This window comes from Fictibacillus norfolkensis, from assembly GCF_014836645.1.
Taxonomy (GTDB): Bacteria; Bacillota; Bacilli; order Bacillales; family Fictibacillaceae; genus Fictibacillus; species Fictibacillus norfolkensis.
Window position 1 is genome coordinate 288,358 of record NZ_JACSQM010000003.1, and the last position, 230,686, is coordinate 519,043.

The 230,686-nt window shown below is 39.6% G+C and carries 224 protein-coding genes, 1 tRNA gene, 3 pseudogenes and 1 riboswitch (2 of these 229 running past the window's edge); of the genes and pseudogenes, 22 read left to right on the plus strand and 206 right to left on the minus strand.

The features are described from left to right. From kamA to H9648_RS08770, 6 genes are all read right to left on the minus strand, one after another. Positions 1–961, minus strand: partial view of a lysine 2,3-aminomutase gene (gene kamA, locus H9648_RS08745; RefSeq protein WP_191753512.1) — the 5' portion only. Its footprint begins 464 nt before the window's first position; the window shows 961 of its 1,425 coding nt (coding positions 1–961); the start codon lies at positions 959–961; its stop codon lies off the left edge, out of view. Positions 962–1,120: 159 nt separating this feature from the next. Further along, positions 1,121–2,518 (minus strand): sigma-54 interaction domain-containing protein, encoded by a 1,398-nt coding sequence (locus tag H9648_RS08750; protein WP_191753513.1) that lies wholly within the window; start codon positions 2,516–2,518, stop codon positions 1,121–1,123. A gap of 56 nt (positions 2,519–2,574) precedes the next feature. Continuing rightward, positions 2,575–3,429, minus strand: coding sequence for a putative beta-lysine N-acetyltransferase (ablB, locus tag H9648_RS08755; RefSeq protein ID WP_191753514.1), 855 nt, complete (start codon positions 3,427–3,429; stop codon positions 2,575–2,577). A 266-nt stretch (positions 3,430–3,695) separates the two neighbouring features. After that, a complete protein-coding gene (locus H9648_RS08760; protein WP_191753515.1) occupies positions 3,696–4,292 on the minus strand; it encodes a trimeric intracellular cation channel family protein in 597 nt (198 codons plus the stop codon). 70 nt (positions 4,293–4,362) lie between these two features. After that, complete coding sequence (locus tag H9648_RS08765) at positions 4,363–5,193, minus strand: PHP domain-containing protein (RefSeq protein WP_318243504.1); 831 nt, start codon at positions 5,191–5,193, stop codon at positions 4,363–4,365. 43 nt (positions 5,194–5,236) lie between these two features. Further along, positions 5,237–6,076 (minus strand): sulfurtransferase, encoded by an 840-nt coding sequence (locus H9648_RS08770; protein ID WP_191753517.1) that lies wholly within the window; start codon positions 6,074–6,076, stop codon positions 5,237–5,239. A gap of 94 nt (positions 6,077–6,170) precedes the next feature. Between H9648_RS08770 and zwf the strand changes: the two genes are divergently transcribed. Next, positions 6,171–7,673: a glucose-6-phosphate dehydrogenase gene (gene zwf, locus H9648_RS08775; protein ID WP_191753518.1), complete on the plus strand. Its 1,503-nt coding sequence runs from the start codon at positions 6,171–6,173 to the stop codon at positions 7,671–7,673. 3 nt (positions 7,674–7,676) lie between these two features. Next, positions 7,677–8,288, plus strand: coding sequence for a cyclase family protein (locus H9648_RS08780; RefSeq protein WP_191753519.1), 612 nt, complete (start codon positions 7,677–7,679; stop codon positions 8,286–8,288). A gap of 61 nt (positions 8,289–8,349) precedes the next feature. Here the strand turns inward: H9648_RS08780 and bcbE are convergent, their stop codons facing one another. Then, the gene (gene bcbE / locus H9648_RS08785) at positions 8,350–9,609 is read right to left on the minus strand and encodes a bacillibactin exporter BcbE (RefSeq protein ID WP_191753520.1); all 1,260 of its coding nucleotides are present in this window, start codon (positions 9,607–9,609) and stop codon (positions 8,350–8,352) included. A 161-nt stretch (positions 9,610–9,770) separates the two neighbouring features. On the opposite strand from bcbE, the gene H9648_RS08790 reads away from it, so the two are divergent. Next, positions 9,771–10,928 (plus strand): aminotransferase A, encoded by a 1,158-nt coding sequence (locus tag H9648_RS08790; protein ID WP_191753521.1) that lies wholly within the window; start codon positions 9,771–9,773, stop codon positions 10,926–10,928. Positions 10,929–11,056: 128 nt separating this feature from the next. Then, a complete protein-coding gene (locus tag H9648_RS08795; protein WP_191753522.1) occupies positions 11,057–12,511 on the plus strand; it encodes a UDP-N-acetylmuramoyl-L-alanyl-D-glutamate--2,6-diaminopimelate ligase in 1,455 nt (484 codons plus the stop codon). A 377-nt stretch (positions 12,512–12,888) separates the two neighbouring features. On the opposite strand, the gene H9648_RS08800 is transcribed toward H9648_RS08795, so the two are convergent. The 4 genes from H9648_RS08800 to cshA all read right to left on the minus strand — a co-directional run bounded on the left by H9648_RS08800 (position 12,889) and on the right by cshA (position 19,301). After that, the gene (locus H9648_RS08800; protein ID WP_191753523.1) at positions 12,889–16,410 is read right to left on the minus strand and encodes a dynamin family protein; all 3,522 of its coding nucleotides are present in this window, start codon (positions 16,408–16,410) and stop codon (positions 12,889–12,891) included. Positions 16,411–16,516: 106 nt separating this feature from the next. Then, the gene (locus H9648_RS08805) at positions 16,517–17,059 is read right to left on the minus strand and encodes a GNAT family N-acetyltransferase (RefSeq protein WP_191753524.1); all 543 of its coding nucleotides are present in this window, start codon (positions 17,057–17,059) and stop codon (positions 16,517–16,519) included. Between the two features lie 61 nt (positions 17,060–17,120). Further along, entirely contained in the window at positions 17,121–17,621 is a 501-nt protein-coding gene (locus tag H9648_RS08810; RefSeq protein WP_191753525.1) for a metallophosphoesterase family protein, read from the minus strand. 141 nt (positions 17,622–17,762) lie between these two features. Beyond that, a complete protein-coding gene (gene cshA / locus H9648_RS08815) occupies positions 17,763–19,301 on the minus strand; it encodes a degradosome RNA helicase CshA (protein WP_318243505.1) in 1,539 nt (512 codons plus the stop codon). A gap of 470 nt (positions 19,302–19,771) precedes the next feature. On the opposite strand from cshA, the gene H9648_RS08820 reads away from it, so the two are divergent. Continuing rightward, complete coding sequence (locus H9648_RS08820; protein ID WP_191753526.1) at positions 19,772–21,184, plus strand: Na+/H+ antiporter NhaC family protein; 1,413 nt, start codon at positions 19,772–19,774, stop codon at positions 21,182–21,184. A 10-nt stretch (positions 21,185–21,194) separates the two neighbouring features. On the opposite strand, the gene H9648_RS08825 is transcribed toward H9648_RS08820, so the two are convergent. Beyond that, positions 21,195–21,821, minus strand: coding sequence for a uracil-DNA glycosylase family protein (locus H9648_RS08825; protein WP_191753527.1), 627 nt, complete (start codon positions 21,819–21,821; stop codon positions 21,195–21,197). A 181-nt stretch (positions 21,822–22,002) separates the two neighbouring features. Here H9648_RS08825 and H9648_RS08830 point away from each other — a divergent pair, with 181 nt between their 5' ends. Next, positions 22,003–22,296, plus strand: a complete 294-nt coding sequence (locus H9648_RS08830; RefSeq protein WP_191753528.1) for a HesB/YadR/YfhF family protein — start codon at positions 22,003–22,005, stop codon at positions 22,294–22,296. Here the strand turns inward: H9648_RS08830 and H9648_RS08835 are convergent. From H9648_RS08835 to H9648_RS08855, 5 genes are all read right to left on the minus strand, one after another. Next, positions 22,293–22,592, minus strand: a complete 300-nt coding sequence (locus tag H9648_RS08835) for a hypothetical protein (protein ID WP_191753529.1) — start codon at positions 22,590–22,592, stop codon at positions 22,293–22,295. The genes H9648_RS08830 and H9648_RS08835 overlap by 4 nt on opposite strands. Further along, complete coding sequence (locus H9648_RS08840; protein WP_191753530.1) at positions 22,592–23,014, minus strand: acyl-CoA thioesterase; 423 nt, start codon at positions 23,012–23,014, stop codon at positions 22,592–22,594. Before H9648_RS08840 ends, H9648_RS08835 begins: the two co-directional genes overlap by 1 nt. A 375-nt stretch (positions 23,015–23,389) precedes the next feature. Then, positions 23,390–23,626 carry a small acid-soluble spore protein Tlp gene (tlp, locus tag H9648_RS08845; protein ID WP_191753531.1) on the minus strand — a complete coding sequence of 79 codons (237 nt, stop codon included), beginning with the start codon at positions 23,624–23,626 and terminating at the stop codon, positions 23,390–23,392. A gap of 68 nt (positions 23,627–23,694) precedes the next feature. Continuing rightward, complete coding sequence (locus H9648_RS08850; RefSeq protein WP_191753532.1) at positions 23,695–24,204, minus strand: hypothetical protein; 510 nt, start codon at positions 24,202–24,204, stop codon at positions 23,695–23,697. A gap of 107 nt (positions 24,205–24,311) precedes the next feature. Then, positions 24,312–24,455, minus strand: coding sequence for an acid-soluble spore protein N (locus H9648_RS08855; protein WP_066241162.1), 144 nt, complete (start codon positions 24,453–24,455; stop codon positions 24,312–24,314). A 144-nt stretch (positions 24,456–24,599) separates the two neighbouring features. Between H9648_RS08855 and H9648_RS08860 the strand changes: the two genes are divergently transcribed. Then, positions 24,600–24,731, plus strand: coding sequence for an FbpB family small basic protein (locus H9648_RS08860; protein WP_318243506.1), 132 nt, complete (start codon positions 24,600–24,602; stop codon positions 24,729–24,731). A 50-nt stretch (positions 24,732–24,781) separates the two neighbouring features. On the opposite strand, the gene acnA is transcribed toward H9648_RS08860, so the two are convergent. Next, positions 24,782–27,508: an aconitate hydratase AcnA gene (gene acnA / locus H9648_RS08865; protein ID WP_191753533.1), complete on the minus strand. Its 2,727-nt coding sequence runs from the start codon at positions 27,506–27,508 to the stop codon at positions 24,782–24,784. Between the two features lie 282 nt (positions 27,509–27,790). Between acnA and H9648_RS08870 the strand changes: the two genes are divergently transcribed. Continuing rightward, positions 27,791–27,979 carry a DUF378 domain-containing protein gene (locus H9648_RS08870; RefSeq protein ID WP_191753534.1) on the plus strand — a complete coding sequence of 63 codons (189 nt, stop codon included), beginning with the start codon at positions 27,791–27,793 and terminating at the stop codon, positions 27,977–27,979. 80 nt (positions 27,980–28,059) lie between these two features. Further along, complete coding sequence (gene sspO / locus H9648_RS08875; protein WP_191753535.1) at positions 28,060–28,230, plus strand: small acid-soluble spore protein SspO; 171 nt, start codon at positions 28,060–28,062, stop codon at positions 28,228–28,230. Here sspO and H9648_RS08880 read toward each other — a convergent pair. Then, on the minus strand, positions 28,227–28,484 hold the full coding sequence (locus tag H9648_RS08880) for a hypothetical protein (protein WP_191753536.1): 258 nt from the start codon (positions 28,482–28,484) through the stop codon (positions 28,227–28,229). The genes sspO and H9648_RS08880 overlap by 4 nt on opposite strands. Before the next feature lie 276 nt (positions 28,485–28,760). Between H9648_RS08880 and H9648_RS08885 the strand changes: the two genes are divergently transcribed. Continuing rightward, positions 28,761–28,901, plus strand: a complete 141-nt coding sequence (locus H9648_RS08885; RefSeq protein WP_191753537.1) for a small acid-soluble spore protein P — start codon at positions 28,761–28,763, stop codon at positions 28,899–28,901. 46 nt (positions 28,902–28,947) lie between these two features. Here the strand turns inward: H9648_RS08885 and selA are convergent, their stop codons facing one another. Next, a complete protein-coding gene (gene selA, locus H9648_RS08890; RefSeq protein WP_191753538.1) occupies positions 28,948–30,327 on the minus strand; it encodes an L-seryl-tRNA(Sec) selenium transferase in 1,380 nt (459 codons plus the stop codon). Between the two features lie 52 nt (positions 30,328–30,379). Continuing rightward, positions 30,380–30,568: pseudogene (locus tag H9648_RS08895) on the minus strand (Rdx family protein); the annotation flags it as partial. A gap of 141 nt (positions 30,569–30,709) precedes the next feature. Between H9648_RS08895 and selD the strand changes: the two are divergent. Beyond that, positions 30,710–31,765 carry a selenide, water dikinase SelD gene (gene selD, locus H9648_RS08900; protein WP_191753539.1) on the plus strand — a complete coding sequence of 352 codons (1,056 nt, stop codon included), beginning with the start codon at positions 30,710–30,712 and terminating at the stop codon, positions 31,763–31,765. 39 nt (positions 31,766–31,804) lie between these two features. On the opposite strand, the gene phnC is transcribed toward selD, so the two are convergent. Genes phnC through selB form a run of 5 tightly spaced genes read right to left on the minus strand, consistent with a single transcriptional unit; the run spans position 31,805 to position 37,129 of the window. Continuing rightward, positions 31,805–32,548, minus strand: coding sequence for a phosphonate ABC transporter ATP-binding protein (gene phnC, locus H9648_RS08905; RefSeq protein ID WP_191753540.1), 744 nt, complete (start codon positions 32,546–32,548; stop codon positions 31,805–31,807). A gap of 8 nt (positions 32,549–32,556) precedes the next feature. Next, positions 32,557–33,315 (minus strand): phosphonate ABC transporter, permease protein PhnE, encoded by a 759-nt coding sequence (gene phnE, locus H9648_RS08910; RefSeq protein WP_191753541.1) that lies wholly within the window; start codon positions 33,313–33,315, stop codon positions 32,557–32,559. Between the two features lie 9 nt (positions 33,316–33,324). Beyond that, positions 33,325–34,218 carry a phosphate/phosphite/phosphonate ABC transporter substrate-binding protein gene (phnD, locus tag H9648_RS08915; protein WP_191753733.1) on the minus strand — a complete coding sequence of 298 codons (894 nt, stop codon included), beginning with the start codon at positions 34,216–34,218 and terminating at the stop codon, positions 33,325–33,327. A 22-nt stretch (positions 34,219–34,240) separates the two neighbouring features. Continuing rightward, positions 34,241–35,236 (minus strand): glycosyltransferase, encoded by a 996-nt coding sequence (locus tag H9648_RS08920; RefSeq protein ID WP_191753542.1) that lies wholly within the window; start codon positions 35,234–35,236, stop codon positions 34,241–34,243. After that, positions 35,237–37,129 (minus strand): selenocysteine-specific translation elongation factor, encoded by a 1,893-nt coding sequence (gene selB, locus H9648_RS08925; protein WP_191753543.1) that lies wholly within the window; start codon positions 37,127–37,129, stop codon positions 35,237–35,239. Between the two features lie 400 nt (positions 37,130–37,529). On the opposite strand from selB, the gene H9648_RS08930 reads away from it, so the two are divergent. Both H9648_RS08930 and H9648_RS08935 read left to right on the plus strand, forming a co-directional pair. Beyond that, a tRNA-Sec gene (locus H9648_RS08930) sits at positions 37,530–37,626 on the plus strand. 28 nt (positions 37,627–37,654) lie between these two features. Further along, positions 37,655–38,080 carry a DUF2621 domain-containing protein gene (locus H9648_RS08935; RefSeq protein ID WP_191753544.1) on the plus strand — a complete coding sequence of 142 codons (426 nt, stop codon included), beginning with the start codon at positions 37,655–37,657 and terminating at the stop codon, positions 38,078–38,080. Positions 38,081–38,129: 49 nt separating this feature from the next. On the opposite strand, the gene H9648_RS08940 is transcribed toward H9648_RS08935, so the two are convergent. The 14 genes from H9648_RS08940 to yneA form a co-directional block, all read right to left on the minus strand. Next, positions 38,130–38,594 carry a CcdC family protein gene (locus tag H9648_RS08940; RefSeq protein ID WP_191753545.1) on the minus strand — a complete coding sequence of 155 codons (465 nt, stop codon included), beginning with the start codon at positions 38,592–38,594 and terminating at the stop codon, positions 38,130–38,132. A 2-nt stretch (positions 38,595–38,596) separates the two neighbouring features. Continuing rightward, on the minus strand, positions 38,597–39,055 hold the full coding sequence (locus tag H9648_RS08945; protein ID WP_191753734.1) for a Na(+)/H(+) antiporter subunit B: 459 nt from the start codon (positions 39,053–39,055) through the stop codon (positions 38,597–38,599). A 24-nt stretch (positions 39,056–39,079) separates the two neighbouring features. Further along, positions 39,080–39,790, minus strand: a complete 711-nt coding sequence (locus H9648_RS08950) for a cytochrome c biogenesis CcdA family protein (protein WP_191753546.1) — start codon at positions 39,788–39,790, stop codon at positions 39,080–39,082. Positions 39,791–39,894: 104 nt separating this feature from the next. Continuing rightward, complete coding sequence (locus tag H9648_RS08955) at positions 39,895–40,740, minus strand: M15 family metallopeptidase (RefSeq protein ID WP_225218811.1); 846 nt, start codon at positions 40,738–40,740, stop codon at positions 39,895–39,897. A gap of 441 nt (positions 40,741–41,181) precedes the next feature. After that, positions 41,182–42,984, minus strand: a complete 1,803-nt coding sequence (locus tag H9648_RS08960) for an ABC transporter ATP-binding protein (protein ID WP_404825667.1) — start codon at positions 42,982–42,984, stop codon at positions 41,182–41,184. Continuing rightward, positions 42,981–44,732 carry an ABC transporter transmembrane domain-containing protein gene (locus H9648_RS08965; RefSeq protein ID WP_191753547.1) on the minus strand — a complete coding sequence of 584 codons (1,752 nt, stop codon included), beginning with the start codon at positions 44,730–44,732 and terminating at the stop codon, positions 42,981–42,983. The genes H9648_RS08960 and H9648_RS08965 overlap by 4 nt, the downstream gene beginning before the upstream one ends. A gap of 127 nt (positions 44,733–44,859) precedes the next feature. After that, on the minus strand, positions 44,860–45,906 hold the full coding sequence (gene mnmH, locus H9648_RS08970) for a tRNA 2-selenouridine(34) synthase MnmH (protein WP_191753548.1): 1,047 nt from the start codon (positions 45,904–45,906) through the stop codon (positions 44,860–44,862). A gap of 89 nt (positions 45,907–45,995) precedes the next feature. Then, entirely contained in the window at positions 45,996–46,214 is a 219-nt protein-coding gene (locus H9648_RS08975; RefSeq protein WP_137789584.1) for a YneF family protein, read from the minus strand. Positions 46,215–46,291: 77 nt separating this feature from the next. Further along, entirely contained in the window at positions 46,292–46,732 is a 441-nt protein-coding gene (gene sirA, locus H9648_RS08980) for a sporulation inhibitor of replication protein SirA (protein ID WP_191753549.1), read from the minus strand. 140 nt (positions 46,733–46,872) lie between these two features. Then, positions 46,873–48,867 (minus strand): transketolase, encoded by a 1,995-nt coding sequence (gene tkt / locus H9648_RS08985; RefSeq protein ID WP_191753550.1) that lies wholly within the window; start codon positions 48,865–48,867, stop codon positions 46,873–46,875. Positions 48,868–49,050: 183 nt separating this feature from the next. Beyond that, positions 49,051–49,335, minus strand: a complete 285-nt coding sequence (locus H9648_RS08990; protein ID WP_191753551.1) for a HesB/YadR/YfhF family protein — start codon at positions 49,333–49,335, stop codon at positions 49,051–49,053. A gap of 104 nt (positions 49,336–49,439) precedes the next feature. Then, entirely contained in the window at positions 49,440–49,679 is a 240-nt protein-coding gene (locus H9648_RS08995) for a DUF896 domain-containing protein (protein ID WP_144700628.1), read from the minus strand. 61 nt (positions 49,680–49,740) lie between these two features. Beyond that, entirely contained in the window at positions 49,741–50,385 is a 645-nt protein-coding gene (locus H9648_RS09000; RefSeq protein WP_191753552.1) for a YneB family resolvase-like protein, read from the minus strand. Between the two features lie 18 nt (positions 50,386–50,403). Beyond that, entirely contained in the window at positions 50,404–50,670 is a 267-nt protein-coding gene (yneA, locus tag H9648_RS09005; RefSeq protein ID WP_066393884.1) for a cell division suppressor protein YneA, read from the minus strand. Positions 50,671–50,830: 160 nt separating this feature from the next. Between yneA and lexA the strand changes: the two genes are divergently transcribed. Together lexA and H9648_RS09015 are read left to right on the plus strand one after the other, a co-directional pair. Beyond that, positions 50,831–51,445, plus strand: coding sequence for a transcriptional repressor LexA (lexA, locus tag H9648_RS09010; RefSeq protein WP_191753553.1), 615 nt, complete (start codon positions 50,831–50,833; stop codon positions 51,443–51,445). A 440-nt stretch (positions 51,446–51,885) separates the two neighbouring features. Beyond that, positions 51,886–52,395, plus strand: a pseudogene (locus tag H9648_RS09015) (hypothetical protein); the annotation flags it as partial. Between the two features lie 57 nt (positions 52,396–52,452). Here H9648_RS09015 and H9648_RS09020 read toward each other — a convergent pair. Next, a complete protein-coding gene (locus tag H9648_RS09020; protein WP_191753555.1) occupies positions 52,453–52,755 on the minus strand; it encodes a rhodanese-like domain-containing protein in 303 nt (100 codons plus the stop codon). 254 nt (positions 52,756–53,009) lie between these two features. Here H9648_RS09020 and H9648_RS09025 point away from each other — a divergent pair. Beyond that, positions 53,010–53,306, plus strand: a pseudogene (locus H9648_RS09025) (LysR substrate-binding domain-containing protein); the annotation flags it as partial. Positions 53,307–53,435: 129 nt separating this feature from the next. Here H9648_RS09025 and H9648_RS09030 read toward each other — a convergent pair. Then, entirely contained in the window at positions 53,436–54,599 is a 1,164-nt protein-coding gene (locus H9648_RS09030; protein WP_191753556.1) for a hypothetical protein, read from the minus strand. 265 nt (positions 54,600–54,864) lie between these two features. On the opposite strand from H9648_RS09030, the gene H9648_RS09035 reads away from it, so the two are divergent. Then, complete coding sequence (locus H9648_RS09035; protein WP_191753557.1) at positions 54,865–55,494, plus strand: BMQ_0737 family morphogenetic spore coat protein; 630 nt, start codon at positions 54,865–54,867, stop codon at positions 55,492–55,494. Positions 55,495–55,670: 176 nt separating this feature from the next. Here the strand turns inward: H9648_RS09035 and glnA are convergent, their stop codons facing one another. From glnA to spoVK, 5 genes are all read right to left on the minus strand, one after another. Next, positions 55,671–57,005, minus strand: a complete 1,335-nt coding sequence (glnA, locus tag H9648_RS09040) for a type I glutamate--ammonia ligase (protein ID WP_191753558.1) — start codon at positions 57,003–57,005, stop codon at positions 55,671–55,673. 75 nt (positions 57,006–57,080) lie between these two features. Next, a complete protein-coding gene (locus tag H9648_RS09045) occupies positions 57,081–57,482 on the minus strand; it encodes a MerR family transcriptional regulator (RefSeq protein ID WP_066393870.1) in 402 nt (133 codons plus the stop codon). A 127-nt stretch (positions 57,483–57,609) separates the two neighbouring features. Next, positions 57,610–58,881 (minus strand): methionine gamma-lyase family protein, encoded by a 1,272-nt coding sequence (locus tag H9648_RS09050; RefSeq protein ID WP_191753737.1) that lies wholly within the window; start codon positions 58,879–58,881, stop codon positions 57,610–57,612. A gap of 1 nt (position 58,882) precedes the next feature. Further along, on the minus strand, positions 58,883–60,139 hold the full coding sequence (gene hflX / locus H9648_RS09055) for a GTPase HflX (RefSeq protein ID WP_191753559.1): 1,257 nt from the start codon (positions 60,137–60,139) through the stop codon (positions 58,883–58,885). Positions 60,140–60,178: 39 nt separating this feature from the next. Beyond that, positions 60,179–61,132 (minus strand): stage V sporulation protein K, encoded by a 954-nt coding sequence (gene spoVK, locus H9648_RS09060; RefSeq protein WP_191753560.1) that lies wholly within the window; start codon positions 61,130–61,132, stop codon positions 60,179–60,181. Between the two features lie 274 nt (positions 61,133–61,406). On the opposite strand from spoVK, the gene H9648_RS09065 reads away from it, so the two are divergent. After that, positions 61,407–62,030, plus strand: coding sequence for a YitT family protein (locus H9648_RS09065; protein ID WP_191753561.1), 624 nt, complete (start codon positions 61,407–61,409; stop codon positions 62,028–62,030). Between the two features lie 132 nt (positions 62,031–62,162). Here the strand turns inward: H9648_RS09065 and H9648_RS09070 are convergent, their stop codons facing one another. Next, on the minus strand, positions 62,163–62,741 hold the full coding sequence (locus H9648_RS09070; protein WP_191753562.1) for a YhcN/YlaJ family sporulation lipoprotein: 579 nt from the start codon (positions 62,739–62,741) through the stop codon (positions 62,163–62,165). Positions 62,742–62,844: 103 nt separating this feature from the next. Between H9648_RS09070 and H9648_RS09075 the strand changes: the two genes are divergently transcribed. Next, complete coding sequence (locus H9648_RS09075; protein ID WP_191753563.1) at positions 62,845–63,825, plus strand: tyrosine-type recombinase/integrase; 981 nt, start codon at positions 62,845–62,847, stop codon at positions 63,823–63,825. 73 nt (positions 63,826–63,898) lie between these two features. Here H9648_RS09075 and hfq read toward each other — a convergent pair whose 3' ends face one another. The 118 genes from hfq to smc all read right to left on the minus strand — a co-directional run bounded on the left by hfq (position 63,899) and on the right by smc (position 186,351). Next, complete coding sequence (gene hfq / locus H9648_RS09080) at positions 63,899–64,135, minus strand: RNA chaperone Hfq (RefSeq protein WP_066393852.1); 237 nt, start codon at positions 64,133–64,135, stop codon at positions 63,899–63,901. 31 nt (positions 64,136–64,166) lie between these two features. Next, complete coding sequence (miaA, locus tag H9648_RS09085; RefSeq protein ID WP_191753564.1) at positions 64,167–65,117, minus strand: tRNA (adenosine(37)-N6)-dimethylallyltransferase MiaA; 951 nt, start codon at positions 65,115–65,117, stop codon at positions 64,167–64,169. A 9-nt stretch (positions 65,118–65,126) separates the two neighbouring features. After that, positions 65,127–67,016 carry a DNA mismatch repair endonuclease MutL gene (mutL, locus tag H9648_RS09090; RefSeq protein WP_191753565.1) on the minus strand — a complete coding sequence of 630 codons (1,890 nt, stop codon included), beginning with the start codon at positions 67,014–67,016 and terminating at the stop codon, positions 65,127–65,129. Between the two features lie 14 nt (positions 67,017–67,030). After that, on the minus strand, positions 67,031–69,622 hold the full coding sequence (gene mutS, locus H9648_RS09095) for a DNA mismatch repair protein MutS (RefSeq protein WP_191753566.1): 2,592 nt from the start codon (positions 69,620–69,622) through the stop codon (positions 67,031–67,033). Positions 69,623–69,725: 103 nt separating this feature from the next. Next, positions 69,726–70,298 (minus strand): outer spore coat protein CotE, encoded by a 573-nt coding sequence (gene cotE, locus H9648_RS09100; protein WP_137789601.1) that lies wholly within the window; start codon positions 70,296–70,298, stop codon positions 69,726–69,728. Between the two features lie 457 nt (positions 70,299–70,755). Further along, on the minus strand, positions 70,756–71,190 hold the full coding sequence (locus H9648_RS09105; RefSeq protein ID WP_066393841.1) for a YlbF/YmcA family competence regulator: 435 nt from the start codon (positions 71,188–71,190) through the stop codon (positions 70,756–70,758). Further along, a complete protein-coding gene (miaB, locus tag H9648_RS09110; RefSeq protein ID WP_191753567.1) occupies positions 71,190–72,710 on the minus strand; it encodes a tRNA (N6-isopentenyl adenosine(37)-C2)-methylthiotransferase MiaB in 1,521 nt (506 codons plus the stop codon). Before miaB ends, H9648_RS09105 begins: the two co-directional genes overlap by 1 nt. A 209-nt stretch (positions 72,711–72,919) precedes the next feature. Continuing rightward, positions 72,920–74,095, minus strand: coding sequence for a glycine C-acetyltransferase (locus H9648_RS09115; protein ID WP_191753738.1), 1,176 nt, complete (start codon positions 74,093–74,095; stop codon positions 72,920–72,922). Positions 74,096–74,119: 24 nt separating this feature from the next. Beyond that, positions 74,120–75,160, minus strand: a complete 1,041-nt coding sequence (gene tdh / locus H9648_RS09120; RefSeq protein WP_318243507.1) for an L-threonine 3-dehydrogenase — start codon at positions 75,158–75,160, stop codon at positions 74,120–74,122. Positions 75,161–75,469: 309 nt separating this feature from the next. Then, positions 75,470–76,336: a 2-oxoacid:ferredoxin oxidoreductase subunit beta gene (locus H9648_RS09125; protein ID WP_137789604.1), complete on the minus strand. Its 867-nt coding sequence runs from the start codon at positions 76,334–76,336 to the stop codon at positions 75,470–75,472. Position 76,337: 1 nt separating this feature from the next. Then, the gene (locus H9648_RS09130) at positions 76,338–78,080 is read right to left on the minus strand and encodes a 2-oxoacid:acceptor oxidoreductase subunit alpha (RefSeq protein WP_191753568.1); all 1,743 of its coding nucleotides are present in this window, start codon (positions 78,078–78,080) and stop codon (positions 76,338–76,340) included. A gap of 355 nt (positions 78,081–78,435) precedes the next feature. Continuing rightward, positions 78,436–78,696 (minus strand): stage V sporulation protein SpoVS, encoded by a 261-nt coding sequence (spoVS, locus tag H9648_RS09135; RefSeq protein ID WP_010193268.1) that lies wholly within the window; start codon positions 78,694–78,696, stop codon positions 78,436–78,438. Positions 78,697–79,041: 345 nt separating this feature from the next. Next, entirely contained in the window at positions 79,042–80,607 is a 1,566-nt protein-coding gene (gene rny, locus H9648_RS09140; RefSeq protein WP_191753569.1) for a ribonuclease Y, read from the minus strand. Positions 80,608–81,092: 485 nt separating this feature from the next. After that, positions 81,093–82,139: a recombinase RecA gene (recA, locus tag H9648_RS09145; RefSeq protein WP_191753570.1), complete on the minus strand. Its 1,047-nt coding sequence runs from the start codon at positions 82,137–82,139 to the stop codon at positions 81,093–81,095. 126 nt (positions 82,140–82,265) lie between these two features. Further along, positions 82,266–83,507: a competence/damage-inducible protein A gene (locus tag H9648_RS09150; protein ID WP_191753571.1), complete on the minus strand. Its 1,242-nt coding sequence runs from the start codon at positions 83,505–83,507 to the stop codon at positions 82,266–82,268. 154 nt (positions 83,508–83,661) lie between these two features. Next, positions 83,662–84,240 (minus strand): CDP-diacylglycerol--glycerol-3-phosphate 3-phosphatidyltransferase, encoded by a 579-nt coding sequence (gene pgsA / locus H9648_RS09155; protein ID WP_066393829.1) that lies wholly within the window; start codon positions 84,238–84,240, stop codon positions 83,662–83,664. A gap of 42 nt (positions 84,241–84,282) precedes the next feature. Next, positions 84,283–85,155, minus strand: a complete 873-nt coding sequence (locus H9648_RS09160) for a helix-turn-helix domain-containing protein (protein WP_191753572.1) — start codon at positions 85,153–85,155, stop codon at positions 84,283–84,285. An 18-nt stretch (positions 85,156–85,173) separates the two neighbouring features. Then, positions 85,174–85,950, minus strand: a complete 777-nt coding sequence (locus tag H9648_RS09165; RefSeq protein WP_066393823.1) for a DUF3388 domain-containing protein — start codon at positions 85,948–85,950, stop codon at positions 85,174–85,176. Positions 85,951–86,084: 134 nt separating this feature from the next. Continuing rightward, positions 86,085–86,342: a DUF3243 domain-containing protein gene (locus H9648_RS09170; RefSeq protein ID WP_191753573.1), complete on the minus strand. Its 258-nt coding sequence runs from the start codon at positions 86,340–86,342 to the stop codon at positions 86,085–86,087. A gap of 70 nt (positions 86,343–86,412) precedes the next feature. After that, the gene (gene ymfI / locus H9648_RS09175; RefSeq protein ID WP_191753574.1) at positions 86,413–87,138 is read right to left on the minus strand and encodes an elongation factor P 5-aminopentanone reductase; all 726 of its coding nucleotides are present in this window, start codon (positions 87,136–87,138) and stop codon (positions 86,413–86,415) included. Positions 87,139–87,197: 59 nt separating this feature from the next. Next, on the minus strand, positions 87,198–88,487 hold the full coding sequence (gene yfmH, locus H9648_RS09180) for an EF-P 5-aminopentanol modification-associated protein YfmH (protein WP_191753575.1): 1,290 nt from the start codon (positions 88,485–88,487) through the stop codon (positions 87,198–87,200). Then, complete coding sequence (gene yfmF / locus H9648_RS09185) at positions 88,468–89,766, minus strand: EF-P 5-aminopentanol modification-associated protein YfmF (RefSeq protein ID WP_191753740.1); 1,299 nt, start codon at positions 89,764–89,766, stop codon at positions 88,468–88,470. Before yfmF ends, yfmH begins: the two co-directional genes overlap by 20 nt. A gap of 365 nt (positions 89,767–90,131) precedes the next feature. After that, complete coding sequence (locus H9648_RS09190) at positions 90,132–91,094, minus strand: ABC transporter permease (RefSeq protein ID WP_191753576.1); 963 nt, start codon at positions 91,092–91,094, stop codon at positions 90,132–90,134. Further along, positions 91,094–92,146: an ABC transporter permease gene (locus tag H9648_RS09195; RefSeq protein ID WP_191753577.1), complete on the minus strand. Its 1,053-nt coding sequence runs from the start codon at positions 92,144–92,146 to the stop codon at positions 91,094–91,096. Before H9648_RS09195 ends, H9648_RS09190 begins: the two co-directional genes overlap by 1 nt. After that, positions 92,136–93,662: an ABC transporter ATP-binding protein gene (locus H9648_RS09200; protein ID WP_191753578.1), complete on the minus strand. Its 1,527-nt coding sequence runs from the start codon at positions 93,660–93,662 to the stop codon at positions 92,136–92,138. Before H9648_RS09200 ends, H9648_RS09195 begins: the two co-directional genes overlap by 11 nt. A 78-nt stretch (positions 93,663–93,740) precedes the next feature. Further along, positions 93,741–94,808 (minus strand): BMP family lipoprotein, encoded by a 1,068-nt coding sequence (locus tag H9648_RS09205; RefSeq protein WP_318243508.1) that lies wholly within the window; start codon positions 94,806–94,808, stop codon positions 93,741–93,743. A 90-nt stretch (positions 94,809–94,898) separates the two neighbouring features. Beyond that, a complete protein-coding gene (locus H9648_RS09210) occupies positions 94,899–95,624 on the minus strand; it encodes a GntR family transcriptional regulator (protein WP_191753579.1) in 726 nt (241 codons plus the stop codon). 196 nt (positions 95,625–95,820) lie between these two features. Beyond that, a complete protein-coding gene (locus H9648_RS09215; protein ID WP_191753580.1) occupies positions 95,821–98,181 on the minus strand; it encodes a DNA translocase FtsK in 2,361 nt (786 codons plus the stop codon). 119 nt (positions 98,182–98,300) lie between these two features. Next, positions 98,301–98,510 carry a YlzJ-like family protein gene (locus H9648_RS09220; RefSeq protein WP_191753581.1) on the minus strand — a complete coding sequence of 70 codons (210 nt, stop codon included), beginning with the start codon at positions 98,508–98,510 and terminating at the stop codon, positions 98,301–98,303. Further along, positions 98,507–99,247 (minus strand): ClpP family protease, encoded by a 741-nt coding sequence (locus tag H9648_RS09225; RefSeq protein WP_191753582.1) that lies wholly within the window; start codon positions 99,245–99,247, stop codon positions 98,507–98,509. Before H9648_RS09225 ends, H9648_RS09220 begins: the two co-directional genes overlap by 4 nt. Positions 99,248–99,338: 91 nt before the next feature. Next, positions 99,339–101,006, minus strand: coding sequence for a ribonuclease J (locus H9648_RS09230; protein WP_191753583.1), 1,668 nt, complete (start codon positions 101,004–101,006; stop codon positions 99,339–99,341). Between the two features lie 670 nt (positions 101,007–101,676). Further along, a complete protein-coding gene (dapA, locus tag H9648_RS09235; RefSeq protein WP_191753584.1) occupies positions 101,677–102,546 on the minus strand; it encodes a 4-hydroxy-tetrahydrodipicolinate synthase in 870 nt (289 codons plus the stop codon). Positions 102,547–102,558: 12 nt separating this feature from the next. Then, complete coding sequence (gene dapG, locus H9648_RS09240) at positions 102,559–103,824, minus strand: aspartate kinase (RefSeq protein ID WP_191753585.1); 1,266 nt, start codon at positions 103,822–103,824, stop codon at positions 102,559–102,561. A gap of 21 nt (positions 103,825–103,845) precedes the next feature. Next, on the minus strand, positions 103,846–104,889 hold the full coding sequence (gene asd / locus H9648_RS09245; protein WP_191753586.1) for an aspartate-semialdehyde dehydrogenase: 1,044 nt from the start codon (positions 104,887–104,889) through the stop codon (positions 103,846–103,848). 152 nt (positions 104,890–105,041) lie between these two features. After that, positions 105,042–105,635 carry a dipicolinate synthase subunit B gene (dpaB, locus tag H9648_RS09250; protein WP_137789621.1) on the minus strand — a complete coding sequence of 198 codons (594 nt, stop codon included), beginning with the start codon at positions 105,633–105,635 and terminating at the stop codon, positions 105,042–105,044. 5 nt (positions 105,636–105,640) lie between these two features. Beyond that, the gene (gene dpaA, locus H9648_RS09255) at positions 105,641–106,531 is read right to left on the minus strand and encodes a dipicolinic acid synthetase subunit A (RefSeq protein ID WP_191753587.1); all 891 of its coding nucleotides are present in this window, start codon (positions 106,529–106,531) and stop codon (positions 105,641–105,643) included. A gap of 307 nt (positions 106,532–106,838) precedes the next feature. Continuing rightward, entirely contained in the window at positions 106,839–108,080 is a 1,242-nt protein-coding gene (locus H9648_RS09260; protein WP_191753588.1) for a M16 family metallopeptidase, read from the minus strand. A 78-nt stretch (positions 108,081–108,158) separates the two neighbouring features. After that, entirely contained in the window at positions 108,159–109,133 is a 975-nt protein-coding gene (locus tag H9648_RS09265; RefSeq protein WP_191753589.1) for a polysaccharide deacetylase family protein, read from the minus strand. A 203-nt stretch (positions 109,134–109,336) separates the two neighbouring features. After that, the gene (gene pnp, locus H9648_RS09270) at positions 109,337–111,451 is read right to left on the minus strand and encodes a polyribonucleotide nucleotidyltransferase (protein WP_191753590.1); all 2,115 of its coding nucleotides are present in this window, start codon (positions 111,449–111,451) and stop codon (positions 109,337–109,339) included. A 193-nt stretch (positions 111,452–111,644) separates the two neighbouring features. After that, positions 111,645–111,914: a 30S ribosomal protein S15 gene (gene rpsO / locus H9648_RS09275; protein ID WP_066240919.1), complete on the minus strand. Its 270-nt coding sequence runs from the start codon at positions 111,912–111,914 to the stop codon at positions 111,645–111,647. Between the two features lie 139 nt (positions 111,915–112,053). Beyond that, positions 112,054–112,992, minus strand: a complete 939-nt coding sequence (ribF, locus tag H9648_RS09280) for a riboflavin biosynthesis protein RibF (protein ID WP_191753591.1) — start codon at positions 112,990–112,992, stop codon at positions 112,054–112,056. Between the two features lie 24 nt (positions 112,993–113,016). After that, entirely contained in the window at positions 113,017–113,934 is a 918-nt protein-coding gene (gene truB, locus H9648_RS09285; protein ID WP_191753592.1) for a tRNA pseudouridine(55) synthase TruB, read from the minus strand. An 82-nt stretch (positions 113,935–114,016) separates the two neighbouring features. Continuing rightward, positions 114,017–114,400 (minus strand): 30S ribosome-binding factor RbfA, encoded by a 384-nt coding sequence (gene rbfA / locus H9648_RS09290; RefSeq protein WP_066393771.1) that lies wholly within the window; start codon positions 114,398–114,400, stop codon positions 114,017–114,019. A gap of 31 nt (positions 114,401–114,431) precedes the next feature. After that, complete coding sequence (locus tag H9648_RS09295; RefSeq protein ID WP_144700710.1) at positions 114,432–114,710, minus strand: DUF503 domain-containing protein; 279 nt, start codon at positions 114,708–114,710, stop codon at positions 114,432–114,434. Beyond that, positions 114,707–117,052: a translation initiation factor IF-2 gene (gene infB, locus H9648_RS09300; protein WP_191753593.1), complete on the minus strand. Its 2,346-nt coding sequence runs from the start codon at positions 117,050–117,052 to the stop codon at positions 114,707–114,709. Before infB ends, H9648_RS09295 begins: the two co-directional genes overlap by 4 nt. A gap of 15 nt (positions 117,053–117,067) precedes the next feature. Further along, positions 117,068–117,373, minus strand: a complete 306-nt coding sequence (locus H9648_RS09305) for a YlxQ family RNA-binding protein (protein ID WP_191753594.1) — start codon at positions 117,371–117,373, stop codon at positions 117,068–117,070. Then, entirely contained in the window at positions 117,370–117,636 is a 267-nt protein-coding gene (rnpM, locus tag H9648_RS09310) for an RNase P modulator RnpM (protein WP_191753595.1), read from the minus strand. Before rnpM ends, H9648_RS09305 begins: the two co-directional genes overlap by 4 nt. A gap of 20 nt (positions 117,637–117,656) precedes the next feature. Next, positions 117,657–118,760, minus strand: a complete 1,104-nt coding sequence (gene nusA, locus H9648_RS09315; RefSeq protein WP_191753596.1) for a transcription termination factor NusA — start codon at positions 118,758–118,760, stop codon at positions 117,657–117,659. 19 nt (positions 118,761–118,779) lie between these two features. Next, positions 118,780–119,250, minus strand: coding sequence for a ribosome maturation factor RimP (gene rimP / locus H9648_RS09320; protein WP_137789633.1), 471 nt, complete (start codon positions 119,248–119,250; stop codon positions 118,780–118,782). Positions 119,251–119,406: 156 nt separating this feature from the next. Next, complete coding sequence (locus H9648_RS09325) at positions 119,407–123,708, minus strand: PolC-type DNA polymerase III (protein WP_191753597.1); 4,302 nt, start codon at positions 123,706–123,708, stop codon at positions 119,407–119,409. 217 nt (positions 123,709–123,925) lie between these two features. Continuing rightward, positions 123,926–125,638: a proline--tRNA ligase gene (locus H9648_RS09330; RefSeq protein ID WP_191753598.1), complete on the minus strand. Its 1,713-nt coding sequence runs from the start codon at positions 125,636–125,638 to the stop codon at positions 123,926–123,928. Positions 125,639–125,665: 27 nt separating this feature from the next. Next, positions 125,666–126,928, minus strand: a complete 1,263-nt coding sequence (rseP, locus tag H9648_RS09335) for an RIP metalloprotease RseP (RefSeq protein WP_144700724.1) — start codon at positions 126,926–126,928, stop codon at positions 125,666–125,668. Between the two features lie 5 nt (positions 126,929–126,933). Continuing rightward, the gene (gene dxr, locus H9648_RS09340) at positions 126,934–128,091 is read right to left on the minus strand and encodes a 1-deoxy-D-xylulose-5-phosphate reductoisomerase (protein WP_191753599.1); all 1,158 of its coding nucleotides are present in this window, start codon (positions 128,089–128,091) and stop codon (positions 126,934–126,936) included. 16 nt (positions 128,092–128,107) lie between these two features. Further along, positions 128,108–128,896: a phosphatidate cytidylyltransferase gene (locus tag H9648_RS09345; protein ID WP_191753600.1), complete on the minus strand. Its 789-nt coding sequence runs from the start codon at positions 128,894–128,896 to the stop codon at positions 128,108–128,110. Between the two features lie 13 nt (positions 128,897–128,909). Then, positions 128,910–129,665: an undecaprenyl pyrophosphate synthase gene (gene uppS / locus H9648_RS09350; protein ID WP_191753601.1), complete on the minus strand. Its 756-nt coding sequence runs from the start codon at positions 129,663–129,665 to the stop codon at positions 128,910–128,912. A gap of 168 nt (positions 129,666–129,833) precedes the next feature. Beyond that, positions 129,834–130,391, minus strand: a complete 558-nt coding sequence (frr, locus tag H9648_RS09355; protein ID WP_137789640.1) for a ribosome recycling factor — start codon at positions 130,389–130,391, stop codon at positions 129,834–129,836. After that, positions 130,391–131,116, minus strand: a complete 726-nt coding sequence (gene pyrH, locus H9648_RS09360) for a UMP kinase (protein WP_066393724.1) — start codon at positions 131,114–131,116, stop codon at positions 130,391–130,393. Before pyrH ends, frr begins: the two co-directional genes overlap by 1 nt. Before the next feature lie 340 nt (positions 131,117–131,456). Next, entirely contained in the window at positions 131,457–132,335 is an 879-nt protein-coding gene (gene tsf / locus H9648_RS09365) for a translation elongation factor Ts (RefSeq protein ID WP_191753602.1), read from the minus strand. A 102-nt stretch (positions 132,336–132,437) separates the two neighbouring features. Then, positions 132,438–133,163 carry a 30S ribosomal protein S2 gene (gene rpsB / locus H9648_RS09370; protein WP_137789641.1) on the minus strand — a complete coding sequence of 242 codons (726 nt, stop codon included), beginning with the start codon at positions 133,161–133,163 and terminating at the stop codon, positions 132,438–132,440. A 157-nt stretch (positions 133,164–133,320) separates the two neighbouring features. Further along, a complete protein-coding gene (locus tag H9648_RS09375; protein ID WP_191753603.1) occupies positions 133,321–133,737 on the minus strand; it encodes a DUF6115 domain-containing protein in 417 nt (138 codons plus the stop codon). A 10-nt stretch (positions 133,738–133,747) separates the two neighbouring features. Then, positions 133,748–134,023, minus strand: coding sequence for a hypothetical protein (locus H9648_RS09380; RefSeq protein ID WP_191753604.1), 276 nt, complete (start codon positions 134,021–134,023; stop codon positions 133,748–133,750). 18 nt (positions 134,024–134,041) lie between these two features. Next, positions 134,042–135,382 carry a FapA family protein gene (locus H9648_RS09385; RefSeq protein ID WP_191753605.1) on the minus strand — a complete coding sequence of 447 codons (1,341 nt, stop codon included), beginning with the start codon at positions 135,380–135,382 and terminating at the stop codon, positions 134,042–134,044. Positions 135,383–135,393: 11 nt separating this feature from the next. Further along, complete coding sequence (locus H9648_RS09390) at positions 135,394–136,158, minus strand: FliA/WhiG family RNA polymerase sigma factor (RefSeq protein ID WP_137789645.1); 765 nt, start codon at positions 136,156–136,158, stop codon at positions 135,394–135,396. Positions 136,159–136,190: 32 nt separating this feature from the next. Next, complete coding sequence (locus tag H9648_RS09395; protein WP_191753606.1) at positions 136,191–136,679, minus strand: chemotaxis protein CheD; 489 nt, start codon at positions 136,677–136,679, stop codon at positions 136,191–136,193. Further along, positions 136,672–137,304, minus strand: coding sequence for a chemotaxis protein CheC (locus tag H9648_RS09400; protein WP_191753607.1), 633 nt, complete (start codon positions 137,302–137,304; stop codon positions 136,672–136,674). The genes H9648_RS09395 and H9648_RS09400 overlap by 8 nt, the downstream gene beginning before the upstream one ends. A gap of 1 nt (position 137,305) precedes the next feature. Beyond that, positions 137,306–137,770, minus strand: a complete 465-nt coding sequence (locus H9648_RS09405) for a chemotaxis protein CheW (RefSeq protein WP_370629964.1) — start codon at positions 137,768–137,770, stop codon at positions 137,306–137,308. A gap of 11 nt (positions 137,771–137,781) precedes the next feature. After that, a complete protein-coding gene (locus H9648_RS09410; RefSeq protein ID WP_191753608.1) occupies positions 137,782–139,788 on the minus strand; it encodes a chemotaxis protein CheA in 2,007 nt (668 codons plus the stop codon). An 18-nt stretch (positions 139,789–139,806) separates the two neighbouring features. After that, positions 139,807–140,853 carry a protein-glutamate methylesterase/protein-glutamine glutaminase gene (locus tag H9648_RS09415; RefSeq protein WP_191753609.1) on the minus strand — a complete coding sequence of 349 codons (1,047 nt, stop codon included), beginning with the start codon at positions 140,851–140,853 and terminating at the stop codon, positions 139,807–139,809. A gap of 7 nt (positions 140,854–140,860) precedes the next feature. Continuing rightward, positions 140,861–141,718 carry a MinD/ParA family protein gene (locus H9648_RS09420; protein ID WP_191753610.1) on the minus strand — a complete coding sequence of 286 codons (858 nt, stop codon included), beginning with the start codon at positions 141,716–141,718 and terminating at the stop codon, positions 140,861–140,863. Beyond that, entirely contained in the window at positions 141,711–142,832 is a 1,122-nt protein-coding gene (gene flhF / locus H9648_RS09425; protein ID WP_191753611.1) for a flagellar biosynthesis GTPase FlhF, read from the minus strand. The genes H9648_RS09420 and flhF overlap by 8 nt, the downstream gene beginning before the upstream one ends. After that, positions 142,832–144,865 (minus strand): flagellar biosynthesis protein FlhA, encoded by a 2,034-nt coding sequence (gene flhA / locus H9648_RS09430; RefSeq protein ID WP_191753612.1) that lies wholly within the window; start codon positions 144,863–144,865, stop codon positions 142,832–142,834. The genes flhF and flhA overlap by 1 nt, the downstream gene beginning before the upstream one ends. 23 nt (positions 144,866–144,888) lie before the next feature. After that, positions 144,889–145,968: a flagellar biosynthesis protein FlhB gene (gene flhB, locus H9648_RS09435; protein ID WP_191753613.1), complete on the minus strand. Its 1,080-nt coding sequence runs from the start codon at positions 145,966–145,968 to the stop codon at positions 144,889–144,891. Positions 145,969–145,972: 4 nt separating this feature from the next. Then, complete coding sequence (fliR, locus tag H9648_RS09440; protein WP_144700757.1) at positions 145,973–146,743, minus strand: flagellar biosynthetic protein FliR; 771 nt, start codon at positions 146,741–146,743, stop codon at positions 145,973–145,975. 4 nt (positions 146,744–146,747) lie between these two features. Beyond that, complete coding sequence (fliQ, locus tag H9648_RS09445; protein WP_066393686.1) at positions 146,748–147,017, minus strand: flagellar biosynthesis protein FliQ; 270 nt, start codon at positions 147,015–147,017, stop codon at positions 146,748–146,750. Between the two features lie 13 nt (positions 147,018–147,030). Then, entirely contained in the window at positions 147,031–147,711 is a 681-nt protein-coding gene (gene fliP / locus H9648_RS09450) for a flagellar type III secretion system pore protein FliP (RefSeq protein ID WP_137789655.1), read from the minus strand. Beyond that, a complete protein-coding gene (locus H9648_RS09455) occupies positions 147,704–148,375 on the minus strand; it encodes a flagellar biosynthetic protein FliO (RefSeq protein ID WP_191753614.1) in 672 nt (223 codons plus the stop codon). The genes fliP and H9648_RS09455 overlap by 8 nt, the downstream gene beginning before the upstream one ends. A 6-nt stretch (positions 148,376–148,381) precedes the next feature. Further along, positions 148,382–148,744, minus strand: coding sequence for a response regulator (locus H9648_RS09460; RefSeq protein WP_191753615.1), 363 nt, complete (start codon positions 148,742–148,744; stop codon positions 148,382–148,384). Between the two features lie 18 nt (positions 148,745–148,762). Beyond that, positions 148,763–149,899: a flagellar motor switch phosphatase FliY gene (gene fliY / locus H9648_RS09465; RefSeq protein WP_191753616.1), complete on the minus strand. Its 1,137-nt coding sequence runs from the start codon at positions 149,897–149,899 to the stop codon at positions 148,763–148,765. Next, positions 149,893–150,885 carry a flagellar motor switch protein FliM gene (gene fliM, locus H9648_RS09470; RefSeq protein ID WP_137789658.1) on the minus strand — a complete coding sequence of 331 codons (993 nt, stop codon included), beginning with the start codon at positions 150,883–150,885 and terminating at the stop codon, positions 149,893–149,895. The genes fliY and fliM overlap by 7 nt, the downstream gene beginning before the upstream one ends. 34 nt (positions 150,886–150,919) lie before the next feature. Continuing rightward, positions 150,920–151,348: a flagellar basal body-associated protein FliL gene (fliL, locus tag H9648_RS09475; RefSeq protein WP_191753617.1), complete on the minus strand. Its 429-nt coding sequence runs from the start codon at positions 151,346–151,348 to the stop codon at positions 150,920–150,922. After that, complete coding sequence (locus tag H9648_RS09480) at positions 151,349–151,561, minus strand: flagellar FlbD family protein (RefSeq protein WP_191753618.1); 213 nt, start codon at positions 151,559–151,561, stop codon at positions 151,349–151,351. A gap of 48 nt (positions 151,562–151,609) precedes the next feature. After that, positions 151,610–152,533, minus strand: a complete 924-nt coding sequence (flgG, locus tag H9648_RS09485) for a flagellar basal body rod protein FlgG (RefSeq protein WP_191753619.1) — start codon at positions 152,531–152,533, stop codon at positions 151,610–151,612. An 83-nt stretch (positions 152,534–152,616) separates the two neighbouring features. Next, on the minus strand, positions 152,617–152,991 hold the full coding sequence (locus H9648_RS09490; RefSeq protein WP_191753620.1) for a TIGR02530 family flagellar biosynthesis protein: 375 nt from the start codon (positions 152,989–152,991) through the stop codon (positions 152,617–152,619). A 12-nt stretch (positions 152,992–153,003) separates the two neighbouring features. Next, positions 153,004–153,459, minus strand: coding sequence for a flagellar hook assembly protein FlgD (gene flgD / locus H9648_RS09495; RefSeq protein ID WP_191753621.1), 456 nt, complete (start codon positions 153,457–153,459; stop codon positions 153,004–153,006). Positions 153,460–153,462: 3 nt separating this feature from the next. Next, positions 153,463–154,623, minus strand: coding sequence for a flagellar hook-length control protein FliK (locus tag H9648_RS09500; RefSeq protein WP_225218831.1), 1,161 nt, complete (start codon positions 154,621–154,623; stop codon positions 153,463–153,465). Positions 154,624–154,649: 26 nt separating this feature from the next. Further along, positions 154,650–155,216 carry a MotE family protein gene (locus tag H9648_RS09505; protein ID WP_191753623.1) on the minus strand — a complete coding sequence of 189 codons (567 nt, stop codon included), beginning with the start codon at positions 155,214–155,216 and terminating at the stop codon, positions 154,650–154,652. 17 nt (positions 155,217–155,233) lie between these two features. Continuing rightward, on the minus strand, positions 155,234–155,671 hold the full coding sequence (gene fliJ, locus H9648_RS09510) for a flagellar export protein FliJ (RefSeq protein WP_191753624.1): 438 nt from the start codon (positions 155,669–155,671) through the stop codon (positions 155,234–155,236). Beyond that, positions 155,671–156,987 (minus strand): flagellar protein export ATPase FliI, encoded by a 1,317-nt coding sequence (fliI, locus tag H9648_RS09515; RefSeq protein ID WP_191753625.1) that lies wholly within the window; start codon positions 156,985–156,987, stop codon positions 155,671–155,673. Before fliI ends, fliJ begins: the two co-directional genes overlap by 1 nt. Continuing rightward, positions 156,984–157,781: a flagellar assembly protein FliH gene (fliH, locus tag H9648_RS09520; RefSeq protein WP_191753626.1), complete on the minus strand. Its 798-nt coding sequence runs from the start codon at positions 157,779–157,781 to the stop codon at positions 156,984–156,986. The genes fliI and fliH overlap by 4 nt, the downstream gene beginning before the upstream one ends. Then, positions 157,774–158,787, minus strand: coding sequence for a flagellar motor switch protein FliG (gene fliG / locus H9648_RS09525; RefSeq protein WP_066393658.1), 1,014 nt, complete (start codon positions 158,785–158,787; stop codon positions 157,774–157,776). The genes fliH and fliG overlap by 8 nt, the downstream gene beginning before the upstream one ends. A gap of 14 nt (positions 158,788–158,801) precedes the next feature. Further along, a complete protein-coding gene (fliF, locus tag H9648_RS09530; RefSeq protein WP_191753627.1) occupies positions 158,802–160,394 on the minus strand; it encodes a flagellar basal-body MS-ring/collar protein FliF in 1,593 nt (530 codons plus the stop codon). A gap of 81 nt (positions 160,395–160,475) precedes the next feature. Then, positions 160,476–160,775: a flagellar hook-basal body complex protein FliE gene (gene fliE / locus H9648_RS09535; RefSeq protein WP_191753628.1), complete on the minus strand. Its 300-nt coding sequence runs from the start codon at positions 160,773–160,775 to the stop codon at positions 160,476–160,478. A gap of 12 nt (positions 160,776–160,787) precedes the next feature. Beyond that, a complete protein-coding gene (gene flgC, locus H9648_RS09540) occupies positions 160,788–161,234 on the minus strand; it encodes a flagellar basal body rod protein FlgC (protein WP_191753629.1) in 447 nt (148 codons plus the stop codon). Between the two features lie 2 nt (positions 161,235–161,236). Next, on the minus strand, positions 161,237–161,623 hold the full coding sequence (gene flgB, locus H9648_RS09545) for a flagellar basal body rod protein FlgB (RefSeq protein ID WP_144700791.1): 387 nt from the start codon (positions 161,621–161,623) through the stop codon (positions 161,237–161,239). Positions 161,624–162,082: 459 nt separating this feature from the next. Continuing rightward, on the minus strand, positions 162,083–162,862 hold the full coding sequence (codY, locus tag H9648_RS09550) for a GTP-sensing pleiotropic transcriptional regulator CodY (protein ID WP_066393642.1): 780 nt from the start codon (positions 162,860–162,862) through the stop codon (positions 162,083–162,085). A 24-nt stretch (positions 162,863–162,886) separates the two neighbouring features. Next, positions 162,887–164,281, minus strand: coding sequence for an ATP-dependent protease ATPase subunit HslU (hslU, locus tag H9648_RS09555; protein WP_191753630.1), 1,395 nt, complete (start codon positions 164,279–164,281; stop codon positions 162,887–162,889). Between the two features lie 20 nt (positions 164,282–164,301). Further along, positions 164,302–164,841, minus strand: a complete 540-nt coding sequence (gene hslV / locus H9648_RS09560; protein ID WP_137789675.1) for an ATP-dependent protease subunit HslV — start codon at positions 164,839–164,841, stop codon at positions 164,302–164,304. Between the two features lie 24 nt (positions 164,842–164,865). Beyond that, positions 164,866–165,771, minus strand: coding sequence for a tyrosine recombinase XerC (gene xerC, locus H9648_RS09565; protein ID WP_191753742.1), 906 nt, complete (start codon positions 165,769–165,771; stop codon positions 164,866–164,868). Positions 165,772–165,832: 61 nt separating this feature from the next. After that, the gene (gene trmFO / locus H9648_RS09570; protein ID WP_191753631.1) at positions 165,833–167,137 is read right to left on the minus strand and encodes an FADH(2)-oxidizing methylenetetrahydrofolate--tRNA-(uracil(54)-C(5))-methyltransferase TrmFO; all 1,305 of its coding nucleotides are present in this window, start codon (positions 167,135–167,137) and stop codon (positions 165,833–165,835) included. Positions 167,138–167,150: 13 nt separating this feature from the next. After that, entirely contained in the window at positions 167,151–169,226 is a 2,076-nt protein-coding gene (topA, locus tag H9648_RS09575; protein ID WP_191753632.1) for a type I DNA topoisomerase, read from the minus strand. A gap of 99 nt (positions 169,227–169,325) precedes the next feature. Further along, entirely contained in the window at positions 169,326–170,192 is an 867-nt protein-coding gene (gene dprA, locus H9648_RS09580) for a DNA-processing protein DprA (RefSeq protein ID WP_191753633.1), read from the minus strand. A 78-nt stretch (positions 170,193–170,270) separates the two neighbouring features. Beyond that, entirely contained in the window at positions 170,271–171,185 is a 915-nt protein-coding gene (gene sucD / locus H9648_RS09585) for a succinate--CoA ligase subunit alpha (protein ID WP_144700799.1), read from the minus strand. A 35-nt stretch (positions 171,186–171,220) separates the two neighbouring features. After that, on the minus strand, positions 171,221–172,381 hold the full coding sequence (gene sucC / locus H9648_RS09590) for an ADP-forming succinate--CoA ligase subunit beta (RefSeq protein ID WP_144700801.1): 1,161 nt from the start codon (positions 172,379–172,381) through the stop codon (positions 171,221–171,223). A gap of 201 nt (positions 172,382–172,582) precedes the next feature. Next, on the minus strand, positions 172,583–172,741 hold the full coding sequence (locus H9648_RS09595; protein WP_137789681.1) for a small, acid-soluble spore protein, alpha/beta type: 159 nt from the start codon (positions 172,739–172,741) through the stop codon (positions 172,583–172,585). 46 nt (positions 172,742–172,787) lie between these two features. Further along, a complete protein-coding gene (locus H9648_RS09600) occupies positions 172,788–173,063 on the minus strand; it encodes an EscU/YscU/HrcU family type III secretion system export apparatus switch protein (RefSeq protein ID WP_191753634.1) in 276 nt (91 codons plus the stop codon). Then, positions 173,060–174,523: a hypothetical protein gene (locus H9648_RS09605; RefSeq protein WP_191753635.1), complete on the minus strand. Its 1,464-nt coding sequence runs from the start codon at positions 174,521–174,523 to the stop codon at positions 173,060–173,062. Before H9648_RS09605 ends, H9648_RS09600 begins: the two co-directional genes overlap by 4 nt. Continuing rightward, positions 174,516–175,301: a ribonuclease HII gene (locus tag H9648_RS09610; RefSeq protein ID WP_191753636.1), complete on the minus strand. Its 786-nt coding sequence runs from the start codon at positions 175,299–175,301 to the stop codon at positions 174,516–174,518. Before H9648_RS09610 ends, H9648_RS09605 begins: the two co-directional genes overlap by 8 nt. A 334-nt stretch (positions 175,302–175,635) precedes the next feature. Next, positions 175,636–176,499, minus strand: coding sequence for a ribosome biogenesis GTPase YlqF (ylqF, locus tag H9648_RS09615; RefSeq protein WP_153238555.1), 864 nt, complete (start codon positions 176,497–176,499; stop codon positions 175,636–175,638). Positions 176,500–176,510: 11 nt separating this feature from the next. Continuing rightward, positions 176,511–177,062, minus strand: coding sequence for a signal peptidase I (lepB, locus tag H9648_RS09620; protein ID WP_144700811.1), 552 nt, complete (start codon positions 177,060–177,062; stop codon positions 176,511–176,513). Between the two features lie 84 nt (positions 177,063–177,146). Next, positions 177,147–177,488, minus strand: a complete 342-nt coding sequence (gene rplS / locus H9648_RS09625) for a 50S ribosomal protein L19 (RefSeq protein ID WP_066393605.1) — start codon at positions 177,486–177,488, stop codon at positions 177,147–177,149. 113 nt (positions 177,489–177,601) lie between these two features. After that, positions 177,602–178,342, minus strand: a complete 741-nt coding sequence (trmD, locus tag H9648_RS09630; RefSeq protein WP_191753637.1) for a tRNA (guanosine(37)-N1)-methyltransferase TrmD — start codon at positions 178,340–178,342, stop codon at positions 177,602–177,604. After that, a complete protein-coding gene (gene rimM, locus H9648_RS09635) occupies positions 178,342–178,857 on the minus strand; it encodes a ribosome maturation factor RimM (RefSeq protein ID WP_191753638.1) in 516 nt (171 codons plus the stop codon). Before rimM ends, trmD begins: the two co-directional genes overlap by 1 nt. A gap of 181 nt (positions 178,858–179,038) precedes the next feature. Continuing rightward, positions 179,039–179,266, minus strand: a complete 228-nt coding sequence (locus H9648_RS09640) for a KH domain-containing protein (RefSeq protein ID WP_191753639.1) — start codon at positions 179,264–179,266, stop codon at positions 179,039–179,041. Between the two features lie 21 nt (positions 179,267–179,287). Then, positions 179,288–179,560, minus strand: coding sequence for a 30S ribosomal protein S16 (gene rpsP, locus H9648_RS09645; RefSeq protein ID WP_066393596.1), 273 nt, complete (start codon positions 179,558–179,560; stop codon positions 179,288–179,290). A gap of 82 nt (positions 179,561–179,642) precedes the next feature. Continuing rightward, positions 179,643–180,989: a signal recognition particle protein gene (ffh, locus tag H9648_RS09650; protein ID WP_191753640.1), complete on the minus strand. Its 1,347-nt coding sequence runs from the start codon at positions 180,987–180,989 to the stop codon at positions 179,643–179,645. 15 nt (positions 180,990–181,004) lie between these two features. After that, a complete protein-coding gene (locus H9648_RS09655; RefSeq protein WP_191753641.1) occupies positions 181,005–181,328 on the minus strand; it encodes a putative DNA-binding protein in 324 nt (107 codons plus the stop codon). Positions 181,329–181,780: 452 nt separating this feature from the next. After that, positions 181,781–182,770 carry a signal recognition particle-docking protein FtsY gene (gene ftsY, locus H9648_RS09660; RefSeq protein ID WP_191753642.1) on the minus strand — a complete coding sequence of 330 codons (990 nt, stop codon included), beginning with the start codon at positions 182,768–182,770 and terminating at the stop codon, positions 181,781–181,783. Between the two features lie 14 nt (positions 182,771–182,784). Then, on the minus strand, positions 182,785–186,351 hold the full coding sequence (gene smc / locus H9648_RS09665) for a chromosome segregation protein SMC (protein ID WP_191753743.1): 3,567 nt from the start codon (positions 186,349–186,351) through the stop codon (positions 182,785–182,787). A 228-nt stretch (positions 186,352–186,579) separates the two neighbouring features. On the opposite strand from smc, the gene H9648_RS09670 reads away from it, so the two are divergent. After that, entirely contained in the window at positions 186,580–186,804 is a 225-nt protein-coding gene (locus H9648_RS09670; protein ID WP_144700821.1) for a DUF1128 domain-containing protein, read from the plus strand. A 49-nt stretch (positions 186,805–186,853) separates the two neighbouring features. On the opposite strand, the gene rnc is transcribed toward H9648_RS09670, so the two are convergent. The 11 genes from rnc to H9648_RS09725 all read right to left on the minus strand — a co-directional run bounded on the left by rnc (position 186,854) and on the right by H9648_RS09725 (position 197,311). Then, on the minus strand, positions 186,854–187,564 hold the full coding sequence (gene rnc, locus H9648_RS09675; protein WP_066399950.1) for a ribonuclease III: 711 nt from the start codon (positions 187,562–187,564) through the stop codon (positions 186,854–186,856). A 184-nt stretch (positions 187,565–187,748) separates the two neighbouring features. Continuing rightward, a complete protein-coding gene (acpP, locus tag H9648_RS09680) occupies positions 187,749–187,982 on the minus strand; it encodes an acyl carrier protein (protein WP_066240701.1) in 234 nt (77 codons plus the stop codon). A 141-nt stretch (positions 187,983–188,123) separates the two neighbouring features. Further along, complete coding sequence (gene fabG, locus H9648_RS09685; RefSeq protein ID WP_191753643.1) at positions 188,124–188,864, minus strand: 3-oxoacyl-[acyl-carrier-protein] reductase; 741 nt, start codon at positions 188,862–188,864, stop codon at positions 188,124–188,126. Continuing rightward, positions 188,857–189,807, minus strand: coding sequence for an ACP S-malonyltransferase (gene fabD / locus H9648_RS09690; RefSeq protein WP_191753644.1), 951 nt, complete (start codon positions 189,805–189,807; stop codon positions 188,857–188,859). The genes fabG and fabD overlap by 8 nt, the downstream gene beginning before the upstream one ends. Positions 189,808–189,810: 3 nt before the next feature. Beyond that, positions 189,811–190,809 (minus strand): phosphate acyltransferase PlsX, encoded by a 999-nt coding sequence (plsX, locus tag H9648_RS09695; protein WP_191753645.1) that lies wholly within the window; start codon positions 190,807–190,809, stop codon positions 189,811–189,813. 6 nt (positions 190,810–190,815) lie between these two features. After that, entirely contained in the window at positions 190,816–191,388 is a 573-nt protein-coding gene (fapR, locus tag H9648_RS09700; RefSeq protein ID WP_191753646.1) for a transcription factor FapR, read from the minus strand. 170 nt (positions 191,389–191,558) lie between these two features. Further along, positions 191,559–193,595: an ATP-dependent DNA helicase RecG gene (recG, locus tag H9648_RS09705; protein WP_191753647.1), complete on the minus strand. Its 2,037-nt coding sequence runs from the start codon at positions 193,593–193,595 to the stop codon at positions 191,559–191,561. A 2-nt stretch (positions 193,596–193,597) separates the two neighbouring features. Beyond that, the gene (gene sdaAA / locus H9648_RS09710; protein ID WP_191753648.1) at positions 193,598–194,485 is read right to left on the minus strand and encodes an L-serine ammonia-lyase, iron-sulfur-dependent, subunit alpha; all 888 of its coding nucleotides are present in this window, start codon (positions 194,483–194,485) and stop codon (positions 193,598–193,600) included. A 12-nt stretch (positions 194,486–194,497) separates the two neighbouring features. After that, positions 194,498–195,160, minus strand: coding sequence for an L-serine ammonia-lyase, iron-sulfur-dependent subunit beta (gene sdaAB, locus H9648_RS09715; RefSeq protein ID WP_137789699.1), 663 nt, complete (start codon positions 195,158–195,160; stop codon positions 194,498–194,500). 96 nt (positions 195,161–195,256) lie between these two features. Further along, positions 195,257–196,933 carry a DAK2 domain-containing protein gene (locus H9648_RS09720; protein WP_191753649.1) on the minus strand — a complete coding sequence of 559 codons (1,677 nt, stop codon included), beginning with the start codon at positions 196,931–196,933 and terminating at the stop codon, positions 195,257–195,259. A 15-nt stretch (positions 196,934–196,948) separates the two neighbouring features. After that, positions 196,949–197,311, minus strand: a complete 363-nt coding sequence (locus H9648_RS09725; RefSeq protein ID WP_066240675.1) for an Asp23/Gls24 family envelope stress response protein — start codon at positions 197,309–197,311, stop codon at positions 196,949–196,951. Positions 197,312–197,546: 235 nt separating this feature from the next. Between H9648_RS09725 and rpmB the strand changes: the two genes are divergently transcribed. Then, on the plus strand, positions 197,547–197,735 hold the full coding sequence (rpmB, locus tag H9648_RS09730) for a 50S ribosomal protein L28 (protein WP_066240673.1): 189 nt from the start codon (positions 197,547–197,549) through the stop codon (positions 197,733–197,735). 466 nt (positions 197,736–198,201) lie between these two features. Here rpmB and spoVM read toward each other — a convergent pair whose 3' ends face one another. The 17 genes from spoVM to H9648_RS09815 all read right to left on the minus strand — a co-directional run bounded on the left by spoVM (position 198,202) and on the right by H9648_RS09815 (position 215,938). Then, positions 198,202–198,282 carry a stage V sporulation protein SpoVM gene (gene spoVM, locus H9648_RS09735; RefSeq protein ID WP_007202502.1) on the minus strand — a complete coding sequence of 27 codons (81 nt, stop codon included), beginning with the start codon at positions 198,280–198,282 and terminating at the stop codon, positions 198,202–198,204. Between the two features lie 104 nt (positions 198,283–198,386). After that, entirely contained in the window at positions 198,387–199,031 is a 645-nt protein-coding gene (locus H9648_RS09740) for a thiamine diphosphokinase (RefSeq protein WP_191753650.1), read from the minus strand. Next, positions 199,028–199,597 carry an energy-coupled thiamine transporter ThiT gene (gene thiT / locus H9648_RS09745; protein ID WP_191753651.1) on the minus strand — a complete coding sequence of 190 codons (570 nt, stop codon included), beginning with the start codon at positions 199,595–199,597 and terminating at the stop codon, positions 199,028–199,030. Before thiT ends, H9648_RS09740 begins: the two co-directional genes overlap by 4 nt. Positions 199,598–199,694: 97 nt before the next feature. Next, positions 199,695–199,801, minus strand: a riboswitch (TPP riboswitch). A gap of 21 nt (positions 199,802–199,822) precedes the next feature. Next, positions 199,823–200,470: a ribulose-phosphate 3-epimerase gene (rpe, locus tag H9648_RS09750; RefSeq protein ID WP_191753652.1), complete on the minus strand. Its 648-nt coding sequence runs from the start codon at positions 200,468–200,470 to the stop codon at positions 199,823–199,825. Further along, the gene (rsgA, locus tag H9648_RS09755) at positions 200,470–201,360 is read right to left on the minus strand and encodes a ribosome small subunit-dependent GTPase A (protein WP_191753653.1); all 891 of its coding nucleotides are present in this window, start codon (positions 201,358–201,360) and stop codon (positions 200,470–200,472) included. The genes rpe and rsgA overlap by 1 nt, the downstream gene beginning before the upstream one ends. Positions 201,361–201,362: 2 nt before the next feature. Then, positions 201,363–203,390: a Stk1 family PASTA domain-containing Ser/Thr kinase gene (gene pknB / locus H9648_RS09760; protein ID WP_191753654.1), complete on the minus strand. Its 2,028-nt coding sequence runs from the start codon at positions 203,388–203,390 to the stop codon at positions 201,363–201,365. Further along, positions 203,387–204,241, minus strand: a complete 855-nt coding sequence (locus tag H9648_RS09765; RefSeq protein WP_225218815.1) for a Stp1/IreP family PP2C-type Ser/Thr phosphatase — start codon at positions 204,239–204,241, stop codon at positions 203,387–203,389. Before H9648_RS09765 ends, pknB begins: the two co-directional genes overlap by 4 nt. Further along, on the minus strand, positions 204,153–205,238 hold the full coding sequence (gene rlmN, locus H9648_RS09770; RefSeq protein ID WP_191753656.1) for a dual-specificity RNA methyltransferase RlmN: 1,086 nt from the start codon (positions 205,236–205,238) through the stop codon (positions 204,153–204,155). The genes H9648_RS09765 and rlmN overlap by 89 nt, the downstream gene beginning before the upstream one ends. Then, a complete protein-coding gene (rsmB, locus tag H9648_RS09775) occupies positions 205,231–206,604 on the minus strand; it encodes a 16S rRNA (cytosine(967)-C(5))-methyltransferase RsmB (protein WP_191753657.1) in 1,374 nt (457 codons plus the stop codon). The genes rlmN and rsmB overlap by 8 nt, the downstream gene beginning before the upstream one ends. Before the next feature lie 2 nt (positions 206,605–206,606). After that, on the minus strand, positions 206,607–207,536 hold the full coding sequence (gene fmt, locus H9648_RS09780; RefSeq protein ID WP_225218816.1) for a methionyl-tRNA formyltransferase: 930 nt from the start codon (positions 207,534–207,536) through the stop codon (positions 206,607–206,609). Positions 207,537–207,538: 2 nt separating this feature from the next. Next, positions 207,539–208,012: a peptide deformylase gene (gene def, locus H9648_RS09785; RefSeq protein ID WP_191753658.1), complete on the minus strand. Its 474-nt coding sequence runs from the start codon at positions 208,010–208,012 to the stop codon at positions 207,539–207,541. Positions 208,013–208,031: 19 nt separating this feature from the next. After that, positions 208,032–210,440, minus strand: coding sequence for a primosomal protein N' (gene priA / locus H9648_RS09790; RefSeq protein WP_191753659.1), 2,409 nt, complete (start codon positions 210,438–210,440; stop codon positions 208,032–208,034). Further along, entirely contained in the window at positions 210,437–211,645 is a 1,209-nt protein-coding gene (coaBC, locus tag H9648_RS09795) for a bifunctional phosphopantothenoylcysteine decarboxylase/phosphopantothenate--cysteine ligase CoaBC (RefSeq protein WP_191753745.1), read from the minus strand. Before coaBC ends, priA begins: the two co-directional genes overlap by 4 nt. A gap of 141 nt (positions 211,646–211,786) precedes the next feature. Continuing rightward, positions 211,787–211,993, minus strand: coding sequence for a DNA-directed RNA polymerase subunit omega (gene rpoZ, locus H9648_RS09800; RefSeq protein ID WP_191753660.1), 207 nt, complete (start codon positions 211,991–211,993; stop codon positions 211,787–211,789). Continuing rightward, complete coding sequence (gene gmk / locus H9648_RS09805; RefSeq protein ID WP_191753661.1) at positions 211,993–212,610, minus strand: guanylate kinase; 618 nt, start codon at positions 212,608–212,610, stop codon at positions 211,993–211,995. Before gmk ends, rpoZ begins: the two co-directional genes overlap by 1 nt. 15 nt (positions 212,611–212,625) lie before the next feature. After that, the gene (gene remA, locus H9648_RS09810; RefSeq protein ID WP_137789711.1) at positions 212,626–212,889 is read right to left on the minus strand and encodes an extracellular matrix/biofilm regulator RemA; all 264 of its coding nucleotides are present in this window, start codon (positions 212,887–212,889) and stop codon (positions 212,626–212,628) included. 376 nt (positions 212,890–213,265) lie between these two features. After that, entirely contained in the window at positions 213,266–215,938 is a 2,673-nt protein-coding gene (locus H9648_RS09815; RefSeq protein ID WP_191753662.1) for a calcium-translocating P-type ATPase, SERCA-type, read from the minus strand. 97 nt (positions 215,939–216,035) lie between these two features. Here H9648_RS09815 and H9648_RS09820 point away from each other — a divergent pair, with 97 nt between their 5' ends. Continuing rightward, the gene (locus H9648_RS09820; protein ID WP_191753663.1) at positions 216,036–217,745 is read left to right on the plus strand and encodes an Rqc2 family fibronectin-binding protein; all 1,710 of its coding nucleotides are present in this window, start codon (positions 216,036–216,038) and stop codon (positions 217,743–217,745) included. Positions 217,746–218,107: 362 nt separating this feature from the next. On the opposite strand, the gene H9648_RS09825 is transcribed toward H9648_RS09820, so the two are convergent. The 12 genes from H9648_RS09825 to H9648_RS09880 form a co-directional block, all read right to left on the minus strand. Beyond that, positions 218,108–218,767, minus strand: a complete 660-nt coding sequence (locus H9648_RS09825; RefSeq protein WP_225218835.1) for a class I SAM-dependent methyltransferase — start codon at positions 218,765–218,767, stop codon at positions 218,108–218,110. A 31-nt stretch (positions 218,768–218,798) separates the two neighbouring features. Then, the gene (pyrE, locus tag H9648_RS09830) at positions 218,799–219,437 is read right to left on the minus strand and encodes an orotate phosphoribosyltransferase (protein ID WP_191753665.1); all 639 of its coding nucleotides are present in this window, start codon (positions 219,435–219,437) and stop codon (positions 218,799–218,801) included. Then, positions 219,406–220,140 carry an orotidine-5'-phosphate decarboxylase gene (gene pyrF, locus H9648_RS09835; protein WP_191753666.1) on the minus strand — a complete coding sequence of 245 codons (735 nt, stop codon included), beginning with the start codon at positions 220,138–220,140 and terminating at the stop codon, positions 219,406–219,408. The genes pyrE and pyrF overlap by 32 nt, the downstream gene beginning before the upstream one ends. Then, a complete protein-coding gene (locus H9648_RS09840; protein WP_191753667.1) occupies positions 220,113–221,051 on the minus strand; it encodes a dihydroorotate dehydrogenase in 939 nt (312 codons plus the stop codon). The genes pyrF and H9648_RS09840 overlap by 28 nt, the downstream gene beginning before the upstream one ends. After that, positions 221,048–221,818, minus strand: a complete 771-nt coding sequence (locus H9648_RS09845) for a dihydroorotate dehydrogenase electron transfer subunit (protein ID WP_191753668.1) — start codon at positions 221,816–221,818, stop codon at positions 221,048–221,050. Before H9648_RS09845 ends, H9648_RS09840 begins: the two co-directional genes overlap by 4 nt. Continuing rightward, complete coding sequence (gene carB, locus H9648_RS09850) at positions 221,815–225,021, minus strand: carbamoyl-phosphate synthase large subunit (RefSeq protein ID WP_191753669.1); 3,207 nt, start codon at positions 225,019–225,021, stop codon at positions 221,815–221,817. The genes H9648_RS09845 and carB overlap by 4 nt, the downstream gene beginning before the upstream one ends. Then, complete coding sequence (locus tag H9648_RS09855; RefSeq protein ID WP_191753670.1) at positions 225,014–226,111, minus strand: carbamoyl phosphate synthase small subunit; 1,098 nt, start codon at positions 226,109–226,111, stop codon at positions 225,014–225,016. The genes carB and H9648_RS09855 overlap by 8 nt, the downstream gene beginning before the upstream one ends. After that, complete coding sequence (locus tag H9648_RS09860) at positions 226,108–227,400, minus strand: dihydroorotase (RefSeq protein ID WP_191753671.1); 1,293 nt, start codon at positions 227,398–227,400, stop codon at positions 226,108–226,110. Before H9648_RS09860 ends, H9648_RS09855 begins: the two co-directional genes overlap by 4 nt. Beyond that, on the minus strand, positions 227,375–228,295 hold the full coding sequence (locus H9648_RS09865; RefSeq protein WP_191753672.1) for an aspartate carbamoyltransferase catalytic subunit: 921 nt from the start codon (positions 228,293–228,295) through the stop codon (positions 227,375–227,377). Before H9648_RS09865 ends, H9648_RS09860 begins: the two co-directional genes overlap by 26 nt. A gap of 127 nt (positions 228,296–228,422) precedes the next feature. Continuing rightward, on the minus strand, positions 228,423–229,742 hold the full coding sequence (locus H9648_RS09870) for a solute carrier family 23 protein (protein ID WP_191753673.1): 1,320 nt from the start codon (positions 229,740–229,742) through the stop codon (positions 228,423–228,425). A gap of 186 nt (positions 229,743–229,928) precedes the next feature. Continuing rightward, positions 229,929–230,468: a bifunctional pyr operon transcriptional regulator/uracil phosphoribosyltransferase PyrR gene (pyrR, locus tag H9648_RS09875; protein ID WP_191753674.1), complete on the minus strand. Its 540-nt coding sequence runs from the start codon at positions 230,466–230,468 to the stop codon at positions 229,929–229,931. A gap of 194 nt (positions 230,469–230,662) precedes the next feature. After that, positions 230,663–230,686, minus strand: partial view of an RluA family pseudouridine synthase gene (locus H9648_RS09880; protein WP_191753675.1) — the 3' portion only. It continues 891 nt past the right edge of the window; only the last 24 of its 915 coding nucleotides appear in the window; its start codon lies off the right edge, out of view; its stop codon occupies positions 230,663–230,665.

Here is a 230,686-nt window from a genome sequence, read left to right on the forward strand (position 1 = left end):
CTAAACCTTTAGAAACAGGTGCACGGAAATGACCTATTCCTTCAGACAGATCACATTGGTAGATATAATATGGTCTTACTCTAATTTTCACTAGATCATGCATCAGCTTTTTCATAATTGGAACACTATCATTGATTCCTGCAAGAATAACAGATTGATTGCCTACAGGAACTCCGGCATTCGCAAGCATCTCACAGGCTTTTTTAGATTCTTCTGTAATTTCGATCGAAGTGTTGAAATGCGTGTTCAACCAAACTGGGTGATATTTCTTTAAAATATTGCATAGGTTTTCTGTAATTCTTTGCGGGAAAACGACTGGAGCACGTGTTCCAATCCGAATGATCTCAAGATGAGGTATTTCTCTTAAGTTCTTTAATATATATTCTAAGATGTTGTCATTAATTAATAACCCGTCGCCGCCTGAGATCAAACAGTCCCTAACTTGTGGATTGTTTCGAATATAGTTAATGGCTGCATCCAATTGTTTCTTTGGTACACCCATACCAATCTGCCCAGAAAAACGTCTTCTCGTACAATAACGGCAATACATGGAGCACTGATTCGTTACAAGGAAAAGAACACGGTCAGGATAGCGATGTGTAAGACCTGGAACAGGCGAATCTTCATCTTCATGTAAAGGATCTTCCAAGTCATATTTCGTCTTTAAGATCTCCTTACCGATCGGAACGGACTGCATACGAATCGGACATCTAGGGTCATCTTGATCCATGAGCCATGCATAATAAGGTGTAATGTTTAACGGTATTGTCATCGTGGAGATCTTAACGCCTTCTTCTTCTTCAGGCGTCAAGTTAATGATGCTCTTAAGATCTTTTAAATTTCTGATGGTGTTAGTCAGCTGCCAAAGCCAATCATTCCATTGGTCTTCTGTAACATCTTTCCATAATTCAAATTCACTCCAATGTTTCTTTGGTTTGAATAATCCATTCACTACAGGCATTCTAATGACCTCCTTTATTTCTACACTGTTAATTCATGCAAGAATCGTGCCAAGTTACAGAAAGTTCAGAATATAACTATTTATCCTATAGTTTATGCATCATCTTTACAATATGGGCCGATTAATAAAACAAAAATGAACTGCCGAAAATTCAGCAGTTCATTTTTGTTTTATTTTATATTGCAGAGTTTGTCTAGGTACTCCTAAAATTTTTGCAGCTTGAAGAATATTGCCAGAAGTATGTTGGAGTGCCATCTCTATGATCTGTTTTTCATAATCTCCTAGTGCCTGTCTCAATGAAGGTATGGTTGTTAATTCTTTTCTAAATCCTGCATCAAGTTCATTATTGATCGTTACATGTCTTGGAAGTAATGATACCTCGATCAATGAATCATCTTCAGCGAAATTCATACAGTGCTCGATCGCATGCTTGAGTTCTCGAACATTGCCTGGCCAAGAATAACGTTTTATGAGATTTTCAGCTTCAGGTGTAACTCCTCGTACCTTTTTTCCAAAGTTAAGATTAAAATAGTCTACAAAATGTTTCACTAAGAATGCAATATCCCCTTTTCTTTGCCTTAACGGGGGCAGTTCAAAATAAACAACATTCAATCGATAATAAAGGTCCCTTCGCAGCTTTCCTTTATCCATACAAAGATCCGGTCGTTCGTTTAACGCAGAAATAATCCTAACATCCACGCTTCGAGAAACATGACTTCCTATCCGCTCTACTACACCTTCTTGTACGACCCTCAAGAGCTTTGCTTGCAATTCAACTGGCATTGAATTGAGTTCATCTAAGAATAAAGTGCCTCCATCTGCTAGTTCAAACACTCCTGGCCGATCGATGGCACCAGTAAAACTGCCTTTTGTTGTTCCGAATAATATCCCTTCAAGCAGAGGTCCCGGAATCGCGGCGCAGTTTTGAACGACAAACGGATGGGACGCACGTTTAGAAGAATTGTGTATCGCTTGAACAAACATCTCTTTACCAGTGCCTGTTTCTCCATATAACATGATCGGCGAGTTGGTTTGAGAAGCTTGGTTACATTGTAATTTAACCTCTTTTAGCTCGGGATCGTCCGTGATGATATCAGTAAAATGATAAGCAGCAAACGGTTGATCTTTATTTGTTTTTTTCTTAACTTTCATCTTTTTTTGCAGATCGATCAGCTGTTCAGAAAGCACTTTTATTTTCGATAGATCTTTCGCTACCTCAACAGCACCTATCAGTTCTCCATTCAACCAGAGTGGCAGCGTAGAATTCACCGTATCGATCTGTTTACCTTTGCGATTCGTGTAGGATTGATGTTCATTATAGATGGGTTTACCTGTTTCTATTACTTTGATTAGTGTGCTTGTTTCCTTTGTTAGAGATGGAAACGCATCAAGTACATGATGATGATGAACCTCGTCTGATGTTAAACCATCTAATGATGCAGCCACCGAATTATAAAAAATAGTAATTCCATCTGCATCAACTACATGTATACCCTCATCGATCGTCTTTAATATGGCATTTAAAGTTTCTGCTGTTTCTAATGATTTAGATATCATAAAGATCACCACCAAGAGTGCTTAAATTTTGTCACTATATGCCTAAAATTCGGCACTCATTTCGATAAATCCTTCACCCAAATGTTCATATCTTCGTATTTATCAAAAATTTTACAGTTATTCGCTAGTCTTCCTTTAAATATGTAGCTTCTTTGATGAAAAACGGCATTCATACCAAAAGAGAGGGCTCTAGCGATGGAATAGGAACAATAAATATTTCTTTGAAATAAATCTTTTTCAAGCTGATCAATCAGATGCTTCATAAGACCAAATTTTCGGTGCTCTGGGGTTGTCGCACAATCTGTGATTTCAGCGTTATGATACGTCCCATTGACGTCTGCAGAAGCAGCACTAACGATTCTTTTATCATGCTCAATAACACAAAATAATGTGCCTGATTGAATCATCTTCCGTACATACTCTGGATCGTTCATCGGTGTAGGATACACTTGGAATACGTTCCCATACAGCTCTGCAAGAGAATTTGCATCCCCTATGTCAGCCATTCTTAAAGAATAGTTGCTTTGAAGAGGCTGATTTTTTGATCCTGTTCCTATCTTTAATACATCTTTTAAAATACGATCTTCATCTACCCAATACGCGCTGTTTCTTCTGTCATTTGTAAGGTATTTACACATAGCGAATGCTGAGGCACCATTAAAATATCCACTAAACTCTCCTTCATTAATATAACCGAGCTCTTGCCAAAGAGAGAGATCATCTCTTTTCGATTTAACAATGATCTTATGAAATCCATTAATTACCGCTTCTTCTTCAAGCCATTCTGATAAAGAGTTGACGTTTCCTCGATAATCGTCTGCTCGTATGCGTTCGCTGTAAAAATCAAAACATGTATCTGCGATAAAATGAGTCCTATTGATTCTTTTGTTTTGGTAGTATGTGGTCTGCATGGTTTTGCCTCCTATAATGTCCTTTTCATAACTTCAATAATATATGCTTAGAATCCTGCACAAAAAACCACCCTCTGTTTTAGGGTGGTTTCATCTTAGGCTGTTAAGTTAAGATTGCATACGTATATCAAGTTGTTTTGAACTAGTTGATTACCGCTCACACTTGCTCTCTTTTCATGGAGCGTGCAGTGAACTTCCTGCCGAAACGCGCCTTTAGTAGCAACTGCAAAACGTGCAGCAATCTTTTAGAACAAACCGGATGTATATCATAAAGCTCTATGCGGAAGTTTCCAATTGAGTTTCAGTGACAACATTCTAAACACAACTAATGAAACAAAAAGAATCATATATTCCACAGTGCTATTAACAATATTTAGACCAACAACTAATCCGCCTAATAAAGCCCATACTGCATATATTTCTTCACGCAATACGACCGGCTTTCGGCCAGCCAAGACGTCACGAATCATCCCTCCGCCAATACCTGTTAGGATTGCAGCAACAATAACCGCACTTATAGGATGATTCATGCTTGAAGCAGCGATCGCACCTTGAATCGCAAATGCTGAAAGGCCGATGGCATCAAAAAAGTGAAGGCTCCTCTTCGAAAATTGTATCATGCCCTCTGGCATAAAGAATACGATCCCCATAGAGGCAAGTGCTGATTTTAAAAGAAGTCCTTGCTCCCAAATCGTATCTACAGGGAGACCGATCAACACATTACGCAATATTCCTCCGCCAAATGCCGTGACGAGCCCTAAAATAAAGACGCCTAGAATATCATAATCTTCTTCCATTGCAACTAATGCACCTGAAATGGCAAATGCGATCGTTCCAATGACGTTTAATAAATCCCAAGTCAAACCCTTTCTTCCTCTCCAATCAATATGTTCCGTATTGAATCTTATAAGGTTCTCGGCCGACTGGCAAGCATTATTTACTAAAACTTCTCAAAACATCTATCGTGCTGATCGGGACAGAACAGCTGCCAATGTCTCCATGGAAAACTTCTCCGTTACGGAACCCGTGAAAATCACTACCTGCTGTTTTTATTAAGGAGTGCTTATCTGCTAGTTCTTCATAAAAAGCAACTTGCTTCCTCGTATGATCAGGGTGATTATACTCAAGTCCAACCAAGCCGTTCTTACTTAAGATTGGAATGAGTTCATCTGCTCCGTAAATGCCAGGATGAGCTAGTACAGGAACTCCCTTGGCTTTCTTGATCAATTGGATCGCTTCGATCGGAGAGATACGGTCCGTTGAAGCATAAGCAGGTTTTCCTTTTCCTAAATACTTTTCAAAAGCTTCAGGAAGAGATTTTACGATTTCTTTTTCCATTAGAATCTCTGCAATGTGCCCTCTTCCTACATTTCCTTTGCCATGTCTTTTCGCTTCTAACTCAGATTCCTTTACGGGAATTCCAAGGTTGTTTAAATTTTCAAGGATCATTCTATTTCTTTTATCTCTGACAGAAGTGAGCCTGCTTAATGCTTTTAAAAAGTCATCATCTTCATAATCAATAAAATAGCCTAATACATGAATATCTTGACCTTCGTATAAAGTGCTTATCTCAATACCTGGAATACAAGTAAAACCTTCATGATTTTTAGCTTCTAACATCGCTTCAGGAATTCCATTAACTGTATCATGATCTGTGATCGCTATCGCGCCTAGACCTTTTTCAACCGCTCGCCTAATATTTGAAGCAGGAGATAAGGTCCCGTCAGATGCTGTAGTATGGGTATGTAAATCGCTTAGTTTCATTTTCATCTCCTAAAATCATTTTTTAATTACGGTACGTGAAATTTTATTTAGTGACTTCTTTTATTATTGGATTTTCATCATAGCTGATCCAATCACTCCAGCTGCCAGCATATAAAGCTTTATTTGTGATTCCCGCTTCATCCATTGCCAGTATGTTGACGCAGGCCGTTACACCAGAACCGCAATATACAACAACAGATTTGCTTTCATTCATTCCACTATACTTCGCTTCTAGTTCTTGTCGGCTTTTCCACCACCCCGGTTTTTGTATATGACTTTCCCAAGGGATGTTTATCGCATTAGGTATATGACCACCCACATGATCGATAGGCTCGAACTCTCCTGTATATCGTTTGAATTCTCGGGCATCGACGATAAGTGTATCCTCTTTGTTCATTTCACGTAATACGTCTTCTATGCTTTTCAACATTTCAACTCTCACTTTTGGAGTAAAATGTGCAGGTTTTTCTATAGGCATTTTACTTGAGATGGCATATCCTTTTTCTTTATAGTGTGTATAGCCGCCTTGCATGACATAAACGTTATCGTGTCCTAAGTATTTCAAAATCCACCAAAGTCTTGCAGCCATGCTGCCTGATTGATCATCATAGGCGACTACAATTTTTTCTTGGTCAACACCACAACGGCTAAAAAATTGTGATAGTATGTTTACGGAAGGTAATGGATGACGACCACCATGGGCTGAAACGGCTCTTGAGAGATGTTGCTCAAGATCCACATAAATTGCAGATTCGATATGATCGTTCTTATACAGTTCATGCCCTTTTTGCGGTTCAGCTAATGAGAACCTGCAATCAAAGATCACGATATCAGCACTGTTCACCTTTTGGTTCACCCATTCAGGACTTACGAAATTTGACATATTTGACCTCCTGTATTATGAAGTGGTTCGTTATTTTAACTTCATCTAGGGAAAGCTGTAACTATTAGAACAGATAGAAAGAAGTGACGTACAGATGATACATAGTATTCCTAACGCATCCATCGTATTGTTCGGAGCGACTGGTGACCTTGCTCACAGAAAACTTTTTCCCGCTCTTTATCAATTGTATCAAAAGGGACATATGAAAGAGAACTTTTCTGTTGTAGGTGTTTCAAGAAAAGAATTCTCTCATGAAGAGTTTCAAGCTGAAGTTGCGTCTGCTATTCATGAACATGCAAAAGGTGCAGATCGACAAATCGTAGAAAAGTTTGCTTCCCATTTTTATTATTTAAAGATGGATGTAACGAGTGAAGCAAGCTATCATGAGTTAGAAGAGCTGTTGAATGTGCTCGACAGAGATTATCAAACGAATGGAAATCGCCTGTATTATCTTGCGATGGCTCCTAAGTTCTTCGGAACGATTCCTACTTTCTTAAAATCAGAAGGAATCACGAATACAGAAGGTTGGCAACGTATCGTTATCGAAAAACCATTCGGTAATGACTTGCCTTCAGCAACGAAATTAAATGAAGAGATTCAACAAAGTTTCAATGAGAATGATATTTACCGTATCGATCACTATCTTGGAAAAGAGATGGTTCAGAACATCCAAGTGATCCGTTTCGGAAATGCCATCTTTGAATCCATCTGGAACAATAAATATATTGATTCTGTTCAGATTACATCAAGTGAAACATTAGGTGTTGAAGACCGAGCCGGTTATTATGAAAAATCAGGTGCCCTGCTTGATATGGTACAAAACCATATGCTTCAAATGGTCATGATGGTGGCAATGGAACCGCCTGGTGAATTGAAACCTGAACACATACGAGACGAAAAAGTTAAAGTTCTTCGATCATTGCGCTTCTTTTCAGAAGAAGAGGTGAAGAAGAATGTGATCCGCGGACAATATTCAGAAGGAAATATGAACGGAGATCAAGTTCCTGGTTATATGAACGAAGATAACGTAGATCCAGAGTCTCGAACCGAAACTTTTGTAGCAGCTAAGCTATTCATTGATAATTTCCGATGGACAGGCGTTCCTTTCTATATTCGTACAGGTAAACGTATGGCTGTAAAATCTACAGAGATCGTTATTCAATTTAAACAGGGTCCGATGGCACTTTATCATGCGAACACAGAAAATTATCAGCCTAACTTGTTAAGAATTCATGTTCAACCGGATGAAGGTGTTAGCCTTACACTTAATGCAAAACCAAAAGGTGATACTCCTGATCTCTTGCCGATCGATATGACTTACAACAATAATAGTACAGCAGAAATGAACTCACCTGAAGCATACGAGAAGCTTCTGCACGATTGTCTTCTTGGTAACTCTACTTATTTCACGCGATGGGATGAAGTAGCACTCAGCTGGGACTTTATTGACCGCATCACTAAATCGTGGCAAGACGGAACCGGTTCTAAGCTCACACACTATCCATCAGGAAGCATGGGGCCTGAAGAAGCAGACGAACTATTAAAAGCTGACGGACATTCTTGGTGGGAACCTACAAAAGTAAGAGAGGAATGTTAATTCATGAAAATATTTGATGTCTCTTTACCGATTTTTGAGGGAATGCCAGTCTATAAGAACAAACCTGAAAAACAACCCGAGTTCAAAACAGCACAAAATGCTCATGTAACAGAAACACGCATCTCAATGGATGTTCATACAGGAACACATGTTGATGCTCCGCTGCACATGGTTCCTGGCGGTGATACGATCGAAACTCTTCCGATCGAAAAATTGGTTCGAAAAGCTAAAGTTATCGATCTAACAGGTTCTACTGGTTTTATTTCGGCTGAAGATCTGGCTGATAAAGATATTCAAAAAGATGATTTTGTCTTATTTAAAACAAAAAATTCATGGGACACCGAGTTCAATTTTGAATTCATATATGTAAACAGTGATGCAGCTAAAGTGTTAGCTGAAATCGGTATAGCAGGTGTTGGAATTGACGCATTAGGGGTAGAGAGAGCACAAGAAAACCATCCTACTCACAAACAGCTATTTCAAAACAACATCATCATTATCGAAGGACTTCAGTTAAAAGAAGTTCCTGAAGGGGAATATCTAATGGTCGCTGCTCCTCTAAAAATAAGAGGTCTTGATGCATCTCCTGCAAGAATCGTACTTATTGAACAATAATAAAAAACAAGGGCTTGCATAGCTCCACATGCAATGCCCTTGTTTTTTTGTTAATTGATTCTTATTCTAAAGCAGGTTTTAATTTCTTAGTGTGATTAGGATCTTTCTTTTCTTCATCTCCCCCACCTTTTTTCTTCTCAGGTTTGATAGCAAAAAATGCAGCGATCGCTCCAATAATACTCACTCCTGCAGAAGTATAAAAAACAATCTCATGTGACTGTTTCATGAGAATAGCATAGATCGGTGGTCCGAGGGCTACACCAACAAATCTCATCGAACTATAGATCGAAGTGATCGTCCCTCTAGCTTCTTTTTCAATTCCTTCTGTGATTAACGCATCTAAACTTGGCAGAGCCGCACCAATTCCTATACCTGCCACAAAAAGTGCACCTAAAAGAAAATAGACGTTTTCTGTAAACGTGATTAAAAAGACAGAGCCACCCAAAAGCGCCATAGAGATAAACGTACACCACTTCATGATGATTTTATTTTGTTTGATCTTTTTACCTGCAATAAATGAAGAGATCGACAGAGCTAATAACGGAACAGCGATCACCAGCCCTTTCATGACTCCCTTTACACCATACTTCTCTTCTAATATGGTCGATAGATAAAACAAGATACCAAACAGAACAAACATGATAATGCCACCGATTAAAAAAATGGCGAAGAGCCATCTTCCTTCGTTATGGAAAATTTTCTTTACGTTTTGTAAGTATTCTTTAAAAGGTTGTTTTTCTTGATCCTTTTTTGGCACTTTAACTAAGAACATGACTAACAAGATAGAAACAATACAAAATACAGGAATGAGCCAGAACGGTAAAAACCAAACGATCGTTGCAAGAAATGCCCCTAGAATAGGACTTAATACTTTACCGACTGTATTGGATGTTTCGATCAATCCTAAACCTGAACTCACTTCTTCTTCATCCTTAAACATGTCCCCTACTAATGGTAGGACGACTGGTGCAGCTCCTGAAGAACCAACACCTTGAAAAAATCTTCCAATAAGTATAAAAGTAAATGCATGATCAGATTGCCATGCCGCCCAACCACATATCAATCCTCCGATTCCGGCTATAAAAAGACTAGGGATGATTACTTTTTTACGCCCAAAACGGTCCGACAAATATCCAGCGATCGGTATTAACAGAATAGCAACGATCGAATACACCGTAATGATCAGCGAAACCTGAAAAGAGCTTATATTTAATTCTTTACCGATCTCAGGCAAAACGGGTATGAGCATAGAATTCCCCAATGTCATCACAAGGGGAATGGATGCGAGTGCAAGTAAGTCCCACTTTTTCTTTGCTTCCATAATTTCCTCCAAAACCGTACTATTACATCTTTAGTATTGTAAAAAGTCAAAAAACCATACAAGAAAATCCACCCATTGACTCAAGAAACGAATTAAAGCTACACTAATGGCAACCTTTAATTTTTCAATTGGTGCGATATGAAGAAAGGAAGTTACTTTTTGTGGAACAATTATTAAACAACAGAGCTAAAAACATACAAATTTCAGGCATTCGAAAATTCTTTAATGAAGTGACTCAGTTCCCAAACGCCATCTCATTAACATTAGGACAACCTGACTTTCCGACCCCTATGCATGTAAAAGAAGCTGCGATAAGAGCGATACATAATAATCAAACGGTATATTCTCATAACGCAGGATACATAGAACTTAGAGAAGCAGCCTCTTCTTTCCTACAAGAAAAATATGCTCTTACTTATGACCCCGCGTCTGAAATCATTGTAACGGCCGGAGCAAGTGAAGCCATTGATATCACATTGCGAACCATCTTGAGTGAAGGCGATGATGTACTTCTTCCTGCTCCCATCTATCCTGGATATGAACCCGTAATTACTCTTTGCGGTGCGAATACTATCTATATTGATACAACACAAACAGGATTTAAGGTGACACCTGAACTAATCGAAAAACACATTACTGATAGGACAAAAGCTATCATCATCCCTTCTCCTTCTAACCCAACAGGTGTTGTTTTGGAGGAACATGAATTACAGGCTCTTGCTCAATACTTCTCAAACAAAGAAATTTTTGTAGTATCTGATGAGATCTATAGTGAATTGAAATACGAGGGTGTACATCGATCGATCGCGAACTATGAAGGCATGCGTGAAAAAACGTTTGTGATCAACGGACTTTCAAAATCACACAGCATGACAGGTTGGAGAATCGGGTTGCTTTTCGGGCCAAGTAATCTCATGCAGCATGTTTTGAAGGTTCATCAATACAATGTCACTTGTGCTTCGACCATCTCTCAGGCAGCTGCTATCCGGGCATTAACGGACGGTAAAAATGATGCTTTCGATATGCGTAACGCTTATAAAGAACGGTTAGATTATTGTTACGAACGACTTCACAAGATGGGATTTATGTTTGAAAAACCGAACGGAGCATTTTATCTCTTTATTTCCATAAAAAAATATGGACTCTCTTCTTATGAATTTGCGTTAAAACTTTTACAAGAACAAGAAGTTGCTGTTGTACCTGGTGATGCATTTACAGTTATTGGAGAAGGGTATATCCGCATCTCCTATGCAGCTTCTATGGAACAGTTAAAAAAAGGAATGGATGGCATAGAAAACTTTATAAATTCCCTTACGTAAACTGCCCTCAAACTGGGCAGTTTTTTCGAATAAGTTAACATAAACATATTACGGTTAATTTAAAGTTTCTGAATAAGAACTTAAATTAGAAAAAAACTAAAATTAATTTATTCAAAGGATGCGTTTTTGTGAAGTTAAAAGCTTTATTAAATCACTTATCGATACAACCTATCATGGAGGATGATCCTGAGATCACAGGCATTACATCCCACTCTAAAAAAGTTAAGCCCGGAAACTTGTTTTTTGCGATTTCAGGTGTTCAAGCTGATGGCCATCAGTACATACAAGAAGCATTTGATAATGGTGCGGCAGCTGTGATCGGTGAATATGATGAGAACATAGGTCCTGGTGTTTATATATATGCTGAAGAAACGAAGCGTTTATTGAGTCTTGCCGCTTCCTACTTTTATGAAGAGCCATATAAAAAACATAAGATGACGGGCGTTACAGGAACGAACGGTAAAACAACAACATCCTTTTTATTACATCATATCCTCTATGTTCACGGTATTACTTCTGCTCTTTTTGGTACGGTATATCATTATATCAATTCCGAAATTGTGAAAAGTTCACATACCACACCAGATCCTGTTACCCTGCAGAAGATGCTTTTAGAAAGCGATGATGATGTAGTTGTAATGGAAGTTAGTTCACATGGAATCGAACAGAATAGGATCGATGGGATAACGTATGATCAAGCGATCTTTCTAAATCTAACACATGATCATCTTGATTATCATGGAACGATGGAGTCCTACTTCCTCTGTAAATCTAAATTATTTTCATACTTGAAAAATAAAGGGACGGCCATTATCTGCAGTGAAGGTGAGTATGGCAAGCGGTTAAGGGATGAACTGCGGTCAAAAAATGACTTGCAGATTTGGACCTATGGTAAACGAAAGTCTGATGATTTTTATATTGAAGACGTCGGAATTTATTCTTTTAACCTTGTGCATGAAACATTACAGGTGACTGTTTCATTACCATTACCAGGAGAATATAACGCCCTTAATACGACTGCTGCGATCGCCGCTGCATTAGATTATGGGATACCGATAAAGAACTCTGTTGAATATCTAAAAAGTTTCGGAGGAATTCCCGGTCGCTTTGAAGAGATCACACTTCATAACGGGACAGAAGTTATCGTTGATTATGCGCACACTCCTGATGGAGTTTCTCAAGTGCTTGAAGCCGCGAGCAAAAAAGCGGGAGAACGTCCTCTTTATCACGTTTTTGGATTTAGAGGAAACAGAGATTTATCGAAACGGACTGATATGATTAAGATCTCATTAGAATACAGTACGAAGACCATCTTAACAGTAGATGACTTAAACGGTATAGATCGTAATCAATTACTTCTTGAAACGGAAGAAGCGATTCCTAGAACTTCTCACCAGCCTGTGATCATTGAAGATCGGACCGATGCTATATTCTTTGCTCTTAAAGAAGCTCCTGCAAATTCTGTAGTAATCATTACGGGTAAAGGGCCTGAAAAGTATAAAGAAACGTACAATCACCCTTCAATGTCTGATCTTGCTTCTGTTGAGCTATACCAATCCTTAAACAAACCGACTTTAATATAGAATATCGTTTTCAAATAAGAACAGCACCCTAAACGAAAAGAGTGCTGTTCTTATTTGTTAACGCTTTATTCGTATACTTTGTTGTTTTTAGAGGTAGTTGATTTCCGTTTCAGATACACTCTTTCCACGGGGAAGGCGGTGAGCCACATTCGGACATTTCACTCCTAAGTGTCTCACCTCCTTAGTTGCAGTGGCTAGCCCCTCGAGGTCAAAAGTAAAATAGACCATGAAGGCAAAGAGCGCCATCTTAATCCATTCACCTTTTGCTTGTCGAGGCTGGACAAGCAACTTCCACTTTTAGGACTGCCCACCTGTCCTAGCGGAGAGTCAGCATCTTACACTTCAATCAACAAGCAAAGCAGAGCGTTTTAGAAAGATTATTCTTCAAGCTTTCTAATCTGTGTTAGTGAGTCGTTTAACTCTTGGATTCTTGCCTCTAGATCACCAGGCTGCTTCAATTCTTCAAAATAGTGAACAACTTGATTGATCATGTGTGTTTTAAATGCTTTTTCTGTGTTGATCAACACATCTTCATAATGGTGAGTAAGTTTCTTATCAGCTTCCATCAACCAATTTTCCACTTCATTGTCGATCTCATCAACAAGGTGATTCTTCAATTCGTTCGAACCATTTTGTTCAAAGAACTGCTTTGGATTCTTAAAATAAGATAGCCACTTCTTCAGTTTCGATTCATCCTGCACCTCAAAATCTAAAGAAAAGGATGGAGTTCTAAACAGATCACCCGTCTCATTTCTCTCTTGCAAACTCACACCTTCTTGATCTGCTTTAGAGATCAAATGAGCTACTTTTTCTTTCATGTCTTTTTGTATCCAATGATCTAAACGTAACGAACATGCCTTAAATTCCTGATGCAAATCATGCGAAATCTTTCCGTAAAGTTCTCCAATGCATTGAGTTAAAGCGTCCTTCGAACTTTGAACCGCGGCCGGATGGATCGTCTCTTTATAAAAATCATGATAACGAATCATTACACGCTGTTTGATATAATACAAAAGTTCTTTTTGTTCTTGAAGAAATTGTTTTTTCGATATTGTAATATAATCATTACTGAATTCAATCAGTGTTTTTTCTCTCTTCTGAAGACGCTCTAAATATTCGTCTTCTTTTTCCATTCTGTGAATGGTTTCTTTAATCATATTCTCCATGACCGTGCTTGCGTGTGTAACGGACGATCTTGCACTCTTGATCATGGCATTTTCCAGCTCATGTTCAATATATTGAGTTAGGCTGGATGAAAATGCATCAAAGCCGCTTTCTGCACGCTTACTTGCAATCAGTTCGTTTTTACTAGAAACCGGGAATAACCTCGGATTTCTGATTCCGAAAGTAAGCAGATTGTTCTTCACATGATGGACAACATCGTTCTTGTCTTCTTCTGTTTCAGCAAGATCAGCAGCATTGATCGCAAAGAACATCTTATCTGATGAGAAGGTATCTTTTATTCTTCCTAACTGAATCAAAAATTCTCGATCTGCATATGAAAACGCATGGTTAAAGTAAGTAAGATAAATGATAATATCTGCATGTTTCATATATTCGAACGCGACTTCAGTATGGCGGGAATGAATCGAGTTCGCTCCGGGTGTATCAACAAGTACAAGACCTTTTTCTGTTAACGGACAGCTGTAATAGATCGTAATTTTTTTGATAAAACAAGCTCTTGTTTCATCTGCAGCATATTCGCCGATCTCAGAGATCTCTTTATTTAGTACTTCTCCTAAATGATCGTTCGCCCACGCGTAACCTGCTCTGTATGAGGTCAGTCTCTTATCTGATGAATTCAGTAACTCTTTCAATTCCTGATCTGTAGTTTTTAAGAGGGTGTTGAGCTCTTTAGTTAGTTCTTCAACACTCTTCATCTCAATCATGATCGAACCGTGGTGATGCTCACGATCTGGATATCGTATCTCATTAATAGCTGCTGTCGTAGGATTTGGTGAAGATGGAAGGATACTTTCACCAAATAATGCGTTCGCAAAAGATGATTTCCCTGCTGAAAACGCTCCAAAGAGAACCATCGTAAACGATCGTTTATCAAGTCTCTCTTGAAGTTCCTCCATCTCCGCAGCCACGTGTGAGAGCCCTCTAACCGGTTTCAATAATGATACAGCAGTAGATAATTTTTCTGTTTCTTTTATAAGAGAATCTGTACTAGAGTGTAACGTAATTTGATTTTCCTCTTCATATTGGTCTGTTGCATCTTCTATTGGTTCTTTATCAAACTTCTCTTTAAACATCTCGATCGATAGAGGCTCGTATTCAGCAAGAAACTTTCTTTCATATTCATCTATTGATCGATTGCCAGATACATCTGCATTCAACAACTCATGAAGTTCATGTTTTTGTTCATCCCAGTTTTCTGCGATCTCTTTCTCTTGATGCAAAGATTCTAGTTCTTTTTCAATCCTGTTAATCTCTTCTGTTAAGTTTGAGAGCACATGATCTGCTTTTGAGTCTAAACATGTTTTAACAGCATTAATACATCTTGCAGCTTCTTGACGTGCTTTCTTTTTAACATCATTTGATAAATTGTTGCAATAGTTTAAAAGACCTTGCCCTTGTGAAGATAACCCAGGTGTGACGAATGAATGTAACATGTCTTTATTAGCTTTTATCGGTTCCCAATCTGGAAGGGTATGGTCCACTTCTTTTTGAAGAGAGCTTATAAAATTTTGAGCATGCCAATTGATATGAGCATCGATTGACTTTTGTAGGCTTTCTAGTAACGCATCTGTTCGAACAGTTCGTTCTTGTTCTGTTTTCTGTTTAGAAAAGAAGATCCCAACTTTAAAGTCTTTTTTGGCAGATTCGATAAAGGAGCCTGCTTTTTCTCTCGTCTCATAAGGCATTAGTTGTGCTGATTCTAAAATAGTAACAAGTTGGTCCTTAACACTTTCTTCTTTTTCAATGATGACCTGTTTTTCTTGAGATAACTGTTTTGAAAGATCTTCATGTTCTTGTGAAAGAGAAGCTAATCTTTGACTAACAACATCAATGGTTACTAAACCTTCTTCTGTTCTTTCTACAAAATCATCCACAAAATGCTGAAGCTGATTATTCACTTGTTTTAATAGAAGAGCATCCTTGTTTTGCTCGATTCTTTTAATATAAGCCATAAGAGCAGTTAGATCATTATGGGATAAATTTTGCTTCTTAACACTTGTGAAAAAGATGTGCTCTTTTGGAATTCCTAGAGAAAGAAACGATTCAAAAACGTTTTCCTTAAAAGATGTAAACTTCAACTCTTCTTCACGGTGCTTATCAATCTGGTTAACGATTAACCGGACATCTTTTCCTCTTTGAATCAATGATGAGATGAATTCCATATTCGTCTCAGAGAGTATATGATTATAATCCATTACATAAAAGATCAGATCTGCTAAATAAACAACGTTCTCTGTTGCTTTCTTATGGAGAGGATCGGTCGAATCAATTCCTGGTGTGTCGTAAAAAGCGATATTCTCTACGTTCTTTTCATCACCGCCATAATAGATCTCAATCTCCTCAACAAGCTCTGCATCTTTACAGAGTTCTTTTATCTCATTTACGTCATATGGAGAGTGAAATGTAACCACTTTTTTATTTTTAAGCGTAACAACTGCTCTTTCTTCTCCTCTTACCATCTTAACGATGTTTGCACTCGTAGGAATCGGAGAGGACGGAAGAATGCCTGTTTCTGAGAGTGCATTGATCAAGCTTGATTTTCCTGCAGAAAAATGCCCGCAAAAAGCTATAGCAAACTCTTCCTTCGCTACTTTAAGGAATAGTTTGCTTAATTGGTCTTCTTCTTTTCGATTGTCCATGTTTTGAAACGCTTCATATAATCCGATCAATCTCTGTTTTTCTGTTATCAATAATTCTTTTTCAGTTGACTTCATCGTATCCACCTGTCTTCAATACTGTATCACTATCCACTTTACCATATATATGATAGCGATTTCACCATTGATTATCTATTATCTTGGAATCCGAATGAGTTTATTTTTAGTTGAGTTGAAAAAAATATGCCATAAAATATTCATCTTCAAATTTGCCTTCTATGATCACTTGATTTCTTTGCTTTCCTTCTATAATAAAACCAGCTTTTTCATAAACCTTTACTGCCTTCTCGTTTCCAGAAAAAACAGTAAGCCATATCTTATGTAAATTATTATTCTCTCCCCATTTTAACGTATGAGCCAGAAGTTCTTTTCCAATACCTAGGCCCTGTGCTTCTGGATGAATCCAAGTTCTAAAAACACCGGTGTGTTTCTTCATTTGAAGTTCCCCTCTTAGCACTCTAGCGATCCCTACTACTTTTTTGTTCCGTTCGACCGCTGTATACAAATTCCCCTTACGCTTAACCTCATGAATAAACTCAATCTCTTCTGTAACGGAATGAGGCTCCTCTTTTTGAAGGTATCTACCGGCTTTTACGATCGCTTCTACATGTTGTGTGATATCTTCTGCATCTTTTTCTTCTACGGGCCTTAAGATGATCTCTTCCCCATTTTTTGCTGTAAAGAAGAAGTTGTCCCCATTTGGCATGGCTTTATTCCTCCAAAAGTTGTGATTGTATTATTATGTCTTCTTTACAGGTTGTCATGCATCAAGAAAAATAATGATGATTGAGTGTGATCGTTGACTGATCGATAACTGCAATGCCATATGAAAACTGCTTTTGCCTTCTTTTATCTGTTGGCGAACCGGGGTTAAAAAGGACCGTTCTCCCGTATAGGTCATGGAAAGGGATGTGAGAATGACCAAATATAATCAGGTCAGCAGAATCTCTTTCACATCCTCTGTATGCACGTTCTGGTGTCGACCTTCCCTTGCCTAGGTGGCCATGAACCATTGCAATTTTTACATCTTCAATAGAAACAAGTACTTTTTCGGGCAGAGTTTTGCTCCAATCCTCTTTGTCTACGTTCCCCTTTACTCCATAAACAGGCGCATACGTTTTGAGTTCTTCGTAAACAGATTGAGTTGTCCAGTCTCCTGCATGAAAAATGTAATCAATATCCTTTCTTACAATGTCTAGAATGGGTTCTGGAAATACCGTTCCTTTTTTCGGCATATGTGTATCAGAAATTATTAGGATTTTTTTCAACTCAGTAAACCTCTTTTCATTGGCAACCAGCTTGCAGGGCTGTATTTTTCATATTGATCTTTCATATGATTTATTTAAAAATAGTTAGGAAACGAAAACAAAAAAAGCAAAGGAGACTTTCTCCCTTGCTTCATGTATGATTTATCTGTTTTTAAAATCTTCTCGAACACGCTTTTGTGAACGATATGATTGATCACGGCTGCCGGTGCTGCTGCGGTTTCCACCATCGCGAGAACCACTGCGCTCGCCTTTAGAGTATCCAGAACGGCGATTATCTCTTCCGCCTCCACCCTCTCTTTTAGGGCTTCCTCCAGAACGTCTACGATCAGAGAAACGATTATTAGGACGTCTCTTTTTAACTGATAGTGGCGGCTCATCTGTAAGATTGATCGGAGTCGTATCAGGTTCTTTCGTAAGAAGCTTAAGCGCTGCAGCTAAAAGTGTTACAGAATCGTTATCTTCTAGTAACTCAACTGCTGTTTGCTTATAACCGTTAAAGTTATCTTCTCCAACAACTTCCATCAACTTTTCAAGCGTGATCTGCTGTTGTCCTTCCATTGCTTCTGATACAGAAGGAATGGTGCATTTTACCATTTTACGCTTCGTAATTTTTTCGATCGTGTATAGGTGATCGATTTCACGTGGCGTGATGAACGTTAATGCATAACCTGTCTTCCCTGCACGTCCAGTACGTCCAATACGGTGAACATAACTTTCTGGATCTTGAGGAATATCGAAGTTATAAACGTGAGATACACCAGAGATGTCAAGACCACGAGCTGCTACGTCTGTTGCAACAAGAACTTCGATCGTGTTGTTTTTAAACGCACGTAACACTTTGTCACGTTTAGCTTGCGGAAGGTCACCGTGGATTCCTTCAGCTGAATATCCACGTTTGCTTAATGCTTCAGCTAATTCATCTACACGACGCTTCGTACGTCCGAAAACGATCGCAAGCTCTGGAGAGTGAATATCCATGAAACGGCATAGCGCATCAAACTTTTGACGTTCTTTAACTTCAACATATTCTTGCTCAATATTCTTAACAGTCATTTCAGACGCTTTTACTTTAATAAGCAATACGTCCTTCATGAATTTTGCAGCCAAGTTTTGAATCTGCTTAGGCATTGTTGCAGAGAAAAGCATCGTGTGACGTTCTGTAGGAACGTTTTCTAAGATCTTTTCGATGTCTTCAACAAATCCCATATTAAGCATTTCATCAGCTTCATCAAGCACAACTGTATGAACACTATCAAGCTTCAATGTTTTTCTATTAATGTGGTCTTGCACACGTCCTGGTGTACCTACTACGATGTGTGGACCATTTTTTAATGCTTTAATTTGTCGAACAATGGATTGTCCACCATAAATCGGCAATGTTTTGATTCCTTTGAATTGACCGATTTTATTAAGTTCTTCTGCTACTTGAACAGCTAACTCACGAGTTGGAGCTAATACGATACCTTGAACGAATCGTGATCTAGTATCCATTTTTTCGATTAGCGGTATACCAAACGCAGCTGTCTTACCAGTCCCTGTTTGTGCCTGGCCAATAAGGTCAGTCCCCTTAAGTGCTGTTGGAATGGTATCACGCTGAATCGGTGTTGCTTCCTCAAATCCCATGTTATTAATGGATTGAAGCAACTCAGGACTTAGTCCTAATTCTTGAAATGTTGTCAATGTTCTATCTCCTTTTCTGTGACGAAAAAGGTTTTACGATAACCTCGTGGATCCGGCATGGATTGTCATGTTAAAGTGCCGGCCAATTTGTTTTTTCAAAATACATCATGATTTGCACATAAAATAGCATTCCCTAATTAAGTATTGATGGGAAATGCTTAGCCATGTGAATATGCGTAAAAATTAAACGTTAATAGTTACAAGGCTATCCGTAATTCAAACTTGTTCCGTCCATATATATTCCGTTGTTAAACTTATCACGTAAACCTAATAAATGCAACTCTTTACATTGAAAGAGCTGTTTAAAGTTTATTCACTCAACTCTTTAAACATGTGACATTTCACTTGAACGGTATTATTCTAACCAATGTAGTTTTGAATGAAACGTCTTTTCTTCCGTATGAAAGAATAAATTTTTGAAACCATCGCACGCTAACACTATTATCTTCAGTATGAAAGAAGGACTCTTTATGGATCAAAATTGGGTTTCTATTATTCCGTTCTTAGTGGTAATTCCTATAGCTATCAAGACTAGACAAGTTCTCCCAGGTTTGATCGCAGGTCTGTTGACTGGGTCTTACCTACTCCATCCAACCCTCGTAGGCGGATTGGAAAAGATGGTCCAATTTTTAGTGAAAGGACTGGTTGACCCTAAGAACATAAAAATCTTAGTGTTTTTGTATGCCTTTTCAGGACTCATCTCTATGATTAAACTTTCTGGGGGAATTAAAGGCTTTGTAGAAGAAGCTTCTAACCGAATCGAAACAAAAAAAGGAGCTTTATTGCTTACTTATGTGTCTACGATCGGTACTTTTGCTGCTCCAAGTTTTCGTTTCGTCACTATTGCACCAATCATGAGAGCTCTATTAAAAAAAGTAAAGATGTCTACTCAAGAACTCGGCTTTGTTATTGAGACTACAGCAACTCCCATCATTGTATTGATACCGATCGCTACCGCATTTGTTGGATACATGACATCCATTGTAGACATATCGTTAAAGAACGAAAATATTACAGCAGATCCTTATTCTCTTTTTATACAAAGCATCCCGTTTAATTTTTTCTCTTTTGTGATGATAATCGTGGGGATCTACCTGAGCTTCTTTCATCATTCAAAATCAACAGAAGAAACAGACCCAAAAGATGTTGGTGAAACCGAAGAGGATGATTGGCATAGTTGTGATCCAGCTGTTAATAAGGAACTTCCAAATAAACCATGGAACCTGCTCCTCCCACTCATTCTCGTCGTATTCCTTACTCTACTGTTAACTTGGTGGGATGGTTACAAAAAAACGAAAGGAAATTTTTTTGCAGCCTTCATTTCCGCAGATGTAATGGATGCGATGCTTATCGCACTGTTGTTCACCACAATATTCACTTTTCTTTTCTTTCGTTTTCAAAAAATGAAAACAGGTGATCTTTTGAATGGATTTATTTTCGGTGGTAACGAATTGATGAGTGTTATCGTGCTGTTAGCTGTAGTTTGGGGCTTATCTTCCGTTACTGAAGAACTTGGATTCTCTGCTTTTGTAACTTCATATGCAGGATGGATTCCTGGATCAGTTATCGTCCCTTTGCTTTTCATCTTTGGCTGTGCCGTTTCCTATTTTATCGGATCTGCTTGGGGTACATGGGGAATATTGATGCCTCTCGGTGTTTCGATGGCAGGAGTGGCAGATGTTTCACTGCCTCTTGTGATTGGAGCAGTCTTTGCAAGTGGAACATTCGGAGCATTCGCTTCGCCTTTAAGTGATGATACGAACACGATCGCACGCATTTTAAACCTATCCGTCATCACTTATGCACGATACAAGCTTAAACCAGCACTAATAGCTGCAGCCATAACAGCTGTACTATATGGAGCTACTGTATTCTTCATTTGAACCTCCTGATTTAGGAGGTTCGTTTTTTCCCTTCTTCTCTTACTTTGTTTATTACTTCTTGGTAGCGATCTCTAGACCAAGAATGATAAGAAGGGTGTGGTACCCCTTCTATAATGGTTAAACTCTCTTTATTCGTCAGTTTGTTCACATATTTTTCTGCAAATCTTCCGCATGGAACGATAAGTGTATTTTCAGTAAGCAATGTTGTTAATCTACTTTCGAAATGATGCAGTAAAAGTTGATCGAATTCGGCTCTGGATTCATCTTTAAAGACTTTCATTGAACTCGTTCTTACTGCTTCAGCGACTTTGATCTCACCACTATATCTGTTTACGAAAGTTTGATCAGGAAATGCAGTACCTTGCAGTGGAAAAGGACAAACATTTACAATTCCGAACACTGTCTTCTTATTCTCATTTATGTACTGTTTTAACAACTTTCCCATTGGAAGGGTCTCTTCGACTTCAAACAATTCTTTTGCCATCGATCTGCCAGATAGACCCGCCAAAGGTACTCCAGATTTGATCTCCTCTTTATGAGGCGATTCTAAAATAAAAATCATATTCGTGTGTTCAGAAATTAAATCTTGAACGCTATAAAGTGATGATGCTTCTTCAAAGAAAGAATGAATGTCCACCAAATCTGCCTCCTTTACTCAATAAATGTTGATTACTATTTATCTGTCTCGCACAAAGCGAGCAGCCTGGAATGGAAATCAACGCCCCCTAAAAACCTAATCGTTTTAATTGTGCTTTCGACATTCGTATGCCACAATATCATCATTACTTGAAAAGTAATTGTTAAGGAGTGAACATACTTTGAAAATCATTTTAAATGAAGATACTGCAAATTTTGTGATCAATGACCTTCAAGCGTCTCAGAACGATTCCATCCGTTTTTTCGTTCGCCTTGGAGGATGCAGCACAGTACAAGACGGCTTTTCGTTAGGACTTACAAAAGATACACCTAAACATCCAGCTGCTGAAATTGTTGTAGAGAATCATACTTTTTTCATTGAGCAAGAAGATGAATGGTTCTTTGACGGAAATGATCTAACTGTTTCCATTAAGGATGGAGAAATCAAATACGATTTTAATGAGAACAAAAATTAGTATAAGAACTTTTGAAGTTCTTGAAATCTTCCTTCACTTTTCATGATCTCTACTTGCTTATCCCCGATAAGGTCAAAATGGGGGTAAGCATCTCGTTCATGAATCCACTCTTCTTTTAAACCGTAAGTTCTTCCCCACTCTGATAATTTTTTTCGATTGTTACAGCCTACTTTTGTTACACTCTTAGCTTTTGGAAATCGCGGATCATACCAAAAATGGGTTAGGAATGCGATGTGTCCTCCCTCAACTTCCTCTTTCCATCTCTTTAAGTCAGCACGTTTTATTCCGAATGCCATTATTCTGATGAGCTCATTTCTAGGTACGCTTCATGCCAATCAGGAAAATATTTCTTAATTGAGATTGGTCGAAAATTTTCTTTTTTCACACAAACATGAGTGGATTCGCCTGTAACACATAATTCGTTATCGTCGTTATAGATCTCATAATAATAAATAACCTTGATCCCTGAATATTCTTTTACGGCTGTTTTAATGTGAGCTTTTTGTCCATAAGTTAATGGTTTTTTATATGACGCTTGAATGTCTGTTACAGGAGAAAGTATCCCTTCTCTTTCCATGTCTGCATATTTAAACCCTAAATGTTCAATCAGCTTTGTTCTACCGATTTCAAACCATACCAGATAGTTTGCATGATAGACGACACCCATCTGATCTGTTTCTGCATATCTAACATCAACGCTGCTTTCAACAAATTTCATATTTCATCTGTTTCCCTTCGTGTTGTCTTTTCTTAACACTTTAGTAGAAAATGAAAAAAAAGACCAGCAATATGCCGGATTCTAAAGTAAGTTGTTGATCTCCTTTCCAGGATGCTCGCTTTCCGGGGGGCGTGCGGTGAGCCGCCTAGCGCTCCTGAACTTTTAGGTGTCTCACCTGTCCCGCTGATCCCACAAGAGTCTCGCACCTTACACTACAATCAACGTATCAATGATGTCTTAATAGTATTAATAACACTCTTTTAGAAATCAACCCTATATAAGAACTAATTATAGAGAAGCAAGTATAAAGGAAAAGGGCCTCGCATGCTTTTCACATGCGGTGCCCTTTTCAAATCTAGACAATCTTTTATTTACTTATTGAAGGTCGTTACCTTCTCTATAAGCTTTTTCTTCTTGAATCTCATTTTGAAACTGCTCAATGGATTCTTGTCTATGTTGATTCTTCTCTTTGATCTGCTCTTTTTGGCTTGCAGTTAATTCCGTGTTAGCCGCAGTCTGGTTAGCTTCTGACATGTTCTGTTCTGTGTTTTGAACCATTTGTTCTAATCGTTCAACATTGTTGCTTCGATCGTCTCGGTTTGGTTTGTTCATGATGATTCTCCTTTTTTTAAAAAGTTCGTACCATCATAGTCTGTACAAGTAACCGATCCAATTATTCTTTAGTTTTTTTGCAATAGAATAGGACTCATGTTTTGAACGCTGAATTGACAAAGGTCAGTGAGATATTTCCAATATTCTACTACACTGTCGTCTTCTATATTCTTCATGGTGATCTCTAGCCAAGCTAACTCTTCAGCTAACCTGATTGATGAACCGATCCAGTATTTTTTGTTTTTCACAGTAATCTGGAAGGGTTCTTCAAATCGAAAAGGAAGATAGAACCCTTCTGTGTTCGGATGCAGGATGATATGCTGATAAACGGTTCCTTTTGTAAGCTTGGCATAGAACAAAAATACCCCATCGTTCTTTGCTGCCGCTTTTTTTAACTTTTCAAGCGTTTCAACATTTCCTAGTTCCATTGTTGTAATTTCTTTATCCCAGTTCAACTCTTCACGAAAAGGAACTAGATGCCCCAATCTCTGCATTTCAATCTCTAACTGACGATATAAATAATCCTGATCATCTTTGTTATGTGATACAGGTAATGGTTTGACAGATGCCGTAATCAAACGTACCCCTCCTAATTCTTTCACTACATACACTTTTTCGACAAAATCTTTCGTATATGGGAGTCAAAAGAAAAAATTATGGAGAGATAATCTTTAGATAGTAAATGTTATTTCCCTTTAGGTGGTACATAATCTGCATGATCATGCGATTTATTAGCCATCTTTTTTCCATTATTGCTGTTACTCTCACGCGGCTGTGTGCCGATATGATTTGGAACGAAATCTTCAGGAAAGCGTTTTGGATTACTCAAAGGTCCTACCTCCTTTCGTCTTCTTTTTACTTTTCCATTAATTAAAACCATCTATTCATCAGTAAAATGGCAATTATTTTTTAATGTCTGATTATTTCGATTTTATCTTGGCTATATTGGTATTATCCTAATGAAGAGGTGTCAATGATGAGGAAAAACAGAAAAATGAACTTCAAAGAACTCGTGAGTGAGAACAAAAGGCAACTGCTGAAAGATGAGACTTACATTGAACAGCTTGAGATCAAACTTGACGAAAGACATATGAAAAAAGCATAAAAAAATCCTTTGCCTAAAACGAAATGGCAAAGGATTTTTTTATTTTTTTATTAGTTTTGAGTTTGAGAAGAATGTGCAAGCTTGTTACGAAGTACCATTGGAAGGATACCACCATGACGATAGTATTCAATTTCAACTTCGCTGTCAAAACGAGCTACAACTTCAAATGTTTTTTCAGTTCCATCTTCAAAAACAGCTGTAACTTGAACAAGATCACGCGGTTTAACCGTTTCATCAACGGAAACTGTGAATGATTCTTTTCCTGTAAGTCCAAACGTCTCAGCATTCTCACCATCTTTGAATTGAAGAGGCAGTACACCCATCAACACAAGGTTTGAACGATGGATACGCTCAAAGCTTTCAGCAAGTACAGTTTGAATACCTAGTAATGTAGTACCTTTTGCTGCCCAGTCACGAGAAGATCCCATACCGTAATCTTTTCCTGCGATTACCATAAGACCCGTACCGTTCTCTTTGTATTTCATCGCAGCATCATAGATGCTCATCACTTGGTTAGTTGGCCAGAAAGTAGTCCATCCACCTTCAGTACCAGGAGCAACAGCGTTACGAATACGAATATTCGCGAAAGTACCACGCATCATTACTTCATGGTTACCACGACGAGAACCGTAAGAGTTAAAGTCGCGTGGCTCTACACCGTTTTGAATCAAGTATCTGCCCGCAGGAGTATCTTTTCCGATCGCACCAGCTGGTGAAATGTGGTCAGTTGTAACAGAATCTCCAAATTTAGCGATAAGTTTAAGATCTTTAAGAGGTTGGATCTCTTTAAGTTCTGCAGAAAGCTCTTCAAAGAACGGAGGGTTTTGAATGTATGTTGATGATGTATCAAAACCATATAATTGGTCAGCTGAAGTCTTCAGTTCGTTCCAACGTTCGTTCTCATCAAATACTCGTTCGTATTCCTTCTTGAACAATTCTGGAGTAACTGCTTTCTTCATCGCTTCATTAATCTCTTCAGTTGAAGGCCAGATATCTTTAAAGTAAACTTCGTTGCCATCTTTGTCTGTTCCAAAAGAATCAGATTGAAGGTTGAAATCTACAGTTCCTGCTAGTGCATACGCTACTACTAACGGTGGAGAAGCTAAGTAGTTGGCTTTTACAAGCGGGTGGATACGTCCTTCAAAGTTTCTGTTACCTGAAAGTACTGAGGTTACAGTTAGATCGTTCTTAGAGATTGCATTTTCAACTTCAAGCGCCAAAGGACCTGAGTTACCGATACATGTTGTACAACCGTAACCAACAAGGTTGAACCCTAACTGATCCATATAGCTCATTAAGCCTGCTTCTTCTAAATAACGTGTAACAACTTTAGATCCTGGTGCTAAAGATGTTTTTACATAGCCAGGAACTTTTAAGCCTTTTTCAATCGCTTTCTTAGCAACTAATCCAGCACCTAACATTACATAAGGGTTAGACGTATTCGTACAGCTTGTAATTGCGGCGATCGCAACTGCACCAGTTTTCATCGTAGAAGTTTCGTTGTTCGGATGCTTCACGGTAACTTCTTTGTTGATCTCATCAGCTGTTAGCCCGAACCCTGCATTTCCTTGTGGAGCTACAAGCGCTTTATTGAAGCTGTCTTTCATTTGTGATAAAGGAATCAAATCTTGTGGGCGTTTTGGTCCAGACAAGTTTGACTCAATTTCAGAAAGGTTGATTTCAACAACGTCTGTGAATTCAGGATCAGCATCTCCTGCTGTGTAGAACAAACCGTTTGCTTTGCAATACGCTTCTACAAGCTGAATTTGATCTTCTGTTCTTCCTGTTAAGCGAAGGTAGTTTAAAGCTTCTTCATCAACTGGGAAGAAACCACAAGTCGCCCCATATTCAGGAGCCATATTTGAAACGGTCGCACGGTCTGCAAGCGGCATATCAGCAAGTCCAGGACCGAAGAACTCGACGAACTTCCCTACTACTTTCTTTTCACGCAATACTTGCGTTACTTTAAGTGCAAGGTCTGTTGCAGTCGTTCCGTTTGGAAGCGTTCCAGTTAATTTAACACCGATTACTTCTGGAACCGGGAAGTAAGAAGGCTGTCCTAACATGCCTGCTTCTGCTTCAATTCCACCAACACCCCAGCCTAATACTCCAAGACCATTGATCATTGTTGTATGAGAATCCGTACCTACTAATGAATCAGGGAAAGCAATAGTTTCACCTTCAGATTCGCTCGTAAGTACTACAGGCGCTAAGTACTCTAAGTTAACTTGGTGGACAATACCTGTCGCAGGAGGAACTGCACGGTAGTTGTCAAACGCAGATTGAGCCCAGCTCAAAAGTTTGTAACGTTCTTCATTTCGAGCAAATTCAAGGTTCATGTTGAAAGCAAGTGAATCTTGAGTACCCGCTTTATCAACTTGTACAGAATGGTCAACTACAAGATCAACTGGAATTTCCGGGTTGATCTGAGAAGGGTCTCCACCCATATCCTTCATGGCTTTACGGAGAGAAGCTAGATCAACAACAGCCGGTACTCCTGTAAAATCCTGAAGAATAACACGTGAAGGCTTAAAAGGAACATCGATATCTCTTAGATCACTCGTGCCCCACTTTGCAAGATTTTCAACGTGTTCTTTGTTGATTACTTTTCCATCAAATTGTCTTAATACAGATTCCAATAATACTTTTACAGAGTAGGGTAATTTTGATACGTTACCAATTCCCGCTTCTTCTAACGCTCCTAAACGGTAATAGCTATATTCCTTACCGTTCACATCAAAAGTAGAACGGGCATTAAATACATCATTTCTTTTCATGTTCCACTCTCTCCCTTCACTAATAATCATACACGATTATGAGAAAAATTGTCGAAAAAATGTGTTCAATTACAGAGTCATTTACACAAAATCTTTTTTTCCCTCTATTATCATACGTAAAACCCTTTCATAAGTAAAATAGTTAATGGTTATCAATCGACATAAGTTTTTCTTATGGTATAAATATCACCAGTTTCTAAGTGCTTGCATATAGTAAATTACGTAATACTTCTTTTTGTTTTCCCATAAGTACCACGCTTAAAAAGATCGGAGGGAAATGGGATGGAATGGTTAAAAAAACTAGCCGGTTTACTCGTGTTGATCGGAGCATTAAACTGGGGAGCAATCGGTCTTTTTGAATTTAATTTTGTGACAGAAATTCTTGGAAGCGCTACCACTGTTACAAAAGTTTTATACAGTTTGATCGGACTTTCTGGTGTTTGGCTGTTACTCAGTAAATATAAATCTTGAACGTAAAGAAGCACTCCTTTTTTTGGAGTGCTTCTTCTTTTTGATATTGCACAAACTAAAGTAACGGAGGTGACAAACAAATGGGAAGAAATAAAGCAAATCACTCGCGTCCTGGAATGAATGCAGCAAAAGCTCAAGGTAAGGGAGCTGGATATGAGACAGAATTCGGTAATGAGTCATTATCCTTACCTAATGAAAAGTTAAGTGAAGCTGAGCGTCAAAACAACAAGAAAACGAAGAAAAGACATTAAGGTTTTGGAAACTGACTATGAAGTTGTTGGAGCTCATTTAGAAAGCTTTCTAACTGCGGCTGTTGGTGTTCAGAAGCTGTTTCCAGTGCGTTCTGTATTTGTTGACAAGCCTTTTCGTTTTCAGTCATAAAATGGGCATAAATAACACCATATTCACTATTTGACGCGTCCAAAGTTTTTGAGATATCCATCACATGGTGATAACCTTGCTCAGCAGCTTGATATGCTTGTTGCTTGTTTTTATGATAGGGCATAATTACCATCCTTTGTTTTGATATACCTTTAACGTTCCAATATTATCTATAATTATTCAATAAATCTCTTTCAATTGTCGATTTAGGTGTCCATACAAAGACATCATTGACAAGTTGATTGGAGTGTAAGGTGTGAGACTCCTGAGGGATCAGCGGGACAGGTGAGACACCTAAGGGCGCATAGCGCCGAGGTGGCTCACCGCCCGCCCCCCGGAAAGCGAGCACCTGAAGCGGAAATCAACTGCTTTCAAGGCAAGATAAAATAGGAGGCTTATTATGGGAGAGCATAATGCGTTTAAAGATATCCGAAAGAACGCTCCTAAAGGAGAGAACCCTGGACAACCAGCTCCTATGAGTGGTTCTAAAAAAGTTAAGCAACGTAATCATACGGGACAGAATCGTGGAGAAGGCAGTTAATACAAATAAAAAATAGGGCTGACAGATTCTCTGTCAGTCCCTATTCTTAGTCGATAGACCGTATCGCCTCTTCAAGTGTTAATAGCTCTTCTTCGGAAATCGTTCTAAGATCCAGAAGGACTTCTTCACCTTTGATCCTCACGATTATGGGGATCCGATAGTTCCGAAAAGCTCTTGCTAGGTAATCTGCCCCTTTAAAGTGTTTAAGCCCTAAACAAAAAGTTTGCAACTTCACATCCGGCATCGTTCCTCCACCAACTTGAGAAAATTCTTCTAGAATTCGGATATTTAAAGAAGAATGATCTTCCACTTTTCTTTTTAGTTTCCATACGACTTCTCTGATTTCTTCAGGAGTTTTCAAAATATCTCTAACCGTAGGAATTTCTTTATATTCTTCATTCAAATAAGACTGCAACGTTTCGTTTAATGCAGCGATCGTAAATTTATCCACTCTTAAAACACGAGCTAGCTGATGTTTCTTTAATATGTCGATGATCTCCTTTTTTCCTGCAATAATTCCAGCCTGTGGGCCTCCTAAAAGTTTATCTCCGCTAAAAGAAACAACATCTATTCCATTGCTGATAACAGAGGAGATTAATGGTTCGTCACCTATTCCAACAGACTGAAAAGGATAGAGTGCACCACTTCCCAGATCTTCATAAACAATCAGTTCCGGGTGATTCTTTTTCAACTGCATCAACTCGCTAGAGGAAACTTCCTTTGTGAACCCGATCACCTTAAAATTACTTGTGTGAACCTTCATGATCATACCTGTTTGATCCGTTATCGCTCGTTCATAATCAAAAAAATGTGTTTTATTCGTAGTCCCAACTTCCCGCAACTCCGCTCCACTTTCTTCCATTATAGAAGAAACACGAAATGAGCCTCCGATCTCTACAAGTTCACCTCTTGAAACAATGACTTCTTTGTTTTTAGCTAGTCCTTTGAGAATTAAGTAAACGGCTGCAGCATTATTGTTCACGACCATGGCTGCTTCTGATCCCGTCACTTGTTTAATTAAATCCTCTGTCAGGTCATGTCTGGAGCCTCTTTTTCCTTCCTCCAAGTTATATTCTAAATTCGAATACATCCTTGCTGTTTCACTCATCCGCGCTACGCTTTTTTCACTGAGTCTAGAGCGACCAAGATTTGTATGTATAACGATCCCGCTAGCATTGATCAGTGAAAGGATCTGATCTGTAGCATGAGCTAATTTTGCCCTTGCTGAATTCAATACAAGTACTCTGATACCAGTTTTCAAGTCAATAGCATGGTGGTCGTTAAGAATAGTTTTCCGCCAATGTTTGATCGCATCTTGAACCGCTCGTGTTATTTCCTTTTCCGGTTTGCCACTCACTTCAGAACTGATATCTTTTACTATCTCATGCACGGCAGGTAGCTGCCTTAGTAGATCAGATTTTGACAAAATGAAGCTCCTCCTTAAGGGTATAACGATCCCTTAGGGAGGGCATCGTTTTTTAAGCCATTAATTTTTCTAAATGTTGTATGATCAGATCATGATCCGGAAATTCTCCGGTCTCTTTTTTTGAATAAATCTTTTCGCCATTGACGTTCACTTCAAACACGCCCCCAGAGCTAGGGATCAGTTCGAGAGATAAAATTTTAGAACGAAAATGGTTGAACAGGTCTTCCGCGAGACTCGCGGCTTTTGGTGCAAAGTTTCACATCATGCAGAATTCAATAGATACTTTCATTTTTCATCCTCCTTTTTTAAGACTATTTTAGTATATCCTTAGGCATTTCACAAAAATAATGTTTATACTAACAAAAGGAGGTGTCGTTTTATTATGACAAGTAAAGACAATGTTAAGCTTACTCACCTTTCCTCAAAAGGTGGTTGAGGCTGTAAAATTGGTCCAGAAGACCTGGCGCAAGTTTTGCGTCATCTACCAAAACGTGAAAATGATCCTAACCTTTTAGTTGGTTTAGATACCTCAGACGATGCTGGAGTCTATAAGTTAACGGATGACCTTGCTATGATCCAGACTGTCGACTTCTTTACACCAATAGTAGACGATCCATACATGTTCGGACAAATTGCGGCTGCCAATTCACTTAGTGATGTTTACGCGATGGGTGGACAGCCTACAACGGTAATGAATATAGTAGGTTTTCCGATCAACACTCTCGGTCACGATGTTCTTGCTGAAATCCTAAAGGGAGCAGCCGATAAAGTGAAGGAATCTGGTGCAGTGCTGGTTGGAGGACACTCGATCGATGATTCAGAGCCTAAGTTTGGCCTTTCTGTAACAGGACTTGTTCATCCATCAAAAGTATATAAAAATGTTGGTGCGAGACCTGGAGATGTTCTTGTGTTAACAAAACCAATCGGTGTGGGTATACAAACCACAGCGATAAAAAAAGACAAGCTTTCCGCCGAGCAGCTTCAACTAGTCAGCGAAACGATGGCAGCACTGAATAAGACTGCTGCTGAATGTTTAGAAGGTCTATCTCCAAACGCTGTCACAGATGTAACTGGATTTGGTCTTCTTGGTCATGCGACTGAGATGGCAAAAGGAACAGGAAATATTACGATCGTGATCGATTATGACCGAGTTCCACTTTTACCAGGCACATCAGAGCTTGCTCAAGAAGGAATTGTTCCTGGTGGTTCAAAAGCAAATCATCGTTGGATAAAAGATGATGTCCAATACGGAAACGACCTTTCCGAGTGGCAGCAATGGATTTTATGTGATGCTGTAACTTCTGGCGGTTTACTCGTAAGCCTTCCTGAAAGCGACGCTCTAGAATATGTGAAGAGACTTCACACTAATGGTATAAAGGACGCTAGCATCGTCGGGCGTGTTCTTGCATTCTCTGAAAAACCGATCAAAGCCAATTAAAACAAAAAACTCCGGGTTCGGAGTTTTTTTGCGTCCATTTTAAGATGAATGATTATAGATATCTGCATAGACCTTATCATCAAATTCTTCAGGTGTTCCGTCAAAAACGAGTTTTCCGTCCTTAAGCGCAATAATTCTTGTGGCAAATTTTTTAGCGAGAATGACGTCGTGCACGTTAATAATTGACACAAGATTTCTTTTCACATGAGTTTTTTTTAATAATTGAAAAATCCGATCAGCCGTTCCAGGATCCAAACTCGCAACAGGTTCGTCTCCTAAGAATACTTTCGGGTTTTGAACGAGTGCTCGAGCGATCGCCACTCTTTGTTTTTGCCCGCCGCTTAACTTCTCAACTCGTCTTGTTGGTTCAACCGTTAGCTCAACCTGATCAATTGCTTCTAGAGCTTGCAATCGATCACTGGATTTAAACAATCCTAACAAATTCTCATATGATTTTTTATATCCAAAGAGACCTGTTAAGATGTTTTGAACAACACTCATCCTCGGAATTAAGTTAAAATGCTGAAAGATCATTCCTGTTTTCCGGCGAACTTCTAACGTTTCTTTGTGAGTCATCTCACTTAACGTTTTATCTTCCCATTTCACATAACCTTCAGATACAGGCTGCAACCCGTTAATACATCTGATAAAAGTTGATTTTCCTGCACCGCTTCTTCCTAAGACACAAACAAACTCTCCCTTTTGGAAAGTAATATTAACATCTGCTAAAGCAGGTTCTTTAGCACCAGGATACGTGACAGATACACTCTTAAATTCAATCATGTTATCACCTAAATCACCTTTTCCCGAATTTTGCTGCCAATATAATCCACCATGATAACCATGATCATGATGAGTAGTACGTCAACCGAGACGAGTTGATACTGAAACGTTTTAAAATGAATAAACAATTGTTGACCGATTCCCCCTCCACCAATCAAACCTAAGATGAGCGAAGTACGAATAGCGACCTCAAATCGGTAGAAAAATTGAGACAGGACATTCGGCCATATTTGTGGCAATACTGCAAAAAGATTTCCGATCCATTTCTTTGCCCCAACTGCCAGCATCGCTTCCATCGGACCCTTGTCAGCCGACTCGATCAGCTCTGATATCAGCTTTCCTAATACTCCGATGTTATGAAATATGATGGCGATAACGGCAGGAAACGGGCCAGGTCCAAGCGTTGTTAAAAGAATTAAACCGAAAACAAATTCAGGTACTGATCGTAAAAAGCTAAGCAAGAAACGAGTCACGGAAAAGACAAAGCGATTTTTACTCGTATTTCGAGCCGCCATAAAGCTTAACGGAAGTGCGATAATCAGACCGAATAAACTCCCCAAAAATGCAATAGCAATCGTTAACAAACTTTCTTGAAACAGAAACGGCAGACTTTCTGTGTTCATCGGAAACCATTTCGACAGAAAGTCACCCATATTTTGAAAATCTCTAAACTTCGAAAGATCAAATTCTGTTAACTTCATGCTTCCTATCACGAGTATAGTTAAACATAATAGAATTAAAAACTGGCTCCTCTTAAACCAAACCATGGTTCCCCTCTATTCTTGAATGGTACCCTCTTTAATTGCTGCTTTTCGGATACTCTCGTAATCCTTGTTGTCTGCTTTCGTAAACCCAGTTGCACCAAAGGCATCTAGGATCTCTTTATCTTTAATATCTAAAAAGATCTGCTGAAGTTTCTTCGTCGTTTTCTCATCTGTACTTTTAGATACAGCCCAAGGATATTGGAACAATTTCTCTGACTTCCAGATCACTTTAAACTGATCTCCGTCAATAGCCCCTTCTTCGATCAATTTATCATAGATAGCGCTGTCGATCGCACCAACATCTACTTGTTTGTTTTGAACAGCAAGTGCGGTCGCATCATGTGATCCCGTAAACCTAACATTATTAAAATCACTATCAGATTCACTTCTATAGATGCCTTCATCTTTTAATTTGATACTAGGAATCAATGATCCTGAAGTTGAGGATGGGTCACCAAAAGCAAACTTAACATTCTTAACATCAGATGCCATATCTTCAAAACTTTCATACTTGCTGTCTTTATGCGTGATTAAATAAGAATAGTAGAACGGTTCACCTTTGATCAGTTGTGTTACGATCGCTTTCGCTCCACTCTCTTCATGAGCGACAACGTATGTAAGAGGTCCGAAATAAGCCATGTCGATTTTATCATAGTTCATCGCCTCAACTACACCGTTGTAATCCGGATAAGATGTGATCTTAACTTCGCGGTCCATTTTCTCACTAAGCACTTTCTGAAGCTTATCAAGCGCACCCTTCATCTCACCTTCTGTTTGTGCTGGGATTACCCCAATCGTAAAGACCTCATCTTTATTTGATTTTGAATTTTTCTTATCTTCATTATTCGTTCCGCAAGCTGATACGAATAGCATCATAGTCAGCAACAATAAACTAAGTTTTTTCATCATACTCTCTCCTTTTTTCTTATTAATCTTTATATAATTCCATATAAGAGTCTATCTCTTTCTTTATAGTGTGGTTCTCTTTAATGGATTGATACCCATGGTCACTTAGTTGGTTATACGTTTTATTATCAGACATCACTTTTTTTATAGAATGATATAGTTCTTCTTGAGATTGAAACAGCAATCCATTCATTCCATGCTGTATGATGCTAGCGTTTCCGACGTTATTCCTAGCGATTACAGGTTTTTTAAAACTCATCGCTTCTAACAGCGCTGTCGGCTGCCCTTCTGAGATCGATGTATTCAGTACAACATCTCCCCATTCATACAGCTTCTTCATTTGACCGAGTTCTACTTCGGGCAGATAATGCAGCCAATCATGCTTTTTTTCCGCCTTTTTCACACGTTCGAACTCTTCCTCATCTAAGTTTGCTCCTACTAGTAAAAAGCAGAGATCAGTGAATTCATCAGACAGCCTAATCAAGCTTTCTAAAGCAAAAAGAACATCTTTTACCGGACGAATTCCAGCTGGCAGTAACAATTTCGGATAGCCCTCCGGTAGAGTCAATGTTTGAAGCATATGGTCTGTGGCAGGTAAATAAATACTTTGGGGTATCACATGCACAGATTTATCACTTAGTGCATAATCTTTTACGAGCATTCGTTTAGCTTGTTGAGTAAAAACAGCGATAGCTTTTGCTTCACGCAGCATAGGAAGATATCTTCCTTCGTCTTCTATTAATGAGTGGTTAAGATCTGTTCCTCCAGAGGTAACGATATAAGGTTTATCCAACGTAACCTCATTTTTTTCTGCCCATTGAACGAATCTTGAAAAATGAAGGATGTGATACATATCCGCTTTTTCCATCCATTCAAGTAGAGTAGGATTAACACTTGATTCTTCATATGGAAATAAAGAAAACTCAACTTTCCGAGACAATCCATGTTCTAATCGTTTGGCCGTAGTAGAATTACCACGGTTTTGTTTATAATATGGAGTGAAAAAAACAACTCTCAATTATTGCACCCATTTCCTAACATTAGATTCTCGCGTTGTATACCCTAATGAATCCATACATTCCAAGATCGGTATTAAAAACTTTCTTGATGTATGAAGAACCGCCTTAGCATCCTGTACGGAAAAGGTTGAATCCGTATTGACTCTTAAATGTTCAACTGCTGAATCAAATGCCTTTTTACTCAACATCACTTCATCAAATAGCGTGACCACTTCATTGGTCTTAATCAAAAAATACTTAAACTCATGATAAAGAGGTTCTGGAAGTTGCTGAGCGTTATAGATGTTCGCTAGGTCATCCGGCTCAAGCTGTGCTTCTTCCAAGGTGTTCAGAACATTCGCCATCCTTTTTGCCCATTTTTCTGGATAATGTGGTTTAAAATGTGATAAATGAACAAATTGGTCCGTAATTGAAAAGTTTGAATCAGTTACCCATTTTTCAAGAAGCGAGTTAACTACCCTCGGATTTACTTCACTTTGGAAGGATTGAACAATTTCTGCCTTTGGTATACCTTGCCTTAAACTATACTCACTATGGAAGTTTTGAAGTTTGTTCATGATGCTGGATTTAATATGCTGTACTGTAGAATGAGAAACCAAATAATTCTGCATTCGTTCAACAGAACCTTCGCTTAATAGTTCGCCAAACGTTTGTTGAAGAATTTCCTCATCCATTCCGCTAGATCTCTTAAGTTCTAATTCTGTCATCGATCCTACTTTATTAAGCAAGTCTAAAACTCGCTCACCAGGAGTTCCTTTATGTTTACTTTTCAATCGTTCGATGGTCTCCGCTCCAAATCTATAAATAGATCCGTTCGGGTCGATAATTTCTCCTCCGCCAATCGTTTCCTCAGGAGTTGGTCTTCTTAAGATGAAACGATCACCTCGTTTTGTTACGACCTCTTGATCTAATCGAACTTGACAATATATTTGATCTTCATTGACATCAAGCTCATTTCGGTCAAATAGGACGAGTTTACCCATCACTTCAGACGTACCACTATAAAACTTCACAATCGAGCGCTGTTTCAATTTCCCTTGCCAACCTTCACCCGTTGATAACACGAGATCGATAGTGTTCGTGGTCGAGTAGACATTCGGTTCTACTAGAACATGACCTCTTTTCCAATCTGCTCTAGAACCTCCTGAAAGGTTTAGCGCTGCTCTTTGTCCCGCTCTAGCGGAATGAACCTCTTGTTTGTGCACTTGAAGTTTTCGAATCTTCACTTTATCATTCCCAGGCTGAATAAGAAGTTCATTACCTTCCTGTACCTCACCTTCATAGACCGTACCTCTTACAACAGTACCTTGTCCTTTTACGGTAAATATGTGATCGATCGGCATGCGGAATGCGCCTTGTGAAGATTTAACAGGTGTGTCTCTTAAGAGGTTAATGATCTCATTTTTTAATTTCTCTATTCCTGCAGAAGAAACACTGTCTACAAAATGTATTTGAAAATGTTCAAAAACCGATGAGTTTGTAAGTTCTAAAATGTCTTCTTCAACTAACAACCTCATCTCTTCATCAATCATATCTGACTTTGTAACTACGATTATTCCCTTTTCAATGCCCAAGTAGGAAAGAATTTCAAAGTGTTCTCTCGTTTGAGGCATCACACCTTCATCTCCCGCGATCACAAGGAGCACTAGATCGATTCCCGCCACACCAGCGATCATCTGACGAATCAGCTTTTCATGACCCGGTACATCTACAATAGAGGTATGCAGATCTTTTGTTAACGGAAAAGGCGCAAACCCTGGTTCGATCGTGATCTTGCGGGCTTTTTCTTCCTTTAGTGTATCTGTATCAATCCCACTCAAAGCTTTTGTTAGCGTCGTTTTTCCGTGATCAATGTGTCCGGCCATTCCAATCGTATAATATTTTATCGTCATCGTTTAACCACCTATATGTACATACTCTTCTACACTTTATGAAAAGGAGATGTAAAAAACAAGGATAACGCTTTATTCATTGTTGAAAAATAGCGAAGTTTGCCTGTTCTATATTATTTCCCAGATCGCCATAAACGGATGTATATTTATTCATAACTGTATACCCACAGGTTATCCACAGAACAAGTTATCCACACTTGTCCACAGGGCGGACTGTTATAGTTGTTAAAATGAACTGTTATAGCGTTAAACTGTTATAGTTGGATATTCTCCCTGTTACAGTCACTCTCCACCACCATTCGACAAATCTACTCTCCCCTATCGTAAGGAATAAGGCTCAAGTCTTGTCCTACTAGGGTAAAATGCTGTATAATGCAATAGCGAGCTAAGGAAATTATATGGGGTCAGATGCGTAGCTGGTGCTTGCCTGGGTCTTCAAAACCTTTTGGGAGGCGCGTGCCGTCTCCGGTGGGTTCGATTCCCACATGGTCCCGCCAAAAAATTTATACATATGAGGTGGACGCATTGTCTGGATGGTTCATCACTTTTATCGTGTTATGGTCCGTTTTTTTATTTACCATGTTTGCAATCGGCGGATATTTTATGTTCCGCAAATTCTTAAAACGATTACCTAAAGAAGATGGAAAATCAATTTTAGATTGGCAAGAACATTACATCAACCAAACTATTCATCTATGGACAGATGATCAGAAGAAACTTTTAAACGAATTAGTAGCCCCGGTTCCTGAACTCTTCAGAGACGTAGCGAAGGAAAAGATCGCGGGTAAGATCGGCGAATTAGCATTACAAGAAAAGGCAAGTTCAATGTCTCAAGACTTAATCATTCGCGGCTATATTATCGCAACACCAAAAAGAGATCATAAATGGCTGATAAAGACTTTAAAAAAGAAGAACATCGATATCAAGCCTTATCATTCTTTACTCGCATAAAGAACCCCCTGAATCATGAAATTCAGGGGGTGTTTTTTGTTATTCACCTTTACATTGCGATCTCGTTTTTCTTTTTATTGAACAAAACGAGCATGGCAAGTCTCCATGGCAGAATCATGCCAAACGCAACAATAAAGAATAACGAACTTGTTTCAAAAATAGATATCGTAGAACCAATATACCATTTTAAAGCTAAGCGGATGGCAAACAATCCGATAATGATAAAGATAAAGGCTTTCGATCGAACCAAGTATACATGATCACCTTTAATTTCGAATTTACTAGTCATGATAAGAAATATTGAAAACATGATACCAACTAAGAACGCCTCCCCTGCTTCCGTCCATGTGATATGAAAAGCAGGAATCACAAACTGAAGAAAGCCTGTGCTCATCGCTAACGGGGGTATGATGATCTTTTTTGTGGTAACCGGTTCCCTTGTTTCTTTCATTCGGAAATTAAAAATAATCACTGCCATAATGATAGCAAAACATGTACTCGCAATAAAAAACACAGTTAGTTCCCTTCCCCTACTTCTTTCTCGATCTTATCTTCTGCAATTGAGAGGATAATGGTCATCGTAACACCGATTACAGTCAAATATACACCTAAGTCAAAAAGCATCGCTGTAGCAAGCTCTGTTTTCCCTAACAACGGGAGTTGAAAATATCCAAAACTGTGACTCAAAAACGGAACACCCAAAACAAAGGAACCTGCACCAGTGAGAATGGCGATCAATAAACCAACTGCTATCATGTACGTAAAGTTTATCGGCAATATTCTATGTACAGGTTGTAATCCGTAGGAAACATAGAGAAGAAGAAATGCTCCCGCTCCCATCAATCCTCCGATAAATCCTCCACCTGGAGCATTATGCCCTGAAAAAAGCATGTTTATTGAAAAAGCTAGAATAACAAAAACAATGATATTTGTTGTTGTTTTTAAGATAAGGTCATTCGATCGTGAATGCATGATGTATTTCCCCTTTTCATTTTACTCTTAAAAACCTTTGAATCCTCCAAACACACGGTTTGTTAGAAATGACGTTAATTGTGTCAGCCAATCAAAGTATAGCAGGATTCCCATAACGACCATTAGAGTCCCCCCTACCAACATAAACTGACGGTTGAACTTTTTTATTACCTTTAGTTTATCCAAAAAGAAGCTTAAAACAAAGAAAGGAACAGCAAATCCTAAAACATAAGCGACCATATACGTCATAGATGCTGCTGGATTTGATACTCCAAGCGCGATAACGCCTGCTAGAATCGGACCCATACAAGGTGTCCACCCTGCAGCAAAACCAATGCCGATTAACACGGAACCCAGATATCCGGTAGGACGGGATTGAAACCTGACTTTCTTATCCTTCATCAGAAATGCAGGAGATATGAACCCCATCACAACAAGACCGAAAAAGATAATTACAATAGCTCCGATTTGCCTTAACAATGTTTGATATTGTACGAATAGATCACCGATCATCGTAGTAGATAGACCAAGGAAAAGAAAGATGATCGAAAAACCTATCAAGAAAAATGTAGTATGTAAAAGCGCCGTTTTTCTAAGCATGGCATTTTCCTCTTTAAGTTCCTGAACAGAGATCCCGGTTATGTAAGATAGAAAAGCAGGGTACAACGGTAAACAGCAAGGTGAAATAAAGGAGAGCAAGCCAGCTCCAAAAGCAAGCAGAATATTAAGATCGGTCATTTTTTTAGTAAGCTCCTTTTTACAATTCTCTCTCTATCTTAAAGGGAATATCCATTTTGTTCAAACATAAAGAAAGACAGCTTTAAAAAAGCTGTCAGATATTATTATGGTTTCTGTAGATACTCTTCAAGGGTAATTCCCTGCTCGTGGATTTTTTTAGCATGATCCACACCAACATACCGAAGATGCCAAGGTTCATACTGATATCCAGTTATCTCTTCTTTTCCTTTAAGATATCTGATGATGAATCCATACTTATGTGCATTTTCAGCGAGCCATTTTCCTTCTTTTGTCTCACCAAAGGCTTCTACAAGTTCAAAGTTCACTTCTTGAGAAGTAACGTCCATAGACAATCCAGTCTGATGCTCACTCTGACCGGGTCTGGAACTCGTTTTGTTAGCTACTTCTTCCCCTTTTTGCTCCGCGTTAAAGGCAAAGATGGATACTTGTGTATCATATGAGCGATAACCTGATTGAGCTAACAGCTCCAAGCCATCTTCTTGGGCTGCCTTAAACAATACTTCTAAAGAAAGTGCAGCTTCTTTCCTAAGTTTTTTCTTAGGCAGATCCTCTTTAAACGGGAATGGAACATTAGGTGTAACTAAATCTTTCGGTTCATAATCACCTGGTAGGTTTCTTTCCTTGTTTGCAACAATTAAAAGATCGTCTAAATTCTGTACGACCGCTTTTCCGTCACCGGATGCTGTTACCGTCTCTTCTAACCACGGCAGATCACTCTCTGCTGAAGGTTGTTCATCAGGAGTTTCATTTTTGTTTTCATCATTTGATTTTGGTGTAGTCCGCTCGTTCGAAATCTGTTTTTCGTTCTCTTCAGAGCTCTCTTCATTAAAGGCAGCATTCCATTTCTTTTCTGCCCAATCAACTGGCTTACATGCTGAAAGGACAACCATGCTACCGATCAACATTGATGGTAATACATATTTCTTCAAAGCATTCTCATCCTTTTATTCAGTTTGTCTGTACGTGTATGCTATCTTATAATAAAATAATTTGCAAATAAGTCAATCCTTAAAACACATGTTCATATTTTCGAAAAATTATAGTAAAAAATAGGGGCATTTTCGAATGGAGATTTCGAATAACAATTTTTTGTGAACCTTGCATGAAAAAAACTCTAGTTTTTTCTATGTTATTTTACGGTACGTGTTTTTTATATTTATTACGTGTTCACCGGTAAATAGATTATTTTCACTTGTAATCGCTTTAGTTTTCACCTATAAAACGGAACGTGCACCGCTAAGACGCGCATAACCACCCGAGATTACACCGCGATCACCTGAAGGCTCTACTCACGCAGTACAAAACGGCATTAAGAAAGACAGCTCTATATGACGAAGAGCTGTCTATTCGTACGTATATCATTTCGTTAATTAACCCACATCGTTCATAGAATCTTTTCCATGTTGTAAAAGGAACATCTTATGATACAACCCTCGCTGTCGCAATAGTTCTTGGTGAGTGCCTCTTTCGACAATTTCACCTTTATGCAACACGAGAATGAGTTCGGCGTCTTGTATTGTAGATAATCGATGTGCGATAGCAATGGTCGTTCTGCCGCTGCGCATTTTATGAAGAGCTTCTTGAATCTCTTCCTCCGTCTCTGTATCAATGTTGGCCGTCGCTTCGTCGAGTATTAAGATTTTCGGGGAAAAAGCCATCGTGCGTGCAAAAGAAATCAGCTGTCTTTGCCCACTTGAAAATGTGGCTCCTCTTTCTCCTAACTCTGTTTTGTAACCCTCCGGCAATCTCTCAATAAACGGTGCCGCCTGAACAAACCTAGCCGCATTTACTACATCCTCGTCTGTTATCGTCTGATCATACAATCTTACGTTTTGCATAATGTCTCCTACAAATAAGAAAGGATCTTGCAAAACGAGCCCCATCTTTGTTCTCAACTCTTTGTTTTCAAAGTTGGATAAAGGAACATCATCGATTAAAATCTTACCTTTATTCACTTCATAAAAACGCATGAGCAGATTGATGATCGAGCTCTTACCACTCCCGGTATGACCGACGAGTGCCACTGTTTGACCAGGCTCTGCAGTGAAAGAGATTTCTTTTAGAACCTCCTGTTCTCCATCGTAAGAAAAGGAAACGTCTTTAAATTCGATCTTTCCTCTTGAAATCGAAGGCGTCTCATCCCCTTTTTTAACAGGAGCAAATTCTCCTTCATCCATGACTGTAAATACTCGTCCTGCAGAAACAATAGCTTGCTGAAAGATAGAAAGGCGCATCATCATCATGTTAACCGGTTCAAAAAAGCGATCTAAATAATTGATAAAAGCATAGATCACACCGATTTCAACGGGTGAATTAAAAGATTTAATGCCAAAAAAGGATAGAATCATCAACAATGCAAGCATATAGACAAGGTCAACGGCAGGTCTTAGCAACAAACCGTTGTATTTTATATTTCTGATCTGTGCGTCGTTATGTTCTTGATTTATTTTTGCAAACTCTTTTCTAAGCCTCTTCTGCTGATTGAACACTTGTACGATCGACATCCCTTGAAGAGATTCGTTCAATTTAGCGTTCAACTGGCTAAGTTTCTCTCTCATGTCATAAAACGACCTTGAACTGTATTTACGGTATAACCACATGATCAAAACGATGAACGGAAGAATTCCTAAACAGAATAAGGCAAGTTTCACATTCAAATAGAACATGAAGCCAAAGATTCCAAATAAAAATACAATATTTTGAACAAACGTTGAGAGTACACTTACATAAAGATCTTTCACTGCTTCTGTGTCGTTCGTAATTCTTGATACTAAACTTCCAACTGGTGTACGATCAAAGAATTTTAATCCTAGTGAATGTACCTTTGAAAACACTTGAATGCGAAGCGTTTGAATAATATCTAGAGCGACCGATTGAAACAGAACAAATTGTACGTAATTTACGACAGCTGAGATTACGATTAATCCAATATATCCAGAAGCGAGTATCACTAAAGCTCTCTGTTCAAAATTACGAGGTGTAACAAAATCGTCGATGAACGTTTTAACAAGAATAGGACCCGTAAGTTCAGCTGCAGTCGCAACTAATAACAATAAGAAAGCAAATGCCAAACGCTTCTTGTGTGGTTTAGTATAAGACATGAGTCTTTTGAAAACTGACCACTGCTTCATTTGCTGCAACTCATCAAGGGTTGGTTCTTTTTCGGTGCTCATTTGATTACACCTCCTTGCGAAATCAGTGTTTCCAATGCTTGTTTTTCATATGTTTCTTTGTACCATCCATCCTCATCCAATAAACTGAAATGAGTACCCCGTTGTACGATTGTTCCGTTCTCCAAAACGATGATTAGATCACAATGCGCGATCGATGATAGGCGATGTGCTGTTATGATCGTCGTTTGATTCTGGCGTTTACGCTTCAATTGCTGAAGGATGGATTCTTCTGTTTTTGCATCAACAGCAGAAAGGGAATCGTCTAAAATTAAAATTTCTGGGTTCTTAATCAATGCTCTTGCAATAGAGATCCTTTGTTTTTGTCCCCCTGAAAGTGTAACGCCCCTCTCCCCCACTACTGTTTCATAACCGTATTTGAACTGCGATATATCCTTATGAATAGAAGCGAGTTCTGCCGCTTCTTTTATTTCTATAAAAGGAGATTCAACTTTTGAGAACGCTATATTTTCCGCAATAGTTGCCGAAAATAAAAAATGGTCTTGAGGTACATAGCCGATCGAATTTCGTAACGCATGCAATTGGTATTCACAGATATCGTGATCATCTATAATAATGTCGTCTGATTTTAATTGAAATTCACGCAGCAATAGCTTGCATAGTGTGGTTTTGCCGCTGCCTGTCTTTCCGACGACCCCAAGAGTCTGACCGCGTTTTAAAGTGAAATGGATATCACTTAAAACAGGAGTACCCGTACTATAAGAAAATTGCTCTAATTGGAATGAGATATCACCTTTGGGACTGTTTTCGATTGAACCACTGTCTTCAATCTCCTCTTTTACAGCAAGAAGTGACTCTACACGATCATAAGAAGCTCTTCCTCGCTCTACGATATTAAACAGCCAGCCAAATGCAAGCATCGGCCAAATGAGTAATCCGAGGTAGCTCGTAAATGAAACCAGTTCGCCTATTGTGAGTTCGTTCTGCGTTACGAGAATCGAGCCATAACCAACCGCTAAGAAAAAGGAGAAACCAATGATCAGGGATATCGTTGGATCGAACAAAGAATCAACACGCGCAACAGCCATATTCTTTTTTACAGCATCTTTTGATAGGTTGGAAAAGCTGTCGATATCATCTCTTTCTTGACCGAAAGCTTTTATCACCCTCGTTCCAGAGATACTTTCTTGCACCTTATCGTTTAGTGTCGAGAACGCTTCTTGTGCACTATGAAACCTTTTATGCAGCATCGTCCCATATTTGTTCGTTGCCCAAGCCATGATAGGTAGAGGCAGAAGACTGACAAGTGTCAGTTTCCAACTGATCGTAGTAGCCATTGCGATCAACGTGAAACCGCCCATCATCAAGGAATCTACTAGAGTCAAAACACCATCCCCTGCAGTTTGTTGAATGGCTTGCAGATCGTTTGTAGAATGAGCCATCAAATCTCCAACACGTCTCTTATGGTAGAATTCTTGTGATTTTTTAGTAAAATGTTCGTATAGCCTATTTCTTAGTAACATAGCCAATTTAACCGCTGAACCGAATATCAAGATTCTCCAGATATAACGTAGAACATAGATGCCAATCGCAATACCGATTAAAACAGCAGCATATCTCCATAATATCTCTTCGGTTATCGTACCTTCCTCAATATGATCAACAATGAGCCCGACCACTTTTGGAGGTACTAATAACCCTAATGATACGAATGCCAGCATCACGATTCCGCCTAAATATCGCCACTTTTCTTGTTTAAAATACCACATCAATTGCAGAAAAACCCTCAACGCTCGTTCCCCCTTGTTTGCATATCAAAACAATTATAGTTTACCAATATATGAAAATTCAGAAAAGGAAAAGTTTCACAAAAAAAAGACCCTATAGTGAGAGGTCTTTTTATCACGGTGATAATTGTTAACTAAATAGATGATCTAATTGGTTCTTTACTTGTGAATAGATATCACTATAGGAATGACTAGTCAGTTTAATGCACTTACTGTCATATTGTTTTTGAGCGTAATCGTACTTTGGATCATAATAGTTTTCAAGTAAGAGGGAAACTACTTTTTCGTAGTTTAAAGAAATAAGGTTTTCTTGCATATCCACCATGATTGATGAAGGTATCCTTTTTGAAAGCTTATTGACTGCTTCCACGATCTCATCTTTATGCAAAAGCGGTTCGTACACATTACAGATATATCGAACTCTCAAGTGAAAAGGTAACTCCACATGAATGCGGACACCACTGTACTTTCCTTCTAAAAGAAAATCGGGTACGACTGCTCTTCCAATTCGTTTACTCTCTGATTCTATAATAAATGATGAAGAATCCTCCAACTTTTTAAGCCTTTCATAAAGTCTTGATTCAAATTCCTTTTGGGAAGTAGGGTGTTCTCCAATATTTCCAAAAATCGAACCTTTATGACCTGCCATTTCTTCAAGGTTTAAGACTGGATATCCTTCTTCTTGTAACTGCTTTAATAGTTTTGTCTTCATCGTACCGGTATGACCTTCAATCACGATAATCTTTCTTGGTTCATCAACCATCTTTTTTAGAGTAGATTCAATTTTCTTTCGATACGACCGTATACCACCATGGAGCTGTAAAGTACCCATCCCCATCATGTTCATCGTTTCTGCAATACTTTTTGAACGAAACCCACCACGTGCGCAATAGATGACCACTTGTTTTTCTGGCTGTTCTTTACTTTTTGAATGTATCTTTTTATATATGTTCGGAAGTTTGGGTGCAACAATTTGCAGTCCACGCTCCATCGCAGCTTCTTTACTATCCTGTTTGTAGAGCGTACCTATCTCTGCTCTTTCCTCATTGGAAAAAATACTAACATTGTACGCACTAGGGATATGATACTCTTCAAATTCTTTCGGAGATCTTACATCAAAGAGCAAATAATGCTTGGCATCTATCTCATCTATGGTAATCGTCTTAACGTTGTTCACTACTATCATTCCTTTGTTGATGCATATTGCTAGCTTAAGGTAGAACGAAAACAAGCACCCGATTCTATATCAGGGTGCTTGTCCAACACTTACTTCATCTGTTTGTTCATAGCCTGCATCATTTGATTGATCTTTTTCTGACTTGGTTTCTGACCCATCTGCATCATCATCACACGCAACATATTTTCATTAATCGGTGGATTTTTTTGTAAATAACTCATCATATACTTGCGGGCAATAAAAAATCCGATCGCAACACCTGCAATCAGTGAGAGTGCACACACAAGGATTATCATACCAGTACTCATTGTTAAAACTTCCTCCTTCATGTTGTCTAGAACTAGTTTACTACAAGTTTACCTACACATACAAGATTGAAAGAGAATTAAGTGGCATAGACCATGTTCAATTTAAAGGGTGAGAGCCACCCGAATTTTCTTTCGCCATAGTCCATCGCAAGAAAATAAGCTTCATATTGACGCAACGCCTCAAAAATAACCGTTTCTGCTTCAAAGTTACCAATACTATATAGATGGATATATCGGTCAGTGAGTTCTATTCTCACGATGCTATCTTTGCAAGTTAAAGAATAGGTTTCTCCTTCTGATCGCCATTCCTGTTTATCATTTAATTGATTCCAGAAGTGTTTTTCTAGCTGCGAAACAGATAACAGAGAGGTTATGTAGCTGATCTGCTTTTGTAGGATGGTTTTAGAAATGCCAATTGAGCGCTGTTCTTCAAAAAACAACTGAAACAGCTTATTTTCCTTGCCATAATAGGAATGAGCAACTTCTTTTGTGATTAGATAAATATAAAATTCTCTCATAAACAAGCTCCTCTCCGAACATTTTCTAAAAGTATATACAATGTACGGAAAAAAGCTTGTCTAAAAAGGTGTGCAAAATACTACTACTTTTGTCGAAACAGTAAGAAAAGGAGGTTCCCTCTGGGAAACCTCCTTTCTTTTTATTTATTTAACATATCCTTAACTCGTTTTACGATGTTCTCTGATGTAAATCCAAATTCTTTTTGGATTACTTCTCCAGGAGCGGATGCACCAAACGTATCGATTGTTAACGTGTCTCCTTCAAGGCCGACATATTTATGCCAACCAAGTGACGCTCCCATTTCAATCGCTAGACGCTTCGTAATATTTTTAGGAAGAACAGATTCTTTGTAGTCTTTATCTTGCTTATCAAAGCTTTCCCAAGATGGCATTGAAACGACTGAAGCTGAAATCCCTTCTTTTTGAAGAAGTTCTTGTGCAGCAACTGCAATACTTACTTCAGATCCTGCAGAAAGAAGTAGTACATCTGCATCCGTTTCGGCTGGTGAAACTACATAAGCTCCACGTTTAACACCTTCATAAGCCTTTTCTTTTGTGTTCTTTAAGATCGGCAGGTCATGACGGCTTAATACCAATGCAGTAGGCTGATTCTTGCTCTCAAGCGCTAACTTCCAAGCTGCGTTGGATTCATATCCATCAGCTGGACGAATCAGGTTAAGGTTAGGCATAGCGCGTAGAGAAGCAAGCTGCTCAACTGGTTCATGTGTCGGACCATCTTCTCCTACCATCACACTGTCATGTGTAAATACATAAGTTACAGGAAGCCCCATTAGAGCAGATAGACGAATTGCTGGTCTTACATAATCTGAGAACACGAAGAATGTTCCACCAAACACATTTAGACCACCATGCAATGCCATTCCGTTCAAAGCAGCTCCCATAGCGAATTCACGAACCCCAAACCAAATGTTTCGTCCGCTGTAATCGTTGCGGCTGAAGTTATTTTCTCCTTCGATAAGCGTCTTATTAGATCCTGCTAAGTCAGCAGATCCACCAAATAATGAAGGTACACTCTTAGCTAAAGCATTGATCGCTTTACCTGAAGAAGAACGAGTAGCTATCGCTTTATCAAAGTCAGGAAGATCTTCATCCCAATTTTCTGGGAGATTCCCTTTGATCGCTTCTTGAAGTTCTTGAGCTAATTCTGGATAAGCTTCTGAATATGCCTTGAACTGATTATTCCACTCTTCCTCTTTAGCTTGCCCTTCACTTTTCAGTTGTTCAAAGTGTGAATGAACTTCATCTGGAACATGGAAATCTTGCTCAAACGTCCATTTGTATGCTTCTTTTGTTAGTAAGATCTCATCTTTACCTAGTGGCGCGCCGTGAGAAGCAGATTTTCCTGATTTATTCGGTGAACCATGTCCAATCACAGTCTTCACTTCGATAAGTGTTGGCTTGTTAAGTTCTTCACGTGCCTCTGAAAGGGCTTTTTCAATCTCATCTAGATTTGTTCCGTCTTCAACATAAATCACTTGCCAGCCATATGCTTCAAATCTTTGTTTTACACTTTCAGAGAATGAGTGATGAAGATCACCATCTAATGAGATATCATTTGAATCGTAAAGAACGATCATTCTACCTAGCGCAAGATGACCTGCCAGTGAAGCTGCCTCAGCAGAGACACCCTCCATCAGGTCCCCATCACCACAGATAGAATACGTGTAGTGATCGATCACTTCATGTCCATCACGGTTATATTTCGCAGCCAAATGACGTTCAGCCATTGCCATACCTACTGCCATTGCAATCCCTTGACCTAGTGGGCCAGTTGTTGCTTCAACACCTACCGTATGACGGAATTCAGGGTGACCAGGAGTCTTACTGCCCCATTGTCTGAAATTCTTCAAATCATCAATTGATAAGCCATAACCGCTTAAATGAAGCAAGCTGTATAACAACATTGATCCATGCCCTGCTGATAATACAAAACGGTCACGGTTAAACCATTCAGGGTTTGCAGGATTATGGTTCATGAATTTTGACCATAAGCTATATGCCATAGGGGCAGCACCCATCGGCATACCTGGATGCCCTGAGTTTGCTTTTTCTATGCTGTCGATAGAAAGTGTTCTTATTGTATTAATTGTTAATTCATCAATAGTTCGTGACAAAAAAATCATCCCTTCATATGTACTAAACAGTTTTGACTTTCATAATAAACGTTCAAGTGAAATTAGACAAGACAAACACATTATTAGCTATAGTTATTTTACCATCTACTCATGAAAACATACAAAAACCGCCTGTTTTCTTACAACATATTCGTTGTATTAGAACAGGCGGTTTAAATTTTATTATGCGAGCCCTGGTATGTGGCATGAAAAATGATCAGTATTTTCATCATAATCAAGTTTCATATTCTCCACGAACCATCTTTCTTCGTTTTTAACAAAAAATCGAAGACCTTCGACCTCTTGAATGTAATCGTTCTCTTCAGGCACTGCAGGCGTCACACCAAGTGAAAAACCTCCCGAGTCACCACTTCCTGCATATTTAACGAAAAGTCTTAAAGCCTCTGACGTTTCTAAAGTAATATCCTTATAAAGTTTCGCTGCTGCACTTGTAATTGAAAAAGTCAAAATATTCTCCCCTTTCAAAGTTGTTATATAACAGTATATACTAATATATATAGAATGCAACAGAAAAAATGCCTATTTACAGTTGAGTAAATAGGCATTTTATATTAATGTTTAAGGTTTTTTTTATTGTCTTTACTTCTTTTTAATTTTTCCGGTGTTACATCATCACCGTTAGGATCAACAAAAGTCATTCCGTGCAGATCTTGAACAAAAGATTTACGGAAAACTTGCAAATATTCTTCTCGCAGTTTTTTCTGTTCCGTTTTTTCTGCTGATGTTAGATCGGTTTGTTTGGATTTTTTAGACAGTTCATTTATACGTTGCATTTTATCTTTAGATAACATAGTAAAAAACTCCTTTATCAAGCATTCTTCACTCTATCCTACAGCAGAATGAAAGGAATTTCTAGTTATCTGTATTTTCCACATGTTCTTTGTATCTTCTATGTACGGTTGCTTTAGATACATCAAAGCCCAACCCTCTAAGCGTTAACGCGATGTCATGAAATGTAAGCTTCATGTTCTTTAAACGTACGATCTCAGAGATCGGCACTTCTTTTTTCTCTCTGCCACCACCGGTTTGATTCTTTAAATTCTTCTGAGGTTTATATCCTTCTTTAACAGCTTTTCTCATTCCACGCTTGATTTTCATATTATGAAGCTTTCGTTGGTATTCTTCTACAGTAGACACAATATCAAGCACCATTTCGTCCGCTTCTGTTAACGTGTATTCTCCATTATTAGAAAGGGTATATACTTTAATATTGTATTTGATCAACTGATGAAGTATTGCCATCTTAGCTTTTCCTCTGCCTAAACGGGTATCATCTTGTACAAGAAGGCACTGAAACTCTCCATCCCTTGCAAGATCTAATATATTTAACAACTCTTCTCGATCTAAAGAGAATCCACTTGCCTTCTCACGATAACAGTTCACCACTTCGAATTGGAATTGTAATGCTAACTTATTAAGTTCTGCTTCTTGTCTTTCTAATGAAGTCATTTGTTCCTCTTTATCTGTACTAACTCTGGAGTAAATAATTGCTTTCATTGACTAAAACCCGCTTTTTTATTTATTAACTGGTATGATTACTTTCTGTCCTGGAAAAACGGCTGCCGCATTTACACTGTTCTTCTTTTCGACCCATTTTATAAACTCCCAATTGGAGTAATGATGCTTGGCATTATACTCTTCAGAAAGACTCCACAGTGAGTCTCCCTCCTGTATGGTTACTTCAATATATTGAGCTTCTTGTGAGGCAAGATTTGATAACGTAAAAAATATACCACCTAACAACCCTAAAAATACAATAACATGCATTGTCCCTTGTTTCATTGTGATATCCCCTTTCAACAAACGTTTGTTCGTATATCTTGGTTTTATAATAACTGGAACATCTGTTCGGTGTCAACTATTTTTTCGAACTTATGTTTGTATCTCTGAATTCTCCATGATATACTTTTTGTAGATAAAAAATTCGGTGAGGTGCTAAAAAATGACTAAGTTATCCAGACGACAATTGGATATATTGGCTTTCATAAAAGAGGAAGTATCACAAAAAGGGTATCCGCCTTCAGTTCGTGAAATCGGAGAGGCAGTTGGCCTTGCTTCAAGTTCCACAGTCCATGGACATTTAGCAAGACTTGAGAAAAAAGGACTTATTCGACGAGATCCAACAAAACCAAGAGCGATTGAAGTATTAGGCTTAGATGACAACATTCCTTCTGTCCGTTCTGTTTCAATTCCTGTTATCGGTAAAGTTACAGCAGGTCTACCAATTAGCGCAGTTGAAAACGTAGAAGAATACTTCCCATTACCTGAGCACGTTGTTGGAGATGAGAACGTCTTCATGTTATCTGTTGTTGGTGACAGTATGATTGAAGCAGGAATCTTCAATAAGGACCTAGTTGTTGTAAAACAGCAGCCTACAGCAAATAATGGAGATATTATCGTGGCAATGACCGATGAAGATGAAGCGACTGTAAAAAGATTTTTTAAAGAAAGAAACCATATTCGATTGCAGCCTGAAAATTCGTCGATGGAACCAATCATCTTACAGAGCTGTACGATTTTAGGTAAAGTGATTGGCGTATACAGAAGTATTCATTAATCTAATCGTCAATGATTTTATATAGAAGAAGTGTCTAGTTAACTAGATGCTTCTTTTTTTTTATTGATCCTATTACTTCACTAATTTAAGATTAATACTTTCAAAAATCATTCATAGGCACTCCGGTACTCGACTAATGAAGGATAGAAGCTGTTAATTGACTGAATATTAAGTCTTTTTATCCATTTACATATTATACCTACATAGTTTAAATTGGCAATGTAACGTGGTTAACCACTAGAAATTAACTCCTTTGCACTTCGTTTAACTTTAATTATATTAGTAACAATCGTATTACTTGATAGGAGATGATCGAAGGGAGGACAAGTGTTATTATTTCAAATTAAATAAGGGGAGTGAGAATAATGCGCAAAAAACTATATCTTTACATGATTTGTTTTGCTCTTGCCGCAGTAGTATTTTCACCTAGGACATATGCAGAAAAAGACTATACGATTAAGTCATTTGACTACGTGAATGTGGATGGCAAAGCAGTCGATTCCAATGCTTTTAAGCTATTAGATGATCAGATCAAAGTGACTATGGTACTTCCAAAACAAAATAAGAACGGCGACTGGTTAGCTTATGGATTCACAAGCATGAAAGAATTAAATGCCTACATCGAAAAGGACAAGCTTAAAAAGCAAAAGAAAGTGGATACGATGGGTTCCGGCGCTTGTTGTACAGACTTTTATGAGAACAAAAATAAAGGTGGTGCTTACATTTATTGGAGAGATGGTTTTAAGAACCTCCCTTCAAGCTGGAACGACAGAATTTCGTCTCTAAGTACTGCGTCACCTTCATCAAGCTACTCAACAACGCTCTGGCAGCATACTTCATCACAAGGTTATGGTAAAGGAGTATTATTTAAACACTCTGATTGGTATGGTAAGACTGCGAATATGGCTTCTGATTGGAACAATATTGCATCCGCTATTGAGATCAAATGATTTAACACCCCTGACTTTTATTTTGTCAGGGGGTTTTGTTTTTTTATAAGTATAAAGTTACTCGGTCTTTCCTTCCCATGCTTCCATACCGCCTACCATATTGATCACATTAAAACCGTAGCTTTCAAGAAGTTTATATGCTCGACTACTTCTGCCTACAGATCGACAAACCAAAACGTACTCTTTCGATTTGTCTAATTCATGCATACGAAACTCTAACAAACCTAGTGGGATATTAGTGATTGTCGGTATATTTCCTTCTTTCACTTCAGAAGTTTCACGAACATCGATCATATGAAGAGAATGTCCTTCTTTCAATTTTTTCTCAAGTTCTTTGGCCATTATTGCTTCATTTCCCATTCCTCCTACAGTAAGCGATGTATTATTACCGGACTTCGTAAAAAAGATTAAGTTACTCTATCCATACATTCACCTAAAATTAATGATTCATAATCACGAACAAATTGTAGAAGAGCTTAGAATGAACAAAATTGATATTGCGTTATTTGAATGAATAAGTGGTTTGATCCCTTTCAGGTAGAAGTAGTCAGCAGAGATGAATTGCACATTGATGCACAGCATCCAATGTCTATTAAAACTTCCCCACTTTTTTAAGGGAGAAAGGATGTGGCAAAAGAGAATACGCTGATCAATTTCAATGTTCCGAAAGAATTGAACCAGTGGAAATTATTGAAACAAGCAGTCATTACTTAATCAAACAGATAGCTGTTAGAGGACTCGGCATCGGATTTCTTTCTTATTCAATGATCAAAGAAGAGGTATTAGAAGGGAAGCTTGTCCCCCTCGATCCACATGTAGTTTATCGTCCCTTTTATGCGGTATATACTGAAGAATACGCCTCAGGAACCATTTACTCAGAAGTATTAAAGCTTCTTCATATCATTAAATAGTAAATCAAAAAGAAACTAAGCTTTTCCACAATTTTCATTATGCAAAAATTCCGTAAAAAAATCGCGCTTTTAGTTAATGATAAGAACTCATACTAAAAGGGCGATTATTTATTTACGCAATACAATATACTAAGCAAAGCTGATACGAATGGTATTGCTCGACGCTACTTTTAATTGATCCTTATTGGCGTTCAAAAATGCGCTACACATTATCCCTTCTCCTACTTCTATAGGTGAAAAGGAGAGCTGAAAATCAAAAGCCAGCTGCTCTTCAGGCAGAACAGTTACGCTTACAAGGGGTTTTATCCAATATTCCCCACTTTCTTTTCCTTTTATATGTCCTTCTGGCTCAAGGTAACACCAAGCATCCTTCATTAGATTCCCATTCGACTTTAGCGACTTAAGCCTTTCCGCTGTAAGAACCTTACCCTGCATTTTAATCTTGTGAGTAGGTGACATTTTTAAGCAAAGAATAGGCTGCGAGATCGGAGTACCCCCAGTATTTTTAAAGATACACCTACAAGTTGCAGATAAGGGAGCTTCTCCTGGGAGCGGGTTCTCATGGTGAAGAGTGTAATCCAATAAGAGTTCTGCACTTTGTTTTGCTTCAATCTGCATGACTCCGGAACTTGGTACCAACATCTTAGAGTTATTCGTACCGTGATCCTGCTCTTTGTTTAAAGGAACTGGAAAAAGAAGGCTCCAGGGAATATCATTATCCTCGTCGTTACTCTTTACTGTTTCTATGATTCCCATAGCAATATGAAAAGCAAGAAGCTCTATATGTTGTTTCGCAATCTTTTCTTCCTCTTGACCGGTAATGGAAACCTTCAACTTTATAACATTCGAAGAAAATAACGACCATTTTCTCTTGAGTTTGAATTTGCACTTCTTTAAAGTCTGGTCTTTTTTTACACGATTAATTATGGCAGTCTGACACAATTCAGCGCTATATTCTAATTCGATACCATAGCTTTTAGCATCCTTCTCTACATTGACTTTGAAATCAAGGATACTTCCTGCTTCCCTATCATCATCTCTAACTTCAATCCCAAGTGCTTTCAGCATAGATGTTAAATGTATAAGTAATGCACTCCCCTCATTGCTGCTTTCACCATTCAATTGCAAACTTACTTGCCGACACCTTCCCTCTTTAAAGGCATACAATGTTTTCTTATCGGGATCGAACGAAATGTTATACCCCTTTTGCTCAAAATATAAGCAGTAAAAAGAAAGGTTTTCCGCCTCAAAATTCCCTTTTCTTTCACCTTTTAAATAAAAATCAATCATCAAAATAACGTCCCTCCAAAATATTCATAACTTATATTTATGAAGAATATCTCCAAAGGTGAGTGTTACAGCAGCAGTTTCACTAGATTACCAATTCATCACCAATATAGCCTAGATATCAATTCTAATCGGCTCCGCGCAAATACCAATTTTATACCAATTTACATAAAGATGATGAACTCGTCCAGATCCCTTTTCATTAGATCTCATAGAATAGCATTGTAGTTAACATTACTGTTGACTGCATACTGAATAAGGGGATGATTGAATGTCAAATTCATTAAACAATACGGGTTTACAACCCGAATGTATCGTTGCACAAAAACTGTTTGACTGGGTAATAGTTAGAACTGAAAGGGACTTCCTAGTAACATTAGGAGAAGCTTGTCTGGCAGCAATTAACGCCGCTCTAGCGCTAGGCCAAACCGTAGAAGGACGAGCTACATTAATTTCCGTAGCATGTAACATTGAAAATATTTCACGAGTGGATGATCGCATCGGACGACTTATACTGTCCAAAACAGCGGTAGTTCGAGTTCAATTCTTTAATACTTCTGTAACGCCGAATGAGTTATTGTGTGATTTCGAAACAGAACAGCTGATTACAACCGAACGTGCTTGTGTCTGCTTACCTCCCGAGTTCACACTAGACAACGTTACTTGTGACGTGTTCCAGTCTAACGTTGAAGTTCTTGGTTTACCGAACGCCAACGGTATCATCACAGTGGTTGCAGATTTTTGTCAGCAGATTACAGTAGAAGATGTAGTCCGCCTTGAAGTTATGGCTAGATACTGTCACCCTCGTGAGAACGACATTGAATGTGGCAGCATTACTTGTGTATTTCCTACTCCCCCTCAGCAATGTCCGGATATTTTCCCTCCAGCAGACATGGCATAACAATAATCTTGCAGTGAGCGTTTCAGATGCTCACTGCTTTTTGTTATACTATTTACTTTTGGACTGACACGTTTTATTCCACTAACAGTTCTTATCATTGAGGAACAGCATTGTTTTATAAGGACAGCAAAAAACCCTCTAAAGCGATATTGCTTTAGAGGGTTTTTTTTAGTTTCTTAGTACATGCTCATATATTGTTCGCGTTCCCAAGGGTGAACTTGTGTACGGAACATATCCCACTCGATCTCTTTCGCTTCAATGAAGTGCTCTGTAGCATGTGCTCCAAGAGCTGTTGTAAGAACTTCGTTTTTGCTGAATAGAGTTAGGGCTTCTTTTAATGTTGCTGGAAGATCTTTGATGCCTTCTGCTTCGCGCTCTTCTTTATCCATCACATAGATGTTTCTATCGATTGGCTTTGGAGCGTTTAGCTTGTTCTTGATTCCATCAAGACCTGCTGCAAGCAATACTGCCATAGCAAGATAAGGGTTAGCCGTTGGGTCAACGCTTCTTACCTCAATACGAGTACTGATGCCGCGAGAAGCTGGAATACGAATAAGCGGGCTTCTGTTTTGCATAGACCATGCAACATAACAAGGCGCTTCGTAACCAGGTACAAGTCGCTTATAAGAGTTTACAGTCGGGTTCGTGATCGCTGTGAAATCTTGTGCATGCTTTAAGATACCTGCTAGGAAATGCATTGCTGTTTCGCTTAATCCTGTTTCAGATTTCGCATCATAGAACACGTTTTCTCCATCTTTGAATAGAGACATGTTCGCATGCATACCTGATCCGTTCACACCGAACAATGGTTTAGCCATGAATGTTGCGTGAAGGCCATGTTTACGTGCGATCGTTTTTACTGCTAACTTAAACGTTTGAATGTTATCACATGTACTTACTGCATCAGCATATTTAAAATCGATCTCGTGCTGACCAGGTGCTACTTCATGGTGAGAAGCTTCGATCTCAAAGCCCATATCTTCAAGTTCTAAAACGATATCTCTACGGCAGTTTTCACCAAGATCTGTTGGAGCTAAGTCAAAATATCCACCTTTATCGTTTAGTTCAAGAGTCGGCTCACCCTTCTCGTCATTCTTGAATAAGAAGAATTCTGGCTCAGGTCCAATGTTGAAATCAGAGAACCCTAGGTCTTCCATCTCTTTTAAAACGCGCTTTAAGATTCCACGAGGATCTCCATCAAACGGGTTTCCGTCAGGCATGAAAATATCACAGATCAAACGTGCAACTTTGCCTTTTTCAGAAGTCCATGGGAAGATCATGAATGTATCTAAATCAGGATAAAGATTCATATCTGATTCTTCTATTCTAACGAATCCTTCAATTGAAGATCCGTCAAACATCATCTTGTTCTCTAAAGCTTTTTCAAGTTGACCAATCGGAATCTCAACATTTTTGATAACACCCAATAAATCAGTAAATTGTAAACGGATAAATCTTACGTTTTCTTCTTTTACCATTCTTAAGATATCTTCTTTAGTGTACTTAGACAAATCTTTCTCCTCCTTTAAATATAAAGCGCCTAGTTATGGCGATTGTTCACATAGTAAGTATTATTTAATGATCTTTTAATGAAAAAACCTGGAAAGTTCTCCTTGGATCAATGAGGTTTTTCCATGCCTGCCAGCATGAATCAATTCCCTTTTCAGCCTGCGATGAAGCGCAGATTCAGAAATTTGTTGAACACCTTGCACATTTGGCTGGTTTTTAATTAATTCTGCTGCCTGTTCATTCAGCTCAAAGACTCGTTTGATACCGGCTAAATTCACACCTTGTTCAAGAAGTGCTTTGATCTCAAGAAGTTTATCAACATCATTAAATGAGAATAAACGACGGTTCCCTTCAGTTCGTGCAGGATGAATTAGATCATGCTCTTCGTAATAACGAATCTGACGAGCTGATAGTTCTGTCAGCTGCATGACGATGCTGATGGGGAACAAAGGTAAGTTCCTACGATTCATATCGTTCATATTGCCTACCTCCTTTCAACTTCTTTTTATATCTTATGTCACAAAAGCTCACATGTCAATCCTAATGTTAGAAAAATTAACATCAAAACAAAAAGAGGCTGTTCGCCTCTTTTTGTTAAATCTATTGTTATCGTTTATTAATTAGTCCATGAGTTAAAAGTTCATCGGCAGCTGATAATACAGCAATCTTCACATGTTCATAAGTAAGACCACCCTGTACGAAAGCTATATATGGCGGTCGGATCGGACCATCCGCAGTTAGCTCAATGCTAGCACCTTGAATAAATGTACCTGCTGCCATGATCACATCGTCTTCATAGCCAGGCATATAATCAGGGTATGGAATCGCATAAGAGTTGATCGGTGAAGCTTTTTGTATAGCTTGACAGAACTTAATCATCCGCTCACGATCATTAAAGATTACAGATTGAATAAGATCCGTTCTCTTTGCATCATATGATGGACGCGTTTCCATTCCTAGTTCTTCTAAGAAAGCAGCTGTAAATACGGCACCTTTTAAAGCTTGAGCCGTTACGTGTGGTGCTAGGAAGAATCCTTGGTACATTTCTTGAAGACTGTAAAGAGATGCCCCTGCTTCACGACCGATTCCAGGGGAAGTTAATCGATACGAAATTCTATTGACTAACTTCTCTTTTCCAGCGATGTAACCACCTGTTTTGGCAAGACCGCCGCCAGGATTTTTAATCAACGAGCCTGCAATAATATCAGCCCCTGCTTCAATGGGTTCTCTTTCTTCAACAAACTCGCCGTAACAATTATCAACGAACACGATCACATCTGATTTGATCTCTTTGACGAAAGATATCATCTCTTCAATTTCAGTCACTGTGAATGATGGACGATCTGCATAACCTTTAGAGCGTTGAATTCCGATCACTTTCGTTTTTTCAGAAATCGCACGCTGGACTTCTGTAAAGTTAATCGCTCCTTCAGAAGTCAGATCTACATGTTGATACGAAATGTTGTAATCTTTTAAGGACCCTTCACCTGTTCCCCTGATTCCTACGATTTCTTCGAGTGTGTCATAAGGTTTACCCGTCATATAAAGCAGTTCATCTCCAGGGCGGAGCATACCAAATAAAGATAGAGTGATTGCATGAGTACCAGAAATGATCTGGGGCCTAACGATTGCAGCCTCTGCTCCAAAAACATCCGCATATACCTTTTCGAGAGTATCACGACCAGAATCATCGTATCCATAACCAGTCGAAGGATGAAAGTGATGATCTCCTACTTGATTGTTTTGAAATGCTCTCAGCACCTTTAACTGATTAGATTCACAGATCTCATCGATCAGCTTATGCTGCATTGTAATACGTTCTGTTATTTTTTCTGAAGTACGTTTCAGTACCTCTTCATTTTGAAACTGTGAGTACATGTTATTCTCCTTTGTTGCTGATGGACGGAATGGAAGTGGAAGATAACGCATATCCCTTGCATTCATATACCAAGTCTTCTTTATTAAACTCTTGTGAGATTAGTATCGTTTCTCCACGTAGTTGTGATAAAAGCTTACCGTCATGTGCCGGAACTTTAACCTCATAAGAAGTCATCTGTTTCATCACTTCTTTTTCAATCGTTTCAAGTAATAAGGAAATATCCTTACTCTCTAATGCAGAAATCGAAATGGATGGACTCTCTGGAATGAAATCTTCTCCAAACTGGTCTTTTTTGTTATATACCGTGAGCATCGGAATATGTGATGCCTTTAGGTCACTTAATATACGTTTGACCGTTTGTTCATGTTGGTTACGATCCTCGCTAGCACCATCAATCACATGGATAAGAAGATTTGCTTCAGCCGCTTCTTCTAGTGTAGATCGGAAGGCAGCGATTAATGACGTAGGCAGATCTTGAATAAAGCCTACGGTATCCGTTAGCAGCATTTGAAACCCGCTTTTTAGTTTTACTTTTCGCGTCAACGGGTCAAGCGTTGCAAATAGTTGATCTTCTTCATAACTATCAGCTTCTGTCAGTTTATTGAAGATCGTTGATTTCCCTGCGTTCGTATAACCAACAAGTGCTGCTTGAAAAGCTCCTTGGTGTTTGCGGCGTTCACGATATCTTTCTCTATGGCTTACAACTGAATTGATCTGTGTTTTCAGCTCGTGTATACGAAACCGAATATGACGTCTATCCTTTTCAAGCTTGGTCTCACCAGGGCCACGAGTTCCGATCCCACCACCTAACCTAGAAAGACTAGCGCCTATTCCTGATAATCGAGGCAATAAGTATTCAAGCTGAGCAAGTTCTACTTGAAGCTTTCCTTCTCTAGTCTTTGCACGTTGTGCAAAGATATCTAATATGAGCTGTGTACGATCAATGACTCTTGCATTGAAATGAGACGACAAGTTACGAACTTGAGAAGGAGATAACTCACTATTAAATATAATGATATCTGCTTCAAGCTCTTCTTCTAGAGTAATAATTTCTTCTACTTTACCTTTTCCGATAAATGTAGCTGAATCATAACGGTCCCTTTTTTGTGTAACAACAGCAGAAACTGTTCCTTGAGCCGTTTTCGTTAAAGATTTTAATTCTTCCATTGAATAAAAAAAACGCTCGTCGTTCTGCCGTGGAAGCTGACATGCGACGAGTATCGCTTTTTCATGAACTGAATCATTGTTTTTGTTCAAATTTGCGATCCCTGCTTTCCATAGTCTCCTCCCATCATATCAAATCGAATCCCGTTCTTCTAGCACAAGGTCATCACTTTGAATCGTCATCAATGCTCTTCTATCTTGGTTGCTTTCGTTCAAGAGCCTGACAGATTGCCTTCTGACCGCTTTTTCAACCATATTACGAATGTATCTTCCGTTTGAAAACGAACTTGGATTACTTTGCTTTACCCGTTCAATGTGGCTTTTTAGCTTCCATTCACAATCTCTTGTCAACATGTATTCTCTTTCTGTGATCATTCTCTTTGCGATCTCCATTAATTCCTCTACAGAATAATCAGGGAACGAGATAACAAGTGGAAACCTGGAAGGTAAACCCGGATTAAGTTTTAAAAATCGATCCATTTCTTTAGGGTACCCAGCTAAAATCAATATGAAATCGTGCTGCTGATCTTCCATCGCTTTTACGAGTGTATCGATCGCCTCTTTGCCAAAGTCTTTTTCTCCACCACGGCCTAAAGAATACGCTTCATCTATAAACAATATACCCCCACTAGCTTTCTTTAGGAGCTCTCGTGTTTTTTGAGCGGTATGCCCGATGTATTCTCCAACTAGATCAGCTCGCTCAGCTTCGATCAGATGACCCTTTGAGAGTACTTTCATCTCATGAAACAAAGTCCCTAACTTTCTAGCTACGGTCGTCTTTCCGGTGCCTGGGTTACCTTTAAATAACATATGAAGAGCCTGCTTTTCAGCTTTTAACCCTAACTCCTGACGGCATTTATTAATATGAAGCCACGCATAGATCTCTTTAACATGAAATTTCAAGTCTTCCATTCCGACTAAACGATTCAAATCTTTTTCCATTTTGATGAGGGGTTGGTGCTTTTCAATTGTTTTCTCTTTTTTTCCTGCAAGTGCTGCTCCATCATCGACCTTTGACTTTTCACTCGCTTGATTTAAAACGATATTGATCTGCCTTTGCTTTTTTATCGCAATAGGTTCATTCAAAAGGAACCACCTCACTTTGCCAGTCAAATCATAATACGCAACAACATCCGATTCCGTGACAAATGCCTATACAATTTCTTGATTCACTGTTATCAATTTATGTTGAAGTCTTATGATCTACTACAAAGACAAGCTTTGTTTTTAGAATGAATATGTATTAGGTACTTTGTAAGCGTTCTCTATTTTCAGATGAATAAAAATACTCAAGTATGCAAGATTTCCGTGTTATGTTAAATACTGTGAAAAAAGTACGAATCGAATGGACGAAGAAATCATGCATATTAAACTACAAAAAAGCTTGTTTATACTAATCGGATTGTTTTTAACAGCGATTGGCATCAAATTATTAAACATACACACGTTAACGTTTGGCGGTACAGCAGGGATCGCTACACTTGTTTCATTCATGACGAATTGGACATGGGGCATTCTATTCCTAATTGTAAACTTACCCTTTTTTATTCTTTCGATTAAAAAACTGGGTTGGAATTTTTCACTTCTGACGTTTCTTTGCATCATACTCATCTCTGCCATCTCAGATCTAATGGATTATCTTATGCTTCCACTAATCACTCCGATCGCAGCTGCGATCGTTGCCGGAAGTCTGATAGGCATAGGTGTTAGTTTTGTATTAAATTCAGGAGCATCATTAGGTGGCATACACATTCTCGCTCTATACTTAGAACAAAAATCTAATATTAATCGAGGAATATCCTTGTTTGTTACAGATTTTATTATTGTCTCATCTGCTGTAGTCATGTTTGGATTTAAAAATGCATTAATATCAATCATCGCTATCACTGTCGCTTCGTTTTTAACGGGAAGATTAAAAAGCACGATCAAACCTTCAGAAGTCGAGTATCAACCTTCTGATTCAGAATCACTTCAAAACAGCTAAGAGCATTCTCCAACACGGGAGAATGCTCTTTTCATTTCTTTCAAACTTCATTTCGTTAACATATTAATTATTATGTTAACTTATTGTCTATCCATGTCATTTTCTGCGCTTGCTTAGGAAATAAAATGTTTTTTATTCGTAAAGATCATTTCGAATGGATGTATCTTCTTCATGCATGTCTTGCCTCTCAGTGGATTTCATCTGCCCTTTTAATGGCTTTATTTTTCCGATTAAAATTCCCAGCTCATTATAAACTCCGCTTTTTGAGTCATGTTTGCTATGTGAGGCCATATTTCCTAACTTCTTGATCTGCGCTATTTTATCTGGATCGGTGGTTATGGCTGCATTTCTACCATGTGCATTTCCCTTTAATCCGTTATAAACTGCTTTGCGCAGCTGATCGTTTTCTTCACCAGATGAAACAGGCTCATAAGGAACGATTCCAACTAGTGTATAAATACCGCTAACAATCACATAAGCCTTATCCACACCGTTTACTTTTTCCGCAAGCTGAACAAGATCTTTTGATTGATGAACTTCATCAGAATTTTCTACAACTAATGGTGAATCTATCTGTGTATTCGGTTTTCGTTCTGATGTATCATATTTTACTTGCTCAGTATCGAGGGTTTCATCACCCGAACCTGTTTTGCCTGAACACGCAGTGAAGAGGAGAACTGAAGATAGTACGAGCATTCCTGATTTCCACATATAATAACCATCCTTTTTTCCATAGTTTCCATTGGAGATTGTAGAAATATGCAAAAAAAAGACGCTTTGTTATAATGGGAAAAAGAGGTTATAGGAGGCAATTATGGAAGAATATCCACACTTACCCGAATATGCCGATTCATATATTGTTTACTTACAGAAAAAAGATCGAACCAAGAGCACGATCAAAAGGTATTATTATGATCTTTTAGATTTTTTTGCATGGGTCAGAGTGATGAAGGAGAATGATGATTTACATACTGTGCAACAATTAGATGCTCAGACGTTAAATGAATATTTCCTTTTTCTTTCCGAACAACGAGAATATCGAACCGCTACTACAAAGAGAGTTTTTACAGTTATAAAAAGTCTCTTTTCCTTCCTGCATGCTAATAGGAAGATTGCATCGAACCCTTTTTCTGAACTGGAGCAAACTCTTAGAGAAGACACTCAATTTAAGGATGAGGATTTTATTTCAGATGAGGAATATAAAATACTCTTTCAAACATTATCTTCCTATGAGGGGTTGACGGAGAAACAGCAAAAATATAGACATCTCTTGATCAAAAGGAATGAAGCGATTCTTTCACTTCTCTATCGCTATGGCATTACACTTCAGGAGATCACGAATATCGAAATGAAACATGTTCATTTCACACAATATGAATTAACCGTGATCAACAAAAAAGAAACAAGGCTGATCTCACTTGACGATGAGACACACCAACTATTATATCAATACAAAGAAGATATTCCTGAAAGCATACGGCCGAGAAATTATTCTTCTGATCGTTTTTTTATCGCGTTTGATTATCAAAGAGGAACGTTTCGGTTTGATTATGGAATGTATGAACCCAAACCTTTAACGGTTATCGCCATACAGAAGATGCTGAGGCAAGAGATCCGTCGCTCTGGCCTGAGAGAAGGAATCAGCTCCCAGCACTTAAGAAGAACAGCCATCCTAAATCTTTTAAGAGAAGGAAAAGCTGAGGAAGAGGTTCAATTATGGTTTGGATTAAAATCAAATCTTACTCTAAACCGCTATGAAGCCTATTTAGAAACAACTGAAATGAATAAGAGATAAACAGAAATAGACAAATATATGTGTACCATTTAAAAACTCCCTATCAACCTTAATTGAATAGGGAGAGTTTTTTTTATTCATTTGTATTTGCAGAAGACAAATCGACATTTCGGTGTGGGGTAAACGTTGAAATGGCATGCTTGTATATGAGGTGCTGTTTTCCTTCTGCCTCTAGTACAACAGTAAAGTTGTCAAACCCCTTCACTAAACCTTTAAGCTGAAATCCATTCAGCAGATATACGGTCACATAAATGTTTTCGCGACGTAACTGGTTTAAGTAATGATCCTGTAAATTGATTGATTGCTTCATGTGAACAGATCCTCCTCTTTGGGCATTACCCTTATACATTCTCGGAAATTTCTAATTTCCCTTCAACAAAGTGCTGAATTTCTTGAAATTTTTTGTGAAAGGAATCTTCGTCCATGCTAAACCATTCAACATCCATCTGATTGCGAAACCATGTGTATTGTCTTTTTGCATATCGCCTGGAGTCTCTTTTTAACAAAGTGATCGCTTCTTCTAAAGTACTTTCCCCTGAAAGATATGGAAAAAACTCTTTGTAGCCTATCGCTTTAGCGGCCAGACTGTTCGTTATGTCTTGTTCAAAAAGCATTCTTGCTTCGTTTATTACGCCTTGTTGAACCATAAGGTCCACTCTTTCGTTTATGCGTTTATATAAGTGCTCTCGATTCCTCGTTAACCCAACTAAAGCTAATTGGTAAAGAGATTCCTCATCGTCCACATTCTTTCCTTGTTCAGCAGAGGGGACATTCCCTGTCGTATAGTAGATTTCCAGCGCTCTGATAACCCGCTGTACATTGTTCGGATGAATCTCTTTCGCACGCTTTGGATCGACTTTGAGCAGTTCTGCATGCAAAGCCTCGGAACCTTCGACCTCTGACTTTCGTTGAAGCTCGTCTCGCATCTCACTATTTTGGCTTACTTCAGAGAATTCATAGTGATGAGTGACAGCTCTAACGTATAACCCCGTTCCACCTACAAGTATGGGAACCTTACCTCTTTGATTAATATCTGATATTCGTTCTCTCGCCAGCATCTGAAATTCAGCAACTGAAAATGATTCTGTTGGATCTTTAATATCGATTAAATAATGAGGGATGCCTTCTTTTTCTTCCTCACTAATCTTTGCAGTTCCGATGTCGAGTCCTCTATAGATCTGCATAGAATCGCCGCTTATGATCTCACCATCGATCGCTTTAGCAAGTTCGATACTGGTTTTTGTTTTTCCAACAGCCGTTGGGCCTACGATCACTACTAATTTTTCCTTCATCGTTTACTCCTACATCACTCTTTTGAACATCTTCTCAAGTTCATATGTTGATAGATGAATCGTTATCGGTCTTCCGTGTGGACATGTGTATGGATCTTCTGATGTTCTCAAAGATTCTAACAAAGCAAAAATTTCATCATTCCTTAGATGATGGTTAGCTTTAATCGAACCTTTACACGACATCATGATCGCTGCATCTTCTCTTAATTTTTCAATATCGATCCTTCTATAATCAAGTACCTGCTGGATGATATCAAGCATGATTTCTCTTTCATACTCTTTTGGAAACCATTGCGGGTGCTCTCTTACGATAAACGTATTCTGTCCAAACGTTTCTAAAAACAGACCCACTTCGCCGAGAGTCTCTAAGTGACTCTCTAAAAAGGCAGATTCACTTGCTGTAAATTCAAAGGTATAAGGGACTGCTAACAGTTGAGTTTCTCGATCCACTTGTCCTACTTTTTTTCTGAAATACTCATATTTAATGCGTTCTTGTGCAGCGTGTTGATCGATGAGATACAATCCGTTCTCATTTTGAGCAAGGATATAAGTTCCGTGCATCTGTCCGATCGGATACATAACCGGAATTTTGTCAACATGTGCCGAAAGAGGATATTGGCTCTCTTTCGTGATTGGTGTTTCATTCGTTTTGAGACACGGTAGTAAATCCACCAGAGGCTCATCCACCTCATCAACTTTCTTTGATGCATGTGAAGTCTCCCTTATTAGAGAAGAATCAACATCATTAGAAATCATACTGAAACGGTTATCACTTTGTGCTGTTTTTAAATCAGTTGTAGCAACAGGTTGAACGTCTTCGTTCTTTCTTTGGTGATCGAAGGAAAATGAAGGCTGTTCTTCTCGATCATTCTCTCTTTGTTCTTTTTTCTTAAACTGAACATCTGGGATCAACTTCTGATTTCTGATTACTTTTCTGAGCTCGGTTTCAACGAGCTGAACCAGTTCCGCTTCTTTACTCAACCTTGCTTCATGTTTTGACGGATGTACGTTAACATCAATAATTGTCGGATCCATCTTAACCGATAAGATAGCAATCGGAAAACGTCCGATCGGCAGGAATGTGTGATAAGCATTCTGTACAGCTTTTGAAAGTGCAAAGTTCTTAATATATCTAGCGTTCATAAAGAAGGACATATACTGACGGGACGCTCGGTTTATTTCAGGTTTTGCTATATAGCCTGTCACTTCATAATCTAATGAAGAAAAAGAGACTGAGATCATATTTTTGGCAGTTTGTATTCCATAAACAGATGCAATGATCTGCAGCAGGTTTCCGTTGCCAGAAGTGTGCAGAAGCTCTTTTCCGTTATGCTTTAAACGAAAAGAAACATCTGGGTTTGCAAGAGCAAGTCTGTTCACTAGATCACTGATCGTGCCTAGTTCTGTTTGAATAGTCTTCACATGCTTCAATCTGGCTGGTGTGTTATAGAATAAGTTACGAACAGTCAGATCAGTTCCTTTCCTGCTATTCGTCTGTTGCTGTTTAACGATTCTACCGTTCTCAATAAATAGATAAGCACCTGGTCCCTCGCCTGTTGATGATTTAAGTTCAACTTGAGAGACAGAAGAGATACTCGGTAATGCTTCCCCTCTAAAGCCCATGGTACGAATATGGATTAAATCTTGTTCACTTTTAATCTTACTTGTCGCATGGCGGTTAAAAGCGAGCACGCAATCTTCCGGCTCGATTCCATCCCCGTTATCTAGAACACGAATGAGTGATAACCCACCTTCTTCAACTTCGATCTCTATTCTCGTCGCGTTAGCATCGATTGAATTCTCGACAAGTTCTTTAACAACAGAGGCTGGGCGTTCTACAACTTCACCAGCAGCGATCTTATTGGATAGATGTTCATCTAGCTGTACAATTTTGCCCATTCGTCACGCCTCCTTTATCTCACTTTTTTTTGCAGTTTATATAGCGCGTTCATCGCATCAAGAGGAGTCATCTCTAATACATTTAAACTTCTTAACTCTTTGATCAACTCTTGCTCTTTATTGTCTCTTCTGTTCGTCGTCTCCTCTTTTTCAACAAAAAGACTCAACTGACTTTCTTGAAGAACTTCTTCTTTAGTAGCTGACACCTCTTGAATGGGAAGCGCCTCTCGTTTTTCTTGATTTTCATAGGTTTGTAAAATCGTTTTTGCTCTAGAAATCACTGGTTCTGGAAGTTCAGCAAGCTCAGCCACTTGTATACCAAAACTTTTATCTGCTTGTCCGTCAATGACTTTATGCAAAAATACAAGACTGCCATTCTCTTCAACTGCACTTACAAACACATTCTTTAGTGAGTGAAGAGACTCTTCTAAGACGGTAAGTTCATGATAATGAGTAGAGAAGAGTGTTTTGGCAGCTATCTCTTCATGAATAAATTCGATGATTGATTGCGCTAATGCCATACCATCATACGTGGAAGTTCCTCTGCCGATCTCATCTAGAAGGATCAAACTGTTTTCAGTAGCACTCGTTAGGGCAAAGTTCGTCTCTAGCATCTCGACCATGAACGTACTCTGTCCGCCCACTAGATCGTCAGCCGCTCCTATACGCGTGAAGATCTGATCAAACATTGGAAGTTCAGCACTCTCTGCTGGAACAAAACAACCAATCTGCATCATAACAGCCGTAAGTGCTAACTGGCGCATATACGTACTCTTACCAGCCATGTTTGGACCAGTAATAAGAAGCATATTTCTTTCGTTATTTAAAATAATATCGTTTGGCACATATTCTTGTGCATCCATCACTTTTTCAACAACAGGATGTCTGCCGTTCACAATATTTACGATTCCATCCTCTGAAACTGTCGGTCTAACATAACGATATTGCTCACTAATCGCTGCAAAAGATTGCATAACATCAAGTTCAGAAATGGCAGACGCAAGTTCTTGCAGTCCAGGGATAAACTGCTTTACATACTCTCTTACTTCCAAAAAGAGTGTATATTCTAATCCTGAGATCTTCTCTTCCGCTTCTAAAATAATTCTTTCTTTCTCTTTCAGTTCTGGTGTAACATATCTTTCAGCATTCGCGAGCGTCTGTTTTCTCTCATAACGATCTGGTACTTGCGAAAGATTAGATTTTGTTACCTCGATATAGTAACCAAAGATCTTGTTAAAACCAATCTTAAGGGACTTAATCCCTGAAGCTGCTTTTTCTTGCTGCTCGAGAGAAGCAATCCATGCTTTACCGTTGCTGCTCGCATCTTTATATTGATCAAGCTGCTCATTGTAACCTGCTTTGATGAGTCCACCCTCTTTAATATGGATAGGTGCATCATCATGAATGGCAGAATCTAAATAGTCTGCGAGTGTTTTATGTTCATTCATCTTCGCATGAAGCTCGAGTGCATATTTCCCTTCAATACTCTTGATCTTTTCTTTTAAGACCGGAACACTGAACAGAGATCTTTTCAATTGTACAAGATCTCTTGGACTAGCGTTTCCATAAGATATTTTAGCTATCAACCGTTCCATATCATAAACAGACTTCAATTGTTCTTTGATCTCTTCACGAGTAAAGAATTCTCCGATTAATTTTTCGACGAGCTGCAGCCGCTTCTCGATCGTTTCTTTTACGAACAAAGGCTCTTCGACCCATTGTTTAAGCTTTCGAGCACCCATTGCTGTCATCGTGGCATCTAACAGCCATAATAGTGAACCTTTTTTACCTTTTGCTCGTATGGATTCTGTTAATTCTAAGTTGCGTTTTGAAAACGCATCAAGCTTCATCCTTTTATCGTTCTGCTGAAATTCCACCGCTTTTATATGGTTAAAAGATCGCTTCTGCGTATGAGTTAGATAGTGGAACAACCGTCCGATAGATCGTAATAAAACAGGATCAGAGATCGTCTGAACAAGATGATCAAACTGACTGTCTACAGAACTCTCTTCCTGAATTGAAACCGAAGCTTGTCCTGTCTGAGTAACTGTGTTCGTCCAAGCATCGTACAATTCTTTGTTACCAACAATCTCTTTTACACCGTGACTTAAGAGTAATTGTATGAACGATAACTGATTTCCTTCATATGTATATCCCTTCAACTCACCTGTAGAAAGATCACAAAGAACGTATCCATAAGAATCATTTTCTTTTTCTATCGATACAAGAAAATTGTTTTCTCTATCATGAAGAAGATGGTCATCAATAACCGTTCCTGGCGTTATAATCTGGATGACTTCACGTTTCACTACCCCAACAGATAGTTTAGGATCTTCTACTTGTTCACAGATTGCTACTTTATGTCCATTCTCAACTAATGTTTTTATATAACCCGATGACGAATGATAAGGTATTCCACACATCGGAATTCGATCTTGAGAGCCGCCATCTCTGCTTGTCAGTGTGATCTCAAGGATTTGAGATGCTCGAACAGCATCTTCAAAAAACATTTCATAAAAATCTCCTAGACGGAAAAATAAAAAGGCATCCTGATGAGCTGCCTTGATTGATAAATATTGTTGTATCATTGGAGTATATTGAGCCATAATTTCACCTTTTTCATAACATTTCAATGTCGCTATTATAACATAATTCAAAGCATCTATCGTTTTCTCTGCATGAAAAAAACGGGAAGCTCTCTCCCGTTTATTATTCTTCCAAATCACCTATTAAAAAGTTCGGATCCAGGTCTTCAAAATTCTCATCTTCCACATCATATTCCCAATCTCTTGTCTGTTCATCATCAAAACCGTCCGGGTTCACATACACACAAACTTTTGTTTCCCCTATAATTTCACAAACGAACTCTCTTTCTACTTGAACGATAACTTTATTTCCGTTCGGAGAGATCGTCGCTTCTAACGTATTAGGCTCTTGAAGAGCACGGCACGTAACTTCATATTGATTGCCTAAAGCATTCTTATCTCTAACACTAAGATCCACTTTGTCTACAAAATGGATGGTCTCTGTTACGACTTCGGTACGAGTATTATCATTGTATGAATACCACACGTTGATATCATAGCTTCCTTCTACATCTACTGCTTCACCATTCCGCTTCGGTTTATATGCATGGTTGATGATCCAGCATCCTAAAATGCTGCTCGGACGATGACTCGGTGCAATGGTATGCGTTGCCTGAGAAAATTTTCTTCCTTTGCCGCAGACCGCTTTTGTGATGATCTCTCTGTAAGTCAACTCTTGTTCTACGCGTCTTGACATACATGAATCCCTCCTCTACCAATCTCCATACAGTATATGCTGGGCGGATGCCTATTGTGTCTTCATTTATTAGAAACACAATTAGTCTAAGTATATGGGCGTTTGTTGTCCAATGTTCTCAAAATATTATTGGTGAACGGTACGTGAAATTATTTTCACGATTTTTGTTGCTTTTGCAAGTGGATGATTATCCCTCTAGGATGCTCGCTTTACGGGGTATGGGAGTTTAAAGCGTACTGCGGAATTTGTCGAGGTTTGTAGACTCGTGGATAAATGGGGAAAACTTTTGGATTGAGAGCCAAATCTCGTGGATAAACAGCAGAAACTTTTGGATTGCATACCAAATTTTCTGGATTGAAGGATCCTGATACCTCTATGGGTATGTGCGAAACACCTAATAAACTGGAATTAATCTCAAATGAAAACACGATGTCTCAAAAGACATCGTGCTTTTTGTTTAGTGACAGCCGCAGCCGCCTGGAGAACACCCTTCTTGAGAGCCTGTTGTTCCTTTTAAAAGGTCTCCGCCGGTTGATTCTATGATTTCATCTGTAACTTTGTTTGAGATTGTATGTGAAACCATCTGTAAGATATCATTCACATCACTTTGAGATTGTTTGAACTCTTGAACAACTGGAATGCTATCAAGCTCAGCCATCAGAGCATCGATCTTTTCTTCTACTTCTCTTGATGCTTCATGTTTTTGATAATGTTGAAGATTAACAGCTTGTTTTTGTAGATTCTTAATCTGTCCCATCAATCTTGCTACATTTGAATTCGTATTGATCTGAGCTTCTGCTTTTTTAAAAAAATCAACTTCATCCGTTGTAGCGATCATTTTCGCAAGTTCTTTTGCTTTTCCCAAGATTTCTTCTTTTGTATATGTGCTCATTAGCCTACCACCTCTGATTTTTCTTCTACCCATTCGCCGCCAAGGTTCCATGTTTTCGCATCGGTAATCTGAACTTTGACAATTTCTCCTATTAAGTGCTTAGGAGCTTTAAAGTTTACTACTTTGTTGGAACCCGTGTGACCTGTTAGTACATCAGGATTCTTTTTACTTTCTCCTTCAACTAGCACTTCCACAACTTTACCAACATATGCTTTGTTCTTTTCTAACGAAATATCATTTAGCATAGCGTTCAGTCTCTGTAGTCGTTCTCGTTTCACTTCCATCGGAACATTATCTTGCATCTTTGCAGCAGGAGTGCCTTCACGAGGTGAATAGATAAACGTGTAAGCAGCATCATACTGCACTTCTTTAACAAGAGATAACGTTTCTTGGAACTGTTCTTCCGTCTCGTTCGGAAACCCAACAATTATATCCGTAGTTAATGCAACATTCGGCATCACTGCTTTTATCTTGTTTACAAGCTCTATATAATGCTCACGTGTGTATTTACGAGCCATTAACTTGAGTACATCGCTGTTTCCGTGTTGAACAGGCAGATGAACATGATCTACGATGTTTCCACCTTTAGCGAGAACTTCGATCAATCGGTTATCAAAATCTCGAGGGTGACTTGTCGTGAAACGAAGTCTAGGAATATCAATCTTACGGATCTCATCCATTAGATCACCTAGGCCATACTCCAGATCTTCGAAATCTTTGCCGTATGCATTCACATTCTGACCAAGAAGGGTGACTTCCTTATAGCCTTCTCTCGCAAGCTGCCTTACTTCTTCGATAATATCTTGCGGATAACGGCTTCGTTCTTTTCCTCGTGTGTAAGGAACAATGCAATATGTACAGAATTTGTCGCAGCCATACATAATGTTGACCCAGCCTTTAACGTTCCCTTTACGCTTTCTAGGAAGGTTCTCAACGATATCTCCTTCTTTAGACCAAACTTCAACTACCATCTCTTTTGAGAATAACGCGTTCTCAATAATTTGAGGCAGACGATGTATGTTATGAGTTCCAAAGATCATATCAACTTGAGGGTATGTGGAAAGTATACGGTTAACGACAGATTCTTCTTGTGACATGCATCCGCAGACCCCTAGCAGAAGATTAGGGTTGTTCGCTTTCGTATGTTTTAAATGTCCCAGTTCGCCAAACACTTTGTTCTCTGCATTTTCTCGAATGGCACATGTATTCAGAAGGATCACGTCGGCATCCTCTGTAGAATATGTGGTTTCATAACCCATCTCATTCAGAATTCCTGCCATAACTTCTGTATCATGCTCGTTCATCTGACAACCATACGTACGAATATAAAACTTTTTGCCAACACCAATATTCTTTAGATTTTCCGGAATCGAAAAATCTTTTAATATTTGAACTTGTTCTTTACCACGCTTTTTCGCGTCTTTTAAAGAAGGCGGTGCATACGAAGATTGAAAATATTGTGAGTAGTCTCTTTCTTTATTATTCGTCTTTATTTCTTGATTGTCTTTCGTAGTATCCAAGACATCTTCACTCCTTACTGCCCTTACTGCTAGGTCATCCGTTCAACGTAAGTCTAGTATTTCATCCAACTGTAACATTATATCAAAAATTGGATTATAGTTAAACTTGTAATCGGTTTAGTTTACATAATAATATTATGGTCCTGCACAACAAAAAAATTGACCTTAAAAGCTTACTAGTGCGCCTTTAAAGTCAACTTTATAAGTAACTAAATGATATTTAATTCTTTCCCGGCTTTTTCAAATGCATCTAATGCCGCTTGGAGCTCTTCTCTCGTATGCTGAGCGGTTACGATTGTACGTACGCGAGCTTTTCCTTTAGCTACTGTTGGGAATGCGATACCTTGTGCGAATACACCATATTTTAATAACGTATCTGATAGTTTATGCGCAAGCGCGTCATCACCCACAAGTACTGGTGTGATAGGTGTCTCACTAACTCCTGTATTAAACCCTAGTTCTTTTAATCCCGCTTTAAAAAACTTCGTATTCTCCCAAAGTCTTTCCATGTGTTCTGGCTCTTCTTCTAAAACGTCGATCGCTACAGAACTCGCTGCGATTACGGCAGGCGGATGCGATGTGCTGAACAAGAACGGACGGCCTTTATGAATCAGATAGTCTCTTAACGTTTGCGTGCTTGCAATGTAACCACCAAGTACGCCAATAGCTTTACTTAACGTTCCTACTTGAATATGAACGCGGCCGTTCAAGTTAAAATGATCGATCGTACCGCGGCCATTCGTACCCAATACTCCACTCGCGTGTGCGTCGTCTACCATTACGAGGGCATCGTACTTTTCAGCCAGTTCAACGATTCCAGGAAGAGGCGCAATGTTACCGTCCATTGAGAAAACACCGTCTGTTACGACGATTCTTTTTCTGAATTCTTGTGTCTCTTTTAACGCCGCTTCTAAATCTTCTAGATCAACGTGTTTGTAGATTCTTCTTTTCGCTTTCGTTAAACGAATACCATCAATGATCGATGCATGGTTTAACTCATCTGAAATAACAACATCTTGATCTGTAAGAATGGCAGAAAGAATTCCTTGGTTCGTTGAAAAACCAGATTGGAAGACCAGACATGCTTCTGTGTGCTTGAATTCAGCAAGTTTTTTTTCAAATTCTTCATGCATGGATAGAGTTCCAGCAATCGTACGCACAGAACCTGTACCCACTCCAAATTCTTCAACAGCTTTTAGAGCTGCTTCCTTCATCTTCGGATGACTCGTAAGACCTAAGTAGTTGTTGGAAGAAAGCTGGATCACTTCTTTTCCATTGATCACAACTTTTGATCCTTGCTCTGATTCTAGCGGTACAAGCTTTCTGAACGTACCTTCTTCTTTCATATGGTCTAATTCTTCTTGCAGGTATTCAAAACCTTTCATCACGATGTATTGCTCCTTTCGATTTTAAGGAATAAGAACTACTTTTCCACAATTTCCTTTTATCATGAGATCAAAGCCTTCTTCAAACTTTTCTAGTGGAAGTGTATGAGTAATGATCGTTTCAGGATGCATGCTTCCTGACTGTAAAAGTCCTGAAACCTGTTGCCATGTTTCATACATTTTTCTTCCCGTAATTCCTTGAACAGTAACACCCTTAAATACTACATCGTTCGTTAAGTCGATCTCAACAGGTTTAACAGGCAGACTTAAGATTGAAACACGACCACCGTTTGTGATCATCTTAAATCCTTGGTCAATCGCAACTGGATGACCGCTCATCTCACAAACAACATCCACACCATTTCCATCCGTTAAATTCATCACTGTATCAACTGGATCGGTGGATTTAGGGTTGATCACTTCTGTAGCCCCTACTTTTTTAGCAAGATCTAAACGATAATCGTTCAGATCGATAGCGATTACCTGACTTGCACCTGCTGCTTTCGCAACATTAACAGCCATAACACCGATCGGGCCGCATCCGATGACAGCCACCGTTTTACCAGCAACATCACCAGCTAACACAGTATGAACAGCATTTCCCATCGGCTCTTGAATCGATCCATGCTCAAACGGCATCTTAGGATCATTTTTCCAGATGTTCTCTGATGGCATTGCTACATACTCTGCAAAACACCCTTGAGTATCAACACCGATGATCTTAGTGTTCTTACAGATGTGGAACTGCCCTTTTAGACATTGTGGACAAGAATGACAAACTATATGTGTTTCAGCTGATACATGATCTCCAACAGAGACATTTGTAACAGCGCTTCCAACTTTTTCAACAACTCCTGAAAACTCATGTCCGAACACGTATGGCGTTTTCACACGACTCTGTGACCATTCATCCCATGTGTAAATATGGACATCTGTTCCACAGATCGAAGTCGCTTTAACTTTGATCAATACTTCACTTTCATTAATTTCAGGAATATCTACTGTTTCTAATCTAGCTCCATAACCCGCATGATGCTTAACTATTGCTTTCATTTTTCCTTGCACAGAAACACCCCTCACTGTAAACCTTAATAATCAATTCCATCAATAATTGTACATGGATTGAACAACAAGGTAAAGAGCTGTGTCCATCCCACACGGACATTCGCGGGTACCAAAAAAAATTTAAAGAATTTTTTTCTTGAGAGCTTTTTTCGTACATATTGGTGCACACCAAATGGAATTGATTTCCGCTCCAGTTCGGTCGCTTCAATCAACTTTCATAAGAAGAAAAGATAGTCATGCATGCAGCTGTATTTCAGAAAAAGACTATAAAAAATCCCCTCTCCAAATTTTAAGGAGAAGGGCTGTTTCTTACATAAATTCTGACATCAATTGATTGAACTTTTCTTCAGGTAAGTTCAGATCAACTTTTGCAAGTGCTTCTTTGCTGTATCCATGCGCAAGATCTTGATAAGAAGGTTTTACCTTATCTTGATAGATGATGCCTTTTACAAGACCTTTGTTTTCCATAAGTGTTTGCATAGCCATCATACGGTTTGAAGAATCATAGTCTTCGATCGTGCTTAAAGATACGAGATGCTCTTTAAACCAGTCATATGTGTTCACTTTGTTGTATGTCACACATGGAGAGAATACATTGATCAATGAGAAGCCTTTATGGTTGATACCAGCCTCGATGATGGAAGTCAACTCTTTTAGATCAGTTGAAAAACTTTGAGCCACAAACGTAGCTCCAGCCGTTAAAGCGAGTTCCATAACTCCGATCGCTGACTCTACAGATCCTTCTGGCGTACTCTTCGTTTTAAAACCAACATCAGATCGAGGTGATGTTTGTCCTTTTGTTAGACCATAAATCTGGTTGTCCATAACAATATAAGTAATATCGATGTTTCGTCTGATCGCATGAACAGTATGACCCATTCCGATCGCGAAACCATCTCCATCACCACCTGATGCGATAACAGTCAGATCACGGTTTGCCATCTTAACACCTTGTGCGATCGGCAGCGAACGGCCATGGATCCCATGGAAACCATAAGATTTGATATATCCTGAGATACGTCCTGAACAGCCGATTCCTGATACTACAGCTAGATTATCTGGTTCTAAACCTACATTTGCAGCTGCTCTTTGAATAGCTGCCTGTACTGAAAAATCTCCACATCCTGGACACCAGTTCGGTTTGATGCTGTTACGAAAATCTTTAAATGTAGCCATATTAAACCAGCTCCTTGCATTTCATGACAACTTCTGATGGCAAGAAAGGATTCCCATCATATTTTAATAAGTTCTTAATCTTCTCATGCTGTCCAACATTCATCTTTAAGATGTTCGCCAGCTGTCCTGTCGCGTTGTTCTCGACTACGATTACGTTCTTCGCTTTGTCGATCATCGATCTCATCTCATCGGCAGGGAACGGATGGATCAAACGAATATGAGCATGATTGACTTTTAAGCCATCTGCTTCTAAACGAGGGATCGCTTCTTCGATCACTCCTCTTGTTGAATTGAACCCAACTAAAAGAATATCAGCTTCTTCATGAGGAGCTTGTTTAACAACTGGTACGTTAAAACGCAGGTTTTGCAGCTTACGCAGTCTTTTATCCATCTGCTTTTGACGATTTGCTGCCACTTCTGAAGGCTTTCCTGTCTCATCATGCTCAACACCCGTGACATGGTGGATACCATTCTTCATACCCGGGATTACGCGAGGAGAAATGCCGTCTTCAGTTACTTCATAACGCTTAAAGTACCCATCTTTATCGTCTGTATCTGGAAGCTCTTCTTTTGGATCAAGCTTTCCACGTCGAATCTCAACGCGGCTATAATCTAATGGCTCAACTGATTGCTTCCCTAGAGAAAGTTGAAGATCTGTAAGTAAGATAACAGGAATCTGATATTCTTCTGCAATATTTAAAGCTTCAACAGCATCATAGAATGCTTCTTCAACCGTACTTGGTGCCATAACCACTTTTGGAATCTCACCATGAGTACCATAGATCATCGCCATCAAATCAGATTGCTCTTGTTTTGTAGGCAGTCCCGTGGATGGACCTCCACGCTGTGTGTCTACAACAACTAAAGGAACTTCAGTCATCCCAGATAGACCTAATGCTTCCATCATTAATGATAGACCTGGTCCTGCTGATGATGTAATCGTACGAACACCTGCATAGTTCGCTCCGATCGCCATCGTACAAGCAGCGATCTCATCTTCTGTCTGAATAACCGTACCGCCAAACTCTGGCAATTTTTTGATCAAGTATTCCATGATCTCAGATGCAGGCGTGATCGGATAAGCGGACATGAAACGTACGCCTCCTGCCACGAATCCTAAAGCGATTGCATCGTTTCCAATCATGAACATTCTCTTTTTGCCGTCCGCTTTATTTAATTGAAATCCATCGATCTGGCCACCAGATAATTCATTGAAACGGTCTGCGCCTTTTTGGATAGCTTCCATATTTTTTTCTACTACTTTCGCTCCTTTACGAGCAAAAATCTCTTCTACAACTTCTAAATAGCTTTCTACAGGAAGACCCAAAACAGCGCTAGTCGCTCCGATTGCTACCATATTTTTCATAAGAGATGTGCCAAGTTCACTTGCAATCTCTGTAAATGGTACCGAATATAATCTAACATTAAGGTCCTCTGGAACAGTAGGATTGAATTTTGAATCTCCAATCACGACTCCTCCATCACGAAGCTCATGTACGTTTACATCGATCGTTTCTTGATCGAATGCTATTAAAATATCAAGATCATCAGAGATCGAACGGGTTTCACTCGTGCTTACACGAATCTTATTGTTGGTATGACCGCCTTTAATTCTGGAAGAAAAGTGTCGATAGCTATACAGATAGTAGCCTTGGCGGTTAAGTGCCATCGCAAAAATTTCACCTGTACTATCAATTCCTTCACCTTGCTGTCCGCCAACTTTCCAAGAAAGTTGATCAATCATGTACTCCACCCTTTCAGTAACCCAAACGTTAATTTTTTCAATCAATAGTTTGATTTAGTATGGTTTCATGTTGTGTTGAACGCGCATTATCACGTTTACTAAAATTATGTACTAAACGTCTACAATTCTAGACTTAACTTCATAAAAATGCAAGTATCCGCCTAGCAAAATTCATACTATTACAAAAAATGTAAACTAAAGAAAGCGCTTTAAAATGCTTGGTACTCTCTTAGAATTCTATATATGTTTCCGCATTTCCTTCTCTTATTCTTCGCATACCTACTAAAAAGAAACTAAGTCTACAAAACTAAAAACCTGCTTGCTCTTTTTGGTGAGCAAACAGGTTTCACTTTAATTAGCGCGGTTCAACAATTAATTTAATGGCCGTTCGTTCTTCCCCATCAATTAAGATATCTGTAAATGCTGGAATACAAATGAGGTCAACTCCGCTCGGTGCTACGAAACCTCTTGCGATAGCTACTGCTTTAACAGCTTGGTTTAATGCACCTGCTCCGATTGCCTGAATTTCAGCGCCTCCACGTTCCCGGAGAACACCAGCGAGGGCACCAGCTACAGAGTTGGGGTTGGATTTTGCTGAAACTTTTAATATTTCCATTGTTTTGAACCTCCTTCAGGATAGATACCTGTTCTACTATATTCATTGATTAAGGCTTGTATTCCTGCCGAAACAAAATTGTGCATTCTCTCTCTATTATGCTGATTTGTTAAAGCAGCTGCCCTATGAATAAACCCCGGTATTCTAGTACCCTTAACAAAGTTCTTTCAAACCATAATGTGGTTTTTCCGGAAAAAAACTATTATTGATCTACTACTAAAACACCTGTTTCTGCGAATCATCTCTTCTAATACCTTTGTTCAAAAAACATCATGCCTCTTACTAGTTTAAGACATTTCCCCATATAAAAAAGCGGTAGGATTGACCTCCTACCGCTTTGTTTGTTTATTTTGCGTATTCAACTGCTCGAGTCTCACGAATGACTGTCACTTTAATGTGACCTGGATAATCCAGTTCACTTTCAATCTTTTTCGTAATATCACGTGCTAGTCGGTATGATGCTACATCATCAATCATATCCGGTTTAACCATAATACGTATCTCACGGCCTGCTTGGATCGCAAAAGATTTTTCAACACCATCAAATGATTCTGAAATCTCTTCTAACTTTTCAAGTCTGCGGATATACGTTTCAAGTGTTTCACGGCGAGCTCCTGGTCTTGCAGCAGAAAGTGCATCTGCTGCTGCAACTAGAGTTGCAATGATTGAAGTTGCTTCAGTGTCTCCGTGGTGAGATGCAATGCTGTTGATTACTACTGGGTGTTCTTTGTACTTCGTAGCAAGTTCAACACCAATATCGACGTGACTGCCCTCTACTTCATGATCGATTGCTTTACCGATATCATGAAGCAATCCAGCTCGTCTAGCAAGGTGTACATCTTCCCCTACTTCAGCTGCCATCAATCCAGCTAAGTAAGCCACTTCTGTTGAATGTTTTAGTACGTTTTGACCGTAGCTTGTACGATACTTCAAACGTCCAAGAATCTTGATCAAATCAGGATGAAGTCCGTGAACACCAACTTCAAATGTTGTTTGTTCTCCTACTTCGCGGATATACTCATCCACTTCTCTGCGTGATTTTTCAACCATCTCTTCAATTCGTGCAGGGTGAATTCTTCCATCCTGTACAAGCTTGTCCAAAGCCATACGTGCAATTTCACGGCGGATCGGATCAAAACCTGACAGAATAACGGCTTCTGGAGTATCATCAATAATTAAGTCGATTCCAGTTAACGTTTCTAACGTCCTGATGTTTCGCCCTTCACGTCCAATAATTCTTCCTTTCATTTCATCGTTAGGAAGGTTTACTACAGAAACTGTAGTTTCTGCTACGTGATCGGCTGCACAGCGTTGGATAGCTAGGGAAAGAATTTCTTTTGCTTTCTTGTCCGCTTCTTCTTTCGCACGGATCTCCATCTCTTTTACCATCATCGCCAACTCATGTGTCATCTCGTTCTCAGTTTCCGTCATGATAATTTGGCGAGCTTCATCCCTGGTAATGCTGGAAATGCGCTCAAGCTCTCGCTGTTGTTCTACTAGCAATTCCTCCACTTTGCTTTCAATCTCTTCAATTTGTCGCTGTTTTTTGGTGAGAGATTCCTCACGTCGTTCTAAAGATTCCTCTTTTTTGTCAAGAGTTTCACTTTTTCTGTCAAGGATCTCTTCTTTTTGAACCAATCGATGTTCTTGTTTTTGAAGCTCGTTTCGACGTTCGCGAATTTCGCGTTCAGCTTCGGTACGTAGCTTATGGATTTCATCTTTTGCTTCTAACAGCGCTTCTTTCTTGCTGGCGTCAGCATCGCGCTTTGCATCTTCAACAATTTGCGCAGCTGCTCGTTCTGCGCTTGAAATCTTCGCTTCAGCAATTGATTTCCTAACAAGATATCCGACAATAGCACCGACACCTAGTGAGACAAGCAAACTGGAGATGAATACTGCTAAACTTGGCATATTCCCACCTCCTCTTGCTTTCTGCTTTTCATACTGCATTTTTGGCGTCAATCGTCTTACATGTGCTGTGCACCATTCATGTCGTACAAATTCTATACATATCTTTTAATTTCATAAGAAATCAAAATATATCTTCATTTTATAGGTGTGCCAAAGGCTTGTCAAGAGAGTCAATCTTCTATAATAATTGCTTGACCTAAAAATAGCAAGGAGCATATTTTGCCTGTCATATCCGTTATTTTGAAAACTTGTTATGGCATACACCGTTGCTTTAAAAAGGAGTTAATTTCGTTCCAATTGTTCGCTTTCTGCGGAGCTAGAGGTGAGCCGCATATTATCTTTCTAGCTTCCTACCTGTCTTTGCCAAGTCTCATACCTTGCACTCCAATCAACTGTCACAGAGGAAACTAAATCTGAGGTTTCAAAACAACAAAATTTTGAAAAAAACAAAAAAGACCGGTCGTACTGACCAGTCTTCACGATTACTATTCTGTTAACTCAAATTCTTCTTTCACGGCAGGAGCTTCCACTTCAGCAGTTGCTTTACCCTCTAGCTGATAATAGTTGCGGATTTCTGCAACTATTGCTGATGCAATCTCAGGGTTTTCTTTTAGGAATTGCTTTGAGTTCTCACGACCTTGACCTAAACGTTCGCCTTCGTAAGAATACCAAGCACCACTCTTTTGAACGATGTCAATGTCCGAACCGATATCCAGAATCTCACCTTGATACGAGATGCCTTCTCCGTACATGATATCAACTTCAGCCGTTCTAAAAGGAGGAGCTACTTTATTTTTTACGACTTTAATTTTTGTTTTATTACCAACAACATCTTGTCCTTGCTTCAGCTGTTCAGCACGACGTACTTCTAGACGAACGGATGAATAGAATTTTAAAGCTCTTCCCCCTGGTGTTGTTTCAGGATTTCCGAACATAACGCCAACTTTTTCACGAATTTGGTTGATGAATACTGCGATGGTTTTCGATTTATTGATGGCACCTGAAAGTTTACGCAGTGCTTGAGACATTAGACGAGCTTGGAGACCAACGTGAGAGTCACCCATTTCCCCTTCGATCTCAGCTTTAGGAACAAGGGCAGCAACGGAGTCGATGACCAAAATATCTACCGCTCCACTTCTTACAAGAGCTTCAGCGATCTCTAGCGCTTGTTCACCTGTATCTGGCTGAGACAATAAGAGTTCATCAATATTAACGCCTAGCTTTTGGGCATATTCAGGGTCTAGTGCATGCTCAGCATCGATGAATGCAGCTTGTCCACCATTACGTTGTACTTCTGCAATAGCATGAAGTGCAACGGTTGTTTTACCTGATGATTCAGGACCATATACTTCGATAATTCTTCCGCGAGGATAACCACCGATTCCAAGTGCGATGTCCAAAGTGATCGATCCACTGGAAACTGTTGAGATTCGCTGATCCGTTTGTTCACCCAATTTCATGATGGAACCTTTACCGAACTGCTTTTCAATTTGGCGTAGAGCCATATCTAGAGCCGCTTTTCTATCGCTCATTCAATTCACTCCTCGAATTCATTTTACATGTATTTTTGTTTCATTAATTCTGTTACTTGCTACTTCTCTATCATATCTCTTTTTTGTTCATTTGCCAATCATTTTACGAACATTTATTCGATTTTTTTATTGTCCTTCTTTGACCAATTGATTTAAAAACCGAAATCCATGCTTAACTGCTCTTTCACGAATCCCTTTTCTTGAGCCTGCAAGTTTTATGGCGTAGGAATACGTTTGATCATGTATGGATATGCCGATAAATACTGTACCAGCAGGCTTGTCTTCCTGTGCATCAGGACCGGCAACACCAGTAAAGCTGATTCCGATATCAGACTTTGTCTGCTTTTTAATTTCCTCTGCCATCCATTCTGCACATTGCGAGCTGACAACACCATGATCTGTGATCAAAGTTTGAGGTACTTTAAGCATCGATTGTTTTAATGCGCTTGAATAAACGACGGCTCCTCCTAGATACACAGAAGATGCACCAGGAAAATCAGTGATGATCTTGCTGAATAATCCTCCTGTCAAGCTCTCTGCCGAAGCGATGGTCAGCTTATTATCTCGAAGAAGATCGAAAGTCTGACTCTCTAGCGTTTCGTCATCATAACCATAAAAATAGGAACCTGTTCGGCTTAGAACTTCTTGTTCTACTTCATCCAGCAGTCTTTTTGCCTCAGTTTCTGAATGGTGCGATGCAGTAAGCCGAATCGTAACCTCATGTTCAGATGCTAGAGGCGCAATCGTAGGGTTGCTTTGTTTCTCGATTAAATCCTGAAGCTTTGTTTCTAAGACCGATTCCCCAATCCCAAAAAATTTTAATACTCGCGAATGAAACTTTGTCTGCACATCCATTTTAGAATAAAGAAAAGGAATTACATAGTTGTTGAACATCGGTCTCATCTCGCTAGGTGGTCCAGGGAGGAGTATACACGTGTTGTTACCTTGAGTAAAAGCCATTCCGGGTGCCATACCGTTATCGTTTGGCAGTACGGCAGACCCTTCAATAATGAGAGCTTGCTTCTTATTGTTCGGTGTCATCTCTCGATTGGTTTGAACAAAATAATTGGTTATATACTCTAAAGCAGCTTCATCATGGACCAATTCCTTTTGAAATAGTTTTGCGATCGTTTCCTTCGTCAGGTCGTCTTTTGTTGGTCCAAGACCTCCCGTAAAGATGAGCAGATCCGATCTTGATCTGGCTGTTTGAATAACTGATGAGAGGCGGTTCTCGTTATCGCCTGCTACTGAGTGATAAAAAACGTTCACACCGATGTCAGCAAGCTCTTTTGAAATAAACTGAGCATTCGTGTTTGCGATCTGTCCTAATAAAAGTTCACTGCCAACTGCTATGATTTCTGCGTTCAACTCATACACGCTCCCTGATTGTATTCTCTGATTTCATATCATTCAAACTTATATATGCTAAGAAACGCTATCATTTCTTCACGATTTCTGCATTTTCACCTACAGCTAACAAAAAAACAGGAGTTTTCTGCTCCTGTTTTTTCTTCATTCTAGATTACTTTGATTTTAATAAAATATGTTTGCTGTTCACGAAATACTCCCAGCCAGAATATAAGGTAATCAGTGTTGCTGCCCAAAGACTGATCGTTGCAAAAGGAAGTCCGATCCATGCAAATGGCAGATTGTGAAGCAATAGAGCTGAAATCGCAATAATTTGTATCCACATCTTTAGTTTACCCATCTGTCCTGCTGCAATGACTTCGCCTTCTGCAGAAGCAACAGCACGGATTCCTGTAACAGCGAACTCTCGGCTTAGAATAACGATAACCATCCATGCAGGTGCAGCTCCAAGTTCAACTAATCCTACAAGTGCAGCTGAAACGAGCAGCTTGTCAGCTAATGGGTCCAAAAATTTCCCTAAATTCGTAACTAAGTTATATTTGCGCGCATAATAGCCGTCGACCCAATCTGTGCTAGATGCAAAGATGAAGATCAGCGCTGCTACAAAATGAGTGACAGGCAATTCTTCACCCGCTATCTTCCATACTCCCCAATCAAAATCGCCCAAAAGAACAATCATAAAGAGTGGAATTAAAAAAATCCTAGAAATGGTAATCTTATTAGGTAAGTTCAATGCAATTCCTCCAAAATACGGTCAAAATCAATTTTGTATTAACTATTGTTGAGCCTTACGAATCACGATTTTTTGATGGATCAGTTCAGTAGCTGGAACTGGATATGTGAATGCTTCCCCATTAATTTTAATAGATGTTACATGAGACGCGCCAATATTTAGTGTTACCTCTTTAGCAGAAGAAAGGTCGAAGGTTTCTGTTTGACCCTCTTTCATCTGATTATCAAAATAGCTTTTCGTAGTCTCATCTTGGATTCCTACATAACTAGGCCCTTTTGCACTTAGTTCCACAACCAGTTTATCCGTATCTTTCAGATCATAAGTTGTTACTTTTCCGATCGTTTCAAGTTTCGTTAACGTTTGTTGTTTCTCTTCTTCTTTTGGAGCTTCAGATTTTTCTTCTTTTTCTTCAGAAACATCTTCTTTTTCTTTCTTTGTTCCTTCTTTTTTCTGCGGTTTGTTCTCATCTTCATCCAAAAGAACACCTGGTGAATCATTGCCGCTTTTCGCTTGATCATTTCCATCAGGAAGGAGCTTCCATACGACAAAGAGGATAACCACGATCAAAACTCCAATAAGTATGATCGGTATCAACCTTTTTAAAAGAGAATGATCTTCTGATACTCCCGACCGCTCTCTTTTTGAACGCGGTTCGAACTCTGTTGTTGGTTCTTTTGCCGATTTTGGTATCTCATGAGAATATTCATCAAAAATGGTCTCATAATGCAAACCTACAGCTTCACAATAATTTTTAATGAACGCTCGAGCATAAAACGATCCTGGAAGTACTTCATACTTTCCTTCTTCAATGGCTACAAGATATCTTTTTTGAATCTTAGTAGCTGTTTGAAGTTCCTCAAGTGACATTCCTTTTTCTTCGCGTTTTTCTTTTAATAACTTACCGAGTTCTGTCAACCTTCCCACCTACTTACGTCATTCTAAATTTCCGAATCCTGTTTGATCTTGTTTCAGAGCTTCATATGTAATTTCTTCATCACGATGACTCTTTAGCTCGATAATGTAGTCAAAATCATCAAGTGTATATTCCGTTTGCTGAACAAAAAGATCAGGATGTTCCACAACTTTCGCTGCAGGAAGCCTCATGATCTCTCGTATGAGCTGCCAATGTTTATCGTTCATATTTCGTGCTGAAACCGCACCATCGATAATAAAAACATGGTCAGAATCGTATTCATCATCCGCAAGCATGCTTCTAACAGTCTGGCGCAATAATGTGGATGAAATAAAGACCCACCGTTTATTTGCACAAACACTGGATGCTACGATACTTTCCGTTTTCCCAACACGAGGCATGCCTCTAACGCCGATTAATTTATGTCCTTCAACTTTATATAATTCAGCTAAAAAGTCAACTAATATCCCAAGTTCATCTCTTATAAAACGAAACGTTTTCTTATCATCCGCATCACGTTCAATATATCTGCCGTGTCTTACAGCGAGACGATCACGAAGCTTCGGTTTTCTAAACTTGGTTACTGTAATATTGTCCATTGAATCTAAAATCGATTGAAGCCGGTTGATCTTTTCTTCGTTATCAATAATCAGAAGCATTCCACGTCGCTCGTTATCAACACCGTTAATCGTGACGATATTAATTCCAAGCATACCCAATAAGGAAGATATATCCCCTAGGAGACCCGGCCGGTTTTTATGTATCTCATACTCTAAATACCATTCTTGCTCTCCCATAATTCATCTCCTTATTCTTTCAAAATGAAACAAAATTCTACATCTATTCTTGTTTCTAATAATAAATGATTTCAATTTATTATGAAAGCAAAATAAAAGGATGTTAAGAAAAATTTCTTAACATCCTTCACCATTTAGCGGCTTCCGTCGTTTTGAACTAGCTTTACCATCATGTTTGCGATGGCGTGTCTTTCGTTTTCATCGGCCACATTCCAAAGATCGGCAAGAACTTTTTCTTCCTCGTTTTTTGGTTCTACGTGGTTCGCTAAGTAGCCACCGATCTCAGTTGCTAAGTTCGAGATCGTATCGTGGTTCATACCTTCGTGTTCCGCGTGATTTAAACGCTCTGCCAAGAAATCTTTCCATTGACCAAAGTTGTCTAATACAGACATGCTGTCTCCTCCTTCAAGGTTGATACAGCATTAATATCTCTTAGTTTCACCCTTTTTATACATGTTTTTTTTAAGTAAACCACGATCCGTTGATCGAAAGGATATGACCAGAGATATAATCCGCTTTTTCGCTCATTAAAAATTCAACAGCATGCGCAACTTCACGTGGTTCTCCAAACCGTCCAGCAGGTATATCGTCAGCTAATGAACGCTTCTCTTCATCTGTAAATTGGTCCATCATAGGGGTGGTTATCACTCCAGGAGAGATGCCATTTACTTGTATATGACTCGGAGCTAACTCTTTTGAAAGAGCTTTAACAAACGTATTCAATCCGCCTTTTGCGGCAGAATAGACCGTTTCACATGCAGCCCCCACTTCTCCCCAAACGGATGTGATCATGATGATCTTTCCAGATTTTTTTTGAATCATGCTAGGCACAATCGCTTTTGTCAGTGAGATTGCACTTACAAGATTCAATTGCATCGTCTCTGTTATAGATTTTTCGGTAAAATCCGTGAGAAGGCCAAAATGAGCCGAACCAGAGTTATATACGAACACATCTAGGGGGACTTGAATTTGATTCCATAGGTCTTCTGATCCACCTGCTTTAGACAGATCAGCACATACCATTGAGACAGGTACACCGTATTTGTCCTTCAATTCTTTCTGAAGCTTTGCTGCAGCAGTTTGATTGGTGTTGTAATGAAGATACAACTGAAATCCATTCGATGCTAACATATGACTGATCTCTCTTCCGATCGCTCCTGATGCTCCTGTAACAAGCGCGTTTTTCACAGTTAATCCCTCATTGCTGTAAAAAAACACCCTACCACAGCAGGATGTTTTTAAATTTATTATGACTTCTTTTTTTGTACTTGGCAAACGGTCATGGCTTCTTTTTTAAAGTGGTTTTGTAGGACACTTTCCACATCACGAACAGTCAGCGATTCAAAAACTGGGATCACATCAAAGAGGTCCATCTCATTGAACGCATAGCGAGTGAACTGATTCGCAATAAATTCAGGCGAGTTCAATGATCGTAAAAATGCACCTATCTTCTTTTTTCGTGCACGATCAAATGAATCTTCATCAATCGAGTGTTGCTTAAAGTCTTCAACCATACCTGAGATTCTTTCAACGAATTCATCTGGAGATCCAGTATCTCCTCCGAGCATGCTAAAACCAAACCCATTCTCTTCTGTGTAATCAAAAGAAAAAGTCTGATCGATCAATCCTTCCTCATACAATGTTTCATAATTCGGTGAGCTTTTTCCGAACATCATCTCCAAAAGAAGATTTACACTTAGTTCATGTTTCATTAACTCTTTTCCTTGACGATTTGGAGCTGCTTCTTTATAGCCCATATAACACTTAGGAGTCTGTACGGTCATCTCGATCACTTTCTTTGTTTTTGCTACCGTTTGTGGCTCTTCGTCAAAGAATCGTTCGATGTTTTCTTTTTCTTTAAACGTTTTTTGCGATTGATTGTCTTTAACAAAACTTAAAATATCTTTAGCATCTACCGGACCAACGATAAAGAGGATCATGTTGCTTGGATGATAAAACGTTTCATAACATTCATACAGATCATCTTTTGTAATCTTAGCGATAGATTTTTCAGTTCCAGCGATATCGATCTTTACTGGGTGATGGTGATACATATTTTCAATCAGCCCAAAATAAACGCGCCAATCCGGGTTATCGTCGTACATTCTGATCTCTTGACCGATGATCCCTTTTTCTTTTTCGACCGTCTTTTCTGTAAAATATGGTTCTTGTACGAAGTCGATTAAAGTTGTTAAGTTCTTCTTTACATCACCCGTTGTTGAAAACAGATAAGCCGTTCTATTAAATGTCGTAAAAGCATTAGCAGATGCACCTTGTTTACTAAAATCTTGAAAGACATCTCCATGCTCTTTTTCGAAAAGTTTATGCTCAAGAAAATGTGCGATTCCGTCAGGAACTTTCACATTTTCATCTTTGCCTAACGGTTTAAAGTGATTATCCACTGATCCATAATGTGTCGTAAATGTAGCGTATGTCTTATTAAAGCCTTTCTTTTCTAAAACATAAACCTTTAACCCATTCGCTAGTTCTTCATAATGCAGCGTTTCGTCTAATTGATCAAACGTTTTCATTCCCATTCGTGCCAGCTCCCTTCAAGAAGAAAATGGTATCTAATGTTACCTTTTTAGCTACTGCAACCACATCATCTTTTGTTACTTTTTTTATTCCTTCCATCCAATCTTCAATAGAACGATTCGTACCTGCAACAACATTGTGATACAGGACTTCTGATAGACCGATCGGGTGGTCGATCGTCTCTAACACTTGATTGTTGATCATCGCTTTCGTCTGTTCGAATTCAGAGTCTGTGATCTTGCCCTTCTTCATTTCTTCATGCTGTTCTTTAATAATTTTTACAGCTTTTTCGTAATTGGCAGTCTCAATTCCGCTCATAACAAAAACAGCTCCTTTATGGCTCTCGAACCGAGAAGCTGCATAATAAGCCAAACTTTCTTTTTCACGAACGTTCATGAACAATTTGGAGTGAGAAAACCCGCCAAAAATCCCGTTAAACACTTGTAGCGCGAAATAATCATCATCTGCATAGGTAGTATACGTGCGATAACCCATGTGTAGCTTTCCTTGTTGAACATCTTGCTCTTCAAAGATTTCCTTAACTTCAGAGATCCTTTTTTCATCTGCAGCATTAACCGCTTTGGTCTCATCTTCTTTTCTATCTTTTGAAAAACGGAAATGCTTACTAACCTTGTCAACCATCTCATCTGTTGAAATATCACCGATCACATAAAGGTCGATCTTATCATTTCTAATCACTTCTTGATAATAGTCAAACAGTTCTTTAGGTGAGATCGAATCTACTTCATCACCGTTTCCATAAACATTTAATCGATAAGGCTCTGAGTCGTACATCTCTTCTAAAAGCCGTTTGTTTGCATAACGCATCTTATCATCATAGATGGATTCGATCTGTTGTTTCAGACTGCGTTTCTCTTTTTTTACGATTCCCTCTTTAAACACATCACCTTCAAGAGCAGGAGCTAAGAGAACTTGAGATAATAAATGGAAAGCTTTATCAAGAACAGGTTCTGAATTGGATAAAAATTTCTCATTTGCTACTTCCATTCGAATACTGATCACTTGATTCTCGCCTTTTTTGGAAAGATCAGCATTTAATGTAGCTCCATAAAGGTCGTCCAAAGCACTTCTCAGCTCTTTTGAAGAAGGAAAATCCTTTGTACCACTCTGTAAGACATAAGCAAGCAGCGCTCGCTTTGTAACGTTCTTTTCATTGATTGGTTCTTTAACCTGTAGTATGAACGATGTGGTCTTATACTTTTTCGTTTCTATCGTATGTACAGTCATTCCGTGGAGATCGGTTTTTTTATGATTAACAATTCCCATTGGATAAGTACCCCTTTCATTATGTCTACATCCTAGTTTACCCATTTTCGATACCTGACATGACATTCCTCCTTGTAAAACAAAAAAAGTCCACCGAACGGCGGACTTTTTATTATATGTTACACAATGATGTTTTTGAAAGCAGTTGATCTCCGTTTCAGGATGCTCGCTTTCCGCGGGGCAGGCGGTGAGCCACTTTCGTACGTTTCACTCTTAAGTGTCTCACCTGCCCGCCTGTCCTAGCCGAGAGTCTCCCACCTTCCACTACAATCAACTGTTCAAAGAAGATAATAGAAATAAAAGCAGCAATCCTGAATAATACCGCCATTTTAAAAGATATCACGAGAAGTATCAGTTTTTTATCTTTTTCCTTTTTCATAAGGTGTTCCAAGAGCTTTCGGTGCGTCCGCACGTCCTACAAGCCCTGCTAAAGCTAGTATCGTAAGTACGTATGGAGCGATTAGCAAGAATACTTTTGGAATATCTTGCAGACCTGGAATCTGAGCTCCAGAAATACTGATCGCTTGTGCTAGACCAAAGAATAGGGCAGCTCCTAACGCCCCTAGTGGATGCCATTTTCCGAAGATCATGGCAGCAAGAGCCATGAAGCCTTGCCCTGTGATCGTGGAGTGTGTGAAATTCCCTGAAATAGAAGCCACATAAACAGCTCCGCCTAGACCAGCTAGAGCACCACTCAAAAGAACGCCAACATAACGCATCTTTTTAACGTTGATCCCCATCGTATCTGCAGCCATCGGATGTTCACCTACAGAACGAAGGCGAAGACCAAATGGTGTTTTGTAAAGAACATACCATACGATTAGAGCTACAAATACTGCTAGATAAGAAGTCAGATATGCATTTGAGAAAAATAGTTTACCGATTATCGGAATATCTGACAGGAACGGAATATCACTTTTTGATATTCGTTCTGAAATAACAGGTGTTTGACCTGCATTAAAGATTTTCTTTGTTAAGAAGATCGCGAGTCCTACAGCCAAGAAGTTGATTGCAACACCACTAACAACTTGGTCTGCTTTTAACGAGATACTTGCAACAGCATGAATGGATGCAAATAGAGCTCCTAAGATCATAGCTACAACAAAACTGACCCACGGTGCTGCACCAGCTAATCCGAACTGCTCACCATAATAGATCGTCACCGCGCCTGTAAAAGCACCAAAAAGCATGAGACCTTCTAGGCCGATATTTACAACTCCTGAACGTTCACTAAAAACGCCACCAAGAGCGGTAAAGATCAAAGGAGCAGCCGAAACGATAGCAGCAGGAATGATTAGTGCTAGAATATCCATAAAACTCATCAGATCTTACCTCCTCTGTTCACACGGTTCATCAACCAATGAACAAGATAGCTGCACGCAACAAAGAAGATGATTAAAGCGATAACGATTCCAACAAGTTCTGTCGGAACTCCAGCCATAGCTTGCATATTCAGTGCACCAATCTTTAATCCGCCAAACAATGCAGCACCTAAAATAACACCGATCGCACTGTTAGCACCAAGCAGTGCAACAGCGATTCCATCAAATCCTACTCCGGTAAATCCAGCATTGATCGTCATGTATTGGTACGTACCGAGACCTTCCATACTTCCGGCAATCCCCGCGAAAGCTCCTGAGATGGCCATAGAAAGAACGATATTTTTTGAAACGTTAATCCCAGCGTATTGAGATGCATGCTGGTTGAACCCTACAGCACGAAGCTCATAACCTAATGTTGTTCTCCATAATAAAAACCACATGATCACTGCCGCAACGATTGCTATGATGATTCCAAAGTGAAGTGTAGAATTGTCTGTTAGCTCTTGTAAAAACGGTGAAGCTAGAGAAGCTGATTCTTTTACATTCTCTGTTCGCTCACCTGGAGCAAGCATGAAATTACGAATGATTTCATTCGTGCTATAGAGTGCTATATAGTTCATCATAATCGTTGTAATTACTTCATGAACTTTAAAACGTGCTTTTAAAATACCAGGAACAGATCCCCATAATGCACCTGCAACACCTGCAGCAAGTACGGCAAGAGGAATATGAATGATTGCTGGGGCATCAACAAATATACCCACATAAACAGCAGCTAGCCACCCGACTAAAAGCTGTCCTTCTACTCCGATATTGAATAATCCTGTTCTAAACGCAAACGCAACTGCCAACCCTGAAAGAATAAGAGGTGACATCTGTCTGATCGTTTCACCTCTATAATAGGATTCGCCAAAAATCCCTTCAAAAAGAGCAGCATACGCTTCAATGGGTGGATATCCGCTGATCAGCATGATAATTCCGCCGATAAGAAGTCCTAAAAATACAGAAATAAGAGGCACAAGAAACTTCATTTTGTTTTTATTATTCTGCATGAACGGCACCTCTCTTTCCTCCAGCCATCAATAGGCCCAGTTCTTGTTCTGTTGTTTCTTTCGGGTTTACGATCGCAACAATTTTCCCTTCATACATGACGGCAATCCGGTCACTCACGTTGATGATCTCTTCCAACTCAAAAGAAACGAGTAGAACGGCCTTTCCATTATCCCTTTGTTCGATGAGCTTGGAATGGATGAATTCGATCGCCCCAACATCAAGACCTCGAGTTGGCTGAGCTGCGATCAAAAAGTCCGGATCTCTGTCCACTTCTCTAGCGATGATCGCTTTTTGCTGATTACCACCAGATAGTGCACGTGCTGGCGTATAAGCATCAGGTGTACGAACATCGTATTCTTCGATCAGCTTTTTAGCTTTGTCAAAAATCGGTTTAAAGTTCAATATGCCAGATTTAGAATAAGGCTTCTGATAATAGGTTTGAAGAACCATGTTTTCTCCTACTGAAAAGTCCAAAACAAGTCCATGTTTGTGTCTATCTTGCGGAATATGACTCAGACCGTTCTCTGTAACACTTCTAGGAGACTTATTCGTAATCTCTTTATCACGCAGATGTATCGATCCTTCATGGACTTTATGAAGACCAGTGATGGCCTCTAATAGTTCAGATTGACCGTTTCCGTCAACTCCAGCGATTCCAACGATCTCCCCAGCATGAACAGTCAGGTTCAACCCGTTAACTGCAGGTACTTTTCTGCTATCATGAACGACAAGATCTTTGATCTTCAAAACAGCTTCTTTAGGAGCAGCATCCCCTTTTTCAACTTTAAAGTTTACTTCACGACCAACCATCATCGCCGCTAGAGAATCAGGGTTAGAATCGCTAACATCTACCGTACCAACGCCTCTACCTCTTCTTATTACTGTACAGCGGTCACAAACTTCCATGATCTCTTTTAGTTTATGAGTGATGAGGATGATAGACTTCCCTTCATTAACAAGCTTTTTCATGATCTGAATAAGTTCTACGATTTCTTGAGGTGTTAACACGGCAGTCGGCTCATCAAAAATGAGAATATCCGCTCCTCTATAAAGCGTTTTCAAAATTTCTACACGTTGCTGCATACCAACTGAGATATCCTCTATCTTTGCGTAAGGATCTACACGTAGTCCGTATTGATCAGAAAGAGCTTGTACTTCCTTAGCCGCTGTCTGGAGATCAACTTTCCCGCCTTTTGTAGGTTCTTTTCCAAGGATGATATTTTCGGTTACAGTAAATTTATCAACGAGCATAAAGTGCTGATGAACCATCCCAATACCAAGCGAGTTGGCAATATTCGGATCATTGTTCACCACTTTATTTCCTTTTACGAAGATCTCGCCTTGTTCTGGTTCATAAAGACCGAACAAAACGTTCATCAGCGTTGATTTTCCTGCACCGTTCTCCCCTAGTAATGCATGGATCTCCCCTTTTTTTACTTGTAGAGTAATGTTATCATTCGCTACGATTCCAGGGAATTCTTTTCGGATATTGCGCATGTCGATTACATATTCCATTTTCTTGCTCCCCCCTTATATGCATAAGGAAGGACTTGGCTCATGCCAAGTCCTGGCCTATTATTCATTTCACTTGAATTATTTTAAGTTCTTCTTGAACTCTTCAAATTCAGCGTCTGTCTTAGGAACTTTCACTTCGCCAGCGATGATTTTCTTTTTGAAATCTTCAACAGATTGAAGTGATTTCTCTTCAACGTTCTCTTGAGTTGGAGCGATACCTACTCCATCTTCTTTAAGACCGAATTCTACAACTTTCCCACCTGGGAACTTCCCGTTCATCGCTTGCTCAGAAACTTCATAAACTGCTTGGTCTACACGTTTTACCATCGAAGTAAGTGTTACGTTCTCAGGCATACCTTCTTCGTGCTGGTCACGGTCAACACCGATTACCCAAACATCTTCACCGTTCTTCTTACGGTTTTTCGCTTCAGTGAACACACCCATCCCTGTTCCACCAGCAGCATGATAGATTACGTCAGCTCCTTGTTGATAGAACGTGTTAGCGATCTGTTGCCCTTTTTCAGCTTTGTTGAAGTCTTCTGCATATTGAACAAGCACTTCAGCTTTAGGGTTCGCCGTTAATACTCCAGCTTTAAATCCGTTCTCAAACTTCTTGATCAGTTCACTGTTTACACCACCAACGAATCCTACTTTGTTCGTTTTAGATTGCATACCAGCTACTAGACCTACTAGGAATGAACCTTCATGCTCAGAGAACGTAATATTCGCTACGTTATCACCTTTAACAACCATATCAACGATTGCAAGCTTAGCATCAGGCTGTTGTTTCGCTACTGTTTCTACATCAGTTCCCATTAAGAAACCGATACCGAAAACCACATCGTATTTTTGACGAATCAGTGAGTTTAGGTTTGGCTTGTAATCACTTTGTGCTGTTGATTGTAAGTATTTGAAACCTTTGCTCTCTTCTAAACTATTATCTTTACCGAACTTCGTTAGACCTTCCCAAGCTGACTGGTTGAAAGACTTATCGTCTACACCGCCAGTATCAGTTACCATCGCTACTTTGAAGTCTTTTTTCTCTCCTCCGCCAGAAGACTTCCCGTCATCAGAAGATCCACATCCGGCAAGAATCGTACCGGCAGTTAACATTGCAGTTACCATTAATCCTAATTTCTTTTTCAAGTCATTTTCCCCCTGTAAGTGTTTTCATTTTAATGACTAAAACCAATGCTGCAAAATGAAGTACCGATCACCCCCTAAAAATGACTTTAACTATAAGCGCTTTCTTAAAACTGAAAACATAAACTTATCAGATCTAAAATAGTTGCAAGAATAGAGTACAGGTTCATCAAATTGATCGTAGTGCATTTGTTTCAAGATGAGGAGTGGAACGCGTTCATCGCTTTCCAATATTTCAGAAACTCTGTCGTGATATCCGATCGGTTCAATGTTTGTTACCGCATACATAACACGTCTACCTGTTTCTTTTTCCAACATCTCTAAGAATGATTCATAATCGTGCAATCCTTTTGCAGGGAAAAGGTGTGCTGGCATATGATCTTTACAAAAGACAACTGGTTCTCCATCTGCAGTACGGACACGTTCCATCATTATGAGTCCTTCAGGCAATGAATCGTTAAACTTACTAAGCAGCTCTTCCGTAACGTCAGTCATTTGCGATGTTAGGAAAATAGTCCCGGCTCGTTTGCCGCCTCTTTCTATCATATCGGTCACACTGTAGAGTTCTTCAATCCCAGATGAGAACAAAGCACGAGTTCTTACAAATGTACCAACACCGTGTTTTCGAATGAGTACGTTTTCATCTTCTAGTATACGAAGCGCCTCACGCAGTGTAGCTCTTGAGATACCAAGCTGTTTTGATAACTCAAACTCAGAAGGAAGTTTTTCTCCTTCTTTATAGATACCTTCTTCAATATCTTTTTTTAACTTTTCAATCACTTTGATGTATAACAAGCGATGGTCAGCTTTTATTGACATTACAAAACCACCTTAACTAAGTTGTTCGACGTATGACAAATTATTAGTAGAATCGACATTACTATACCATTTTTATTTCTATAAATAAATACTATTTTTACAAATTTTTAATAGGTATTCGTTGGATTTTACATAAATTGAATTAAATTCCATCCATAAATGAAAACGAGCCCGCATGAGCTCGTTTTCCTACGACCTATGAACTAGAAGCTTCTTTTTCATCCGGCATAGCGGATATCAGCACTTCTCGAGGTTTCGATCCTTCATATGGTCCTACGATTCCTTTCGATTCCATCGAGTCGATTAATCTTGCCGCCCTCGAATAACCGATGCGAAATCTTCTTTGAAGCATAGAAACTGAAGCTGTCTGCATATCAACGACTAATCTTACAGCGTCACCAAACAGGTCATCTTCAGACTCCATAATCGCAGGTTCTGCTTCTTCAGTAGGAATCATCTCTGCTTGGTATTGAGCTCTTTGCTGCGTAACACAGTGATCTACGATCGCTTCAACTTCTTCATCTGATAGAAACGCCCCTTGAACGCGAACGGGTTTTGATGCTCCGGATGGGAAGAACAACATATCTCCTCTCCCTAAAAGCTTCTCTGCACCACCCATATCAAGTATGGTTCTAGAGTCAGTTTGGGAAGAGACACTAAACGCAATTCTAGACGGAATGTTCGCTTTAATAACACCTGTTATTACATCTACAGAAGGCCGCTGTGTCGCAATAATCAAGTGGATCCCTGCTGCTCGAGCCATCTGAGCAAGACGAGTGATCGCATCCTCTACGTCACCTGAAGCAACCATCATCAAATCAGCTAGTTCATCAACAATAACTACGATATAAGGTAAAAAAGGCTGTTTTGCATCACCTTTAGCATTTTGTTTTCGTATCGACTCATTGTACCCTTCTATGTTTCGTGTACCGCTATGGGAAAATAGCTCATACCTGCGCTCCATCTCAGAGACCACTCTTTTTAATGCTTGAGCAGCCTTCTTCGGTTCAGTGACAACTGGTGCCAAGAGATGTGGTATTCCGTTATACATATTTAATTCAACCATCTTTGGGTCAATCATCATCATTTTCACTTCGTGTGGTTTGGCCCTCATTAGAATACTCGTAATAATACCGTTTACACAGACACTTTTACCACTTCCGGTTGCTCCTGCAACAAGCAAGTGAGGCATCTTAGAAAGATCTGCGATGATCGGTTCACCAGAGATATCTCTTCCTAAACCGATGGCGAGTGGTGATTGCTGGCCAGAGAACTGCGGCGCCTCAAGCACTTCTCTTAATGTTACCATCGAGATCTCTTGATTCGGCACCTCAATCCCAACAGCTGATTTTCCTGGTATCGGTGCTTCGATCCGGATATCTTTTGCTGCTAATGCCAAAGCCAAGTCATCTGATAAATTCACAATCTTGCTTACTTTAACACCTACATCTGGGTATACTTCATACTTTGTAACTGCCGGCCCCAGGTGAACTTTAAGAACTTTTGCTTTTACCCCAAAGCTTTCAAACGTTTTTTCAAGTTTTTTCGCGTTGCTTTTGCTTGCAGCATATTGCTTGTCTTTATGCTGACCACTGTTTTGAGGCGTTCTGAGATGTTTCATCGTAGGAAGCTGATAATGTTCGTTCTGAATCACTTCATCACCAAAATTAACAGGTAAAGGTGAAGGTGTCGGCTCATCTTCAGCTCCTCTAGCATCCTTTACATCTTCTTTATCTTCATTCTCACTGTACATCTGAGGTGCAAATTTCAACTGAACCCCGCTCTCTGTTTGTTGAACTCTTTTTGTGAAATCTTCTATTACTGGATCTTCAGAGATGATGATCTCTTCTGTATCTTCTTCATCATCTACAGTTGCGGGCTTTAAATTTTTCTTTTCTTTTACTTTTTTGGTTCTTTCTTCAGAAAGTGATGCTTTCTTTTCTTGTATGTATTCTTTCATTTTAGTAGTTGCTGAACTCGATGTATCTACTAGTTTCTGAAGAAGAACTGATAACGATTTACCCGAAATCAATAGAAGGCTTCCTATTATTAAAAAGAAGATGACAAGTTTTGTTCCTTCAGCACCAAACAAAAAATAAAAAAGAGCAAAACCGATAGCTCCTACAATTCCCCCGCCAATATCATTGGTTGAGGTTTCCCCTTGAAGCTGCATCCAATAAAGATCCCAAGTGTTTCTTATGACAGAAGCGTCTTTCCATTCCCCGCCGTTAGTTAAATGTTCAAACAAGGTCAGGTGGCTCAATACTAGAAAAGAGAAGAAGAGTATATATACACCTGTTAATTTTTTGGATACCAAAACCGGCCAGCTTCTTTTCCATATCAAATAAAAAGATAATAATATACAAGCAAGCAGAAGTATTCCGTACCATTCTCCACTAAAAAATCGCAGTAGATGAACAAAAGCCATTCCTACATTGCCCATCTTAGCAAGTGCTAGAGATGACAATGCCAAGATGGTAAGCCCTGCTATCTCAAACGTCAGCTGCTCTTTCCATCTGCCTTTATTTTTAGCTTTCTTTTTTTTGTTTTTTGCCATTTTTTTCACCTCACTAGCATGCAATATTATGTATGTATGAACAAAAATAGAAAGAAAAGCAGCCCTGCAAATCAGAAGGCTGCTTTAAGATAGTATAGCATAATTCTTAGATGACTTTTTTAAAAATTTCGCAGCACCATTCCAGGTTGACAGTCTTCGAGTAAAAAATGAGAAGGGTCTGTGCTCATGATCTGAACGATTCTTGTTTCATCACCCATACGTTCTACGAGGACAGGTACATCGTTATAAAGTATTACATTCTGCGCTGACTGTTCGTTTCCTTCTTCCGGAAACATCAATTCAAAAGGCTGCATCGTATACCAGATCATTGTGGCAATCCTTTATCATCTTCTTTTTTGTTCGCTTCGATCAACTCATTTAACTTCTTGATCGCTTGACCCACTCCGCCTACCGCGTTTATGAGTCCATCGCTTACCGCATCTGTTCCAATAACATTCGTACCTATATCTCGAGTTAGGTTCCCTTTAGAAAACATCAGTTCTTTAAACCGCTCTTCCGTGATCTCGGAATGACTCGTTACAAAAGAGATCACACGGTCCTGCATCTTGTCTAAATACTCAAACGTTTGCGGTACCCCGATGACAAGACCTGTTAATCGAACCGGATGAATCGTCATAGTAGCCGTTGGTGCGATAAACGAATAATCAGCGCTGACCGCTATTGGAACTCCTATGGAATGTCCTCCTCCTAAAACGAGGGATACACTAGGCTTTGAAAGAGAAGCGATCATCTCAGAGATGGCAAGACCAGCTTCCACATCTCCACCAACTGTATTCAAGATCACAAGTAGCCCTTCGATCTTATGGTTCTGTTCGATGGCTACTAATTGCGGAATCAAATGTTCGTATTTGGTCGCTTTGTTGTTAGGAGGTAGCTGCATGTGTCCTTCGATCTGTCCTACGATCGTCAAACAATGTATGCTCGAGCCTTCCATTGTAGGTACGTTCGTTTGTCCTAAGGACTGTATTTTTTGTATAAGTCCCGAGCTATCGTCCTTCTTAGGTGCATCTGTTTGTGGTGCTTCTGTTTCTGGTGTCTGATCCATAATTCATACCCCTTCTAAGTTAGGTTCTTCTTAGTATGGGCGTAATTTCCATTCATATGAGAAAAAAATAAAAACCCGCTTTATCAGCGGGTTAAATTTCCATAATGATCGGCATGATCATTGGTCTTCTCTTTGTTTTTTCAAACAGATACTGACTTAATGTATCTCTTACGTTTGACTTCAGACTTGACCATTCTTTCATATTTTCGTTCATGCACTTTTCAAGTACATCACGAACTTTAGTATTTGCTTCGTGAAGAAGAGCTTCACTTTCACGTACGTACACAAAGCCTCTTGAGATGATCTCAGGTCCTGAGATCAGCTTATGAGAATCTTTACTGATCGTAACAACGACCACTAAGATACCGTCTTGTGATAAAAGTTTACGGTCACGAAGCACGATGTTTCCGATATCTCCTACACCAAGACCATCTACTAATACGTTTCCTGAAGGCACTTTTCCAGTTTTTTGAGCGAATCCGTTAGCGAACTCTACAACTTCACCTTTATCCACGATAAAGATGTTGTCTTTTTCAACTCCAACTTCGATCGCCAATTTTTGATGCGCTTTTTGCATCTTGTATTCACCATGAACAGGCATAAAGTATTTAGGTCTCATCATACTGAGCATGAACTTAAGTTCTTCAGCACTACCATGTCCTGATACATGGACCTTCTTCTGTCCAAAGATAACGTCTGCTCCTGTACGCATCAGCTTATCAACCATCTTAGCAACTGAAGTTTCATTGCCAGGTATCGGGGTAGCGGCAATTACGACTGTATCTGAAGGACGAAGAGCGATCTGTTTATGCGATTTTTGTGCCATTCTAGACAACGCTGCCATAGATTCGCCTTGGCTGCCTGTTGTTAAGATGACTACTTTGTCATCGCTGTAATCGTTTGCTTGATCGATCGTTACTAATAGATCTTTTTCAAACGTTAAATATCCTAGCTGTGAAGCAATATCGACAACTTTTACCATACTTCTTCCGTTAACAGCGACTTTTCTGTTTGTTTTTGCAGCTGCGTTCATGACTTGCTGAACACGGTGTACATTTGAAGCGAAGGAAGCGATTATGATTCTTCCTTTTGCCGCTTGGAATACATCAAGGATCTCTTGTCCAACTTGTGCTTCTGGACCTGTAGATCCTGGTCGTTCTGCATTCGTACTGTCTGAAAGCAGACACAGTACGCCTTCTTCAGCCAGGCTCGAGATCTTGCCAAATTCGGTATGCTGTCCATCGATCGGTGTATGATCGATCTTAAAATCACCAGTATTTGCAATAATTCCCTGTGACGTGTGAATTGCAATACCTACTGCATCTGGAATACTGTGATTTACGTGGAAGAAGCTTACCTTCGCACTGTTGAATGAAAGCTTTTGGTTCGTTTCAATCATATTTAATTCTGTGGAACGCAAAAGTCCCGCTTCTTTTAATTTTGCTTCTACTAGTCCTAATGTCAAACGTGTTCCATAAACAGGTACAGGTACTTGTCTTAAGACATATGGAAGGCCACCGATGTGGTCTTCATGCGCATGAGTTAAAAAGATTCCAGTCACACGCTCCAGGTTTTCCTTCAAGTAGGTCACATCTGGTATGACGATATCAATTCCAAGCATTTCCTCTTGAGGAAACATCAGACCTGAGTCCATAACAAAAATTTCCTCACCTGTGTCCACTACATACATGTTTTTGCCGATCTCACCGACTCCGCCCAAGGCAAAAACTTTAATTTTATCTCTATTTTGTTTTGACAATGTGTATATTCCTCCTATGTTGTATGTAAAAAATCTATAATCCCGATCACGTCACTTACAAACATTATACTCTATGAGAGGAATACAAAACAAGACTGAGCAAAAGACAAATAAAAATAAGGTTATCGTTGTACGTAATAGTATTCAAACTTTGGGTTTAGATCTTCTGTTTTTACACACCACTGATTATGAATAAAGCTAAAAAATCGTCCGGCCGAAATATCATAAAAGAGTAGAATCTAGTCTCTGATTCAATATTTCTTGATTGAATCAGGGCTTTTTTGTTTTAAAAGGTAGCTGTTGTGGCTGTTTGATCTAGTTTGAGCCGTAAGTTTTGTTAGTGGAAATCGCAAAGTTTAATAATTTCACGGTAATCCATTTTATTTTCACGGTAAATCAAAATATATTCACATATAGAGCCAATAATTTCACGGATAAAATTATTTAAACAATTTTCGACAAAACGCGACGACACCAACGCGCGCACCTAAAAAAAACAAGCCCGCATCTACTCAAGATGAGGGTTTATTTTTTGAGCGGTAGCAGGATGAAGAAAGACCGTTGATGTCTACGAATACATCCTTTTAATCCTTAAGAAAAAAGGGCTTCGCATATAATCACACATGCGAAGCCCCTTTTTAACGAACTAATGAAAACCCGGCCTACTTTTTTATAAGCTGTTTAATCTGTTTGAGAGTGCTTCTCTTTCAGATTGATTTAAAGGTAATAACGGCAATCTGACTCCGCCAACATCAAGCCCTCTTAATTGAAGCGCAGTTTTTACTGGAGCAGGACTCGGTGCTTTAAAGAGCTCTTGCATAACCGGAAGCAACTTTCGATGAATACGCCCTGCTTCTTTATTTTCACCGTCTCTAAACGCCTTGATCATCGTCTGCATCTCGTTACCGATCACATGTGAAGCCACAGAAACGATTCCCGCACTTCCTATCGCTAAAGAAGGAAGGGTCAAACCATCGTCACCGCAGTAAACAACAAAATCGTCAGACGTATTTTCAATCACTTCACTCATCGTATCCAAATTTCCGCCTGCATCTTTTAAGGCAACAATGTTCGGCACTTCAGCTAGTCGAAGAACCGTATCAACAGAAAATGTGATCACTGATCTTCCCGGGATGTTATACGCCATGATTGGAAGGCTAACCGCACTTGCAATAGCCTTATAATGAGCGATAATTCCTTCCTGACTCGGTTTATTATAATACGGTGCTACGATCATAATGGCATCCACACCGATTTCTTCAGCCTTTTTTGAAAGATCGATGGATGCTTTCGTATTATTACTACCAGTCCCTGCGATCACAGGAACTCTTCCATCGACCACTTTTACAACGTGTTTAAAAAGTGCTATTTTTTCTTCTGTCGTTAATGTCGCTGATTCTCCGGTAGTCCCTGCTACTACAAGACTATCTGTTCCATTGTTGATCAGATGGTTAACCAGTTTCGTCGTTCTGCCAAAATCAATGTTCCCTTTGCTGTCAAAAGGCGTTACCATTGCGGTACTAATACTTCCGAAATTCATTTCCTTCACTCCTCAATACTCATTAAACTGCTGCTGTACAATTTCTTGTAAGTTCGCAGATATTCCTTCCTCATTCAAACGAAAAGCGGAATGAAGAGCATTTACTGATTCAATAAGGTCCGTTTTCTTCACGAGCACCCAAATCGTAGTATGCGAATCAGCAGATTGTAAGATTTGTATGTTTCTGCTAGACAGTGATTCTACGATAGCTGCCGTAACACCAGGAGTGCCTGCGATGCCAGCTCCAACTGCCGATACTTTTGCACAATCTCGGTTCACTTCAGGTTCGTATCCTAGAGCCTTTAATTTTGCTAATGCCAAATCTGTCTTATCTTCCATGATCGTATATACGACACCTTTAGGGCTTATGTTTATAAAGTCTACTGAAATTTGTTCTTGTGCCATGGCTTTGAACACTTTTGTGTGAAGATCATACTGACCATCGTTCGCATACACTTTAATTTGGGTAATGTTTGAGACATGTGCAATACCCGTAATGATTGATTCTTGAACATCTTTACCAGCTGGTCCCTTGATCGCTGATGTAACAAGCGTTCCTGGAAGATCTGAATATGTTGAACGAATTCTTAACGGGATCTTAGCCTGCATGGCGATCTCTACAGCACGTGGATGAATGACCTTTGCTCCTTGATAAGCCATGTTGCAGATCTCTGCATAGGTTACGACAGATAATGGTCTTGCATCTTTAACAAGTCTAGGATCAGCAGTCATAACCCCTTCAACATCTGTAAAAATATCGATAAATTCAGCTTCTAAAGCAGCACCTAATGCCGAAGCACTCGTGTCGCTTCCACCTCTACCAAGTGTTGCAATATCCCCAGATTTTGATTGTCCTTGAAAGCCTGCAACAACAACTACTTGATGGTTTTCAAGTTCTGACTTTATCCGATCTACTTTCATATCTATAATTCTTGCATTAGAAAAGTCATCATTTGTTCTGAACCCTGCTTGTGGGCCTGTTAACGCTACAGAGGAAAGACCTGTCGTATTTAACAATCCAGAAAATACGACTGATGAAATAATTTCTCCGCAAGACAACAAAAGATCTTGTTCTCGATTAGAAATCTTGTTCTTATCTCCTACAAGGCTTAATAGAGTGTCCGTCGCATAAGGATCACCGAAACGTCCCATCGCTGAAACGACGCATACTACTTTATAGCCTTCTTCTACCGCATTTTTAATATGACGAATGGCCTCAATGCGGCCTGTATCATCTTTTAAAGAAGTTCCCCCAAATTTCTGAACGATTATCTTCATGAATGCACCTTCTTTATATAATTAAAGCAGATTTAATTTAATCAAACTCTCTGCGATTTGTACGGAGTTATATGCAGCACCTTTAAGTAAGTTATCTGACACGACCCACATGTGATAGGCGTTATCGCGGTCTAAGTCTTTACGTATTCTACCAACAAAAACGTCAGGCAGACCTGCTGCTAGAGCTGGCATAGGATAGATCTGATCTTCAGGCTGATCCTGAAGAGTGATACCAGGAGCTGTTTTAAGTAGTTCTCTTATTTCTTGAACGGATGGGTTACCATTTTCAAACTCTGCATATAAAGACTCTGAGTGCCCTGTCTCTACTGGTAATCGTACACAAGTTGCTGCGATCTCTAGATTTTCCAAATGCATGATCTTCTTCGTTTCGTTCATCATCTTAAGCTCTTCAAACGTATAACCGTTCTCTTCAAATTTATCAATCTGTGGAACCGCGTTAAATGCGATCTGATAGTGCTTTTTGTCTGAGGCGCAAGGCATGATAGAAGCCTCAAAAGATTCATCGTTCAAAATCGATCTTGATTGTTCTTTTAGCTCTTCAACAGCTTTAGCTCCCGCTCCTGAAACTGCTTGGTAAGTAGAAACGATTACTTTTTTAAGACCGAACTTTTCATGAAGAGGCTGAAGGGCAACGACCATCTGAATCGTTGAGCAGTTCGGATTCGCAATGATTCCGTTATGTTTTAATAAGTCTCCTTCATTCACCTCAGGTACAACGAGTGGTACGTTCGGATCCATTCTGAATGCGCTCGTGTTGTCTACAACGATCGCACCCCTCTTAACCGCTTCGTGTGCAAGAGCTTTGGAAACAGAACCACCAGCAGAGAACAATGCTAGATCAACACCTTCAAAAGCTTCAGGAGTTGCTTCTTGAATCGTATGCGATTCTCCATTAAACGAGATGACCTGTCCTGCTGATCTTTTACTTGCAAGAAGAGATAACTTTTTTATTGGAAAGTTTTTTTCACTTAACGTATTTAACATTTGCTGGCCAACTGCGCCAGTCGCTCCTACTACAGCTACATGAAATGATTTTTGGCTCATACTTTATTAACTCCTTTATTGTTTAAGGTAAGCAATCTACAACAGAAGGAGAAACTCAAAGATTTAGTTTCTCCTAGTTAATCCATATAATTTATCATATTTTATCATAAACTTTGGTGTTATGAACGGATTTTCTTCTGTTGTTCGATCGATTACCCTAAATCTCTTACCCTAAGAACAGGCTGGAGCTGTTTCCCTTCAATCGCTAGCTCAATCGTTTCAATGAGAGTGTCCATATGAGCGACTAATGAATTTTGCTTTTTGACTGGATCGTCTTGACTGAACGGAATGAAATAGATATTCTTAGTTGCCATCAATCTCATAATATTTACACCGTTCAATCCTAGACCGTCATTTGTAGATATTCCAAGAACGACCGGTTTTTGGTTACGAAGGGTTGCTTTTGCCCCCATTAATACCGGAGAATCTGTCATAGCATTAGCAAACTTGCTTATCGAATTTCCGGTCAACGGAGCAATGACCATACAATCTAGTGGTGTTTTTGGTCCAAAGGGTTCAGCTTTCACAATAGAATCTACTGGTTCGTTTCCAGTAATCTGTTTAATCTTTTCCACCCATTCCCCTTCTTCTCCAAAACGTGTAGACGTATGTCCAACGGTATGTGTGAAGAATGGCGATACATTTGCTCCGAGCTCTACAAGCTTTTGGATCTGTGGAAACACAGCATCGTACGTGCAGTGAGATCCTGTTAGGCCAAACCCGATATGCTTACCTTTAAAATCCATGATAATTACCCCTTCCGCTTAAATTCATTGATTAAGAGCTGCGAAAGTACATTTGCAACAATCTTACCCGCTGTCTTAGGAGCGACAATTCCTGGCAATCCTGGTGCAAGAAGTGCTTTGATTCCTCGTTTTTCTGCATACCTGAAATCAGTGCCCCCTGGTTTTGAAGCCAGATCAACCACTAATGTATGTGAAGGAAACTTTGAGATAACATCAGCATTAACGATCTGCGTGGGAATGGTATTAATGCAAACATCTGTTTCATAGACTTCATTCTTTAAATCATCTAAATGAAATGGAATCATCCCCATCTCAGAGATCCTTGCCATATGTTCAGACTTTCTCGCGCCCACTTTTACGCGCGCTCCTAATGCTTGGAATGTTCTTGCAACACTCATTCCTACACGTCCAAATCCTAGAACAACCGTATTTGATTGATGGATGGTGATATCTGTATGCTGGATGACCATCATGATCGTTCCTTCAACAGTAGGGATGCTGTTATAGATCGCAACATCATCTCTTTCAAATAATTTTGTTAGCTTTCTATTGCTGTTCTTTGTGATAGCATCTAAATAAGAATTGCTGATACCTGAAAATATTTGGCAATGGTCTTTCGTCTGGTTAAGGTGCTCTTCTGTAAGAATCATTTTTTTATTAGAGAAAATAGTATCGATCTCCCCTTGCAGCCCTGTTCCGCTTACAGGCAGAATGATGCTGTCTAATTTTGAGAAATCCACTTCATCTATATCCATTTTTGAAGCTCCCGTAAATCCATGATCAAGTTGGTCATAACCGATTAGTGTAAGTATCGCATCCAGTTCTGTTAGTTTCCTAATAACTTCCAACTGTCTCGCATCGCCGCCAAAAACTGCGATATGCAAATCCGTTAACATTCTTTCTCCCCTTTCTCCGTTGTTCCTTTTCTTGCAGGGGATAACTATCCACGTTCACCATCATATGAACACCCCGCCTATCTGGTTACAGAAAGACATTCTGCACAACGGTATAACTCATATTTAATAGTCGTTTCTATTTCGCTAATTAACACGATCATAAGCTTTCAATCAACACCATTATATTCATGAGCAACTCCTATGTTTGGGGCATTCAGAAAACGGTAAGCCCATTTTTAAAGAAGATATCTGAAAACGCAAAAAAACCCGGATGGAATTCCGGGTTTCGTTGAAATGAGTAGATATGCTATTGAAGTCCTTTCGGAAGTTCACCTTGGGGACTCACTAGGGAAGCTGAACATCCTTCGCTGAAGATTGACTGAACCAACATGTTCACATCGTCTTTTGACACGTTATCGATCGACTCGACCATATCATCAAGGGTACGGTGGTAACCTAAGATGAGCTCATGTTTTCCATTTCGACTCATTCTGCTGTTCGTGCTTTCAAGACTCAGCATCAAATTTCCTTTTATCTGTTCTTTAGAGTTCTTCAATTCTTTGTCAGTAATGCCGTTCTCTTTTAAATCATCTACGATATTTAAAATTGTATTATACAATTCATCTAATTGATGTGGAGCCGTTCCTCCATAAATCGTAAAGATCCCATTATCCTGAAACGCTGAATGGTATGAGAAAACAGAATACGCTAAACCTTTTTGCTCTCTTACTTCTTGAAACAAACGGCTAGACATGCTTGATCCAAAGATATTATTTAGAATGATCAAACTGTAGCTGCGTTTGTCTTTTAGAGAGAGTCCAGGGAACCCAAGACAAAGATGTGCTTGTTCTGTTTCTTTTTTACGAGATAGCTTCTCAGGATAAAATACGGGAGATTGAATTTCTGGTTTGATGATGCCACTTGTTTTATAATCACCGAACCATTTCTCAACTTCCTTTATGAACGATTCATCGACGTTTCCTGCAACAGAAATGACTACTTCTTCCGGAACATAATGAGTATCCATATAATCTCGAAGTGTGCTCCCGGAAAATGTGTTCAATGTTTCTTCTGTACCTAAGATCGGAAAACCGAGTTCATGATTTTGAAAACTAGCACGGCTTAACATATCATGAACAATATCATCAGGCGTATCTTCATACATTTTAATTTCTTCTAGCACAACATTCTTTTCTTTTAATAACTCTCCTTCATCAAAGGTAGAGTTGAAAAACATGTCCGCTAATACTTCAAGTGCATATGGTGAATGCGTATCTAAAACTTTTGCATAATAACATGTGTATTCTTTTGAAGTGAAAGCATTCACTTGTCCACCGATGCTATCAAAAGATTCGGCAATTTCTCTTGCAGTTCTCGTCTTAGTTCCTTTAAAGAACATGTGCTCCAGAAAATGCGAAATTCCGTTGTTTTTTGTGTTTTCAAATCTTGAGCCTGTGCCGATCCATACACCGATCGCAACAGAGCGTACTGTTGGAATGTTTTCCAAAACGATTCGCACGCCGTTTGAGCATGTATATCTTTTAATCAAACTTGTTTCCCCCTAGCTGTCAGTTGTTCCACAATAATCATAGGAACAATATACCATTATCATAACGCGTACACAACTTTACTTGATAGTTTTAGGTACTAATCTCTTTTCATCCATCAAGTCAGATACCGTTCCGATGCTGTAACCTTTTTCTTTTATTCCTTTAATGAGTTTATCAAGACCGGCAGAAGATGATTCTGTTGGGTGCATTAAGATCATCGCACCAGGATGTACTTTACTAAGAACCCTGGTTACCATCTCATCAGGATTTGGTTTTCTCCAATCGATCGTATCAACGGTCCAAAGAATCGTTTTCATATCCATCTCTGAAGCAATCTGTACAACGTCGTTTCGAAAGCTGCCACTTGGGGGAGCAAACCATTTTGGCTGTATGTCGAGCGTTGCATGTATCACTTCGTTCGTTTGTTTAAGTTCCTCGGTTATTCGGGAATTGGTCATCTTTTTTAAATCCGGATGGGAATAGGCGTGATTACCGATCTCATGTTTTTCTTCTGCAATCATTTTAGCGAGTGACGGGTTCTTCTTCACCCATGACCCATCTAGAAAATAAGTAGATTTCACATTATTTTTCTTCATCGTTTGGAGCATGCCAGGAAGGTACTCATTTCCCCATGCTACGTTCACTAAAAGTGTAACCATAGGTTTTTCAGGGTTACCTCTATAGATAGGTGATGCAGGAAGATCTGCGAGATGAACACTTGGATTTATTTGCTTTATAACTAGTTTATTATGATCAAATTTATTCGCTTTCTTCATCGCTTTAAAGGATGCTTCCATGTCAACAACAATGCCATTATAACCGGGAGTGGCTTTCCAGACTGGATCAATCTCTGCATTTTTAGGAGGACGATTTAACTCCTTCGCTTTTTCCTTAATCTGCTGATAGATTGAATTTGATTCCATTTGCGAAACGGCTGTGCTCTGAGCCTTTAAACTCTCAATATAGGTGCTTGTAAATGGATTATGCAACGAAAACGATATCGAAGTGATAACCAGAACGACTAATGACCATTGAAGAATTTTATTTTTCAAGTGAACTCCCTCCCTGTAACCAAAGTATGTACGATTTGGACAGGTTAGAACGCTTATAAATATCGCCTGAGCAAGTTCAATATTATAGAATTTACGATGTATCAACCAAACCACAAGAAAAGAGCGAATAAAACAACACAAAAAAAAGACTGACCCATACGATACAATGTATCTGTATTTGGTACAGTCTTTTGCTATTTATGTTATACGTTTTGCTGCTGTTCGTTCTTTGCTTTTTCTTCTTTCAGCACAACTTTGCGAGATAAGTTTACGCGACCTTGATTATCGATCTCCATAACTTTAACCATGATCTCGTCACCAAGCTTCACAACATCTTCAACTTTTCCTACACGTTCTTCAGCAAGTTCAGAGATATGAACGAGTCCATCTTTGCCGCTGAATAGTTCTACAAACGCACCAAACTTTTCGATACGTTTAACTTTACCCATGTAGTATTCTCCAACTTGAACTTCACGAACAATATCTTCAATGATTTTCTTCGCTTTTTTGTTCATAGATTCGTCAGTTGAAGCGATGAAGACTGTACCATCTTGCTCGATATCAATCTTAACTCCTGTTTCTTCAATGATCTTGTTGATGATCTTCCCGCTCGGCCCGATTACATCACGGATCTTATCTGGGTTGATCTTCATCGTTAAGATCTTAGGTGCATATTGAGAAAGTTGTGTACGAGATTCTGAAAGTGTAGCGAGCATAGACTTCAGAATGATCATACGTCCTTCTTTTGCTTGAGTTAAAGCTTCTTGAAGAATTTCACGGTTGATACCTGAAATTTTAATATCCATTTGAAGAGCAGTGATACCGTTAGGAGTTCCTGCCACTTTAAAGTCCATATCTCCAAGATGATCTTCCATGCCTTGAATATCTGTTAGAACTGTTACATCTTCACCGTCAGAGATCAGACCCATAGCAATACCTGCAACAGGAGCTTTGAGCGGAACACCAGCATCCATCAATGCAAGCGTACTTGCACAAATACTAGCTTGAGATGTAGAACCGTTGGATTCTAATACTTCTGAAACGAGACGAATCGTGTATGGGAACTCTTCTTCGTTAGGAATCACTTGCTCTAAAGCTCGCTCACCTAATGCACCATGTCCGATTTCACGTCTGCCTGGCCCGCGCATAAATCCAGTTTCACCTACACTGAATGGAGGGAAATTATATTGGTGCATGAAACGTTTTGACTCTTCCACACCAAGACCATCAAGAACTTGAACATCGCCAAGAGCTCCTAACGTACAGATGCTGAGTGCTTGAGTCTGCCCACGTGTAAATAGACCAGAACCATGCGTTCTTGCTAAAATGCCTACTTTTGAAGAAAGTTGACGAATCTCATCAGTTTTTCTTCCGTCCGGACGAACTTTCTCCTTAAGGATCAAGCGTCGTACTTCTTCTTTGATGAGTTTATGTAAAACCTCTTTTGCTTCGCTGGCTTTATCTTCATCTTCTTCATAACGAGAAGCGACGTTTGCACTTACAGCGTCTAAAGCTTCTTGACGTGCATGCTTTTCGACAACTTTAACTGCTTCTTTAACATCGTTTCCAACAAATTCACGAACTTCTTGTTCAACATCTTTATCTAGTTCATGAAGAACGATCTCCATTTTCTCTTTACCGATCTCAGAAACAATCTCTTCTTGGAAAGCGATTAAACGCTTGATCTCTTCATGACCGAACATGATCGCTTCAAGCATCACTTCTTCAGAAACTTCTTCTGCACCAGCTTCAACCATGTTGATGGCATGTTTTGTACCCGCAACAATTAATTGAATATCACTTTTTTCATTTTGCTCTACTGTTGGATTGATCACAAACTCGCCTTCGATTCGACCAACAGTTACTCCAGCGATTGGTCCTTCAAAAGGAATATCAGAAATAGACAACGCAAGTGATGATCCGATCATCGCAGCCATTTCTGAAGAACAGTTTTGATCCACACTCATTACAGTGCTGACAACTTGTACTTCGTTACGGAAACCATCTGCGAATAGAGGACGAATAGGACGGTCGATCAAACGACTCGCTAATACAGCTTTTTCGCTTGGACGGCCTTCACGTTTAATAAATCCACCTGGAATTTTACCAACTGCATATAAACGCTCTTCGTAGTTTACTGTCAGCGGAAAGAAACTAAGGTTTTTAGGCTGTTTTGATGCAACAGCTGTTGAAAGTACTGCAGTATCGCCATATCTGACCATTACAGCACCGTTCGCTTGTTTTGCTAATTCTCCAATTTCGAACGTAAGCGTTCTACCCGCCCAGTCCATTGTAAAAGTTCTTTTTTGTTGATCCATTTTACTTGGTACTCCTCTCAACACTTAGAAAAATCCTATCATATTATGGTTCTATTATATCCTAACGTAGTCCTTCCTAAAAAGAAAAACTCGAAAGAATTTACTCATACATACCAAGAATAACATGTTTAGTGCCGTTTATGGATGAATGCTTGCAATAAAAAAAGCGGGAAATATATCCCGCTTTGCTGGATTAGCGACGTAATCCAAGTCTTCCGATCAATTCGCGGTAACGCGTGATGTCCTTGTTACGTAGGTACGTTAACAAGTTACGACGCTTACCAACCATTTTCAATAGACCACGACGTGAGTGGTGATCTTTCTTGTGTGTACGCAAGTGATCATTCAACTCATTGATTTGTTCAGTAAGGATAGCGATTTGAACTTCTGGAGATCCAGTGTCCGTATCATGTACCTTATACTCGCTGATTAGTTCGTTCTTACGCTCTTGAGTAATAGCCATCCTTTTCACCTCCTTAATAATAGAAACACCAATTACCGAGCAAACGTCGGTGACTCGATTTGCCAAGCAATGGTTATATGCACATTAAAATGTACAGTTATTATCATAGACTTTTTATAGAATAATTGCAAGTTTTTTATTACAGAGATTGTGTAATTTCATATGTTTTGCTTTTATCGGCATGAAGCTGTGCGATGAGTTCGTCTATTCCACTAAATTTCTTCTCATCACGAATTCTTTTCAACCAAGTGATTCGAACCTCTTCACCATATATTTCATGGTTGAAGTCAAAGATATGAACTTCGAGTGAAGGTTTTTTTTGATTATCCTTGAATGTAGGTTTATAGCCTACATTCGCCATTGCTAAATAGCTTTTTTCATCGATAGATACCTCAACTGCGTATACACCGACTTTTGGCAGTGAATATTGGTCGGTGTCAAGGTTCGCAGTCGGGAACCCAATCGTACGACCACGCTTATCCCCATGAATCACTGTGCCGTTGAGCTTATATCTTCTGCCCAAGTAAGGCTCAATCTCATCGACAAGACCTTCTTTAAGGTAGTTTCTAATCAGTGTGGAACTTATTTTGTGACCATCTTTTTCAATTTTTTCAATAACCGTTTGTCCAAATTGTCCGTTAGACTCTTTTACTAACGTTTCAACATTTCCTTTTCCATACTTTCCATATGAAAAATCAAATCCGGTAACAACATGGACTACATTCAAACCGATCACATACTGATCAACAAACTCCTGAGTATCTAAATTTGCAAAAACATGATCGAATTTCACAAGATAAAATCTCTCTACACCCATCTCCTCTAGAATCTTCTTCTTCTCTTCTAAAGGTGTGATATATGTCCAATTTTGATCACTCTTACCTAAAACAACAGACGGATGCGGGTGAAAGCTCATAACAGCAGAAACAGCATTGTTTTTCTTAGCGAGCTCTACTGCTGTGTTGATAACACGTTGGTGTCCTGCATGAATCCCGTCAAAATAACCTAGAGCCAAAAAAGTTGGTGGAAGGTTATCTTGCTGAAAATGATGCGGATGACTTATAACAATCGTTTCCAAAAACTCACCTACTAACTTCTTTCGTTAATCAATGGCTAACACTTTAACCGGTTTTATTAAACCTGGTTTTGAAGGATGATTCTCATAAATGGCTAGACATTTTCCTTCTTCATTATAAACACCAAACGGGCTTTCTACCAAATCTTTTGGTGCTTCAAGCACAGAACCATTTTTTATTTTAAACAACAGCTCTTCTGAAACTGTCCATTTCGGAAAGTGAGAGATTCCTTTTTCAAGAGGAAACAAATAATCTTCTAAAGGAGTCTCACCGCTTTCAAGTTGCTCAAACGTCACACAGTCTTCGATAGAGAACGGCCCTGATGCTGTTCTGATTAAAGATGACATATGAGCCGGATATCCAAGTCTTTCGCCGATCTCAACAGCAAGCGTCCTAACGTATGTACCTTTAGAACATCGTACGCGGAATGAAAATACAGGTTGTTCTTTGCTTAGCATATCTAAGTTATCGTCATTAATTAGCTGGAGCTCATGAATAGTTACATTACGTTTCGGCCGTTCAACAGTCAGCCCTTGCCTCGCATATTCATAAAGTTTCTTTCCGTTAACTTTAACCGCTGAATACATCGGAGGAATCTGTTCGATCTCTCCTTGTAAAGACTGTAAAATATCTCTTATATCAGAAAATGAGATATCCTTTTCAACATGTTTTTCTTCTACTCTTTCACCGTGAGCATCTTCTGTCTCTGTAGAGAACCCTAAAGTAACTTCACCTATATATTCCTTGCCGTAGTCTGACATGTACTCTGCGATCTTCGTCGCTCTTCCAATACATATTGGAAGAACTCCCGTCACCTCAGGATCTAATGTCCCTGTATGACCCACCTTTTTGGTAGAGAAAATTCTTCGTATCTTTGCCACACAATCATGTGATGTCATACCAGCAGGTTTTTTCAATGCCAAAATTCCTTGTCTTGCACTCATAAAAGCTTCTCCTTTGATCGCATTATCTCTTTTTTACAAGCAAAAAATGGATAGACAAAATTAATTGCCTATCCACTTGCTATTATGGTTTCGGATGCTCTTCGTTTTCTTCGTCTTCTTCATCCTCACGTTTGATATCAGACAAAAGACTTTCGATCTTGCTTCCATAATTTAGAGATTCATCAAATTTAAAAAAGATGTCTGGTGTTTTACGCATGCGGATTCGCTTTCCGATTTCCGTACGAATGAAACCTGTAGCTTTCGCTAAACTTCGCAATGTTTGTTCCTTTTGATCGGCATCGCCAAACACAGAAACATAAACAGTTGCCTGCTGTAAATCACCTGTTACATCTACCGCCGTAACGGTCACAAAACCTACGCGGGGGTCTTTGATTTTTCGGCCTATAATGTCACTAAGCTCTTTTTTCATCTGTTCCCCAATACGATTGGAACGGATTGTGCCCATTTTTACTACACCCCGTTTCTTGCCACTTGCCTTACAGCCACTCGATGTTTGAACGTGTAACTTCCAACTCAGTAATAGATGTAATAATCGCAAGTGCTCTTTGCAATTCTTTTTCTGCTATTATTTTGTCCGAAGAAACGGTAACCATACTTATCTCGGCGCGCTGCCACAAATCTTGATGATCTGTTTCGGATACAGCCACGTTTAATCGTTGACGAAGCCTGTTTACCGCTTTTTGAACAACTGAACGTTTATCTTTTAACGACTGTGCTTCATAGATGAAAAACTCAACCGTTAAGAACCCGATCATTTTACTTTAATTTCTTCCATGATATATGCTTCAATGATGTCGCCCTCTTTAATATCATTGAACTTTTCTAACGTGATCCCACATTCATATCCGGCAGATACTTCCTTAGCATCGTCTTTAAAACGTTTAAGTGCATCGATCTTACCTTCGTAAGAAACAACACCGTCACGAATCAAGCGAACTGTAGAATCTCTTGTGATCTTACCTTCAGTAACGTAACATCCAGCGATCGTACCCACTTTAGAAACTTTGAAAGTCGTACGAACTTCAACTTGCCCGATAACTTTTTCTTCGAATTCTGGGTCAAGCATCCCTTTCATCGCTGATTCGATCTCTTCGATTACGTTGTAGATAATTCTATGCAGACGAACATCGACTTTTTCAGCGTCAGCTGTACGTTTTGCACCGTTATCAGGACGAACGTTGAAACCGATCACGATCGCGTTTGAAGCTGATGCAAGCATGATGTCATACTCATTGATCGCTCCAACACCTGAGTGGATGATTTTAACTTTAACGCCTTCAACGTCAATTTTTTGTAATGATCCTGCAAGCGCCTCAACAGAGCCTTGAACATCACCTTTGATGATGACATTGATTTCTTTGATGTCACCTTCTTTAATCTGGTTAAAGAGGTCATCAAGGTTTAGTTTTGAAGATTCTTTACGCTGTGCATCTTGTTGTTTTTTGAAGCGAGACTCACCAACTTGACGAGCTTTTTTCTCGTCAGCGAAGACCATGAACTGATCACCAGCTTGTGGTACATCGTTCAACCCAGTGATTTCAACTGGTGTTGAAGGTCCTACCGTTTTAACTCTGCGGCCAAGATCGTTCACCATCGCACGAACACGACCGTAAGTGTGTCCTACAACGATTGGATCACCAACATTTAACGTACCTGATTGAACGAGTAGAGTCGCTACAGATCCACGGCCTTTATCTAGCTGTGCTTCAATTACTGTTCCAATTGCAGTACGGTTTGGATTTGCTTTTAATTCTTCAACTTCTGAAACAAGGTTGATCATTTCAAGCAGGTCGTCAATTCCGTCACCTTTAATCGCTGAAACGTTTACGAAGATCGTATCTCCACCCCAAGCTTCCGAAACAAGTCCGTGCTCAGTTAGTTCTTGCATGACTCGATCTGGGTTAGCAGATTCTTTATCCATCTTGTTTACAGCCACGATGATTGGAACTTCTGCTGCTTTTGCGTGGTTGATCGCCTCTACTGTCTGAGGCATTACACCGTCATCAGCAGCTACAACTAGAATCGTGATATCTGTTACTTGAGCTCCACGAGCACGCATCGTTGTAAACGCAGCATGTCCAGGAGTATCTAGGAACGTAATCTGTTTTCCGTTGTTCGTAATTTGATAAGCACCGATATGCTGAGTAATTCCACCAGCTTCGCCTGCAGTTACCTTTGTGTTACGAATCGCATCAAGAAGCGTTGTTTTACCATGGTCAACGTGACCCATGATCGTAACGACTGGCGGACGAACTTGAAGATCTTTTTCTTCATCTACGATTTCGTAGTTTTCAAATTCATTCTCATCAACGATGATCTCTTCTTCTACTTCTACATCGTAGTCAGCTGCGATCAATTCGATCGCTTCTTTATCAAGCTCTTGATTGATCGTTGCCATAATTCCAAGACCCATTAGCTTTTTAATGATCTCAGAAGTATCTTTGTTCAACTTTTTAGCTAATTCACCTACTTGAAGTGATTCAGTGAAAGTGATCTTACTTGGCGTTTCAAGAACTTTCTTCTGAGGAGCTTGTTGCTGCTGGTTTCCGCCGCCTCTGTTTTGCTTGTTGCGATTGTTGTTGTTCTTGTTGTTGTTATTTCTATTGTTGCTTTGGTTTCTATTGTTAGTATTCTTGTTGTTTGAATGATTGCTATTGCTCTTGTTTTGATTGTTGTTACTGTTTTTGTTTTGATTGTTTGTGCTAGTCTTGTTCTGACTGTTTGTGCTAGTCTTATTCTGATTGTTTTGACTGTTAGTATTCGTGGACTTTGGTCCTTTAGCTTGTGACGAGTTATTGTTCTCTTTTTTTATTTTCATATTACTCTCTTTTTGAACTTCCTTTTTATTAGATTTGGTGTCATTACCAGGGTTGCTATTTTTCACATCTGATTTAGGGAGTTGATTTTGATTCGTTGATTTTGGTTGATCTTTATTGGTCTTTGGACGATAAGCCTCATCCAGCTTTTTAAGAGCTGCCTGATCAATCATAGACATATGATTCGCAACGTGGACATCCATCGTTTTGAGCTTTTCAATAATGTCTTTACTTTGAACATTTTTCTGTTTCGCATATTCGTATACGCGGATTTTACTCATATGTTCACCCCCGAGTTAGTGATCAAGAAGTTCCTTTAATCTCTTAGAGAATCCTTGATCATTTACAGCAACTACAACTCGTTGCTCCTTACCAATAGCTCTGCCTAAAACATTGCGATCTTCCACCCAGGCAAGATCAATTTTGTAAAAGTGGCATTTATCGGTAACTTTTTTCTTTGTATTATCAGAAGCATCTTTTGAAAGCAGAACAATTTTCGCGTTTTGCTTTTGGATGCTTTTCACAACTAGTTCTTCACCGGATATGACTTTACCGGCTCGAGCTGCTATTCCAAGAAAGTTTTCCCAAGGAGTTGGTTTCAAGATGTATGACTTCCTTTTTCAAGCTGTTCAAATAGATCAGCTGGAATCTTTGTTTTGAGATGTGACTCAAGAACCTTTTTCTTTTTTGCTTGTTGGATACAAGCAGGTTCATGACAAAGGTAGGCTCCTCTTCCGGATTTTTTCCCCGACATGTCGACAGAGACTTCTCCTTCTGGTGAGCGGACAATACGTGTTAATTCTTTTTTAGCCTTCATTTCTTGACAGGCTACGCATTTTCTCATCGGAATTTTACGTGTTTTCATTGTCTCCACCTCGTCATTTCTTACTCTTCATCCTCATCAGTATCTTCGAAAAAATCACTGCGAGCGTTTGATGGATCGTACACACCTGATTCTGTGGCTTCTGTTTCACTTTTAATATCAATCTTCCAACCTGTTAACTTCGCAGCTAGACGAGCATTTTGGCCTCTTTTACCAATCGCTAATGAAAGTTGATAGTCAGGAACGATAACCGTTGTCATCTTTTCCTCTTCATTCACTTGTACTTCAAGTACTTTTGCTGGGCTAAGTGAATTTGCTACATATACTACTGGATCTTCACTCCATCGAACAATATCAATCTTCTCACCGTTCAATTCGTTTACGATCGTTTGAACACGCGCACCTTTTTGTCCAACACAAGATCCAACTGGATCTACTTCAGGATCAGCAGCATGAACGGCGATCTTAGAACGGTCACCCGCTTCACGAGCGATCGATTTAATCTCAACCGTTCCATCATAGATCTCTGGCACTTCAAGTTCGAATAAGCGTTTTAGAAGACCTGGGTGAGTTCTTGAAACTAAAATTTGAGGACCTTTTGTCGTCTTTTCAACTTTAGTAATGTACACTTTGATGCGGTCGTTCGTGGTATGAGATTCACCAGGCATCTGTTCAGCAGCAGGTAGAAGAGCTTCCACTCTGCCTAGGCTGACATACATATAACGGTGGTCTTGTCGTTGAACGATTCCCGTGATGATATCTTCTTCACGATCAATAAATTCTGAGAAGATGATCCCGCGCTCTGCTTCACGTACGCGTTGTGTCACTACTTGTTTAGCTGTTTGAGCAGCAATACGACCAAAATCTTTTGGTGTGACTTCTTCTTCTACAATATCTTCTAATTCATAGCCAGGGTTGATCGCTTGAGCTTCTGCTACTGAGATCTCTTGACGATCGTCCTCAACTTCTTCAACCACATTTTTTCTTGAAAAAACACGGATACTTCCTGTGTCTCTGTTAAAATCAACACGAACATTTTGCGCTTGATGAAAATTGCGCTTGTACGCAGAAATAAGGGCAGCTTCAATCGCTTCAATAATGACATCTTTACTGATCCCTTTTTCCTTTTCTAACAATGTAAGTGCATCCAAAAGCTCGGTACTCATTTTTCTTCTCCCCTCTTCATTAAAAAACAACCGCAAGACGGGCGTTGGCCACTTTAGCATAAGGTAACTCTACCTTTTTCACTTGCGTTTTCACTCTAATCTCCATGAACAGCGTTTCACCGTCAAAGTCTTTTAAAAGTCCTTCATATACTTTTTCACCGTTTAATGGCTCATAAAGTTTAATGTTTACATTTTTGCCGATAGCATTTTTCACATCTTCAGGTTTCTTTAATGGTCTTTCAACACCTGGAGAAGATACTTCTAAAAAGTAGGGCTGTTCGATCGGATCAAGTTCATCTAGTTTTTCACTTAATTGTTCACTGACAGTCCCGCATTCCTCGATATCAATTCCACCCGTGGAATCGATATATACTCGGAGAAACCAGTTTTTACCCTCTTTAACAAATTCAACGTCAACAAGTTCAAGTCCTAGTTTTTCAACGATTGGGGTTACAAGCTCTGTTGTGAGCTCTGTAATCTTCTGACTCATTGCTGCCCTCCTTCTTACTGAATGACCTCAAAACGTAACGAAAGAGTGGGGAGCCCCACTCTTTCGCCGACAGTTATTCATTCAACAGTATTTCCAAAAATACTATACCATAACCAATAAAATACTGCAACTGATCAAGCCTTCAAGAAGCCCTTGTTAAAAGAGCGAAAGCTGGTTTGCATCAGGCATTCCTTCTAAACATCCTTGATCATCTAAGTACTCAATAATGGTCTTAGACAACTTCGCACGCTGCTGTAGATCTTCTTTAGAAAGAAATTCACCTTGCTCTCTTGCTTTTACAATGTTTAATGCTGCGTTTGTACCTAATCCTGCGATTGAATTGAACGGTGGAATTAATGTGTCCCCTTCTACTAAGAAATCTGTTGCGCTTGATCGATACAGATCGATCTTCTGGAACGATAGCCCTCTTTCACACATTTCAAGAGCAAGTTCTAGAACCGTTTGCAAGTTCTTCTCTTTTGTAGAAGCATCAAGACCTTTAGCTGAGATCTCTTCAATTTTTGTCTTTAACGCTTTGGATCCTCTGATCATAGACTCCACATCAAAATCATCCGCTCTTACCGTGAAATATGCCGCATAGAACCAGATTGGATAATGAACTTTAAAATATGCGATACGAACGGCCATCAGTACGTATGCTGCAGCATGAGCTTTAGGGAACATGTATTTGATCTTCAAACATGAACCAATATACCAATCAGGTACATCGTTCTTCTTCATCTCATCGATCCACTCATCCGGCAGACCCTTACCTTTACGTACACTCTCCATGATCTTAAAAGCAAGCGACGGTTCGAGGCCTTTATAGATCAGGTAGACCATAATATCATCACGGCATCCGATAACGTCTTTCAGCACACAAGTGCCGTTTGCGATCAATTCGTTCGCGTTATTAAGCCACACGTCGGTACCATGAGATAGTCCTGAAATCTGTACAAGTTCAGAGAAAGTACTTGGTTTTGTTTCTTCAAGCATCTGTCTTACGAACTTTGTTCCGAACTCTGGAATACCTAACGTACCTGTCTTACACATGATCTGTTCTTCGGTTACTCCTAACACGTCTGGACCTGAGAAGATTTTCATCACTTCTGGATCAGAAGCAGGAATGGTCTTCGGATCAATACCGCTTAGATCTTGAAGCATGCGGATAACGGTCGGATCATCGTGCCCGAGTATATCAAGTTTTAATAAGTTATCGTGAATCGAGTGAAAATCAAAATGAGTCGTCTTCCATTCCGACCCACTATCATCGGCTGGGAACTGCACAGGACAAAAATCATAGATATCCATATAATCTGGAACAACTATTATTCCACCCGGATGCTGACCTGTTGTTCTCTTTACTCCTGTACAACCTGCTACGAGGCGATCAACTTCTGCCGATCGGATCGTTAAGTTGTTGTCTCCTGCATACCCTTTTACATAACCATAAGCCGTTTTTTCAGCTACGGTACCTATCGTACCTGCACGATACACATAATCTTCACCGAATAGTTCTTTCGTGTAGTTATGTGCTCTAGGCTGATACTCACCTGAGAAGTTTAAGTCGATATCAGGGACTTTATCTCCTTTGAAACCAAGGAACGTTTCGAAGGGAATATCTTGTCCATCTTTTATATAAAGCACTTCGCATGTTGGACATTCTTTATCTGGCAAGTCATAACCAGAACCAACAGAACCATCATTAAAGAAATGTGATTCTTTACAGTTCGGGCAAACATAGTGAGGAGGCAGTGGATTTACTTCTGTAATCTCCGTCATTGTCGCAACAAACGATGAACCGACTGACCCACGCGATCCTACAAGGTATCCATCGATCAACGATTTTTTTACAAGTTTATGTGAGATCAAGTAAATAACCGCAAATCCGTGTCCGATGATACTTTTTAATTCTTTTTCTAACCTTTTCTCAACAAGTTCTGGAAGATTCTCACCATAGATGCTTTTCGCTCGGTTATAACTCATCGAGCGTACTTCCTCATCTGCGCCCTCGATCTTTGGTGTATATAGATCATCCGGAATCGGTTTGATCTCCTGAATCATATCGGCGATCTGTCTCGTATTTTCACAAACTACTTTTTGAGCTTTTTCCTCCCCTAAGAAAGAGAACAAGTTCAACATCTCATCAGTTGTTCTAAAATGGACTTCTGGAAGAGTTTGTCTGTTCAGCGGATTCGCTCCACCTTGAGAAGAGATCAAGATTTTTCGATAGATCGCATCTTCAGGGTTTAAATAATGAACGTTTCCTGTTGCGACAACCGGTTTGTTCAATTTCTCACCAAGCTGAACGATGTTAGACAGGATTTCTCTTAAGTTCATCTCATCTGCGACTAATTCTCTTTCGATAAGATGATAATAGTTACTTGGCGGCTGAACTTCTAAGTAATCATAAAACTCCGCGATCTTTTCAACCTCTTCGATCGGTTTTTGCATCATACCTTCAAACACTTCACCTTTATCACAAGCTGAACCGACGAGTATGCCCTCTCGTAGTTTACTTAACCGTGATCTCGGAATACGCGGTGTTCGATAAAAATAAGACATATGTGACTCAGAAACGAGTTTGTATAAATTCTTCAGACCTTCTTGTGTCGCAGCTAAAAGTGTACAGTGAAACGGTCTTGATCTCTGAAAACCACCTTGCCCCATGTTATCGTTCAAACGGTCGTGATAGAAGATATCCTTTTCAAACGTTTCTTTTAGAAGCTTCCATAATAGATAACCAGTAGCTTCAGCATCATAGATAGCTCGGTGATGCTGAGTGAGTTCAATATCAAACCTTTTACAAAGTGTGTTCAATCTATGATTCTTTAACTGCGGGAGCAAAAATCTTGCCAATTCAAGTGTATCAATTACAGGATTCTTTGCTTCCCCTAGACCTATCTTGCGTAATCCTTCGTTCAAGAAGCCCATGTCAAAGCTCGCGTTATGAGCTACTAGGATATCATCACCCATAAATGCGTGAAAATCTCGAAGCACTTCTTCGATCTCTGGTGCGTTCTCAACCATATCATCTGTAATTCCAGTTAATTCAATCGTGGTTTGAGATAGGGATTCATGAGGATTTGCAAACCTTTCAAAACGGTCAATGATCTCCCCGCCACGTATCTTTACCGCTGCGAGTTCAATAATTTTATTGTAAACAGCTGATAAACCCGTCGTCTCAACGTCAAAAACAATATATGTTTCATCTGTTAATTTTCTCGGCGCCTCGTTGTATGCGATCGGTACACCATCATCTACAAGATTCGCCTCAAGTCCGTACAGAATTTTGATTCCGTTTTTCTTTCCTGCACTATAAGCTTCTGGAAAGGACTGAACACCAGCATGATCAGTTATTGCGATAGCTGGATGACCCCATTTCTTAGCTTGTCCCACTAAGGTTGAAACAGAAGATATTGCATCCATCTGACTCATCGGGGTGTGAAGGTGAAGCTCAACACGTTTGTTGTCTTCATCCGCAAGATCTTTTCTGAACTCAGGTTTGATCTCATTAATATCGTTAGCGATCATAACTAGATCTCTTACAAACGTATCATTTTGTATTCCGCCTCGAACTTTTAGCCACATTCCCTTTTGAATCCCTTGAAGGATAGGAATATCTTCTTTGTCACGAGAGAAAATTTTGATCAATAATGAATCCGTGTAATCGGTAATCTTGAATGTTAATAGTGTACGCCCGCTTCTAAGCTCTCTCGTTTCGGAATGAAAGACGTAGCCTTGAATCGTTATGCGTCTTTCTTCATCTTGAATCGTTTGGATCGGAACAGGATCATCCTTGATTGAATAGCCGATCATAATATCAGTTCTTGCTGCAGGGCCATCAGATCGATTAGCGGCTTTTTCTTTTTCAACTAAAGCTTCCATTACTTTATTCTGATCTTCTTGTTTTCTTTGTTCGATAAACTTTTGAAAATCTTCTTCAGAATGTTTAATCTCTGTTTTTACCATTACAGAATGAAACCCAAACTGACTGTACATCTCCTTAATAACAGGAGAAAGCTTTCTTTGAACAAGCGCTTCTTCCGCATCATTTCTTACTGTCAGACACAAAAAATTGCCTTCCGCAATAGGATTTTGCGTAGAAAGCATACTTCCTAAACTTGGTGCTGCTGATTCTACTAACTTTTCTTTGCACAATGGCCAAAAACCAAGTAGCTCTTCGGCTTGAAAACTCTCTTTCGTTTGAAGAGAAAAAGACACTGTAGCAATATGCTGAAAAGTTTGGCGCAGGCTAGCACTAAACCATGCATAACTATCAGGGTTTAATGGACGTAGAAGTCCTATTATAAAATGCCAGCTTCTATTCGTCTTATCTATCGTTAGTTTTTCGATCGTTCCTTCCGAAAAACCTACTTTCATTTCATCAGGCATACCTAGTTGTTCTAAAAGAAGCGATAGCCTTTCTTGTCTGATCTGTTGATCATTTCCGCTCATACGAACCTCCTTTTAGAGGGGTTTAATTATGTTTTCACATGACTAACCAATGTAATTCTTAAACATTTCTCTATTAATTATACTATAGCTTTAATCAGTCAGCCTCGATTACCATCATAAAGATTAGAACTCTATTCGTAAAGTGCAAAGAGAAAGGCACCTCTTATATAAAAGAGGTACCTCCTCTATGGACATCATCCATTCAATCACGCTCTAACTAATTCTTAAGCTTGTCCCACTCATTTTTAATAAAGCTGCTTAGTTCAGAAACTGGCACTTCGAATGATTCTCCGCTTTTACGTATCTTCACTTCTACGATACCTTCTGAAGCACGTTTTCCAACCATAACACGAATTGGCAGTCCGATAAGATCGCTATCTGTAAATTTCACACCCGCTCGTTCAGGGCGATCATCATATAAACAATCAAATCCATCGTTCTTGATCTGCTTGTAAAGTTCATCGGACAGTGCTGCTTGTTCTGCGTTCTTACTGTTAATAGCAATTAAGTGAACATCGAACGGTGTTAATGATAACGGCCAGATCAAACCTTTGTCATCATTGTTTTCTTCAGCTACGGCTGCTAATGTACGTGAGACACCTATTCCATAACAACCCATGGACATGATCTGATTCTTACCGTTTTCATCTAAGTAAGAGGCTTTCATCGGCTCACTGTATACTTTACCAAGCTTGAACACATGCCCGACTTCAATTCCTTTAGCAAAAACGATCGTCCCTTTACCATCTGGTGACAGATCACCTTCTACAACAAAACGAAGGTCAGCTGTTTCATTACACTCAAAATCTCTATTGTGATTAACATTTGTATAATGATAGCCTGCTTCATTTGCACCACAAACTGCATTTACCATATATGGAACTGCTTGATCAGCGATTACTTTAACTTCTTTTGAAGAATGAACTGGTCCGATAGATCCGTGTTCAGCATTCAACCATTTTTTTGTTTCTTCTGCTGTAGCTAATTCTACTTCTTTAGCAGAAAGAACATTCTTAAGCTTAATCTCATTAACCTCATGATCTCCTCTGACTAACACTAAAACAGGTTGTTCATCAGCGATATAAAGCAATGATTTAATCACTTTGGATGGTGAAACTTGTAATAGATCTGAAACCTCTTCGATCGTTTTCGCGTTTTGCGTTTCTACTTTCTTAAGTTCCATAAGATTTTCAGATGAACGGTCTTCACGAAGAACAACTGGAGCCATCTCTATGTTCGCTGCAAAATCTGAATCCGTTGAATACGCGATCAAATCTTCACCAATTTCTGATAAAACCATGAACTCATGATTATCTTTACCACCGATCGCACCTGAATCGGCTAAAACCGCACGGAAGTTAAGTCCACAACGGCTAAAGATAGCAGAGTAGGCGTCTTTCATCGCTTCATACGTGTCATCAAGACTTTCTTGCTTATCATGGAAAGAGTATGCATCTTTCATGATGAACTCTCTTCCGCGAAGCAAACCGAAACGTGGACGTTTCTCGTCTCTGAACTTTGTTTGAATCTGATATAGATTAAGAGGAAGTTTCTTATATGATTTTACTTCGTCTCGAACGATGCTCGTAATCACTTCTTCATGAGTTGCTCCAAGTGCGAAATCCCGCTCGTGTCGATCTTTTAATCTCATTAGTTCAGGACCGTAGCTATACCATCGGCCACTTTCCTGCCAAAGTTCAGCAAGCTGCAGCGCCGGCATCATCATCTCTTGTGAACCGGCACGATTCATTTCTTCTCGTACAATATTTTCTACCTTGTGAAGAACCTTTTTCCCCAATGGAAGAAAAGAGTAAATACCAGCAGCATTCTGACGGATAAAGCCAGCTCTTAATAAGAGCTGGTGACTTTTAACATCTGCATCTGCAGGAATTTCTCTTAAAGTTGGCATAAACAACTGACTTTGTCTCATAATCTCTACTCCTCAAATCATCCCTAATTAACCAAGAAATATTTTCTGTATATCATTCCATGTAACAACTAGCATCAATAACATCAGAAAAGCAAACCCGATAAAATGAACCATTCCTTCTTTTTGCGGATCGATCGGTTTCCCTCTCAAAGCTTCAACTCCTAAGAATAGAAGTCGTCCTCCGTCAAGTGCAGGTAATGGTAACAAGTTAAAGATCCCTAAGTTGACACTTAAGATAGCTGCCCATTGCAGCAGCATATAAACACCGGCTTTTGCAGCTTGATCTGTATACTCATAGATACCAAGTGGACCAGAGAGCTGATCAATTCCATGCTGACCCGTTATCAGTTGTCCGAGCCCTGTAAATATAGCTGTTGTCATAAACCAAGTTTGTTTAGCACCATATTCTAATGATCCAACAAAAGAGGATTCTGTATATGGGTGTGCTCCAATAAATCCTTCGTTCTTATCATCAGCACCTTTACGTGAGCCAAGCGTGACAGGAACCACTTTCTCTTCTCCATCACGATTGATCGTAAACATTAACTTTTCACCAGGGTTTTCTTGAATGACAGACACTAATTCTTTCCAATCGTCCATCTTTTCGCCCTGAACTGCTATAATTTTATCCCCTTTAATCAAACCAGCTTTATCGGCACCTGCTCCTTCTTGAAGGGTACCTAGTCTTGATTCATTAGTCGGGATACCTTGCATGAGCGAAAATACGACCAAGATCACGAAAGCTAGTAAAAAGTTCATTGCAGGACCAGCAAAGATTGCTAGTGTTCTCTGCATGATCGTCTTCGATCCAAACTGTCGGTTATAAGGTGCGATCTGCATCTCTTGGTGATCAGCTACAAATAGCGCATCTTCTTTTACTTTGTAAGTCGATGTTCCAGAGTCTTCATTTTCAAAGCCTGTTACATACAATTCACGTTCTAAATCAGCGTTTTCAATGGTGATCGTTTTTTGCACCGGATATTTTTCACGGTGATTGACAACGATTTTCTCCACTTCATTTGCTTGGTTGAAGATCAAACCAACTCTGTGACCTGCCTTAAGTTCAATACCTTCTGGATCTTCTCCAGCCATACGTACGAACCCTCCAAGAGGTAAAAGACGAATCGTGTAGACTGTCTCCCCTTTCTTGAAGGCAAACACTTTCGGGCCGAATCCAATAGCAAACTCACGACACAAGATGCCTGCACGCTTTGCCAGCAATAGATGTCCGAGTTCATGAAAGAAAATTAAAGCACCTAAAATGATGATAATGGCTATCACAGTGTTCATTCCCATTACCTGCCTTTACTAAGTAGTGACTCCACATATTGACGAGTCCTATTATCTGTTTCTTGTATTGTCTCAAGGTCTGGCGTACTGACGTTGGACAAATTCTGCATAGCTCGTTCGATCATCTCTTCTATCTCAAGAAACGAGATGTGACCATTCAAGAATCGTTCCACCGCTTTTTCATTCGCAGCATTTAAAATGGTCGGCATCAACCCTCCGGCCTTACCTGCCTGAAAAGCCAGTTTTAAACATCTGAACCGGTCGTAATCCATTTCTTGAAAATGTAACTTTCCAACTTCCCATAAGTTTAACCTTTTCCCGTTTATTAATTCAAGTCGATCGGGATATGTAAGAGCGTATTGTATCGGTACTCTCATATCTGGTTGTCCCAAATGAGCGATAATGCTTGTATCAACAAACTCTACCATAGAGTGTATGATGCTTTCCTTATGTAAAATGACGTCTATTTTCGAATAATCAAAGGAAAATAACCAATGAGCTTCAATTACTTCTAAACCTTTATTCATCATTGTCGCAGAATCGATCGTGATTTTCGCACCCATCGACCAGTTTGGATGGTTCAAAGCTTCCTCGACTGTAACGTTTTTTAATTCTTCACGAGTACGGTCTCTAAAACTTCCACCAGAAGCAGTCAATATCAACTTCTCTACACGGTTCGGGTCTTCACCGTTCAAGCACTGATAGATCGCTGAATGTTCTGAATCGACCGGAAGAATTGCGACGTTATATTTCTTCGCTTTTTCCATAACAAGATGACCTGCTGTTACTAGCGTTTCTTTATTAGCTAAAGCGATCGTCTTTTTTGCTTCGATGGCTTTTAATGTAGGAAGTAAGCCTACACTACCGATTACTGCGTTCACAACAATTGTTGAATCAGTAGAAACTGCTGCCTCGATCAATCCATCCATACCCGAGACAACTCTTGTAGATGAACTTACCTTCGAACGAAGTTTTTTAGCATCTTCTTCATTTTGAACAGCACAAATTTCAGGTTGAAATTGGAATATGATTTTTTCAGCAGCTTCAATATTCTTACCTACAGACATCGAACTCAATTTGAACTGTTCCGGATGAGAGGCGATCACATCTAAGGTCTGAACGCCGATCGAACCTGTTGCACCAAGTAAACTAACTGATTTCATCCTATACCTCCTAGCGTTATCCTATCAAATGAAGCACGTGGAGCAACGGGAATACAAATAACGCACTATCTAGTCTATCTAATATACCGCCATGTCCAGGAAGCAAAGTACCAGAATCTTTCACATCGTAGATTCGTTTGAATGCCGATTCTGCCAAGTCGCCTATCTGACCAAATATACCTACGATAATGGAAATCAGTAGAATATTAGATAACGACATATCCACAAAATGAGTAAAATAGCTGATCAACCCTACAACAAGGCTAAAAAAGATACCTCCGACTGCTCCTTCGATCGTTTTGTTTGGAGAGATAACCGGCCAAAGTTTTCGTTTTCCAATCGATTTTCCAACAAAATACGCGCCAGAGTCAGTTGCCCATAGCATGAATAGAATTAAGAATAAAAGTTGGACCCCACCTTCTAATATTCTCGTTTCTAGTAAATAGAAAAACCCAAAACCTACGTATATAGCACTAAAAAGCACAAACGAAATATGATTGTAATCTGTAGTGTTCTTTTGTACAACAGTTACGACTAGTAATAGAAGAACTGCAAGTATAATGGCATCAGTTTTAGTAAAAGGTTCTAAAGAACTCATCCAGTCTTGTGGTAATGCGATCAAGACTGCTAATAAAAATCCGATTCCCCCTACGAAACTTAGCTCCAACCTTTTCATACGCAATAATTCAAACATGCCAATCCCAGTTAGCAATAGTATTAATAGTGAGAACGGCCAGCTTCCATAAAGGGTAATCCCTATAAATAAAACGGCTGCGATTACACCTGTTATTATCCGTTGTTTCATAAGTCCTCCTTAATTAAACACCGCCATACCGCCTGCCTCGTCCGGCAAATTGTGATACAGCTTCTCGTAGATGCTCTTCAGAAAAATCTGGCCATAACACTTCCGTAAACCAAAATTCAGAATACGCAAGCTGCCATAGCATAAAGTTACTTAATCGAACCTCGCCACTTGTACGAATCAAAAGATCCGGATCGTTTAAATCATGCGTCATTAAATGCTGTTCGATCATTGAATCATCGATTTGTGACGGCTCTAACCTTCCTTGTTTTACCTCAGCAGCCAAAGCTTTAACTGCAGCTGTAATCTCATCGCGGCTGCCATAATTAAGAGCGAAGTTTAAGATTAAACCACTGTTGTTCTTCGTCTTGTTAATCGCTTCCTCTACAGCTTTTACCGTATGAAGTGGTAATAACTCCTTTTTACCCATTATTCGCACTTGCACGTTCTCTTTAATCAAATCTGGAAGAAAAGTGTTTAAAAATTCTCCAGGAAGTTTCATTAAAAAGTCGACTTCTTCACGTGGACGTTTCCAGTTTTCAGTTGAAAACGCATAAAGAGTTAACACTTCTATCCCAATCTTATTCGCTTCTTTAACGATTTTCCGAACTGTTTTCATTCCTTCATGATGACCGGCAATTCGTGGCAGAGCTCGTTTCCGTGCCCACCTTCCGTTGCCATCCATAATTATGGCTACATGTTTCGGGATATTTTCTTCTTTGAATGTATGGTTCTCCGGACTTTTTTTCTTAAAGAAAAGCTTGTCAAGCATGTATAAGCCTCCATCTTCTTAGACTTCATAGAATCCACCTCTAAAGTGAGGTGTTCTCCATATGCCAATCACCTTATCAATTAAAGTCTAGCAAAATGGTGATATTGTCTAATAAAAAAGCCCCCTTTTATAGAGGGCTTTTTATATTTAATTGTACATGGAAAAGCTTTATACTTCCATGATTTCTTTTTCTTTAGCAGAACTTACAGAATCAGCTTCAGCTGTGTATTTATCAGTAAGCTTTTGAACATCATCGTTATAGCGACGTAGTTCGTCTTCTGTAATCTCAGCTTCTTTTTCAAGTTTCTTCAAATCGTCATTCGCATCACGACGGACGTTTCTTAGAGCCACTTTCGCTTCTTCAGCAAACTTTTTAACAAGTTTAACTAGTTCTTTTCGGCGCTCTTCTGTTAGAGCTGGAATCGCAATTCGAATCACTTGACCATCGTTAGAAGGTGTTAGACCAAGATCAGACTTTAAAATCGCCTTTTCAATATCTGCCATTGCAGATTTGTCGTAAGGCTGAATCACTAAAAGTCTAGCTTCTGGAGTTGTTACACCTGCTAATTGATTGATCGGAGTTTGAGTTCCGTAGTAATCAACTTGTACTCTGTCTAATAGAGAAGGGTTTGCTCTGCCTGCACGAAGTGTTGAATATTCACGTCTTAGAGCTCCGATTGCTTTTTGCATCTTTTCTTCTGCTTGAGTTAAAACTTCTTTTGCCATTAGTTTCTCCCCCTTATAACGGTTCCAATTTTTTCTCCGGCAACTGCTCGTTTGATGTTTCCTTCTTCCATGATCGAGAAAACAACTAACGGGATATCATTATCCATACATAGTGATGAAGCTGTTGTATCCATTACTGCTAGTCCATCTTTTAAAAGATCAAGATACGATAATGTCGTATACTTAACAGCGTTCTCATCCAATTTCGGATCTGCTGAATACACGCCATCCACGTTATTCTTAGCCATCAAGATAACTTCTGCTTCAATTTCTGCTGCTCTTAGTGCTGCAGTCGTATCTGTTGAGAAGTACGGGTTACCCGTTCCTGCTGCAAATATAACAACGCGCTTTTTTTCAAGGTGACGAATGGCTTTTCTTCTGATATAAGGTTCTGCAACCTGACGCATTTCTATTGATGTTTGTACTCTTGTTTGAACCCCAATGTTTTCAAGACTGTCTTGAAGGGCTAATGAATTCATTACAGTGGCAAGCATGCCCATATAGTCTGCTGAAGCACGGTCCATTCCCATCTCACTGCCAGTCTTACCACGCCATAAGTTTCCGCCGCCAACTACTACAGCAACTTCTACGTCGAGTTCAACGATTTCTTTTACTTGTTCTGCAATTGACTGAACGATTTTTGGATCGATTCCAGATGTTTGTTCACCTGCTAGTGCTTCTCCACTTAATTTCAAGACGACTCGTTTATATTTTGAAGTAGTCATTTGTCCCTCCATCACCTAAAAAAATATATTTACCTGGTTCATTATGGCTGTTAACTAGTTAATGAAAAGCTCCGTTGCTTTCTGAAAGTGGTTGATTTCCGTTTCAGGTGCTCGCTTTCCGGGGGGCGTGCGGTGAGCCACCTTGGCACTTTGTGCCATTAGGTGTCTCACCTGTCCCGCTGATCCCCCAGGAGTCTCGCACCTAACACTCCAATCAACTTGCAATGATGTTCTGCAGAAACTTTTAAGGAACAACATTTGAAAGTATTGCCATTAAAACCAAGGTTATTTCTGTAAAAAAAGAGGAACACAACGTGCTCCCCTCTTTTTCAAACTGTGCTTACTTTTTAACTTGAGACATTACTTCTTCAGCGAAGTTGTCTTCACGCTTCTCAAGGCCTTCTCCAACTTCAAAGCGAATGAAGGCTTTTACAGTACCACCTTTGGAAGCTACATATTTACCAACTTTTTGGTCTGGATCTTTAATGAAAGATTGGTCGTTCAAGCAAATATCTTCGAAGTATTTGCCAAGACGTCCTTCTACCATTTTAGCTACGATGTTTTCAGGCTTTCCTTCGTTAAGTGCCTGTTCAGTTAATACTTTACGCTCACGTGAAACTTCTTCTTCACTAACTTCGTCACGAGAGATGTATTTAGGATTTACTGCTGCAACGTGCATAGAAACGTCTTTAGCAACTTCTTCTTCTGTCGTTCCTTCAACCACTGAAAGAACTCCGATGCGACCACCCATGTGAAGGTAAGCGCCAAATGCTGCGTTCTCGTCTTTTTTCAAGATTTCGAAGCGGCGAAGTGTAAGTTTTTCTCCGATTTTAGCGATTGCTGCGTTGATGTAGTCATTTACTGAAGTTCCGTTAAAGTCAGAAGCTAATGCATCTTCTACTGAAGCAGGCTCTGTAGCCAACAAGTGGTTACCTAGCTCAGCGATTAAGCTCTTGAAGTTTTCGTTTTTCGCAACGAAATCTGTTTCAGAGTTCACTTCAAGGATAACTGCTTTGTTTCCGTCAACGATTACAGAAGTTAAACCTTCTGCTGCGATACGGTCAGCTTTCTTAGCAGCTTTCGCGATCCCTTTTTCACGAAGGTAATCAATTGCCGCCTCCATGTTACCACCTGTTTCAGTTAATGCTTTCTTACAATCCATCATTCCTGCGCCAGTGTTTTCACGCAATTCTTTAACCATTTGTGCTGTAATAGCCATGTGTTTTTGCCTCCTTATGGGATATGTAGTGCTAGTTGTGCTTTTACATAAAAAGGGTGATAAAGGGTCATCCCCTCTACCACCCTTGAGCATTCCATTTAATTAAGCAGTAGTTTCTTCTTCAGCTGCTTCTGCTACTTCTTCTCCGCCTTGGTTAGCTTCGATGATAGCATCTGCCATCTTACCAGTAAGAAGTTTAACTGCACGAATTGCATCATCGTTACCAGGGATAACGTGATCAACTTCGTCCGGATCACAGTTCGTATCAACGATGGCGATGATCGGGATGTTCAATTTACGAGCTTCTGCAATCGCGATGCGCTCTTTACGAGGGTCAACTACGAATAATGCGTCAGGAAGCTTGTTCATGTCTTTAATTCCGCCTAGGAACTTTTCAAGACGATCCATTTCCTTCTTAAGAAGAATAACTTCTTTCTTAGGAAGTACTTCAAAAGTACCATCTTCTTGCATTTTTTCAAGATCTTTTAAGCGGTTGATACGCTTGCGGATAGTACCGAAGTTTGTTAATGTTCCACCTAACCAACGTTGGTTGATGTAGTACATGTCAGAACGTTCAGCTTCTTCCTTAACTGAATCTTGAGCTTGTTTCTTAGTTCCAACGAAAAGGATCTTTCCGCCGTCAGCTGCGATGTTACGCATAACATTGTAGCATTCTTCAACTTTCTTTACTGTCTTTTGAAGATCGATAATGTAGATACCGTTTCTTTCTGTGAAAATGTAACGAGACATTTTCGGATTCCAACGGCGAGTCTGATGACCAAAGTGTACACCAGCTTCTAACAATTGTTTCATTGAAATTACTGCCATAATGGCACCTCCTAGGTTTGTTTACCTCCGTTTGTTTCACCTTCGAGCAATAACTGACTTAGTCAGCACCACATTGCTCAAATCCGCAAACGTGTGTGATTAACACCGAGAAATAATATACCATGTTTCGTGCAATTTCTGCAAGTCTTTTTGCTTGTTATCGATAAAATTTTAAAAGTAACTCTACTTCACCTTTTCCTCGGTGCAGCATTTTTGCAATTTCTTCAGCATTATAACCTTTTTGAGCTAATGTTAATACTTCGGTTGTCTCTTTAGAGAAATGTTTATCTTCTGACTCTTGCAGGACCGTCCCGGTCTCTTCTAATTCTATAATTGTGATCTCATCCAGATCTTTTTGCTGATGATTTTTCTGAGTGAATTTTAAGATCATTTCATGCAAGCGTTCATTTTCTATCTTCATCTCTTCTGAAAATAGCTCAAGAAGCTCTTCTACTTCTTCACTTGTTTTTGAATCATGTGAGTTGCTTTGTTTTTGAAATTTATTGCGCAAATTAAAAATTAAATATAAACATACTACGTTTAACATAATACTTATGAAAACTAAAGCGTACATCGCATTCATCCTAACCTGAATAATCGATTTTACTTCCTTTATAAGGATGACTCGAACTCTTTGAACTCGTCTTTTCTTGCTGATGCTGATCATTTGTATGAAATAAACTTGATTCAGTCGCTTCTTTTTGATTGACCCGTTCTGCTTCTATCTTGTCTTTTTTTCGTATTTCTTCTGAAGTCTGCTGTTGTTGAAGAAGTCCTCTATTCATGACATCAATACTTGCTTTTGAAGCATCAAGAGTTCTTGGAATCGCAACCTGAAGCTCGATTAATTTAAGACTCACAGCATCCACATCCAATTCTTATAGAGTGTGAACAACAATTTCCTTCTCTTCTATAAATACTTTCGCAGCCGTATAGGAAGATTGGATTTTACGTTTGTATTTTCCAATCGAGATCTCAACATGGGGATGAAGCGTGCCGTTAATATTTATAGAAGACTGTAAAGAATTTTTATAATTTTCGATCTCCGTTCGATGGGCTGAAATCTCTTGATGCGATTGAGAAATCGTGTTTACTATTCTATTAATCGTTTGTTGCTCTGTATTTTTTTGAATCAACACGATCTTTAAATGATTTAATTTCTCTAAATTCTTTTCTAGCTCAAGAATTTTTTGTTCATGATGTATGATTTCTTTCTCCATTCTATCATTTGTCTTTAAGTATAATAACGTTTTAGAGTTCGTTTCGTTACCTATGTTATTCGCTGAGATTCCGTTTCCTGCAATACAGGTGCCCCCCGATATATTTCCTTTGCCACTCGTACATGTAACGCTTGATTCCGCCTCACAATGACTGTGAAGAATCGTTTGTGCTACTCTTATGTTTCCTTTTGCGTATACATTTCCTTGACTAATATAAAGGGAAGTGAAGTCACCACCACAACGAACCGTTCCTTTTCCTTGACCTAAAACACCGCCACCGATAATAACGCTTCCGTCAGAGATAATATCTGCTGCTTCCACGACGCCTTCGACTCGAACATCACCTTTGGCAGATATTTTAAATCCTGAGGGTACGTCCCCGGTTATATGTACATTTCCAACAAAATCAATATGACCAGTCTTTAAAGAAACATCGCCATCTACTCGATAAACGGGATAGATATTTACACGATTATTTTGGAACGTTACCTCTCCACTCGCTGAAGCATAGACACATTGCTCACTCTCGTTATATACAGTATTCTCACCATTTTTAACTGCCAAATCTTTACCTTTTTTTGCAGGTATCACTTTTCCAAAAACACTTATTCCTGGTATGCCTTCAGTAGCGTTTTGTTTTCTTGCTACGATCTCTCCGAACTCAGCTGTAGGAATTGTAAAAAGACGTTTAAAATCAAGTTTCACATTCTCGTTTGTATCAAGTTTCTTCTCATTTGAGAAAGATGGTATAAGTCTGGCAGACTCTCCATCTTTCGGGAGTTTCCCGTTTGCGATCTCAGCTGGAAATATAAAACTCTCTAGATTTTCAGCCACTAGACTCAATACTTCGATTCGAATTCCATGTCGGATACCTTTCGATTCGATCCAAGCCAAAAGTCTAGAAAACGTGACTTCACCAGATGGGATTTCAACTCCTTTTTTTAGTAAAAGAGCCTCTGTTTCACTATTTTCCAATTTAATATGAAACCATTGATCCATATCCCTACTCCTTACATATATCGTTGTAGAACCTGTCGGATTCTAAAGAGTGCTTTTGAGTGTATTTGAGATATTCTGGATGTAGATAGACCGAGTACTTGTCCGATTTCAGTTAATGTTAATTCCTCAAAGTAGAACAAACTCACTACAAGCTGCTCTTTCTCAGACAATTCCTTGATCACCAATGCGAGCTCACCATGAAGTTCTTCTTGCAGCAAGCTATTTTCAGGTGTGATCGCTTTTTTATCTTCAATCGTGTAACTAACTTTTTCACGGCTTTCTGTTTCTTTGTTCTCTTCGTCAATCGATAAAACGTTAGCAAGAAAACTTTCAGACATAACGGTTGTTACTTCATTTTCTGAGTATCCGAGCTCATCAGCAACTTCTTTTGGGCTAACGGAACGAAGATTTTCTTGTTCTAACCTTTCGATGGCAGCTTCAACTTTTTTTGTTTTTTCTCTTAAACTTCTTGGAAGCCAGTCTTCTCTTCGTAAGCCGTCTAAGATAGCACCACGAATCCGAAATGAAGCGTAAGTATCAAACTTCAGGTCCCTTTCAGGCTCAAACTTTTTTAGAGCATCATATAACCCTAGCATACCGAGGGATCGGAGTTCATCTTTGTTAACACTTTTAGGCAAACCAACCGATATACGTTGTACGTGATAATTAACAAGTGGTAAATACGCACGCATCAGTTCGTCACCTGCTTCTCGATCACGACTCGTGTTCCACTTTTCCCAGCAAGATTGTTCTTCTAATAAAGATGGCTCCGTCATGGTAATCCTCCTCGTTTTTTTTGGTTTTTATTTTAGATTACTTTTGTTCCTGCATTAACCGTCTTAATCGTTAATACAGTGTTCTCAGGGTTGAACTCGATCGTCCTTCCACTAGAACCTCCTACATCGCTTGCTAATAATGGAATCTTTAGAGATGATAGCTCTTCTTTAACACGTTCAACGTTTCTTGGGCCAATTCGCATCATTTCACTTCCTGAGGTGAACTTAAACATCTGTGCACCCCCAGCTATCTTTGCTTTTAAGCCTTTTCCGTTGGCACCACTCTTGATCAGCATGTCGTAAAGACTCTTAATCGCTGTATCCGCATATTTCCCTTCATTCAACGTGGGAGTTTTGGAAAGTGACGAATCCGGAAGCATGATATGCGCCATCCCTGCGATTTTTTTTACTTGATCAAAAAGTATGACGCCGACACATGAACCAAGACCTGTTGTTCTAATTGTGTTTGGAGGGGAAACGATGTTAATATCAGCGATTCCCACCTTTATGATTTCACTCATCCAACGGAACTCCTAATGCATGAAAAATTTTAGAGAAGGATAGAGGGTCAGGCAACAGAAAAAAGTGTCCTTTTACCTCGTCTTGCCTTTCTATATCCGTAAAAGCAGTATCGATAACAATGGCATAATCACTTACAGCAGATATTTCGAACAGTCCAAAACTCAATATCGCTCCTGCCATGTCAATGCTTGTTGCAGGAACAGACGGCTGTAAATTGAGCCCTGTAAAATCAGAGAATGAAGTCAGATATGAACCTGATAGAATGTTACCTACCTCCTGAAGAGCAGATAATGCAATGTCAGATTCATCTCCGCTCGATAAATTCACTGTTTGGCCGACTAATAAATCTTCTAAAAGCTGCTCAGCTTGTTCAACAGGAAGCATGAAGAACATACAACCGGGAGCATCTCCTACGATTCTTAAGAAAACGGAAGCCACAACGTTCTCTGCTCCTCCGACCATCTCAGAAATTTCTTCAAATGAGATGACATTCACTGAAGGAACTTTCATATCAACAGCTTTGTTCAACATCGTCGACAATGCTGTCGCTGCATGTCCTGCTCCAATGTTACCGATCTCACGTAAAACATCTAGATGGATAGGCTGAATTTTTAGAAAATCCATCTTAATGGATACTCTCCTTAGTTGGTTGGACGTCCAGTTTTTCTGGATTCAAAACCTTAACAAGATCAAGCAGGATCAATAGTCGCTTTTCAATCTTTGCAACCCCTTGGATATACTCAGCATCTACACCGCCCACTACTTCAGGAGGGGGCTCGATCGACTCTTTATCAAGATCGATTACGTCGTTTGCTGCATCTACAATGAGTCCTGCTTCAATCGTACCTACAGACACAATGATGATTCGAGTCGTATCCGTATGGCTTACTTCTTCGATCTCGAATCGAGAACGCAAGTCAATAATGGGAGTAACGACTCCTCTTAAGTTAATTACACCTTTTACAAACGATACTGTTCTTGGAATTCTTGTGATCGGTTGCATTCTTTCAATCGATTTCACGTGCTGAACAGGAACTGCATACTCTTCATCTTTTAATTGAAATATGATTACTTTTTCTTCATTCATCATGATTAACCACCTTATTTAATGAGTGCGTTGCAATCGAGAATTAATGCTACTTGTCCATCTCCTAGAATCGTTGCGCCAGAGATAGCAAATACCGATGTTAAATACTGACCGAGTGATTTCAAGACGATCTCTTGCTGTCCGATAAACGAATCAACTGCTAACGCTGCCATCTTATCTCCTTTTCGTACTACGACTACAGGAACGTGCTGACCCGATTCAGTTGAACCAGGGACTTCAAAAATATCTTTCATGTTCACAAGAGGTACAACTTTACCTCTAAAATCGATCACTTTCTGATTATGAGCGGAAAGGATTTCTTCTTTTCTAATAATGGCTGTTTCAATAATTGATGATAACGGAATCGCATATTTCTCACGACTGATCTCAACGAGCATGACAGACATGATCGAGAGGGTAAGAGGAAGCTGTATGGAAAAGATCGTTCCTGATCCTTCCGTTGAATCGACAGTGATAGAACCACCTAACGATTCAATTTTGTTTTTTACAACATCCAACCCTACTCCACGTCCTGAGATGTCAGAAACAACATCTGCTGTAGAAAATCCGGAAGCAAACAATAATTCAAAACACTCTTTATCGGTCAAATTTTCAGACATTTCTTTTGTGAGGATTCCATTTTCGATCGCTTTACTTAATACTTTTTGTTTATTTATACCCGCTCCATCATCTTGAATCTCAATAAACACGTGATTTCCGCTATGAAAAGCTCTTAAATAGATGGTACCTGTTTCATTTTTACCTTTAGAAGAACGTACCACTGGGTTTTCAATGCCATGATCAATCGAGTTTCTAAGTAGATGAACAAGTGGATCACCGATCTCATCAATTACGGTTCGATCTAGTTCAGTTTCTGCTCCTACGATCTCGAGGTTAACTTTTTTACCAAGATCTTTCGCTAGTCCTCTGATCATTCTTGGAAAACGATTGAAGACTTGCTCTACTGGAACCATTCTCATCGTCAGGATGATGTTTTGCAGATCTCCTGACACACGGGACATTCGTTCAACAGTCTCATTCAGTTCCATGCTTTTTAATGATTTCGATATCTCTTCTAGCCGACCACGGTCAATGACAAGTTCTTCAAACAAGTTCATGAGCTGATCAAGCCTCTCGATATTGACACGAATGGTTTTCCCGCTGCTACCAGCATTTGAAGTTTGCTGTACTCCACTCTTTTTATCTTGTGGTGATACTTCTTGTTGCTCTAATTTGTCATTCTCTTCCCTCTCGGAATTTGACGATATGTTAAGTTGATCTGCCTTAATATCAATCACTTCTACTGCATCAATCTCAGAAACTTTTAAGATACGTTCTTTAACGTCTACGGCGGACTCTTTCGTAAGGATAGAAAGAGTAAAATGTGTTCCAAATTGTTCTGTTTCTAACATATCTACCGCTGGTAACGTCTTAATGATCTCTCCGATCTGTTCGATCACTTCAAATACCATATATACTCTGGCTGCTTTTAAAATACAGTCTTCTCTTAATGAGATCGATAACTCGTATGCATGAAATCCTTGTTCTTTTGATTGAATGATGATCTGTTTTTCATATTGATCATAATCTTGCAATGAACCGGCTTCATTGTTCGCTTCAGCTTGCATCGATTGTGGAACCTCTCCCTTTTCAAGTGCCTCTAACTCTTTCACTGTCTCTGCAACATCACGTTTTCCGCTGCCGCCTTCTGAAATTTCAACCACCATCGCTTCTAAGTGATCAAGTGAAGCGAAGAGTACATCTAGAACTGAAGATGAAACGTCTAATTTGTTATTGCGAATCGCATCAAGAACATTTTCCATACAATGAGTAAGGTTAGCTAGATCTTCATAACCCATCGTAGCCGACATTCCTTTTAATGTATGAGCAGAACGGAAAATCTCATTGACAATTGAAAGTTCACCTGGTGTTTTTTCCAGCAGGAGTACTTGTTGATTAATAGACTGTAAATGCTCTTTGCTTTCTTCAATGAATATGTCGAGATATTGTGTCAATTCCATCGTATAATTCCTCCTATTTTACAAATGGTTCAAAATTGCTGATCCAATTAACTCTAAATGAACAATTTCATCTACTTTCTTCGTAAGAACAGCGGTCTTTGGCATTCCATAAACAACGCAGGACTCTTTTGCCTCTGCAATAACTACCGTTGAACCCGCTTCTTTTAAATCTACGATCCCTTCGGTGCCATCAGAGCCCATACCCGTCATGATGACAGCGATCTTTTGGTAGTCTTTAAGTTTGCTTGCAGAACTGAACAGTACGTTTACTGCTGGTCGATGTCCTCCTACAGGATCATCTTTATGTAACGAGACGTACAAGCGCTCCATTTTCTCGTAAAGTCGTACATGAAAACCACCTGGTGCGATGTAAACATAACCTTTTTGTAACAGCTCATGATCCTCTGCCTCTTTTACAGAAACGTTTGATAATGAATTCAATCGATCTGCTAACGATTTCGTAAACCCTGCGGGCATATGCTGTACGACAACAACAGGTGCATCTAAGTCCGTCGGAAGCTTTGTGATCACTTGTTGTAATGCTCTTGGACCGCCAGTGGATGTACCGATCAAGACCAGCTTGTCTTTGTGATCTCTCTTTAGGATCCTCTTCTGCCTATTGGTTTCAAGTTTATATGGTGATAGAGCTTTTTTTGTAGCTATATTTGCTTTTGAAGATGTGATCACTTTTTCTATTAAACTATTTTTCACTTTATGTAAATCTAAGGATATTGCACCTGATGGCTTAGCGATAAAATCAATAGCTCCTGCCTCCATAGCTAGAATCGTATTTTCTGCACCGACTTTTGTTGTGCTTGATAACATGATGATCGGAACAGGGGAGCTGTTCATGATGGCTCTTGCAGCATCAATGCCATTTAATACAGGCATTTCAACATCCATCGTGATAACATCTGGTTTTAATTTTAATGTTTTATCAATTGCTTCCTGTCCGTTTCTAGCTGTATCGAGCACCATAATCCTAGGATCTTCACTTAAGAACTCTTTGATCAGCTTTCTCATAAAGGCAGAATCATCTACAATTAGCACTCTGATCTGTTTCATGCAGCATCTACCTTTCTCTGAAAAATGACTTCAACTTGCCGATGAAAGACTTATAAGATACTTCTTGCTGTTTCACCGTACCAACATACGTTTCCGCTAACTGATATACAGCTTTGGAAGCTAATGAGGATGGCTTATGAATAGAGAAGGGAATCTGTTTTTTTACAGCATGCCATACATCTTGATCCATCGGTATCTGTCCTAAACAGATCAGCTCTTTTTGTAAGAACTGTTTACAAACATGGCTTAATTTTTCAACCGTATCTCTTCCTTCTTTTTGATTTTCATATCGGTTGATAACTAGATAGAAGGGAAGTTCTTTATCTTTCATATAAATGAACTTCATCATAGAATAGGCATCTGTTAGTGATGTGATCTCAGGTGTAGCTATCACCAATACCTCATGGCTTGCAAGCACAAATTTTAAAGCTGTTTCTGTTGCACCTGCACCCATATCTAAAAAGATAAAATCATAAAATCTCTCTAATTCTTCTAGTTGATTCATAAAATGTACCAACATCTCATCCGTTATGCTTGTCAGAGAACCGAAATTCCTACCGCCAGCAATCGTATGAAGTCCGTCTTTACCCTCCTCGATGATCTCCCATACAGACAATTGATTCTGAAGCATATCCATCAAATGTTTGTGAGATCTTCTTCCGAGAATTAAATCTACATTTCCCATACCTATATCAAGATCTAGTACTAAAACGCGCTTTCCCATTGAAACCAACGAAAGGGCAAGATTCACCGTGATGTTCGTTTTACCGACGCCGCCTTTACCACTGACTACAGAGATTACTCGTGCACTGTTTGCCGACGCAGAGACTAATTGTTTTCGAAGGCTAATCGCTTGATCAAGCATGATGTGACTTTTCCTTTAACAGCATCTGAATTAGTTCATCCGCGTCAGCCTCAAACATATCGTCAGGGACGTTCTGGCCGTTTGTTACATAGCCGATCGGTACATTGTTTAAGATTGCAAGATTAAGTAGTGAGCCATACGTCTTTGTTTCATCTTTCTTCGTAAAGATCACTTTATGAACAGGTAGACTCTTAAACTGACTATAGATGGTTTCCATATCGCGATATTTTGAAGTTAATGAAAGGACGAGGTAGTTTTTCATATCTTTATCAAAATGGATGATACGCTGAAGCTCTTCGATATAAAAACGATTTAAAAAATTTCTGCCTGCAGAGTCTACGAGAACTAGATCATAATCTTCAAACTTTTCTTTAGCTCTCTTAAAATCATCCGCTGTATAAGCGACCTCACATGGAATGTTTAAAATCTCAGCGTACGTTTTTAGTTGGTCGATAGCAGCGATCCGATATGTATCAGTCGTAATAAACGCTACTTTTTTCCCATCTTTTAAAACCGCTTTTGCTCCGATCTTGGCTATCGTCGTTGTTTTACCAACACCAGTAGGTCCGATCAAGTTCAAGAATTTCGTTTCATAATGAAAACCACCAAACTCACTTTTAGCCATTCTTGCACTTAAAAAGCTGCTGATCCACGTATTCCAGTCATAGTTGTCTCTTTCCATTTCATCTTGACTTTCATATTTAGTGGATAAAGAAGGAATAAGTTCTTCTCGTATTGTAGAGTCAACTTCTTGATTAGAAAGAAATGTTTCCCATTCTTTAACAAATGGTGCTGTATCTTCTGGAATCTTGGATTGTACGGTCAACGTGTGAACCATCTTCTTCAGTTGACGAATCTCCTTCGTTAATTCCTCTTCTTGATACACAGGTTGCTGTTGTTTCACAATATTCTTGTTATGATTCTTCGTTTGATGATAATCTACGTCTTGATCCAATCCAGCGAAAATTTCAACGTTCTTCTTTGTAAAGAATCCGAAGATACCTCCAACTTGAACTTCTCTTGTATTTAATATGACTGCACCGCTGCCAAGATCTGCTCTTACTAACTTCATAGCTTCTGGCAAGTTCTGTGCTGTATACTTCTTCACTTTCATCAGATGTTCACCACCCCTACACTTTTCACTTCTAGCTCAGGTTCCAATTCGTTGTATGATAGAACCGCTACATCCGGAAGATAACGCTCAATGAGTTGCCTTACGTACATCCTTACAGCAGGTGAACATAAGAGAACAACGGATTGGTCAAAGCTTCGTCCTGATTCAAGTTCAGATGTAATGCTGTCAAAGATCACTTGAGAATCTTGCGGATCTAAAGAAAGGTAATTGCCGTGTTCTGTTTGCTGAACAGCATCAGCTATCTTTTTTTCTACCGATCCGCCAAGTGTGATAACATGCAGCGGTTCATTTTCATTACTATAGCTTTTTGATATCTGTCGGGCCAAACCTTGTCTTACATACTCTGTTAATAGATCTGTATCCTTTGTCATCTTTGCAAAATCTGCTAACGTTTCAAAGATTACCGCTAAGTTTCGGATCGAGATTCGCTCTCGTAAAAGTTTGGATAATACCTTTTGAACTTCACCGATCGTAAGGGCATCTGGCGTTACTTCTTCGACAATGGCTGGATATGATTCTTTTAAGTGCTCTACAAGTTGTTTTGTTTCTTGTCTGCCGATCAGTTCATGTGCGTGTTTCTTGATCACTTCTGTTAGATGTGTTGAGACGACTGAAGGTGGATCTACGACAGTGTATCCTGAGTATTCAGCTCGTTCTTTCATCTCTTCACCGATCCAGATGGCCGGCAGACCAAATGCTGGTTCCATCGTTTCGATACCTTGCACCTCTTCATCATCGATACCTGGACTCATCGCTAAATAATGATCCAACAGCAACTCACCTTTTGCGACTTGACTGCCTTTTATTTTGATTCTGTATTCATTCGGCTGAAGCTGGATGTTGTCGCGAATCCGAACGACCGGTACGATCATTCCAAGCTCTAAAGCAAGCTGCCTTCTGATCATTACGATTCTATCCAACAGGTCACCGCCTTGAGAAGTATCAGCTAACGGAATGAGACTGTAGCCGAATTCAAATTCGATCGGGTCGATCTGCAGCAGATTCACAACAGATTCAGGACTTTTCAGCTGTTCAGTTTGAATATCTTCTTCAACCACTTCTTCTTTTTCTTTTTGTTCACGCTCGGCTTTTAAAAGAAGATACCCCCCGATCGCTAAGATCCCGCCGATCGTAATTGTAAAAAAGTCATTGATCGGTGTGAACAACCCCAGCATGATGATGGTTCCTCCAGCAACAAAAAGCATGATAGGATACGCAAGCAATTGCTTGCTGATATCAAATCCTAAGTTTCCTTCTGAAGCCGCACGCGTCACGATAATCCCTGTCGCTGTCGATATGATCAGCGCTGGAATCTGCGATACTAATCCATCACCAACCGTCATTCTTGTAAACAATTCTGCACTCTCACCAAAGCTAAGGCCCATCTGAAGCATTCCGATGATGATTCCGAACAACATATTGATCAAAACGATGATAATACCAGCAATTGCATCACCTTTAACAAATTTACTCGCTCCATCCATCGCTCCGTAAAAATCTGCTTCTCGTTCAATTGTTTCACGTCTTTCTTTCGCTTCCCGATCTGAAATCATGCCAGCGTTCAGATCAGCATCAATACTCATCTGCTTACCAGGCATCGCATCAAGTGTAAACCTTGCAGCAACTTCTGATACACGTTCAGATCCTTTCGTAATTACGATAAATTGAATAATAATTAGAATAAAAAATACCACGATACCAACAAGAATATTTCCACCTACAACAAATTCACCGAAAGTATGTACAACGTTTCCAGCATCTCCTGTTGAAAGGATGCTTCTCGTTGTCGAAACGTTTAGCCCTAGTCTAAAAAGCGTCACTAACAATAACAATGACGGAAATATAGAAAATTGGAGAGGCTGTGTTGTGTTCATGGCAATTAATATGATTAAAAGTGCCAGAGATATATTCGTTATGATTAAGAAATCCAACATAAACGTTGGCATTGGTATGACGAGCATGGCGATTATGAGAATAACGCCTGCTAAAACACTCATGTCTCTAGCTTTCATCTGTAAACTCTCCTATTCATTCCTTACGCTTTTTTCTTTACACGGTATACAAAGGCTAAAATTTCAGCTACGGCTTTAAACAGATCTTCAGGAATCACATGCCCGATCTCAACACGAGCGTACAGCGTTCTAGCTAGAGGTTTGTTTTCTACAACCGCCACGTTATGCTCTTTTGCGATCTCTTTGATGCGTTGAGCGATTAGATCTACTCCTTTTGCTACTACTACTGGAGCATCCATGCTGTTATCGTCATACTTTAAGCAGATCGCGTAATGTGTAGGGTTTGTGATGATAACATCTGCCTTAGGCACTTCTTGCATCATTCGCCTCATAGCCATCTGTCTTTGTTTTTCCTTGATCTTCCCTTTAATCTTAGGATCACCTTCAGATTTTTTGTATTCGTCTTTGATATCTTGTTTGGACATCCTAATATTTTTTTCAAAATCGTATTTTTGGTACATATAGTCAAGAAACGCAAGAAAAAGTAAAACGAGTGAAGCGGCAAAGCCCATCTTGACTGCCAGTCCTCCGAATACAGGAAGTGACGATTCAATACTCACTAAGCTCATTCTTAAATAAATATCTCGCTCACTCCAAAGGATAAAAAATGTTACACCACCGATTAGCAGAATCTTAAGCATCGATTTAGATAGTTCAACAAGAGCCCGCACAGAGTAGATTCGTTTAAATCCAGATAAGGGATTGATCCGTTCAAGTTTCATCTGAATCGCCTCTGTTGATAGTAAAAAGCCAACTTGTAAATAGTTTCCTAAGACTCCAGCGATCATAGCCGCAATCATTACAGGTGCTATGATGATAGCGACTTCAAGCGAAAGCTCCCAAAACAGTTTCGGAATACTAGATTCCGTAACATGATAAAGCAATTTTTTATCTAGACTATAAGCCAAGAGGTGAAGCAATCTTTGCCCCATCCAACTCCCCATAAAGGATAGAAACATAACGGATGCAAACAGCACTAGTGCAGCATTAATATCAGCACTTTTGGCTACTTGTCCTTTTTTTCTGCTTTCCTGCCTTTTTTTCGGTGTTGCTTTTTCTGTCTTTTCTCCTGAAAAGTATTGTAGATTGATCGGATATCTCATCGATTTAAGCCCCTAACAATTCCATTAAGTTAATCATGCTGTCACGCATCTGATCGACCAGCATCTGAACAGATACAAAGAATGCGGGCATTACTACTAAAAACAATACGAGAGCAATTAAAATTTTCACCGGCAGACCGATAACAAAGATGTTCATCTGCGGTACGGTTCTGGCTACGATCCCAAGTGCAAGGTCGGCTAAAAACAACGTGCCAACGATAGGAATCGCCATCTGAAGAGCAACTAAGAACATTCCTGAGAACACACTTAGTACAAACTTCATGACCCCGCCATCTCCAAAATTTGATATGGCCGAATCAATGGGTAAAAATTGATAACTATAAAAGATTCCATCAAGTAACATGTGATGCGCATCGGTTGCTAGCAAGAAAAGAATGGCAAACGTATACAGATATCTCCCCATCAATGGTGTCTGGATGCCTGTTTGCGGATCGAACACGTTCGCGATCGCAAAACCCATCTGTAGATCAATAAATCCGCCGGCAACTTGAATCGCGTAAAAAACGATCGCTGCAATAAATCCGATTGTTAGTCCTACCATCGCTTCTTTTATGATTAATAGAAAAAATGTAGCATCCAATGGAATTGGTTTTGGGTCAACAGCGTACAACATGATCCAAGACAAGAATAACGATAATCCGATTTTATGCATCACAGGTAAATTTTTATTGGAAAACACAGGAATTGTTAAGAAAAATGCCGATACTCTAGTTAGGATTAATAAAAAAGCAGGGAAAGCCACTAAATCTACCATTTCTTCATCCTATATAAGTGTGTAAATTTTGGAAGATATTTGATGTGAATCCTAGGATTTGAGAAAGCATCCACGGTCCAAAAAACACGAGTCCTACTAACACGGCGACAATCTTTGGTATAAATGCAAGTGTTTGTTCCTGAATCTGTGTTGTTGCTTGAAATATACTGACGATCAAACCTACGATCAGCGCTAATAACATGAGCGGACCGCACAAAAGCAAGGTCATGTATACCCCTTTTTCTGCCAAAGAAATTACAAATTGAGAATCCATGTTTCCACCTGCCCTAATAGCTTAATAGCAATGATTTAACGATGAGGTACCAGCCATCAACCAGTACGAATAACAAGATCTTAAATGGCAGTGATATCATAACGGGCGGCAGCATCATCATCCCCATAGCCATTAAAATAGACGCAACGACCATATCAATGATCAAGAACGGTACAAAAATCATGAATCCAATCTGAAAGGCTGTCTTTAGTTCACTTATTGCAAACGCTGGAACAAGTGTCGTTAACGGAATATCTTTAATACTTTCTGGCTTTTTTGCACCTGAATATTCCATAAACAGCATCAGATCTTTCTGACGTGTATGTTTTGCCATGAACTCTTTGATCGGAAGACTTCCCTTATCAAACGCCTCTTCTTGTGAGATCTCACCTTTTACTAACGGCTGGACCGCTTCTTTGTTTACCTCATGCATCACTGGCGCCATGATAAAAAAAGTTAAGAACAAGGCAATTCCAATCAAAACTTGGTTTGGAGGCATCTGCTGCGTCGCTAGTGAAGTTCTAACAAAAGATAAGACAATAATTATCCTCGTAAAACAAGTCATAAGAATTAAGATACTTGGAGCAAGCGAAAGGACTGTTAAGAGCAGCAACAGCTGAATCGTAGTTTCCATGTTCGCTGGATCGCTATTATTAATAAAATCCAAGTCTAATCCAGGAATAAATTCATTCATGATGTTTCCCTTTCTCTAGCACTCTCTGAAGTTCTTTTTGCTGATTCTTCTTATCTTGAACGATCGATTGCAGCATATTCTTAAAAGATTGCGTCTGATCTTTTGTTTCTGCTGTTCCTGTTTCACTCGAAGTCTTACTGGACTCTTCGGTTCTACTTTTCATCCATTTTTGTTTCAATTGGTTCGTCATCGTTGAAACGTTTTGGGAAGGTCGCTGATCGAGCATCATCTGAACTTCATCTTCATCGGTAATCTCTTTTAGGAGTGTTACCGAATCTCCAACACCTACCACCAAGACAGAATTACCTGTTTTGATCAGTTGTACAGAACGATTCTGTCCGATTCCGATGCCTCCCAAAGACTGAAGGTTTTTCCCATCTTGAAAACTGACAGATTTTCTTTGAATAAAGCGTAAAACAAAAAACAAAATCGCTAGAACGATACCAAGCATAAACACGAGCTTGACGAGCATCATAAATGTGCTTTCACTCTCAGAGCTGACAGGGCTGCTATCTGTTGGTGCTTTTTCCTTCTCACCCTTTTGATCTGAGTTATTTATGGTGTCATAAACACTTTTCCCTGAACTGCTGCCTTCCGCTTGTACACTAAATGGTACAAGCGAAAGACAAACTGCTGCAAAAAGACTAATTAACCAACGATACATGTATGCTTATCCTAAAGTTTTCTTAATCGCTTCGATTACACGGTCAGCTGCAAACGGCTTAACGATAAAGTCTTTTGCCCCAGCTTGGATCGCATCGATTACCATCGCCTGCTGCCCCATCGCTGAACACATGATAATCTTTGCTTCAGGATTCGTTCTCTTGATCTCTTTTAAAGCTGATATGCCATCCATCTCTGGCATCGTGATATCCATCGTAACGAGATCTGGTTTTAACTCTTGGAATTTCTCGATCGCTTGCGCTCCGTCTGCTGCTTCACCTACAACATCAAATCCGTTCTTAACTAAAATATCCTTGATCATCATTCTCATAAATGCTGCATCATCAACAACTAAAATACGTTCTCCCATTTCACTTACCTCCGATAATTATTTCAATTTTTCTAAACGATCACGCTGACTTAAAATCTCTGTTACACGTACTCCGAAGTTCTCATCGATAACAACAACCTCGCCTTTTGCGATCATCTTTTGGTTTACAAAGATATCAACTGGTTCTCCAGCTAGTTTATCGAGCTCTACGATCGAACCTTGAGACATTTCCAAAATATCTTTAATCGTTTTTTTCGTTCTTCCAAGCTCAACCGTCACTTGAAGTGGAATGTCTAACAGCATGTCTAAATTCTTCGTATCTCTTTGGTTCGTCTCATAATCTCCAAAGTCAGAAAAGCTTGCCGGCTGAATGGTAACATCTCTCATCTGCGATTGATAAGCAGGCTGAGGGTCATTTCTTGGCTCACTATGAACCCGTTCTTGATAATGATCTACCGGTGCAGATGGTGGAGCGACTTCTTCATGTGGTACATAATCAGCGACCGGCTCTTTTCCAACAACTGGTTCAGGATTCATCAACTTATGTACAAGGTCCTTTGAGAACTCAGCATCAATGAGCTGCATGATATTCGAATCGATCAGTTCACCCACTTTAAGTCGGAATGAAACTTTAACTAAAATCTCTTCATCAGGAATCAAACTCGTGTTTGATTCAACATCTAGAAAATCAATTTTAGGTGGAGAGATATCTACTTTTTTATTAAAGATCGTAGACATCGACGTGGAAGCTGATCCCATCATCTGATTCATCGCTTCACCAACAGCACTTAATTGCAATTCTCCAAAATCCGGAGAAGGATTTGTACCTTCACCACCAAGCATCAAGTCAGCAATGATCTGTGCATCTGTTTTACGGATCACTAACAAGTTAGCTCCTTCGATGCCTTCTGTATATGTAACCTGAACCGCTACATGCGGAATCGGAAACTCGTCTTTTAACTCGGTGCGTTTAACAACTGTTACCGTTGGAGTCGTGATGTCTACTTTTTGATTCAACAACGTAGATAGAGCTGTTGCAGCACTTCCAAATGAGATGTTTCCGATCTCACCTAACGCATCTCGTTCGATCGATGATAGGTATTCTTCAGTTTCGGTCGCTCCGGACGAGGAAGGACTTCCACCATTCAACAAAGCATCAATTTCGTCTTGTGAAAGCATATCTCCACTTACCATTGATCCTCATCCTCCTTAATGGTTTCGATAATTTGAACGGCTAGCTTTTTCTTCACCTTTCCGGGTTGACCGTAGAACTTCGGATTGTTTTCTACTTTTATCACCAGCGGTTGGTTGATTCGTTGATCTAGTTCAATACAGTCACCGATTGATAAGTTTAGAAACTCTTCAATCGACATATCTGAAGATCCTAATTCAACTTTAAAAGGCAAGAAGGCGTTCTTTATCTTTTGTTCAATAAATTCGGTCTCTCCTGGAATTCGTGTTTTCTTTTTATTCTGCATCCAATGATGAACAGAGAGCTTCGGGATAATCGGTTCTATGACAACATGTGGTAAGCAGATATTGATCATTCCGCTCGTTTCACCAATCGTCGTATTCAGTGAGATCACGACTACCGTTTCGTTCGGAGAAACCATCTGTAAAAATTGTGGATTCACTTCCAAATCGAGCATGAACGGCTCCAGTTCGATGACACTTGTCCACGCTTCTTTAAAACTATCAAGTGTGTTCTCAAATAACTGATTCATGATTCTCGTCTCGATCTCAGTTAAATTCTCGATCTTATTCATTCCAGCGCCGCTGCCACCCATCACTCTATCAAGCATGGCGTATGCGATATTCGGGTTGACTTCCATTAAGATGCGTCCTTCAAACGGATGTGCTTCAAACACATTCAACAAAGTCATCTTTGGAACAGAACGGATGAATTCTTCGTATGGAAGCTGATCAACAGAAGCAACACCAATCTGGACGTACGTTCTAAGCTGAGCTGAAAAGTAAGTCGTTAAGAGTCTTGCAAAGTTCTCATGCAATCTCGTTAAACTACGAATCTGCTCTTTTGAAAAACGTAGGGCTCTTTTAAAATCGTAAACTTTAACCTTATTCTCTGACTCTTCCTTTTTAAGCTCTTCTGCATCCATCTCTCCTGTGGAGAGGGCGGAGAGAAGAGCATCTATTTCGTTTTGTGACAAAACATCAACCAAGAGTCTCACCTCTTTTCATGCCGTTTTTAGTGAATTATTGTATGATCTTTTGAGTTGTGTAGACTCTGACTACTTTCCCATCTTGCATAACCTTATTAATCTCTGTTTTCAGTTTGTTCTCAAGAGCGATCAAACCTTGTTGGCCTGATAGTTCTTCTGTTTTCTTGTTCGAGATCTCATAGATGATAAGGTTGTTCACTTGGAACAATCTTTTCTCAAGTTCGTGTTTAGCATCTTCATTATCTGCTTGAATCTTGAACTGAATCTTCACATAAGACTGATCTGCAAGATTGGTTGTCATTTCATTGGTTTCGACCATCAGCTTGTCCAGCTCTTCTGCTGTAGGCTCAGAAGCTTCGGTCTTAGGTGAGAACTGCTTAAACCCGTAATATCCTGCTGCACCGATTAGACCGATCGCTACAAGCATGGAGAGCATGATCGTTACCGCTTTATTTTTTCCCAACTACAGACCCTCCTTTTTCTGACTTAGTGGCAACAGCGTAATATTTCGATAAAACTCTGAGATCAGTTGAGCAACCTCTTCTTCACTTTCTTTAACAACAAACTTTTTGCCTATAGTTAAAGTGATCGTAGTATCCGGAAAAGATTGGATCTGTTCGATATAAATCGCATTCAGCGTAAACGTATTGCCATTTAGTTGTGTTAATGAAATCATGAGTTTCGGAGCTAAGCCGGTTCCTGCTTGCCCCTACCTCCCTTCACGTTAACGTTTTAAGTTCACTAATTCTTGAAGGATCTCATCCGATGTTGTGATGATTCTTGTATTCGCTTGGAATCCACGCTGTGCAACAATCATCTCCGTGAACTCTTCAGATAAGTCTACGTTGGACATTTCGAGAGCACCTGCTACTAGTGTGCCTGCTCCGTCAGATCCTGGTGCGTACATATCATCAAAAGTTGTAGTAGCTCCACCTACAGTTTTATCCATCTTCCCAGAGTTTCCGGTTTCCTTATAAAGGTTTGAGCCAACCTTTTCTAGTCCTTCATTATTTGGAAACTTTGCAATACCTATTTCCCCTGCAGTTTTCAAAGCTCCAGTTGCATCTACATAGTTAACAACTCCATTACTTGCGACACTAAAACTTTTAGCGTCAGTTGGTATCTTAATTGCACCAAAACTAGTTTCCAATCCATTTCCTGTTGAATTAGCAGATCTACCAATTAAATAGAGACCATCGGAATTGACTAAAAATCCACTTTTATCTAAGTAAAAATTTCCTGCTCTTGTATAATTCATATCCGGAGTACCTGCAAAATTATTTGGCGCTACATCAGGAGATCCAGCTTGAGTTAAATTTCCAGTACCTACAATGAAGTATCCATCTCCTGAGATTCCTAAGTCTAAAGGTCTTCCAGTAGTTTGCAGACTCCCTTGTGTATGAACAGTATCAATTGTAGATAATTGCGAGCCCAGTCCAACTTGTTTAGCGTTTACCCCACCTCTTCCACCAGCACCTGCAGTTGGAGCTGCTGCCCCAGCAATCTGCTGACTCACAAGGTCCTTAAAAGTTGTACGGCCTTTCTTAAATCCGTACGTGTTTACGTTTGCGATGTTATTACCAATTACATCTAGCTTCACCTGAAAGTTTTTCATACCACTAATTCCTGAATACATAGAACGTAACATTTGTTTTTATCTCCCTTACTTGGTTTAATAACTGCGTCTGTCAATCGGCAGTTCTGTGAGCCTCCTGTAAAGGTCCAGCTCGTTTATTCGTCTATGACGATGGCACCATTGATGTTTGTAAAGATCTGAGATGTACTTTCGTTTCGATCTAACGCTGTTATCACAGTTTGATTTGGGGCATTCACGACTAGCGTGACATTCTTCATGATCACTAATGAGTCTTTAATGCCTTTTTGTCCAGCTTCGATCATCTTTTCGCTTATCTTGTTCCAGCTTGTTTCTGAAATCGTAATATCTCTATCTTGCAGTCTTTTTTGAGCGTGTTTACTAATGGTGAGTTGGTTCTCAAGCTCTTTATGAAAAACGGACTGAAAAGATTGATCTATTTTTTTCTGCTGTCGATGTTTCGGGTAAAGCATCGGCTGGTACAATTGATGAGCGTTTATACGTTCGCTCATGTTATCCACTCCTTACTTTGCCTGATCAGATATTTTGATCACTTGGTAACTTGTGATCTTTGTTCCATCACTCATTTCCAACATGACAGATCCTTTTTCAAATAAAACAGATTTCACTACAGCATCTTTTTCTTCTATCTTTTTGTTACCGTCTGCATCTATTGTTTCCGTTTCGTAGGTTACTTGTTTTCCGATCATCTGGCTCTGTTGTAATAATGAAGATTCTGTTTGGAACGATAGGAATTGCTGCATCGTTTGGTTCATGTTTGTCATCTGTTCTAGTGATGAAAAGCTTGCCATCTGTGCGATAAATTCTCGGTCTTGCATCGGACTTGTAGGGTCTTGGTTTTGAAGCTGTGTGATTAAAATCTTTAAAAAATCATCTTTTCCTAAAATGTTTGAACCTGTTTGCTTTGTTTTTGCTTGATAATTAGAAAGCATCAGATCTTCAGAGATCTTGGTCATCATTCATCACACCTTTTCGTTTAATACCAATTGTGATAATTGTTCATCAAAAGATAGTTGATCGGATTTCTCATCTTCAGACATGTTCTCATCTGCTTGCTGCTGATCTTCATATCCTCGACTATTCTCATCACGGAAATCAAAGGTCTGTTCGTCTCCGTTTAGAAAGACATCAATCTTTTCAAAATCTATATCTTGACTAGTGAAAGCTTGTTTCAACTGTGTGAGCTGACTATCCAAGGCATCTTTTGCACCTTGACTGGATGCAATGATCTTTGCAGTGATCTCACCATGTTTTTGGATAAGCTGTATCTCGATGTTTCCAAGATGTTCAGGTGTTAACCGGATCTGCATCTTCGTAAATCCAGATTCTGTAACGAACAGCTTTCCTCTTGAAATAATTTGTTGAACTTCACGTACAAACTGCTCTTTTTGTCCTTCTCCTCCAGTAACAGGTACCTTCAGTGTCCATTGTTCTAAAGGAGAAAGTGGACTCTGCAGCGTTTGTAGTTCTTTAGAAGCCGAAACATTCGGTTCGATTGATTTTGTTGTTGGTACGTATCGCTGAAAGGCTTGGTCCGCAAAGCTCTTCACCTTTTTTTCGGCCGATATTGTCTCAAAAACTTTTAAGAAAGCGTTCTTATCATTACTTGATGACTCGCTTAGAAGCTTTTTGATCTCTCCAAAAATCTGCTCTGTTTGTTTTGTTAGAGAATCTTTTTGATCAAGCTTTACTCCCGGAAACCATCGGCTGATCAAATCTGTGATCTGCTTCTGGTCTTTTTGCGAGAATGGCTCGGCTTCTTCGTTAACAACAAGCTGTAACAATAGTGCTAACTTCAGCTCAGATGAAGGGTTTATTGCAATCTCAGAGAAATCAATCTCGCTCTCAAGAAGCTTTTCAACAACTTCTTTTATTTCAGGCGGCAGATCGTTTAATAATGATTGAACGGTTTCGTTATTTAATAGATCTGAACTCCATTCAAGTCCCTCAATGTTACCTAAAATACTAGCGATCATATCTCCTATACCTTCTGTAACTCCCTCATTTTCAATAGCTGAAGATGCTAGCAGTTGAGAAAAGAGAGAATCCATGCTGATACTCTTTTGAAAAGATCCTGATGCTGGTGAAGACTGTATTCCTGAAACCGCTGGCTGCGTAATCATTATTTGCACGTTTTTCACACCTCCTTCTAAAGCGTTTTGTTTGCCATGAGTACCGTAAGCTCTGCTGCACGTTTTGCATCAAGTTTGGATAGAATCTCAGCTTGCGTTTCAGATTGTAATAGCATCAAGATGCTCATGATCTGATTGTTATTCATTTCTCTCATTACTGCTGCAGCATCTTTTGCTGACATTGCTTCATATAGTTTCTTTAATTGCTCATTCTCTTCATCTTTCACAGTAGTTTCAGCATCTTCTACTTGCTTTTCTAATAGCGCGATATTGCTCTTTAAATCTGTTACTTCTTTTTCTTTCTTTTGCAGATCAGCAGACAATACTTTAATGTAATCTTCTTGTTCATCGAACTTTGATTTCCACTGCTTTTCTTGTACGTTGCTTGTTACAGCTACTTCCGTTTTCTCGGTAAAAATGTTTTTGATTATGGGTATGTTCTTACCCGTGCTTTTTGCTTCTTCCCATACGTTCACTCCCATAAAAGAAAGGACGATTCCAAAAACAGTCAGTGCAAAAACGAAAGGTACGAATACTACTAATAAAAACCAAACCATTCTGCTGGATTTTTCGTTCTGTTTCATTTAATCACCTGATTTTTTTATGACTTCGCAAAACGCAAAACCGAAAATTCGTCGTTCTGCTTATTCTCATAAGAAGCAACTTCCACTTTATATGCGCTGAGTTGTCTTTCTTTTAGCTTTTCGTATTTTTTCACTTCAATGGTCTGCTGCAATAAACTTTGCTGGATGACCTGCATTCTTTCTCTTGCTCTTTGTAACAGCGGCTGTAATTCTTTGATCTTGTTCGTCATGGATAAAAGAAAACGCTGTGTATTCTGTAGATCGTTCACCACGATTTTCTGCTGAAAAGTATAATTCGATTGGTTCTCAATGTCTTCTTTCCTTTTAAGTAGGCTGTATATCTCTTCTGCTATGCCTTCAAACGCTTGTACAGCTTCTCCTAATTCTTGTTCAATCGATTCTTTTTCTTTTTGTTTAACAGACAATACTTTTTCCATAGAAAAATGAAATGACATCAACGTTCATCCTTCCCAAATTCAATCAACAGCCGCTCTAGAGCTTGTTCGTAACTAACATCTTCATCTACTTGCTGCTTTAGGAATGCTAGAATGTTAGGGTACATCTGTATCGCTTCATCCACTGATTTAGAGGATCCCCTCTTATATGCGCCAATGCTGATCAAGTCTTCTGCTTCGACATAGGATGATAGAAGTTCTCGAAGACGTTCAGCCGCTTGACGATGCTCTTTCGGAACGATATCGTTCATCACCCTGCTTATACTCTTAAGAATGTTAACTGCTGGAAACTGCCCTTTATTAGCTAAGGATCGATCTAAGATAAAGTGTCCATCCAGAATACCTCGAACCGTATCTGAGATCGGCTCGTTGAAATCATCTCCATCTACTAAAACCGTGTAAAAGGCAGTAATCGTTCCATTCTTATTCGTTCCAGAGCGTTCTAATAATTTCGGAAGAACCGCAAATACGCTTGGTGTATATCCCTTTGTTGTAGGAGGCTCACCAACAGCTAAGCCGATCTCACGTTGCGCCATAGCAACGCGAGTTACTGAATCCATCATCAACATGACGTTCTTGCCTTGGTCTCGGAAATATTCGGCGATACTCGTTGCTGTCAATGCACCTTTTATCCGCATTAAAGCCGGTTGATCTGAAGTCGCAACGATTACAATAGAGCGCTTCAAACCTTCTTCACCTAAATCTCGTTCAATAAAATCAAGAACTTCGCGCCCTCGTTCACCGATTAGAGCGATAACATTTAGGTCTGCTGTCGAATTACGTGCCACCATACCAAGCAACGTACTCTTACCTACTCCACTTCCGGCAAAAATACCCACTCGCTGGCCTTTACCGACCGTTAACAAACTGTCGATCGACCGAATACCGAGCTGAATGCTTTCATGAATTCTAGGTCTTTCCATCGGATTCGGCGGCTCGTTCTCTGAAGGATAACGAAACAACCCGCGAGGCAGAGGAGATCCATCTAAAGGAACCCCCATACCATCTAGTACTTTTCCGATCAAAGAAGGCCCAACCTTTATTTCTAACGCTCGATGTGTGGCTTCTACCAAACTGCCAACAGCAATATTCTTTACATATGTAAATGGCATCAACAAGACATTCTCTTCCTGAAACCCAACTACTTCTGCTTTGATTCTTTGCTTGTTGTTCCCAGTGTGTATATAACAGACATCGCCGATTGACGTTTTAGGTCCTTTTGATTCGATCATTAGCCCAACTACCCTGATTACTTTTCCATATCTTTTATATGAATCAAGTGATTGAAGGGAGTCGATCATATGTTCAACGTTCATTGATCTGACACCTCAAGTTGCTCTAGCAGTTTTTCTCTGATCTCTTTTAACTGAACGTCGAGTGTTGCGTCGATCTTTCCAAAAGGAAACTCGATTATTGCACCATTCTCAGTTAAGTTCTCGTCTGGATAGATGAAAAGAGTCGCTGTCGATTGAAGCATGTTCTTTAGTTCCTCACGATAGTTTTGCGTAAGTTCAAACCATTGTGGTGGAACGTAAAGCTTGATCTCTTCAAACTCTCGAGCTTCTTTTACAAGTTGTTTTACGATAGCAATCCACGTTTCAGGTGCTTCAACAAGCTTTTTACCTAAAATTTTCTCAGCGGCTGCCATGGCAAGGATGACCATTTGTGGCTCGGCTTCACTCAAGATGTTATGGTAGTCGTTTCTTAACGTATCCATAAAGCTTTTGACTTCATTTAATTGCGCTGCCCAGCTTTCGTGACCTTGTTCTAAACCATTTTGAAAGCCAGCATCGTATCCTTCATTCTTCGCCTGTTCATAAGCCGCTTCTAACTTCAACTTCCAAGCGGCCTCTTCATCAGCTAATCTTTTGAATTGCGCTGCCTTGTAATTTTCTACTTCCTTTGTTATAGAAGCTGCTTCGCTCTTTGCTTCTTCTAGCAAGGTATACGCTTGATTTTTTAAACGGATGACCTTTGACTCTTCATCCTCATCCTCTAAACTTGCGTGGTTTCTCGTGTTAAATAATGAAAGTGCTTGAATACCGATCACTATTTCATTTTTTTTAGCTTTCTCTTTGTGATCGTGAAAAGATTTTATGACTTTAGACAATCACATCATCTCCTCCGCCTCGAGCGATCACAAGCTCTCCGGCTTCTTCAAGTCTTCTAATGGTTCCAACGATTCTAGACTGAGCTTCTTCAACATCACGAAGTCGAACAGGTCCCATAAACTCCATTTCTTCTTTAAAGTTCTCAGCCATACGTTGTGACATGTTATTGAACATCACTTCTTTTACTTCCTCGCTAGATGCACGTAAAGCAAGAAGCAGATCTTCATTTTGCACTTCACGAATAACTCTTTGAATCGCACGGTTATCAAGCGTAACGATATCTTCAAATACAAACATTCGTTTCTTGATCTCTTCCGCTAACTCAGGATCTTGAATTTCTAACGCATCCAGGATCGTCCGTTCGGTGCTTCGATCTACACCGTTTAAGACCTCGACAACGGCTTCAACTCCACCAGCTTGGGTGAAATCCTGTGTAACGGTAGCAGATAACTTTCTTTCTAAAATCTGTTCCACTTCATTGATCACTTCAGGAGATGTTCGATCCATCAATGCGATCCTTTTAGCTATATCAGCTTGCATCTCTTGCGGAAGTTCAGAAAGTATCTGACCAGCCTGTGAAGAATCCAAGTAAGACAGAATCAGAGCAATCGTTTGCGGGTGTTCGTTTTGAATAAAGTTTAATATTTGACCGGGATCTGCTTTTCGAGCGAAGTCAAAAGGTCTCACTTGTAACGTTGAAGTTAAACGATTGATGATCTGCATCGCTTCGTCTTTACCTACCGCTTTCTCAAGTACCGTCTTCGCATAGCCGATTCCACCTTGGGTAATATAATCTTGAGCTAGAGCTAACTGATGAAATTGTGTGATAATCTCATCCTTTAAAGTTGAATCTACTTTTCTTACTTGTGAGATTTGAAGGGTTAATCTCTCAATCTCTTCTTCACTCAAATGTTTATATACTTGGGCAGCCACATCTGGACCTAAAGAAATAACGAGGATTGCCGCTTTCTCTTTACCAGATAGTTCTTTCATACCTTTTGCCATCGTTCGTTACCTCCTTACTCCTCTGAAAGCCATGTTCTTACTAGCTTGGCGAATTCTTCAGGCTTTTCTTTTGCCATTCGTTCTAACTGCTCCTTACGAACTGTTCCCTCAGACCCTTTTTCTTGGTTTACATCTGGTACATAGTAAGATTCTTGAGGCTCATCCATCTGGAATTCTTCAATCTTACTTTCGGTCTCTGTTCTTCTTTTTCGAGAAAGCAAGAAGATTAATAGAATAATTACGATTAATAAGACTCCACCAACTATGTAGATCCATAACGGAATACCTTTAGAAACAGCAGTTGTTTCTTGCTTCCCGTTGAACGGCTGTGCAGATACAAATATTTTTTCTTGAATATCTTCTTCTGATAATGTTTCGTTTATATCTTTTGAGATACTCGTTCTAACGATCGCACTCAATATTTGTTCAATATCATCTAATCGTTCTTGTGGTAACGATTCTGGTTTGTTTGGAGTCGGTGGCTCTACCATGACTTGAATGCCTAGATCTCTTATTTCATACGGACTCTCCACGATTTCTTTACGTATCTTGTTCACTTCGTTATTGATACGTTCTTCTACTTTTTCATAGTCTCCGTTTGAGCCAGCAGCTGAGCCTGGATAGGTAGGTACCTCTTGATCACCCGTTCCTCCGACTCCACCTTCTCCAGCACCTTCTCCCGTAAACGTCTCTCTTATTCGCTCAACGCTTACTTCGATACCTTTCATGTTTTCTTTATCAACAGGTTCTACAATATTCTCTTCACGTTTTTCTTCCGTAAAGTCAATATCTGTTGTCACTGTAGCAACTACTTTACCTTGTCCCATGATTGTTGATAACATCTGTTGAACTCTTCGTTGTAAGTCTCTTTCAACATCCTGCTTGATCTTTCTTTGCTCTTCATATTTTGAAGCTGAAGCAGTAGAGTTTACAGCATTCAAATCATAATAATTAAAGTATTGATCCGTAATGACGATATTTTCCATAGGAAGGTTGCTCACACTCTTTGAAACGAGATGATAGAGTGCTTTTACCTGATCTTCATTTAATTTCGCACCCGCTCCTAATGATAGAACAACAGAAGCTGAAGCTTTTTCTTCTTCTTGGTTTACCCACACACTGCTTTCAGGAAGGGTGATCATAACGCTCGCATCTTCAACCCCGTTGATGCTTTTAATTAAACTAGCTATCTCTGTCTGTGTCGCTTCTCTCTCTAAAACACCAAACTCTTTGTCTGTTATTCCAAAACCTGATTTCTCACCAAAATATGAAAAATCAATATTTCCACTTTCAGGCAATCCTTCCGCGGCAAGCTGCACTTGCAGATTGTTAACTTGTTCTTCAGGAACGAGTATGGTTTTGCCGCCATCTTGGACTTCATTCGCCACACCTTTGCCATTTAGATTCTCTTGTATTTGACCAGCTTCCTGAGGGGAAAGATTTGAATACAAAGGAACAAGTTTTGGTGTTGACATCATGACTGTTACAAAGATGAATGCTGCGATAATAAGAAAGATTCCACCGAGAATAAATCCCTTTTGTCCATTGGAACGAGTTTTAAATCGTTCTGTCGTTTGCTTGATGATGTTTTTCCATTTTTCTTTCATTTTTTCCCCCGATAAGCGCAATAAAAATTTTTAACAGTTACCCCCAAAATCGAATGCTAATATCGAATCATATAACAGAGCCTATACTTGCATCCTCATTATTTCTTGGTAGGCCTCAACAACTTTATTACGAATCTCTAGAGTCGTTTGCATCGTTACACTTGCTTTTTCAGCTGTGATCATCACTTGATGGAGGTTATCCATATTACCGTTCATCAAACCTTGAGTAGCTTGATTAGATTGGGCTTGTGTTTCACCCAACGTATCTAAAGCTCCTTTTAGGTAGCTCTTAAAATCTTCTTGAGCTTCATATGGTGTCACTTTTGCGACTGAAGCTGGATTACTGATGTTCTGAAGTGAACCAATTGAAATTTTGTCCATGTTTCAACACCCCTAACGGCCAATTTCTAATGCTTTTAAGTACATTCCTTTTGCTGCGTTTAGTGCAGTAACATTTGCTTCATACGATCGTGTAGCACTCATTAGATCGACCATCTCTTTTAGTGGGTCTACATTCGGAAGTTGAACAAATCCTTCTTCGTTCGCATCAGGATGTTCAGGTTGATAAACCGTCTTGAATGGCGTTTGATCATTGACGATACCATTCACTTTGACCCCAGCCATTTTTCCGTTATTAACAGCCTTATTAAACATGTTCTTAAAACTAGATTCACCAGAACCTAAAACGACCATTTTACGTCGATACGGTTCCCACACACCGTTCTTATATTCTCCGCGTGTCGAATCGACATTTGCCATGTTAGAGGAAGCAACATCCATCCTAAGCCGTTGAGCCGTTAAACCGGATGCTGATACATTCATTGCATCAAAGACTCCCATATTTATCTCCCACCTTTAACAACCATCTTAATTGAATTAAACTTTCCATTAATTCGCTGTACAAGTGTCTGATAATAAAGCTGATTTTTTGCTAATTCTGCCATCTCTTTATCTACATCCACATTATTTCCGTTGTGATTCATCACTGTATTCGTTTTTTCTCTTACACTAAAAGAAGAAGATGTTTCAGTACCGAATGAAAAATGACGCTGATCTGTTCGATGGGCTTGCAAGCTTTTTTTGAATTCCTGGTTAAAAACAGTTTCTTTAGCTTTATATCCAGGTGTGTCCACATTAGCTAAGTTATTTGAAATGGTCTTTTGTTTTAATGCTGATCCATCTAATGCCATCTCTAAATTTTTTATGACTGAGCCAGAGAACAAGTTCACCACTTCCCTCTTTTTTACTATAGAAGTTTCATATTATGTTAAATCTTACCTCACTATCATATTTTAAGTGATATATCCAAAAAGTGTCTATGTATTTTTTCCCAAACTGACTTTTTTCGATAGAAAGGACTATATTTCGACCATGACTTTATACCCAAATTGAAAACTAGTAATAAATTACCTGTATTTATACGGTTTTTGGTACCTCTTTACCACATTTGACCAACTCGACAATTATTTACAATTTAACACAATACATTTACATGGATAATAAAAATTGATAAAGAATTTGTATGTTTTCTATAAAAATTCTTACTGTCTCATTGCTCTCTAAAATGAACAACGATGACAAACAATTACTACCTTTTACATGTAAATATCTTATAGACCGTTTACTCTCGTTTTATTCAATAAAAAAACCAGCTCTGATTTTTCAGAACTGGTTTATATCACTAATTGTTATGAAGTTTTAAGCTTTTCGAGTTCAAGCAAGAATTTGTCGTTCAACACTTTGATATACGTACCTTTCATACCTAAAGAACGTGATTCAATTACACCAGCACTCTCTAATTTACGAAGTGCATTGACGATAACAGATCGTGTAATTCCCACTCTGTCTGCAATCTTACTTGCTACAAGCAATCCTTCGTTTCCTTCTAATTCTTCAAAAATATGTTCGATCGCTTCTAGCTCACTATATGATAATGAACTGATCGCCATTTGAACAACTGCTTTGTTACGAGCTTCTTCTTCGATCTCTTCCGCTTTTTCACGAAGGATCTCCATTCCAACAACTGTAGCACCGTACTCAGCAAGAACTAGATCGTCTTCTTCAAATGATGTAGATAGTCTTGAAAGAATAAGAGTTCCTAATCTTTCACCGCCACCTACGATTGGAACGATTGTCGTTAATCCCGTAGAGAATAAATCTTTGTTCTCTACAGGGAATGCCGTATAATCGCTCTCTATATCAATGTTTGAAAGAGACTCTGTAATGTTGAAAAGATTCTTTGTGTAATCAGTAGGGAATTGACGATCCTCGATCATCTTCTTCATACGCTCGTTCTCAATTTCTTGTTTAAGAGCGAGACCTAACAGTTTACCACGACGGCTGACTACAAAAATATTTGCTTCAATCACCGTACTAAGTGTTTCAGCCATCTCTTTAAAGTTTACTTGTTTACCACCAGTTTGTTGAAGCATCGAGTTGATACTTCTTGCTTTGTTCAATAAATTCATTGTATTTCTTCCTCCTACTGCATCCTATAATATATATTGGCTCAGATCCTTATTCTTTGCGATGTTAGCCAGTTTTTCTTCTACATACTCGGGTGTAATGGTAATTTGATCTAAGCTGATATCAGGCGCTTCAAAAGATAAATCTTCTAATAAGCGTTCCAATATGGTATGAAGTCTTCGTGCACCAATATTATCGGTGTCCTGATTCACTTCATAGGCAATGCTTGCAATCTTAGCAATAGCATCGTCAGAAAATTCAACATTTATACCTTCCGTACTCAATAGAGCTTTATACTGTTTTATGATCGCATTATCAGGCTCTATTAATATACGTGTAAAATCCTCAACAGACAAGCTATTTAGTTCAACTCTGATCGGAAATCTTCCTTGCAATTCAGGAATGAGATCTGAAGGCTTAGAAATATGAAAAGCTCCAGCTGCAATAAACAGGATATGATCTGTCTTGATCGAGCCATACTTCGTCATTACTGTAGAACCTTCAACGATCGGAAGGATGTCTCGCTGAACACCTTCACGGCTCACATCAGCAGAGTTTTGGTTCTTTCCTGCAATCTTATCGATCTCATCTATAAATATAATACCTGTTTGTTCGGTCTTGTAAACTGCTTCACTCGTAACATCGTCCATATCGATTAGTTTAGCCGCTTCATCTTGCGTCAATACTTTACGAGCTTCTCGAACAGTGAGTTTTCGCTTTTTCTTTTTCTTCGGCATTAGACCGCCTATCATGTCCTGCATGTTCATACCTACTTGTTCCAGACCCGAACCTTGGAACATGTCTAACATAGAAGGATTCTGCTCTTCTACTTCTACCGATACAAGATGATCCTCCATCTCACCAAGCGCAAGCTTCTGTGCCATTTGATTTCGTCTCTGTCTAAGATCTGAAACATCATCTTGCTGTGGCTTTTGTTCCTGTTCTTGATTACCGCCACCAAAGAACATCTCTAGCGGGTTTTTAAAGCTCGTTTCAGTTTTTTTACCAGGAACTAAGAGCTCTACAAGTCTTTTATTAGCATTTTGCTCAGCTTTGTCTTTTACATCATTCATCTTCAGCTCTTTTACAAGTCTTACTGAAGTTTCAACTAGGTCACGTACCATCGAATCAACGTCACGTCCAACATAGCCAACTTCAGTAAATTTAGTTGCTTCAAGTTTAATGAAAGGAGCTTGCGCTAGTTTTGCTAACCTTCTAGCAATCTCTGTCTTCCCTACACCAGTAGGTCCGATCATCAGAATATTTTTAGGTGATACTTCATCACGAAGCTTATCGTCGAGCAAACTTCTTCTATAACGATTACGAAGCGCAACAGCGACAGCTTTCTTTGCATCGTTTTGACCTATAATATACTGATCTAACTTTTCAACAATCTGTCTTGGAGTTAATTGACTGTTCATTGCAACCGCTCCTTTACTTTTTACAATTCTTCTAAAACAATCTCTGTGTTCGTGTAAACACAAATTTCGCCAGCAGTCTTTAAAGATGCAAGAGCGATTTCTTTTGCTGAGAGTTCAGGGGCATGATTCTTCAGTGCCCGACCTGCAGCTAGAGCATAATTGCCACCTGATCCAATCGCGAGAATCCCGTCGTCTGGCTCGATTACTTCACCAGTTCCAGAGATCAATAACATATGCTCTTCGTTCATTACGATTAGTAGAGCTTCAAGCTTTCTAAGAACTTGATCTGTTCTCCATTCTTTAGCCATCTCTACTGATGCACGCTGCAGATTTCCGCTGTATTCTTCTAACTTGCTCTCAAATTTTTCATAAAGCGTAAATGCGTCTGCAACCGAGCCTGCAAACCCAGCAAGCACTTTTCCTCCGAAAAGCTTTCTTACCTTCTTGGCAGTATGTTTCATTACAACTGCGTTGCCGAACGTAACCTGACCATCTCCAGTCATAGCGGACTTGCCGTTATGCTGAATCGCAAAAATTGTAGTAGCATGAAATGTTGACATTGAAAAATCCCTCCCTTTTTGTTTTTATGCTCGAGGATGCGCATTATTATAGATTTTTTTCAAATGACTTTTTGAAACATGTGTATAAACTTGTGTAGAGGAAAGATTAGCATGCCCTAATAGCTCCTGAACAGCTCTGAGATCTGCGCCTTCATTCAGCATGTGTGTCGCAAACGTGTGCCGCAAAACATGCGGGCTGATATGTATGGTAAGGGAAGATTCCTCAATTAGTTTATTTAATATAGTTCTTACGCCTCTCGCGGTTAAAGGTTCCCCTTTATAGTTTAAAAATAATGCATCCGACTTCTTTTCTGTTTTTTCTAGCAGCAGGTTGCGACCGTCCTGTATATACTTTTCAAGAGATTCTCTCGCGAACGATCCGATCGGAACATATCTTTCTTTTTTACCTTTTCCTTTAACAAGCGCTATCTCTACATTTAAATCAAGATCCTTTAACTGCATCTTACACAATTCACTGACACGAATACCAGTTCCGTACAATATTTCGAGGATGGCTTGATTTCTTTGTCCCATGGGGGTTGTAACATCAGACACATTAAAAAGCCTCTCCAACTCTTTTTCATAAAGAAATTGAGGAAGCATTCTTGCTTTTTTAGGGAGCGATGCCATAGCGAAAGGGTTATGTTCTTCAACGATCTTTTCGCGGTTTAGGAAACGATAAAAACTTCTCATCGCTGATATCTTTCTTGCTACTGTATTTCGAGCATACTTCTTCTCATGAAGAGTCACTAAATATTGCCTGACTAAAACATAAGAAACAGCAGCGAATCCTTCGATTGCTTGCTGTTTCAAAAAAGAAGTAAAATCATTAATGTCTTTTTCATAGTGTTCAATCGTATAAGGTGAACAGTTCTTCTCAATCATTAAATAATTCAAGAAATCCACCACGTGTTGGCGTTCTGATACCATTTCATACACCTCACAAAGCCCCTAAATCGTAACACAATTTAGGGGCTAAATCAATACATGTTCACAAATTTGTTATAAAATTCTGAATTGTTTCCAATGCTCTATCAGCTAGAGCTGTATTACGCTCTTGTTTATTTTTGATTCTCTTCTCAAGAGGTGGAAGAAGGCCAAAGTTAGCATTCATCGGCTGGAAATTATCCGGATTAGCAGTCGTAATATAATACGCCATACTTCCGATGGCTGTTTCTTTTGGGAAAACTGCTAGTTCTTCGCCATTAACTAACTTTGCAGCATTGATTCCTGCGATCAATCCTGAAGCAGCACTTTCAACGTACCCTTCAACACCAGTCATCTGACCTGCAAAGAAAAGATCTTTTCTTGCTTTTAACTGATACGTCTCTTCTAAGAGGCGTGGAGAGTTCAAGAACGTATTACGATGCATTACACCGTAACGTACTACCTCTGCGTTCTCTAAGCCAGGAATCAGTCTTAGAAGCTCTTTTTGAGGTCCCCATTTAAGGTGTGTTTGGAAACCTACAATATTATATAGAGTTCCTGCACTATTATCTTGTCTTAATTGAACGACCGCATAAGGAATCTTGCCTGTTTTTGGATCTTCGAGACCTACTGGTTTCATTGGTCCGAACAATAACGTTTTCTTCCCTCTTTTAGCCATAACTTCAACTGGCATACATCCTTCGAAAAAGATCTCTTTTTCAAATTCTTTTAGAGGGACTGTTTCAGAAGTGATTAACGCTTCATAAAAACGGTCAAATTCTTCTTCAGTCATCGGACAGTTTAGATAAGCTGCTTCACCTTTGTCGTAACGGGACTTTAGATACACCTTGTCCATATCGATGCTGTCTACTTCGATGATTGGTGCAGCTGCATCGTAAAAATAGAGATACTCTTCACCTGTTAATGAGTTTAGCGATTTTGATAAGTTATCAGAAGTTAGAGGTCCTGTCGCAATAATAGTTGGACCTTCAGGGATCTCTGTTACTTCTTCAGTGATTACCTCAACATTAGGATGATTCTTAACTCGCTCTGTCACAAGGCTAGCAAATTCGTGACGGTCGACCGCCAGAGCTCCACCAGCCGGAACTGCACAATCATCAGCTGATGAAATAATAACAGAGTTTAATTTTCTCATCTCTTCTTTTAGTACTCCGACAGCGTTAGTTAATGTATTAGCACGAAGTGAGTTCGAACATACTAGTTCTGCAAACTTCTCAGTATGATGAGCCGGTGTTTGTCTAACCGGTCTCATCTCGTATAGTTTTACTTGAATTCCTCGGCTAGCGATCTGCCAAGCTGCTTCACTGCCAGCAAGACCTGCTCCGATTACGTTAACATGTTGATTCATGAAGATAAACTCCTTACTTTGCTTCCTCTTCAGCATAATCGCAAGATACACATTGTACGACTTTGCCTTTTTTCGTTTTCTTTTCTACTAACATACTATTACACTTCGGACACGTTCTGGCAATAGGTTTATCCCAAGATACGAATTCACAATCTGGATAACGGTTACATCCATAGAAAAGTCTCTTTTTCTTACTTTTCCGCTCTACGATTGTTCCTTCATGACAAGTCGGACATGTAACACCGATATCTTTTACGATCGGTTTCGTGTTTCTGCAGTCTGGGAAGTTAGAACAAGCCATAAACTTCCCGAAGCGTCCCATCTTGTAAACCATCTCATGTCCACATTTCTCACAGTCTTCGCCGGCCGGCTCATCTTTGATCTCTACTTTTTGCATCTCTTCTTCTGCAATCTTTAGTTTCTTTTCAAAGCCTTTGTAGAAGTCATCGATGATCCTGATCCAGTTTTCTTTCCCGTCTTCTACTTCGTCAAGATCACTTTCCATCTTGGCAGTAAATTCAACGTTGAATACTTCAGGAAAGAATTCCAATGTCATCTCTAAAACAAGACCACCAAGTTCTGTTGGAACAAACTTCTTTTCGTCGAGAGCTACATATCCACGTTTTTGAATGGTATCAAGTGTTGGTGCATATGTTGACGGTCTGCCTATACCCAGTTCTTCCATCGTACGAACAAGCCGAGCTTCTGTATAACGTGGAGGCGGCTGCGTAAAATGCTGAGTTGGTTCAAGATCTTTCTTTTCTACTTTCATGCCTTCTTGAACATCTGGCAGAATACGATCTTCTTCTTTTTTCCCATCATCATTGCCTTCAACATAGACTTTCATAAATCCAGGAAACTTAACCTTTGATCCAGTCGCGCGGAAGTTGATTCCGTTGTTCTCTAAATCCACTGTCATCGTATCGAGAACAGCTGATGCCATTTGGCTCGCTAAGAATCGCTCAAAGACCAGCTTATATAATCTGAGTTGATCTCTTGAAAGATAATTCTTCAAATCACGTGGATGATACATGACAGAAGTTGGACGAATCGCTTCATGGGCATCTTGAGCGTTCTTTCCAGATTTCTTCTCCACTCTTGATTTGTTCACGAACTGCTCTCCATATTCTTTTTCGATAAATTCGGCAGCTTCCGTCTTTGCTGTATCAGATATACGTGTCGAATCTGTACGCATATAGGTGATCAGACCGACTGTACCTTCTTTACCTAGATCAATTCCTTCATATAATTGCTGTGCGAGCATCATCGTCTTTTTAGCTCGATAATTTAATTTCCTAGCCGCTTCTTGTTGAAGTGAAGAAGTGATGAAAGGCGGCGAAGGATTTCTGCGTCTTTCTTTTTTCTGAACAGAATCGATCTTAAACTGTTTACCTTTTATCGTGCTTAGGATCTCTTTCACTTCTTCTTCGTTGGAAAGTTCTTTTTTCTTGCCGCCAGTTCCGTAGAACTGTGCTTCAAAATCCTCTCCAGAAGCACTAAAGATTCCTTTAATCTTCCAATACTCTTCTGGTTGGAAAGCTTCAATCTCTTTCTCGCGTTCAACGATCAATCTGACCGCAACCGTTTGTACACGTCCGGCGCTCAATCCTTTTTTGATCTTCTTCCATAATAACGGACTGACTTTGTATCCTACTAGTCTGTCAAGCACCCTTCTTGCTTGCTGTGCATCAACTAAGTCCATATTGATCTTTCTTGGTCTTTTAAAAGAATCTTTTATCGCATTTTTTGTAATCTCATTAAACACAACTCTACAATCAGAATCTAAATCCATATCCAAACTGTGAGCAAGATGCCATGCAATTGCTTCACCTTCGCGATCCGGGTCAGCTGCGAGAAAGATGCGTTTTGCTTTTTTCGCTGCAGTTTTTAAGTCTTTTAAGATAGGACCTTTTCCACGGATCGTAATGTATTTTGGTTCATAGTTTGCTTCTACATCTACGCCAGTCTGGCTTCTTGGAAGATCACGAATATGTCCCATAGATGCTTTAACGTCATATTTGCTCCCTAGATACTTTTTTATTGTCTTTGCTTTGGCGGGAGACTCAACAATGACTAAATATTTTTCCATTTACAGTTTATCCCCCTTTAAGGGTTTAGTGAAATCTTCCCTATTATTAAATAATGTATCTGCATTTGTCAAACTGTTTCCTCATTTAAATGAAAACGGTTAGATACTTTCATTTTGAATATCTTCTGCACTCATGACTAATTTTGCTCCATTTTGAATCAAAAAATTGGTCCCGTTCGCACACTCTTCTAGAATCGATCCTGGAATCGCAAATACGTCCCTTCCTTGTTCGAGTGCTTGATCTGCTGTAATTAACGAACCACTCTTTGTTCGTGCTTCCGCAACAAGTGTTGCACGGCTGAGACCGCTTATTATACGGTTACGAAGCGGAAAATGCCAGCGTTTTGGTGTAACCTGTGGTGCAAACTCAGATAACAAGATTCCTTGTTCACTAATTTTTTTAGCAAGTGCTCTGTTTTCTTGCGGATAGATCTGTAACAGGCCAGAACCTAGAACTGCTGCTGTTAAGGACTTGTTTTGAATACTTAACTCATGAGCGAACGTATCAATCCCTTTAGCTAATCCGCTGATCACGATCCAATTATCATCAATTAACGGAGTAAGAATTTTTTCTAACGCTTGTTTTCCCTGTTTGCTAGGATGACGAGTACCGACCACACTAATCATTTTATCCCGATTTAGGATTGTCCAATCCCCTTGTCCATAAAGAACCCATGGCGGGTCATAAATGTTCTTTAACAGCGGAGGATAATTTTTATCGAATATCGTAACTGCTGAAATAGATTGTCTCAAAAGATTCTTCATTATGTATGTACTATTATATTGTCTCATGTGTTGATAGAGGCGCTTTGCCGTTAGGTCACTGTAACCAAACGACATTTTCAACCTGCGAATGTCCATTGAAAAAACAGATTTCAGTTCAGGATCAGCTACAACTATTGATCTTAATTGATTCCAAGTGAGTCCTTCGCAATGATGAAGATAAATTAAGCGTTCTTTATCCAAACTTCATTCCTCCTCATGAAACAATTCAATGTAAATAAAAAGCTCCCGATCTGGGAGCTTTTCACGTTGTAATCGTTATTACGCTTTTGCTTTGTTTGTTACACAGCGATCGTATAGATCGTTTTCTTTCAAAGCTTCAACTAAAGTTTCACCCATAACTGAAGGCGTTGCTGCAACTTTAATTCCACAAGCTTTCATCGTTTTGATCTTTTCATCTGCTGTTCCTTTTCCACCAGAGATGATCGCACCAGCATGCCCCATACGTTTTCCTGGAGGCGCCGTTTGACCACCGATGAATCCTACTACAGGTTTCGTCATGTTCGCTTTAACCCATTCAGCAGCTTCTTCTTCAGCAGTTCCACCGATCTCACCGATCATGATTACTGCGTATGTGTCCTCATCTTCGTTAAAAGCCTTTAAAACGTCAATAAAGTCTGTTCCGTTGACTGGGTCTCCACCGATACCAACTGCAGTAGATTGCCCGATCCCACGCTCTGTAAGCTGGTGTACAGCTTCATACGTTAATGTTCCAGAACGTGACACTACGCCAACATGGCCTTTTGTATGGATATAGCCTGGCATGATACCGATCTTACATTCTTCAGGAGTAATTACTCCCGGGCAGTTCGGACCAACTAGACGAGTCTTTTTGCCTTCCATATAACGCTTTACTTTTACCATATCCATTACTGGAATACCTTCAGTAATACAGATCGCTAAATCTAACTCAGCGTCAACAGCCTCAATGATCGCTTCTGCAGCAAATGCAGGAGGAACATAGATTACAGAAGCGTTAGCTCCTGTTTCTTTAACTGCATCAACAACCGTGTTAAAAACAGGAAGACCTTCAACTTCTGTTCCACCTTTACCTGGTGTAACACCGCCAACAATTTTCGTACCATATTCAAGCATTTGTTTTGTATGAAAAAGACCAACAGAACCTGTAATACCTTGAACGATAACTTTTGTATCTTTATTAATAAAAATGCTCATGCATCAATCCATCCTTCCTACGATGTTTTCTAAAATTACTTAACTAAAGCTACGATCTTCTCTGCACCATCAGCCATAGAATCTGCAGCAGTAATGTTTAGGCCAGATTCTTTAAGAATCTTTTTACCAAGATCAACGTTAGTACCTTCTAAACGCACAACAAGAGGTAACTCAAGACCAACTTGTTTTGTTGCTTCAACAACGCCGTTCGCGATGATATCACATTTCATAATTCCGCCGAAAATGTTAACAAAGATTCCTTTAACATTTTTGTCAGAAAGAATAATCTTGAATGCTTCTGTTACCTTCTCAGTAGTTGCGCCGCCCCCAACGTCAAGGAAGTTAGCCGGGTCGCCGCCGTAATGTTTAATGATATCCATCGTTGCCATAGCAAGTCCAGCACCATTAACCATGCAGCCAATATTTCCATCTAGGGAAATGTAGCTAAGATCGTATTTAGATGCTTCGATTTCTTTTGCATCTTCTTCTTCAAGATCTCTGTATTCTAAGATGTCTTTGTGACGGTATAAAGCATTAGAATCAAAGTTCATCTTTGCATCAAGTGCCATAACATTTCCGTCACCTGTTACAACTAATGGATTGATTTCTGCGATTGAACAGTCTTTTTCAACGAAAGCCGTATATAGACCAATCATGAATTTCACTGCTTTTCCTACTAATTCAGTAGGGATGTTGATGTTATAAGCAAGTCTTCTTGCTTGGAATGCTTGAAGGCCGATCGCTGGATCGATTACTTCTTTGAAGATTTTTTCAGGTGTCTTTTCAGCCACTTCTTCAATTTCAGTTCCGCCTTCTTCAGATCCCATCATAACAACACTTGATGTTGCACGATCTAGTACAAGACCGATATAGTATTCTTTCTTAATATCACAGCCCTCTTCGATAAGTAAGCGCTTAACTTCTTTACCTTCTGGACCTGTTTGATGAGTCACAAGAACTTTTCCTAAGATTTCATTTGCGTATGTACGCACTTCATCGATATTTTTAGCGACTTTAACGCCACCTGCTTTACCGCGGCCACCTGCGTGGATCTGTGCTTTAACTACAGATACAGTGCTCCCCAGCTCATTAGCAGCTTCTACTGCTTCTTCAACGGTAAATGCTACTTTCCCGTTTGGAACAGCCACACCATATTTTCTAAGTATCTCTTTACCTTGGTATTCGTGGATATTCATTTACTCTCCATCCTCCTATCATGGTGAAAACTTAAAGTACCGTTATCATTGTATAAGACCTAGTCTATTATGTCTACTATTCTTCAGAAAATTGCAAGCGCATACACCTTTTTAGCCAAAATAAAAAACCAAAATCACTGTTAAATGACTTTGGTTTTATCACTTTTTCGTCCCCTTTAGGAACGAAAACACCTTCTTTTTTCATTTGTTTTTTTCGTTTTTCTGTTTCTTGATGATTTTAGGTGTTATCGCTTCAGATTCAGCAGCTGAACGGTACATTCCAAACTCTTCAGCCATCTCTTCTTTAAATTGATTCACAAGTTGTTCGGATTGCTGCACGACTAATTTATTCTTAGGCATTAAAACACACTCCTTTAAAGATAGGAATGCCCCGTTTCAATGACATTTATGTAGATTTCCCTGCTTCTTTATCCAAATTATAAATAAAAGCAAACAGTTCAGCGACCACTTCATACAATTCTTCAGGTATACTTTCTTCGATCTCTAACTTAGATAATAAATGGACTAAGGAAGAATCTTCCTGAATCGGTATGTTATGATCTTCTGCAGATCTTAGTATCCGCTCTGCTGTTTCACCTTTTCCCTTTGCAATAACTACCGGCGAGGTAGATTCGAGCGGACTATACTTTAACGCCACAGCTTCTTTTTTATGTTCACTCATACTCTAAGATCCAATCCTTTATATGAAATAGAAGTCTCGGTATTTTTTATCTTTTCGTTTTGAGAACTGAATACAACGGATGATAGCGTATAATTCATGTTCTTCATACTAATCTTTAATCTGTTTAATAACGGTTCTGAAAATTTTTCGATAGCGGGATGCGAATTATAAACTTTTAATGAAACGATTCTGTTTTGAATATGCACATCTACAGCTACATCATTTAGATGCTTCATCTCTAACCAAAAAAGCATCCTGCAATGATCTGGATCGATTCCTTTTTCACCTTGCTTTTTGCTTTCCCAACGAACGGTCATCTCTTTCGGATTTTCCGATCCATTGAACGGAATATGAAGGATAAATTGCTGCATGTTCTCGTTGCTTTGAATATTCTGTAACTGTTGACCAGTAAGTTTATTCAATGCTAGTTCTGTTTTTGTCTGTATGATCTCAGGCAACTCAATACGGTCAGCGTTCTGTTGCAGGTGCAGTAGTTGTGACTTTAACGTTTCCGTTTGTTTTAGTTGTACCGGGTCTAACAAAATGTTTTTCTCATGCAATAGACCAGATTTAATCAACCACTTTTTTGCGGCTGTAATAAATTCTTCTGATGCGTTCAGATTTGTTTCTTTAGAAACCTTCATCACATCGTCTCTTAATTGTGTAGGGAGATTTTCTTGCACATCAAATATACCTGTCTGAACCTTTATTGGATCTGGAAGTTTTCCATTCAATGGCATAACGATGTCTGCTGTATTTTTTTTATCCATACTTCTCACTCTGTCTTGAATTGGAGCCTGTTGCTTACTTGCCTCGCTACCTTTAAATACAAAGAGGTCTTTTAATAGCTCTACGGTTTTCGAAACAGCTTTATCTTTATGAATATAGGGCTTGAGAGCCTCATAGAGCTGTTTGAACTCACCACTTGATCCTTCACTGCTTTTTAGACTGAAAGCAACTGCTTGAACGATCTCTTGCTTAGGAGGCAGTTGAAGCTCCATCATACGCTGAACAACTGCTTTTTTTTCATGTAGTGGTAGCGCGTTTGTGAATTTTAAAATCTCGGAGACGGCTTTTATGTTTTCTTTTAATAGAGGTAACTTTTCTATGATCGCAAAATCAACTGCTTTTTTGTTTATATCGGATGTTGGAAGGCTCCATCTCGATAAGATCTGTTCTGAAGTAGACTTAATTGGATCTATGTCCATCTTTTTTAAATAGATCGCACCGTTTTTCTCAGAAACTTCGAATAGATAGTTTTCTCCTTTGATTAAAGGCGCTTCTAATTTCGCATAAAGCGTCGAACCGTTATATTGAACCTTCGCTGTTTGATCGGGGAAGATTTCTAAAATCTTTGCAGATATAAACTGATTGAGCTTTAAAAGTAAAGGTTCATACATTGATTTAGCCGGAATTAATGGTTTACCATTAATTAGATTGAATTGTAACAGGTTAATCACTTCCTGTAATTTTAATAAGTTCTCCTACTGGACTAAATGATCTACGATGAATGTCTGCCGGTCCAAACTGCTGAAGTGCAAGTAAATGTTCCTTCGTTCCATAACCCATATTGGAATTCAATCCATATTGAGGATATTTTTCATGAAGGCTCTGCATATATCGATCTCTTGTAACCTTTGCAACGATTGAAGCAGCCGCGATAGAAATACTTTTCTCATCACCTTTTATTATTTTTAATTGGTCGATCGCTAAAGGAACTTCCATAGCATCAATTAAAAGCTGATCTGGATTAACATGTAAAGAGCAGACTGCTTCAGTCATTGCCAACTTAGACGCTTGGTAAATGTTGATTGCATCGATCTGATCTGGCTGCACTAAATGGACACTGTAAGAAATCGCATCCTTTAAAATAATCTCATATAGAGCATCTCTTTTTTTCTCAGACAATTTTTTAGAATCATTTACCCCTGGCAGCATATATCCTAGAGGCAAGATCACTGCAGCTGCCACCACAGGACCAGCTAAAGGTCCGCGACCGACTTCATCTACACCCGCGATCAAAGTCTTCCCTTGTGCTTGGCATTGCTCTTCGTAAGTATGCATCAGCTTCAATCTCGTTACTTCAGCTTCTTCTCGCTCTATGCGTTTTGAGAAAGATTGAAAAAGTTTTTTTGCACCTTGTCTTTCATCTTCAGAGAGGATTTTCAGTAAATGGATCAACTCATTATCTTCACTGGATTTTAATTTTTGTTCCCATTCTTTTATCGACAGTTTCATATTCATCACGCTCTTTATGTATGTATTATCGGTTTTATATACGTTCTTTTTAGAAGGTGTTTCATAATAGATCGTTACTTTTGCTTTTTCTTTATGGGCATCATGGACAAGTTGATTGGAGTGTAAGGTGCGAGACTCCTGGGGGATCAGCGGGACAGGTGAGACACCTAAGGGCGCAAAGCGGCGAGGTGGCTCACCGCACGCCCCCCGGAAAGCGAGCAACCTGAAACGGAGATCAACCACTTCCAAAGAGCAACTTTGTCTTCAGAAAGACTTTTAGAAAGCCCGTAAATTTTAAAAACAGGCACTTTCGTAAGCGCCTGTTCAGTTACCTCTATTTAATTTCAAAGTCATTTGGGCGCTCATATGACAAGCGTCCAAGCTTTTCTGCTCGAAGGTCTCGTAACACAATCTCAGCAGTCTTTTCAAGATCCACTTCTCCGCCACTCATCATACATCCCCGTTTCTTTCCGATCTCTTCGAAAAGAGGCAGTGAGTCATCTGGAATCTCAGAAAGCTTGTATCGTTCAACTAGACGCTCTTCGTAGTGTTCTTTTAAATATTTGATCGCATATAAGACTACTTCAGTAAAATCAAAGAGAGTTTCTTTAATCGCTCCTGTAACTGCTAATTTTAAACCGATTGATTGGTCTTCAAATTTTGGCCACAGAATTCCTGGAGTATCTAATAATTCTAATGTCTTACCCGCCTTGATCCATTGCTGTTTCTTTGTTACACCAGGCTTGTCACCTGTTACAGCAATGTTCTTACCCGCCATACGGTTGATGATCGTGGACTTACCAACGTTAGGTATGCCGACAATAAGTGCTCTAACCGCACGTGGTTTGACGATTCCCTTTGCTCTCATCTTATCGAACTTCTCTTTTACTAGCTCATGAGCAAGCGGTTCTATTTTTTTAATCCCTTTACCATCTTGCGAGTTAATAGCAAGAGAGGGAATTCCTTTTTCTGAAAAATAACTTTCCCACATCGATGTTACTTTTGGATCAGCTAGATCTGCTTTGTTCAAAAGTACAATACGAGGTTTCTGACCTAGAATCTCATCGATCATGGGATTTCTAGAAGCTAGAGGAATTCTAGCATCCACTAACTCAAATACGACATCAATCATTTTGAGTTTTTCAGTTATCTCCCGGCGCGCTTTGGCCATATGTCCAGGAAACCATTGAATGGTCATGTTATCTCACCCTACTTTACAAATCCAATATCCTTTAACGGCCAGAAACGGAAAGATGCTTTTCCTAAAATCGTATCATCATCCACAGTTCCAATATTTCGGCTGTCTTGAGAATTTCTTCGGTTGTCACCTAATACAAATAGCTGACCTTGAGGAACCTTTTGCTTACCCGTTACTTCAAGTAACTTAAAATCATAAGTGAAGTTTCCATCTTTTGTTTTCTTTTTATACGCTTCTAAATATTCTTCTTTTACTTGCTTACCATTTACATAAAGGGTGTCATCTTTATATTCGACCGTATCTCCAGGTAAACCGATTACTCTTTTTATGTAATCCTTTTCTTCGGTTGCATGGAAGACTACAATATCGAATCTTTTTGGATCGCCAATCACATAGGAAAACTTGTTAACGATCAGACGATCTCCGTTGTGCAGGGTTGGCATCATTGATTGTCCATCGACCACGACGGGTGCGAAAAGAAAAAATCGGATGATCCCTGCTAATAATAAGGCTGCCGCTAATGCTTTAATCCATTCCCACGTTTCGTTTTTTGTACGTGCCATTCTTAATCCTCACCATCTCTAGAAATTCCTTACTTATAATATGGAAAAAGGAGCTTGAATAAGTCAAGCTCCTTTCGAGAATTATTAGCGAATTTCTTTAATACGAGCTGCTTTACCGCGAAGTGCACGTAGGTAGTATAGCTTCGCACGACGAACTTTACCACGACGAACTACTTCAAGGTTCGCGATCTTCGGTGAATGTAATGGGAACGCACGCTCCACACCAACACCATAAGAAATTTTACGAACAGTAAACGTTTCAGAAATTCCTGATCCACGCTTCTTGATAACTACACCTTCGAAAAGCTGGATACGCTCACGAGTACCCTCGATAACTTTCACGTGAACACGAACAGTGTCACCTGAACGGAATTTTGGTAAATCTTTTAATTGATCTTTCGCTAGATCTGCAATAAGCTGTTGCATAGTTTATTGCCTCCCTTCCCATGGATGTTCTTGCTAAATGATAAAGCAGCGGAACACCGGATTAAACGGGCATAAGCCACAAACAATATAATACCATATAACTCAAACAGTGTTCAAGTTGTTTTATGATCTTTTATCTCATTAAGCCAAATTTCTTCTTCTTTTGTTAATTTGATTTTTTCTAGCAAGTCAGGTCGACGTTCATACGTTCTTCTTAAAGACTCTTTTTTGCGCCAAGTTTCGATATTCTTATGGTTTCCTGACATAAGCACATCAGGCACTTTCATACCGCGAAAATCAGCAGGTCTCGTATACTGCGGATGCTCTAACAAACCTGTGCTGAATGAATCCTCTTGGTGAGATGCTTCTTTTCCAAGAACATTAGGAAGCAGTCTCCCAACAGCGTCTATGACGACCATAGCACCAAGTTCGCCACCCGTTAGCACATAGTCACCTATTGAAATCTCATCTGTCACAAGGTGCTTTCTAACACGTTCATCATAACCTTCATAATGACCGCATAAGAAAATAAGATGTTCTTCTTCGGCCAACTCTTCTGCTTTTCCTTGAGTAAATGTTTCTCCTTGAGGACATAGAAGGATGATTCTAGGTTTTACAGTTACTTCTTTCGTTAAATGTTCTACCGCGTCAAACAGAGGCTGCGGAGTGAGGACCATGCCGGCTCCTCCTCCGTATGGGTAATCATCAACATTCCGATGTTTGTTGGTTGAGAACTCACGAAAATCGATCACTCGAAGTTCAAGTGCATCTTTCTCCTGGGCCTTTTTTAAGATCGAATGACCAAAAACGCCAGAAAACATTTCCGGAAAAAGGCTTAAGACATCTATTTTCATTAGAATAATCCTTCTAATGGCTCAATAACAATCTTTGATTCTTTCACATCCACTGATTTCACAACGGAAGGAATGTAAGGGATAAGAATATCTGAACCGAATCCTTTTCTCTTCACTACCCAAACATCGTTTGCTCCAGGAGACAATATTTCTTTAATTTTTCCTAGTTCTTCACCTTCAACAGTGAAAACCGAGCAGCCGATAATATCATGGTAGAAAAACTCTCCTTCATCTAATGAAACAGACTGATCCTTAGGCACTCTAAGAAGATTTCCTTTAAAACGTTCAACATCATTGATGTTATGGAGGTTTTCAAATGTTAAAAGGTCAAATTGCTTATGTTTTCTATGCGTTTCAATCTTTACAGGTATATGATCTGATCCCATATCTACATATAAAATGTTTCCGACCTTATAGCGTTCCTCAGGGAAGTCAGTTCTAGAGATCACTCTGACTTCTCCTCTAATTCCGTGTGTATTTACAATCTTACCTACGTTCAGCCATTCATATTCCATATTGATAAACTACCTCCGTACAAATTAATCAATTACTTATAATCTAAATTTTAGCATAAAACTCAGTATGTATACTTTTAAAAATGGATTCTTATTTAAAAGGTGCTTAAGAGTTATTTTATAATTTTCATTAAAAAGCCTTCGAATAAAAGAAAAAAGGAAGAGGTTTCCCTCATCCTTTTTAGACGATTTCAATTGAAATCCTTTTATTCTGATTCGTACCCGCTGCATTCACAACCGTTCGAATCGCTTTAGCCACTCTTCCTTGTTTACCGATAACTTTTCCCATATCCGTCTGGTTAACAGTTAGTTGATAAACAAGTCGGTGTCCTTCTTCAACCTCTTTGACGCTAACTTCATCTGGGTGATCAACTAGAGCTTTCACAATTGATTCGATCAACTCTGTCATATCTGTTCCCCTTCGTCAAAATTATTTTTGGTTTTTCGCGTTATGGAATTTCTCCATAAGACCAGCTTTTGAGAATAGGTTACGAACAGTGTCAGATGGTTTCGCACCGTTAGTCATCCACTCAAGAGCTTTTTCTTCGTTGATCTTAACTTCAGCTGGGTTAGCAACTGGGTTATAAGTTCCGATCTCTTCGATGAAACGTCCATCACGAGGAGAACGAGAATCTGCTACTACTACACGATAAAAAGGAGCTTTCTTAGCACCCATACGCTTTAAACGAATTTTTACTGCCATTATAACTTGCACCTCCGAAAATAGTTCACACAAAATAATATAATAGTATAAATTGACAGGTTTGTAAACCTGAAAATTCAGTTTACATAAAAGGGAATTTAAATCCACCTTTTTTCTTTTTGCCATTCATCATTCCAGACATTTGTTTCATCATTTTCTTCATGTCCTCGAATTGTTTGATGAGGCGATTTACTTCTTGTACCGTTCTTCCGCTTCCTTTAGCGATGCGGCGCTTACGGCTGGCATTGATAATCTCAGGCTGTTCTCTTTCATGAAGAGTCATCGAACGGATGATGGCCTCAACGTGACCGATCTGTTTTTCATCGATCTGAACGTTTTTCAGTCCTTTCATCTTGTTCGCACCTGGTAGCATGCCAAGGACTTCATCAAGCGGTCCAAGATTTCTCACTTGTCCCATTTGATCAAGAAAATCATCGAACGTGAACGACATATCACGCATCTTCTTCTGAAGATCTCGCGCTTTCTCTTCATCTACTGAGGTTTGTGCCTTTTCGATAAGAGTAAGCATGTCACCCATTCCTAAAATTCTTGAAGCCATACGATCGGGATGGAAAGGCTCTAAAGCATCCATCTTTTCACCAAGACCTACAAATTTAATAGGAAGGCCTGTAACAGCTTTAATTGAAAGTGCCGCACCACCACGTGAATCCCCATCAAGTTTGGTTAAGACAACACCAGTGATTCCTAACGCTTCGTTAAAGCTCTCGGCAACATTCACAGCATCTTGACCAGTCATTGCATCTACAACTAAGAAGATTTCATCAGGTTTTGAAATTTCTTTAACCTGCTTCAACTCATCCATAAGCGTTTCATCAATGTGTAAACGCCCCGCTGTATCAATAATGACATAATCGTGATGATCTTCTTTTGCTTTTGCGATGGCTGACTCAGCAATTTTGACAGGACTTACTTGATCACCCATCTGAAACACAGGAAGATCTAATTGTTTTCCTACTGTTTCTAATTGCTTGATCGCAGCAGGACGGTAGATGTCAGCTGCAGCCAGTAACGGTTTACGATTTTGCTTTTTCCGTAAATGATTTGCAAGCTTTCCTGTTGTTGTTGTTTTACCAGCACCTTGCAGACCAACCATCATAATTACGGTTGGCGGTCGGTTGGAAACGGCAATCTTGCTTTGTTCCCCACCCATGAGGGTTGTCAGTTCATCGTTAACAACTTTTACTACTTGCTGTCCTGGTGTCAGACTCTTTAATACTTCCTGACCAACAGCACGTTCAGATACTTTTTTCACAAAATCTTTAACTACTTTAAAGTTAACGTCCGCCTCAAGAAGCGCAAGGCGTACTTCCCTCATCATTTCCTTTACATCCGCTTCATTTACTTTCCCTTTTCCACGAATTTTTTGTAAAGTGTTCTGAAGACGGTCGGCTAAACCTTCAAATGCCATCTCACTGAACGCCTCCTATTCCATATTTTCAAGGCGATCGATAATTGCAATTACGTTATCAGGTTCAGAATTCAGAAGCTCTCTTAAAGATGACAGCAACTGGTCACGTTCCTGAAACTTTGCAAAAAGCCCTAACTTTTCTTCATATTCTTCCAGCATCGCCTCTGTCCGTTTAATATTATCATAAACGGCCTGGCGGCTGATATTATATTGTTCAGCAATTTCACCGAGAGAATAATCGTCCAAATAGTACAAACCCATATAATTCTTCTGTTTAGGGGTCAATAATGCTTGGTAAAAATCAAATAGATAATTAATTCTCATTGTTTTATCTAGCATTTTTCCACAACCCTTGTTAAGTGAAATGCCTTTACGTGATTACTATACAACCCATGGTTTTAGATGTCAAGTTTTTTTCTTAACACAGTTGTTATTAAAAGGGTGCTTGGAAATAAGAGGTTCATATCGTTCTGAGAGTGCGTTCTAACAGATATGGTTAATCAGTCACTCAGCGAGTCCCCTGTGTCCGTTGGAGACAATGAAAAGTAATACCTCTGAGGGTATTTTCAATCGTATTATTAAGGATTAATCCACATAAAAAGAGGCTCGATTCCAAAAATTTTGGTTATTTATCCTCGAGTTTTTGACTCGAATCCAAAAATTTTGATCATCTATCCGCGAGTTTACAACCTTCGACAATTTCCGATACCTTTATACCTCCTCATAATACAAAAAAACCATCTAGCTCCTAAGTAAAGAGAGCTAAATGGCTTTTATAAAAGAAAACAGATTTACTCTGCGCCTTCTTCTTCTGTTCCTGCAAATAAACCATATACAAACTGATCAGCATCAAACTCTTGCAGATCATCTATTTTCTCACCGAGCCCTACAAACTTGACTGGGATATCTAGTTCGTGACGGATTGCTAAAACGATCCCGCCTTTTGCCGTTCCATCAAGTTTAGTTAAAACTAAGCCGGTTACATCTGTTGATTGACCGAATGTTTTTGCCTGATTCATTGCATTCTGACCTGTTGTAGCATCAACAACAAGCAAAACTTCATGAGGAGCACCTGGAATCTCACGTTCGATGACGCGTTTCACTTTTGAAAGCTCGTTCATCAAATTCACTTTATTTTGAAGTCTTCCAGCAGTATCACAAAGCAGTACATCAGCTTTCCGAGACTTAGCAGCTTGGATGCTGTCGTAAATAACAGCTGCAGGGTCAGCTCCTTCATGATGCTTGATCACATCAACGCCAGCTCGCTCTCCCCACACTTCAAGCTGATCGATCGCACCTGCACGGAAAGTATCTCCGGCAGCTAAGATTACTTTCTTACCTTCATTTTTTAACTGATGAGCCAGTTTTCCAATCGTTGTTGTTTTTCCAACTCCGTTCACACCAACGAACAGAATAACAGTCATTCCATCTGTCTGTATGTTCAGCTTATTATCGCTTTCTTCTTTTTGAAGCATCTCAGCTAATTTTTCAGTGATCGCTGATCGAAGATCCATTGGATTTTGAATGTTCTTTGTACGTGCAACATCTTTCAGTTGATCAATAATATCAAGAACGGTATGAACCCCAACATCCGCTCCGATCAAGATCTCTTCTAACTCTTCAAAGAATTCTTCATCTACTTTTCTAAATCGCTTTAGAAGATCGTTGACTTTAAATGAAAAAGAGTTCCTCGTCTTCTCAAGTCCACTTTTAAATTTTTCCGAAGATTCCTCAGATTGCTGTGTTGAGAATTTTTCTTTTAATCGTTTCAAAAAACTCACTATCGATTTCCTCCCTATGATGTTACAAGTTCTTTAGTTTCTTCAAGCCTCACGGAAACAAGCTTCGAGACACCAGATTCCTGCATGGTGACTCCATATAGCACATCCGCTTCTTCCATCGTCCCTTTACGATGCGTTACAACGATAAATTGAGTCTCTTTGCTGAACGCTCGTAAAAATTTAGCAAATCGATTTACGTTCGCGTCATCTAGTGCTGCTTCAACTTCGTCTAAAATACAGAATGGAACAGGTCTAACCTTCAGGATTGCAAATAATAAGGCAATAGCAGTTAAGGCTCGTTCTCCACCAGATAACAAGCCTAGTTGCTGCAGCTTCTTGCCAGGTGGCTGCGCCATGATATCTACACCGGTTAAAAGCATGTCATCAGGCTGCGTTAAAACAAGATCAGCTCGACCACCAGCAAACAACTCTTTAAAAATAACACCGAAGTGTGAGCGAATAGAAGTAAAAGTCTCTTCAAACCGGTTCTTCATCTCTTCGTCCATTTCAGAAATGACGCCATAAAGAGTATCTTTTGCTTCTGTTAGGTCGTTTCTTTGATCTGTAAGAAAATCAAAGCGCTGGCTCACTCTGTCGTACTCTTCGATCGCCCCGATGTTTACAGCTCCGAGCTCTTCGATCGCCATTTTGATCAGCTTTACTTTTCGTTTTGCGTCTTGAAGCGGTATCTCTAATCGGTGTTTCAACTTCGCACCTTCGTAAGAAAGTTCATATTCTTCTCTAAGGTGTGTAAGCCTTGATTCTAGTTCAACATCGAGGCGATTAATACTAACCTCTTCTGTTCTAAGGCCATCGTAAAGTTGTTTATATTGCCTTTTTGCCTCTTTTAATGCCATCTCCATACTTTCGATCGATCGGAAAGAATCTGTTCTTTCTTTTCTTCGTTCTGCAATTAATTTCAATGCATTATTCTTTTCATGTCTTCTCTGGTGTATCTGCTCATCAAGAGAATCCTCACCAGAAGAGCTTGAGTTCATCTCTTCTTCAAGAAGCCAATAATCTTCTTCGGTTTCTTTGCCCTTAGCTTCCACTTCGTAAAAATCTTCTTGAATTCTTAAGCATTTTTCTCGCTGGTTGGCGACCTGCTGTTCAAGTTCGGCAGACTTGATCTTCAAAAGTGTTACTGCCTCTCTAAGTTCTTCTTTTGAACTCTGATTGTTCTTCTTTTTCTCAGTAAGGTCAGCAATCGTTTTTTCAAGCTCTTTACCAGATTTCATAGCAAGATCGAGTTTTTTCTGTAGAGCTGAAAGACGTGTATCTGCAGCCGATCTTTCAGATTCATAGGAATTCTTTTCGCGATCATACAGCTGTAGTCTATCGTTTAAACTCTTCTCTTCCATTTCAACTTCTCGCAAAGAAGATCTCAGCTCTTGTTCTTGATCTCTTAAAAGCTCTCCTTCCGATTGTAGAGAGTCTAGTCTTTCTTTCTTCTTCGTTAGTTTTGATCGTAATTCACTAACTTTTTCCTCTAATTGACGTGTTTGCTTCTCCATTGTTGCCACTTTGTCTGCAAGAGAATCAATCTCTCTTTGTCTACTCAATAGAGAGTTGCTTTTTTGTTTCAGACTTCCTCCAGACATCGAACCTCCCGGAGACACGACATCTCCTTCAAGAGTAACGATTCGGTAACGATAGTTCACTTGCTTTGCAATCTTGTTCGCACCTGTTATATCTTTGGCGATAATAATATTTCCTAAAAGATTGCCTATTATGTTTTGATACTTAGAGTCAAACATAACAAGATTTGCAGCAATACCAACAAAAGCATCGATTGAGCTTGCATGGTGAGCATCTGCACTAGAGATCTGACGCGGCTTAATTACATTCAATGGTAGAAAGGTTGCTCTTCCTGCTCTTGTCTGTTTTAAAAATTGAATAGCTTTCATAGCGTTCTGTTCATGATCTACAACAATATGCTGCATAGAAGCGCCTAGAGCCGTTTCAATTGCCGTTTCCACTTCAGACGGTACTGATAAAAGTTCCGCTACCGCTCCTTCAATACCAGTGAGCTTTGTTTCTTTCGCTTTCAAAACCTCTTTAACGCCCTGCATGAAACCTGCGTATTCGTCTTGCATCGATTCTAGCATCTCTTTTTTAGATTTGAACTGTTGAATAAACTGATACGCTTGATACAATTTATCTTGAAGTGTTCTCGTTTCCTGATCCTCGATCGAGATCTCTGATTTTAAAGCTTGATATTCTTCTTGCTTTGTTTTCAATTGCGTTTCAGCTGCTTGATAGGCAGCTTCAGCGTTCTTTCTTGTTTCTCTTAATGCCTCTCTTTGTTCCAGGTATTTTGTATTCTCTTCATCTAAACGAGTACTTTTGGAGCTCTGCTGTCTAGCCTGATCCTCTAAGTAACGCATCTCGTTCTTAATCGTTGTTTGTTCGTTCAAGCGCTCGAAATAATCACTTTTTAATTTCTCTAGCTCTGCTTCAACGTCCATCTCGAGAACAGACAATCGTCCTTCCTCGTCTTTCACTTGCTTTTTTATGCTTTTTAATTGCTTTTCTTTATCTCGTAATGAATCTTTTTCAAAACTAAGCTGTTTTCCCAACTCTTCTTTTTTTGCCTTGTAGAGCTGAATTTGTTCTAAAAGCGACGTTTTATTTTGATCGTAATTCTTTTTACGTTCTTTTAAGACTTCTTTCTTACCTTCTAGTTTTTCCAGTGTTTCACTAGCTAGAAGAAGAGCACTTTGCAGTTCATCGATCGATTCATCCATCGCTTGTATATCAAGTCTTGCTCTTTCGATCTTTGTCTCACCTTGTTTTACTTTTAACGATAGGACCGATTCTTGTTTCTGCAGCTCTGCAACAAGTTCTTTTTGCTTTTCCCATCGAACGTGCAAGTCTTCGATCTCTTGTACGAGAACAGCTGTTTCAACGACCTCGAGCTCTTCTTTTTTCTCAAGGTAGTCTCTTGCGATAGAAGCTTGTATTTTAAGAGGCTCGACTTGACCTTCTAATTCATGAAGAATATCTTCAACACGATTCAGGTTTTCTTGCGTCTCAGTGAGCTTAGCCTCTGCTTTTTGCTTTCGAGTCTTGTACTTTAATACACCGGCAGCTTCTTCAAAAATCTTTCTTCGCTCATCCGATTTGCTGCTTAATATTTCTTCTACCCGGCCTTGTCCAATGATAGAGAAAGCTTCTCGTCCAAGTCCAGAATCCATAAACAGCTCTACAATATCTTTTAAACGACACTGTTGTTTATTGATTAAGTATTCACTGTCTCCTGAACGATACACTCTTCGTGTGATCGATATTTCATTATAATCAAGCGGCAGATGCTGATCTTCGTTATCTAAAGTAAGTGTAACCTCTGCAACATTTAATGGTTTTCGATTATCACTGCCTGCGAAGATGATATCTTCCATCTTAGAGCCACGCAAAGACTTCGCTGACTGTTCGCCCAGCACCCAGCGTACAGCATCTGAGATGTTGCTTTTACCGCTTCCATTCGGGCCAACAACAGCTGTGACCCCTTGTACAAATTCTACTTGTATCCGCTCTGCAAATGATTTAAATCCTGCTACATCAATTCGTTTGAGGAACATCATTAAATCCCCCTTTATTTCTCACATTATGCTTTCCCGTTTTTATAATTTCGGGCGCACTATTTAAATTACGTATGTATTGTATTCTTTAACCTTTATATTTTATCATAGATTCACTCATACATAGTCACAAAGATTACAGTGTGCTAAAATGAAATGTGTTTGAACTTAAAATATGCATGCAAGTAAAATCTCACATGAAAATATGTGGATAAAAAGGAGCCCACCATGGACTTAACGACTCAGAATCATGAGAACTTATCATTTATGATCGAAGGATTAAAAAAGAAACTGCAACTAGTTAACAGCGGACTCATTCAACCAGAGGACTATGAACTCTCAAAGTACGAAGACATTAAAGAACTTTATGATATGGTCATGAAGATGCCATCATTCAGCATTCGGGACATGGAAGGCATCGTTGAAGAACTTGCTTCCCTTAAAACAAAGTAACAGAAACCCCCTCACACGGCTTATCGCCTAATGTTAAGGGGGTTTTTGTTTAGCTCTTTTTAGAAACTCTCTCTATCGCTTCTTGTGCCGCATGCTGTTCAGCTTCTTTTTTGGATCTGCCATACCCGATTCCGAAACTCGCTTCATTCAATCTTACCTCAGACACAAACTCTCGATTGTGCGCTGGTCCTTTTTCTTGAATGATACGATAGTCGATATGACCTAACCCTTCACGCTGAACGTATTCTTGTAACTGACTTTTAAAATCCATCACATGAGAAAAAGCACCTTCGTTTATTCGTGGTACCACATACTGATTTAAAAACTCTTTAACTTTTTCGAGTCCTTGATCGAGATATAGCGCTCCAATAAATGCTTCAAAAACATCTGCTAAAAGGGCTGGTCTTGATCTTCCTCCAGTATTCTCTTCACCTTTTCCCAATAAAACAAACTCACCAAAATGAAGGTCGTTTGCAAAGAGAACTAACGACGGTTCACATACGATCGCTGCTCTAAGTTTCGTAAGCTCACCTTCACTCATATTTGCAAATTTGCTGTATAAATATTGAGATATGGTCAATTCAAGAACGGCATCACCTAGAAATTCCAGTCTTTCATTATCCTCAAACGTTCTTCCTCGATGCTCATTCACATATGATGAATGCGTAAATGCTTGAGCTAACAATTTTTCATTTTCAAACTTAATGTTTAAACGCTCTTGTATCGGGGCTACTTTTTGAATGCGTACCTTGTCATCCATGCCCTTTTTGGAAGCAGATTTAAACCGATTTTTCACCGTTTTCTTTTGAGTTGAATGTTGTTTTGAACCTTTCATAAACTTCCTCCAAAAATCTCGTAAAAGGGCTATTTTGCTATTGATTTTTTTTCCTGTTTAAAAGGGAAGAAAGCCCCGCTGTTTGCACGGGACTTTATCCGTCTTACACTTATTGTTTGCTGTTTATGTAATTTACAACGTCACCAACAGTTGCAATTTTCTCAGCATCTTCATCAGAAATTTCTAGTTCGAACTCATCTTCAAGTTCCATTACTAGTTCAACTACATCTAGAGAGTCAGCACCAAGATCTTCTTTAAAGGAAGCTTCAGGCTTAACCTCAGATGCATCAACACCTAAACGGTCCACAACAATCTTTGAAACTCTATCTAAAACATCTGCCATTTTGTGTGTCACCTCCTTTCAATAGTATATTCTTTTTCCCATTAAAAAACTAGAGGGATTTATCGTCATTAAAGGTACTTTTCTTATGATCGCAGTATTTCAGTGGGTGCAAGAAGACATCATTATAAAGTCTTATTTTTACTACATCACCATTCCGCCGTCGACATGGAGTGTTTGGCCCGTGATATATGAACTTGCATCACTCGCTAAGAATGCTGCCGCTGATGCGATATCATCAGGCTGCCCAAAACGAGCGAGCGGAATGCTTCTAAGCATTTCTGACTTAATTCCTTCTTCTAGTTTACCAGTCATATCTGTTTCGATAAAACCTGGTGCAATGGCATTAACCGTGATTCCTCTAGAAGAAAGTTCTTTAGCAGCAGTTTTCGTTAAGCCGATCACACCGGCTTTTGCTGCTACATAGTTTGCTTGTCCTGCGTTTCCAGATACACCAACAATAGATGCAATATTAATAATGCGGCCTTTTCTTTGTTTCATCATCTGTCTTGTTACAGCTTTTGTAGTAAGGAAGACTCCTTTAAGATTCGTGTTGATAACCGCATCCCAGTCTTCTTCTTTCATTCTCATCAAAAGATTATCTCTCGTGATTCCTGCGTTATTTACGAGAACGTCCAGACTTCCAAACTCTTCAACAACTGTTTTCACCATGTTCGTAACGTCTTCTGACGAGGAGATATCCGCTTTAATCGCGAAAGCAGTCCCCCCGTTTTCTTTTATCTCATTTACGACTTCATTAGCCTTAGCTTCACTACCAGAATAATTTACCGCTACTTTAGCGCCGTTTCTTGCAAAATACAAAGCGATCGCTCGTCCAATTCCACGAGATGCCCCTGTTACTAAAACTGATTTTTCATTAAGCATCGACAGACTCTCCTTTTAGTTTCTCAACTGCCATGTTAATCGTCTCTAAATCACTTACAGCTATTACGTTAGCTCTTCGATTCACCTTTTTAACTAACCCTGAGAGAACTTTTCCTGGCCCGATCTCAACAAACGTATCAACACCTAGATCCATTAACTCACGAACCGTTTCTTCCCAACGAACTGGCGAGTACAGTTGTTCGATCAACTTTTCTTTAATCTCATCACGATCGGTAATAGCTTTCGCCGTTACGTTAGCAATTACAGGTGTTTTTGCTTCATTTATCACAATTTGATCTAATATTTCGTTGAATTTATCTGCAGCTGGTTTCATCAGAGAAGAATGGAACGGTCCGCTTACCTGAAGTGGAATCACTTTGGCTCCTTCTTCTTTGGCAAGGACACTAGCTTTCTCAACTCCACCAACGGTCCCAGAAATAACGATCTGCCCTGGGCAATTAAGATTAGCGATCTGAACGCTCTCTTCACCGCTAGAAGCTTCTGTAGTTATTGCTTCTAATCGTTCTTGATCGAACCCAATAACAGCTGCCATCGTTCCTACTCCTGCAGGAACAGCTTCTTCCATAAGCAACCCTCTATTTCTAACCGCATAAACCGCGTCTTCAAAAGATAGGCTGCCCGCTGCTACAAGTGCAGAGTATTCGCCAAGGCTATGACCTGCTACGTAATCCGCTTGAATACCACGCTCTTTTAATAGTTCAAGAACCGCTGTTGAGGCCGTTAATAATGCCGGCTGTGTGTTTTCTGTTCTTTTAAGAACATCTTCCGGTCCTTCAAAGATAATATCTGACAGTTTCATACCAAGTTTTTCATCCGCTTTGTCAAAAACAGCTTTTGCTGATGCTTCCTGTGTTACCAGCTCTTTGCCCATTCCTACTGCTTGAGAGCCTTGTCCAGGAAAAAGAAAGGCGATTTTCCCCATCTCTTACTCCTCCTTGTTATCTTGGGATCGTACATGATTCTGAATCGTTGGTACCACATTCTTCTCTATCATGCTTTTGGTTTGTCTGATTGCATTCAACATCGCATTCGCATTTGAAGAACCATGCGCTTTAATAACAGGTGCTGCTAGTCCGAACAAACCAGCCCCACCATACTCTGTATAGTCAAGTTTATCTTTTATGCCTCTTAATTTTGGCTTTAATACCCCAGCTGCTAGTTTTGAAGTTAAACTTGATGTTAACTGTTCTTTAATCATCGAAAACATACTCATAGCCGTTCCTTCGATCGATTTAAGAACCAAGTTTCCAGCAAATCCATCACATACAACAACGTCGGCTGCTCCCGTTAAGAGATCTCTCGCTTCAACATTCCCAACAAAATTAATATCAGCTTCCTGTAAAAGTGGAAAGGCAGCTTTCGTTAGAGCATTTCCTTTTTCACTTTCTGTTCCAACGTTTAGTAATCCTACACGCGGCTTTTCGACACCTCGCACTTCTTTCCAATACACAGAACCCATCACTGCATATTGTAAGAGATGTTCTGGCTTCGCATCCATATTGGCACCTACATCCAAGAACAAGAATCCATCACCGTTTAAAGTCGGAAGTGTCGGAGCAAGCGCTGGACGATCAATGCCTTTTATACGGCCAACATAAAACAAACCACTAGCCATCAATGCTCCTGTGTTACCAGCAGATATATATGCATCAGCTTTTCCTGATTTCACTTCATTTGCTGCTACTACCATCGAAGCATTCTTTTTTCGACGAACTGCTCGAACCGGCTCCTCTGATGTTTCGATCACTTCATCGGTATGGATGATCGTAAACGCGTGCTTTTCAGGTAGATGTTTTACGATTTGATCTTGATCTCCAACTAACGTAATCGAAAGCTCTGGATATTGTTCTTTCGCTAACATTGCACCTTTAACGATTTCTTCTGGTGCATTGTCGCCACCCATTGCATCTATTGCGATATTCATGCTGATTTAACTTCCTTCCTTTGTATCTTGTGCAGATCTATACATGGTAAACTCACCTTTGAAAACAGGTTCATTCTCTACATAACTATTAACTTCTACAATAGTTCTCTCTTGACTTGTCTCTTTTACTTTCGCTTTTGCAACCACTCTCTCTCCTACTCTAACAGGTCGAGAAAACCGAATGTTCGCTTTGGCGGTTAATGCCAATTCATCATTTATGATCGCTACTGCCAACGAGTTCGCCTGAGCAAAAACGTGATGGCCCCTTGCAATCTTATTACGAGAAAATACATGTTCTTCTTTTATGTCTAATATAGAAATAGCGGATTCATCTAACTGTAAGTCAATGATTTCTCCGATGACCTCTTCAAGCGGCAGTGCTTTTACATCATCCAGTTTAGTTTCTGCCACAGACTTTATTCTTTCTCTAAGCTCTGGAATGGAAAGTTCCAAGCGGTCAAGTCTAATCGTCTGAACGCTGACACTAAACTTTTCTGCCAATTCTTCATCTGTTATAAAAGGGGTTGACTTAATCGTTTCCTTTAACAGCTCTTGTCTCTCTTTTTTTGATTTTTTCATAGTTTTTTCCTTCTTCCATACAAAGGTCTCATATATGAGAAAGATAGTGAGTAAAGGTGCAGTGCGTAGAAAAGCAGGTAACGCCATTACAGCGTACCTGCTATTTATCTTTCTGCTATTAAGAGCTGGTACTAATAGTAGTATATAGTATCAACACTCTTCTTTCAAGATTAATCTAGTCTTTCTTTGTCGAGCACACCTTGCCTTGTTAAAACTTCTCGAATCGATCGGTACGTCTCATCTTGCCAGAACTCTTCCGATTGAACGAGTCTAGCTGCATCGTTTCTAGCTGTTTCTAGGATCCGATAATCATGGACGAGGTCTGCTACCTTAAAGTTTGGAACACCGCTTTGCTTGTTTCCAAAAAAATCACCTGGACCACGAAGCTCGAGATCTTTTTCAGATAGCTCGAATCCATTAGTTGTCTCTGTCATAATCCTCATCCGCTCTTGACCTTCTTCAGACTTCGGATCTGCGATGAGTACACAATAGGATTGTTCGCTGCCTCGCCCGACTCGTCCTCTTAACTGATGTAGTTGAGAGAGCCCAAATCTTTCTGCATCGTATATGACCATGATAGTAGCGTTCGGAACATTTACCCCTACCTCTACAACCGTCGTAGACACGAGGATCTGACAAACATTCGCTGCAAACTTTCTCATCACTTCATCTTTTTCAGTCGAATGCAGTCTTCCATGCATGAGACCTACTTGATACGTTTGGAAGTAAGCACTTAGCTGCGCATGAACGTCAATCGCATTCTGAACATCTATTTTTTCTGATTCTTCGATTAACGGACAGATCACATAAGCTTGTCTTCCAGATTCAATTTCTTTTTTTATAAAATCAAGTACACGATCTAACATCCCGTGTTTCGCCCAATGCGTGATGATAGGCTTTCTTCCCGCTGGCATCACATCAATCGTTGAAACATCCATGTCACCAAACGCCGATATCGCAAGAGTTCGAGGAATAGGAGTTGCCGTCATAAAGAGAACATCCGGACTCTCACCTTTTTCCCTTAATACTCTTCTTTGGTTAACACCAAACCGATGCTGTTCGTCTGTAATCACTAGACCAAGGCTATTAAAATTTACTTCCTCTTGAATAAGGGCGTGTGTACCAACCATGATCTGGATTTCGCCTTGTTGTAAAAGATTCAACGTTTCTCTCCGCATTTTCCCTTTAACAGAAGAAGTTAAAAGAGCTACTGTAATTCCAAACGGAGCAAAAAGCTCTTTTAACGATTGAAAATGCTGTTCAGCAAGAATTTCTGTTGGTACCATAAGCGCACCCTGTCTATTAGCTGTAACTGCTGCATATAACGCTACAGCTGCCACTACTGTTTTACCAGAGCCAACATCACCTTGAAGCAGCCTGTTCATACGGCTCGTATCTGAGAGATCTCTTAATATCTCATCTACCACCCTCTGCTGCGCTTCGGTTAGCTGAAACGGTAAAGAACGAATGAACGTGTTTACTTGATCTCGATCAAACTTTAACGCTGCTCCTTTAGATTGCTGTCTGTTCCATTTTCTGAAGATCTGCATCTTTAATTGAAAATACAACAATTCTTCATACGCTAGCCTTCTTCTTCCCGCTTTTAACGCTTTAAAATCTTCAGGAAAATGCATCATCTTAAGAGCTGATTCTCGATCCGGAAGTCGATAAGATTCACGGATCTCTTGAGGAAGTGGATCCTCGATCTCACCAGAGAACTGACGAAATGCCGAATCTATTATCTTACGCATCGTTTTTCCATATAGAGAGCCTTTGACCGAATAGACTGGTTCAATCTTATGATCATCACTGAATGTTCCAAAATGAACATCGCTGACAGTTAAGGTCATTTTATTACGGTCCCATTTACCTGTTACCGTAAGTGTTTGTCCTAGAGCAATCTGATTCTTTAAGAAAGGTCGATTGAAGATTGTCGCAGTGATCAAATATTTACCGATCAACATCCTAAATGTTAAACGTGATTTTTTCTTCGGAAAATAACGCAGAGAAGGTTCAGAGTGAACCTTCCCTTCAATCGTTGCTTTTTCATCATGCGCAATCTCCGCAAGATCTTTCTTTTGATAATCTTCATACCGGTAGGGTAGATATTCTAACAGATCTTCAACTGAATGAATGCCCATACTAGCAAGCTCCTCAGCCTTCTTCTCTCCAATACCGTTTACCGTTGTTATGGATTGATTCAGCATCGTTACTTCTCGTTCAGTGGGATGCCGAATATTTTTGCTTCAAGCTCTCTTCCTGTTGGTGTAGCTGCTAAGCCTCCAAGAGCTGTTTCACGGAGTGCAGATGGCATCGAGAGACCTATCTTGTACATCGCATCGATCACTTCGTCACATGGAATACGGCTTACGATCCCAGCAAGTGCCATATCAGCCGCAACGATGGCATTGCTTGCACCCATCGCGTTTCGTTTCACACAAGGAACTTCTACTAATCCCGCGACAGGATCACAAACGAGTCCTAACATGTTCTTTAGTGCAATCGCCATCGCTTCCGCAGATTGAGAAGGTGACCCGCCTGCAAGTTCGACGATTGCTGCTGCCGCCATTCCCGTAGCAGAGCCTACCTCAGCTTGGCAACCACCAGCAGCTCCAGAAATAGAAGCGTTGTTTGCTACAACAAAACCAAACGCACCTGCAGCAAATAAATACTCGATCATCTGTTCCCGGGTAGGATTTAATTTTTCTTTTAACGCAAACAGAGTACCAGGAACGACTCCTGCAGAACCTGCGGTAGGTGTTGCACAAATCGTACCCATTGCCGCGTTCACTTCATTCGTAGCCATGGCTTTGCTTACTGCATCAAGCATAAGTTCGCCTGATAGAGATTTACCAGATTGAATATACGTTTGAAGAAGCTTTCCATCCCCTCCAGTTAGACCAGAATGTGATTTCACATCTTCTGTAATTCCGCGCATGACGGCTTCTTCCATCACTCTTAAATTTCGATCCATGAATCCTAGAACTTCTTCTCTAGAACGCCCAGTAACATCCATCTCTTGCTGTATCATAATCTCTGAGATCTTACAATTTTTCGACTCAGCTAATTCTATTAATTCTGCTACATTACGAAACATACTTCTCACCTCTTAATCGTGTATCTTTACTACTTGTTGAACAATCGGGAGAGAATTTAGTTCGTTTATGATGATCTCATCTGCATTCTGATCGATCTCAATAACCATCAATGCTTCTTTCCCTTTTTCTTTTCTTGATACTTCCATATGACCAATATTGATCTCGTGCTTAGCTAATATGTTTGCCACCCCTGCTATCGCTCCATATTTATCATTATGAACGATCAAAAGAGCTGGGTGATTTCCGGATAGACGCAGTTCAAACCCATTAAGTTCGGTAATCTCTATTTTTCCGCCACCGATTGATATTCCGACAACTTCGATTCTGTCTGTCTCATCTCCAATGATGACGCGTGCTGTGTTAGGGTGGTCGGTTATAGCATCCTCAGCTGTCATCTTAACCTTGATCCCTTCTTGCTTCGCGATTGTAAGCGCATCCACAATTCGAGTATCAAACGTGTCATAATCTAGGATTCCGCCAACGATCGCAACATCCGTCCCGTGACCTCGATAAGTTTTTGCAAAAGAGCCATAGAACGATATGGTTGCGTATTTAGGTTTCCTGCCGAAAAGACTTCTCGCTACTCGACCGATGCGTGCCGCGCCGGCTGTATGTGAACTAGAAGGTCCTATCATAATGGGACCGATAATATCAAATACACTTTTATATTTCATGACGTTCTCCTTCAAGTTGCGTTTTTTCCCAAAAAAATAAGTATTCCCTCTTAACTTTATCACACTTTAAGTTTAAGAGAGAATACTTTTCATTTTTTACTCTACTGATAAGATGAATGAATAGATCGGCTGCTTGCCATTATGAATTTCAGCTTCCACATCAGGAAACTTTTCTTCAATAAATTCAGCAAGCTCCTGCGCTTCTTCTTCAGAGCTATCTTCACCATAGATGATCGTAACGATCTCTGAATCTTCATCTAACATGTTTGAGAGAAGTTCTTTCGTAACTTCTTGTTTGTCCGTCTTAGAAGTTAGAATTTTCCCTTCAGATATTCCCATAAAATCACCTTTTGCAATTTCAACACCATCGATTGATGTATCACGAACCGCATAAGTAACTTGGCCTGATTTAACAGCAGCAATCGCCTCGTTCATCTTCTTTTCATTCTCAGCCATATCAGCTGAAGGATTGAAAGCTAAAATAGAAGCGATACCTTGTGGCACTGTTTTTGTTCGGATGATTACAACTTCTTCATCAACAACACTCGCAGCTTGTTCAGATGCCATGATGATGTTGCTGTTGTTCGGAAGGATGAACACTTTCTCAGCGTTAACTTCAGCAATTGCTTTTACGATATCTTCTGTACTTGGGTTCATCGTTTGTCCACCTTGGATAACCGATGCGCCCATCGATGAAAACATCTCTTCGATTCCTTCACCCATTGCAACTGTAACGATACCATATTCTTTTTTCTTCTCTGAAGCAGGTTGCGAGTACGAAGGAATTACTTCGTTCTCGCTCTCTAGAATCGCTGAGTGCTGCTCACGCATGTTTTCGACCTTGATATTGATCAAGCTGCCATAACGATGTGCAAGTGTTAGCATGTTACCAGGTTGTTCCGTATGAATGTGAACCTTTACTACGTCTTCATCAGCAACGACTAGTAAGGAATCACCATGTTGACTTAACTCATTACGGAAGTTGATCTCATCAAATGGATTACTTTTGATCTTTTTATCTTCAAACCTAACCATGAACTCTGTACAATATCCAAAATGGATATCTTCCGTCTTCATGTGCATCTGTGCTTTATGATGCTCAGCGTTAACAAGTTCACCCATCGAAGGAGCATTTACTGAAACTTTTGGCAGTTCTTTGCCTTCTAATACAGCTAAAAACCCTTCATAAACAGTGACTAACCCTTGTCCACCAGAATCAACAACGCCCACTTCTTTTAGAACCGGAAGTAGATCAGGAGTACGGTTTAAGGAAGCTTTCGATTCTTTAACAAGCTCTTTCATAATGTATAGAATATCGTCTGATTTTTTAGCTTCTTTAACTGCTTTTCTTGCAGCATCTTTAGCTACAGTTAAAATCGTACCTTCTACTGGTTTCATAACAGCTTTATAGGCTGTTTCTACACCTTTATCAAATGCATTGGCAAATTCAGCAGCGTTAATCGTCTCTTTTCCTTCCATTGATTTAGAGAATCCTCTAAACAACTGTGAAAGAATAACACCAGAGTTTCCACGCGCTCCCATGAGTAAGCCTTTAGCAAAAGCACTGGCAACAGCGCCAATTTGATTGGATGTGTTCTTTTCTACTTCTTTTGCACCAGAAGTAATCGTTAAATTCATGTTTGTTCCTGTATCACCATCTGGTACAGGGAAAACATTAAGTGCGTCGACCATTGCTGCATTTCTTGTTAAGTTTGAAGCACCCTCGAGTACCATTTTTGAAAACTTTTTTCCGTCTAATACTTTTAAAGACACAAAACTTCCTCCTAACTAAGGGGTTGTCACCCTGACACCTTGAACATAGATATTGACTGAGTCAACCGCCAAACCAAGCATTTGATCCAGGGTATATTTCACTTTGTTCTGAACGTTATGAGCCACTTCAGAAATCTTTGTTCCATAACTAACGATGATATACATGTCAATATGTACTTCATCCTCTTCTTGTCGAACAACGATCCCTCGGGAGAAATTTTCACGTCCTAAAAGTTCAGTTATTCCATCCTTTAATTGCTTCCTTGATGCCATGCCAACAATTCCGTAACAATCAATTGCGGCTCCACCGGCTATAGTGGCAATTACTTCATTAGAAATATCAATTTGACCATAGGTTGTTTTCATTTCAATGGACATGCTTATATCCCCCTTTAATTTGTTAAATGGCTAACAAATATTTTACTATACATCAGCCTATTTTGAAAGGACTACTACATTTCACACTATGTAAATAGTATTGTCAAGGAAATTTACTTGAAAACCTTTTACGAATATGTTGCATTGCTTCTGAAGTCATGCTAATATTATTTAGTATTTAACATACGATTGAATTGATGCAAAGCTTTTTTTGCTGTAAAGGAGGTTCACCTACATGGCTCGTAAATGTTTTATTACTGGAAAAGGACCTAAAACTGGTAACAAGCGTTCTCACGCAATGAACAAATCAAAGAAAAGCTGGGGAGCTAACGTCCAAAAGGTTCGTATTCTTGTGGACGGAAAGCCTAAACGCGTATACGTATCTGCTCGTGCCCTTAAATCTGGCAAAGTTGAACGTGTATAAATAAAAACAGCAGCAACCGCTGCTGTTTTTTTCTTTGTCCAAAAGTGGAAGATGATAAAGATACTGTAAATTAGACAGTATTTTCTTTAACCGGACAGTAAATAATTCAATCTAGACAGTATTTACTTTTTAAAGACTCTCTCTAAATGATTGTTGCTTTTTTGGTGTTTTCTTTTTCTCATCTTAGGCAAGTTGATTGGAGCGTAAGGTTGCCTGCCTGCAACATGAGGTGCTTCTCGTAAGGCATGCGACGAGGAAGTTCACTTAGTTATCATAAACTTGTAGACACAGGAGCAGAGAGACAACCTTGAAGCGGATAGGTGGAGACTCCTAAAGGCGCAAAGCGGCAGGAGGCTCACCGTTCGCCCCATGGAAAGCGAGCAACCTGGAGCGGAAATCAACTACTTTCATAGAACCACTCATAAAATACAAAACAAAAAAAGCGCACAAGCGCTTTTTTTGTTTGTTATCCTTTTTTGAAAGAACCTAAGACGGCACGTACGAAGCCTCCTAAGAATTTAGGAAGTTTAATGGTATAAAATTTCATCTTACCCCTCCTCCAGGCCCATAAAAAATGATAAGAGCTAAACATAATTACTTTATTCCCCTTTTTATAAAAAGGTGCTTTGGGGGCCTGTATTCCGTGATTTTTTAATCACGGCTCTTTACCATCAATATTATGCCGGAGTCAAAAGAATAAGTACCACTTTTATTTACAAGCTCATTGGAAACACATAATGATGATCCAGCCTGAAGCTTAGCTTGTTCTAACGGATATTTAAATCCCTCTAAAGTTATGCCTGTCACTTCTTCACTTTGAGCCAGAAATGAGATGTATGAATATCTATGATCCTGCTCAATATCATAGCATCCCGGCAAATGTAAGGAGATCTCATTCCTACTATCCAAGATTCTTACATCTGCTCGCACTTTCAGACTTCTAATTAATAACTGGATGTTCATCAGTTCGTGATCTAGCCTTCCGCCAGTAGCGCCGAATATTCGTATTTGTTCCGGATCTTGTTTCAACGCCCACTCTAGTGCCAGCTCCATGTCTGTAGCATCTTTTTCAGATTGATATTGATTCACTTTTATTGAAGAATTCATTATTCTTTTTCTCTCATCATTAGAAACAGAATCAAAATCACCAAATGCATGCTGTGGAAAGATGCCATTTCTCAATAAGAAGAGCGTTCCTCTGTCGACTCCAATCCAAATATGATCTGTTGAATGATCGTATGGCTTGAGATCAGGAATCAAACGCTCAGGGCCTCCTGCAACGATGCTTATTCTCATGCTGCTTGATGACGACCGTTATGAGCAGCATGAAGTAGTTTCGGAGCCGTATTCGTTAAAAGAATAACAACTAGCGCAGTAATCCCGAAAATAACAATCATGAATGATCCGTTGTATAAGAATGAATAAAGCCATATGTTCATCTCTTCTGCTAGATCACTAAAAAAGATAACCCCTGATAAAACGTGCGAGATTGTCCTTAACAAACATCCTACGAAAATTCCTGTAACCATCAAGAACGTTCTCTTGCTCGCACTTTGAGAGATAGACGGCGCAAATGCCCCAGCAACACCTGCCAGAGCAAATGCTAAAGGATAGTCTAGGATCATCTGTGCTGGATGGATCACGTAAGGATTCACAAGAAGTTGAAGAAGTCCTACCGCTAACCCCGTGAGAACACCTGCTTTTAGTCCTCTTCTAAAAGCCATTAAAAAGATTGGAACCATCTCTAACGAAACAGAACCACCTTGTGGCCATGGACCGGCAAACTTAATTAATCCTAAGATCAATGATAATGCAGACATGATAGCAATTTCTGTTAATAAAGATATATTGTTTGTTTTCATACAAGATAACCCCCTATATTCTTTCTTCATGTTACCAGAAAAACAAAAAAAGCAACCGGCATGTGAGCTCGGTTGCTTTTGAGATATACATTCAAAAAGTCATACGACTCCACATCCCTACGCAGGTATGATCCAGCTTCAGGTTCAAAGGGTCGGGAGAACACTCCCCTCTCAGCCCTTTAAAGGACTCCCCCTGTGGTTGCTTATTTTATTTTCTGTAATCAATTATACACCACGAATGGCTTCGATTGCACCCTTTAAATCTTTCTTCCCATAAATGGCAGAACCAGCAACTAATACATTCGCACCAGCTTCAACACAAAGACGAGCAGTTTCAGGATTCACTCCACCATCAACTTCAATCTCAACATTCAATCCTTGTGTTTTTACGAGATCGGAAACTTCTTTAATCTTAGTAACCACACTCTCAATGAACGCTTGTCCTCCAAAACCAGGATTTACTGTCATCAACAATACAAGGTCAACATCTTGCAGTATATGTCTGATAGAATCAACAGAAGTAGCTGGATTAATAACAACACCAGCTTTTACTCCATGTTGTTTAATAAGCTGAACCGTTCGATGAAGATGTGGTGATGCTTCTACATGCACAGAAATAATATCTGCACCTGCTTTTGCGAATTCTTCAATATATCGATCTGGATTTTCTATCATAAGATGTACATCTAATGGAAGCTTCGTAACTGGTCGAATCGCTTGAACTACAAGTGGTCCGATCGTGATGTTCGGTACGAAATGACCATCCATCACATCAACATGAATATAATCCGCACCTGCTTCTTCAACAGCTTTTATATCATCGCCTAACCTTGAAAAGTCAGCCGAAAGAATGGAAGGAGCTATTTTAATCATCAGTACCTCCGTTTTTGATCTTTAATTTCCTGTAAAAAGCTTACGTAGTGGTCATAGCGGAACTTTGGAACGACTCCGTCCTCTACCCCTTTTTTGACTGCACATTTTGGTTCTGACGTATGTGAGCACCCTCTGAACTTGCAATCTCCACGAAGCTCGTTCATCTCTGGAAAGTACATCGATAAGTCTTCTGCTTCAATGTTTAAGAAGTCTAATGAACTGAACCCGGGCGTATCAGCAACTAACCCATTACCGAAAAGAATGAGTTCCACATGGCGAGTCGTGTGCTTTCCTCGTCCTAAATGGCTTGAGATCTCGTTTGTTTCAAGCATTAACTCTGGATTGATCGCATTTAAAAGTGAAGACTTACCTACACCAGACTGCCCTGCAAAGACGGTAACTTTATCCTTGAAAAGCGGATAAAACATTTCAAGGCTATCATCTGTTTTCGTAGAAGTTGGAATGACTTCGTAACCTAGTGTTTTGTACACCTCAATATAATGGTTGATCTCCTCGATCTCATCAGGTTTCTGTATAAGATCCATTTTCGAGATACAAATAACAGGCAAGATATCGTTCGCTTCGATGTGAACAAGGAAACGGTCTAATAAAAGCGTGCTAAAATCAGGTTCAGTAGCTGAAAAAACAAGAATAGCTTGGTCTACGTTCGCAATAGGAGGACGAACTAATTCGTTTTTGCGTTCCTTCACATCAAGAATGTATCCATCTGTTATATTGCTTGACTCGTATTCTACCCAGTCCCCTACCAACGGATTTATTTTCTTTTTGCGGAAATTTCCTCTTCCTCTGCATTGGAAAACTTCAGCTTTCCCATTTTCCTTAACGTAATAAAAGCCGGCTAGCGCTTTAACAATTCTTCCATCAGGCATGCTTAATCACCATCGTCCCCTTCCTCATCATCATCATTACTCATTCTTGCGTTAGCACTTTTAGCATCATCATAATTTATCGTCTCAGATTCCTGTTCTTTTCCGTTGATATATACAACGTAAGAAGCAGAACCTCCCTCAGCAATCGTCAGAGGCAGCTGATATTTCTTTTTGTCTGTGATCTGTTCTTCAACAAACACTTCATTTGAAGCGTTTTTATCGGAATATACAATCTTTACTGTAACTGGTTCTCTTCTGTCCTTCTTATCTAACTTAACTTCGATATCCTTTGTCACTGTACGGTCTTCGGCGGGTGGTTCCTCTTCGGTAGGCGGCTCTTCTGACTCTTCTGGGCCATCAGAGAGAACAACAGAGATCGTTGCTCCTTTTTCTACTTGTGTAAAAGGAGATGGATCTTGCGAGATTACTCTGCCTTTTTCAACTGTATCAGAGAACTCTTTTGAAAATTCAACCGTCAGACCAGCATTTTCGGTAAACGTTTTTACATCTTGTTCAGATGCACCGATCAAATTCTCTACTTGAACCGATGGAGTTCCTGAACTAACCGTTAGTGTAACTTCCGTTTCTGCAGGTGTTACTTTTTCATCGCGATCAGGACTTTGTTCGAGCACAGTACCTTCTGGCTCAGTGTCTGATTCTTCATAGTTGATATTGATCTGTGAGAAGCCATCTTCTTTCAGACGTTCTTTCGCATCTTCTATATTATACCCTTCTACATCAGGCATATTTTCCTTTTCAGGGCCTTTTGATACGAATAACGTGACGATTGCCTGCTGTTTTACTTTTGTTCCAGCTGATGGGTCTTGTCTTACTACAAGGCCTTCTTCAATCTCGGGATCAAATACTTCCTGCCGTTTCACTTCGAGACCTTCAGCTCTCAAGCTATCGAAAGCATCGACATATTCTTCTCCCGCTACATCCGGAACATTAACTTCTTCAACATAAAAGATAGAAGGCATCATCGTAAAAGCAGCAATTCCAGCTCCGCCTAATAAAAGAAGTGAGATAAGTATTATAAGCCACCAATTTCGTTTTTTCTTAGGTTTCTCAGGCTTTTTTTCTTTTACTACTTCTCCTTCAGCTTCCACTTTCTTTACTGGTGTCTCAACAGGTGGTACGACGATAGGAGGAATGTACTTTGTTTTTTCATCTTCCTCGCTTTCTTCGTTCCACTTTTGTTCATACATGCGGTCTGGATCTAACGCTGAATTCATATCGCTCAACAGTTCATCAGCACTGTTATATCTTCTTAATGGGTTTTTCGCTAACGACTTCAAGACGATATTCTCTACACTTTGTGGGATCTCAGGGTTCAACCTTCGCGGTTCGATCACGTTTTCTTGCAGGTGCTTTAACGCTACAGAAACCGGTGAATCTCCAACGAACGGTACTCTTCCTGTGACCATTTCATAGAGTACAGCTCCAAATGAATAAATATCCGATTTTGCGTTCGCGATACCTCCTCTTGCTTGTTCAGGTGAAAAGTAATGAACAGATCCAAGAATAGAGTTTGTATGCGTGATCGTAGCTGAAGTAATGGCGAGCGCGATTCCAAAGTCTGTTAACTTAGCTGTACCGTTATCTGTAATTAATATATTATGCGGTTTAATATCGCGATGTATGATGCCATAATCATGAGCGACCGCCATCCCCGAAACGATCTGCTTCATAATATGCAAAGATTCTTCTACAGATATTTTCCCATGTTCTTTTATGTATTGCTTTAGTGTTTTCCCCTGCACATATTCCATCACGATAAAATAGATTTCTTCATCTTCTCCAACATCATAGATGCTCACAATGTTCGGATGGTTAAGACTTGTTGCTGATTCAGCTTCTCTTTTAAATCGTCTGATGAAATCTTCATCTTTATTAAACTCTGAACGGAGAACTTTTACTGCTACATCTCTATCTAAAATTAAATCTTTTGCTCGATAAACGATGGCCATTCCGCCGTCACCAATAACTTCTAAAAGCTTGTAGCGGCCACTGACTCTTTTTCCTATCATGTTATTGCTTCCCCTTTTGTTTCTGTGTCAGAACTATTCTGTATAAGGATAGCAGTAATGTTATCTTCTCCACCGGCATCTTTTGCCCAAGTGATCAATCGTTCTACCTTCTCAGTAACAGACTCCATCGGATCTTGAAATACTTCATGTATACGTTTGGACGATACTTTATCTGATAGACCGTCCGAACAAAGCAAAAGATAGTCACCGTTCTGCCAAGTGATCGTGTTAAACTCAGCTTCTACGGTTTCATCAGTACCAACAGCTTTCATAATCATGTTTCTTCTTGGATGAATCTCTGCCTCATCCTCAGTAATCTGACCAGATTTCACTAATTCTTGGACAAGTGAGTGATCATCAGTCACTCGTTTCAGTTCGCCATTTGAATACAGATAACATCGGCTGTCACCGATATGAGCGACTGTGATTTCTTTGTTCGTACCTATAGCAGCCACAACTGTAGTGCCCATACCTCTCGTCTCAGGATTCTCCTGAGAAAAATCAAAGATATGTTTATTTGTGTCTTTTAATACATTCTGGATCCATTCTTTTACGTTTTCCAAATTTTCTTCGAATTGAGACCATGCTTCTTTCATCACTTTCAGGGCTTCTTGGCTAGCGATATCGCCAGCTTTATGTCCACCCATACCATCTGCGATAACTGCAAGAAAGTGTTCACCCTTTGTGAACACTTCCCCGCTGTCTTCATTATGCTTCCTTACCATTCCAACGTCTGTTTGAAAGGCAATTTGCATCTTCCCGTCACCTCGTCTCTTCTTTACGTTCCTTCGCACGCAGCTGACCGCATGCAGCATCAATATCATGACCTTGTTCTCTTCTGATGGTGGCATTAATGCCTCTTGAGGTTAACGTCTCTAAGAACTTAAAAATTTGTGTTTTTGGTGTTCGGACATAGTCTCTTTCTGGTACATAGTTTACAGGAATAAGATTTACGTGACACTTAATATCTTTGATTAGATCTGCTAACTCGTTCGCGTGTTCTTCAGAATCGTTAACTTTACCAAACAAACCATATTCAAACGTCACACGTCGGCCCGTCTTTTTAATATAATAACGAATAGAATCCATCAATTCGTTTAAAGGATACATTCTGTTTACTGGCATCAATCGGCTTCTCGTCTCTGTGTTCGCCGCATGCAGGGAGATCGCAAAGTTAATCTGCATGCCCTCGTCCGCAAATTTGTAGATGTAAGGTACAACACCACTCGTTGAGATCGTAATGTGTCGCGCTCCGATATTAAGGCCTTGATCGTGATTGATAATCTTTAAGAACGACATAAGTCCTTCATAGTTATCAAATGGCTCTCCTATACCCATAACGACTACTGAACTTACTCTTTCTTCTGTTTCATCAAGTGCGCGCTGAACTTGAAGAACTTGAGCTACGATCTCACCAGCTAGTAGATTACGTTTCAGTCCACCTAATGTGGAAGCGCAGAACGTACAACCTAAACGGCATCCTACTTGAGTTGTTACACAAATACTATTTCCATATTCATGTCTCATAAGAACCGTTTCAATCGAATAACCGTCTTGAAGCTCGAATAAAAATTTAATCGTCCCATCAGAAGATTCTTGACGCACAACTTCTTTTAATGATTTGATATAAAAATCTTTCTCTAGCTTCTCACGAAGACCTAATGGAAGGTTCGTCATCTCCTCAAAAGAAGACACACGTTTTTTATACAGCCATTCAAAGATCTGTTTACCTCTGAACTTTGGTTCTCTTATATCAGTAAGCCACGCTTCTAACTCATGAAGTTCTAAAGAAAAGATAGAAGGTTTGATATTTGGTTTTGTTTGTTTCTCTGTTAAAGGTTTAAGCATGTTTCTCACCACCTGTTGTCTTTTTTCTGTATGCTGCTATATAGAATCCGTCACTATTAAAATAATGAGGCATGATCTGAATATCTGATCTACCATCTATTATATAGGATTTTATGCTCTCAGGCATTTTTTCCGCAAATTGGGAATCCCACTCGAATTCTGGATGGTTTGTTAAGAACCAATCTGCAACGTTATCGTTTTCTTCTTTATCAACTGTACACGTACTGTACACGAGCAGTCCGCCTTCTTTGACCATATCTGAAGCAGCGTGCAAAATATCTCTTTGGATGTTCGTCAACCTGGTCACATCTTCTTCTGTTTTAGCCCATTTAAGATCAGGCTTTTTACGAATAACTCCGAAACCGCTGCAAGGCGCATCTACGAGAACTCTATCAAAGGTTCCTGATTCAAACTGATCAGATACTTTTCGTGCATCTAACACGGATGCTTCAATATTTTCAAGTCCAAGACGTTCTGCTTGTCTTTTGATCAAGTCAATCTTATGAGCATGAAGGTCTAATGAAACAACCTTTCCTTCTCCTTGCATCAGTTCTGCCATATGTGTTGACTTTCCACCTGGTGCGGCGCATGTATCAAGAATCGTTTCTCCAGAAACAGGATCAACTGCCCGTCCCACTAACATTGAGCTTTCGTCTTGGATCGTTACGAGACCTTGTTTATAAGCATCAGTTGCTGGAAGATAGCCTTCCTTAACGATGATACCTTCAGGAGACAATTCTCCTTCTTCTGCTACAATTCCTTCTTCTAAGAGAAGCTCCAATACGTCTTTTCTATTGCTTTTCTTCGTGTTCACCCTTGCAGTCACAGGAGAAGCTAATAAGTTAGATTGTGCCATCTTCTCCGCATCTTCTTGTCCGAACTGATCTCTCCAGCGGTCAAACAACCATTGAGGCATACTGTATGAAAGAGCTTCTTTTTCCGCACTTTCTAAAGCTTTCTTGTCCATGGCTTCTGTACCTTCTCGCTGAAGTTTACGTAAAATACCGTTTACGAGACCGGCTAGTCCTTGGTTTCCACGTTCTTTCGTTATCTCTACAGCCTCATGAATGATCGCATGATCAGGAACTCTATCTAAATATAACATCTGAAAAATAGATAGTCTCAGTAAAGAAAGTACCCAACGGTCTTTTTTCTTGATCGGTTTGTTCAACAATTGATCCAAATAAAAATCAATCGTGTTTTTTCGTTGTATCGTTCCGTACACGATGTTAGTCAAGAGTGCTTTATCTACACTCTTCATGTTCAGTTTCTGCAATGTTTGATTCAGTTGTAAATTGCTATAAGCCTGGTTCTGTTCTATTTTAAGTAGAACGTCCAGGGCGATCGCCCTAATGCTGTTATCCAACTCTACTCACCTAATCTCAAGCCTTTTGAAATGCTTGCTCCTTTAAGATAATCACTTGCTAACATTCTCTTTTTTCCAGAGAGCTGCAAGTCTGTAATGATAATGCTTGTTTTATTTCCTGTTGCCACCTGAAGACCTTTCTCGTGAACACCGATTACAGTCCCAGGCTCACCATCTGCACTTGTTTCTTTCTTTTCACCCCACCATACTTTAAGTGGCTGTCCGTTCAAAAACGTATAAGCAACAGGCCATGGGTGGAGCCCACGTATGTGGTTATAAATTTCTTCACCTGACAATGTCCAATCGATCTTCTCTTGATCACGAGTGATGTTCCAAGCAAATGAAACTTCCTCATCTACTTGGGGCAAAGGGTCTAGTTTTCCATCAACAAGTTGAGGAATGGTTTCAGACAATAACTTTGCACCTGCTGCACTCAACTTATCGTGCATCGAACCAACGTGATCACTTTCTTCGATTTCAACTTCAACTTGGGTAAGTATATCACCTGCATCCAATTTTTCAACCATATACATGATCGTGATCCCCGTCTTGTTGTTTCCGTCCATGATACATTTGTGGATCGGAGCACCTCCACGATACTTCGGAAGCAATGATGCATGAACATTGATACATCCATGCTGAGGTGTTTCAAGAATCGCCTTTGGTAAAATCTGACCATATGCTGCTGTGACGATTAAGTCTGGTTGAAGAGCGATGATCTCTTCATAGTCTTCTCGCAGTTTTATAGGCTGATACACAGAAATTCCATGTTTTAAAGCTTCCTCTTTAACAGGAGTCTGCTTGATCTCTTTTTTTCTGCCTACAGGCTTGTCAGGCTGTGTGACAACACCAACGACATTGTAGCCATCTTCAACGAGCTGACGAAGAACAGGTACGGAAAAATCAGGTGTTCCCATAAATAATACTTTCATGTTTATCCCTCCAGTTCTTCCGTCTCGTAATATTCGATTACTTTTGATGTAAACAAGATTCCATGCAGGTGATCGATTTCATGTTGGATGGCACGAGCAAGAAAATCACTTGCTTTTAATGTAAACTCTTTTCCGTTTACGTCTTGAGCTGTAACGGTAACTTCAAAAGGACGTTCGACTTCACCAAATAATCCTGGGAAACTTAAACAGCCTTCAGGGCCACTCTGGCTTCCAGAAGCTTTTTTAATAACTGGGTTTATTAGAACAAGCTGACCCGTCTCATCACCAATATCTACAACTGCGATCTGTTCTGCAATTCCGATCTGTGGTGCAGCGAGTCCAACTCCTTCTGCCTCATACATAGTCTCGAACATATCTTTAACTAACTTCTTTAACTTTTTATCGAATGTTTTTACTGGTTCACAAGCTGTCTCTAACACTGGATGTGGATGTTCTACAATTTTAAGAATGGTCATTTTGTATCTCCTTAACTAGCTACATAAGTGTTTGGGCGTTTAAATCACCCGTTATCTGAAGATCTTTAATCTCTTTATCTTTTTGGAAATGAGCAATAATCTCTTCAAACCAGATTCTTAGCTCCGGCTCATTTTTGTATTTTATCATGACCTGATAGCGATATCTATCCTTCACACGTGCAATGGGTGAAGTTACAGGTCCAAGAAGCAGACTATCCGGTGATAACCTCTTCGATAGGTAGGTTGCTGCTTTCTCGCTCGATTCAACCACTTGCATGAGATCGGGATGACTGAACGTTAACAATCCTAAATAATAAAAGGGTGGATACTGATGAAGTTTCCGAGTTTGCATCTCTTGATTATAAAAGGTGTGAAAATCGTGCTTGGATGCTAATTGAATACTGTAATGCTGAGTATCATATCCTTGTACAATAACCTTTCCCTCAAGTTCGTGTCTGCCTGCACGGCCACTCACTTGTGTGAGAAGCTGGAAGGTTTTTTCGGAAGCTCTAAAGTCTGGAAGATGAAGCATCGTATCTGCAGCCAAAACGCCTACTAATGTTACTTTTGGAAAATCCAGCCCTTTTGCGATCATCTGTGTACCGAGCAGGATATCAGCTTCACCGTTTTCAAATGCTGTTAACAGCTTTTCGTGACTGCCTTTCTTTGAAGTCGTATCAACATCCATCCGAATCACCCGTGCTTCAGGAAGGACTTTTGCAAGTTCTTCTTCAACTTTCTGTGTTCCTGTTCCAAAAAAACGGATATGTTCGGAAGTACAACTAGGACAAACAGAAGGTGTACTCTCTTTATAACCGCAATAATGGCATTTTAATTCACCAAAACGCTTATGGTAGGTTAAAGAAATGTCACAGTGAGGACATTGTGCTACATAGCCACAATCTCTGCAAAGAATAAAAGAAGCATAGCCTCTTCGATTTAAGAACAATACCGACTGTTCTCCTTTTTGAAGTCCGTTCTTCAGCTTGTCCATCAAAGCAAGGGAAAACATAGAGCGGTTCCCGTTCTTCAGTTCCTCTCTCATATCTACTATGGTGACTTCTGGCATCGGATTAGCATGTACGCGGTTAGCTAGCTCCGCTAATTGATACCTTCCTTTTTGAGCTCTTGCATATGTCTCAAGTGCCGGTGTAGCACTTCCAAGTACGATTGGACAAGAATGATAGTTTCCTCTCCAAATCGCAACATCTCGTGCGTGATAGCGCGGGTGATCTTCTTGCTTATAACTTGTTTCGTGCTCTTCATCGATAATGACGATTCCTAAGTTCTGGAACGGAGCAAAGATCGCGGATCGCGCTCCAACAACGACGGAAACTTCTTTTCTAAGAATCTTTCGCCATTCATCATATTTTTCTCCAATCGATAATCCACTATGAAGAACTGCAACTGCACTACCGAAACGACCTTTAAAGCGGTTTACCATCTGGGGTGTTAAAGAGATCTCAGGTACGAGTACGATTGCTTCTTTTCCTTTATCCAGTACATTTTGGATGGACTGCAGATAGATCTCTGTTTTTCCACTTCCTGTTACACCATGGAGAAGGACCGTTTTATGTTCATTGTTCTCGATAGCTTGAAGAATCGGTTTAATCGCATTTCCTTGGTTTTCAGTTAATGCAAGAGGCTGTGTTCGTTTCATAGTACGGCCTTGAAACGGATCACGATAGACCTCTTTTTCTTCTATAGAAAGAATGCCTTTTTTTGATAGTGTTTGTGCTGTTGAGAGAGTAGCTCCTGTTTCATTTAAAATCTCCTGCAGAGAGTACTCTCCATCTGGCCGATGTAAGAGTTCTAACAGGATCGCCTTTTGTTTTTCAGCATTTTTATTCAGCTTTTGAACCTGTTCTTCAGTTATAGCCCGCTCTCTGATAGAAACGAATTTTTGCTTCTTTTTATTCGCTTTATTTTTCACTTTATAAACAACATCAAGAATTCCTTCTTTCGCCAACGACTGCAAGAGTGGTAACAGATCAGGATTTGCTTTTGTCACATCACTTACATGAATCTCGTTGTTGACTGAAAGAAGGGGACGTATCGATTCAGGAAGTTTATCAGATCTCAGCACTTGAAATGACTTTTCATAAGTAGCTTTCATTGCAGCTGGCAACATGGCTTGATAAGCTGTAATGTAAAAACTAAGTGTATTCTCAGCCAGCCACCTTCCTAACTCGATCAGTTCGGACGTTATCACAGGCAACGGGTCCAGAATCTCCGTTATATTTTTCATTCCTTTTACCGTAGAAGTTGATTTCACCTCTAAGATAAAACCTTGAAGCTTTCTCGGCCCAAACGGAACGATAACACGCATCCCAGGCTCAGCCCATTCTTCCCAAACTGCTGGAATTTTATAGTCAAAGGTTTTGTTTACACTTCCTGAAGGAACATCAACTACGACTGCCGCGATCATCTTTTCATCAATTCCATAACTTCTACTAATATTTCATGTGCTGCATCTTCCTTTGACAGAATCGGCAGTACCTTCTTAGTTCCATCTTTCTTGATCATAATAATCTCGTTCGTGTCGCTTCCAAAACCTGATCCTTCTTTTGATACATCATTACCTACAACCATATCTAGGTTTTTTCGAATCATCTTATCTTTTGCATAGTTCTCAAGATTTTCTGTCTCTGCCGCAAATCCTACTAAAACTTGATGTTCTTTTTTCTCACCAAGGGACTGCAGGATATCAATCGTCTTTTTCATCTCGATCGTCCAAAGATCGTTTTTCTTCTTAAATTTCTTTGAATGAACCGTAACAGGTGTATAATCTGCTACGGCAGCACATTTAATAACAACATCTTGTTCATGAAAACGAGACATTGTCGCTTCAAACATATCTTTAGTGGAAACGATCTTTTCAATAGTAATGCCTTGAGGTTCTGGTAAAGCAGTTGGTCCTGTAACAAGGGTCACATCTGCACCTAGTTTTTTTGCGACTGATGCGATTGCATATCCCATCTTACCTGAAGAATGGTTTGTAAAGTAACGAACAGGGTCCAATTCCTCTCTAGTTGGACCAGCTGTTACGAGTATTTTCTTCCCAGTTAACGGCTTATCTCCAGCCTTTTTTTCATTAAAATAAGCATGAACAGATTCTATCAATTCTTCTGGTTCTGCAAGTCTTCCTTTACCTATCCATCCACATGCTAAAAGCCCTTCGTTCGGTTCGATAAAACGCCATCCGAATGAAGCTAATGTTTCCATATTCTTCTTAACCGCAGGATGGTTAAACATGTTTACGTTCATAGCAGGTGCGATCAAAACGTCTGCTTTTGTTGCGAGCAATGTTGTTGTGAGCATGTCATCTGCGATTCCATTAGCCAGCTTACCAATAGAGTTCGCTGTCGCCGGAGCAATCAAAACAAGATCTGCCCAGTCTGCAAGGTCGATGTGACTAACAACTGCAGGATCTTTTTCCTCGAACGTATCTGTATAAACTTCTTCTCTTGTCAGCGTTTGAAAGGTAAGTGGTGTGATGAACTTTTGTGCAGATTCAGTAAGGATTACTTTTACTTCGTATCCGTTTTGAAATAATCTGCTTGCTACTGTTGCCGCCTTATATGCAGCTATTCCGCCTGAAACTGCAAGCAATATTTTCTTCTTTTCCATAATAAACCCCTTCCGCCGCTCTTGACTTATATATACTAACTCTATTTTACAGCATTTCTATGTATTAAAAAATATATTGAAATCTGTCGAAAACAAAAAAATAACAACCTTTAGTCAAGGTTGTATATTTTTTCACTTGTTCTATTAATCTTCAGGTGTTTCTCCGACTTTCATTAATATACCGGATTGAATTTCTTCAAGTGCTTTACCGACAAACTTGTGTGATACAGGTTTTGCGATCTGCTGATTTTCGTATTTCTGAATTTCTCTAGCGCGCTTAGAACTAAGAGTAACTAGTGAGTATTTTGAATCTATCTTTTCCATAAGAGAATCGATGGATGGATATAGCATTATTTGTCATCTCCTAAAATTTTTTCATATTTTGGACGAACTCGATCCACACGGCAATGCTCAGTAGTAATAATCGCTTTGATTCGATTACAAGCAGCTTCGATCTCATCATTCACAACAGAATAGTCATAGTGTCTCATGAGTTCGATTTCTTCTTTTGCAACAGACATGCGGTTGTTGATCAGATCTTCAGTCTCAGTACCGCGTCCAACAATACGACTTCTTAGTTCATCCAGACTTGGCGGTGTTAAAAAGATGAACACACCTTCTGGAAAAATGTTTTTCACTTGAAGCGCACCTTGAACTTCAATCTCTAATATAACATCCTTGCCTTCATCAAGCGTTTGGTTCACATATTCAATCGGCGTACCATAATAGTTGCCAACATATTCTGCCCACTCGAGCAGTTCTTTATTTTCGATCATGTTTAGGAACTCTTCTTTTGATTTAAAGAAGTACTCTACCCCATGCCGTTCGCCTTCACGCGGCTTTCTAGTCGTTGCTGAAACGGAGTATTGAATGTCCAGCTTTTGTTCACGCAGCGCTTTACAAACAGTACCTTTTCCAACACCCGACGGACCGGAAAGTACAAACAGAATGCCTCTTTCTTTTTCCATAAAAACCTCCACAACCTAACTTTCTTCTGAGCCCTCATCAACCGACATCAGTCTGTGAGCTACTGTTTCAGGCTGAACAGCTGACAAGATGACATGATCACTGTCAGTCACAACAACCGCTCTCGTTCTGCGGCCATATGTAGCATCAATCAGCATGTTTTTTTCTCGTGCGACCGTGATTAATCGTTTGATCGGTGCAGATTCAGGACTGACTACCGCAATAATTCGGTGAGCAGCAACAATATTTCCGTACCCAATATTAATTAATTTCATCTTCAAACGCCCCTAACCTGCTACTATTCTAGCCAAATGGAATAACGGGTCATACGCTAATTGTACGATATTGTGAAAAACTGTACACATGTTCTTATATTCTAGCACATAAATCCTGAAATCTAAACTAATTTCCCTATTTTTAAGGAAATAGCGTAAAAAAGTTGAAAGCTACATCTTCGACTTGTACAGCATTTTGGGCTTAAGTCTAGAATCGCTCATAAAAGTCTAGAATCGCTCATAAAAGTCTAGAATCGCTCATAAAAGTCTAGAATCGCTCATCCAGCGTGCTTCACAGCCGCTGGACGAGCGATTAAACTTCTTGACTTGTCAAAAATAATTGAAGCTGGTACCCGAACATACGGGAACCAGCTTTATTTGTTTATCTTGCTTCTTTTTTAAATAATTGAAAGCCTGCTAGAGCAAATGTTGGAATTGATGCCATGCCAAGAACGAGCAGCCATTGTCTTATAGAGAGCGGCACCGTATGGAAAATATCTTGCAATGGTTCTACGTACATCACCACAAGCAATAGAAGAATAGATGAAATAACCGCCAATACTAAATAACCGTTCTGAAACGGATTTCTATGGAAAACAGAACGCTCACTTCTGCAATCAAACACGTGGATCAATTGTGCCATAACAAGTGTTGCAAAGGCTACGGATTGCGCGACGATCAGTTGATCTGGATTCTCTTTTAACGTAACCCAGAATGCAAGTATTGTCGCTCCACCGATCAAGAATCCCCTTGAAACGATCTTCCAACCTAACCCCCTGGAGAAGACCCCTTCTTTTGCTTGTCTTGGCTTTCTTCTCATAACGTCTTCTTCAGCCTGGTCAACACCTAAAGCCATTGCCGGCAAACCATCTGTAACCAAATTAACCCAAAGAATTTGAATCGGAACTAATGGAAGTGGTAATCCCATGATCATCGCAAAAAGCATAACCAAGATCTCACCTACATTGGACGCTAAAAGATAACGAATAAACTTTCTAATATTTTCATAGATGTTTCTTCCTTCTTCAATCGCCGAACGAATCGTAGCAAAATTGTCATCACCAAGTACAAGCGAGGAAGCTTCTTTCGCTACATCTGTTCCGGTTATACCCATCGCAATACCGATGTTAGCTGACTTGATAGCTGGTGCATCATTGACGCCATCACCAGTCATCGCTACAACATGACCTCTTCGTTGAAGAGATTTTACGATTTTTAACTTGTGCTCTGGAGATACTCGCGCGTAAACGTAAACATCTTCTGAAACTTTGTCCAATTCATCATCGGTTAATTGAGCAAGCTCAGCACCTTCCATCACTCTTCCACCGTCAGGGAGCATGTTTAGTTTTTTTGCGATACTCGCTGCTGTTACAACATGGTCTCCCGTTATCATGACGGTTTTAATACCCGCAGTCTGACAATCCCTAATACTTTCTTCGACTTCAGGACGTGGCGGATCCATCATTCCCTGTAATCCAATAAACGTGAGACTTCTTTCTGCAAAAGAAGCTTGTGAATAGTGCTCGCCTTCTTTTAAAGGTCGTATCGCAACAGCGATCGTCCGCAATGCTTGGCTGCCAAGTGCATAGATCGCTTCTGTTATTCTTTCTTTATGAGCTTGTTTGATCAACTGTTTTTTATCGTCCCACACAATATAATCACTTTTTTCAAGCAGGACGTCTGGTGCTCCTTTTACTACGAGCATCTGATTTCCTTCTGTATCTCGTACAACGACACTCATCATTTTACGGGTAGAGTCAAATGGAAACTCATGCTGAATCGCAAATTGTTCACTCAATGATTCTTTCGTGATTCCTGCTTTGTAAGCACTAACCAGTAATGCGGTTTCTGTTGGATCACCCACTTCCAATAATGAGCCTTTCTTACCTTCTTCTATCGTGGCATTGTTACAAAGAGCTGCATATGCCAAGACTTCTGTGAGTTTATCCTCTCGTTTATTGTTTTCTTGAATACCACCGCCAATGACTTCAAAACCTTCTTCATTTACCGTCCACTGTCTGCCTTGAGACCAAACACGTGTAACCGTCATCTTATTTTGAGTGAGTGTTCCCGTTTTATCAGAGCAGATGACAGTTGCACAACCTAATGTTTCTACAGATGGCAGCTTTCGAACAATCGCCCGTTTTCGAATCATCTTTTGAACACCTAACGCCAGTGCAATTGTAACGATAGCTGGAAGTCCTTCTGGAATGGCAGCAACAGCTAACGAGACACCTGCTAAGATCATGCTATAGAGATCATGTCCTTGCATCACACCTGCTAAAACAACCAAGACCGTTAACAGCAGCGCAAGAGCGATCAAAATTTTCCCAAGCTGTTCAAGTTTCATCTGAAGAGGTGTTGCAATGTTTTCAGCTGTTTGTATTAGATGTGCAATCTTACCCATCTCTGTTTTCATGCCTGTCGCTACGACTATACCTTGTCCCGTTCCTCTAGTGACCATCGTGCCCATGAACGCCATGTTCTCTTGATCACCCAAGTTCAAGTCTTCATTAGAAATGATGTTATTGTGTTTTTGTGCAGGAACAGATTCACCCGTTAGAGCGGATTCCTCTATTTGTAACCCTGATGTTTTTAGGAGCCTGATGTCCGCTCCCACACGATCTCCGCTTTTTACTTTTATCACGTCGCCTGTAACAACGTCTTTCGCAGCGATTGATACCCATTTCCCTTCTCTTAGAACCTGTGCACTTGGTGCAGAAAGTTCTTTTAGTGAAGCTAAGGATCTTTCTGCTTTTCTCTCTTGAATAAAACCTAGAATACCGTTCATCACCACGATTAATATAATGGCGATCGCGTCTAAATATTCTCCTAAGAAACCGGATAACAATGTAGCCGCTAAGAGGACGAGGACCATGAAGTCTTTAAATTGGGCAAGGAACATTAAAATGGCAGATTGCTTCTTTCCTTCTTCTAGCTGGTTCGGTCCATCTAACTTTAACCTTCGTTCTTGCTCACTTTTTGAGAGCCCTTCTTCCATCCTGCTGTTAAGAATGGATTCAATTTCGTCTTGCGGCAGCTGGTACCAATTCATAGCTTCCACCTCTGATAAGATTAGTTAATAGCATTTATATGCAGGCATGTCCGCAAAAATGCTATACTATGAATCAGAAATAAGAGGTGACCATATTATGAGTTTTGACGGAATAATGACACGTGCCATAACAACTGAACTACAAAACACACTTACTTCAGGACGGATCTCAAAAGTTTATCAGCCACATAAGACAGATCTTGTATTTACGATCCGAGCGAACGGGAAAAATCATAAACTGCTATTATCTGCGAATCCTTCTTTCGCCAGAGTCCATCTTACTGAACATACGTATGAGAATCCAGATACTCCTCCAATGTTCTGTATGCTTCTGAGAAAGCATTTAGAAGGTGCTTTTATTGAAAAGATCGAACAGCTCGATCTTGAAAGAATCATAACGATCACCGTTAAAAATAGAGATGAGATCGGCGACGAGACGACAAAAGTACTTTATATTGAAATTATGGGAAGACATAGCAACATTATTTTAGTCGATCAAAAATCGCAGAAGATCGTTGACAGCATTAAGCACATTCCTAGCTTTCAAAATCGACACCGGACCATCCTTCCAGGTTTTGAGTACATCATGCCTCCTGCTCAAGAAAAAACAGATCCTTTTACAGTGACTAGCGTAGATGAATTTATTTCAAAGATTTCTTGGAACGAAGGAAAATTGGATAAACAACTCGTATCCAGGTTCAGCGGATTCTCTCCATTAATCGCAAAAGAAATTGTGCAAAGAGCGGGACTCTCGGTTAAAAACGAAGTGGCGGACAGCTTTTTCAGTGTGATGAAGCAATTATTAAATCAAGAATATGAACCTCAAATGATCACAAACGATAAGAAAGAGTATTTTTCTATTCTTTCCCTGCATCATGTGACGGGTGAAAGTCGATCCTTTGATACGGTCAGTCAGATGCTCGATCGATATTTTTATGGAAAAGCGGATCGTGATCGAATCAAGCAACAAGCAAACGACCTTGAAAAATATCTTTCGAACGAATACGACAAGATTAAGAAAAAGATAGGAAAATTAGAAAAAGAACTTCAACAAACTCATAATGCCGAGGAGTATCAACGAAAGGGCGAACTTCTCACCGCTTATATGTATTTGGCGAAAAAGGGAGATCGTGAAGTTGAGTTAGAAGATTACTTCACTGAAGATCAACCACTTGTAAAAATTACGCTTGATCCACTTAAATCACCTGCTGATAACGCGCAAAGCTACTTTAAAAAATATGCGAAACTAAAAAAATCAGTTTCTATAATTAAAGATCAGATCGAAAAAGCAAAGAATGAACTGCTCTATTTTGAGCGTCTGATCGTTCAGATGGATTCAGCATCCATGAAAGATGTTGAAGAAATCAGAGAAGAACTTGGTGAAGGCGGGTATTTAAAACATAGACAAAGCAAGAACAAAAAGAAACAAAACAAGACGCCTCAGCCTGAAAAGTTCACATCTACTGATGGGACAGAGATCTTAGTCGGTAAGAACAATAAACAGAACGACTATCTGACCTTTAAGTTATCGAGAGCAAATGAGACATGGCTTCATACGAAAGACATTCCGGGTTCTCATGTTTTGATCCGCTCGGCGAGTCCAAGTGAAACGGCTATAAAAGAAGCCGCTATTTTGGCAGGTTTTTTTAGCAAAGCCAAAAATTCGAGTTCGGTTCCTGTTGATTTTACGTTAGTAAAACATGTGAAGAAGCCTAACGGGGCAAAGCCTGGATTTGTTATTTATGATAATCAGCAGACGCTTTTCGTGACACCGGATGAAGATCTTGTTTTTCGGTTGAAAAAGTAAGCAATCTTGTAATGCTTTGTAGAATTAGAAGGTATTGATCTACGCTACAGGATGTTCGCTTTGTGCGGGGTGTGCGTTAAGCTTCCTAGCTTATTACAGAATCCGAGATTGGACAGATTAATTGCTGAATTGGACAGATTAAATTCAAGATTGGACAGATTGTGGCCCCAATTGGACAGATTATATAAGCAATTGGACAGATTCCCCACTCAAATGGACAGATTCTTATTTTTGAAGGTCATTTAGGGCGCTTAAATCATACGTTCTCCCTCTTGTTACATCTGTATAAGGCAATTTCAAAGATACTAAAGGCTTGGATGCTTACCTTAAGTACCAATTAAAAAACGCAGAGCAGCTTATATTTAGCTGTTCTGCGCTTTTTTTGCTTTGCTGATAATCGCAAGGCCATCTAATACTTCTTGATGTTGCACATCAGTAAAATCCAGGTTGTGGAGTAATTCTGTCATTTCATCTGTTGAATAGCGATGTCTTCTCGTACTCACATTAGACCATTTTAATAGGGCTGTCCGTTCGAACCCTGAGATATCATTTTCCTTTGCGTAAGAAGCAGCGTTTTCTTGACTCATTTTTCCGCTTGGGTTCAGCATGACGATTTGACCATCATCTTTTAGAACGCGATGAACCTCATTGATACCTTTAGCTGGATCAGGCAATAAAAACATTACACAAGTTGAAAGAGCGAGATGAAACGACTGATCCTGAAAAGGAAGATTTTCTGCATCCGCAACAATAAACTCACTTTTGCCACTTAACTCGTGATAAAAGAACTGCTGAATACTAGCCTTGACCATCTCCGAAGACAGATCCACGCCGACAAGCCTATTCGCTTCCTCGGCTCCACGCAACAGCAATCTTCCCGTTCCGCATCCCACATCTAGAACGTCTTTTTCAATCCATGAACCTGTTACTTCTTTTAAACGATCATGAACTTTCTTCAGCCAAGTCGTCCTTGCCATGCTGTCAAAAAAGGAAACAAGTTCATCAAATTCTTCACCGTTCATTTTTCTCAAAATGTATTCTCCTTTAAGAAAACTATTTGGAAAAAGAGGCAACTCCCCAATGTTCTGGGTCTTGTTGCCATTCTTTTAATAAAGAAAGCCCTTGGTCACTTATCTTTCCGCTTTCTTGTGCTTCCTCTATTAATGTACTAAAGTTTGTTACGGTTTGAAAAGAAATATCCAACTCACCGAGTGCTACATCCGCCTTTTTCAGACCATAACTAAAGATGGCTACAACACCGAGCACTTCAACCCCTGCTTCACGAAGAGCAAGTACCGATTGAATAGAGCTTTTGCCGGTTGAGATCAGATCTTCAACCACTACTGCCTTCTTGCTTTTATTCGTTAACCCTTCGATCTGATTCGTTTTTCCATGAGCTTTCGCACTCGATCTTACGTAACACATCGGTAATTCCATCTGATCAGCTACGAAGGCTGCATGAGGAATACCTGCTGTTGCGGTTCCGGCGATAAGATCAGCCTCCGGATAATGTTTTTGAATCAGCTCTGAAAGCTCCCCAGCTACTTGTTTACGAATCATTGGATACGCTATAATCAAGCGATTATCGCAATAAATGGGAGATTTCATTCCAGAAGACCATGTGTATGGATGTTCAGGCGACAAAGTTACGGCTTCAATGTTAAGCAAATGTTGGGAAGTTGTTGTTTTCATGACTATCTCTCCATTCATGTAGTATTTGAGAATACGTTGCAAGTGGTGTTTCTGATTGTGTGATACTTCTGCCGATCACCATATAATCGGAGCCTTTTAACGCAGCTTCTCTTGGTGTGGCAACTCGAGCTTGGTCATGTGTATCAGAGCCGCTCGGACGGATGCCAGGCGTTACAGTCAAAAAGTTCTTTCCGCAAACATCCTTGATCTTCATAGCTTCTTGCACGGAGCAAACGACCCCATCTAATCCTGCTTTTCTAGCAAGATCTGCATAATGAGTCACACATTCTTTCATATCAACATTCTCAATCAAGAGTTCATCGTTTAATACTTTTTCTGTTGTACTTGTAAGCTGTGTAACAGCAATTAATTTTGTATGTTTAGCACCTGCTGCTAGTAGACCTTCTTTTGCAGCACTCATCATTTGAGTTCCACCTGCGGCATGGACATTCACCATATCAATGTTCATTCCACCCAGTACCTTCATGGCTTTATGAACAGTAGTAGGGATGTCATGTAACTTTAAATCAAGGAAGATACGAAAGTTTTTTTCTTTTAGCCATTTGATAAAAGAAGTCCCTTCCGCATAAAAAAGCTCCATACCGACCTTTACATAAGGAGACTGTTCTTCAAAGTCTGATAGAAAGGATTTGGCTTGATCGGCATTCTTAAAATCTAACGCGATGATAACGGGGTTTTCCATTGCTTTGTACTCCTTCCTGTCATCTCACTAATATTTTCTACGCCAATCTCATCAAGCAGCTTAGGAAGTTGCTCTATGATCTCAGGACAAACGTAAGGATTTACAAAGTTTGCTGTACCGACTGCAACAGCTGATGCACCAGCAGACATCATTTCAAGAACATCTTCAGCTGTGCTTACTCCGCCCATACCGATAATCGGAAGTGACACTTTTTGACTTACTTCGTAGATCATCCGGATAGCAACAGGTTTTATTGCCGGTCCTGAAAGGCCACCCGTCTTGTTCGCTAATATCGGATTACCTGTTCTCCAATCAAGCTTCATACCAACTAGAGTATTAATCATCGAAAGACCATCAGCCCCTGCTTCTTCGACTGCTTGTGCCATCTCAACAATGTTAGAGACATTTGGCGAAAGCTTCACATAAACAGGTTTTTCTGATACAGCTTTCACTTTTCTTGTCAGATCAGCTGCAGATTCGTAATGTGTTCCAAACTGTATTCCGCCTTCTTTCACATTCGGACAAGAAATATTTAGCTCTACGGCAGACACTTGAGGCGAGGATGAGATCTGCCTTGTCACTTCGATATACTCTTCTTCTGTTGAACCCGCAATATTCGCTAAGATCGGTATGTTAAAAGGTTCCAACGCCGGAATTTCATTTTCTAAAATTTTCATTACACCTGGGTTTTGAAGGCCGATAGCGTTTAACATTCCGCTTTCAGTTTCAGCTACTCGAGGGGTAGGGTTGCCAAAACGTCCCTCAAGAGTAGCTGCTTTTATCGTAATACCTCCTAGTACACTCAAGTCATACCACTTGGCATATTCTTTTCCAAATCCAAAACAGCCTGATGCAGGAAGAATAGGGTTTTTCATATTTAATCCTGGCAATGAAACATGCAGCCTACTCATAGTACAACCTCCCCCATCTTAAATACCGGTCCATCACTGCAGATTTTTACATATCCTGATTCTCTCGTTTCAGTTGGGCATACACATGCAAAACATGCGCCGATTCCACAGCCCATCCGTTCTTCTAATGAAAGATATCCCCGAAGACCAATCGCTCTCTCTTCTACCGCTTTAAGCATGATCGCTGGTCCTACAGAGTAGATGACCGGTTCATCTTCAACAACGTTCTTCATCGCGTCTGTTACAAAGCCTTTTATTCCAAGAGATCCATCAACAGTAGTCACGATGGTTTCACCGAAATCTTTAAACTTTTCAATGTAAAAGCTGTCTTCAATCGATTGATAACCTAGAATAAATGTTACTTCTATTCCTTTTTTCTTAAGATGTTTACCAAGGTAGTATAGAGGTGGTACACCTATTCCTCCCCCGATGAGCAGTGCCTTTCTGTTATGATCATTTTCAGCGAGTTCAAACCCGTTACCTAGCGGACCTAGTACGTCTACTACTTCCTCTGCTGATTTATGACTGAGTTGTTTCGTACCTTCTCCTTGTGCACGGTACAAGAGTGTTACTTCTTTTCTCTCTTGATCTACATCGCAGATCGAAAGTGGGCGGCGCAATAGTTTTGACGATTGATTTCCTACAGAGACATGGAGAAACTGACCAGGTGTAGTCATGCTTCCTACACCAGGGCCAGTCAATTTCATCTCAAATATATTTCTAGCGATCTCTATATTTGATGTAATGTTCAACAAGTGCTTCTTCATACGAGCACCTTGTCTTTTTTTGTGAATGCTGAAAGTGCGTGTGCTGAGAATGAGATAGATTCAAGTACTTCTAATAGAGCGACTGAAGTATCTAAGTTTGTCAAACATACGACTCCGTTCTCTGCACATTCTCTTCGAATGCGGAATCCGTCTCTCGCCGGAATCTTCCCTTTTGTTAACGTGTTCACTACAAATTGCGCTTCGTCTTTACGAATAACTTCTAGGAGATTTCTTCCTTCAGATCCGATCTTGCCAACAACATCGACTGGGATTCCTTCTTTTTCAATGATGCTCGCCGTTCCTTCTGTTGCCATAATCGTGTAGCCGATCTCGTAAAATCTCTTCACCATCTCTAGTGCTTCTTCTTTGTCTTTATCTGCTACTGTAAAGAGTACTGTTCCGTGTGTTGGGATTTTCATACCTGAAGCGATCAAGCCTTTGTAGAGTGCTTTTTGAAGATTCTTATCTCTACCCATCACTTCACCCGTTGATTTCATTTCAGGTCCTAAATACGTATCCACTCGGCGCAGTTTTGCGAACGAGAACACGGGAACCTTGACTGAAACTTCATCTGCTTCTTTCTGATAACCCGTTTCGTATCCTTGACTTGCTAGATTTTCACCTAGAATAACTTTTGTAGCAACGTTGGCCATCGGTACACCTGTAATTTTGCTTAAGAAAGGTACAGTTCGGCTTGAGCGCGGATTCACTTCAAGCACATACACTTCATTCTTGTGCCAAACGAACTGTATGTTCAAGAGACCGATGATCTTTAAACCTTTTGCGATTGAAATCGTTCTGTCAATGATCTTCTGCTTGATCTCTTCAGGCAGCGTTTGAGGAGGATAGACTGCGATTGAGTCTCCAGAGTGAACACCTGCACGCTCTATATGCTCCATCATTCCTGGGATGAAAACATCTTTTCCGTCTGAGATCGCATCAACTTCGATCTCTTTTCCTTCAAGATATCGATCGACTAATACCGGATGATCAGGATTTACTCTAGCAGCGTTCTCCATATACTGAAGAAGTTCGTTTTCTTGGTACACGATCTCCATTGCTCTTCCACCAAGCACATATGATGGTCGAACGAGAACAGGATATCCGATTGAATTTGCGATGGTCACCGCATCCTTAACGGAGAAAGCCGTTTTCCCAGCCGGTTGCGGAATCTCTAATTGTTTCATCACTTGTTCAAATCGCTCTCTGTCTTCAGCTAAGTCCATGCTGTCTAGTGATGTACCGAGAATCTTAATTCCTCTTCTTTCAAGCTCTTCTGATAAGTTGATCGCTGTTTGTCCACCGAATTGCACGATAACACCTTCTGGCTTCTCATGGTCGATCACATGCATAACATCTTCTACCGTTAGCGGTTCAAAATAAAGCTTGTCTGACATGCTAAAGTCTGTAGAAACCGTTTCTGGATTATTATTGATGATGATCGCTTCATACCCTGCTTCCTGAATCGCCCACACTGTATGAACGGTCGCATAATCAAACTCAATGCCTTGTCCGATTCGAATCGGACCAGATCCTAAAACGACCACACTCTTTTTGTCTGTGATGATGGATTCATCTTCTTCTGCATACGTTCCATAATAATAAGGAGTCGCTGACTCAAACTCAGCAGCACACGTGTCTACCATTTTGAAAACAGGCTTAATTCTCTCGTTCAAACGGAACTGATACAGATCATACTCGTCCATTTCCCAAGCTTGTGCAATCCAACGATCGCTGAATCCTTTTTCTTTTGCTTTCTTTAAAATGACGGCATCTTTCTTACGTTCTTTTACTCGTTTCTCTAAAAGAATGATGCCGTGAAGCTTTTCTAAGAAGAAATAATCAATCTTTGTCCATTCGTGTATCTGTTCTACTGTAATTCCCATTCTTAGGGCTTCAGCGATATAGAACAGCCTTTCATCATCAGCTCTCAAGATTTTTTCTTGTATATCAGATTCTGTTAAGTTTTTCTCTTTCACATCAAGGTGGAAAGCTGAAATTTCAAGAGATCGTACTGCTTTTAAAAGGGACTCTTCAAAGTTACGGCCGATCGCCATCACTTCTCCTGTTGCTTTCATCTGTGTTCCAAGTTTGCGGTTCGCGCCTTCGAACTTATCAAATGGCCATCTTGGAATCTTTGAAACGATATAATCTAGTGCTGGCTCGAAACATGCATAAGTAGTTCCCGTCACTGGGTTTTTGATTTCATCAAGTGTGTAGCCGACTGCGATCTTTGCGGCTAACTTCGCGATTGGATACCCTGTTGCTTTAGAAGCGAGAGCAGACGAACGGCTTACACGTGGATTTACTTCGATCACATAATATTGAGAGCTTTCAGGATCTAAAGCTAGCTGTACGTTACAGCCTCCTTCAATTTTTAGAGCTCTTATAATTTTTAAGGACGCGTTTCGTAAGAGCTGATAATCTCTATCCGTAAGCGTTTGACTCGGTGCTACGACAATCGAGTCTCCTGTGTGAATTCCTACCGGGTCGATGTTTTCCATGTTACAAACAACGATTGCCGTGTCGTTCTTGTCTCGCATCACTTCATATTCGATCTCTTTGAATCCTGCGATACTTTTTTCGATCAATACTTGTCCTACAGGACTCGCGTGTAAACCAGATGGCGTGATCTCTAAGAACTCTTCTTCATTTGTTACGATTCCGCCACCTGTTCCACCAAGTGTAAACGCAGGACGGATGATCACCGGATAGCCGTTCTCAGCAACGAATGCTCTTGCTTCTTCCATATTATGAACGATCGCGCTCTCAGGAACCGGCTCGTTCAGCTTTCTCATCAGCTCTCTAAATAAATCACGATCTTCTGCTTGTTGAATGGAAGGAAGTTTTGTACCTAATAATTCCACTTTGTATTCGTCTAGAACGCCTGAGTTAAAAAGTTCAACCGCTAGATTCAGACCTGTCTGGCCACCTAATGTTGCTAGCAGTCCATCAGGACGTTCTTGACGTATGATACGAGATACAAACTCTAGAGTTAGAGGTTCGATATACACTTTATCCGCCATATTTGGATCTGTCATGATCGTAGCAGGATTAGAGTTTACTAGTACAACTTCATACCCTTCTTCTTTTAAAGCTTGGCAAGCCTGTGTACCCGCATAGTCAAATTCTGCAGCTTGTCCAATTACGATCGGTCCAGAACCAATCACTAGAATTTTTCGGATGTCATGTCGTTTAGGCATATTGCATCAAACCTTCTTTCTTCGTTGTTTTTATCATGTTCAAGAAGTCATCAAAGATCGGATTCGAGTCTTGTGGTCCTGGTGAAGCTTCAGGATGATACTGAATTGAAAACGCTGGTTTTACTTTATGTTTCAATCCTTCTACTGTTCCATCATTTACGGCTTGGTGTGTTAGAACGAGCTCTGAATTCTTTAGAGACTCTTCTGTTACGGCATAACCATGGTTTTGTGAAGTCAGCGCAATCTTACCAGTCTCAAGATCTTTAACCGGATGGTTAGAACCTCGGTGTCCGAACTTCAGCTTTTCGGTATCAGCACCGGTTGCCAGAGCTAATAGCTGATGCCCTAAACAGATTCCTAAGATTGGAATATTATTTTTTAAAAGCTCTTGAATCATCGTTATTCCTGAGTGTACATCTTTTGGATCCCCAGGTCCGTTACTCAAAAGTACACCATCAGGCTGAAGGCGTATAATATCAGCTGCAGATGTGTTATGTGGAACAACGATCACATCACATAATCTTCTAGAAAGCTCCCTTAACATTCCGCTTTTCACTCCAAAATCTACGACGACTACTCGATAACCGCTGTTCGGTAAGTGATATGGTGTTTTTGTTGATACTTTTGTAACTTGATTGGTAATTCTTTCTTCTGCATTCAAGTTCTTTATCACTTCTTCAGCATTTTCAATAGAATTTGTCATTCTACCTTTTAGCGTTCCGTGCTGTCGAATTTTTCTTGTAAGTTTGCGTGTATCAATTCCATATAAACCTGGAATATCTTTTGCTGTCAGCCAGCTGCTTAAAGACTGCATGCCTTCATGATGATTGGGAAACTCAGCATGTTCATTCACAATGATTCCGCTCGTTGCAGGACGGATCGATTCATAATCTGACCGGTTGATTCCGTAGTTCCCAACTAGCGGATACGTAAAGCAGATAATTTGATCACAGTATGAAGGATCAGTCATTACTTCTTGATATCCTGTCATACTTGTTGTGAATACTACCTCACCACTCGATTCACGTTGTGAACCAAAAGCCAATCCGTTAAAAATCGTTCCATCTTCTAAAATTAAGTAGCGTTTCATACTAAGCTCTCCTCTCGTTGATAAACAAGCTTTCCACCAAAAATGGTCGCAACCGGCCATCCTATACAGTTCCAGCCGTCAAACGGTGTATTCTTTCCTTTTGATACAAAACCCTTAGCATTGATTGTTTCTTCTTTTTCTAGATCGATGATTGTAAGATCTGCAAGTGAACCTTCTTCAAGTGTGCCGTATGGCAGATTAAAGCTTTCAGAAGGCTTCTTCGTCATCTTGTCCACAAGTTCTTGCAGCGTGAATAGATTCTTTTTCACAACAAGCTCTGTATATAGAAGAGGAAAAGCTGTTTCCAAGCCTACGATTCCAAAAGGTGCAAGTTCAACATTCTGTGCTTTCTCTTCTTCACTATGTGGAGCATGGTCTGTTGCGATAAAATCTAGCGTGCCATCTTTTAGTCCCTCGATTAATGCCTCTCGATCAGCTTCACTTCTTAAAGGCGGGTTCATTTTATAATGTGTATCGTTAGTCTTAATGTCTTTATCGCTTAAGATTAAATGGTGCGGTGTAACTTCTGCAGTGACTTTAATTCCTGCAGATTTTGCATCTCGTATGACTCGAACAGATTCTTTCGTACTCACGTGACAAACATGATATCTAGCATCTGCCGCTTCAGCGAGTAATACATCACGTGCGATGTGAACAGATTCACTTACAGATGGAATTCCCGGCAAGTTTTCCTTCTCTGTAAACTCACCTTCGTGGAACGCGCCTCCTTCAGGTAGAAGCGTATTGTCTTCACAATGAGCTACGATGACAGCTCCATAGCGATTTGCTTCCTTCATCGCGCTTAGCATCATGCCAGCTGACTGCACTCCTACTCCATCATCCGTAAAAGCGAATGCGCCACCCTCTAGAAGCGTTTCAAAGTCTGTAAGCTCACTCCCGATCTGTCTCGTTGTGATCGATGCGTAAGGAAGTACCCTGCAGTTTGCCGTGTCTTGGATCTTCCTCTGTACAAGCTCTAATGTTTCTTTGCTATCTGGTACAGGTCGTGTGTTTGGCATCGCCGCAAGAGTTGTATAGCCACCCTTTATAGCCGCTTTCGTCCCTGATGATATAGTCTCTTTATGTTCTCCGCCAGGCTCTCTTAAGTGAACATGAAGATCTACAAATCCTGGAGTTACTAACTTTCCTGTTAATTCAAGCACTTCATGATTCTCTATCGCGATATCTTTCTCTACCTTTTCAATTCTGTTATCTACAATTAAGATATCTGTTTGCAAAAGATTGTTGTTCCCGTCAAGGATCTTAGCGTTTTTCAATAAGTAGCTCATTGTTAATTGCCTCCTGATTCGTATTCAATGCCCATCTCAATACCGCCATTCGTATAAAAACACCATTCTGTACTTGCTTAAATATTCTTGAGCGCTCACACTCTACAAGTTCATCCGCTAGTTCAACGCCTCGATTTACAGGAGCTGGATGCATGATGATGCTATTTGCTTTCATCCTTTTCTCTCGTTCAACCGTTAGTCCATATTGCTGATGATAATCTTCTTTCGTTAGGAGCATAGAAGCACTGTGTCTTTCGTGTTGTATTCTGAGCATCATAAGAGCATCAGCTAATTCGACTGCCTCATCCATTGGGATAAAGTCTTCTTTCCATTCATCTACGAACCATTCTTCTGGTCCTGAAAATAATACTCTAGCTCCCATCTTTCTAAGGACTTCTGCGTTTGAGCGAGCAACACGGCTATGTAGGATGTCGCCTACAATTACAACAGTTAATCCCTGTAGTACGATGAATTCCTGTTGAATCGTTAAGAGATCTAACAGAGATTGAGTAGGGTGATTGCCACAGCCGTCACCTGCGTTGATGATCGGAACATTTATTTTTTCAGCTAAGCCATCGAAATAGCGATCTTCAGGATGCCTGATAACAAATGCCTCCACGCCTATTTCCTCTAGCGTTCGTAACGTATCATAAAGCGTTTCTCCTTTTTGCACGGAGGAACCGTTCACTTCTACGTTTAAAGGTTTCATGCCAAGTCTGTGTTCTGCAGCTTCAAAACTAAACTTTGTTCTTGTACTTGGCTCAAAAAATAAATTCGCGATCAGCTTTTGCTTGAAGATCTCATCTTGCTTTCCGCTTTTAAACTCTTCTGCTTTTCGCAATATGAACTGAATGTCTTCGATCGATAACTCATTCATCGTTAGTAAATGGTTCATCCTAATCTCTCCTTTTGACATAAAAATAGCACCCTGAAGTTTTTCAGGGTGCTCTTAACAGAAGAAGAACATCGTTCCTCTCATGTCGTCACCCTTTTAAGTCTCTCGTACTTAGTTAAAAGGTGTTTTATGCGGCTGTGTTGTTATCGTTTGTTTTGAACATTTTGTTTATCAGATCTTTGTCATCCTCTTGTCCTGGGAGCACCAGATTTAACACGATACCGATAAGCGTTGCTAATGCCATTCCAGCAATTTCAAAGTTCGCATTAATCTTTAATGCTGCTCCCCCTATACCTGTTACTAAGATTACGGATGAGATGATTAAGTTTCTCTTGTTTCCAAAATCGATATTGTTGTCTATTAACATTCGTAAACCTGATGATGCGATGATTCCGAATAATAGGATGGATACTCCGCCCATAACCGCTGTTGGAATCGTACTGATCAGTGCTGTTACTTTTCCAGAGAATCCGAACAGAATGGCCGTTACTGCTGCCCCACCGATCACGAAGACCGAATAGACGCGCGTTATTGCTAACACTCCTATATTTTCACCATACGTTGTTACGGGAGGTCCTCCGATTAATGAACCGATGATTACTCCCATTCCATCACCTAAGATCGAACGATGAAGACCTGGTTTTTCAATAAAGTTTCGACCGACTACTTTTGAAAGCACGAGCTGATGTCCGATATGTTCTGCTATCGTAACCGCAGCCACTGGCATCATGATTATGGCGATGCTCCACGTAAAGTCAGGTGTATAGTTAACAAAAGGTACGAAGAAATCTGGAGCTTGAATCCATTTCGCTTCTGCTACTTTTGAAAAATCTACCATTCCTCTGAAGTATGCAAACGTAAAGCCTGCTATGATTCCGATCAGAATCGGTATGATTCCTAAAATTCCTCTGAAGAAGATTGAACACACAATCGTTACTCCTAGAGTAAATAATGCTACTGTAAAGTGCATCAAGCTATATTTTTCTGTTGCCGGATCGTTCATCGCCATACCCACTGCTACGTTTGCTAATCCTAAACCGATTACGATGATAACCGGACCGACTACTACAGGTGGTAAAACTCTCATCAGCCATTTAAAACCGAATCCTTTGATAAAAAGAGCTACAACTCCGTAGACTAAACCCGCTAAAAAGCTTCCTAGCATGGCTGCTTCTGGTCCTCCAAAAGCTTTTACCGTTAAGATCGGTGTAATAAAGGCAAAACTTGATCCAAGATAAGCAGGAATTTGCCCTTTTGTTACTAAAAGATAAGCCAGCGTAGCAAGTCCACTTGATACGAGTGCCACACCTGGGTGAAGACCCACTAAGAATGGTACTAGCACTGTAGCACCAAACATGGCAAATAAGTGCTGTAAACTCAACGTTAACCACTGAACCGGTGATGGTTTATCATGTACATCTAAAATCGCTTTTGTCTGGTTTTCCATATTATTGACCTCCTGATTGGTAACACTTATTTTTGCAAAGGATGTAGAGTTTTCAGCTCTTTGCAATAAAAAAACCTCTTCTGCTTTTTGCAAAAGAGGCCGCGGAGGCACAAGTGTACACGGGATCGTGCCACTTGAACAATACCTCCCTTGCCAGCCTCTCTGGACTGAATTTAAAGGGACTTATTAATTTGTTGAGATAGATACTTCATCAAATCCATCTACTTCTATTAAAGAAGCGGAGATAATCTCTTCACTCGATGTTGGAACATTCTTTCCAACATAATCGGCTCGAATCGGAAGCTCCCTATGTCCTCTGTCAATGAGAACCGCAAGCTGTATATTAGAAGCTCGTCCTAGATCCATGATGGCATCCATTCCAGCTCTTACTGTTCTTCCTGTATAAAGCACATCATCTACTAGGATTATCTTTTTGTCTGTTACTTCAACCGGAATATCCGTTCCTTTTACTTCAGGTTCAGAATTATCCGTTTTGATCTTAAGATCATCTCGGTACAATGTGATATCAATGACACCTACTGAAACAGCGTTCCCTTCAATCTGTTCGATGCGTTCAGCAAGGCGCTTTGCAAGGAATTCCCCACGGGTCTTTATGCCAGCTAATACGATGTCTGTAACTCCCTTATTTCGCTCAATGATCTCATGCGCGATCCGAGTAAGTGCTCTTCTGATTGCTTGGTCATCCATTAATACTGTCTTTGACATAAACTAACCCTCCCTTTAAAACTTGTTGCCTTTAACCGTTAATTCCAAAAAAAAATCCTCCCGTCACGCATGACGAGAGGATAGAGAAATCCTAAAAAGAATTCTCATGAAAAACGTTTCCTTCTCAGCCTCACGGGACTAAAGTTAAAGGACTATTTAAGTTACATTGATTATGACAAACCCTTAAACGTTTGTCAACTTCTTTTCTCTAACAGATC

What these genes read in the sequence shown, in the direction of transcription:
- rpsO (WP_066240919.1), bottom strand. Translation starts at nt 111,914, where the DNA reads ATGGCTATTACTCAAGAGCGTAAGAACGAACTAATCAGCGAGTATAAG.
- H9648_RS08800 (WP_191753523.1), bottom strand. Translation starts at nt 16,410, where the DNA reads ATGAAGTCAACTGAAAAAGAATTATTGATAACAGAAAAACAGAGATTG.
- H9648_RS09045 (WP_066393870.1), bottom strand. Translation starts at nt 57,482, where the DNA reads ATGAACGATATGAATCGTAGGAACTTACCTTTGTTCCCCATCAGCATC.
- fabD (WP_191753644.1), bottom strand. Translation starts at nt 189,807, where the DNA reads ATGGGGAAAATCGCCTTTCTTTTTCCTGGACAAGGCTCTCAAGCAGTA.
- H9648_RS09035 (WP_191753557.1), top strand. Translation starts at nt 54,865, where the DNA reads ATGTCAAATTCATTAAACAATACGGGTTTACAACCCGAATGTATCGTT.
- H9648_RS09130 (WP_191753568.1), bottom strand. Translation starts at nt 78,080, where the DNA reads ATGATTGATCAACTTTCTTGGAAAGTTGGCGGACAGCAAGGTGAAGGA.
- uppS (WP_191753601.1), bottom strand. Translation starts at nt 129,665, where the DNA reads ATGCTTGACAAGCTTTTCTTTAAGAAAAAAAGTCCGGAGAACCATACA.
- H9648_RS09870 (WP_191753673.1), bottom strand. Translation starts at nt 229,742, where the DNA reads ATGGAAAACCAGACAAAAGCGATTTTAGATGTACATGATAAACCATCA.
- miaA (WP_191753564.1), bottom strand. Translation starts at nt 65,117, where the DNA reads ATGAAGGAAAAATTAGTAGTGATCGTAGGCCCAACGGCTGTTGGAAAA.
- H9648_RS09595 (WP_137789681.1), bottom strand. Translation starts at nt 172,741, where the DNA reads ATGCCTAAGAATAAATTAGTCGTGCAGCAATCCGAACAACTTGTGAAT.
- fmt (WP_225218816.1), bottom strand. Translation starts at nt 207,536, where the DNA reads ATGAAAGTATTATTTATGGGAACACCTGATTTTTCCGTACCTGTTCTT.
- fliR (WP_144700757.1), bottom strand. Translation starts at nt 146,743, where the DNA reads ATGGTAGATTTAGTGGCTTTCCCTGCTTTTTTATTAATCCTAACTAGA.
- fliG (WP_066393658.1), bottom strand. Translation starts at nt 158,787, where the DNA reads ATGGCAAAAGGTATGAAAGAACTATCTGGTAAAGAGAAAGCGGCAATC.
- rpe (WP_191753652.1), bottom strand. Translation starts at nt 200,470, where the DNA reads ATGATTAAAATAGCTCCTTCCATTCTTTCGGCTGACTTTTCAAGGTTA.
- H9648_RS09600 (WP_191753634.1), bottom strand. Translation starts at nt 173,063, where the DNA reads ATGAGTGAACATAAAAAAGAAGCTGTGGCGTTAAAGTATAGTCCGCTC.
- ffh (WP_191753640.1), bottom strand. Translation starts at nt 180,989, where the DNA reads ATGGCATTTGAAGGTTTAGCCGACCGTCTTCAGAACACTTTACAAAAA.
- H9648_RS09855 (WP_191753670.1), bottom strand. Translation starts at nt 226,111, where the DNA reads ATGAAACGCTACTTAATTTTAGAAGATGGAACGATTTTTAACGGATTG.
- flgC (WP_191753629.1), bottom strand. Translation starts at nt 161,234, where the DNA reads ATGGGAGTCTTTGATGCAATGAATGTATCAGCATCCGGTTTAACGGCT.
- xerC (WP_191753742.1), bottom strand. Translation starts at nt 165,771, where the DNA reads ATGGTATCAGAACGCCAACACGTGGTGGATTTCTTGAATTATTTAATG.
- truB (WP_191753592.1), bottom strand. Translation starts at nt 113,934, where the DNA reads ATGAGTGCAAGACAAGGAATTTTGGCATTGAAAAAACCTGCTGGTATG.
- nusA (WP_191753596.1), bottom strand. Translation starts at nt 118,760, where the DNA reads ATGAGTACCGAGCTTTTGGATGCACTTACATTGTTAGAAAAGGAAAAA.
- rpsB (WP_137789641.1), bottom strand. Translation starts at nt 133,163, where the DNA reads ATGGCAGTAATTTCAATGAAACAATTGTTAGAAGCTGGTGTACACTTT.
- lepB (WP_144700811.1), bottom strand. Translation starts at nt 177,062, where the DNA reads ATGGCACGTACAAAAAACGAAACGTGGGAATGGATTAAAGCATTAGCG.
- ylqF (WP_153238555.1), bottom strand. Translation starts at nt 176,499, where the DNA reads ATGACCATTCAATGGTTTCCTGGACATATGGCCAAAGCGCGCCGGGAG.
- H9648_RS08840 (WP_191753530.1), bottom strand. Translation starts at nt 23,014, where the DNA reads ATGAAATTTGTTGAAAGCAGCGTTGATGTTAGATATGCAGAAACAGAT.
- rpoZ (WP_191753660.1), bottom strand. Translation starts at nt 211,993, where the DNA reads ATGCTATATCCATCCATCGATTCTCTTATGGAAAAGATAGATTCAAAA.
- H9648_RS09385 (WP_191753605.1), bottom strand. Translation starts at nt 135,382, where the DNA reads ATGGATCAATGGTTTCATATTAAATTGGAAAATAGTGAAACAGAGGCT.
- acpP (WP_066240701.1), bottom strand. Translation starts at nt 187,982, where the DNA reads ATGGCAGATGTTTTAGATAGAGTTTCAAAGATTGTTGTGGACCGTTTA.
- sdaAA (WP_191753648.1), bottom strand. Translation starts at nt 194,485, where the DNA reads ATGTTTCGTAATGTAGCAGAATTAATAGAATTAGCTGAGTCGAAAAAT.
- zwf (WP_191753518.1), top strand. Translation starts at nt 6,171, where the DNA reads ATGATACATAGTATTCCTAACGCATCCATCGTATTGTTCGGAGCGACT.
- H9648_RS09220 (WP_191753581.1), bottom strand. Translation starts at nt 98,510, where the DNA reads ATGATCTGGTATACGATGCAGCCTTTTGAATTGATGTTTCCGGAAGAA.
- H9648_RS09815 (WP_191753662.1), bottom strand. Translation starts at nt 215,938, where the DNA reads ATGAATTGGTACCAGCTGCCGCAAGACGAAATTGAATCCATTCTTAAC.
- asd (WP_191753586.1), bottom strand. Translation starts at nt 104,889, where the DNA reads ATGAGCCAAAAATCATTTCATGTAGCTGTAGTAGGAGCGACTGGCGCA.
- H9648_RS09840 (WP_191753667.1), bottom strand. Translation starts at nt 221,051, where the DNA reads ATGAGTAGGCTGCATGTTTCATTGCCAGGATTAAATATGAAAAACCCT.
- pnp (WP_191753590.1), bottom strand. Translation starts at nt 111,451, where the DNA reads ATGGATCAACAAAAAAGAACTTTTACAATGGACTGGGCGGGTAGAACG.
- plsX (WP_191753645.1), bottom strand. Translation starts at nt 190,809, where the DNA reads ATGAATATCGCAATAGATGCAATGGGTGGCGACAATGCACCAGAAGAA.
- H9648_RS09115 (WP_191753738.1), bottom strand. Translation starts at nt 74,095, where the DNA reads ATGAAAGGTTTTGAATACCTGCAAGAAGAATTAGACCATATGAAAGAA.
- H9648_RS09765 (WP_225218815.1), bottom strand. Translation starts at nt 204,241, where the DNA reads ATGCCACCATCAGAAGAGAACAAGGTCATGATATTGATGCTGCATGCG.
- sirA (WP_191753549.1), bottom strand. Translation starts at nt 46,732, where the DNA reads ATGAGAGAATTTTATATTTATCTAATCACAAAAGAAGTTGCTCATTCC.
- dxr (WP_191753599.1), bottom strand. Translation starts at nt 128,091, where the DNA reads ATGAAATCAGTTAGTTTACTTGGTGCAACAGGTTCGATCGGCGTTCAG.
- H9648_RS09420 (WP_191753610.1), bottom strand. Translation starts at nt 141,718, where the DNA reads ATGCTTGATCAAGCGATTAGCCTTCGAAAACAATTAGTCTCTGCGTCG.
- H9648_RS09725 (WP_066240675.1), bottom strand. Translation starts at nt 197,311, where the DNA reads ATGTCCATTGAAATGAAAACAACCTATGGTCAAATTGATATTTCTAAT.
- pyrH (WP_066393724.1), bottom strand. Translation starts at nt 131,116, where the DNA reads ATGACTACTTCAAAATATAAACGAGTCGTCTTGAAATTAAGTGGAGAA.
- spoVS (WP_010193268.1), bottom strand. Translation starts at nt 78,696, where the DNA reads ATGGAAATATTAAAAGTTTCAGCAAAATCCAACCCCAACTCTGTAGCT.
- hslU (WP_191753630.1), bottom strand. Translation starts at nt 164,281, where the DNA reads ATGAACAGTCAATTAACTCCAAGACAGATTGTTGAAAAGTTAGATCAG.
- selB (WP_191753543.1), bottom strand. Translation starts at nt 37,129, where the DNA reads ATGACGATAAAATATTATACGATTGGAATGGCCGGACACATTGATCAC.
- pyrR (WP_191753674.1), bottom strand. Translation starts at nt 230,468, where the DNA reads ATGTCAAAGACAGTATTAATGGATGACCAAGCAATCAGAAGAGCACTT.
- rlmN (WP_191753656.1), bottom strand. Translation starts at nt 205,238, where the DNA reads ATGCTTAAACCTTTAACAGAGAAACAAACAAAACCAAATATCAAACCT.
- fapR (WP_191753646.1), bottom strand. Translation starts at nt 191,388, where the DNA reads ATGAAAAAATCAAAAAAAGAGAGACAAGAGCTGTTAAAGGAAACGATT.
- hslV (WP_137789675.1), bottom strand. Translation starts at nt 164,841, where the DNA reads ATGTCAACATTTCATGCTACTACAATTTTTGCGATTCAGCATAACGGC.
- H9648_RS09000 (WP_191753552.1), bottom strand. Translation starts at nt 50,385, where the DNA reads ATGAAAGCAATTATTTACTCCAGAGTTAGTACAGATAAAGAGGAACAA.
- H9648_RS08975 (WP_137789584.1), bottom strand. Translation starts at nt 46,214, where the DNA reads ATGAGTACTGGTATGATAATCCTTGTGTGTGCACTCTCACTGATTGCA.
- gmk (WP_191753661.1), bottom strand. Translation starts at nt 212,610, where the DNA reads ATGGAAAAAGAAAGAGGCATTCTGTTTGTACTTTCCGGTCCGTCGGGT.
- H9648_RS09860 (WP_191753671.1), bottom strand. Translation starts at nt 227,400, where the DNA reads ATGAGCTACTTATTGAAAAACGCTAAGATCCTTGACGGGAACAACAAT.
- recG (WP_191753647.1), bottom strand. Translation starts at nt 193,595, where the DNA reads ATGCTGAATCAATCCATAACAACGGTAAACGGTATTGGAGAGAAGAAG.
- sucD (WP_144700799.1), bottom strand. Translation starts at nt 171,185, where the DNA reads ATGAGCATTTTTATTAATAAAGATACAAAAGTTATCGTTCAAGGTATT.
- dpaA (WP_191753587.1), bottom strand. Translation starts at nt 106,531, where the DNA reads ATGTTAACGGATTTGCATATCGCAGTTTTTGGCGGCGATGCGAGACAG.
- hfq (WP_066393852.1), bottom strand. Translation starts at nt 64,135, where the DNA reads ATGAAGCAATCAATCAATTTACAGGATCATTACTTAAACCAGTTACGT.
- H9648_RS09125 (WP_137789604.1), bottom strand. Translation starts at nt 76,336, where the DNA reads ATGGCTACATTTAAAGATTTTCGTAACAGCATCAAACCGAACTGGTGT.
- H9648_RS09655 (WP_191753641.1), bottom strand. Translation starts at nt 181,328, where the DNA reads ATGCTAGATAAAACAATGAGAATTAATTATCTATTTGATTTTTACCAA.
- H9648_RS08960 (WP_404825667.1), bottom strand. Translation starts at nt 42,984, where the DNA reads ATGAGCACCGAAAAAGAACCAACCCTTGATGAGTTGCAGCAAATGAAG.
- frr (WP_137789640.1), bottom strand. Translation starts at nt 130,391, where the DNA reads ATGGCAAAAGAAGTTTTAACTCAAGCAGAAGAAAAGATGCAAAAAGCA.
- H9648_RS08770 (WP_191753517.1), bottom strand. Translation starts at nt 6,076, where the DNA reads ATGTCAAATTTCGTAAGTCCTGAATGGGTGAACCAAAAGGTGAACAGT.
- H9648_RS09075 (WP_191753563.1), top strand. Translation starts at nt 62,845, where the DNA reads ATGGAAGAATATCCACACTTACCCGAATATGCCGATTCATATATTGTT.
- dapG (WP_191753585.1), bottom strand. Translation starts at nt 103,824, where the DNA reads ATGAAGATAATCGTTCAGAAATTTGGGGGAACTTCTTTAAAAGATGAT.
- H9648_RS08805 (WP_191753524.1), bottom strand. Translation starts at nt 17,059, where the DNA reads ATGCCAAATGGGGACAACTTCTTCTTTACAGCAAAAAATGGGGAAGAG.
- dapA (WP_191753584.1), bottom strand. Translation starts at nt 102,546, where the DNA reads ATGAATTTCGGAAGTATTAGTACCGCAATGGTAACGCCTTTTGACAGC.
- H9648_RS09845 (WP_191753668.1), bottom strand. Translation starts at nt 221,818, where the DNA reads ATGAAGAAGCACTTGTTGAACATTACATCAAATATAGAGATCGCTAGA.
- dpaB (WP_137789621.1), bottom strand. Translation starts at nt 105,635, where the DNA reads ATGGATTTTAAAGGTAAGCATATCGGGTTTGGCCTAACAGGATCTCAC.
- fliQ (WP_066393686.1), bottom strand. Translation starts at nt 147,017, where the DNA reads ATGGATTCTCAATTTGTAATTTCTTTGGCAGAAAAAGGGGTATACATG.
- H9648_RS09330 (WP_191753598.1), bottom strand. Translation starts at nt 125,638, where the DNA reads ATGAGACAAAGTCAGTTGTTTATGCCAACTTTAAGAGAAATTCCTGCA.
- acnA (WP_191753533.1), bottom strand. Translation starts at nt 27,508, where the DNA reads ATGAAAAGAAATGATGTATTTAATGCCCGTTCTACTTTTGATGTGAAC.
- H9648_RS08780 (WP_191753519.1), top strand. Translation starts at nt 7,677, where the DNA reads ATGAAAATATTTGATGTCTCTTTACCGATTTTTGAGGGAATGCCAGTC.
- rnpM (WP_191753595.1), bottom strand. Translation starts at nt 117,636, where the DNA reads ATGAAAACACGTAAAATTCCGATGAGAAAATGCGTAGCCTGTCAAGAA.
- H9648_RS08950 (WP_191753546.1), bottom strand. Translation starts at nt 39,790, where the DNA reads ATGACCGATCTTAATATTCTGCTTGCTTTTGGAGCTGGCTTGCTCTCC.
- H9648_RS09400 (WP_191753607.1), bottom strand. Translation starts at nt 137,304, where the DNA reads ATGGATTTTCTAAAAATTCAGCCTATCCATCTAGATGTTTTACGTGAG.
- pyrF (WP_191753666.1), bottom strand. Translation starts at nt 220,140, where the DNA reads ATGGAAAACCCCGTTATCATCGCGTTAGATTTTAAGAATGCCGATCAA.
- lexA (WP_191753553.1), top strand. Translation starts at nt 50,831, where the DNA reads ATGACTAAGTTATCCAGACGACAATTGGATATATTGGCTTTCATAAAA.
- cotE (WP_137789601.1), bottom strand. Translation starts at nt 70,298, where the DNA reads ATGTCAAGACGCGTAGAACAAGAGTTGACTTACAGAGAGATCATCACA.
- sspO (WP_191753535.1), top strand. Translation starts at nt 28,060, where the DNA reads ATGGGAAGAAATAAAGCAAATCACTCGCGTCCTGGAATGAATGCAGCA.
- H9648_RS09415 (WP_191753609.1), bottom strand. Translation starts at nt 140,853, where the DNA reads ATGAAACAGATCAGAGTGCTAATTGTAGATGATTCTGCCTTTATGAGA.
- fliY (WP_191753616.1), bottom strand. Translation starts at nt 149,899, where the DNA reads ATGGTAAGTGGAGATATGCTTTCACAAGACGAAATTGATGCTTTGTTG.
- H9648_RS09490 (WP_191753620.1), bottom strand. Translation starts at nt 152,991, where the DNA reads ATGAGCGAACGTATAAACGCTCATCAATTGTACCAGCCGATGCTTTAC.
- H9648_RS08880 (WP_191753536.1), bottom strand. Translation starts at nt 28,484, where the DNA reads ATGCCCTATCATAAAAACAAGCAACAAGCATATCAAGCTGCTGAGCAA.
- H9648_RS09460 (WP_191753615.1), bottom strand. Translation starts at nt 148,744, where the DNA reads ATGGGAGAACGTATTTTAGTTGTTGATGATGCAGCATTTATGAGAATG.
- fliP (WP_137789655.1), bottom strand. Translation starts at nt 147,711, where the DNA reads ATGAATGAATTTATTCCTGGATTAGACTTGGATTTTATTAATAATAGC.
- pyrE (WP_191753665.1), bottom strand. Translation starts at nt 219,437, where the DNA reads ATGAAAACAACAACTTCCCAACATTTGCTTAACATTGAAGCCGTAACT.
- bcbE (WP_191753520.1), bottom strand. Translation starts at nt 9,609, where the DNA reads ATGGAAGCAAAGAAAAAGTGGGACTTACTTGCACTCGCATCCATTCCC.
- sucC (WP_144700801.1), bottom strand. Translation starts at nt 172,381, where the DNA reads ATGAATATCCACGAATACCAAGGTAAAGAGATACTTAGAAAATATGGT.
- H9648_RS09640 (WP_191753639.1), bottom strand. Translation starts at nt 179,266, where the DNA reads ATGACAGAGTTGATCGAATCAATTGTGAAAGCTCTAGTTGATCACCCA.
- fliF (WP_191753627.1), bottom strand. Translation starts at nt 160,394, where the DNA reads ATGAAAGAAAAATGGAAAAACATCATCAAGCAAACGACAGAACGATTT.
- H9648_RS09740 (WP_191753650.1), bottom strand. Translation starts at nt 199,031, where the DNA reads ATGAGAATAAGCATCGTTGCAGGAGGCCCTGAGCGTTTGATTCCTGAT.
- H9648_RS09050 (WP_191753737.1), bottom strand. Translation starts at nt 58,881, where the DNA reads ATGTACTCACAGTTTCAAAATGAAGAGGTACTGAAACGTACTTCAGAA.
- H9648_RS09065 (WP_191753561.1), top strand. Translation starts at nt 61,407, where the DNA reads ATGCATATTAAACTACAAAAAAGCTTGTTTATACTAATCGGATTGTTT.
- H9648_RS09325 (WP_191753597.1), bottom strand. Translation starts at nt 123,708, where the DNA reads ATGAGCGGAAATGATCAACAGATCAGACAAGAAAGGCTATCGCTTCTT.
- rplS (WP_066393605.1), bottom strand. Translation starts at nt 177,488, where the DNA reads ATGCAACAGCTTATTGCAGATCTAGCGAAAGATCAATTAAAAGATTTA.
- H9648_RS09225 (WP_191753582.1), bottom strand. Translation starts at nt 99,247, where the DNA reads ATGGATCAGACACCAGAAACAGAAGCACCACAAACAGATGCACCTAAG.
- H9648_RS09670 (WP_144700821.1), top strand. Translation starts at nt 186,580, where the DNA reads ATGGACTTAACGACTCAGAATCATGAGAACTTATCATTTATGATCGAA.
- H9648_RS09865 (WP_191753672.1), bottom strand. Translation starts at nt 228,295, where the DNA reads ATGAACCATTTACTAACGATGAATGAGTTATCGATCGAAGACATTCAG.
- pknB (WP_191753654.1), bottom strand. Translation starts at nt 203,390, where the DNA reads ATGATAGGAAAAAGAGTCAGTGGCCGCTACAAGCTTTTAGAAGTTATT.
- mutS (WP_191753566.1), bottom strand. Translation starts at nt 69,622, where the DNA reads ATGGCTCAATATACTCCAATGATACAACAATATTTATCAATCAAGGCA.
- rpmB (WP_066240673.1), top strand. Translation starts at nt 197,547, where the DNA reads ATGGCTCGTAAATGTTTTATTACTGGAAAAGGACCTAAAACTGGTAAC.
- yneA (WP_066393884.1), bottom strand. Translation starts at nt 50,670, where the DNA reads ATGAAACAAGGGACAATGCATGTTATTGTATTTTTAGGGTTGTTAGGT.
- phnE (WP_191753541.1), bottom strand. Translation starts at nt 33,315, where the DNA reads ATGGTTTGGTTTAAGAGGAGCCAGTTTTTAATTCTATTATGTTTAACT.
- flhF (WP_191753611.1), bottom strand. Translation starts at nt 142,832, where the DNA reads ATGAAAGTGAAGAAGTATACAGCACAGAACTTGCCAGAAGCTATGAAG.
- H9648_RS09070 (WP_191753562.1), bottom strand. Translation starts at nt 62,741, where the DNA reads ATGTGGAAATCAGGAATGCTCGTACTATCTTCAGTTCTCCTCTTCACT.
- topA (WP_191753632.1), bottom strand. Translation starts at nt 169,226, where the DNA reads ATGGAAAAATATTTAGTCATTGTTGAGTCTCCCGCCAAAGCAAAGACA.
- H9648_RS09190 (WP_191753576.1), bottom strand. Translation starts at nt 91,094, where the DNA reads ATGAGTTTTATGGATATTCTAGCACTAATCATTCCTGCTGCTATCGTT.
- fliE (WP_191753628.1), bottom strand. Translation starts at nt 160,775, where the DNA reads ATGGACAAAATTTCAATTGGTTCACTTCAGAACATCAGTAATCCAGCT.
- spoVM (WP_007202502.1), bottom strand. Translation starts at nt 198,282, where the DNA reads ATGAAATTTTATACCATTAAACTTCCTAAATTCTTAGGAGGCTTCGTA.
- H9648_RS09210 (WP_191753579.1), bottom strand. Translation starts at nt 95,624, where the DNA reads ATGTCAATAAAAGCTGACCATCGCTTGTTATACATCAAAGTGATTGAA.
- H9648_RS08995 (WP_144700628.1), bottom strand. Translation starts at nt 49,679, where the DNA reads ATGTTATCTAAAGATAAAATGCAACGTATAAATGAACTGTCTAAAAAA.
- fliI (WP_191753625.1), bottom strand. Translation starts at nt 156,987, where the DNA reads ATGAACGTTGAACATATGATCGACTCCCTTCAATCACTTGATTCATAT.
- H9648_RS08765 (WP_318243504.1), bottom strand. Translation starts at nt 5,193, where the DNA reads ATGAAACTAAGCGATTTACATACCCATACTACAGCATCTGACGGGACC.
- trmD (WP_191753637.1), bottom strand. Translation starts at nt 178,342, where the DNA reads ATGAAAATAGATGTCTTAAGCCTTTTTCCGGAAATGTTTTCTGGCGTT.
- H9648_RS09195 (WP_191753577.1), bottom strand. Translation starts at nt 92,146, where the DNA reads ATGCAGAATAATAAAAACAAAATGAAGTTTCTTGTGCCTCTTATTTCT.
- H9648_RS09390 (WP_137789645.1), bottom strand. Translation starts at nt 136,158, where the DNA reads ATGACGGAGCCATCTTTATTAGAAGAACAATCTTGCTGGGAAAAGTGG.
- fabG (WP_191753643.1), bottom strand. Translation starts at nt 188,864, where the DNA reads ATGCTTAATGAAAAATCAGTTTTAGTAACAGGGGCATCTCGTGGAATT.
- H9648_RS09820 (WP_191753663.1), top strand. Translation starts at nt 216,036, where the DNA reads ATGAGTTTTGACGGAATAATGACACGTGCCATAACAACTGAACTACAA.
- H9648_RS09500 (WP_225218831.1), bottom strand. Translation starts at nt 154,623, where the DNA reads ATGATTACGCAGCCAGCGGTTTCAGGAATACAGTCTTCACCAGCATCA.
- priA (WP_191753659.1), bottom strand. Translation starts at nt 210,440, where the DNA reads ATGATCGCGGCAGTCGTAGTTGATGTTCCTTCAGGAAGTGTAAACAAA.
- codY (WP_066393642.1), bottom strand. Translation starts at nt 162,862, where the DNA reads ATGAATTTATTGAACAAAGCAAGAAGTATCAACTCGATGCTTCAACAA.
- rseP (WP_144700724.1), bottom strand. Translation starts at nt 126,928, where the DNA reads ATGAACACTGTGATAGCCATTATCATCATTTTAGGTGCTTTAATTTTC.
- mutL (WP_191753565.1), bottom strand. Translation starts at nt 67,016, where the DNA reads ATGGGCAAAATTGTACAGCTAGATGAACATCTATCCAATAAGATCGCT.
- H9648_RS09455 (WP_191753614.1), bottom strand. Translation starts at nt 148,375, where the DNA reads ATGTATCGTTGGTTAATTAGTCTTTTTGCAGCAGTTTGTCTTTCGCTT.
- H9648_RS09825 (WP_225218835.1), bottom strand. Translation starts at nt 218,767, where the DNA reads ATGAACGGTGAAGAATTTGATGAACTTGTTTCCTTTTTTGACAGCATG.
- H9648_RS09295 (WP_144700710.1), bottom strand. Translation starts at nt 114,710, where the DNA reads ATGATCGGGTTCTTAACGGTTGAGTTTTTCATCTATGAAGCACAGTCG.
- ablB (WP_191753514.1), bottom strand. Translation starts at nt 3,429, where the DNA reads ATGCAGACCACATACTACCAAAACAAAAGAATCAATAGGACTCATTTT.
- fliJ (WP_191753624.1), bottom strand. Translation starts at nt 155,671, where the DNA reads ATGTCATTTCATTTTTCTATGGAAAAAGTATTGTCTGTTAAACAAAAA.
- carB (WP_191753669.1), bottom strand. Translation starts at nt 225,021, where the DNA reads ATGCCTAAACGACATGACATCCGAAAAATTCTAGTGATTGGTTCTGGA.
- smc (WP_191753743.1), bottom strand. Translation starts at nt 186,351, where the DNA reads ATGTTCCTCAAACGAATTGATGTAGCAGGATTTAAATCATTTGCAGAG.
- H9648_RS09345 (WP_191753600.1), bottom strand. Translation starts at nt 128,896, where the DNA reads ATGAAACAACGGATAATAACAGGTGTAATCGCAGCCGTTTTATTTATA.
- flgD (WP_191753621.1), bottom strand. Translation starts at nt 153,459, where the DNA reads ATGATGACCAAGATCTCTGAAGATCTGATGCTTTCTAATTATCAAGCA.
- H9648_RS09395 (WP_191753606.1), bottom strand. Translation starts at nt 136,679, where the DNA reads ATGAGTGAAATCATAAAGGTGGGAATCGCTGATATTAACATCGTTTCC.
- flhA (WP_191753612.1), bottom strand. Translation starts at nt 144,865, where the DNA reads ATGAAAGCTAGAGACATGAGTGTTTTAGCAGGCGTTATTCTCATAATC.
- rimM (WP_191753638.1), bottom strand. Translation starts at nt 178,857, where the DNA reads ATGGAATATGAATGGCTGAACGTAGGTAAGATTGTAAATACACACGGA.
- tlp (WP_191753531.1), bottom strand. Translation starts at nt 23,626, where the DNA reads ATGAACAAACCAAACCGAGACGATCGAAGCAACAATGTTGAACGATTA.
- H9648_RS09405 (WP_370629964.1), bottom strand. Translation starts at nt 137,770, where the DNA reads ATGATGAATGAAGAAAAAGTAATCATATTTCAATTAAAAGATGAAGAG.
- H9648_RS09105 (WP_066393841.1), bottom strand. Translation starts at nt 71,190, where the DNA reads ATGAGCACATATACAAAAGAAGAAATCTTGGGAAAAGCAAAAGAACTT.
- trmFO (WP_191753631.1), bottom strand. Translation starts at nt 167,137, where the DNA reads ATGAATCAACATGTTAACGTAATCGGAGCAGGTCTTGCTGGCAGTGAA.
- recA (WP_191753570.1), bottom strand. Translation starts at nt 82,139, where the DNA reads ATGAGCGATAGAAAAGCGGCTCTAGATATGGCTCTACGCCAAATTGAA.
- rbfA (WP_066393771.1), bottom strand. Translation starts at nt 114,400, where the DNA reads ATGGGCACAATCCGTTCCAATCGTATTGGGGAACAGATGAAAAAAGAG.
- H9648_RS09375 (WP_191753603.1), bottom strand. Translation starts at nt 133,737, where the DNA reads ATGTACGCTTTAGTTTTCATAAGTATTATGTTAAACGTAGTATGTTTA.
- thiT (WP_191753651.1), bottom strand. Translation starts at nt 199,597, where the DNA reads ATGAAAACAAACAATATATCTTTATTAACAGAAATTGCTATCATGTCT.
- def (WP_191753658.1), bottom strand. Translation starts at nt 208,012, where the DNA reads ATGACCATTCTTAAAATTGTAGAACATCCACATCCAGTGTTAGAGACA.
- yfmH (WP_191753575.1), bottom strand. Translation starts at nt 88,487, where the DNA reads ATGGGAATGAAAACGTTTGATCAATTAGACGAAACGCTGCATTATGAA.
- H9648_RS09165 (WP_066393823.1), bottom strand. Translation starts at nt 85,950, where the DNA reads ATGGGAGAGCAAGAATGGTATTTAGAGTATGAGATACATAAAAACCGG.
- rnc (WP_066399950.1), bottom strand. Translation starts at nt 187,564, where the DNA reads ATGGATGACAAGGTACGCATTCAAAAAGTAGCCCCGATACAAGAGCGT.
- flgG (WP_191753619.1), bottom strand. Translation starts at nt 152,533, where the DNA reads ATGTTACGTTCTATGTATTCAGGAATTAGTGGTATGAAAAACTTTCAG.
- sdaAB (WP_137789699.1), bottom strand. Translation starts at nt 195,160, where the DNA reads ATGAAATATAAAAGTGTATTTGATATTATCGGTCCCATTATGATAGGA.
- rpsP (WP_066393596.1), bottom strand. Translation starts at nt 179,560, where the DNA reads ATGGCAGTAAAAATTCGTTTAAAGCGTATGGGTGCTAAGAAAGCTCCT.
- H9648_RS09170 (WP_191753573.1), bottom strand. Translation starts at nt 86,342, where the DNA reads ATGTCTGTATTAGACAACTTTGGTCAATGGAAAGATTTCTTGGCAGAG.
- H9648_RS09480 (WP_191753618.1), bottom strand. Translation starts at nt 151,561, where the DNA reads ATGATTTCATTAACACAACTAAATGGCAATACGTTTACGCTGAATGCG.
- H9648_RS09505 (WP_191753623.1), bottom strand. Translation starts at nt 155,216, where the DNA reads ATGAAACAGAACGAAAAATCCAGCAGAATGGTTTGGTTTTTATTAGTA.
- infB (WP_191753593.1), bottom strand. Translation starts at nt 117,052, where the DNA reads ATGAGTAAAATCCGCGTATACGAATATGCGAAACAGAAAAATGTTCAA.
- phnD (WP_191753733.1), bottom strand. Translation starts at nt 34,218, where the DNA reads ATGAAAAAACTTAGTTTATTGTTGCTGACTATGATGCTATTCGTATCA.
- tsf (WP_191753602.1), bottom strand. Translation starts at nt 132,335, where the DNA reads ATGGCTATTACAGCACAAATGGTTAAAGAATTGCGTGAAAACACTGGC.
- H9648_RS09610 (WP_191753636.1), bottom strand. Translation starts at nt 175,301, where the DNA reads ATGAAACTGTCGATAAAAGAATGGGAACAAAAATTAAAATCCAGTGAA.
- H9648_RS09410 (WP_191753608.1), bottom strand. Translation starts at nt 139,788, where the DNA reads ATGGAATTGACACAATATCTCGACATATTCATTGAAGAAAGCAAAGAG.
- H9648_RS08885 (WP_191753537.1), top strand. Translation starts at nt 28,761, where the DNA reads ATGGGAGAGCATAATGCGTTTAAAGATATCCGAAAGAACGCTCCTAAA.
- H9648_RS08860 (WP_318243506.1), top strand. Translation starts at nt 24,600, where the DNA reads ATGATGAGGAAAAACAGAAAAATGAACTTCAAAGAACTCGTGAGTGAG.
- H9648_RS09200 (WP_191753578.1), bottom strand. Translation starts at nt 93,662, where the DNA reads ATGGAATATGTAATCGACATGCGCAATATCCGAAAAGAATTCCCTGGA.
- rimP (WP_137789633.1), bottom strand. Translation starts at nt 119,250, where the DNA reads ATGAGTCAGAAGATTACAGAGCTCACAACAGAGCTTGTAACCCCAATC.
- H9648_RS08820 (WP_191753526.1), top strand. Translation starts at nt 19,772, where the DNA reads ATGGATCAAAATTGGGTTTCTATTATTCCGTTCTTAGTGGTAATTCCT.
- rny (WP_191753569.1), bottom strand. Translation starts at nt 80,607, where the DNA reads ATGCCAAGTTTAGCAGTATTCATCTCCAGTTTGCTTGTCTCACTAGGT.
- H9648_RS09020 (WP_191753555.1), bottom strand. Translation starts at nt 52,755, where the DNA reads ATGGGAAATGAAGCAATAATGGCCAAAGAACTTGAGAAAAAATTGAAA.
- rsgA (WP_191753653.1), bottom strand. Translation starts at nt 201,360, where the DNA reads ATGCCTGATGGAAGAATTGTTAAAGCGCTAGCCGGCTTTTATTACGTT.
- H9648_RS09215 (WP_191753580.1), bottom strand. Translation starts at nt 98,181, where the DNA reads ATGGCAAAAAACAAAAAAAAGAAAGCTAAAAATAAAGGCAGATGGAAA.
- H9648_RS08750 (WP_191753513.1), bottom strand. Translation starts at nt 2,518, where the DNA reads ATGATATCTAAATCATTAGAAACAGCAGAAACTTTAAATGCCATATTA.
- flhB (WP_191753613.1), bottom strand. Translation starts at nt 145,968, where the DNA reads ATGAGATATCCGATCAATCTACAATACTTTTCAGGAGAAAAGACAGAA.
- H9648_RS08835 (WP_191753529.1), bottom strand. Translation starts at nt 22,592, where the DNA reads ATGGCATTCGGAATAAAACGTGCTGACTTAAAGAGATGGAAAGAGGAA.
- H9648_RS08870 (WP_191753534.1), top strand. Translation starts at nt 27,791, where the DNA reads ATGGAATGGTTAAAAAAACTAGCCGGTTTACTCGTGTTGATCGGAGCA.
- phnC (WP_191753540.1), bottom strand. Translation starts at nt 32,548, where the DNA reads ATGATTGAATTTAAGAGTGTATCTGTCACGTATCCTGGTGCTAAAGAA.